This is a genomic window from Saccharothrix sp. BKS2 (assembly GCF_047689505.1).
Taxonomy (GTDB): Bacteria; Actinomycetota; Actinomycetes; order Mycobacteriales; family Pseudonocardiaceae; genus Actinosynnema; species Actinosynnema lopnurensis.
Genome location: NZ_JAUQOL010000004.1, coordinates 338,078 through 563,411 on the forward strand (window position 1 = coordinate 338,078; position 225,334 = coordinate 563,411).

The 225,334-nt window shown below is 73.8% G+C and carries 188 protein-coding genes, 2 tRNA genes and 1 pseudogene (1 of these 191 only partly in view); 102 read left to right on the top strand and 89 right to left on the bottom strand.

The window, feature by feature from the left end:
* From Q5530_RS10215 to Q5530_RS10260, 10 genes are all read left to right on the top strand, one after another.
* Nucleotides 1-889: the 3' portion of a hypothetical protein gene (locus tag Q5530_RS10215; protein WP_415361929.1), read on the top strand. The gene continues 746 nt to the left of window position 1, outside the view; only the last 889 of its 1,635 coding nucleotides appear in the window; its start codon lies off the left edge, out of view; it ends in the stop codon at nucleotides 887-889.
* A gap of 420 nt (nucleotides 890-1,309) precedes the next feature.
* Entirely contained in the window at nucleotides 1,310-2,479 is a 1,170-nt protein-coding gene (sucC, locus tag Q5530_RS10220; RefSeq protein WP_415361930.1) for an ADP-forming succinate--CoA ligase subunit beta, read from the top strand.
* Between the two features lie 2 nt (nucleotides 2,480-2,481).
* Nucleotides 2,482-3,372 carry a succinate--CoA ligase subunit alpha gene (gene sucD, locus Q5530_RS10225; protein ID WP_415361931.1) on the top strand — a complete coding sequence of 297 codons (891 nt, stop codon included), beginning with the start codon at nucleotides 2,482-2,484 and terminating at the stop codon, nucleotides 3,370-3,372.
* A 174-nt stretch (nucleotides 3,373-3,546) separates the two neighbouring features.
* Nucleotides 3,547-4,206, top strand: a complete 660-nt coding sequence (locus Q5530_RS10230; RefSeq protein WP_415361932.1) for a DUF5336 domain-containing protein — start codon at nucleotides 3,547-3,549, stop codon at nucleotides 4,204-4,206.
* Nucleotides 4,207-4,308: 102 nt separating this feature from the next.
* The gene (locus tag Q5530_RS10235) at nucleotides 4,309-5,928 is read left to right on the top strand and encodes a DUF6350 family protein (RefSeq protein ID WP_415361933.1); all 1,620 of its coding nucleotides are present in this window, start codon (nucleotides 4,309-4,311) and stop codon (nucleotides 5,926-5,928) included.
* Between the two features lie 55 nt (nucleotides 5,929-5,983).
* The gene (purN, locus tag Q5530_RS10240) at nucleotides 5,984-6,619 is read left to right on the top strand and encodes a phosphoribosylglycinamide formyltransferase (RefSeq protein ID WP_415362085.1); all 636 of its coding nucleotides are present in this window, start codon (nucleotides 5,984-5,986) and stop codon (nucleotides 6,617-6,619) included.
* Complete coding sequence (gene purH, locus Q5530_RS10245; RefSeq protein ID WP_380634884.1) at nucleotides 6,616-8,199, top strand: bifunctional phosphoribosylaminoimidazolecarboxamide formyltransferase/IMP cyclohydrolase; 1,584 nt, start codon at nucleotides 6,616-6,618, stop codon at nucleotides 8,197-8,199. The genes purN and purH overlap by 4 nt, the downstream gene beginning before the upstream one ends.
* A gap of 1,602 nt (nucleotides 8,200-9,801) precedes the next feature.
* Nucleotides 9,802-11,331: a DNA polymerase Y family protein gene (locus Q5530_RS10250; protein WP_415361934.1), complete on the top strand. Its 1,530-nt coding sequence runs from the start codon at nucleotides 9,802-9,804 to the stop codon at nucleotides 11,329-11,331.
* The gene (locus Q5530_RS10255; RefSeq protein ID WP_415361935.1) at nucleotides 11,331-11,567 is read left to right on the top strand and encodes a hypothetical protein; all 237 of its coding nucleotides are present in this window, start codon (nucleotides 11,331-11,333) and stop codon (nucleotides 11,565-11,567) included. The genes Q5530_RS10250 and Q5530_RS10255 overlap by 1 nt, the downstream gene beginning before the upstream one ends.
* Nucleotides 11,567-14,863, top strand: coding sequence for an error-prone DNA polymerase (locus Q5530_RS10260; RefSeq protein ID WP_415361936.1), 3,297 nt, complete (start codon nucleotides 11,567-11,569; stop codon nucleotides 14,861-14,863). Before Q5530_RS10255 ends, Q5530_RS10260 begins: the two co-directional genes overlap by 1 nt.
* Before the next feature lie 357 nt (nucleotides 14,864-15,220).
* On the opposite strand, the gene Q5530_RS10265 is transcribed toward Q5530_RS10260, so the two are convergent.
* Nucleotides 15,221-15,787, bottom strand: coding sequence for a dihydrofolate reductase family protein (locus tag Q5530_RS10265; RefSeq protein WP_380634876.1), 567 nt, complete (start codon nucleotides 15,785-15,787; stop codon nucleotides 15,221-15,223).
* Nucleotides 15,788-15,890: 103 nt separating this feature from the next.
* Between Q5530_RS10265 and Q5530_RS10270 the strand changes: the two genes are divergently transcribed.
* On the top strand, nucleotides 15,891-16,460 hold the full coding sequence (locus tag Q5530_RS10270) for a TetR/AcrR family transcriptional regulator (protein ID WP_415361937.1): 570 nt from the start codon (nucleotides 15,891-15,893) through the stop codon (nucleotides 16,458-16,460).
* Nucleotides 16,461-16,688: 228 nt separating this feature from the next.
* Here Q5530_RS10270 and Q5530_RS10275 read toward each other — a convergent pair whose 3' ends face one another.
* The 4 genes from Q5530_RS10275 to Q5530_RS10290 are packed head-to-tail and all read right to left on the bottom strand — an operon-like array spanning nucleotide 16,689 to nucleotide 20,023.
* Nucleotides 16,689-16,982 carry a DUF3017 domain-containing protein gene (locus Q5530_RS10275; protein WP_380634983.1) on the bottom strand — a complete coding sequence of 98 codons (294 nt, stop codon included), beginning with the start codon at nucleotides 16,980-16,982 and terminating at the stop codon, nucleotides 16,689-16,691.
* A 30-nt stretch (nucleotides 16,983-17,012) separates the two neighbouring features.
* Nucleotides 17,013-17,876 (bottom strand): bifunctional methylenetetrahydrofolate dehydrogenase/methenyltetrahydrofolate cyclohydrolase, encoded by an 864-nt coding sequence (locus Q5530_RS10280; protein WP_415361938.1) that lies wholly within the window; start codon nucleotides 17,874-17,876, stop codon nucleotides 17,013-17,015.
* A 16-nt stretch (nucleotides 17,877-17,892) separates the two neighbouring features.
* Complete coding sequence (locus Q5530_RS10285) at nucleotides 17,893-18,822, bottom strand: DMT family transporter (RefSeq protein ID WP_415361939.1); 930 nt, start codon at nucleotides 18,820-18,822, stop codon at nucleotides 17,893-17,895.
* Complete coding sequence (locus Q5530_RS10290) at nucleotides 18,815-20,023, bottom strand: MFS transporter (protein ID WP_415361940.1); 1,209 nt, start codon at nucleotides 20,021-20,023, stop codon at nucleotides 18,815-18,817. Before Q5530_RS10290 ends, Q5530_RS10285 begins: the two co-directional genes overlap by 8 nt.
* A 108-nt stretch (nucleotides 20,024-20,131) precedes the next feature.
* On the opposite strand from Q5530_RS10290, the gene Q5530_RS10295 reads away from it, so the two are divergent.
* The 6 genes from Q5530_RS10295 to Q5530_RS10320 all read left to right on the top strand — a co-directional run bounded on the left by Q5530_RS10295 (nucleotide 20,132) and on the right by Q5530_RS10320 (nucleotide 31,764).
* Entirely contained in the window at nucleotides 20,132-20,635 is a 504-nt protein-coding gene (locus Q5530_RS10295; protein WP_415361941.1) for a YbaB/EbfC family nucleoid-associated protein, read from the top strand.
* Entirely contained in the window at nucleotides 20,632-20,943 is a 312-nt protein-coding gene (locus Q5530_RS10300; protein ID WP_415361942.1) for a WXG100 family type VII secretion target, read from the top strand. Before Q5530_RS10295 ends, Q5530_RS10300 begins: the two co-directional genes overlap by 4 nt.
* 11 nt (nucleotides 20,944-20,954) lie before the next feature.
* Entirely contained in the window at nucleotides 20,955-26,840 is a 5,886-nt protein-coding gene (locus Q5530_RS10305; RefSeq protein ID WP_415361943.1) for a glycohydrolase toxin TNT-related protein, read from the top strand.
* On the top strand, nucleotides 26,803-27,273 hold the full coding sequence (locus Q5530_RS10310; protein ID WP_380634860.1) for a hypothetical protein: 471 nt from the start codon (nucleotides 26,803-26,805) through the stop codon (nucleotides 27,271-27,273). Before Q5530_RS10305 ends, Q5530_RS10310 begins: the two co-directional genes overlap by 38 nt.
* A complete protein-coding gene (locus tag Q5530_RS10315; protein ID WP_415361944.1) occupies nucleotides 27,270-28,808 on the top strand; it encodes a TNT domain-containing protein in 1,539 nt (512 codons plus the stop codon). The genes Q5530_RS10310 and Q5530_RS10315 overlap by 4 nt, the downstream gene beginning before the upstream one ends.
* A gap of 82 nt (nucleotides 28,809-28,890) precedes the next feature.
* Nucleotides 28,891-31,764: a glycohydrolase toxin TNT-related protein gene (locus Q5530_RS10320; RefSeq protein WP_415361945.1), complete on the top strand. Its 2,874-nt coding sequence runs from the start codon at nucleotides 28,891-28,893 to the stop codon at nucleotides 31,762-31,764.
* Between the two features lie 148 nt (nucleotides 31,765-31,912).
* Here Q5530_RS10320 and Q5530_RS10325 read toward each other — a convergent pair whose 3' ends face one another.
* Nucleotides 31,913-32,500: a pentapeptide repeat-containing protein gene (locus Q5530_RS10325; RefSeq protein ID WP_415361946.1), complete on the bottom strand. Its 588-nt coding sequence runs from the start codon at nucleotides 32,498-32,500 to the stop codon at nucleotides 31,913-31,915.
* Nucleotides 32,501-32,654: 154 nt separating this feature from the next.
* On the opposite strand from Q5530_RS10325, the gene Q5530_RS10330 reads away from it, so the two are divergent.
* Both Q5530_RS10330 and Q5530_RS10335 read left to right on the top strand, forming a co-directional pair.
* The gene (locus tag Q5530_RS10330) at nucleotides 32,655-33,644 is read left to right on the top strand and encodes a malate dehydrogenase (RefSeq protein WP_415361947.1); all 990 of its coding nucleotides are present in this window, start codon (nucleotides 32,655-32,657) and stop codon (nucleotides 33,642-33,644) included.
* 58 nt (nucleotides 33,645-33,702) lie between these two features.
* Nucleotides 33,703-34,512: an inositol monophosphatase family protein gene (locus tag Q5530_RS10335; RefSeq protein ID WP_415361948.1), complete on the top strand. Its 810-nt coding sequence runs from the start codon at nucleotides 33,703-33,705 to the stop codon at nucleotides 34,510-34,512.
* Between the two features lie 278 nt (nucleotides 34,513-34,790).
* Here the strand turns inward: Q5530_RS10335 and Q5530_RS10340 are convergent, their stop codons facing one another.
* The 9 genes from Q5530_RS10340 to Q5530_RS10380 form a co-directional block, all read right to left on the bottom strand.
* On the bottom strand, nucleotides 34,791-35,015 hold the full coding sequence (locus Q5530_RS10340; protein WP_380634848.1) for a DUF1918 domain-containing protein: 225 nt from the start codon (nucleotides 35,013-35,015) through the stop codon (nucleotides 34,791-34,793).
* Nucleotides 35,016-35,082: 67 nt separating this feature from the next.
* Complete coding sequence (locus Q5530_RS10345; RefSeq protein ID WP_380634847.1) at nucleotides 35,083-35,478, bottom strand: bacteriophage spanin2 family protein; 396 nt, start codon at nucleotides 35,476-35,478, stop codon at nucleotides 35,083-35,085.
* An 81-nt stretch (nucleotides 35,479-35,559) separates the two neighbouring features.
* On the bottom strand, nucleotides 35,560-36,516 hold the full coding sequence (locus tag Q5530_RS10350; protein WP_415361949.1) for an ABC transporter ATP-binding protein: 957 nt from the start codon (nucleotides 36,514-36,516) through the stop codon (nucleotides 35,560-35,562).
* The gene (locus tag Q5530_RS10355) at nucleotides 36,513-37,310 is read right to left on the bottom strand and encodes an ABC transporter permease (RefSeq protein ID WP_380634843.1); all 798 of its coding nucleotides are present in this window, start codon (nucleotides 37,308-37,310) and stop codon (nucleotides 36,513-36,515) included. Before Q5530_RS10355 ends, Q5530_RS10350 begins: the two co-directional genes overlap by 4 nt.
* Nucleotides 37,303-38,079 (bottom strand): ABC transporter permease, encoded by a 777-nt coding sequence (locus Q5530_RS10360; RefSeq protein ID WP_415361950.1) that lies wholly within the window; start codon nucleotides 38,077-38,079, stop codon nucleotides 37,303-37,305. Before Q5530_RS10360 ends, Q5530_RS10355 begins: the two co-directional genes overlap by 8 nt.
* Before the next feature lie 58 nt (nucleotides 38,080-38,137).
* On the bottom strand, nucleotides 38,138-38,446 hold the full coding sequence (locus Q5530_RS10365) for an ArsR/SmtB family transcription factor (RefSeq protein ID WP_415361951.1): 309 nt from the start codon (nucleotides 38,444-38,446) through the stop codon (nucleotides 38,138-38,140).
* Between the two features lie 64 nt (nucleotides 38,447-38,510).
* Nucleotides 38,511-40,013 (bottom strand): protein kinase domain-containing protein, encoded by a 1,503-nt coding sequence (locus tag Q5530_RS10370; RefSeq protein ID WP_415361952.1) that lies wholly within the window; start codon nucleotides 40,011-40,013, stop codon nucleotides 38,511-38,513.
* Nucleotides 40,014-40,036: 23 nt separating this feature from the next.
* Nucleotides 40,037-40,159 carry a hypothetical protein gene (locus Q5530_RS10375; protein ID WP_415361953.1) on the bottom strand — a complete coding sequence of 41 codons (123 nt, stop codon included), beginning with the start codon at nucleotides 40,157-40,159 and terminating at the stop codon, nucleotides 40,037-40,039.
* 168 nt (nucleotides 40,160-40,327) lie between these two features.
* The gene (locus Q5530_RS10380; RefSeq protein WP_415361954.1) at nucleotides 40,328-40,519 is read right to left on the bottom strand and encodes a hypothetical protein; all 192 of its coding nucleotides are present in this window, start codon (nucleotides 40,517-40,519) and stop codon (nucleotides 40,328-40,330) included.
* 272 nt (nucleotides 40,520-40,791) lie between these two features.
* On the opposite strand from Q5530_RS10380, the gene Q5530_RS10385 reads away from it, so the two are divergent.
* The gene (locus Q5530_RS10385) at nucleotides 40,792-41,055 is read left to right on the top strand and encodes a hypothetical protein (RefSeq protein ID WP_415361955.1); all 264 of its coding nucleotides are present in this window, start codon (nucleotides 40,792-40,794) and stop codon (nucleotides 41,053-41,055) included.
* Nucleotides 41,055-41,816, top strand: a complete 762-nt coding sequence (locus Q5530_RS10390; protein ID WP_415361956.1) for a hypothetical protein — start codon at nucleotides 41,055-41,057, stop codon at nucleotides 41,814-41,816. The genes Q5530_RS10385 and Q5530_RS10390 overlap by 1 nt, the downstream gene beginning before the upstream one ends.
* On the opposite strand, the gene Q5530_RS10395 is transcribed toward Q5530_RS10390, so the two are convergent.
* Together Q5530_RS10395 and Q5530_RS10400 are read right to left on the bottom strand one after the other, a co-directional pair.
* Nucleotides 41,764-42,315: a helix-turn-helix domain-containing protein gene (locus Q5530_RS10395; RefSeq protein ID WP_415361957.1), complete on the bottom strand. Its 552-nt coding sequence runs from the start codon at nucleotides 42,313-42,315 to the stop codon at nucleotides 41,764-41,766. The genes Q5530_RS10390 and Q5530_RS10395 overlap by 53 nt on opposite strands.
* Nucleotides 42,316-42,370: 55 nt before the next feature.
* Nucleotides 42,371-43,549, bottom strand: coding sequence for an LLM class flavin-dependent oxidoreductase (locus tag Q5530_RS10400; RefSeq protein ID WP_415361958.1), 1,179 nt, complete (start codon nucleotides 43,547-43,549; stop codon nucleotides 42,371-42,373).
* Nucleotides 43,550-43,704: 155 nt separating this feature from the next.
* On the opposite strand from Q5530_RS10400, the gene Q5530_RS10405 reads away from it, so the two are divergent.
* Complete coding sequence (locus Q5530_RS10405) at nucleotides 43,705-45,060, top strand: glycosyl hydrolase (protein ID WP_415361959.1); 1,356 nt, start codon at nucleotides 43,705-43,707, stop codon at nucleotides 45,058-45,060.
* 7 nt (nucleotides 45,061-45,067) lie between these two features.
* On the opposite strand, the gene Q5530_RS10410 is transcribed toward Q5530_RS10405, so the two are convergent.
* Nucleotides 45,068-46,177, bottom strand: coding sequence for a J domain-containing protein (locus Q5530_RS10410; protein ID WP_380634830.1), 1,110 nt, complete (start codon nucleotides 46,175-46,177; stop codon nucleotides 45,068-45,070).
* Between the two features lie 59 nt (nucleotides 46,178-46,236).
* Between Q5530_RS10410 and Q5530_RS10415 the strand changes: the two genes are divergently transcribed.
* Together Q5530_RS10415 and Q5530_RS10420 are read left to right on the top strand one after the other, a co-directional pair.
* A tRNA-Ser gene (locus Q5530_RS10415) sits at nucleotides 46,237-46,310 on the top strand.
* Nucleotides 46,311-46,383, top strand: a tRNA-OTHER gene (locus Q5530_RS10420).
* Between the two features lie 223 nt (nucleotides 46,384-46,606).
* Here Q5530_RS10420 and Q5530_RS10425 read toward each other — a convergent pair.
* Nucleotides 46,607-47,086 (bottom strand): hypothetical protein, encoded by a 480-nt coding sequence (locus Q5530_RS10425; RefSeq protein ID WP_415361960.1) that lies wholly within the window; start codon nucleotides 47,084-47,086, stop codon nucleotides 46,607-46,609.
* Between the two features lie 179 nt (nucleotides 47,087-47,265).
* On the bottom strand, nucleotides 47,266-48,066 hold the full coding sequence (locus tag Q5530_RS10430; protein WP_415361961.1) for a metal-dependent hydrolase: 801 nt from the start codon (nucleotides 48,064-48,066) through the stop codon (nucleotides 47,266-47,268).
* A 294-nt stretch (nucleotides 48,067-48,360) separates the two neighbouring features.
* Between Q5530_RS10430 and Q5530_RS10435 the strand changes: the two genes are divergently transcribed.
* The 8 genes from Q5530_RS10435 (at nucleotide 48,361) to yhjD (ending at nucleotide 58,656) form a co-directional block, all read left to right on the top strand.
* Nucleotides 48,361-49,581 (top strand): NADP-dependent isocitrate dehydrogenase, encoded by a 1,221-nt coding sequence (locus Q5530_RS10435; RefSeq protein WP_380634824.1) that lies wholly within the window; start codon nucleotides 48,361-48,363, stop codon nucleotides 49,579-49,581.
* Between the two features lie 255 nt (nucleotides 49,582-49,836).
* Complete coding sequence (locus Q5530_RS10440; RefSeq protein WP_380634822.1) at nucleotides 49,837-50,151, top strand: SH3 domain-containing protein; 315 nt, start codon at nucleotides 49,837-49,839, stop codon at nucleotides 50,149-50,151.
* Between the two features lie 72 nt (nucleotides 50,152-50,223).
* Nucleotides 50,224-51,018, top strand: coding sequence for an exodeoxyribonuclease III (locus Q5530_RS10445; protein WP_415361962.1), 795 nt, complete (start codon nucleotides 50,224-50,226; stop codon nucleotides 51,016-51,018).
* A gap of 450 nt (nucleotides 51,019-51,468) precedes the next feature.
* Nucleotides 51,469-53,166 (top strand): TIGR03767 family metallophosphoesterase, encoded by a 1,698-nt coding sequence (locus Q5530_RS10450; protein ID WP_415361963.1) that lies wholly within the window; start codon nucleotides 51,469-51,471, stop codon nucleotides 53,164-53,166.
* Nucleotides 53,167-53,284: 118 nt separating this feature from the next.
* A complete protein-coding gene (locus tag Q5530_RS10455) occupies nucleotides 53,285-55,819 on the top strand; it encodes a bifunctional FO biosynthesis protein CofGH (RefSeq protein WP_415361964.1) in 2,535 nt (844 codons plus the stop codon).
* Between the two features lie 309 nt (nucleotides 55,820-56,128).
* Nucleotides 56,129-56,386, top strand: coding sequence for a hypothetical protein (locus Q5530_RS10460; protein WP_415361965.1), 258 nt, complete (start codon nucleotides 56,129-56,131; stop codon nucleotides 56,384-56,386).
* A 125-nt stretch (nucleotides 56,387-56,511) separates the two neighbouring features.
* Nucleotides 56,512-57,558 carry a tryptophan--tRNA ligase gene (gene trpS / locus Q5530_RS10465; RefSeq protein WP_380634812.1) on the top strand — a complete coding sequence of 349 codons (1,047 nt, stop codon included), beginning with the start codon at nucleotides 56,512-56,514 and terminating at the stop codon, nucleotides 57,556-57,558.
* Nucleotides 57,559-57,645: 87 nt separating this feature from the next.
* Nucleotides 57,646-58,656, top strand: coding sequence for an inner membrane protein YhjD (gene yhjD, locus Q5530_RS10470; protein ID WP_415361966.1), 1,011 nt, complete (start codon nucleotides 57,646-57,648; stop codon nucleotides 58,654-58,656).
* 92 nt (nucleotides 58,657-58,748) lie between these two features.
* Here the strand turns inward: yhjD and Q5530_RS10475 are convergent, their stop codons facing one another.
* Together Q5530_RS10475 and Q5530_RS10480 are read right to left on the bottom strand one after the other, a co-directional pair.
* A complete protein-coding gene (locus tag Q5530_RS10475; RefSeq protein ID WP_415361967.1) occupies nucleotides 58,749-59,096 on the bottom strand; it encodes a hypothetical protein in 348 nt (115 codons plus the stop codon).
* A 46-nt stretch (nucleotides 59,097-59,142) separates the two neighbouring features.
* Nucleotides 59,143-59,367, bottom strand: a complete 225-nt coding sequence (locus tag Q5530_RS10480) for an SCO4848 family membrane protein (protein WP_380634807.1) — start codon at nucleotides 59,365-59,367, stop codon at nucleotides 59,143-59,145.
* 141 nt (nucleotides 59,368-59,508) lie between these two features.
* Between Q5530_RS10480 and Q5530_RS10485 the strand changes: the two genes are divergently transcribed.
* Nucleotides 59,509-60,885 (top strand): D-alanyl-D-alanine carboxypeptidase family protein, encoded by a 1,377-nt coding sequence (locus Q5530_RS10485; protein WP_415361968.1) that lies wholly within the window; start codon nucleotides 59,509-59,511, stop codon nucleotides 60,883-60,885.
* A gap of 468 nt (nucleotides 60,886-61,353) precedes the next feature.
* Here Q5530_RS10485 and Q5530_RS10490 read toward each other — a convergent pair whose 3' ends face one another.
* From Q5530_RS10490 to Q5530_RS10520, 7 genes are all read right to left on the bottom strand, one after another.
* Nucleotides 61,354-62,136 (bottom strand): succinate dehydrogenase iron-sulfur subunit, encoded by a 783-nt coding sequence (locus Q5530_RS10490; RefSeq protein WP_415361969.1) that lies wholly within the window; start codon nucleotides 62,134-62,136, stop codon nucleotides 61,354-61,356.
* On the bottom strand, nucleotides 62,136-63,875 hold the full coding sequence (gene sdhA / locus Q5530_RS10495) for a succinate dehydrogenase flavoprotein subunit (RefSeq protein WP_415361970.1): 1,740 nt from the start codon (nucleotides 63,873-63,875) through the stop codon (nucleotides 62,136-62,138). Before sdhA ends, Q5530_RS10490 begins: the two co-directional genes overlap by 1 nt.
* A gap of 17 nt (nucleotides 63,876-63,892) precedes the next feature.
* Nucleotides 63,893-64,306 (bottom strand): succinate dehydrogenase hydrophobic membrane anchor subunit, encoded by a 414-nt coding sequence (locus Q5530_RS10500; protein WP_380634801.1) that lies wholly within the window; start codon nucleotides 64,304-64,306, stop codon nucleotides 63,893-63,895.
* A gap of 2 nt (nucleotides 64,307-64,308) precedes the next feature.
* A complete protein-coding gene (gene sdhC, locus Q5530_RS10505; protein WP_380634800.1) occupies nucleotides 64,309-64,737 on the bottom strand; it encodes a succinate dehydrogenase, cytochrome b556 subunit in 429 nt (142 codons plus the stop codon).
* 216 nt (nucleotides 64,738-64,953) lie between these two features.
* Nucleotides 64,954-82,980: a hypothetical protein gene (locus tag Q5530_RS10510; protein WP_415361971.1), complete on the bottom strand. Its 18,027-nt coding sequence runs from the start codon at nucleotides 82,978-82,980 to the stop codon at nucleotides 64,954-64,956.
* Nucleotides 82,981-83,091: 111 nt separating this feature from the next.
* Complete coding sequence (locus tag Q5530_RS10515) at nucleotides 83,092-84,750, bottom strand: hypothetical protein (RefSeq protein ID WP_415361972.1); 1,659 nt, start codon at nucleotides 84,748-84,750, stop codon at nucleotides 83,092-83,094.
* 18 nt (nucleotides 84,751-84,768) lie between these two features.
* Nucleotides 84,769-85,275 carry a YbaB/EbfC family nucleoid-associated protein gene (locus Q5530_RS10520; RefSeq protein ID WP_415361973.1) on the bottom strand — a complete coding sequence of 169 codons (507 nt, stop codon included), beginning with the start codon at nucleotides 85,273-85,275 and terminating at the stop codon, nucleotides 84,769-84,771.
* A gap of 428 nt (nucleotides 85,276-85,703) precedes the next feature.
* Here Q5530_RS10520 and Q5530_RS10525 point away from each other — a divergent pair, with 428 nt between their 5' ends.
* From Q5530_RS10525 to Q5530_RS10550, 6 genes are all read left to right on the top strand, one after another.
* Nucleotides 85,704-86,840: a BMP family lipoprotein gene (locus tag Q5530_RS10525; RefSeq protein WP_415361974.1), complete on the top strand. Its 1,137-nt coding sequence runs from the start codon at nucleotides 85,704-85,706 to the stop codon at nucleotides 86,838-86,840.
* A gap of 100 nt (nucleotides 86,841-86,940) precedes the next feature.
* A complete protein-coding gene (locus tag Q5530_RS10530; RefSeq protein ID WP_415361975.1) occupies nucleotides 86,941-88,560 on the top strand; it encodes an ABC transporter ATP-binding protein in 1,620 nt (539 codons plus the stop codon).
* Nucleotides 88,560-89,630 (top strand): ABC transporter permease, encoded by a 1,071-nt coding sequence (locus Q5530_RS10535; protein WP_380634788.1) that lies wholly within the window; start codon nucleotides 88,560-88,562, stop codon nucleotides 89,628-89,630. The genes Q5530_RS10530 and Q5530_RS10535 overlap by 1 nt, the downstream gene beginning before the upstream one ends.
* Before the next feature lie 11 nt (nucleotides 89,631-89,641).
* Nucleotides 89,642-90,892 (top strand): ABC transporter permease, encoded by a 1,251-nt coding sequence (locus Q5530_RS10540; RefSeq protein WP_380634787.1) that lies wholly within the window; start codon nucleotides 89,642-89,644, stop codon nucleotides 90,890-90,892.
* A complete protein-coding gene (locus Q5530_RS10545) occupies nucleotides 90,885-91,283 on the top strand; it encodes a cytidine deaminase (RefSeq protein ID WP_415361976.1) in 399 nt (132 codons plus the stop codon). Before Q5530_RS10540 ends, Q5530_RS10545 begins: the two co-directional genes overlap by 8 nt.
* Nucleotides 91,280-92,557 carry a thymidine phosphorylase gene (locus Q5530_RS10550; RefSeq protein ID WP_415361977.1) on the top strand — a complete coding sequence of 426 codons (1,278 nt, stop codon included), beginning with the start codon at nucleotides 91,280-91,282 and terminating at the stop codon, nucleotides 92,555-92,557. Before Q5530_RS10545 ends, Q5530_RS10550 begins: the two co-directional genes overlap by 4 nt.
* 247 nt (nucleotides 92,558-92,804) lie before the next feature.
* On the opposite strand, the gene Q5530_RS10555 is transcribed toward Q5530_RS10550, so the two are convergent.
* On the bottom strand, nucleotides 92,805-94,028 hold the full coding sequence (locus Q5530_RS10555; RefSeq protein WP_415362086.1) for a hypothetical protein: 1,224 nt from the start codon (nucleotides 94,026-94,028) through the stop codon (nucleotides 92,805-92,807).
* Between the two features lie 392 nt (nucleotides 94,029-94,420).
* On the opposite strand from Q5530_RS10555, the gene Q5530_RS10560 reads away from it, so the two are divergent.
* Complete coding sequence (locus tag Q5530_RS10560; RefSeq protein ID WP_415361978.1) at nucleotides 94,421-95,485, top strand: adenosine deaminase; 1,065 nt, start codon at nucleotides 94,421-94,423, stop codon at nucleotides 95,483-95,485.
* A 44-nt stretch (nucleotides 95,486-95,529) separates the two neighbouring features.
* Here the strand turns inward: Q5530_RS10560 and Q5530_RS10565 are convergent, their stop codons facing one another.
* The 5 genes from Q5530_RS10565 to Q5530_RS10585 all read right to left on the bottom strand — a co-directional run bounded on the left by Q5530_RS10565 (nucleotide 95,530) and on the right by Q5530_RS10585 (nucleotide 99,192).
* Nucleotides 95,530-96,747, bottom strand: coding sequence for a primosomal protein (locus Q5530_RS10565; protein ID WP_415361979.1), 1,218 nt, complete (start codon nucleotides 96,745-96,747; stop codon nucleotides 95,530-95,532).
* 65 nt (nucleotides 96,748-96,812) lie between these two features.
* Entirely contained in the window at nucleotides 96,813-97,331 is a 519-nt protein-coding gene (locus Q5530_RS10570) for a hypothetical protein (RefSeq protein ID WP_415361980.1), read from the bottom strand.
* Nucleotides 97,328-97,702 carry a hypothetical protein gene (locus Q5530_RS10575; RefSeq protein ID WP_415361981.1) on the bottom strand — a complete coding sequence of 125 codons (375 nt, stop codon included), beginning with the start codon at nucleotides 97,700-97,702 and terminating at the stop codon, nucleotides 97,328-97,330. Before Q5530_RS10575 ends, Q5530_RS10570 begins: the two co-directional genes overlap by 4 nt.
* 4 nt (nucleotides 97,703-97,706) lie before the next feature.
* Entirely contained in the window at nucleotides 97,707-98,867 is a 1,161-nt protein-coding gene (locus Q5530_RS10580) for a C40 family peptidase (RefSeq protein ID WP_415361982.1), read from the bottom strand.
* A gap of 1 nt (nucleotide 98,868) precedes the next feature.
* On the bottom strand, nucleotides 98,869-99,192 hold the full coding sequence (locus tag Q5530_RS10585) for a type VII secretion target (protein ID WP_415361983.1): 324 nt from the start codon (nucleotides 99,190-99,192) through the stop codon (nucleotides 98,869-98,871).
* Nucleotides 99,193-99,330: 138 nt separating this feature from the next.
* On the opposite strand from Q5530_RS10585, the gene Q5530_RS10590 reads away from it, so the two are divergent.
* The 9 genes from Q5530_RS10590 (at nucleotide 99,331) to Q5530_RS10630 (ending at nucleotide 105,844) form a co-directional block, all read left to right on the top strand.
* Nucleotides 99,331-99,888 carry an SMI1/KNR4 family protein gene (locus Q5530_RS10590; protein WP_415361984.1) on the top strand — a complete coding sequence of 186 codons (558 nt, stop codon included), beginning with the start codon at nucleotides 99,331-99,333 and terminating at the stop codon, nucleotides 99,886-99,888.
* Nucleotides 99,889-99,942: 54 nt separating this feature from the next.
* Nucleotides 99,943-100,287, top strand: a complete 345-nt coding sequence (locus Q5530_RS10595) for an SRPBCC family protein (RefSeq protein ID WP_415361985.1) — start codon at nucleotides 99,943-99,945, stop codon at nucleotides 100,285-100,287.
* Between the two features lie 59 nt (nucleotides 100,288-100,346).
* A complete protein-coding gene (locus tag Q5530_RS10600) occupies nucleotides 100,347-100,883 on the top strand; it encodes an RNA polymerase sigma factor (protein WP_415361986.1) in 537 nt (178 codons plus the stop codon).
* Entirely contained in the window at nucleotides 100,880-101,659 is a 780-nt protein-coding gene (locus Q5530_RS10605) for a zf-HC2 domain-containing protein (RefSeq protein WP_415361987.1), read from the top strand. The genes Q5530_RS10600 and Q5530_RS10605 overlap by 4 nt, the downstream gene beginning before the upstream one ends.
* A 15-nt stretch (nucleotides 101,660-101,674) precedes the next feature.
* Complete coding sequence (locus Q5530_RS10610; RefSeq protein ID WP_415362087.1) at nucleotides 101,675-102,460, top strand: ABC transporter ATP-binding protein; 786 nt, start codon at nucleotides 101,675-101,677, stop codon at nucleotides 102,458-102,460.
* Entirely contained in the window at nucleotides 102,457-103,791 is a 1,335-nt protein-coding gene (locus Q5530_RS10615; RefSeq protein ID WP_415361988.1) for a hypothetical protein, read from the top strand. The genes Q5530_RS10610 and Q5530_RS10615 overlap by 4 nt, the downstream gene beginning before the upstream one ends.
* A 91-nt stretch (nucleotides 103,792-103,882) precedes the next feature.
* On the top strand, nucleotides 103,883-104,449 hold the full coding sequence (locus Q5530_RS10620) for a hypothetical protein (protein WP_415361989.1): 567 nt from the start codon (nucleotides 103,883-103,885) through the stop codon (nucleotides 104,447-104,449).
* A gap of 75 nt (nucleotides 104,450-104,524) precedes the next feature.
* Nucleotides 104,525-105,259: a class I SAM-dependent methyltransferase gene (locus tag Q5530_RS10625; RefSeq protein WP_415361990.1), complete on the top strand. Its 735-nt coding sequence runs from the start codon at nucleotides 104,525-104,527 to the stop codon at nucleotides 105,257-105,259.
* 153 nt (nucleotides 105,260-105,412) lie between these two features.
* The gene (locus Q5530_RS10630) at nucleotides 105,413-105,844 is read left to right on the top strand and encodes a transposase (protein WP_415361991.1); all 432 of its coding nucleotides are present in this window, start codon (nucleotides 105,413-105,415) and stop codon (nucleotides 105,842-105,844) included.
* 156 nt (nucleotides 105,845-106,000) lie between these two features.
* On the opposite strand, the gene Q5530_RS10635 is transcribed toward Q5530_RS10630, so the two are convergent.
* The 7 genes from Q5530_RS10635 to Q5530_RS10665 form a co-directional block, all read right to left on the bottom strand.
* Nucleotides 106,001-106,867: a hypothetical protein gene (locus tag Q5530_RS10635; protein ID WP_415361992.1), complete on the bottom strand. Its 867-nt coding sequence runs from the start codon at nucleotides 106,865-106,867 to the stop codon at nucleotides 106,001-106,003.
* A 247-nt stretch (nucleotides 106,868-107,114) separates the two neighbouring features.
* The gene (locus Q5530_RS10640) at nucleotides 107,115-107,978 is read right to left on the bottom strand and encodes an aldehyde dehydrogenase family protein (protein WP_415361993.1); all 864 of its coding nucleotides are present in this window, start codon (nucleotides 107,976-107,978) and stop codon (nucleotides 107,115-107,117) included.
* Entirely contained in the window at nucleotides 107,971-109,404 is a 1,434-nt protein-coding gene (locus Q5530_RS10645) for an aldehyde dehydrogenase family protein (protein WP_415362088.1), read from the bottom strand. Before Q5530_RS10645 ends, Q5530_RS10640 begins: the two co-directional genes overlap by 8 nt.
* Nucleotides 109,401-110,372 (bottom strand): deoxyribose-phosphate aldolase, encoded by a 972-nt coding sequence (gene deoC, locus Q5530_RS10650; RefSeq protein ID WP_415361994.1) that lies wholly within the window; start codon nucleotides 110,370-110,372, stop codon nucleotides 109,401-109,403. The genes Q5530_RS10645 and deoC overlap by 4 nt, the downstream gene beginning before the upstream one ends.
* Nucleotides 110,373-110,440: 68 nt before the next feature.
* Nucleotides 110,441-111,079: a DUF1707 SHOCT-like domain-containing protein gene (locus Q5530_RS10655; protein ID WP_415361995.1), complete on the bottom strand. Its 639-nt coding sequence runs from the start codon at nucleotides 111,077-111,079 to the stop codon at nucleotides 110,441-110,443.
* Between the two features lie 49 nt (nucleotides 111,080-111,128).
* Nucleotides 111,129-112,112, bottom strand: a complete 984-nt coding sequence (locus tag Q5530_RS10660; protein ID WP_415361996.1) for a Gfo/Idh/MocA family protein — start codon at nucleotides 112,110-112,112, stop codon at nucleotides 111,129-111,131.
* 2 nt (nucleotides 112,113-112,114) lie between these two features.
* Nucleotides 112,115-117,073, bottom strand: coding sequence for a pentapeptide repeat-containing protein (locus tag Q5530_RS10665; protein ID WP_415361997.1), 4,959 nt, complete (start codon nucleotides 117,071-117,073; stop codon nucleotides 112,115-112,117).
* Nucleotides 117,074-117,102: 29 nt separating this feature from the next.
* Between Q5530_RS10665 and upp the strand changes: the two genes are divergently transcribed.
* Nucleotides 117,103-117,726: a uracil phosphoribosyltransferase gene (gene upp / locus Q5530_RS10670; protein ID WP_380634746.1), complete on the top strand. Its 624-nt coding sequence runs from the start codon at nucleotides 117,103-117,105 to the stop codon at nucleotides 117,724-117,726.
* A 106-nt stretch (nucleotides 117,727-117,832) separates the two neighbouring features.
* Here upp and Q5530_RS10675 read toward each other — a convergent pair whose 3' ends face one another.
* Nucleotides 117,833-118,672 carry an NAD(P)H-binding protein gene (locus Q5530_RS10675; protein WP_415361998.1) on the bottom strand — a complete coding sequence of 280 codons (840 nt, stop codon included), beginning with the start codon at nucleotides 118,670-118,672 and terminating at the stop codon, nucleotides 117,833-117,835.
* A 209-nt stretch (nucleotides 118,673-118,881) separates the two neighbouring features.
* On the opposite strand from Q5530_RS10675, the gene Q5530_RS10680 reads away from it, so the two are divergent.
* Complete coding sequence (locus Q5530_RS10680) at nucleotides 118,882-120,177, top strand: glycoside hydrolase family 18 protein (RefSeq protein ID WP_415361999.1); 1,296 nt, start codon at nucleotides 118,882-118,884, stop codon at nucleotides 120,175-120,177.
* Between the two features lie 121 nt (nucleotides 120,178-120,298).
* Here Q5530_RS10680 and Q5530_RS10685 read toward each other — a convergent pair whose 3' ends face one another.
* A complete protein-coding gene (locus Q5530_RS10685) occupies nucleotides 120,299-120,889 on the bottom strand; it encodes a TetR/AcrR family transcriptional regulator (RefSeq protein WP_415362000.1) in 591 nt (196 codons plus the stop codon).
* A gap of 81 nt (nucleotides 120,890-120,970) precedes the next feature.
* Here Q5530_RS10685 and Q5530_RS10690 point away from each other — a divergent pair, with 81 nt between their 5' ends.
* The 5 genes from Q5530_RS10690 (at nucleotide 120,971) to Q5530_RS10710 (ending at nucleotide 124,891) form a co-directional block, all read left to right on the top strand.
* Complete coding sequence (locus Q5530_RS10690) at nucleotides 120,971-121,171, top strand: type II toxin-antitoxin system VapB family antitoxin (RefSeq protein WP_233824133.1); 201 nt, start codon at nucleotides 120,971-120,973, stop codon at nucleotides 121,169-121,171.
* 365 nt (nucleotides 121,172-121,536) lie between these two features.
* Nucleotides 121,537-121,926: a type II toxin-antitoxin system death-on-curing family toxin gene (locus tag Q5530_RS10695; RefSeq protein WP_380634740.1), complete on the top strand. Its 390-nt coding sequence runs from the start codon at nucleotides 121,537-121,539 to the stop codon at nucleotides 121,924-121,926.
* A gap of 561 nt (nucleotides 121,927-122,487) precedes the next feature.
* On the top strand, nucleotides 122,488-122,871 hold the full coding sequence (locus tag Q5530_RS10700) for a MerR family transcriptional regulator (RefSeq protein WP_415362001.1): 384 nt from the start codon (nucleotides 122,488-122,490) through the stop codon (nucleotides 122,869-122,871).
* A 44-nt stretch (nucleotides 122,872-122,915) separates the two neighbouring features.
* Nucleotides 122,916-123,824, top strand: a complete 909-nt coding sequence (locus Q5530_RS10705) for an aldo/keto reductase (RefSeq protein ID WP_415362089.1) — start codon at nucleotides 122,916-122,918, stop codon at nucleotides 123,822-123,824.
* Between the two features lie 146 nt (nucleotides 123,825-123,970).
* Nucleotides 123,971-124,891, top strand: coding sequence for an aldo/keto reductase (locus tag Q5530_RS10710; protein ID WP_415362090.1), 921 nt, complete (start codon nucleotides 123,971-123,973; stop codon nucleotides 124,889-124,891).
* A gap of 25 nt (nucleotides 124,892-124,916) precedes the next feature.
* Here the strand turns inward: Q5530_RS10710 and Q5530_RS10715 are convergent, their stop codons facing one another.
* Nucleotides 124,917-125,366, bottom strand: coding sequence for a flavodoxin family protein (locus Q5530_RS10715; RefSeq protein WP_415362002.1), 450 nt, complete (start codon nucleotides 125,364-125,366; stop codon nucleotides 124,917-124,919).
* A 237-nt stretch (nucleotides 125,367-125,603) separates the two neighbouring features.
* Here Q5530_RS10715 and Q5530_RS10720 point away from each other — a divergent pair, with 237 nt between their 5' ends.
* Entirely contained in the window at nucleotides 125,604-125,936 is a 333-nt protein-coding gene (locus tag Q5530_RS10720) for a hypothetical protein (protein ID WP_415362003.1), read from the top strand.
* On the opposite strand, the gene Q5530_RS10725 is transcribed toward Q5530_RS10720, so the two are convergent.
* The 3 genes from Q5530_RS10725 to Q5530_RS10735 all read right to left on the bottom strand — a co-directional run bounded on the left by Q5530_RS10725 (nucleotide 125,923) and on the right by Q5530_RS10735 (nucleotide 130,262).
* Nucleotides 125,923-127,548 carry a phospho-sugar mutase gene (locus tag Q5530_RS10725; RefSeq protein ID WP_415362004.1) on the bottom strand — a complete coding sequence of 542 codons (1,626 nt, stop codon included), beginning with the start codon at nucleotides 127,546-127,548 and terminating at the stop codon, nucleotides 125,923-125,925. The two genes, Q5530_RS10720 and Q5530_RS10725, sit on opposite strands and share 14 nt — an antisense overlap.
* Nucleotides 127,545-128,357, bottom strand: coding sequence for a purine-nucleoside phosphorylase (locus tag Q5530_RS10730; RefSeq protein ID WP_415362005.1), 813 nt, complete (start codon nucleotides 128,355-128,357; stop codon nucleotides 127,545-127,547). Before Q5530_RS10730 ends, Q5530_RS10725 begins: the two co-directional genes overlap by 4 nt.
* A gap of 174 nt (nucleotides 128,358-128,531) precedes the next feature.
* A complete protein-coding gene (locus Q5530_RS10735; protein ID WP_415362006.1) occupies nucleotides 128,532-130,262 on the bottom strand; it encodes a serine/threonine-protein kinase in 1,731 nt (576 codons plus the stop codon).
* A gap of 147 nt (nucleotides 130,263-130,409) precedes the next feature.
* On the opposite strand from Q5530_RS10735, the gene Q5530_RS10740 reads away from it, so the two are divergent.
* The 6 genes and pseudogenes from Q5530_RS10740 to Q5530_RS10765 all read left to right on the top strand — a co-directional run bounded on the left by Q5530_RS10740 (nucleotide 130,410) and on the right by Q5530_RS10765 (nucleotide 138,502).
* On the top strand, nucleotides 130,410-132,185 hold the full coding sequence (locus Q5530_RS10740) for a methylmalonyl-CoA mutase family protein (RefSeq protein WP_415362007.1): 1,776 nt from the start codon (nucleotides 130,410-130,412) through the stop codon (nucleotides 132,183-132,185).
* Nucleotides 132,182-134,338: pseudogene (gene scpA, locus Q5530_RS10745) on the top strand (methylmalonyl-CoA mutase); the annotation flags it as partial. The gene Q5530_RS10740 and the pseudogene scpA, both read left to right, overlap by 4 nt.
* Before the next feature lie 145 nt (nucleotides 134,339-134,483).
* A complete protein-coding gene (gene meaB, locus Q5530_RS10750) occupies nucleotides 134,484-135,497 on the top strand; it encodes a methylmalonyl Co-A mutase-associated GTPase MeaB (protein WP_415362008.1) in 1,014 nt (337 codons plus the stop codon).
* Between the two features lie 67 nt (nucleotides 135,498-135,564).
* A complete protein-coding gene (locus Q5530_RS10755) occupies nucleotides 135,565-135,888 on the top strand; it encodes a hypothetical protein (RefSeq protein ID WP_380634726.1) in 324 nt (107 codons plus the stop codon).
* 188 nt (nucleotides 135,889-136,076) lie between these two features.
* Entirely contained in the window at nucleotides 136,077-137,243 is a 1,167-nt protein-coding gene (locus Q5530_RS10760; RefSeq protein WP_415362009.1) for a M20 family metallopeptidase, read from the top strand.
* On the top strand, nucleotides 137,240-138,502 hold the full coding sequence (locus tag Q5530_RS10765) for an amidohydrolase (RefSeq protein WP_415362010.1): 1,263 nt from the start codon (nucleotides 137,240-137,242) through the stop codon (nucleotides 138,500-138,502). The genes Q5530_RS10760 and Q5530_RS10765 overlap by 4 nt, the downstream gene beginning before the upstream one ends.
* Before the next feature lie 434 nt (nucleotides 138,503-138,936).
* Here Q5530_RS10765 and Q5530_RS10770 read toward each other — a convergent pair whose 3' ends face one another.
* Nucleotides 138,937-140,652: a glycerol-3-phosphate dehydrogenase/oxidase gene (locus Q5530_RS10770; protein WP_415362011.1), complete on the bottom strand. Its 1,716-nt coding sequence runs from the start codon at nucleotides 140,650-140,652 to the stop codon at nucleotides 138,937-138,939.
* A 204-nt stretch (nucleotides 140,653-140,856) separates the two neighbouring features.
* On the opposite strand from Q5530_RS10770, the gene Q5530_RS10775 reads away from it, so the two are divergent.
* Both Q5530_RS10775 and glpK read left to right on the top strand, forming a co-directional pair.
* The gene (locus Q5530_RS10775) at nucleotides 140,857-141,597 is read left to right on the top strand and encodes an MIP/aquaporin family protein (protein ID WP_415362012.1); all 741 of its coding nucleotides are present in this window, start codon (nucleotides 140,857-140,859) and stop codon (nucleotides 141,595-141,597) included.
* Between the two features lie 31 nt (nucleotides 141,598-141,628).
* Nucleotides 141,629-143,134 (top strand): glycerol kinase GlpK, encoded by a 1,506-nt coding sequence (gene glpK / locus Q5530_RS10780; RefSeq protein ID WP_415362013.1) that lies wholly within the window; start codon nucleotides 141,629-141,631, stop codon nucleotides 143,132-143,134.
* A 42-nt stretch (nucleotides 143,135-143,176) separates the two neighbouring features.
* On the opposite strand, the gene Q5530_RS10785 is transcribed toward glpK, so the two are convergent.
* A complete protein-coding gene (locus Q5530_RS10785; RefSeq protein ID WP_415362014.1) occupies nucleotides 143,177-144,580 on the bottom strand; it encodes an NAD(P)H-quinone dehydrogenase in 1,404 nt (467 codons plus the stop codon).
* Between the two features lie 127 nt (nucleotides 144,581-144,707).
* On the opposite strand from Q5530_RS10785, the gene Q5530_RS10790 reads away from it, so the two are divergent.
* On the top strand, nucleotides 144,708-145,157 hold the full coding sequence (locus tag Q5530_RS10790) for a gamma-glutamylcyclotransferase family protein (protein ID WP_415362015.1): 450 nt from the start codon (nucleotides 144,708-144,710) through the stop codon (nucleotides 145,155-145,157).
* An 81-nt stretch (nucleotides 145,158-145,238) separates the two neighbouring features.
* On the opposite strand, the gene Q5530_RS10795 is transcribed toward Q5530_RS10790, so the two are convergent.
* From Q5530_RS10795 to Q5530_RS10835, 9 genes are all read right to left on the bottom strand, one after another.
* Nucleotides 145,239-146,153 carry an endonuclease domain-containing protein gene (locus tag Q5530_RS10795; protein WP_415362016.1) on the bottom strand — a complete coding sequence of 305 codons (915 nt, stop codon included), beginning with the start codon at nucleotides 146,151-146,153 and terminating at the stop codon, nucleotides 145,239-145,241.
* A gap of 145 nt (nucleotides 146,154-146,298) precedes the next feature.
* Nucleotides 146,299-147,093, bottom strand: coding sequence for an ESX secretion-associated protein EspG (locus tag Q5530_RS10800; protein ID WP_415362017.1), 795 nt, complete (start codon nucleotides 147,091-147,093; stop codon nucleotides 146,299-146,301).
* The gene (locus Q5530_RS10805) at nucleotides 147,093-148,388 is read right to left on the bottom strand and encodes a PPE domain-containing protein (RefSeq protein ID WP_415362018.1); all 1,296 of its coding nucleotides are present in this window, start codon (nucleotides 148,386-148,388) and stop codon (nucleotides 147,093-147,095) included. Before Q5530_RS10805 ends, Q5530_RS10800 begins: the two co-directional genes overlap by 1 nt.
* Nucleotides 148,389-148,416: 28 nt before the next feature.
* Entirely contained in the window at nucleotides 148,417-148,743 is a 327-nt protein-coding gene (locus Q5530_RS10810) for a transcriptional regulator (protein ID WP_415362019.1), read from the bottom strand.
* 162 nt (nucleotides 148,744-148,905) lie between these two features.
* Complete coding sequence (locus Q5530_RS10815; protein ID WP_415362020.1) at nucleotides 148,906-149,493, bottom strand: DUF3558 domain-containing protein; 588 nt, start codon at nucleotides 149,491-149,493, stop codon at nucleotides 148,906-148,908.
* A 6-nt stretch (nucleotides 149,494-149,499) separates the two neighbouring features.
* Nucleotides 149,500-149,958: a GNAT family N-acetyltransferase gene (locus tag Q5530_RS10820; protein ID WP_415362021.1), complete on the bottom strand. Its 459-nt coding sequence runs from the start codon at nucleotides 149,956-149,958 to the stop codon at nucleotides 149,500-149,502.
* 11 nt (nucleotides 149,959-149,969) lie between these two features.
* A complete protein-coding gene (locus tag Q5530_RS10825; protein ID WP_415362022.1) occupies nucleotides 149,970-150,842 on the bottom strand; it encodes an HAD family hydrolase in 873 nt (290 codons plus the stop codon).
* Nucleotides 150,839-151,225 (bottom strand): DUF1707 SHOCT-like domain-containing protein, encoded by a 387-nt coding sequence (locus Q5530_RS10830; RefSeq protein WP_415362023.1) that lies wholly within the window; start codon nucleotides 151,223-151,225, stop codon nucleotides 150,839-150,841. The genes Q5530_RS10825 and Q5530_RS10830 overlap by 4 nt, the downstream gene beginning before the upstream one ends.
* Before the next feature lie 10 nt (nucleotides 151,226-151,235).
* On the bottom strand, nucleotides 151,236-153,002 hold the full coding sequence (locus Q5530_RS10835; protein ID WP_415362024.1) for an acetyl/propionyl/methylcrotonyl-CoA carboxylase subunit alpha: 1,767 nt from the start codon (nucleotides 153,000-153,002) through the stop codon (nucleotides 151,236-151,238).
* Between the two features lie 116 nt (nucleotides 153,003-153,118).
* Between Q5530_RS10835 and Q5530_RS10840 the strand changes: the two genes are divergently transcribed.
* Entirely contained in the window at nucleotides 153,119-153,790 is a 672-nt protein-coding gene (locus Q5530_RS10840; RefSeq protein ID WP_415362025.1) for a hypothetical protein, read from the top strand.
* A 181-nt stretch (nucleotides 153,791-153,971) separates the two neighbouring features.
* Here Q5530_RS10840 and Q5530_RS10845 read toward each other — a convergent pair whose 3' ends face one another.
* The gene (locus Q5530_RS10845) at nucleotides 153,972-155,294 is read right to left on the bottom strand and encodes a dicarboxylate/amino acid:cation symporter (protein ID WP_415362027.1); all 1,323 of its coding nucleotides are present in this window, start codon (nucleotides 155,292-155,294) and stop codon (nucleotides 153,972-153,974) included.
* A 173-nt stretch (nucleotides 155,295-155,467) separates the two neighbouring features.
* Nucleotides 155,468-156,076, bottom strand: a complete 609-nt coding sequence (locus tag Q5530_RS10850; protein WP_380634694.1) for a Maf family protein — start codon at nucleotides 156,074-156,076, stop codon at nucleotides 155,468-155,470.
* Between the two features lie 162 nt (nucleotides 156,077-156,238).
* On the opposite strand from Q5530_RS10850, the gene Q5530_RS10855 reads away from it, so the two are divergent.
* Entirely contained in the window at nucleotides 156,239-156,646 is a 408-nt protein-coding gene (locus tag Q5530_RS10855) for a hypothetical protein (RefSeq protein ID WP_415362028.1), read from the top strand.
* Here Q5530_RS10855 and Q5530_RS10860 read toward each other — a convergent pair.
* The gene (locus tag Q5530_RS10860) at nucleotides 156,643-156,852 is read right to left on the bottom strand and encodes an acyl-CoA carboxylase subunit epsilon (protein WP_415362029.1); all 210 of its coding nucleotides are present in this window, start codon (nucleotides 156,850-156,852) and stop codon (nucleotides 156,643-156,645) included. The two genes, Q5530_RS10855 and Q5530_RS10860, sit on opposite strands and share 4 nt — an antisense overlap.
* Nucleotides 156,849-158,480 (bottom strand): acyl-CoA carboxylase subunit beta, encoded by a 1,632-nt coding sequence (locus Q5530_RS10865; protein ID WP_415362030.1) that lies wholly within the window; start codon nucleotides 158,478-158,480, stop codon nucleotides 156,849-156,851. The genes Q5530_RS10860 and Q5530_RS10865 overlap by 4 nt, the downstream gene beginning before the upstream one ends.
* Before the next feature lie 176 nt (nucleotides 158,481-158,656).
* Here Q5530_RS10865 and Q5530_RS10870 point away from each other — a divergent pair, with 176 nt between their 5' ends.
* The 7 genes from Q5530_RS10870 to Q5530_RS10900 all read left to right on the top strand — a co-directional run bounded on the left by Q5530_RS10870 (nucleotide 158,657) and on the right by Q5530_RS10900 (nucleotide 164,777).
* A complete protein-coding gene (locus tag Q5530_RS10870) occupies nucleotides 158,657-159,436 on the top strand; it encodes a biotin--[acetyl-CoA-carboxylase] ligase (RefSeq protein WP_415362031.1) in 780 nt (259 codons plus the stop codon).
* Between the two features lie 30 nt (nucleotides 159,437-159,466).
* Nucleotides 159,467-159,985 carry a PH domain-containing protein gene (locus Q5530_RS10875; RefSeq protein WP_415362032.1) on the top strand — a complete coding sequence of 173 codons (519 nt, stop codon included), beginning with the start codon at nucleotides 159,467-159,469 and terminating at the stop codon, nucleotides 159,983-159,985.
* Nucleotides 159,972-160,901: a hydroxymethylglutaryl-CoA lyase gene (locus tag Q5530_RS10880; RefSeq protein WP_415362033.1), complete on the top strand. Its 930-nt coding sequence runs from the start codon at nucleotides 159,972-159,974 to the stop codon at nucleotides 160,899-160,901. The genes Q5530_RS10875 and Q5530_RS10880 overlap by 14 nt, the downstream gene beginning before the upstream one ends.
* Nucleotides 160,902-161,042: 141 nt before the next feature.
* Nucleotides 161,043-161,495: a YbaB/EbfC family nucleoid-associated protein gene (locus Q5530_RS10885; RefSeq protein WP_415362034.1), complete on the top strand. Its 453-nt coding sequence runs from the start codon at nucleotides 161,043-161,045 to the stop codon at nucleotides 161,493-161,495.
* On the top strand, nucleotides 161,492-161,800 hold the full coding sequence (locus tag Q5530_RS10890) for a WXG100 family type VII secretion target (protein WP_415362035.1): 309 nt from the start codon (nucleotides 161,492-161,494) through the stop codon (nucleotides 161,798-161,800). Before Q5530_RS10885 ends, Q5530_RS10890 begins: the two co-directional genes overlap by 4 nt.
* Nucleotides 161,801-161,835: 35 nt before the next feature.
* Nucleotides 161,836-164,496, top strand: a complete 2,661-nt coding sequence (locus Q5530_RS10895; protein ID WP_415362036.1) for a TNT domain-containing protein — start codon at nucleotides 161,836-161,838, stop codon at nucleotides 164,494-164,496.
* On the top strand, nucleotides 164,493-164,777 hold the full coding sequence (locus tag Q5530_RS10900; protein ID WP_415362037.1) for a hypothetical protein: 285 nt from the start codon (nucleotides 164,493-164,495) through the stop codon (nucleotides 164,775-164,777). Before Q5530_RS10895 ends, Q5530_RS10900 begins: the two co-directional genes overlap by 4 nt.
* Before the next feature lie 20 nt (nucleotides 164,778-164,797).
* Here the strand turns inward: Q5530_RS10900 and Q5530_RS10905 are convergent, their stop codons facing one another.
* Nucleotides 164,798-166,072: an ATP-binding protein gene (locus Q5530_RS10905; RefSeq protein WP_415362038.1), complete on the bottom strand. Its 1,275-nt coding sequence runs from the start codon at nucleotides 166,070-166,072 to the stop codon at nucleotides 164,798-164,800.
* The gene (locus Q5530_RS10910; RefSeq protein ID WP_380634673.1) at nucleotides 166,072-166,743 is read right to left on the bottom strand and encodes a response regulator transcription factor; all 672 of its coding nucleotides are present in this window, start codon (nucleotides 166,741-166,743) and stop codon (nucleotides 166,072-166,074) included. Before Q5530_RS10910 ends, Q5530_RS10905 begins: the two co-directional genes overlap by 1 nt.
* A 33-nt stretch (nucleotides 166,744-166,776) precedes the next feature.
* Here Q5530_RS10910 and hisN point away from each other — a divergent pair, with 33 nt between their 5' ends.
* The gene (gene hisN / locus Q5530_RS10915; protein WP_415362039.1) at nucleotides 166,777-167,562 is read left to right on the top strand and encodes a histidinol-phosphatase; all 786 of its coding nucleotides are present in this window, start codon (nucleotides 166,777-166,779) and stop codon (nucleotides 167,560-167,562) included.
* A gap of 1 nt (nucleotide 167,563) precedes the next feature.
* Here hisN and Q5530_RS10920 read toward each other — a convergent pair whose 3' ends face one another.
* The 3 genes from Q5530_RS10920 to Q5530_RS10930 are packed head-to-tail and all read right to left on the bottom strand — an operon-like array spanning nucleotide 167,564 to nucleotide 171,058.
* Complete coding sequence (locus Q5530_RS10920) at nucleotides 167,564-168,118, bottom strand: GtrA family protein (RefSeq protein ID WP_415362040.1); 555 nt, start codon at nucleotides 168,116-168,118, stop codon at nucleotides 167,564-167,566.
* A gap of 35 nt (nucleotides 168,119-168,153) precedes the next feature.
* Nucleotides 168,154-168,669: a GtrA family protein gene (locus Q5530_RS10925; RefSeq protein WP_415362091.1), complete on the bottom strand. Its 516-nt coding sequence runs from the start codon at nucleotides 168,667-168,669 to the stop codon at nucleotides 168,154-168,156.
* Between the two features lie 34 nt (nucleotides 168,670-168,703).
* Complete coding sequence (locus tag Q5530_RS10930) at nucleotides 168,704-171,058, bottom strand: sigma-70 family RNA polymerase sigma factor (protein WP_415362041.1); 2,355 nt, start codon at nucleotides 171,056-171,058, stop codon at nucleotides 168,704-168,706.
* 148 nt (nucleotides 171,059-171,206) lie between these two features.
* Here Q5530_RS10930 and Q5530_RS10935 point away from each other — a divergent pair, with 148 nt between their 5' ends.
* Nucleotides 171,207-172,013 carry a GGDEF domain-containing protein gene (locus Q5530_RS10935; RefSeq protein ID WP_415362042.1) on the top strand — a complete coding sequence of 269 codons (807 nt, stop codon included), beginning with the start codon at nucleotides 171,207-171,209 and terminating at the stop codon, nucleotides 172,011-172,013.
* Between the two features lie 183 nt (nucleotides 172,014-172,196).
* Here Q5530_RS10935 and Q5530_RS10940 read toward each other — a convergent pair whose 3' ends face one another.
* Complete coding sequence (locus Q5530_RS10940; RefSeq protein WP_415362043.1) at nucleotides 172,197-172,673, bottom strand: ricin-type beta-trefoil lectin domain protein; 477 nt, start codon at nucleotides 172,671-172,673, stop codon at nucleotides 172,197-172,199.
* Between the two features lie 302 nt (nucleotides 172,674-172,975).
* On the opposite strand from Q5530_RS10940, the gene Q5530_RS10945 reads away from it, so the two are divergent.
* From Q5530_RS10945 to Q5530_RS10970, 6 genes are all read left to right on the top strand, one after another.
* Nucleotides 172,976-173,365 carry a GntR family transcriptional regulator gene (locus Q5530_RS10945; RefSeq protein WP_380642667.1) on the top strand — a complete coding sequence of 130 codons (390 nt, stop codon included), beginning with the start codon at nucleotides 172,976-172,978 and terminating at the stop codon, nucleotides 173,363-173,365.
* Nucleotides 173,362-174,234, top strand: coding sequence for an ATP-binding cassette domain-containing protein (locus tag Q5530_RS10950; protein WP_415362044.1), 873 nt, complete (start codon nucleotides 173,362-173,364; stop codon nucleotides 174,232-174,234). Before Q5530_RS10945 ends, Q5530_RS10950 begins: the two co-directional genes overlap by 4 nt.
* Nucleotides 174,231-175,250, top strand: a complete 1,020-nt coding sequence (locus Q5530_RS10955) for a hypothetical protein (RefSeq protein WP_415362045.1) — start codon at nucleotides 174,231-174,233, stop codon at nucleotides 175,248-175,250. Before Q5530_RS10950 ends, Q5530_RS10955 begins: the two co-directional genes overlap by 4 nt.
* 70 nt (nucleotides 175,251-175,320) lie before the next feature.
* Complete coding sequence (locus Q5530_RS10960; RefSeq protein ID WP_415362046.1) at nucleotides 175,321-176,514, top strand: 5-(carboxyamino)imidazole ribonucleotide synthase; 1,194 nt, start codon at nucleotides 175,321-175,323, stop codon at nucleotides 176,512-176,514.
* On the top strand, nucleotides 176,511-177,032 hold the full coding sequence (gene purE / locus Q5530_RS10965; RefSeq protein ID WP_415362047.1) for a 5-(carboxyamino)imidazole ribonucleotide mutase: 522 nt from the start codon (nucleotides 176,511-176,513) through the stop codon (nucleotides 177,030-177,032). Before Q5530_RS10960 ends, purE begins: the two co-directional genes overlap by 4 nt.
* 36 nt (nucleotides 177,033-177,068) lie before the next feature.
* Nucleotides 177,069-178,232, top strand: a complete 1,164-nt coding sequence (locus tag Q5530_RS10970) for an acyl-CoA dehydrogenase (RefSeq protein ID WP_415362048.1) — start codon at nucleotides 177,069-177,071, stop codon at nucleotides 178,230-178,232.
* Here Q5530_RS10970 and Q5530_RS10975 read toward each other — a convergent pair.
* Nucleotides 178,229-179,869 carry an ATP-binding protein gene (locus Q5530_RS10975; RefSeq protein ID WP_415362049.1) on the bottom strand — a complete coding sequence of 547 codons (1,641 nt, stop codon included), beginning with the start codon at nucleotides 179,867-179,869 and terminating at the stop codon, nucleotides 178,229-178,231. The genes Q5530_RS10970 and Q5530_RS10975 overlap by 4 nt on opposite strands.
* 237 nt (nucleotides 179,870-180,106) lie before the next feature.
* On the opposite strand from Q5530_RS10975, the gene Q5530_RS10980 reads away from it, so the two are divergent.
* A complete protein-coding gene (locus tag Q5530_RS10980; protein ID WP_415362050.1) occupies nucleotides 180,107-180,511 on the top strand; it encodes a DoxX family protein in 405 nt (134 codons plus the stop codon).
* Nucleotides 180,512-180,568: 57 nt separating this feature from the next.
* Here Q5530_RS10980 and Q5530_RS10985 read toward each other — a convergent pair whose 3' ends face one another.
* From Q5530_RS10985 to Q5530_RS10995, 3 genes are all read right to left on the bottom strand, one after another.
* Nucleotides 180,569-181,264, bottom strand: a complete 696-nt coding sequence (locus Q5530_RS10985) for a TIGR03089 family protein (protein ID WP_415362051.1) — start codon at nucleotides 181,262-181,264, stop codon at nucleotides 180,569-180,571.
* A 56-nt stretch (nucleotides 181,265-181,320) separates the two neighbouring features.
* Nucleotides 181,321-182,514, bottom strand: a complete 1,194-nt coding sequence (locus Q5530_RS10990; protein ID WP_415362052.1) for an LCP family protein — start codon at nucleotides 182,512-182,514, stop codon at nucleotides 181,321-181,323.
* An 85-nt stretch (nucleotides 182,515-182,599) separates the two neighbouring features.
* A complete protein-coding gene (locus Q5530_RS10995) occupies nucleotides 182,600-184,141 on the bottom strand; it encodes an LCP family protein (RefSeq protein ID WP_415362053.1) in 1,542 nt (513 codons plus the stop codon).
* Nucleotides 184,142-184,311: 170 nt separating this feature from the next.
* Between Q5530_RS10995 and rfbB the strand changes: the two genes are divergently transcribed.
* The 3 genes from rfbB to Q5530_RS11010 all read left to right on the top strand — a co-directional run bounded on the left by rfbB (nucleotide 184,312) and on the right by Q5530_RS11010 (nucleotide 187,032).
* Complete coding sequence (gene rfbB / locus Q5530_RS11000) at nucleotides 184,312-185,304, top strand: dTDP-glucose 4,6-dehydratase (protein ID WP_380642645.1); 993 nt, start codon at nucleotides 184,312-184,314, stop codon at nucleotides 185,302-185,304.
* Nucleotides 185,304-186,197 (top strand): dTDP-4-dehydrorhamnose reductase, encoded by an 894-nt coding sequence (gene rfbD / locus Q5530_RS11005; RefSeq protein ID WP_380642643.1) that lies wholly within the window; start codon nucleotides 185,304-185,306, stop codon nucleotides 186,195-186,197. Before rfbB ends, rfbD begins: the two co-directional genes overlap by 1 nt.
* A 100-nt stretch (nucleotides 186,198-186,297) precedes the next feature.
* Nucleotides 186,298-187,032 carry a hypothetical protein gene (locus Q5530_RS11010; protein WP_415362054.1) on the top strand — a complete coding sequence of 245 codons (735 nt, stop codon included), beginning with the start codon at nucleotides 186,298-186,300 and terminating at the stop codon, nucleotides 187,030-187,032.
* A gap of 91 nt (nucleotides 187,033-187,123) precedes the next feature.
* Here Q5530_RS11010 and Q5530_RS11015 read toward each other — a convergent pair whose 3' ends face one another.
* From Q5530_RS11015 to Q5530_RS11045, 7 genes are all read right to left on the bottom strand, one after another.
* Entirely contained in the window at nucleotides 187,124-188,140 is a 1,017-nt protein-coding gene (locus Q5530_RS11015) for a serine/threonine protein phosphatase (RefSeq protein ID WP_415362055.1), read from the bottom strand.
* 33 nt (nucleotides 188,141-188,173) lie between these two features.
* The gene (locus tag Q5530_RS11020) at nucleotides 188,174-188,620 is read right to left on the bottom strand and encodes an Imm1 family immunity protein (RefSeq protein ID WP_415362056.1); all 447 of its coding nucleotides are present in this window, start codon (nucleotides 188,618-188,620) and stop codon (nucleotides 188,174-188,176) included.
* Nucleotides 188,621-188,918: 298 nt separating this feature from the next.
* On the bottom strand, nucleotides 188,919-190,001 hold the full coding sequence (locus Q5530_RS11025) for a glycosyltransferase family 4 protein (protein WP_415362057.1): 1,083 nt from the start codon (nucleotides 189,999-190,001) through the stop codon (nucleotides 188,919-188,921).
* Nucleotides 189,994-192,486, bottom strand: a complete 2,493-nt coding sequence (locus Q5530_RS11030) for a glycosyltransferase (protein ID WP_415362058.1) — start codon at nucleotides 192,484-192,486, stop codon at nucleotides 189,994-189,996. Before Q5530_RS11030 ends, Q5530_RS11025 begins: the two co-directional genes overlap by 8 nt.
* Nucleotides 192,487-192,533: 47 nt before the next feature.
* Nucleotides 192,534-192,911, bottom strand: coding sequence for a CU044_2847 family protein (locus Q5530_RS11035; protein WP_415362059.1), 378 nt, complete (start codon nucleotides 192,909-192,911; stop codon nucleotides 192,534-192,536).
* A complete protein-coding gene (locus Q5530_RS11040; RefSeq protein WP_415362060.1) occupies nucleotides 192,908-196,681 on the bottom strand; it encodes a trypsin-like peptidase domain-containing protein in 3,774 nt (1,257 codons plus the stop codon). Before Q5530_RS11040 ends, Q5530_RS11035 begins: the two co-directional genes overlap by 4 nt.
* 9 nt (nucleotides 196,682-196,690) lie before the next feature.
* Nucleotides 196,691-197,611, bottom strand: coding sequence for a glycosyltransferase family 2 protein (locus Q5530_RS11045; RefSeq protein ID WP_415362061.1), 921 nt, complete (start codon nucleotides 197,609-197,611; stop codon nucleotides 196,691-196,693).
* Nucleotides 197,612-197,631: 20 nt separating this feature from the next.
* Between Q5530_RS11045 and Q5530_RS11050 the strand changes: the two genes are divergently transcribed.
* The 5 genes from Q5530_RS11050 to Q5530_RS11070 all read left to right on the top strand — a co-directional run bounded on the left by Q5530_RS11050 (nucleotide 197,632) and on the right by Q5530_RS11070 (nucleotide 204,545).
* On the top strand, nucleotides 197,632-198,666 hold the full coding sequence (locus tag Q5530_RS11050) for a glycosyltransferase family 4 protein (RefSeq protein ID WP_415362062.1): 1,035 nt from the start codon (nucleotides 197,632-197,634) through the stop codon (nucleotides 198,664-198,666).
* Between the two features lie 79 nt (nucleotides 198,667-198,745).
* The gene (locus Q5530_RS11055; protein ID WP_415362092.1) at nucleotides 198,746-199,873 is read left to right on the top strand and encodes a glycosyltransferase family 4 protein; all 1,128 of its coding nucleotides are present in this window, start codon (nucleotides 198,746-198,748) and stop codon (nucleotides 199,871-199,873) included.
* Nucleotides 199,874-200,010: 137 nt separating this feature from the next.
* The gene (locus Q5530_RS11060) at nucleotides 200,011-200,436 is read left to right on the top strand and encodes a DUF4396 domain-containing protein (RefSeq protein ID WP_415362093.1); all 426 of its coding nucleotides are present in this window, start codon (nucleotides 200,011-200,013) and stop codon (nucleotides 200,434-200,436) included.
* A 1-nt stretch (nucleotide 200,437) separates the two neighbouring features.
* Nucleotides 200,438-201,301, top strand: coding sequence for a glycosyltransferase family 2 protein (locus tag Q5530_RS11065; protein ID WP_415362063.1), 864 nt, complete (start codon nucleotides 200,438-200,440; stop codon nucleotides 201,299-201,301).
* Between the two features lie 64 nt (nucleotides 201,302-201,365).
* Nucleotides 201,366-204,545, top strand: coding sequence for an NACHT domain-containing protein (locus tag Q5530_RS11070; RefSeq protein ID WP_415362064.1), 3,180 nt, complete (start codon nucleotides 201,366-201,368; stop codon nucleotides 204,543-204,545).
* 8 nt (nucleotides 204,546-204,553) lie between these two features.
* On the opposite strand, the gene Q5530_RS11075 is transcribed toward Q5530_RS11070, so the two are convergent.
* Nucleotides 204,554-205,465 (bottom strand): DNA-3-methyladenine glycosylase family protein, encoded by a 912-nt coding sequence (locus Q5530_RS11075; RefSeq protein ID WP_415362065.1) that lies wholly within the window; start codon nucleotides 205,463-205,465, stop codon nucleotides 204,554-204,556.
* Nucleotides 205,466-205,567: 102 nt separating this feature from the next.
* Entirely contained in the window at nucleotides 205,568-206,644 is a 1,077-nt protein-coding gene (locus Q5530_RS11080; RefSeq protein WP_380642617.1) for a sugar phosphate nucleotidyltransferase, read from the bottom strand.
* Nucleotides 206,645-206,801: 157 nt separating this feature from the next.
* On the opposite strand from Q5530_RS11080, the gene Q5530_RS11085 reads away from it, so the two are divergent.
* Nucleotides 206,802-207,128, top strand: a complete 327-nt coding sequence (locus Q5530_RS11085; RefSeq protein WP_380642615.1) for a hypothetical protein — start codon at nucleotides 206,802-206,804, stop codon at nucleotides 207,126-207,128.
* A gap of 243 nt (nucleotides 207,129-207,371) precedes the next feature.
* Here Q5530_RS11085 and Q5530_RS11090 read toward each other — a convergent pair whose 3' ends face one another.
* The 5 genes from Q5530_RS11090 to Q5530_RS11110 form a co-directional block, all read right to left on the bottom strand.
* Nucleotides 207,372-208,514 (bottom strand): glycoside hydrolase family 6 protein, encoded by a 1,143-nt coding sequence (locus Q5530_RS11090; RefSeq protein WP_415362066.1) that lies wholly within the window; start codon nucleotides 208,512-208,514, stop codon nucleotides 207,372-207,374.
* A 79-nt stretch (nucleotides 208,515-208,593) separates the two neighbouring features.
* Entirely contained in the window at nucleotides 208,594-209,133 is a 540-nt protein-coding gene (locus tag Q5530_RS11095) for an NUDIX hydrolase (RefSeq protein ID WP_415362067.1), read from the bottom strand.
* A complete protein-coding gene (locus Q5530_RS11100; protein ID WP_415362068.1) occupies nucleotides 209,130-210,536 on the bottom strand; it encodes a coenzyme F420-0:L-glutamate ligase in 1,407 nt (468 codons plus the stop codon). Before Q5530_RS11100 ends, Q5530_RS11095 begins: the two co-directional genes overlap by 4 nt.
* Complete coding sequence (cofD, locus tag Q5530_RS11105; protein ID WP_380642607.1) at nucleotides 210,472-211,437, bottom strand: 2-phospho-L-lactate transferase; 966 nt, start codon at nucleotides 211,435-211,437, stop codon at nucleotides 210,472-210,474. Before cofD ends, Q5530_RS11100 begins: the two co-directional genes overlap by 65 nt.
* A 24-nt stretch (nucleotides 211,438-211,461) precedes the next feature.
* Entirely contained in the window at nucleotides 211,462-212,208 is a 747-nt protein-coding gene (locus tag Q5530_RS11110) for a site-2 protease family protein (protein ID WP_415362069.1), read from the bottom strand.
* 307 nt (nucleotides 212,209-212,515) lie between these two features.
* Here Q5530_RS11110 and Q5530_RS11115 point away from each other — a divergent pair, with 307 nt between their 5' ends.
* Both Q5530_RS11115 and Q5530_RS11120 read left to right on the top strand, forming a co-directional pair.
* Nucleotides 212,516-212,797, top strand: coding sequence for a WhiB family transcriptional regulator (locus Q5530_RS11115; protein ID WP_033429204.1), 282 nt, complete (start codon nucleotides 212,516-212,518; stop codon nucleotides 212,795-212,797).
* A 71-nt stretch (nucleotides 212,798-212,868) separates the two neighbouring features.
* Nucleotides 212,869-216,204 (top strand): glycosyltransferase, encoded by a 3,336-nt coding sequence (locus Q5530_RS11120; RefSeq protein ID WP_415362070.1) that lies wholly within the window; start codon nucleotides 212,869-212,871, stop codon nucleotides 216,202-216,204.
* 145 nt (nucleotides 216,205-216,349) lie between these two features.
* Here Q5530_RS11120 and Q5530_RS11125 read toward each other — a convergent pair whose 3' ends face one another.
* A complete protein-coding gene (locus tag Q5530_RS11125; protein WP_380643728.1) occupies nucleotides 216,350-216,793 on the bottom strand; it encodes a metallopeptidase family protein in 444 nt (147 codons plus the stop codon).
* 147 nt (nucleotides 216,794-216,940) lie between these two features.
* Between Q5530_RS11125 and Q5530_RS11130 the strand changes: the two genes are divergently transcribed.
* From Q5530_RS11130 to Q5530_RS11155, 6 genes are all read left to right on the top strand, one after another.
* Complete coding sequence (locus Q5530_RS11130) at nucleotides 216,941-217,297, top strand: DUF3499 domain-containing protein (protein ID WP_380643712.1); 357 nt, start codon at nucleotides 216,941-216,943, stop codon at nucleotides 217,295-217,297.
* A 77-nt stretch (nucleotides 217,298-217,374) separates the two neighbouring features.
* Nucleotides 217,375-218,727: a phosphomannomutase/phosphoglucomutase gene (locus tag Q5530_RS11135; protein WP_415362071.1), complete on the top strand. Its 1,353-nt coding sequence runs from the start codon at nucleotides 217,375-217,377 to the stop codon at nucleotides 218,725-218,727.
* Nucleotides 218,728-218,732: 5 nt separating this feature from the next.
* The gene (locus Q5530_RS11140) at nucleotides 218,733-218,930 is read left to right on the top strand and encodes a Trm112 family protein (RefSeq protein ID WP_380643730.1); all 198 of its coding nucleotides are present in this window, start codon (nucleotides 218,733-218,735) and stop codon (nucleotides 218,928-218,930) included.
* A 6-nt stretch (nucleotides 218,931-218,936) separates the two neighbouring features.
* Nucleotides 218,937-220,013 carry an SIS domain-containing protein gene (locus tag Q5530_RS11145; RefSeq protein ID WP_415362072.1) on the top strand — a complete coding sequence of 359 codons (1,077 nt, stop codon included), beginning with the start codon at nucleotides 218,937-218,939 and terminating at the stop codon, nucleotides 220,011-220,013.
* A 4-nt stretch (nucleotides 220,014-220,017) separates the two neighbouring features.
* Nucleotides 220,018-221,238, top strand: coding sequence for a mannose-6-phosphate isomerase, class I (gene manA / locus Q5530_RS11150; protein WP_415362073.1), 1,221 nt, complete (start codon nucleotides 220,018-220,020; stop codon nucleotides 221,236-221,238).
* A 44-nt stretch (nucleotides 221,239-221,282) separates the two neighbouring features.
* The gene (locus Q5530_RS11155; protein WP_415362074.1) at nucleotides 221,283-222,206 is read left to right on the top strand and encodes a cation diffusion facilitator family transporter; all 924 of its coding nucleotides are present in this window, start codon (nucleotides 221,283-221,285) and stop codon (nucleotides 222,204-222,206) included.
* A gap of 105 nt (nucleotides 222,207-222,311) precedes the next feature.
* Here the strand turns inward: Q5530_RS11155 and Q5530_RS11160 are convergent, their stop codons facing one another.
* Nucleotides 222,312-223,832 (bottom strand): amino acid permease, encoded by a 1,521-nt coding sequence (locus tag Q5530_RS11160; protein ID WP_415362075.1) that lies wholly within the window; start codon nucleotides 223,830-223,832, stop codon nucleotides 222,312-222,314.
* Between the two features lie 83 nt (nucleotides 223,833-223,915).
* On the opposite strand from Q5530_RS11160, the gene Q5530_RS11165 reads away from it, so the two are divergent.
* The gene (locus Q5530_RS11165; protein WP_415362076.1) at nucleotides 223,916-225,193 is read left to right on the top strand and encodes a glutamate mutase L; all 1,278 of its coding nucleotides are present in this window, start codon (nucleotides 223,916-223,918) and stop codon (nucleotides 225,191-225,193) included.
* Nucleotides 225,194-225,334: the final 141 nt, after the last annotated feature.

Here is a 225,334-nt window from a genome sequence, read left to right on the forward strand (position 1 = left end):
CCGCGTCGGGTTCGCGCCCGGTCCGTTCCTGGTGCTGGTCGCCGCTGCGGCGCTGGCCTGGCCGCAGTCCGCCAGGGCGGAGCGCGCCGAGCCCTCAGACCCCGAGCTGCCCGGTCCGCGCCGCCTGCACGTGATCACCGGCTGCCTGGCGCTGGCCGCCGCGGCGACGGCCGTCGCGGGCGCGGTGACCGACCAGCTCGTGCTGCCCGAGGGGCTGCCGGTCCCGACGGACTACGCCGCCCGCCTCCTCTGGCCGGCCGCGATCGCCACCGGTGGCCTGGCGGTGGCCCTGCTGGCCAGGGTCCCGGTCCGGCCGGCGCTCGCCGTCGCGCTGGTCTCCGTCCCGCTGGCGGCCGCCTCCGCGCTCGACGCGGTCTTCGCCGCCACGCAGGTCGAGACCGTCGAACCCGGGCCCGGCACGTGGTTCACCGTGCTGGCGGTGGTCCTCGCCGCCGCGGCCGGCCTGGTCGCGGCCCTGGCCGGTTCGGTCGAGCGGGACGAGGCGGGCACGGCCGCAGGCGAACCGCCGCTGCCGCTGGTCGCCGGGACGTTGATCGCCGCCCTGCTGGCGCTGGGCGCGTTCGCCCTGCCGGTGCTGAGGGCCCCGGAGTACGCGCCGGTCGGCGCCTTCGACTTCCGGGTCGGGTCCTGGGGCCTGCTGCTGTCGCTGGTGTGGGTGGTGGTCGCGGCCGCGATCGCCCTCAAGGCGCGTCCGGGCCAGGGCGCGGCGTTGCTGCTGGGCGCCTCCCTGGTCACCGCGGTGCGGGCGCTGGAGTACCCCCTGACGTCGGGGCGGGCCGTGGACGCCGTGGCCGGGCCGGGCCTGTGGCTGGCCGCCGCCGCGACCGCCGCGTTCCTGGTGTCGGCGGCGCTGCGCACGGCGCGCTGAGGACGGGTGCTGAGGACGAGGCGCTGAGGACGGCGCGCTGAGGACGGCGCGCTGAGGACGGCGCGTTGAGAACGGTTCGCTGAAGCCGGTTCGGCTCACCGGCGCGGAGGGTCGCTCGCCGCCGGGTCGTGCGGAAGAGACGAGCGGTGCTCGGGTCCGCGCCGCCCGCCGGGTTGCTGAATCGGTGTGGTGATCGACCTCACCACCTCTATGACGGACTTCACGGGCGTGGGGTGCGGAGTAGTCCGGGCAGGTCGATAGTGTTCTGCGCAGCCGCGTCGAGCCGGTCCCCACGGCTGAGCCGGCGTTCCAGGTGATGCCTGGTACGTGGTGCACCAGGCCCCAGCCTGGAGCGCCGGACCTTCGAGGACCGCACCAGCGAGGACGCGGTGTCCGACACCGACGTCGCAGGAGACCCGAGTGGACCTGTACGAGTACCAGGCGAAGGATCTCTTCGCCGCCCACGACGTCCCGGTACTGCCGGGCGACGTGGCGACCACCCCCGCCGAAGCCAAGGCCATCGCCGAGCGCTTCGGCCAGACCGTCGTGGTCAAGGCCCAGGTGAAGACGGGCGGCCGCGGCAAGGCCGGCGGCGTCAAGCTCGCCGAGACGCCCGACGAGACCTCGACCAAGGCCGAGGCGATCCTCGGCCTGGACATCAAGGGTCACGTCGTGCACCGCGTGCTGGTGACCCCCGCCTCCGACATCGCGGAGGAGTACTACTTCTCCTTCCTGCTGGACCGGGCGAACCGGACCTTCCTCGCGATGGCCTCCGTCGAGGGCGGCATGGACATCGAGGAGGTCGCGGCGACCAAGCCCGAGGCCCTCGCCAAGGTGCCCGTCGACGCGATCAAGGGCGTCGACCGCGCCAAGGCCGAGGAGATCGTCAAGGCCGCGAAGTTCCCGGCCGAGGTCGCCGACCAGGTCGCCGACGTGGTCGTCAAGCTCTGGGACACCTTCGTGTCCGAGGACGCCACGCTGGTCGAGGTCAACCCGCTGGTCCGCGACCCCGAGGGCAGGATCGTCGCGCTCGACGGCAAGGTCACGCTCGACGAGAACGCCGGCTTCCGCCACCCGGAGCACGAGGCGCTGGTCGACAAGCAGGCCGAGGACCCGCTGGAGGCCAAGGCCAAGGCCAAGGGCCTCAACTACGTCAAGCTGGACGGCCAGGTCGGCATCATCGGCAACGGCGCCGGTCTGGTCATGTCCACCCTCGACGTGGTGGCCTACGCGGGCGAGCGGCACAGCGGGGTCAAGCCCGCGAACTTCCTCGACATCGGCGGCGGCGCGTCGGCCGAGGTCATGGCCAACGGCCTGGAGATCATCCTCAACGACCCGGACGTCCGGTCCGTGTTCGTGAACGTCTTCGGCGGCATCACCGCGTGCGACGCGGTGGCCAACGGCATCGTCAAGGCCCTGGAGATCCTGGGCGACGAGGCCGCCAAGCCGCTGGTCGTCCGCCTCGACGGCAACAACGTGGAGGAGGGCCGCCGGATCCTGGCCGAGGCCGACCACCCGCTGGTGACCGTGGTGGACACTATGGACAACGCGGCCGACAAGGCCGCCGAGCTCGCGGCTGCGGGGGTCTGACGATGGCTATCTTCATCAACCGGGACAGCAAGGTCATCGTCCAGGGCATGACCGGCGCCGAGGGCACCAAGCACACCAAGCGGATGCTGGCCTCGGGCACCACCATCGTCGGCGGCGTCAACCCGCGCAAGGCCGGCCAGAAGGTCGACTTCGACGGCCACGTGCTGCCGGTGTTCGGCACCGTGTCGGAGGCCATGGAGGCCACCGGTGCCGACGTGACCGTGATCTTCGTGCCGCCGGCGTTCGCCAAGGCCGCCGCGATCGAGGCGATCGACGCCGGCATCGGCCTGGCCGTCGTGATCACCGAGGGCATCCCGGTGCACGACACCGCCGCGTTCTGGGCCCACGCCGTGGCCACCGGCAACAAGACCCGGATCATCGGCCCGAACTGCCCGGGTCTGATCAGCCCCGGCCAGTCCAACGCGGGCATCATCCCGGCCAACATCTCGGGCGCCGGCAAGATCGGCCTGGTGTCGAAGTCCGGCACGCTGACCTACCAGATGATGTACGAGCTGCGGGACTTCGGCTTCTCCACCGCCATCGGCATCGGCGGCGACCCGATCATCGGCACCACCCACATCGACGCGCTGGCGGCCTTCGAGGCCGACCCGGACACCGCGGCGATCGTGATGATCGGCGAGATCGGCGGCGACGCCGAGGAGCGGGCCGCGGCCTACATCAAGGAGAACGTCACCAAGCCGGTCGTCGGCTACGTGGCGGGCTTCACCGCCCCCGAGGGCAAGACCATGGGTCACGCGGGCGCGATCGTGTCCGGCTCGGCCGGCACCGCGCAGGCGAAGAAGGAGGCCCTGGAGGCCGCGGGCGTGAAGGTCGGCAAGACGCCGTCCGAGACCGCCGCCCTGATGCGCGAGATCATGGCTTCGATCGGCTGACATCCGCCCGTTCGTGGCAGACACTGGAGGCCACCTCCCGAGGGGAGGTGGCCTTCGGTGTGTGCGAGCACGCGTCCGGGGGAACCACAGGAGTCCGGTCGTCGTCGGAGAGTGCGCATCGGCTAGCGTTCTGCCGACGACCTGATCAGCCCACCAGTTGGAGGAGACACCACCATGTCCCAGCCGTACGGCGCCCCTCAGCAGCAGCCGGGACCGGCGCAGCCGGCGGTGGGCGTCAACCTGAACCTCATCCTCCCGCTGGTCGCCGCGGGTCTGGGCCTGATCGCCTACCTGCTGGCGTTCGCGGACGACGTCGCGTCGGTGCAGATCCAGTTCCTGCTGGCCGCCGCGGTGCTGGCGGGCCTGTCCGTGCTGCCGAAGGCGCCGCGGCTGCTGCCCGCCGCCGCCGTGCTCGCCGCGGTCACCACGCTGCTCCTGCTCCAGGACATCGTGAAGACCGAGGCCGACGTCGAGGGCATGCAGGTCGTCCTGCTGATCGTGGCGCTGCTCCAGACCGCCGCCATCATCGTCGCGGTCCTGCTGGACGCGGGTGTGGTGAAGCTCCAGCCCAAGCCCGCCAACCCCTACGCCCAGCAAGGCGGTTGGAACAACCCGCAGTCCGGCGCGTTCCCGCAGCAGGGCCAGCACCCGCAGCAGCAGTTCGGCCCGCCGTCCGGCCAGTTCGGCCAGCAGGCGCCGCCGCAGCAGCAGGGCCAGCAGCCCAACCAGCCGCAGCCGACCTCGTACATGCCGCAGCCCGGCCAGTTCAACCAGCCGCAGCCCGGCCAGGGCACCCCGCCCAGCGGGTTCGGCGGACCTCAGCAGCAGGGCTGACCAGGTTTGAGGAGGGGTGGCACCGGGATCCCGGTGCCACCCCTCTTCGCGTACCCGGCGTGCCTCACCCGAACGGCTCATCGCGACTGAGACAGTGGACAGGTGCCGGTGCTGCAGACGACTTCCCACGGCGCGGTGACCGACTCCGTGCGCCCGCCCGAGTTCTCCCGCGCCGAACGGGTGCGGGTGCTCGCCACGACCGCCGCGGGCTCCGTGGTGGTCGGCTACGCCGCGGTCGCCGCGCTGCTCGCGCTGATCTCCTCCACGGCCGCGCACGCCTCGTTCTCCACCACCGGTGTGCTGACCGCGGCCGCGCCCGGCTGGCTGGCCGCGCACCACGTGCCGCTGCGGTTCGACGGCGGGCAGCTCGGCCTGCTGCCGCTGCTGCCGACCGCGCTGGTGATGCTGCTGGTGTACCGGGCGGCGGCGGGCGCGGCCGACCGGTTGGGCCTGTTCGAGCCGCTCCAGGCGCGGTCGGTGGTGTTCAGCATCGCGGGCGCGCACGCGGGGGTCGGCGGGGTGATCTCGTTCCTGATGGGCGAGGAGGGCCCGGTGCGCGCGACGCCAGCGGTGGCGTTCTTCGGCTGCGCGGCGGTGTCCGGGCTGGCGGCGGTGGCGGGCGTGGCGCAGCGCTGCGGCCTGGTGGAGGTCGTGTTCGAGCGCGTCGACCCGGTGGCCAGGCGCGGCCTGCGGACGGGCGCGGTGGTGCTGTTCGCGTTGGCGGCGGCCGGCGCGCTGGTGCTGGCGCTGGGCCTGGTGCTCTCCTGGCCGACCACCGCGGCGCTGTTCGACCAGAGCGGCGGCACCATCGGCACCGGCCTCGGGATCTGGCTGCTGTGCCTGGCCTACCTGCCGAACGCCGTGGTGGGCGCCCTGTCCTACGTCGTGGGCGCGGGGTTCTCCCTCGGCCCGGTGGTGGTGAACCCGCTGGAGTTCACCGGCGGTGCGGTGCCCGCCGTGCCGCTGCTGGCCGCGTTGCCCGAGGAGCAGTCGGGGTGGCTGCCGCTGGTGCTCGTGCTGCCCGGCGTGATCGGCGTGCTGGCCGGGTTCACCCTGCGCGACGCCGCCCCGGTGCCCCGGTCGCGGGTGCGGGCGGTGCTGATCGCGGGGGTCACCGCGGGCGTGGGGGCGCTGGTGCTGGCCGCGGTCGCGGGTGGGGCGCTGGGCGGTGGGGCGTTCGACCCGGTGACCGTGCCGGCCGGGTTGCTGGGCGTGCTGACGCTGGTCTGGGTCGCCGTGCCGGGCGGGATCGTCGCCTGGTTCGCGGGTCCGCGCCCGCCGCGCCCGCCGCGCGTGGTCGAGCCGGTGGCGGTGGTGGTGCCCGCGGTGGAGGAACCGGTCGCCGCGGAGGAGGGGGAAGAGGAGGAGGGGGAAGAGGAGTACGACGAGGACTTCGAGTACGACGAGGACGAGTTCGAGGACGACCCCGAGGACCCCGAGGACTCCGAGGACTCCGCCGCCGAGGACTACGAGGACTACGAGGACTACGAGGACTTCGAGGACGACTACGACGACGACTTCGAGAACGTGCCCGAGGTCGGTTCCGACGAGCCGGACCCCGAGCTCGACGATCCCGAGCTCGACGATCCCGAGTCCGAGTCCGAGCCCGACCTCCAGCCCGAGTCCGACGCTGATCCCGCCCCCGCCCCCGACGCCGACCCCGGGCCCGGCTCCGACGAGTCGGCCGACCGCGACCCGGACCTGCCGACCGAGCGCCGGTGAGCACCGCCTAGGCTGCTCTTGAGCTGCTGTGACAGTCCCCAGCAAGGAGAGCAAGCTGAGCGCCGCGACCACACTCCGGCTTCCCGTCCCCGCCAGGGTCGTCGTCCTCGTCTCCGGTTCCGGCACCCTCTTGCAGGCGCTGCTGGACGCGGCGGCCGACCCCGGATACCCGGTCGAGGTGGTCGCCGTCGGCGCGGACCGCGACGGCATCGCCGGCCTGGACCGCGCCGGGCGCGCGGGCGTCCCGGCCTTCTCGGTGAAGCTGCGCGACCACGCCGACCGCGCCGCCTGGGACGTCGCGCTGGCCGACGCCGTCGAGGCGCACCGGCCCGACCTGGTCGTGTCGGCCGGGTTCATGAAGATCCTCGGGACGGCCTTCCTGGCCCGCTTCGGCGGCCGGATGGTCAACACCCATCCCGCGCTGCTGCCCGCCTTCCCCGGCGCGCACGGCGTCCGCGACGCCCTGGACTACGGCGTGAAGGTGACCGGCGCGACCGTGCACCTGGTGGACGGTGGCGTGGACACCGGGCCGATCCTGGCCCAGGAGGCGGTGGTCGTCACCAATGACGACGACGTCGAAAGCCTGCACGAGCGCATCAAGGTGGTGGAGCGGCGGCTGCTCGTCGACGTGGTCGCCCGCCTGGCCCGCGAGGGCTGCACCGTGGACGGACGAAAGGTGAGCATGCCGTGACCACTCCTGCCGAGAGGCGACCGGTTCGTCGGGCCCTGATCGGGGTGTCCGACAAGTCGGGGCTGCTGGAACTGGCCACCGGCCTGCACGCGGCCGGGGTCGAGATCGTCTCCACCGGCGGCACGGCGCGCGCGATCGCCGACGCGGGCATCCCGGTGAGGTCGGTGGAGAGCGTGACCGGGTTCCCCGAGATGCTCGACGGCCGGGTCAAGACGCTGCACCCGGGTGTGCACGCGGGCCTGCTCGCCGACACCCGGCGCGAAGCGCACCTGGAAACCCTGCGTGAGCACGACATCGCGCCGTTCGACCTGCTCGTGGTGAACCTCTACCCGTTCGCTCAGACCGTCGCCTCCGGCGCGTCACCGGACGAGTGCGTGGAGCAGATCGACATCGGCGGGCCCGCCATGGTCCGCTCCTCCGCGAAGAACCACGCGAGCGTGGCGGTCGTGGTCGACCCGACCCGGTACGAGTGGGTGCTGGAGCAGGTCCGGGAGGGCGGCTTCACGCTCCCCGACCGGCAGCGGCTGGCCGTGGACGCGTTCCGGCACACCGCCTCCTACGACGTGGCCGTGGCCTCGTACCTGGGCAGCGTCGTGGCGCCGGACGACGGGGGTTCCGGCTTCCCCGGCTGGGTCGGCGCGACGTGGCAGCGCAAGCAGGTGCTGCGCTACGGCGAGAACCCGCACCAGCGCGCGGCGCTCTACACCGGCGTCGACGGGCGCTCCGGCCTGGCCACCGCCGAGCAGCTGCACGGCAAGGAGATGTCCTACAACAACTTCGTCGACGCGGACGCCGCGTGGCGGGCGGCGTGGGACCACGAGCTGCCGTGCGTGGCGATCATCAAGCACGCCAACCCGTGCGGCATCGCGGTGTCCGACCTGGACGGCGCGGCCGCGGTCGCCGAGGCGCACCGCAAGGCCCACGCGTGCGACCCGGTGAGCGCGTTCGGCGGCGTGATCGCGGCCAACCGCGAGGTCACCGTGGAGATGGCCGAGCAGGTCGCGGAGATCTTCACCGAGGTGATCATCGCCCCGGCCTACGCCGACGGCGCGGTGGACGTGCTGACCCGCAAGAAGAACATCCGCATCCTGGTCGCGCCGGAGCCGGTGCGGGGCGGGACGGAGATGCGCGCGGTGTCCGGCGGGCTGCTGGTGCAGACCGTCGACACCATCACTGCCGAGGGCGACGACCCGGCCAAGTGGACGCTGGCGTGCGGCGCGCCGCTGGACGAGCAGGGCCTGGCCGACCTGGCGTTCGCCTGGCGGTCGTGCCGCGCGGTGAAGTCCAACGCGATCCTGCTGGCGTCCGGCGGCGCCACGGTCGGTGTCGGCATGGGCCAGGTCAACCGCGTCGACGCCGCCCGGTTGGCGGTCGCCCGAGCGGGTGACCGGGTCCAGGGCGCGGTCGGCGCGTCCGACGCGTTCTTCCCGTTCCCGGACGGCCTGGAGGTGCTGCTGGAGGCCGGCGTGCGAGCCGTCGTGCAGCCCGGTGGTTCCGTCCGCGACGCCGAGGTCATCGCGGCGGCCGAGGCGGCCGGCGTGACGGTGTACCTGACCGGTACGCGGCACTTCGCGCACTGAGGGTTTTGGCGTCGGCGGTTCCGCGCTGCTGGTTCCGCGCCGGCGGTTTCGCCGCTTTCCGTTGGGGGGCTCCCGATCCGGGTGCCCCCCAACGGCGTTTCCGCGCCACGGCGCCCGCAGCAGGCCACGCTTGCCCTTGCCCTTGCCCCACGAGGGTTCCTCGACAGGTCGGGGCGTCCCACCGCCCCCAGCAGCGCTCCCCCCTCCCCCTCCCCCTCTCCCTCCTTCCCCTCCCCGGGCTGAATTCGCGCTGTTCCCTTGGTGTTGCGGGTGGTCCTGCGGCCGATGCGCGAGAAAGTGCCCCAACCACTCGTTCGTGGGCATTGACACCAGGCGGTCGCCCCGCGATATGATCACCACGTCGTTCGAACACATGTTCGACAGACAGGTCGCCGGACTTCCCACGGCGGTCCGCGCACAGGGGTGCGCGCGGATCAGTGGGAGGAGAGGCGGGTGTCCAGGTCGGCAACGGCGATGCTGTCCGCGCTCGGGGTAGGCGCGGCGAGCGAGCTGACCGCGGCACCGGCCCGAGCTCTGCCAGTTCGCGGGGAACTGGCAGAGCTCCTCCCGTGGGGCGGCCTGCGGCGTGGCAGCACGGTGTCGGTGCGAGAGTCGACATCGTTGCTGTTCACGCTGGTGGCCGCGGCGACAGCAGAAGGGTGCTGGGCGGCCGTGGTCGGCCTGCCGGGGTGCGGGGTACTCGCGGCGGCCGAGTTGGGGGTGGCTGTCCACCGACTCGCTCTGGTCCCTCGCCCTGGCAGGGACCGGAGCGAGGTCGAGAAGACGGTGGCCGCCCTGCTGGACGGCTTCGACCTGGTCTCGGTGGCCACCCCGGTCACCGACGCCACGGCCCGCAAGCTCTCGGCGAGAGCCAGGCACCGCAAGGCGGTCCTGCTGCCGTTCGCCACCCCGTGGCCGGGTGCGGACGTGGAGCTGAGCGCCTCCCCGGACCCGTGGACGGGCCTGTCCCAAGGCCACGGCGTGCTGACCAGCCGAACCGCCACCGTGCGCACAACAGGCCGAGGCGCAGCCGCAAAACCAAGACAAACCCGCCTACTCCTCTCCGGCGCGACCTCCTCCGCCCCAACGCTCTTCACCCCAACGCTCCCCGCCCCGGTCGGCTCCGCCTCAACCCCTTCCGCTCCGGTCAGCTCCGTCTTGGCCGCCTCCAGCCCGGCCGATTCCGCCTCGCCTGGCTCCAGCCCGGCCGACTCCGGCACGCCCAGCTCCAACATGTCTGGCTCCGGCGCACCTTGCCTTGACACACCTGGCTTCCGGACACCCGGCTCGATCGCACCTGGCTCCCGCGTACCTGGCTCCGGCGTGACCGACCCCGGCGCAGCCGGCGGCACGACCACCCGACCCCGTTTAGCCCTGACACCAACCCGCCGCCCGGTCTTCAGCTCCGCCCTCGCCGCCGCCGCAACCTCTCCTGATCCACTCCCGTCGGTTCTGGCCCTGTCCGCCGCCTGACCCCTCCCTCTCCTCCTCTCCCGCCTTCCTCTCCTCCTCCCTTCATCCGTTCCTCCTCTCCATTCCTCCGGATCAACCGTCAGGGGTGAACCGCTGTACACGCTCGCCGTCTGGTGTCCTGATTGGCCGGTGGTGGCTGCTTCCGCCGAAGCCGCCCTGCTGCCGCACGTGCCCGCCGCTGTTGTGCGGTCGGGTGAGGTTGTCGCCTGTTCCGCGGTTGCGCGGGCCGCTGGGGTGCGGCGGGGGTGGCGCACGCGCGCGGCGCAGGGGCGGTGTCCCGAGCTGGTCGTCTTCGACCACGACGAGGCGCGTGACGCCCGCTTCTTCGAACCCGTCGCGGAGGCGGTGGAGGAGTTGGCGCCCGGTATCGAGGTGGTGCGGCCGGGGCTGGTGGTCGTCGGGGCGCGGGGGCCCGTTGGTCACCACGGCTCCGCGGAGCGGGCGGCTGAGTGCGTTGTCGACCACGTGGCGGTGCGTGCCGGGGTCGAGGCGCAGGTCGGGTTCGCCGACGGGTTGTTCGCGGCGACCCTCGCGGCGCACCGCGGGGTGGTCGTCCCGCCCGGTGGGAGCCGGGAGTTCCTCGCCCCGCTCGGCGTCCAGGAACTGGACCAGCCCGCCGAGCACCGCGAGGACCGGGCGGAACTGGTGGACCTGCTGCGCCGGCTCGGGCTGCGCACGCTCGGCGCGTTCGCCTCCGTGCCCGAACGCGATGTCGCCAACCGCTTCGGTCGTCGGGCCGTGCCGGCGCACCGGTTGGCCGCCGGGCTGGTGGAGCGGCCTCCGTCGCGGCGTTGGCCGCCGCCCGAGTTGTCGGTGGGCTGTGAGCTCGATCCGCCCGTCGACCGGGTCGATACGGCGGCTTTCGCGGCCAGGGGGCTCGCCGAGAGCCTGCACACCCGGTTGGCCGACCGTGGTTTGGCCTGCACGCGCCTCGGTGTCCGGGCGACCACCGAGGACGGCGAGGAGCTGCGCCGGGTGTGGCGCTGCGCCGATCCGCTCACCCCGCACGGCATCGCGGACCGGGTCCGCTGGCAGCTCGACGGCTGGCTGACCCGCAACCGGTTCGCCTCCGGTGTCCGGCTGCTCCAGCTGGACCCGGAGGAGGTCGTCGACGCCACCGCCCTGCAACCCGGCCTGTGGCCGGGCGCGGGACGTGACCAGGGTGAGGCGGCGGAGCGGGCGGCGCGCGCGATGGTGCACGTCCAGGGCCTGCTCGGGCCCGGTGCCGTGCTCACGCCGGTGCTCGGCGGTGGGCGCGGGCCGGGTGAGCGGGTGCGGTTGGTCCCCTGGGGTGACGAGCGCACGCCCGCGTCCGACCCGGACCAGCCGTGGCCGGGGCGGCTGCCCGCGCCGTCGCCGGCGACGGTGTTCGCCGAGCCCGAGCCGGTGGCGCTGCTGGACTCCTCGGGCGCGGACGTCGTGGTCACCGGCTACGCCGAGCTGGTGGTCCAGCCCCACCGGATCGTGCACGCCGGGCGGGCGCGGCAGGTGGTGGCGTGGTCGGGGCCGTGGCCGGTGGACGAGCGCTGGTGGGACGAGGCGACCGCGTTGCGCGCGGCCCGGCTCCAGGTGCTCGGCGCCGCGCCGGACGGTGAAGAACTGGCTTTCCTGCTGATCCGCACGGGCGGGAAGTGGGCGGTGGAAGGGGTGTACGACTGATGAGCGCTGACTTTCCCGAGCCGGATGGCCGGGTGGACCCGGGGCTGGCGGACTGGCTGGCGGGTTTCGACGTGCCCGAGCAGCGCGGCGGACCGGCGTACCCGGCGAACTTCGGCTGGACGCCGCCGCGCGTGCCGCTGCGCCCGGTCCCGTCGCCCAGGTCCGGGCGGCCGTCGGCCGGGCCGGTGTTCCCGCTGGTCCCCCTGCCCCGGCGGGCACCGGACGACCTGGTCTGATGGGGTGGAACAACCCGCCGGTCCGGTGGTCGGAGCTGGAACGCGCGTTGTCCGGCGAACCCCGACCACCGGACGGCGGTGACAGCCCCGCGTGGACGCGGCGGCGTGGGCGCTACGAGGCGCCGCCCGACTTCGCGGTCAAGGTCGACGAGCTGGGCGCGACCCGTTCGCGCGTGCCCTACGTCGAGCTGCACTGCCACTCCAACTTCAGCTTCCTCGACGGCGCGAGCCACCCGGAGGAGCTGGTGGAGGTGGCGCACCAGCTCGACCTCGACGGCCTGGCCCTGACCGACCACGACGGCGTGTACGGGGTGGTGCGCTTCGCCGAGGCCGCGGCCGAGCTGGGCGTGCGCACGGTGTTCGGCACCGAGCTGGGCCTCGGGCTGTCCGCGCCGCGCAGCGGGCAGCCCGACCCGGAGGGCGAGCACCTGCTGCTCCTGGCCGCCGACCAGGACGGCTACCACGCGCTGTGCCGCACGATCACCACCGGCCAGCTCGCGGACGGCGCCGAGAAGGGCCGGCCGGTCTACGCGCCGGAGCAGGTCGTCGCCGACACCCGCGACCACTGCGTCGTGCTCACCGGCTGCCGCAAGGGCGTGGTGCGCCGGGCGTTGGCGCGGGAAGGGCCGGAGGCGGCGTTCGCGCGGCTGCGCGACCTGGTCGACCGGTACGGCGCGGACCGGGTGTTCGTCGAGCTGACCGACCACGGCTACCCCGAGGACGGCCCGCGCAACGACCTGCTGTGGGCGATGGCCCATGATCTCGGGCTGCCGACCGTGGCCACCAACGCCGTCCACTACGCCGTGCCCGCGCGCGGCCGGTTGGCCGCGACGGTGGCGGCCGTGCGGGCGCGGCGCAGCCTGGACGAGCTGGCCGGCCGCCTGCCTCCCGGCCGCACCGCGTGCCTGCGGTCGGGGGAGGAGATGGCCCGCCGGTTCGCCCGGTTCCCCGGCGCGGTGCACCGCGCGGCCGTGCTCGGCCTCCAGTGCCAGTTCGACCTGCGGCTCATCGCCCCGCGTCTGCCGCCGTTCGACGTGCCGGCCGGTCACGACGAGAACAGCTACCTGCGCGAGCTGACCTACGCGGGCGCCGCCCGCCGCTACCGGTCGATCGGCGAGAACCCCCGCGCGTACCGGCAGGTCGAGCACGAGCTGAGGATCATCGAGGAGCTGGGCTTCCCCGGTTACTTCCTCGTCGTGCACGACATCGTCGACTTCTGCCGCCGCAACGGCATCCTCTGCCAGGGCCGGGGCTCGGCCGCGAACTCCGCCGTCTGCTACGCGCTGGGCATCACCAACGTCGACGCCGTCCGCTTCGACCTCCTCTTCGAGCGCTTCCTGGCCCCCGCCCGCGACGGACCGCCCGACATCGACCTCGACATCGAGTCGGACCGCCGCGAGGAGGCCATCCAGTACGTCTACCGCAGGTACGGCCGCCGGCACGCCGCCCAGGTCGCGAACGTCATCACCTACCGGGGTCGGTCGGCGATCCGCGACGTGGCGCGGGCACTCGGCCACTCGGCCGGCCGACAGGACGCGTGGAGCAGGAAGATCGACCGGCGGGGCCCGCTCCGGTCCACAGTGGAGGAAGGCGGCATCCCGCCCCCGGTGCTGGAGCTGGCCGCGCAGCTGGAGGGCTTCCCGCGCCACCTGGGCATCCACTCCGGCGGCATGGTCATCTGCGACCGGCCGGTCAGCGAGGTGTGCCCGGTCGAGCGGGGCAGGAAGGCCGACCGCACGGTGTTGCAGTGGGACAAGGACGATTGCGCCTCCATCGGGTTGGTGAAGTTCGACCTGCTCGGCCTCGGGATGCTGTCAGCCCTGCACCACGCCATCGACCTGGTGCGCGAGCACGAGGGCGTGGAGGTGGACATCGCCGCCCTGGACCTGCGGGACGAACGCGTCTACGAGATGCTGCGGCGCGCCGACTCCGTCGGCGTGTTCCAGGTGGAGAGCCGCGCCCAGATGGCCACCCTGCCCCGCCTGAAGCCCAGGGAGTTCTACGACCTGGTGGTGGAGGTCGCCCTGATCCGCCCCGGCCCCATCCAGGGCGGGTCGGTGCACCCCTACATCCGCCGCCGCAACGGGCAGGAGCAGTGGGACTACGACCACCCGCTGCTGGAGGGCGCGCTCAAGAAGACCCTCGGCGTGCCGCTGTTCCAGGAACAGCTGATGCAGATCGCCGTCGACGTGGCCGACTTCAGCCCAGCCGAGGCCGACGAACTGCGGCGCGCCATGGGCGCCAAGCGCTCCACGTACCGCATGGAACGCCTCCGCGAGCGCTTCTACCGGGGTGCCGGGGCCAACGGCGTCGGCGCGGAGTCGGCCGAGAGGATCTACGCGAAGCTGTTGGCGTTCGCCAACTTCGGCTTCCCGGAGAGCCACGCGCTCAGCTTCGCGCACCTCGTGTTCGTCAGCTCCTGGTTCAAGCTCCACCACCCGGCCGCCTTCTGCGCGGCCCTGCTCCGTGCTCAGCCCATGGGCTTCTACTCCCCTCAATCACTGGTCGCCGACGCCCGCCGCCACGGCGTGCGGGTGCTCGGCCCCGACGTCAACGCGAGCCTCCCGCACGCCACCCTCGAACCGGTGGACGGCGAGCAGGTGGTGCGCCTCGGCCTCGCCGGTATCCGGACCGTCGGCCGCAGGGCCGCCGAAGCCGTTGTCGCGGAACGGGGCGCGGTCCCGTTCCAGGACATGGCGGACTTCGGCGCCCGCGTCCACCTGGCCACCGCCCAGGTCGAGGCCCTGGCCACCGCGGGCGCGTTCGGGTGCTTCGGCCTGGACCGGCGAGCGGCCCTGTGGGCGGCGGGAGCCGTGGCGAAGATCCGCCCCGGCCGACTGCCCGGCACCGAGGTCGGCACCGAGGCCCCGCCCCTGCCCGGCATGGACGAGGTGGAACTGGCCATCGCCGACGTCTGGGCGATGGGCCTGTCCCCGGACAGCTTCCCGACCGAGTTCGTGCGCGACCACCTGACCGGGCTCGGCGCCCTGACCACCGCCGACCTGGCCGAGGTGCCGAACGGCACCAGGGTGCTGATCGGCGGCGCCGTGACGCACCGCCAGCGTCCGGGCACCGCGGGCGGTGTCACGTTCCTCAACATCGAGGACGAGACCGGCATGGTCAACGTCGTGTGCACGCCGGGCCTGTGGGCCCGCTACCGCCGCGTCGCCCGGACAAGCCCCGCGCTGCTCGTCCGGGGTGTGGTGGAGTCGGCGGAAGGTGTTATCAGCATTCGCGCCGAACGCTTGCAGCAACTGGATTTGCGCATTCCCTCCCGTTCTCGTGACTTTCGGTGATTGGGGCCAGGGGCCGTGGGCCAGGGGGCGTGGTGGCCGGTCGCCGGTGATCGGTGGTTGGTGGTCGTGGTTGGTGGATAGGGACTGGCGGCTGGCGGCCGACGATGGTGGTCGGTAGCGGATGGCTGGTGGTTGGCCGCTGATGGTTTGTGACCGGCGGACAGGGTCGAGGGCTGAAGGTTGGTGGCGGCTGGGAGTTGGGCTGGGCCGGAGCCTGGCGTTGGCTGGGAGGCTGCCGGGGCGTGGGCCGGAGCGGTTGTCGTTTGGGCTGGTTGGAGGGCGGCGTGGCGGGTGCGTGCGGTCACGGGGGCCCGGGAAGCCCGTGAGGCGCTCGTCGGGCCGGGGTGAGTGACCGGGTCAGGCGGCCTCCTCCCTGGTGTACGTGGTGAACACGACGCCTGTGTCGAAGGTCCTCGTCGATGCCCTGGTGAAGCGGGCGGTGGGGAACTCTCCGGCGAACAGCGGGATGCCCTTGCCCAGCACGATCGGGTGGGTTTTCAGCACCAGTTCGTCGATCTCCGGCAGCAGGGTGGCGGCCAGCCTGCCGCCGCCGCACAGCCAGATGCCCAGGCCCGACTCCGACTTCAGCTCGCGGACCTTCGCCAGGGGATCCGCCACCACCTCTACGTCGGGCGGGGTCGAGACGAGTCTGCTCGACGCCACGTACTGCCTCAGGTGGGGGTATGGGCTCGGTAGACCCCCTGGCACCTGGTAGGTGGCGCGGCCCATCAGGACCGTGTCGAAGTTCTTGTTGGGCGCGTCGATGCCCAGTGCCTCCCGGCCTTGGGCGGGCAGCGTGTCGGGGTACTCCTCGAAGAGCGCGGTCATGTGGTCGCCCTCGAACAGGAAGTCGTCGAAGCCGCCGGTCGGGTCGGCGATGAAGCCGTCGAGCGAGGTGGCGACGAAGTAGGTCAGGTTTCGCATGGTGTCCTTCTCCTTCGGTCTTCTTCGGCCAGGTGGCGGAACCACTCTGGTCGTAGTGCTCCGAATGTAGTACTTTGGGTGCAGTGGTTGTCAAGGGAGGATCATGTCGAGTAACCCGACCAGGCGAACGGCGCTGGTCAACGCGGCCATCGAGGTGTTGGCGCGCGAGGGCGCGAGGGGACTGACGTTCCGGGCGGTGGACGTCGAGGCGGGCGTCCCCAACGGCACCGCGTCGAACTACTTCGCCAACCGCGACGACCTGCTGCGGCAGGTCGGCGAGCACATCCACGTCCGGCTGACCCCGAACGCGGTCAAGCTGGCCGAGACCATGGCGGCACCGCCGGACAAGAGCCTGGTGGTCCGCCTGCTCCAGGAGTTGCTGGGGCGGCTCCAGGTCGACCGGACCGGTTACCTGGCGCTGCTGGAGCTGAGGTTGGAGGCGACCAGGCGCCCGGAGCTCCAGGCCGCGCTGACCAGGACGATCAGCGCGAACCTGGAGCGGGACGTCCAGTTCCACCTGGACGCGGGTCTGCCCGGGGACCGGACCACGGTGGTGTCGCTGTACCTGGCGATGACCGGCCTGATGGTGGAGCACCTGACCCTGCCGGAGGTGCTCCCGGAGGAGCAGTTGGCGGAGTTGATCACCGCGCTGGTCGATCGCACCGGCGAGTGACGGCGCTGGCGCTGGTGCCGGGCGCGGGCGCAGGACGCTGGTGCTGGGCGCGGGTGCTGGGCGTGGGCACCGAGCACGGGTTCAGGGTGCTGGTCCCGGGTGTGGTTACCGGGTGTAGGCGCCGAGCGCGGGTGCTGTGCACCGGTGCCGGGCGCGGGTACGGGTGCCGGGTGTGGGTGCGGGACCTGGCGGGACGTCGGTCGTCGGTGAGCCGGGGGAGGGGTGCGGTCAGCGGTCCAGTGGTCCGCCGATGATCGTCATCGCCACCGCGATGACCGCGAAGCCCAGCCCGGAGTACAGCAGCGCGTCCACGCTGCGCCCCCGGATGGCGATCAGACCGGCCTGCTCGTCGGTCACCAGCACCCGCAGCAGCGCGGCGACCAGCAGCGCGACGCCGATCAGCACCGCGCCCTGCCGCCAGTGGTACTGCACGATGCGCAGGAACCCCAACCCGGCCACACCCAGCACCAGGGCGAACGGCAGGTGCCTACCCGCCGCCGACCGCCAGCGCTGCTCCGGCAACAGCTCCACCGCTCCCGCCCCGCTTCCGCCCTAGTCCCCGGCCGTCGCGAGGTCGCGCTCGGCCGCCTCGACCGTGTTGGTCAGCAGCATCGCGATGGTCATGGGGCCCGCGCCACCCGGGATCGGCGCGAGGAACCCGGCCACCTCCGCCACGTCCGGGTGAACATCGCCCACCAGGCCGGCGTCGGTGCGGGTGATGCCGACGTCCACCACGGCCGCGCCCGGCTTGACCATTTCCGCGGTGATCAGGCCCGGACTGCCCGCGCCCGCGACCACGACGTCCGCCCGCCGCACCTCGGCGGCCAGGTCCTTCGTGCCGGTGTGGCACAGCGTCACGGTGGCGTTCTCGGACCGGCGGGTCAGCAGCAGTCCGATCGGCCGGCCGACCGTCACGCCGCGACCGACCACGGTCACGTTCGCGCCCGCCAGCGGCACGTCGTAGCGGCGCAGCAGCTCCACCACGCCGCGCGGCGTGGCCGGCAGCGGCGCCTCGTCGCCGAGCACGAGCTTGCCCAGGTTGACCGGGTGCAGGCCGTCGCCGTCCTTGCGCGGGTCGATGCGCCCCAGGACCGCGTTCGCGTCCAGGTGCTTCGGCAGCGGCAGCTGCACGATGTACGCGGTGCACGCCGGGTCGGCGTTGAGCTCGTCGATGACCTGTTCGAGCTGTTCCTGCGTCGTGTCCGCGGGCAGGTCGCGGCGGATCGAGGTGATGCCGACCCGCTCGCACGCCTTGTGCTTGCCGCGCACGTACGAGTGCGAGCCGGGGTCGTCGCCGACCAGCACGGTGGCCAGCCCGACCGACACGCCGCGCTCGCCCAGCGCGGCGACCCGCGCGCGCAGGTCCTCGAAGATCGCGTCCCTGGTGGCCCTGCCGTTGAGGATCGTCGCAGTCACGTGCCTCATCCTCTCATCACCGCCGGCCGGGCAGCGCGGCGACCACCACCGCCAGCAGCGTCAACACCGTGCCGACCACGGTCCAGGTCGACAGCCGCTCGCCCGCGGCCGGGGCGACCACGTCCACCACCAGCGCGCCGACGAGCTGACCCGCCACCTGGCACAGCCCGACCAGCAGCACCCCCAGCCACCGCACCGCCAGCACGGCCGAGGCGATGGTGAAGATGCCCAGCGCGCCGCCCGCGTAGAACCAGGGCTCGCTGGGCGCGGCGTCGGGCAGGCCGCGCACCGCGACGTCCACCGCGCACACCACCAGCAGCACCGCGGTGCCGGTGCCGAAGTTGACCATCGTGGTCACCCGCGTGCTGCCCGCCGCCTCGCGGACCAGCCCGTTCACCGCGCTCTGCCAGCCCAGGCCGATCCCGGCCACCGCGGGCAGCAGGGCCAGCCACAGCGCCGCCGGGTCGCCGAACTCGTCCGCCACCGCCACCGCGACCGCCACCACGGCCAACCCGGCGCCCAGCACGCGCGGCACCGTCAGCGGCACCCGCCCGGCCGGGCCCAGCCCCGCCCGGTCAACCAGGAGGCTGCTCACCGCCTGGGCGGCGACCGCGGCCACGGTGAACACGGCCACGCCCAGCGCCGCGACCGCCAACCCCTGCGTGGACACGAAGAACGCCCCGGCCGCCCCGCCGACGCACTGCCACCAGCGGATGCGCCCGCCGCGCAGCGCGTCCCGCAGCCGGGCCAGCCCGGCGCGCCCGGCGGCCGTCGTCGGCACGGTCAGCAGCAACAGCGCCAACCCGCCGCCGAACGACACCAGCGCGGCCAGGAAACCGTCCCCGAACACGTGCCCCAGCTCGCCGTTCAACCGGCCCTGCACGGCCAGGAACGCCCCGCCGACGAACGCGAGCAGCGCGCCCACCAGCCGAACCCGCTCACCCAACCGGAACAGCCCCCCGTTCCCGCACCCGGCTCGCCAGCACCGCGGCCAGCAGCGCCGCGGCGGCGCTCGCGCCCGCCGCCGCGGCCGGTCCGGAGTGGTCGAGCAGCGTCCCCGCCACCGGCAGCGCCAGCGCCGAGCCCGCGGTGGTGAACGTGGTCATCCAACCGAACGCCTCGGTCTTGCGCTCGTCCGGCGCGAGGTCGCTGATCCGCTCGTTGCCCGCCGCGATGGCCGGCGCGATCGCCATCCCGCCGATACCCAGGACCAGGCCGATCACCCACACCGACGACGGCTCCAGCACCGGCGGCAGCACGAGCACCAGGGGCGCCACGCCCAGCGCCAGCAGCAGCACCCGCCGCGCGTACCGGACCCGCCCGCTCAGCCCGCCCGCGATCAGCCCACCGGCCACCGACCCGACGCCCCACACCGCGGCGAGCACCCCGGCCAGGCCCGGCGAGCCCTGGTCCCGGGCCCAGGCGATGATCACCAGGTCGATCGCCACCAGCGACGCGACCATGCACAACGCGCTGGCCAGCGCCAGCACCAGCGGGGTGTTCGCGAGCAGCGTCCGACCGCTCCGCCCCGCCTGCCGCGCCACCGGCTCGTCCAGGCCCGCCCGGCGCACCGCCGCGCCGAACCCGAGCGCGCCGAGCACCGCGAACGCGCCGCACAGCCACAGCGCCGCCCGCGGGTTCCACACCGCCACCACGACCGCGGCCACCGACGGCCCCACGATGTACATGACCTCCTGCATGGACGCCTCGACGGTGAACACCGCCTGCCGCGCGCTGCCGGTGGCCAGGCGCGGGAAGGCCGCCCGGGTCATCGCCGTCACCGGCGGGTTGAACAGGCCGGTCAGGAACGCCACCGCCGCGGCCGCGGGCCACGCCGAGCCGGGCAGCACCGCGGGCAGCAGCCCGAGCAGCGCGATGCCCACGCCGTAGCCGGAGGCCGTGACGAGCAGCAGGCGGCCCGCCGGGCTTCGGTCTGCCGTACGTCCGCGCAGCGGCCCCGCGACGCCGACGCCGAGCGTCATCGCGCCGCCGACCACCCCCGCCAGCGTGTACGAACCGGTCCACCCGGCTATCAGGAAGGACACCGCCAGCGGCGTCGCGGTGAGGTGGAGCCGACCCACCAGCGACCACAGCAGCAGCCACGGCAGGTGCGGGACCCCGGCGAGTTCTCGGTACGGACGCAACACGGTGACACACTCTGCCCCCTCGCACCGACAACACGGACGGAATATCCGTGGAACCCGCAGGGCTCCGTTAGCGTCTGCACCTCTGCACGCGCACACGAGGGGACAGCTGTGACCGATCCGACCGGGCGACGAGCTGAGCTGGAGGCGCGCAACGCCGCCATGCGCGAGCAGGTGGACTCCCTCCTGGGCGAGTTGCGCAAGAAGACCTCCGAGCTGCGCGAGACGCAGGAGCGGGCCATGGCCATCACCGCGACCGCGGTGTCCCAGGACGGCTCGGTGCGCGCCACGGTCGACTCGGCGGGCGCGCTGACCGAGCTGGAGTTCTCGCCCTCCGCGTTCGACCGCACCACCCCCGCCCGGCTGTCCCGGCTCGCGACCGAGACCGTGCGGCAGGCCGTCGCCAAGGCGCGGACCGAGCTGAACGAGGTGCTGGCCCCCGCGCAGGCGGGCCCCAGCATCGACCTGTCCGAGATGCTGCCCGGCGTGCCGTCGCTCTCGGACCTCATCCCCAAGCCGCCCGTCGTGCCGCAGACCCCGGAGCCGCCACGCCGCTCCGCGCCTGCCCCCGACGAGGACGACGGCAACAGCGTCATGGACAGGAGTGGCTGGTGAGCGGGTACGACGTCGACGTCCCCGGGCTGCGGCGCGGGGCCGCCCAGTTCGGTGGGGCGGGTGATGCGCTGAACGACGTGCTCAGGGCGCTGGACTCGGCGCTGCGGGCCGAGGGGCAGTGCTGGGGCGGTGACGAGTCCGGGCAGGCGTTCGCGCAGAAGTACGTGCCCAACTCGCAGGCGACGCTGGAGGCGTTCGGGGCGCTCGCGCAGGCCCTGGGCGACATCGGCACCGGCGTGGGGCAGTCCGCCGACGCTTACGAGGGTTCCGACCGGGGCAACGCGTCCGGGATCACCCGGGTCTACTGAGGGGGACTGCGGTGGGCATCGAGATACCGAGCGAGGTCACCTGGCTCTTCCCGATCGTGGTCGGGCAGAGCTGGCCGGAGGGCGACGAGGATGCGCTGAGGCGCATGGCCGATGCCTACCGAACCGCCGCGCAGGGCGTGAAGGGCGTGCTCGACGAGGGCAACGGCGCCGCGTCGACCGTCTTCGCCAGCCAGACCGGCGAGGCGGTCCAGCGGTTCGAGGAGTACTGGAGGAAGTTCGCCGACGGCGACGACTCCTACCTGCCGAAGCTGGCCAAGATCTGCGACCAGCTGGCGGAGAGCTGCGACAACACCGCGCTGGAGGTGGAGTACACCAAGTTGTCGATCATCGCGTCGCTGATCGCGCTGGCGATCGAGATCGCCGCGCTGATCGCCGCGGCGTTCGGCACGTTCGGCGCGACCACCGCCGGCATCCCCATCGCGCAGCAGGCCACCCGGCTGATCGTGCAGTTCACCTTCCGGCAGCTGGTCCTGGCGATCCTGCGCGAGGTCGCGATCTCCGTCGGCATCGACGCGGCGATCCAGCTCGTGCAGGTGGCGCGCGGCGACCGGACGTCGTGGGACTGGGGCAAGACGACCGAGGCGGCCGTCTCGGGCGTGGTGTCCGGCCTGGTCGGCGGGTTGTCCGGTGGCGTGAAGCTCCAGGGCGGCGGGCTGCCCGGGCAGATCGCGGCCGGCGCCGGTCGCGGCGCGGTCGAGGGCATGGTGTCCACGGTCGGCACGGCCGCCGTGCTGGGGCAGGACATCTCGGCGCGGGACGTGCTGATGGGCGCGTCCGCCGGTGCGGTGTCCGGTGGGATCGGCGGGGCGAAGGACGGGCTGTCGGTCGAGCCGCCGCGGGTGAACCCCGGTGGGCCGGACGGCGGGCCGCCGAACCTGGGTCCGGTGCCTCCGCCGCCCTCCGTGGGTGGTCCTACGCCCGGGTCGCCGGCCGCGACGCCCGGTGGGCCCTCGGTGAGCAGGGACGGGCTGGACCGGTTGCCCGGCGGGACGACGTCGTCGTCCTCGGTGGCGGCGCCGCCCGCGCCCGGACCGGTGGTCAGCGCGCCGCCCCCGATCGGGGACTCCTCGCCCGGTGGCGGTGCTCCGGCCTCGCCCTCGGCGTTCACCGGGGCGCCCGGTGGGCGGTCCGGTGGGGCTTCGCCGCCGACCTCGCCCGGTGGGGGTGGAACTCCCTCCATCGGCAGTCGGCTCGGTGGTGGGGCGCCCGCCGGTGGTGCGGTGCCGGGTGGTGTCGCGCCCGCTCCCGGTGGTGGTGCCGGTCGGACGCCCGGTGGGGTGCCGGCCGGTGGGTCGGTGCCCGGTGGGTCGGCTTTCACGCCTGGTCAGGGTGGTACGCCCGGGGCGCGCCCTGGTGGGCCGGTGATCGGTGGTCCCGCTGCTGGTGGGACCGCGCTGGGTGGGCCTGCTCCCGCCGGGCCTTCCCCTGTGGGGACGACGCCTGGTGGGGGTACGCCCGGGGGCGCGGTGCCCGGTGGCTCGACTCCCGGTGGCTCTACGCCTGGCGGCTCCATGCCCGGTAGCTCGACGCCTGGCGGCTCGAACCCCGGCAGCTCTGCTCCCGGCGGCTCGACGCCTGGTAGCTCTATGCCTGGCGGATCGACGGCGAATGGTTCGACTCCGGGCGGTTCTACGCCGGGTGGTTCAACGCCGGGTGGTCCGACCGCCAATGGCTCGACTCCCAGCGGTTCTACGCCCGGTGGCTCGACTCCGGGTGGTTCGACGCCAGGCGCGGGCAACCCTCTGCCCGGAAGCGCTGTGCCCGGCGGATCCGTGCCTGGTGGGGCTGCACCGGGTGGTCCGACGCCCGGTGGACCGACGCCCGGCGGGGTGCCCGGTGCCGGAATGCCTGCCGGCGGAGTCCCCTCCGCCGGTCCGGCGCCGACTGCCGGCCCCGTGTCCGGCGCCGTACCCGGTGCCACTCCCACCGCCGGTGTCGCTCCGGCAGCGCCCCCGGCCGGGGGCGTGGCTCCCGCGACCGGCGGACCCGCTCCCGCGCCTGGTGCCGCGCCCGGCTCCGGCGCGCCGATGGCCGGTGGCGCCGGTGGGCTCATGCCGCCGCCCGGTGGTGCTCCCGCAGGCGGCGGTGGCGGCGGGCGTGGTCCTGTCGCGCCGTCCTCCGGGTACTTCGACGATCCCACCTCCGGCGCGAGCCACGACGTCGGTGGGACCGACGCGGTCAGCGCGAGTTCGCTGACCGGCGCACCGGTCCAGCCGTTCCGGGACGTGGCACCCGCGTCCCTGCCCGAGCAGCGAGGACCGGGCCAGCCGCCGACCGCTCAGCCTCCGATCACGCCCCAACCGGGTGGTTTCGGTCCGCAACCCGGTGGCTTCGGGCCTCAGCCCGGCTTCGGTCCGCAACCCGGTGGTCCTGCTGCCCCGTCCCGGTTCGACGCACCGACCACGTCACCGCGCACGGAGGGCCCCGCGCCCGCCTCCCGCGGCACCGACGCGCCGGCGGCTCCGCCGCGTGCCGACGGTCCCGCACCCCGGGGTGGGGACACCCCGGCTCCCACGCCGACCCCGGACGGGTCCACGCCGACCGACGGCCCGACCCCCGACAGCACCACGCCCGACGGGCCCGCCGACCTCACCGGCACCCCCGGCGACGAGCACTCCCCGGCATCCAGCCACGAGTGGCCCGCCGACCCGAGCACGACCACCGACCCAGGCACGACCACCGACCCGGGCACGGGCACCACCGACCCGTTCCCCAACAAGAACAACTGGGGCCAACCGGCAGGCGTCGTCCCCGGCTTCTCCCACGACGGCCCCTACCACTCGGTCCACGACAGCACGGGCCCCCACGACCAGTCCGTCGGCACCTACGACCAGCGCGCCGCCGCCCTGGTCGAACCCGACTACCAGCCCTACGGCCCCCACGGGAACCACACCGACTTCGTCCAGGCGCACTCCAACCCGGACGGCAGCATCGCCTGGCCCGCCAACCAGGGCGCGGACGGCCCGCGCGTGGTCGTCGAGCTCCCCGCGGGCACCGTGCTCGACCGGTTCGGCCACCCCGGCGGCGACTTCCTGTCCCCGCTGCGCCCGGACGGCCAGGCGTACGGCTTCGGCGAGCGCGCGATCATGCCGGACAGCCTCGGCAAGGGCTACCACGTCTACGTCCTGGACGCCCCGCTCACCGTCGAGCTGTCCCGCGTCGCCCCGGCGTTCGACCAGGACGGCGGCGCGCGCCAGCTCCAGCCGGTCGCCACCCCGGACCTCGTCGACCCGAACACGGGCAAGATGAGCGTCCAGCGCCTGATCGACCTGGGCCTCCTGCACGAGGTGGACGTGCCGCCCGCGGACGGGCGGGTGCTCGCGCCCGACTTCGGCACGTTCGGCGCTGACGGGACCGTCCTGCGGCCCGACACCGCCACGGTCGCGGACGCGCGGGACGGCGCGTTCGACGGCCACACCCCCGCGGACCCGCCGGGCGTCCTGCCCAACCCCGACCTCGGCCCGGTCGCCCACCGGGGCCCGATCCCGCTGGGTGAGGTCTCCCAGCGCGTCGACCAGGCCATCCGCAACAGCCAGGCCACCGAGGCGGGCGTCGCCCTGCACACCGAGGACCGGTTGCGCGACCTGTCCGACCGCATCCCGCGCAGCGACGACCACGTGGTGCTGGACATCCACACCGACGGCGACGGCGTCCGCGTCGGCGACACGCACTACACCCGCGCCGAACTCGTCGAGCTGATCAACAACCACCCGGACCTGGCGGGCCGGCCGCTCGTGCTCGTCGGCTGCGACGCGGGCGCGGGCGGGGAGAACAGCCTCGCCGCGCACGTCGCCCGCGAGACCGGCCAGCGCGTCATCGCGCCGGACACCCTCGCCTGGTCCGACCAGCACGGCAACCTCTACGCCAGCTCGCCCACCGAGACCGGCGGCCCGAAGATCCCGCCGGACGGCGGCTGGCACGCGTTCGAGCCCGACGGCACCTCCACCCCGGTCGGCGAGCACGGCATGCCGCCGGGCCACGAGCCCAGGGGCGACCTGGCGACCGACGACCAGGCCCACCGCGGCCGCCAGGACATCGAGCCGCAGGTCCAGCAGCCGTGGGAGGCGCCGCAGACCGCCCACGAGCGCGAGGTCCGCCTGCGCGACGACGAGTCGTACTTCCGCAGCGGCCAGGACCTGCCCCCGAACACCAGGATCACCGTCCTGGGCGAGGACGGCGCCCCGCGCACCACGATCCACGTGGACGCGAACGGCCGGGTCTACGTGGACGCCGTCGCGCCCAACACCCGCCACGGCGACAACCCCGAGGTCAAGCACCCCGCGCCGAACGCCCACTACCGCGTCGAGGTCGGCCACCGGCACGACGTGTTCGTGGCCAACCCGGACGGCACCCGGGCCACCACCCAGGACACCGTCAGGATCGGTGACCGGGTCGTCCCGATCGAGCGCACCACGCCGATCGAGCCGATCCCCGAGCCCGCCAACGGCCGCCAGGTCGTCGACGCGAACCACCCGCTGTCGCCGAAGCCGGGCGAGGCGTTCACCGCCCGCACCGACCTCCCGCCGGACACCCGCCTGGAGGTCTACGACACCGACGGCGTCTACCGGGGCACGGTGCAGACCGACGCCACGGGCCTGCCCCGGTGGGTCGAGGCACCGGACCACCTGCCCGACGACACCCGCAACCCCGAGGTCACCGACGCCGGCCGAGGCGTGAACTACAACGTCGACCGCGGCCCGCTGCACCAGGAGTTCACCACCAACGCCGACGGCCACCCGCAGACCGCCGTCGAGCGCACCGAGCCGACCACGACCAGGCAGACCCCGGTCACCGACCTCAGGCAGGGCGAGCCGTTCAGCCGGCCCGGCCAGCTGCACGACCCGAGCACCGAGTACGTCGTCTCCGACGAGCACGGCCAGCACCGCGGCCGGTTCCTCACCGACGAGTCCGGCCACGTCGTGTTCGAGGACACCCACTCCGGCCAGCGCAGCCGGGTGAACAACGAGATCACCCAGGCCCCGGCGCACGCGCAGATCACCTCCGACGGCTTCTACGGCCTGGGCAAGGCCGAGCAGCCCACCACCACCTGGCCCGCCCCGGCCAACGGCGAGGTCCGGCTCGCCGTGGAGCGCACCAAGGTCAACGGCGAGTGGCAGTACTCGGTGACGGTGGTCGGCGGCGACACCAGCGGCTGGACGCGGCAGCAGCACGACGCGGTGTCGCGCCCGTACGACAACCGGGCCCCCTTCTCGGCCCGCGCCGACCTGCCGCCGAACACCCGGTTCGTGCTGGACGACCACAGGGGCCAGGGCTACGGCACGTTCCAGACCGGCGACGACGGCGCGACCTCGCACGTCCACACGTTCCGGCCGTTCAGCCCCGACCTGAACAACCCGCTGCCCAACGCGGTGCTGGTCGCCGACGACGACTCGTGGCGCGGCCGCACCAACGGCGACGGCGAGACGGTCGCCACGACCGGCAGACCGGACCTGTCCTCCGGCGGCGCGATCCGCCGCGACAGCGCCGCGCAGCTCGACGTGGGCACCCACGGCGAGGTGGACTCGAACGGCCGCAAGCTGTCCGACGGCGGCCACCACCAGGGCAACGAGACCGGCGGGCCCGGCGAGGCGGCCAACCAGTCGAGCCAGCAGCGCGACCAGAACCAGGGCAACGAGCGCCCGGCGTTCGTCACGGAGGAGACCTGGCACCGCATGGAGCGGGACCGCGCGGCGTTCCTGAAAGCCGGCGGTACGGTCGAGATCATCGACACGTTCGCACTGCGGGACCCGCTCCAGCGGCACCCGCACACGTACCAGACCCGCTGGCGCGTGACGCTCGACGACGGCACGACCGGGATCTACGTCAGGAGCTACCCGAATGAGCACAACGCAGCCCTCTGGCCGGCCGACTTCTGAGCAGCGCCACGACGAGCTGCTCCAGCACATCGGCGGCCTGCTGCTGGACGCTGCTCCGGGTGGTTTCCGGCGGATCGACGTGCTGGTGCGGATGACGGTGGCCGTGCAGGACGTGGCGATGACGGTGTACATGCCGGACCGGAGCACGCCCGAGGCGTTCCCGCCGGAGGGCCTGGCCGCGGCGTTCCAGGAGATGCGGCAGGTGCTGCACCAGCCGGGCCGGGGCACGTGGTTCTCGGCCCGGTGCGTGGTCAACGCGCCGGCCCGGATCGACATCACCTACAACTTCGACCACGACCCGCTGTTCGACCCGCCGGTCCCGGCCGCCGACTTCGCCCGGGACCTGCGGGTCTTCCCCCGCGACGACGCCTACACGCCCGACTGGCTGCGCGCCAAGCTCGTCGAGGCGAGCACCGAGGAGCAGAACGCATGACCGCCCCCCAGCTGGACGTCGAGGACCAGAACGCGATCCTCGGCTCGGTCACCACCCTGCTCGTGCAGCGCCTCCCGGGTGACTGGGAGCAGCTGTGGGTGGACTTCCGGATGGTCGGCGGCCACCTGGAGGCGGAGGTCTCCGGGCTGACCCTGTACGGCTCGTCGTTCGAGTGGGAGCTGCCCGCGGAGGCGCTGCCGTTCTTCGTGCAGCTGCGCGACGGCATGGCGCGGCCGGGGCGGGGCACGTGGTTCTCGATGAGGTTCCACCTCGTGCACCCGGACACCTACTCGGCGGAGTTCGACCGGGACCACGAGCCGGACTGGACCCGGCCGCCCTCCCGCGAGCACCACCTGGAGGAGCTGGAGACCTACCCGCGCGACGACGACGCGCTGCCCGAGTGGTTGCGGGAACGCGCGGGCCTGGTCGCGCCGGAGCAGGTGGGGGCCGCCCAGATCGACCCGGGGCTGATCTTCGCCGCGCCGGTGTTCGACGGCGCCGAGGGCCGGTTCCAGGACCGGCCGGCGGTGCACCCGCAGGAGCTGGACGACGTGCTGGCCTACCTGGAGGGCGCGCCGGTCGTGCTGGCCGCCCGGTCCTACGGCACGGACGTGTTCCGGCCGGACGCCACGCCCGCCGTGCCGCTGTCCTTCCACACCGACGGCACGTGGGTGTGGCCCGGCGCGGTGGCCTACTACCTGCGGCACCACCACGTGCCGCCGGTGCCGCAGCTCGTGCAGCACGTCCGCGACAACGAGGGCGTCGTGCCTGAGGTCTCCCCGGAGGCCGAGCGCGCCGCGACCGCGGTGGCCACCGGGCAGCGGCCGGGCGCCGAGCTGCCCGAGTACCGGCCGCGGGAGGTCTCCGAGGCCGACCGGCGGGCGTTGGAGCAGCTCAAGGCGCGGCTCGACCACTTCGGGGTGGGCGAGCAGGAGTACGGCATCGTCGAGCCGAAGCCGGACGCGCTGGTGATCGAGCCCGCGCCCGGCCGGTCCGGCTGGCAGGTGCAGTTCTGGGACGGCAGCCGCGGCCCGAGCGGCAGGCCGCGCGTGTACGAGCACGCCGTGGACGCGGCGAAGGTGCTGCTCGCGGAGCTGCTGTGGCGCCCGGACCAGGACCAGGCGCGGGCCGCCGGGCAGGCCGCCGCGGGACCGGGGGCGGTGCGGCCGGTGCCGGACATCCAGCCGCTGCCCGACGAGCCGCCGCTGTCGCTGTTCCGCGACCGCGAGCCCGTGGTGCTGCCGGTGGGCGCGGAGCTGGACCGGTTCGGCCCGGAGTCCGGCAACCTCGTCTACGCGGCGGGCACCATGTTCGGCAACCGGTCGTTGCCACCGGATTGGCTGAACCGCCGCTACCACGTGTACCGGGTGCGGAAGCCGGTGCCGGCGCTCGTGGGCGTCGCGGTGCCGTGGTTCGGTCAGGCCGGCGGCGGCACGGGGTACTTCCTCGCGGTGTCGGTGGCGGACCTGCTGGCCGACGGGAGCCTGGTCGAGGTGCCCGAGGTCACCACCCAACCGCCGCCGCCGAGGGTCTGACGGGGCTGCAAGACGTCATTGGTCCGTTCGGCCCAGCGGGGTGCCGTGCGAGCACGGTGGGTCGCGGGGGAAGATGGTGCACGTGTCCGAGCTGAAGCCGCTGAACCCGACCGAGCAGGATGCGCTGGTCAAGCAGATCGGCCTCACGCTGATGCGGGCCGCTCCCGAGGAGTGGCGCCACGTGACGGCGGAGTACCGCGCCACCGGTCGGTACTCGGAGTTGACCGCCGAGGTCCGGTCGACCGACGGCAACCTGCGCGCGTGGTCCCCGCCCCAGGAGGTGGGCAACCTGTTCGCGCGGCTGCGCGCGGGCATGTACCGGGAGGGTCGCGGCAGCTGGTCCAACGCCCGCTACCAGCTCGACCACCCGTCCAGCTACAACCTGGACTTCGACCGCAACGAGCCCTCGTGGCAGACCGCGCCGCCGCCGCAGGCGTACGTGGACGAGATGCGGTTCTTCCCGCGCACGGACGACAACGTGCCCGACTGGCTGCGCCGCAGGCTCCAGCAGGCGCCGCCGGCGCGCGCGTTCCGCACGGCCCGCGTGTTCGACGGCGCGGGTCCCGGCGGCCGGCCGTCGGTGAACCGCCCGCCGGTGGCGGACGAGGACCGCGACCTGCTGCTGAGCTACCTGGACCGGGCGCCGGTCGCGGTGGTGGGGCGCGGGTTCGACGCGGACGTGCTGAACCCGGACGCGCCGCAGGTGGTGCCGGTGGCGTTCCAGACCGACGGGCAGTGGATCTGGCCCGCGGCGGTCGGCCACTACCTGCGGGCCTACGGCGTGCCGCCGGAGCCGGAGCTGGTGGAGCGGGCCAAGGCGCAGGACTTCGTGCTGCCGGAGGTGACCGAGGAGGCGCGCGTCGCCGCCGCGGCCAACCTGGGCGCGCCGGCCGCGCCGCAGGGCACCGCGCTGCCGGTGGCCGAGCCGCCGGAGCCGGCCGCCGAACCCCCGGTGGAGGTGGGCGCGACGGTGGCGGCGGCGCTGCCGGAGCTGCTGGACGAGCCGGGCGGGCGGGGCGACGTCGGGGGGACGGCGAACCCGACCGGCGGCAAGCCGGAGGCGGGGTCGGGCGAGTACGAGCAGGAGGGCCCGCCGTACCGGGTGCGGTTCGAGGAGGACGGCCCGGTCATCGACGACCGGTACCGGCGCGAGTCCTACGTGGACGGCATGGACCTGTTCGCGCCCGCCGCGTACGAGCGGGATGCCGGTGACACGCAGGCGTGGAGCCCGTTCTCGGAGGAGGAGCCGGAGCCCGCGCCGACCGAGGAGACCGCCGAGGTCGAGGCGGTGCCGGCCGAGGACCCCGTGCGCGAGGAGACCGGCCGCGAGGAGCCCGAGCCGGTCGTCGAGGTGCCCGCCCCGGCGCCCGACGAGGTGACCGCCGAGTTCGAGGTCGACCAGGAGCTGTACGACCAGGGCCGCGCCGAGCACGACGACGAGCCCTTCGACGCGCCGGGCGCCTCGCCCGCCGAGGGCCCGGACGACCACCGCGACCAGCACGACTTCGAGGACCGCGCCGAGGAGCCCGCCGACCGGTTCGCCGAGGCCGCGCCCGTTCCGCACGCGGACCAGGACCCGGGCCGGTTCGCCGCCGAGGAGCCCGACCGGTTCGCCGACCGGGACCACTTCGCGGCGGCGGCGCAGGAGCCGGACCGGTTCGCCGACCAGGGCCGGGACCGCTTCGACGACGAGCCGGACCGCTTCGCCGCGCAGGAGCCGACCCGGTTCATGGAGCAGGCGCCGCCGTTCGCGGACCGGGACCAGCCGGACCAGTTCGCCGCGCAGGAGCCGGACCGCTTCGCGGCACAGGCGCCCGACCGGTTCGCGGACCGGGACCACGGGGACCAGTTCACCGCCCAGGACCCGGAGCGCTTCACCACGCAGGCACCGGACCAGTTCGCCACCCCGGCGTCGGATCAGTTCAGTACTCAGGTGTCGGACCAGTTCACCGCCCAGGTGTCGGACCAGTTCGCCGTGCCGACGCCGGATCAGTTCGGTGCTCAGGCGCCGGGCCAGTTCGGTGCTCAGGCGTCGGACCAGTTCGCGCCCCAGGCGCCGGACCAGTTCGCCGTGCCGGTGCCCGACCGCTTCACCGAGGCCGCCCCCGCCCAGCCGTTCCGCGAGGCCGCGCCCACCCCGCCGCCCCCGCCCCCGGTGGTGCTCGAGCCCCGCCAGGTCACGCCGGAGGAGGAGCGGGAGCTCGCCGGCATCCGGCGCGCGCTGGACGAGCTGGACGTGCCCCCGGCCGCCTACCGGTTCGGCGGCGAGCCCACCGACCGCACGTGGCTGCTGCGCACCGAGGGCCAGGACTGGGAGGTGTCGTGGTTCGACCACGGCCCCACCAACCCGGTCCGCTTCGACCGCGTCGAGGACGCCGCCGCCTACCTGGTCGGCAAGCTGGTCCTCACCCACCGCCGCGCCCCGCGACCGAACCCGCTGCCCCCGCCGCCACCGATGCCGCCCCAGCAGCGCCCGCGCCCACCGATGAACAACGGGTTCCGGGAGGAGCCGCCGCGTCGTCCCGGGCCGCCCGGTCCGCGCCCGCCGGTCGAGCCGCCGGTCCAGCCCTCCGCCCCGCAGGCGGAGGCCAAGCCGACGCGCTCGTGGCCGATCAGCCCGATGAACGGCGAACCGCCGCTCACCCTGTTCCGGCAGAAGAAGATGGTCGAGCTGCCCGCGGGCGTCGAGGTCGACCGCTTCGGCGACGGCTCGGGCAACCTGGTCTACGCGGCCGGCACCCCGTTCCCGCAGCGCTCGCTCGTGCCGTCGTGGGTGAACCGCCCGTACCGGGTGTACCGGCTGCGCCGCCCGGTCGAGGTGCTGACCGGCGTGGCCGTGCCGTGGTTCGAGCAGCCGGGTGGCGGCACCGCCTACCTCCTGCCCAAGACGGTCGACGAGATGGTGGCCGACGGCGTCCTGGTCGAGGTGGCCAACCAGGAGGCCCCCCTCCACTGACCCGAACGCTCAACTCGGGGGTCCTGAACGTACGACTCGCGAGGCCTGAACGTACGACTCGCGGGGCGCGGGTGTTCGACACGCGCGCGAGTCGTACGTTCGGGACCACCGTGTCGTACGTTCAGGACGGGTGAGTTCAACGTTCGCGTCAGGTCAGCTGGAGGCCGTGGGCGGCGGCGAAGGCCAGGGCCGTGTCCACGTCCACCCGCGCACCGCGCAGCGAAGCCTGGACCAGTCCGTCGGCGTCCAGGCGCGCCCCGCGCAGGTCGGCGCCCTCCAAGCGGCAGTTCCGCAGGCGCGCGCCGGTCAGGTCGGCGTCGCGCAGGTCCGCCTCGCGCAGGTCGGCGTCCTCCAGGTTGGCCTCGCGCAACCGCAGGCCGCGCAGCGAGACCTTGCGCAGCACGGCGCCGGTCAGGCCGGCCAGGGTGAGATCCGTCTCCTCCAGGGTGATCGGCCGCAGCCCGCAGTCGACGAACACCGAGCCCAGCCACGTGCACGAGGCGAACGCCGCCGACGCCAGCACGGTCCGCCGGAACCGGCACGAGCGGAACGCCGAGGCCCGGTGCGACGACTCGCCCAGGTCGGTGCGGTCGAACGTGCACTCGGTGAAGGTGCAGCCGGAGGTCACCAGGCCCCGCATGTCCGCCTCGGTGAAATCGCACCGGACGAACGCCCGGCCCTCCCACCGCTGCCCGTACAGGACCGCGTCCGAGTAGTCCTCGCCGATGATGTCCACTGTCACACCTTGTCATCGTTCGCCAGTTGGTAACCTCCGACCTGCCGGGCAACCCGCCCGGCGCCGCGGTCCCGGTGTAGAGACCGCCGCTGACAGGTCAGCCTGCCTAGTGGTCATGCCCGAGGACTCCAAGCCACGACATCCGGGAAGGCTCATGACCCGCACGCCCGTGAACGTGACCGTCACCGGTGCGGCCGGCCAGATCGGCTACGCACTGCTGTTCCGCATCGCCTCCGGCCAGCTGCTGGGCGCCGACGTACCGGTGCGCCTGCGCCTGCTGGAGATCCCCCAGGCCGTCAAGGCCGCCGAGGGCACCGCGATGGAGCTGGACGACTGCGCGTTCCCGCTGCTGTCCGGCATCGACATCACCGACGACGCCAAGACCGCCTTCGACGGGGTGAACGTGGCGCTGCTCGTCGGCGCCCGCCCGCGCACGAAGGGCATGGAGCGCGGCGACCTGCTGGAGGCCAACGGCGGCATCTTCAAGCCGCAGGGCGAGGCGATCAACGCCGGCGCGGCGGACGACGTGCGCGTGCTGGTGGTCGGCAACCCGGCCAACACCAACGCCCTGATCGCCCAGCGCCACGCGCCCGACGTGCCGGCCGAGCGGTTCACCGCGATGACCCGCCTCGACCACAACCGCGCCCTGTCGCAGCTGGCCAAGAAGCTCGGCGTGTCGGTGACCGAGATCAAGAAGATGACGATCTGGGGCAACCACTCGGCCACCCAGTACCCCGACCTGTTCCGCACCGAGGTCAACGGCCGGGTCGCCGCCGAGGCCGTGGACGACCAGCAGTGGCTGGAGAACGACTTCATCCCGACCGTCGCCAAGCGCGGCGCGGCGATCATCGAGGCGCGCGGCGCGTCCTCGGCGGCGTCGGCGGCCAACGCGGCGATCGACCACGTCTACGACTGGGTGAACGGCACCGCCGAGGGTGACTGGGTGTCGATGGCCGTGCCGTCCGACGGCTCCTACGGCGTGCCGGAGGGCCTGATCTCCTCCTTCCCGGTGACGGTGAAGGACGGCAAGTACTCGATCGTGCAAGGCTTGGAGCTCGACGACTTCTCCCGCGGCCGCATCGACGCCTCCGTGGCCGAGCTGGTCGAGGAGCGCGACGCGGTGCAGGCCCTGGGCCTCATCTAGGAGCGGCGCCACACGGGAGGGCCACCCGCGGGTGGCCCTCCCGTGGCATGTTGAGGGCATGAACACCTGGCCCGTCCCCGCGCCCGACCTGCCCGCCGACGTCCACCCGGCGCTCGCCGCGACCGCCCGCGCCGCCGCCCGCGCCTACGGCGGCGCCCGCGGGGAGTTCACCCGCGCGCAGCTGCGCGAGGAGATCGCCGACGGCGCGGACGGGACGCCGACCATGCGCGTGGACGCGATCGTGGAGGCCGCCATCGCGGAGGCGGCGAAGGGCGCGGGCGCGAACCTGCTGTCCGAGGAGGCCGGGTTCCTCGACCACGGCTCCGCCGTCACCCTGGTGATCGACCCGGTGGACGGGTCCGCCAACGCCGCCACGGGCGTGCCGCTGTCGTGCTTCGCGGGCGCCCTCGTGGTGGACGACCAGCCGGTGGAGGCGCTGACGGTGTGGTTCGACACCGGCCGCGCCTGGCACGCCAGGGCGGGCGAGCCCACGCCGTTCCGCACCACCGGCCGCAAGGCGCTCAAGGGCGCGAACGTGTGCCTGCTGCGCCCCAAGCGCGGCACCGAGGAAGCCTGGCTGCGGGTGTCGAACCAGGCCGACCGGGTCCGCGTGCTGTGCACGACGTGCCTGGAGACCATGCTGGTCGCGGAGGGCGCCGTGGACGCGTTCGCCGACCCCGGCTCGGACACCCACCGGCTGATGGACCTGATCGCGGCCCTGGTGACGGTGCCCGCGGCCGGCGGTGTGCTGCTGGACCTGCACGGCCGGCCGCTGACCTTCGACCTGGACCTGACCCGCCGGTGGTCGGGCATCGCCGCCGCGTCGCCCGAGCTGGCCGACGAGCTGGTGGCCACCATCCTCGGCTAGGCCGGGTCGCGGGCGGCGTCGGGGGCGCCTGGTCCCAGGACGGGCTGGGAGCGTTCCCGGGTAGTGGGTGAACCCCGGCCGGCCCAACCCGAACTCCACTCGAACGAGCGACAGCGCGCGGGCCCTGAATTCAGCCGATCGGGCGCGTGCCTTCGGGGAGGAGCGCCGGGCGGGGCCACCGCGGCGGGGCCGTCGGGTCCACTTCGGACAGCGGGCCCCGGGCGCGGGCGGGTTCGCACGGCGGGGGACGTGCCCCCGCCGTGCCGCCCCGGCGCCGCCTACCGCGCCGGGGTCGCGTCCTCGAGCCTGGGCGATTCGGGGACCCGCGGCTCCACCAGGCTCTCCGGGCCGGGGTAGACCAGCCCTTCGTGCCCGTCGGAGAAGCGGATCAGGTACGGCGGCGCACCCCGGGACCCGCGCACTTCCAGGATCTCGCCGATCGTCTCGTCGAGGCCCACCGCGCGGCTGTGGACGTGCAACCGGTCACCTACGGTCGCGTACATCTGCAACACCTCCGGTGCGTCACAGCGTAGGACTGTTCCGAAGGTACCGACAGGGTGGTTCTTCCGCTCAGGCGCAGGCGGTGGACAGCTTCGCCACCTGGTCCAGCTTCTGCTGCGACCAGGTGGCGATGTTCGCGGGGCTCAGGTCCTCCAGGGTCACCTGGTTCATGGTGCCCGCCACGCCGTCGATGGCGTCCTTGAGCGTGGCGTCGCCCGCCTTGGCGGCGAGGTCGTTCAGCTCCTGGGCCTTCTGCTGGGTCTCCTCCAGCGCCTTCTGCGGGTCGGTCGCGTCGGGGGTGAAGCCGGCCAGCTTGAGGGCGTCGATGCACAGCTGCGCCTTGTCGGCGGCCTGGCCGACCTGGTTGGCCGTGTCCTGTGCGCTCTGCACGGCTTCGCACCCGGAGACCGCGCCGGCGAGGCCCAGCGCCAGCACGAGGGTGGCGATCGGACGACCTGCGCGCATGAGTGGCTCCCGTTCTTCGGCGGTGACCGTATTGGGCGGTGACCGTTTCGCCCGACTCTACCGATGTGGGCGAGACCCCCTCTACCGGCGCGCGTACAAGCGCCGCACCACGTCGTCGATCTCCGGCTCCTCCACGGAGATGTCGTGCACCTCGGTGCGCGCCGCGACGGCCGCGATGAGCGCCGCCGCGGTGGTCTCCGCCCGGCGGAACACCAGGTGGTGGCGCATCCCGTTCAGCTCGGCCCTGGTCGAGGTCACGCCCGGCAGCCCGGTCAGCTCGGCCACCGGCCGCTCCAGGTCCACCACGAGCACCCGTTCGGGTGCCACCTCGGCGCGCAGCGCCGCCAGCGGCCCGTCGGCCAGCACGGTGCCCCGGTCGATGACGACCAGCCGCGGGCACAGCCGCTCGATGTCGTCCAGGTCGTGCGTGGTGAGCAGCAGGGTGGTGCCGCGCCGGGTGTTGAGCTCGGCCAGGAACTCGCGCAGGCGCTCCTTGGACTCCAGGTCGAGCCCGATCGTCGGCTCGTCCAGCACCAGCAGCTCGGGGCCGTGCAGCAGGGCGGCGGTGACCTCGCCGCGCATCCGCTGGCCGAGGGACAGCTGGCGGACCGGGGTGTCCAGGAACGGGTCGAGGTCGAGCAGGTCCGCGCACTCCCGCAGCCGCCGCGCGTGGTCGGGCCCCGGCACCCGGTAGACGGCCCGCAGCAGGTCGAAGCTGTCCCGCAGGGGCAGGTCCCACCAGAGCTGGCTGCGCTGGCCGAACACCACGCCGAGGCGCCGGGCCAGCTCGCGGCGCGACCGCGACGGGTCCACACCGGACACCAGGACGTGCCCGGAGGTCGGCACCAGGATGCCGGTGAGCACCTTGATGGTGGTCGACTTGCCCGCCCCGTTGGGGCCGACGTAGCCGACCGCCTCGCCCGCGGCGACGTCGAAGCTCACCGCGTCGACCGCGCGCACCACGCGCTTCTCCCGCCGGAACCGGCCGGTCCTGGTGGTGAGCGTGAACTCGCGGCGCAGGTCCCGCACCTCGATCATGATCCAGTCCCTCGGTAGTGCCGGACGGCGAACCGCCACACCAGGCCCGCCACGACCGCGGTGACCGCCGCCACCAGCGGTGACGCCCAGCCGAGCAGCGCGGGGCCGCCGAGCGGGTCCGGTCGGTCGAGCAGGGCCAGCGCGGGGTAGTAGGCGACGAACGCGCCGGGTACGACGAACGCGAAGAAGCGCCGCAGCCACGGGCCGTAGACGGTGGCGGGGTAGGAGGTGAACGCGCTGCTGCCGTAGGTCACGGAGTTGGCCAGCTCCTGGCCGTCGATCAGCCAGAAGCAGATCGAGCCGGCGATCACCCAGACGGCGGAGAAGATGACCGCGCCGCTGATCGGCGCGACCAGGACGAGCGGCGCGGTGAGCGGCGACCACGCGATGTCGTTGTGGACCAGCGCGTAGACCAGCACGACCGCGCTCGCCAGGGTGCGGCCGATCTTCCGCAGGTGCAGGTCGGAGGCCATGACCTGGGCCAGCGTGCTCAGCGGGCGCAGCAGCAGGACGTCGAACGTGCCGGTGCGGAGGTGGGTGGGCAGCTCGTCCAGCTGGCCCGCGACCAGGTCGGCGAGGCCGAACGCGACACCGGCCAGCGCGTACACCAGGACGACCTCGTCGACGGAGAACCCGCCCAGCGCGTCGACCCGGTTGAACAGGACCAGGATGACCGCCAGCTCCACCAACTGGCTCAGCGCCGAGGCGACGCACAGGAGGGCGAACGAGGCCCGGTAGGACGCCTGGCCGCGCAGCCGCGCGGCGATCAGCCTCGGGTAGACGCGCTCAGCCACCCTGCACCACCACCCGGCGCACGGCGCGTTGCAGCACCAGGTGGCCCGCCGCCATCACGGTGACCGCCCAGAACGCCTGGTGCGCCAGCGTGGTCCACAGTGGAGCGGCGGACAGGAAGACGTCGATCGGGGCCTGGAGCACGGCCGGGAAGGGCGTGAACCACAGCGCGGTGCGAGCCCAGTCCGGGAAGAACGCCAGCGGCACGGCCAGGCCGCACAGCAGCCAGGTGCTCAGCGTGTAGAGGCCGTGCAGGCCGCGGTTGTCCAGCAGCCAGAACGTGGTGGCGTTGAGCAGGAACCGCAGGCCGAAGCTGGTGGTCAGGGCCAGCACCAGGCTGACCGCGAACGCGGGGACCACGGCGGGCTCGGGCCAGCGGAAGGGGAAGAGCAGGGCGCCGAACGCGACCGGCGGGGCGAACCGCACCACCAGCGCGTAGGCGCCCCGGCCGACGTCCTCGGCGAACAGGGCCGGCTGGAGGTGCCAGGGCCGGTAGAGGTCGACCACGACGTCACCGGTGCGGATGCGCTCGGAGAGCTGCCCGTCGCCCCCCAGCACGACGAACGCCATCAGGCCCTGGCCCAGCCAGGTGTAGGTGGAGGCGGCGGCGAGGTCGTAGCCGGCGATCGGGCCCGAGGAGACCGCCGCCGCCAGCACGGCCAGCCTGAGCATGCCGAAGACGACGTTGGTCGCCATGCCGGCGAACATCGCCTGTCGGTAGGTGGAGTACCTGCGGAATCCGGCCAGCGCTAGAAGGGCGTAGGCGCGCACGTCTGTCAACCCTAGGAAGCGGGGCAAGTGGTTTATCGCTCGTTCGGGTGAGAGGCCCTCATCGCCGCGCGGCCAGCACCCCGTTCAGCAGGCCGGGGTAGAGCGCGTCGAGGTCCTCGCGCCGAAGCGAGCTGATCCGCGAGGTGCCGCGCGGCCGGACCCGCACCACGCCGGCCTCCCGCAGCGTGCGGACGTGGTGCGTGAGGGTGGACGCCGTGATCCCCAGGTCGAGGGCGCCGCAGGAGATGCCCTCCTCGTGCTCGGCCAGCGACCGCACGATGCGCAGCCGCACCGGGTCGGCCAGCGCGTGGAGCACCGCCTCGATGCGGATCTCCTCGCGGCCGGGGTGGGGGATCGGGCTCGCCATGCGGCCATGGTACGAGGTTCGTCGAACTTTGACGGATGTCGTAGTGCGGTGCCGGTCGAGTTGCTCAGGGGCCGAAGGCGCTCGTGGTCACCTGACCGGCCCCGGGTTTGGCGGCCAGGCAGTGGAAGTAGGAGCGGTCGCCCTCGGTGAAGCCCACCGCGGTGATCTCCCAGGCGGAGGTGTCCACGGTCGGCCGGGTGTTGGCCTTCATCGCCGCGGGCGTGCACACGTTCGCGACCTCGGGCGCCCGCGCCAGGTTGTCGCTGGTCACCGCGGGCACCGACCCGGACAGCCAGCCGCCCGCGAACGCCTCCCAGAAGTGCTCGACCGAGCAGTCGGCGGCGCGGCGGGCGGTGGCGGGTTGGCCGCCGAAGTTGTTGATGCCGTGGTAGCAGGTGGGTTCGGCGACGCAGAAGCCCGTGTCGCACCCGGTGAGGAACGGGGGCGGCGGGTCGGCGGCGGCCGGTGTGACGTCGGTGGTGCTGCTCGCGGCGGTTCCGCCGGTGTCCCTGGTCGTCCACCACCACGTGCCGAGCGCGACCGCAGCGGCCAGCGCCGCCGCGCCGAGGACGAGCGGCCAGGGTTGCCGGGTGGTCGGCGGGGGTGAGGTCGGGAACGCCGGCGCGATGTACTGCGGGGCCTGTGGCGGCCCGCTTCGCGGGTGTGGCGGCCCGCTCGGGATGCCACGCGGCGTGCGCGGACCGGCCTGGGGTGTGTTCGGCCCGGCCTGGGGTGTGTTCGGGCCGGCGTACGGCGGCGTGTGCGACGCGGCCTGCCCGCTGAGTTCCTGCCGCAGGCGGGCGGCGCTGGGCGTCCGGTGCGCGGTGTCGGGTTCCAGCGCCCGCACCAGCGCCTCGTGCAGGTCGCGTGGCACACCCGGCACCGGCGGCACGGGGGAGCGCAGCACCTCCCCGAGGTGGTCGAACGACTCGATGGGCCACGGCACCGGCCGCGGCGGCTTGCCCGCGAGCAGGTCGTACAGGGTGGCGGCGAGCGAGTACACGTCCGCGGCGGGCGTCGGGTGGGCCATCGCGAACGCCTCGGGCGGGGCGTAGCTGGGGCTCAGCGAGTCGCGGGTGACGGTGCTGGAGCCCTCGGCGTCCAGCAGGGCGGCCAGGCCGAAGTCCGCGAGCTTCGCGGTGCCGTACCGGTCGAGCAGGATGTTGCCGGGCTTGATGTCGCGGTGCAGCACGCCTTCCGCGTGGGCGACCGCCAGGGCGTCCGCGAGCTGGGTGCCGAGCCGCCGCACCCGTTCCGGTGCTTGAGGCCCCTCACGCTTCACCAGATCGGCCAACGAGCCACCGGCGCACAGCTCCATGACCAGGTAGGGGGTGCCGTCGGGGGTGAAGGCGGCGTCGTGCACCGAGACCACGTGCGGGTGACCGGAGAGGCGGGCGGCGGCGTGGGCCTCGCGCAGGAAGCGCCGGCGGTCGCGCTCGGTCCGCAGCACCCGGTTGTCGATCTTGACCGCCACCTCGCGGTTCAGCTGCACCTGGCGGGCGCGGTAGACGGTGGCGAAGCCGCCCTGGCCCAGCGGGGTGAGGTCGGAGAGTCCCGGCAGCTGCACGCCGGGACTCTAACCGGCCGCGATCAGGCCGTGGACACGTTGCCGCCGTCGGGGCCGGGCAGCTGGAGGTTGCCGGGGCGCGGGCGGTCGCCGGGGTAGCCGCTGGTCTCCCCAAATCCCGAGGGGCGCCCGACGAACCTCGGCACGGGCTGCCGGTTGCCGCCTGCGGAGAAGTGCGTGGCGCTGACCCAGCCCCAGTAGCCGTTGTCGCTCGGGGTGTAGGCGGACCAGTCGTTGGTGACGGAGCCGTGGTCAATGCGGAGCGGGAAGCGGCGCTGGCAGACGAACCAGCTGTTGCCGGCGTACAGGACGCCCTAGACGTCGCCGACCGGGGTGAAGTTGGCGGAGCCGTGGACGAACCAGGGGTGGTTGGTGCGGTAGATGTGGCAGGTGGAGGTCGGGTAGCCCGACTGTGCCCCGGAGGAATAGTAGGAGGCGGTGGCGGAAGCCAGGCCGGTGACCAGCAGGGCGGCGACGACGGTGTCGAGGAACTTTCGGATTCTCACCCGGGGTGTACCGAACGCGGGGCTGCCGTGCTCCTGCTTTTCGCCTGCTCCGAGGGAGACGCTCCATGGGAACCTGCTGGTCGAGCGACATGCCGGCCAGTAGGGCGAACATGTCGTTGGCCAGCAGTTCGTCGGCTTCGGGGTCTGAGCCGGGCACCCCATGCGGGGCATGATGGAGGTCGGTACTGATCGCTGGTCACGGTACCCGGTCATTTTGACACCTCCTGGTACCCCCGGGTACCCTGGTACCCGGGGGTACCAGGAGGTGTCGCATGGCTGTCCAGTCTGCTCCGGTCAAAGTCGACCAGGAAACGCACGCTTTGATCGCCCATGCGGCCACTGCGCTGCACATGTCGCAGAAAGATCTCCTCTCCGCGGCTGTTCGTGAGTACCTGGGTGCTCGCCGAGAGGAGATCAGTGCTGCCCTGCGCCGTACGATGCAGATGATCGACGGTACGGAAGCCAGTCAGGTAGCCGTTCTGACGGGCATGTCCCGTGAGCGCATCGATGAACTCGGTGGAGTTCGCGAAAGCTGATGACCGTTCGTCCCACCCTGCGATGCCTGCGTAACGATTTGGGTATTACACTGCCGTCGGTCGACGACCCGCTGGATGAGATCGACCACCCGTTGATCCGGAAGGCCAACGATCAGTTCGCCGTGCCGGCAGGACCTCGTGAGCGGATCAGGTCGGTGGATGACGTGATCATGTTCAAGGTCAAGGTCCAGCGGTGGCGAGGAGCCGTTGTCGAGTCGGGGGAACCGAGTTGGCTCGTAGCGGCCGGCGTGCGGGAAGACGGTAGTCGAGATGACTTCTACGAGGCGCTCGCCACCGCGGCCGTAGCCGCACGTGCTCGGTACAACGCTGAGCACAGCCCGCCCCTGAAATCGCAGACGTGCTGTGACCAGTGGCTTCCGGTGGAGGATGATTACGACCGGTATCGCGCCGAAGCCGGCATTCGCCTCCTGCGCGCGTTGCGCGACACCGTTCATCGGCTGGTGTGCGATTCATTGTTGGATGGGCACGAGCACGCTGGCGAAGTGGCAGGGGCGGAACTCGGTGTACTCGTCCAGGGCTCGGAAGAGCGCGGTACGTATGTAGCTCTGCGAATCACCGGCTCCGTACCGGACGGCATGGTGGCCGTGGTCCTCAACCTCGTGCCCGGCTGTGACCGGGACGGCTGGTATTCCGAGTTCGCCATGCCGGATCGACCGCTTCGCCCCGGTGAGCAGGCGTACTCCAACCTCATGGACCCTGCTGAGGCAGCACGCCTCCTCGAAGGGCGCGATGCCCGCTAGTGCGATGACCAGGAACGTTTGCCGGGTCGGTCAGGCTACTAGTGGTCGGCCCCAGCGTTGGTGGCAGGCTGCGGGTGCATGCTCGTTCGCGGCGTTGAGGGTTGCGGTGCAGGTGGGCGGCGAGTGTGCGCAGGCTCCACCGGGTGGAGGGCAGGCCAGCCCCAGGGGGGAGGGTCCTGGCCGTCGCCACGATGAACGCGATGTCGTCGGGGCTGGTGCGGCGGGGACGGCTTCCCATCCAGTTGGGGCCCAGCGCCGCCGGGCTGCGGGCGTTGAAGTCATGGATCACGTTCCGCACGGTGTCCGTGTCCGCCGCAACCAGCTGTGCGATCGACGGCGCGGGGATCTCGACGTGCTCTGACCGGCTCGGCCATCGCCCGTCCTCATTCTCAGCGGCGACTACGTCACCACCGAGAATGAGATCACCACGAACCGGCATCGCGGATCTTTCCGGCGTATCCCCAACCCGGCGAACGTTCGTGGTCACCGCACTGGTCATACATCAGGCACTGTGCTGGTCAAGCGACATGCCAGGGCGGCGCAGTCGCTCCCGCTCACCGGTCGAACTCGGGGATCAGGTCGCCGACCAGCCGCAGGCTCTGCATGACGTCCTCGTGCTTCAGCCCGCCGACCTGGTGGAAGGTCATCAGGCGATCGATGCCGAGATCCGCGTAGACCTTCATCTTCTTCCGGCACGTCTCCGGGCTGCCGACGATCAGCGAGTCCTGCTCGTTCAGCGCCTCGAAGATCTCCTCCGGCGTCACGTCCTCGCCCCGCAGCACCCGGCCGATGACCAGTTGCGCCTGCGTCGGCCCGACACCGGCGGCGGCTTCCGAACGCAGGAAGTCCCCGGTCAGGCCGCCGCCTTCGGGGGAGTTCAGCAGCTCCTCCTGGTGGCGCATGTTCTCCGCGAACGCGTCGGCCGCCTCGAAGAACGTCAGCGCCTTGACGGTGTACCAGGCCGCGGCGGCCACGGCGCCGTTGCGGACCGCCTGCTCGTCGGTCTCGGCGCAGTGCACGAAGGTGAAGAAGGCGACCTGGTCGTTGACGCGGGCGCCGACCGGCGAGGTGCACGCGGCGGCGGCCGAGCGGTAGAGGTCGACCATCCGGCGCACCCGCTCGACCGACTCCCAGATGGTCGTGCCCAGCACACCGACGCCGCGGCGGCCCGCCTCCTCGAACGACGCGGGGTTGGCGGCGGCCTGCCACAGCGGCGGGTGGGGCTGTTGGAGCGGCTTCGGCACGATGGGGACGTCGTTGATCTCGAAGTCCTCGCTGGAGTGCGAGAAGCGCTCCGACGTCCACATCCGGGGGATCATCTCGAACGCCTGCTGCGCCTGCCGCCGCACGTCGTCGGGGTCGATGTTGAACAGGCGCCACTCCGGGGCGGTGGACCTGGTCAGCCCGAGCTCCAGCCGCCCGCCGCTGAGGTGGTCGAGGGTCGCGGCCCGCTCGGCCACCCGGATCGGGTGGTTGAAGCGGGCCGGGGCGAGGACCGCGGCGTGGCCCAGGCGCATCCGGGACGTGTGCTGCGAGATCGCGGCCAGCAGCAGCTCCGGCGCGGACGACAGGCTGAACTCCTCGGCGCCGTGGTGCTCGACCTGCCACCAGCAGCCGTAGCCGAGGGCGTCGGCCAGGCGCGCCTGCTCCAGGGCCTCGGCGAACCGCGCGCCCTGGTGGCCGTCCCGCCACGGGCGCGGGTCCTGGATCTCGTTGAAGACGTCGATCTTCATCCCGCTCCTCACGCCCGCCGGTCCGCCGAAACCTAACGGTCCGGGAGGCAAAAGGACATGGGCCGAACGGTTGACCGCTTAACCGGTTAATCGCTACGGTCCGAAGACCGTCGCCGTTCCTCCGAAGGCCGCCACCTCGAGGAAGGTAGGAAGCAGTGCGCACAGCCCTGTTGCTGGCACTCCTGCTGCTGGTCACGATCACGCCGCCGGTTTCGGCGGCACCACCGCCCGTTCCCGTCGTGGACTACCTGAAGCGCATCAGCGGCACCCGCACGGTGACCGGTATGCACAACAAGGAGCCCAACTCCGACCCCGCCCGCCACACCGCCAAGGTGCACGCGATCACCGGCGTCTACCCCGGCCTGTGGGGCGGCGACCTCCTGTTCGCGCAGGACGACGTCAACAACCGCCGGCGCATGGTCGACCAGGCCGAGACCGAGTGGCGCAACGGCTCCCTGGTCACCCTGACCTGGCACGTCTGCCCGCCCACGCGCGGCGTCAGCTGCGGCTGGGACGCGGGCGTGCGGGACCGGCTCACCGACGCCCAGTGGACGCAGCTGGTCACCGGCGGCACGGCGCTCAACAACGCCTGGAAGGCCCGCCTCGACGAGTCCGTGCCGTTCCTGCGGCAGCTGCTGGGCGCGGGCGTGCAACCGCTGTTCCGGCCGCTGCACGAGATGAACGACCCGTGGGCGTGGTGGGGCGGCCGGCCGGGCGCGAACGGCAGCCGCAAGCTCTACCAGATCACCTACGACCACCTGGTCCGCACGCGCGGGCTGACCGGCATGGCCTGGGTCTGGAACGTCAAGGACCTCGACCCCGCCCGCATCGCCGACTACTACCCCGGCGCGAACTACGTGGACGTCGTGTCGCTCGACGCGTGGAACGACTTCTGGCCCTCCACCACCTACTACGACACCCTCAAGACCATCGCGAACGGCAAGCCGCTGGCCCTGGCCGAGGTCGGCCGGGTGCCGTCGCCGCAGGAGCTCGCGTCCCAGCCCGACTGGACCTACTTCATGGCCTGGCCCGAGTTCTTCGACGACAAGGCGCTCAACCCCGACAGCGCCGTCCGCGCCACCTACGCCTCACCCCGCGTGGTCAACCAGGGCCAACTCGCCCCGAACCCGGGCGCCAACCTGGCCCTGGGCCGTCCCGCGCACTCGACGGCCACCGAGAGCGCCGCGCACCCGGCCGCCCACGCGGTCGACGGCAACCCCGCCACGCGCTGGAGCAGCGCCCACACCGACCAGCACTCGCTGTGGGTCGACCTCGGCTCGGCGCGGGCGATCAGCCGGATCAGGCTCGACTGGGAGGCCGCGCACGCGCGCCAGTACCAGCTCCAGACCTCCCTCGACGGCACCACGTGGACCACGGTCCACGAGGACTACGCGGCCGACGGCGGCACCGACGAGGTGGCGGTCCGCGCCACCGCCCGGTACGTGAAGCTGTACGCGTTCCAGCGCGCCACGCCCTACGGCTACTCGCTGTGGGAGATGGGCGTCTACTGAGGGCCCGCTAGGCGCGGGTGATCGGCACGACCTGGTCGAGGAGCAGGCGCAACGCCTCCCGGTCCACCGCGGCCGGGTCCTCGGCCAGCCAGTCGCCGATCTCCTCGACGAACTGGGCGGGCGTCATCGGCGGGACGACGGCGTCCGCCGGCTGCTCCGCGGTCACCGCGCCCGCCCGGCTCGGGTGCACCAGCAGGGCGCAGCGGATGTCCAGCCACGGCAGCAGCTTCCGGTACACCGCCAGGCTGCGCGGCAACCGCGTGCCACCGCCCCGGAACGGGTGGCCGTTGCGCCACAACGCGCCGTCGTCCTCGGCCTCGTAGTGGCCGGGCAGCCACGACTTCGACTCGATCAGCACCAGCCGCCGCCCGCACAGCACGGCGTGGTCGACGTCGGCGAACACCGACCCCGGCCACGCCAGGCCGTGGAAGACGCGGGCGCCCGGCAGGCGGGTCAGGTAGCGGTTGAGCAGGTCGGCGGTGAGGCGCTCGCAGACCCGGTCGTCGGTGGTCCCGTGCACCACGGCGGTGTCGTGCTCGCGCGCGAACGCCTGGTCCTCGCGCACCGCCCGCAGGTACCGCCGGGCCAGCCGGAACACCGCGGTCGCCGCGGCGGCCACCACGAGCAGCCACGCGCCCAGCGCCAGCGGCGAGAAGTCGACCACGACCACCGGCAGCAGCAGGAGGACCCAGCCGCACACGGCGGCCAGCGCGGGCGCGTGCCCGGGACCCGCGATCGGCGCGTACCGCACGCGCTGCCCCACGTCGACCAGGTGCCACCACGCGATGCCGCCGAGGTCCACCACGGGCTTCGGAGGTACGAAGTCGGGGTCGTCGCCGAGGTTGCGCGCCCGCCCGGTCCGCGCCGAGCGCGGCGGCCGGGTCGGCGAGGTCGGTCGGGCGCCCGGCCGGGTGTGGGTCCAGCCGCGGTCGTAGTCGCGCCTGCGGGCCGGGTCACGCAGGGTGTCATATGCCTCTTGCAGCATCCGGAAGGTGCCGGAGGACCCGCCCGCGTCCGGGTGCATGACCTTGGCCAGGGAGCGGTAGGCGGACCTGATCTCCGCTTCGGACGCGTTGCGACCGATACCGAGGAGCTCGTAGTAGTCGACCCCGCGCACGCGGCAGACCTTAGCGGCACTGTCTGAAAAGCGGTCCGAATGGTTAGGGTTGTCGCCTTGAGCCCGGTAGCGCAGTGGTCGTCGCGCCCTCCTGCTCGGAGGGAGTACGCCGGTTCGACTCCGGCCCGGCTCGGGACCAGGTAGCGCAGTGGTTGACGCGCCCTCCTCCGGGAGGGAGTACGCCGGTTCGAGTCCGGCCTGGTCCGCGGGGTCCGAGCCGCCGGTGTTCGAGCCGGCCGGTGTTCGAGCCGGCCGGGCCGGGGTCGAGCCGGTCAGGTTCAAGTCGGCCGGGTTCGAGTTGCCGGGTCACCCGGGGTGTCGCACCGTGCGCCCACGGCGACTTTCGACGTGTGCGGCAACGACTGCTGGATGGCCTTCGAGGACACCGCGGGCGCCCACCCGGGCTGACGGCGGGCCGGTCGACCCCCGTCACCGGGCCTGGAGCACCAGCCGGCCGTTGGCGAAGAACGGCTGGAGGTCGCCGCGGGCGTCGACGCTCTTGATGCCGTGCGGCAGGACCTCCTCGATCGCGCTGAACGCGATGATGTCCGACACCCCGTAGCGACCGCGCAGCGTGCGCTGGCCCGGGAACCGCAGCGCCCGGCCCTCCCGCCGGTCGCGGTGGGCCAGGGCGGCCCGCAGGGCGCCGCGCGTCAGCCCGGTCGGACCCGCCAGGCGTTGCAGGTCACCGTTGTGCACGGCGACCCCGTAGCCGCGCTCGATCAGCGTCGAGAGCGTGTTCTCCGACGGCTGCTCGGCCAGCCGGAACGACAGCGCGTGGTGGTCCTCCACCGCGTGCACGCACACCACGTGCGCGTGGAACAGCAGCGTCTCGTACAGCGACACCGCCACGGCGTCCGCCGTGGCCGGGTCGCCGTGACCGGCGTCCAGGCCGAGCCAGGTGGTCATCCGGCGACCTGGACAACGTTGTCGCACTGGTATTCGGGCACAGGGTCTCCTCGACGCGGGTCAACGCGGGACGGGGCGCGAGGAGGCTACTCCGATCGGGTGACGTGGTGGTAGCCGCCGAATGGCCGTTGTCCGGACCTTTTCCGAGCACCCCCGGGGACCCGTCCGCCCGGCCCCGCTCACCCCGGGAGCAGGTCGAAGGAGTCCAGGAACGGCAGCGCGCCGATCCGCTGGAGCGCCGCGGCCGACAGCCAGATGCTCAGGCCGGTGATCACCGGGGCGACCACGGCCAGCTCGACCTTGCCGCCGGTCTGCATCCGCATGACCTTCGGCGGCGCGACCGGGAACCACGTCTTGCCGCCGAGCGGGATCGGCCACAGGATCGGGCAGCCCTGCTCGGTGATCGCGTCGCCCAGGAAGTGCGCCACGCACCCGATGCCGACGGCCAGCCCGCACGCCGCCGCGCTGGCCGGGGTCTGCGCGGTCCACGCCAGGCAGAGGACCGTGATGCCGGCCGACACGCCCGTGATGAGCAGGGCGTCCTTCTTCGGGCACCAGTCGTTCATGATGCCGCGCACGGCCAGGCCGGCGAACACGAACATCAGCGCGGGCAGCGCCCACTTCTGCGACTGCTGCACCACCGCCGTGGTGAACACGGCGGCGACGAAGGCGAACACCAGGGTGTGGGTGAGGCCGCGGTGGCCGCCGTCGCGCTTGGAGTCCTTGCGGGTGCGCGTGGTGCGGTAGACGAACGCGCTGGTGGTGTTGATCAGGACCGACGCGGCCTGGCTGATCGGCCCGAACGTCCGCGAGATGGTCGACGACGGGTGGTCGAGGTCGGGCAGCAGGGCGGCGCCGGTGGCCAGCACCGCGCCGACCGCCCAGCTCTGCGGGGTGAGCTGCCCGACGGGGTGCTCGTCGGCGAGCGCGGTCACCGCCGCCCAGGCCAGCAGACCACTCATGGCATGGGTCGGACCCATCGACAAGGCTGCCCCCTCGATCACGCGACTTGATCACTCGACACTTGATCACTCGACCGGGTCGAGGTTAGCGGCCCGGACGCCCGGCGCGCCGCTGATCGACGAACGCGTGTTCGAGTGTCGCCCCGGGGCGCGGCCCGGCCGCCGGGCTGGTTGTATTGGCACCGGAACCACACCGGCCACCCGGCCCGGAGGTGTGACGCCGTTCCCTTTTCGGCCCCAGGTGGACGCAAGCAGCCCGACATAGCAGTACGCTTGTCTTGCTTGCACTGTTGCGAGAGGAGCGCCCGGAGTATGGGCAAGATCAAGGTTCAGGGGACCGTCGTCGAACTCGACGGCGACGAGATGACCCGAATCATCTGGCAGTTCATCAAGGACAAGCTGATCCACCCGTACCTGGACGTCAACCTCGAGTACTACGACCTGGGCATCGAGCACCGGGACGCGACCGAGGACCAGGTCACCGTCGACGCCGCGAACGCCATCAAGCAGCACGGCGTGGGTGTGAAGTGCGCCACCATCACCCCGGACGAGGCGCGGGTCGAGGAGTTCGGCCTGAAGAAGATGTGGGTCTCGCCGAACGGCACGATCCGCAACATCCTCGGCGGCGTGGTGTTCCGCGAGCCGATCATCATCAACAACATCCCGCGGCTCGTGCCGGGCTGGACCAAGCCGATCATCATCGGCCGCCACGCCCACGGCGACCAGTACAAGGCGCAGAACTTCAAGGTCCCCGGCGCCGGTCAGCTGACCATCACCTTCACGCCCGAGGACGGCGGCGAGCCGATCCAGCACGTGGTGGCCAACTACGGCCCCGACGGCGGCGTGGCGCTGGGCATGTACAACTTCAACAAGTCCATCGAGGACTTCGCGCGCGCCTCGTTCTCCTACGGGTTGCAGCGCGACTACCCGGTGTACATGTCCACCAAGAACACCATCCTCAAGGCGTACGACGGCGCCTTCAAGGACATCTTCCAGCGGGTGTTCGAGGAGGAGTTCAAGGCCGAGTTCGACGCCAAGGGCCTGACCTACGAGCACCGCCTGATCGACGACATGGTCGCCGCGGCCATGAAGTGGGAGGGCGGCTACGTCTGGGCGTGCAAGAACTACGACGGCGACGTGCAGTCCGACACGGTCGCGCAGGGCTTCGGCTCGCTCGGCCTGATGACGTCGGTGCTGATGACGCCGGACGGCAAGACCGTCGAGGCCGAGGCGGCCCACGGCACGGTGACCCGGCACTACCGCCAGCACCAGGCCGGCAAGCCGACCTCCACCAACCCGATCGCGTCGATCTACGCGTGGACGGGTGGCCTGAAGCACCGCGGCAAGCTGGACGGCACCCCCGAGGTCACCGGCTTCGCGGAGACCCTGGAGCAGGTCATCATCTCCACCGTCGAGAGCGGCCGGATGACGAAGGACCTGGCCCTGCTCGTCGGGCCGGACCAGGAGTGGCTGACCACCGAGGACTTCCTCGGCACCCTGGACGAGAACCTCCAGAAGAAGATGGCCGGCTGAGCTCTTCCGCGGTTTTTCCGGCTCCCGAGGGCCCGGTCGCGTTCGCGCGGCCGGGCCCTCGGGCTTCGCGGCGGGTGGACCGGCCGCGCGTGGCCGGTCTGCCGGGATCGCCGCTGCCGCGGCTGTCTCTCCTGTGATCGTCGGTCGGCGGTGTCACCTGGTCGGTTCGCCTCCGGGGTGGATTTGGCCCGCCGGCCGTCCTTCGGGCCCTCCCGGCGCTATATCTGCACTTCAGATGAGGTGCCTGGAGGCGTGATGTTGGGTGTTCCCGTGCGGGGGATGGTCGTGCTCGGCGTGCTGGCCGCGGCCGGGTTGATGTACGTCGCCAACGGCGGCGAGAAGCTGGGCGCGGAGGGGGCGGGCACGGGGGAGTGCCGGGTGACCGTGGTCGCCGACATCCTCAACGTGCGGTCGGGGCCCGCCGACACGCAGCCGATCGTGTCGACCATGCGCCGCGACTTCGTGGTGGCGGCCGAGCGGCGGGTGGAGAACGGGTTCCGGATGCTGTCCGAGGGGCGGTGGGCGAAGGAGGAGTTCGTCGTGCCGACCAGGGACAGCGACTGCTCGTGAGGTCGTGGGCGGCGTGCGGGACCGCCCACCCGCGCGGGTGGGCGGTCGCGGAGCGTGGCTAGGCTGCGGGACGTGCTGACTGTCTCGACCGTCAACGTCAACGGGCTGCGCGCGGCCGCCAAGAAGGGCTACCGCGAGTGGCTCGCGGCCACGTCGGCGGACGTGGTGTGCCTCCAGGAGGTGCGCGCCGAGCCGGGGCAGCTGGCCGAGGAGGACCGGGCGCCCGAGGGGTGGCACGTGGCGCACGCGCACTCCGAGGTGAAGGGGCGCAACGGGGTCGCGGTGCTGACCCGGGTGGCGCCCGAGGCGGTCCGGATCGGGTTCGGGGCGCCGGAGTTCGAGCACTCCGGGCGGTACGTGGAGGTCGAGCTGCCGGACGTCGTGGTGGCGTCGCTCTACCTGCCCAGCGGTGACGTCGGCACGCCCCGGCAGGACGAGAAGGAGCGGTTCATGGCCGCGTTCCTGCCGTACCTGGTGGAGCTGCGGGACAAGGCCGCCGCCGGTGGGCGGGAGGTGCTGGTGTGCGGGGACTGGAACATCGCGCACCGGCCCGAGGACCTGAAGTCGTGGAAGACCAACCAGAAGTCGGCCGGGTTCCTGCCCGAGGAGCGGGCCTGGCTGGGCCGGGTGTTCGACGAGGCCCGGTACGTGGACGTGGTGCGGTCCCTGCACCCGGACGCGGTGGGGCCGTACACGTGGTGGTCCTACCGGGGCAAGGCGTTCGACAACGACTCGGGCTGGCGGATCGACTACCAGGTGGCGACGGAGGGGCTGGCGGCTCGGGCGGCGTCGGCGGTGGTGGAGCGGGCGGCGACCTACGGGGAGCGGTGGTCGGACCACGCGCCCGTGACCGTGGTGTACGGCTGAGGTCCACCTTCGCGGAACGGCGTCGGGTGGGGTGTGGCGGTGGATACCGTGGTCGTACGCCGTTGCCGAGAGTCGGAGGTCGCCCGCGGTGGACATCTTCGGGTTGCTGGAGAAGTTGGCCGACCTGACCTGGCCCGGTACCGGGGGGACGTCCTCGGCGCGGAAGCCGGAGCGGGGGAAGCCGAAGTCGGGGAGCCCGGCGCAGGAGGCTGACGACGCCGGGTCGGGTGAGGCCGGGTCGGGTGGGTCGGGGAGCGGGAAGCCGGCAGGGCTCGGCTGACGTCCGCGACCGGCCCTCCGGGTGACCGCGTGGTGCGGAACGGGCCCCGCGCGGAACCGATCCACCCGACGAACGTCTTCGCTCGTTCGGCCGCACTTCACGTGGGGTTGGTGACCCACCCACGGAATCGTGAGAAGTTTTCATGACAACCGAGACGTGGGGAGCGGTCGATGGGGATCAGCCGGCGGCGGTTCTTGCAGGCGACGGGCGCGGCGGGGGCGACCCTGCTGTGGGGCGGGCCCGCCTGGGCCGCCACCACCGGCACGACCCTCGACGTGGCGGCGCTGCCGCTGGGCGGCCAGGGCTACCGCAGGTTGCAGGCCGGACCGGGGTGGCCCGTGGTGGTGCGGTCCGACCTGGCGCCGCCCGGGGCGGGGCGGGCCGACCGGCGCGTGCCGCTCGCCTGCTTCGTGCAGTTCACCGACATGCACGTGGTGGACACCCAGAGCCCCGCGCGGTTCGAGTACACCCACCCGCTGCTCGGCGCCGGGGCGTTCCGGGCCCACGAGACCCTCGCCCAGCACACCTCCGCCGCGCTGGTGCGCAAGGTCGACGAGCTGCGCGCGGGACCGTTCACCGGGCGCCCGATCGACCTCGTGGTGACCACCGGCGACAACACCGACAACCACGAGCTGGTCGAGCTGGACTGGTTCCTCACCGTGCTCAACGGCGGTCGGATCACCGCCAACACCGGCGACCCGACCCGGTACGAGGGGGTGCAGGACTCCGGCGTCGCCGCCTACTGGAACCCGCACTCCGCGCTGGTCGACGACTACAAGGCCAGGGGCTTCCCGGTCGTGCCCGGCCTGCTCGACGCCGCCATCCGGCCGTTCGACAGCCCGGGGCTGCGCGTCCCCTGGTACTGCACCTTCGGCAACCACGACGACAGCGTGGTGGGCACGCTCCCGGACGGCATCCCGTTCATCGACGCCCTCTACACCTCCGACCGCAAGGTGGTGGGCGTCGACGCGACCACGGCCACCCGCGTGGCCAGGGCGTTCACCGACCCGGCGGCGATCCCCGACGCGCTGGCCGCGCTGGTGTCGTCGGCGGGCGGCGGCGGCGTGGTCCGCCGGGTCACGCCGGACGCGCGCCGCAGGCCGTTCACCACGGCGGAGTTCGTCCAGGCCCACCTCGACCCGCGCCACACCGGGCCCGGACCGCACGGGCACGGGTTCACCCAGGACAACGCGGACGGCGTGGACGTCTTCTACACCTTCCGCATCGCGCCCGGCGTGACCGGCATCAGCCTCGACACCACGACCACGGGGGGCTTCTCCGAGGGCTCCATCGGCCTGCACCAGTACCTGTGGCTGGAGCGGGTCCTCAAGCGCAACAGCTCCCGCTACTACGACGTCCTCGGGCTCCAGCGCCGGCAGGACGTGACCGACGAGCTGTTCGTCCTGTTCAGCCACCACAGCAGCTGGACCATGGACAACCTGCTGCCGGACCGCCGCCGCCCGCTCGACCCGCGCCTGGGCGGTGACGCGCTGGTCGACCTGCTCGGGCGCTTCCCCAACGTGGTGGCCTGGGTCAACGGCCACACCCACGAGAACCGGATCGTCCCGCACGGCACCGGCGAGCGCGCGTTCTGGGAGATCAACACCGCCGCCCACGTCGACCACCCGCAGCACGCGCGGGTCATCGAGCTGGTGGACAACGCCGACGGCACGTTGTCGCTGTTCACGACCCTGGTGGAGGGGGACGCGCCCTACCGGGCCGACTACGGCGACCGGTCGCCGCGCGGGTTGGCCTCGCTGGCGCGGGAGTTCGCGTTCAACGACCTGCACGCCGATCCGGCGGCGGTGGGGGCGGTGGTCGACCGCAACACCGAGTTGGTGGTCGCGGGGCGGAGTCCGGTGCGGTGAGCGCTGGGTGGGTCGGTCGGTTCGGTGGGGTGAACCCGTTCGGGTTCACGTGCCGAGCGGTGGTGCCGGAGGTCACTCCGGGGCCGATCGGGAATTCTCGGCACCTAAGGTCGTTGTCGTGGCCGTGGACATCTCGATCACCCCGCCCGAACCGACGCCCAGCCCGGCGGCGATGCGCCGCGCGCTGCGCCGCGCCGCCGACGGGGCGGTCCTCGACGTCACCGAGGCCGCCGTGCTGCTGCACGCCCGCGGCGGGGACCTGGACGCCCTGTTCGACGCCGCGGGCCGGGTGCGCGACGCCCACCTGCTGGCCGAGGGGCGGTCGGGGGTGGTCACCTACAGCCGCAACGCGTTCATCCCGTTGACGCGCCTGTGCCGGGACCGCTGCCACTACTGCACGTTCGCCACCGTCCCGCACCGGCTGCCCGCCGCGTTCCTGGAGCGCGACGAGGTGCTGGACATCGCCCGGCGGGCGGCGGCGCAGGGGTGCAAGGAAGCCCTGTTCACGCTGGGCGACCGGCCCGAGGACCGCTGGCCCCAGGCGCGGGAGTGGCTGGAGGCGCGCGGCTACTCGTCCACCCTCGACTACGTCCGGGCCTGCGCCATCGCGGTGCTGGAGGAGACCGGGCTGCTGCCCCACCTCAACCCCGGCGTGCTGAGCTGGGAGGAGCTCCAGCGGCTGCGACCGGTCGCGGCGAGCATGGGGATGATGCTGGAGACCACCGCCGAGCGGCTGTGGCGGGACAAGGGCGGTCCCCACCACGGCAGCCCCGACAAGGAGCCCGCGGTGCGGCTGCGGGTCCTCACGGACGCGGGCCGGGTCAACGTCCCGTTCACCACCGGCATCCTGATCGGCATCGGCGAGACGATCACCGAGCGCGCCGAGTCGCTGCTGGCCATGCGGGGCGTGGCGCGGCAGTACGGGCACGTGCAGGAGGTGATCATCCAGAACTTCCGGGCCAAGCCGGACACCGCGATGCGCGGGATGCCGGACGCCGACCTGCGCGAGCTGGCCGCCACGATCGCGGTGGCGAGGCTGGTCATGCCGTCGTCGACGAGCGTGCAGGCGCCGCCGAACCTGGTCGGCGGGGAGTTCGGGCTCATGCTGCGCGCGGGTGTCGACGACTGGGGCGGCGTGTCGCCGGTGACGCCCGACCACGTCAACCCGGAGCGACCGTGGCCGCAGGTGGAGGCGCTCGTCGAGCGCACCCGCGAGGCCGGGTTCGAGCTGCGCGAGCGGTTGGCCGTCTACCCGCGCTACGTCACCGCGCCCGCCGGGCAGTGGATCGACACCCGGCTGGCCGGGCACGTCGCCGCGCTCGCCGGGCCAGGGGGGCTGGCCGACGCCGACGCCCCGGTGGTCGGCCGCGAGTGGCAGGAGCCGGACGGCGGGCTCGACACCTACGGGCGGGCCGACCTGAACACCGCGATCGACACCGAGGGGCGGGCGGCGGACCGGCGCGGGGACTTCGACAGCGTCTACGGCGACTGGGCCTCGTTGCGCGTGCCGGGGAGCGGTGACGGGAGCGCGGTGGCGCGGCTGCCCGAGGACGCCAAGCGGGCGCTGTCGATCGCCGCGGACGACCCGGCCCGGCTGCTGGAGGACACCGACGCGGCGCTGGCGCTGCTGACCGCGGAGGGCGAGGTCCTGGAGACCGCGGCCCGGCTCGCCGACGAGCTGCGCGCCTCGGTGGTCGGCGACGACGTCACCTACGTGGTCAACCGCAACATCAACTTCTCCAACGTCTGCTACGTCGGCTGCCGGTTCTGCGCCTTCGCGCAGCGCGAGCGGGACGCCGACGCGTTCCGGCTCTCGGTGGAGGAGGTCGTGCAGCGGGCGCGGGAGGCGTGGGACGCGGGCGCCACCGAGGTGTGCATGCAGGGCGGCATCGACCCGAAGCTGCCCGTCACCTACTACGCCGACGTGGTGCGGGCGATCAAGGCGGCCCTGCCGGGGATGCACGTCCACGCGTTCAGCCCGATGGAGGTCGTCAGCGCGGCGGCCAAGGCGGGCGTGGGCGTGCGGGAGTGGCTGACCGAGCTGCGCGACGCCGGCCTGGACTCCATCCCGGGCACCGCCGCCGAGATCCTGGACGACGACGTGCGCTGGGTGCTGACCAAGGGCAAGCTGCCCGCCGCGACCTGGCTGGACGTGGTCGCCACCGCGCACGAGGTGGGCCTCAGGTCGTCCAGCACGATGATGTACGGGCACGTCGACCACCCCGGGCACTGGCTCGGGCACTTCCGGGTGCTGGCCGGCCTCCAGGACCGGACCGGTGGGCTGACCGAGTTCGTGGGGCTGCCGTTCGTGCACCGCAACGCGCCCATCTACCTGGCGGGGGTGGCGCGGCCCGGCCCCTCCCGGCGGGACAACCGCGCGGTCCACGCGTTCGCCCGGCTCGCGCTGCACGGGCGGGTGGACAACATCCAGTGCTCGTGGGTGAAGCTCGGGGACGAGGAGACCGCGGAGGTGCTGCGGGGCGGGGCGAACGACCTGGGCGGGACGCTGATGGAGGAGACCATCAGCCGCATGGCCGGGTCGGAGCACGGGTCGGCGCGGACGGTGCGGCAGTTGGAGGCGACGGCGGCGTTGGCCGGGCGGCCGGCTCGGCAGCGGACCACCACGTACGGCCGGGTGGAGGGCGTGCGGTAGGCCGGGCGGGGGTGTGCGGTGGACCGGGTGGGGGTGTGCGGTGGACCGGGTGGGGGTGTGCGGTGGACCGGTGTGCGGTTGACCGGGCGAGGGCGCGTATTTGACCAGGTGGAGGGCCCTCGGCGGTGGTCCCGCACCCCCCTGTGGTGCGGCGGGAGATCCGCTGTGGATACCCTGCTTCGGCCGATCCGAACCAACAAGTGTCACAGCTTCGGTAGGTTCTCGGCCGTCCGTCAACAGAGGTTTCACCCCTTGGTGGGTGGCGTGGTGCTGGTGAGGAGCTGGGCAGTGCGCGGTCGCGGTGCGGTCTTGGGGACGGTCCTGGGCGCGGCGTCTTCGCTGGTCGTCGGAGGTGTCGCGGTGGCCGCCGACGGTGCCGTGGCGGCCGGTGACGTGATCACGGCGCCCCCGATCTCCCTGGACGCCCCGGTCGGGATCGTGGCCGTGGGCTTCGGTGTGGTGGGGCTGGTGGCCGGGCTGCTGCGGCGGCGCAAGGCCGCGCTGGTGAGCGCGGCGTCGGTGGTGGTGGTGGAGGAGAGCGAGCCCCGGGCCGCCACCGGGGTCTGAGGCCGATCGGCCGGGGTTGGTGGGCCGGCTGAGCCAGCTGGTCGGGTTGGCCGGGTCGGGCCGGGTCGGCCGGGTTGGGCGGCCCGCCACCGGTGGCGGTTGGTCGGCCTGGGAGGATCGTTCCCGTGGCCCCTGAGATCCCCGCTGACAACGCCGGCGAGACCGCCGCCGCTCCGGTGAGCCGGCCCCGCGTCCTGTCCGGCATCCAGCCGACCGCCGGTTCGTTCCACCTCGGCAACTACCTCGGCGCGCTGCGGCAGTGGGTGGCCCTCCAGGAGACGCACGAGGCGTTCTACGCCGTGGTCGACCTGCACGCGATCACCGTCGAGCAGGACCCCAAGGTGCTCCGGCACAACACGCTGCTGTCCGCCGCGCAGCTGCTGGCGCTGGGCATCGACCCGGACCGCTCGGCGCTGTTCGTGCAGTCCCACGTGCCCGAGCACGCCCAGCTCGGCTGGGTCCTCCAGTGCCTGACCGGGTTCGGCGAGGCCAGCCGCATGACCCAGTTCAAGGACAAGTCCGCGCGGCAGGAGGCGGGGGTCGGCGTCGGCCTGTTCACCTACCCGATCCTCCAGGCCGCGGACATCCTGCTCTACCAGGCGCACCACGTGCCGGTCGGCGAGGACCAGCGGCAGCACCTGGAGCTGACCCGCGACCTGGCGCAGCGGTTCAACAGCCGGTACGGCAAGACGTTCCGGGTGCCCGAGCCCCACATCGTCAAGGCCACCGCCAAGATCTACGACCTCCAGGACCCGACGTCGAAGATGTCGAAGTCCGTGCCGGCGGGCGTGGTGGAGCTGCTGGAGGACCCGAAGCGGTCCGCCAAGAAGATCCGGTCGGCGGTGACCGACACCGGGCGCGACATCGTCTACGACCCCGAGCACAAGGCCGGCGTGAGCAACCTGCTGGTGATCTACTCGGCGTTGACCGGCGAGTCGGTCGAGTCGCTGGTGGCGAGGTACGAGGGCAAGGGCTACGGGGACCTCAAGAAGGACCTCGGCGAGGTGCTGGTGGAGTTCGTGACGCCGGTGCAGGCGCGGGTCGCGGAGTACCTGGCGGACCGGGCCGAGCTGGACAAGGTCCTGGCCCGGGGTGCGGAGCGGGCGCGGTCGGTGGCGTCCAGGACGCTGGCCCGGACCTACGAGCGGATCGGGTTCCTGGCCGGGGCGTGAGCCGTGCCGGTCGACCCGTGACCGTGCCGGTCGATTCGTGATCCTCCCTGAGTGGCGTGGGGTCGTGGCGCGACTTAACTTCTCCGTGTGGCGGACAGCGCTGGGGGCGAGTCGAAGATCGACCGGTTGCGCCGGGAGAAGCCGTGGCTGGACCACGTGTTCCGCGCCGTTCAGCGGTACCAGGAGCAGTACGGGGCGCACTACGCGGCGGCCGTGACCTACTTCAGCGTGCTGTCGCTCGTGCCGATGCTGATGATCGGGTTCGCGGTCGCCGGTTTCGTGCTCGCCTCGCAGCCCGGCCTGTTGGACGAGATGAAGGTGAGCATCGCGGAAGCGGTGCCCGGCGCGCTGGGCGCCACGATCAACGACGTGGTCGAGCAGGCCGTCGCGTCCAAGGGGACCGTGGGTGTGCTGGGCCTGCTGACCGCGGCGTACTCGGGCCTGGGGTGGATGAGCAACCTGCGGGACGCGCTGACGGCCCAGTGGGGCCACGCCAAGGAGGACCGGCCGTTCTTCAAGACGACGCTGAAGGACCTGCTGTCGCTGGTCAGCCTCGGCCTGGCGCTGGTGGTGTCGTTCGGGTTGACGGCGCTGGGCAGCGGGTTCGCGGAGCTGGTGCTGCGCTGGATCGGCCTGGAGGGCGTGGGCTGGGCCCAGGCGCTGCTGAAGGTCGGCACGATCCTGCTGGCGCTGGCGGCGAACTGGCTGGTGTTCCTGTGGGTGCTGGCGAAGCTGCCGCGCAAGCCCGTGGGGTGGCGGAGCGCGCTGAAGGGCGCGCTGGCGGCCGCGGTCGGGTTCGAGGTGCTCAAGCAGGCCGGGACGCTGTACCTGAGCAGCGTCACCGCCTCACCGGCGGGTGCGGCGTTCGGGCCGGTGATCGGCGTGCTGTTCTTCGCGAACCTGGTGGCGCAGTTCCTGCTGTTCATCACGGCCTGGACGGCGACGGCCCGGGAGAACCTGTTGAAGGACCCGCCCGTGCCGCCGCCGCCGGCGGTGATCCGGCCGGTGGTCGAGGTGCGGTCCGGGCCCGGACCCCGCGCCGCTGCCGGGTTGGTGGGCGCGGGGGTGCTGCTGGGGGCCCTGTTCCGCCGGCGGTGACCGGTCGGTGGTCGGCTGGTGCTGGTCTGTTGGTGCTGGTCTGTTGGTGGTGGTCGGCCGGTGCTGGTCGGCTGGTGGTGGTCGGTCGGTGGTCAGGTCCAGAAGACCGCGATGCCGACGTTGAGGACGACCAGGCCGGCCAGGGTCGGGGTGAGCCAGGTGGCGGGCCTCGGCTTGTTCACGTTCACCGCGACCAGGGCCGCGATCAGGACCACCACCACGCCCTTGATGCCGATCTTGACGTGGTCGTAGTCCTGGTCGGTGAGCGGGGCGAGGCCGACCAGGGCGATGCCGGTGAGCAGCTGGAGCGCGCTGCCGTGCAGCCAGCCCTTGTTCAGCGGGGCGTCGGCGCCCGCCCGGCGCTGGACGAAGAACATCGCGATGAGCATGCCCATGCCGAGCAGGTGCAGGAACACCAGCAGTAGGCGCACGAACTCCACGGCGGAGCCTCCAGGGGTGGTGGGTTTCGGTTCGGGGAGTGCCTCATCACCCGCGGCTCGCCCTGAGGCCGCGCAGGCCCAGGACGCCGATGACCGTGCCGAACGTGAGCGACGCGACGACGAGCAGCAGGTGGACGGTGAAGAACCCGGTCGGCCCGTCGTCCCACGAGCGGGGGTCCTTCCAGATGTTGCGCAGGAAGGTCGGCCAGATCACCCAGGACCACACCCCGAAGGCAAGCAGGAAGACGGACGTGCCGCGGGAGAGCTTCACCTGAGCAGTATCCGACGTGGCGGGTGCAGGTCACTCATCCGGGGTGGTTAGCCTGGACGGGTGCGACCCTCCGCGTTCCGACGGTCCGTTGCCCCGGTGTTGGCCGCCTGCACGGCTGCCTGTGCGCTGACGGCCACCGCGGTGCTCGCTGCCGCGCCGGCCCTCGCGTCGGCTGCTGCGCCGGTTTCCGCGCAGGTCGGCGGGCTGGGCACTGTGCTGGACACTGTGCTGCTGGGTGAGCCCGCTCCCGTGTTGCGGGGTGAGCCCGTGCCTGTGCGGGCCGGTGGGCTCCAAGCCCAGCCCAGCTGTGAGAACAAGGTGTCACCGCCTCCCGCGGTGGACACCTCCGAGCAGGTGCCGCCCGGTGAGCAGCCGCCCCGTCCGCTGGAGGTGCCGGAGAACCCGGTCGGCGGCGACCGGCTCGGTGAGTGCGGCCTCGTGCTGCCGCCGAACTCGCCCGTCCTGCCGGACGGCATCTCGGCCAGCAACTGGTTGGTGGCCGACCTCGACAGCGGGGCGGTGCTGGCCGGGCTGGACCCGCACGGGCGGCAGCGGCCCGCCTCGGTGATCAAGGTGCTGCTGGCGACGGTGGCCGCCAAGGAGCTGTCCCCGGACGCGACGGTGGTCGCGACGGCCGAGGACGTCGCGCAGGAGTGCACGTGCGTCGGGCTGCGCGCCGGGGCGTCCTACACGGTGGAGCAGCTGCTCCAGGCGTTGGTGATGGCCTCCGGGAACGACGTGGCCCACGCGCTGGCGCGCAGGTTGGGCGGTATCCCGTCGGCGATCCGGAAGATGAACGCCCTGGCGGCCGAGCTGGGTGCGCTGGACACGCGGGCCGTGACGCCCTCCGGGTTGGACGGGCCGGGCACCTCGACCTCGGCGTACGACGTGGCGCTGATCTTCCGGGAGGCGATGAAGCACCCGGACTTCGTCAAGGCCGTGCGGACGCAGCGGATCGACTTCCCGGCGCCCGGTGGTGCGGGGACCGTGCCGGTCGTCAACGACAACCGGATGCTCACGACGTACCAGGGCGCGCTGGGTGGGAAGTCCGGGTTCACGGACGACGCGCAGCACACGTACGTCGGGGCGGCGGAGCGGAACGGGAAGCGGCTGGTCGTGGTGCTGCTGCGCGGGCAGCAGTCGCCGGTGCGGATGATCGACCAGGCGGCGCGGTTGCTGGACTACGGGTTCGAGCTGCCGCCCTCGGCGTCGGCCGATCCGGTCGGGCGGTTGGTGGAGGGTGCGCCGCAGGCGCGGAAGAAGACCACGGAGCCGCGGCCCACCAGCACGTCCACGGCGGTGGGTCAGGTCGCGAACACGACCGACGACACGCAGAGCTCGGCTATGCAGAAGGCGTTCGGGAATGTGGGTGGGCCCATCACGGCGGTGGCCGGGGTGGGGTTGTTGTTGGCTTTGGCGATGTACTTGCGTAGTCGGCGGGCCAAGGCGGCGCGTGCTCGTCGTGCTGCGGCTGCGGATGCGGCTGCTGCGGGGGTTGGGAGTGGTCAGCCTTCCTGATCGGGGTGTTCACGGGCTGTCGCTCGCCGCTGGGCAGGCCTCCGGGGGAGGGGCTCGGCTCGTGGTCTCCCGTATGGCCTGCCTGAGGCAACCACCCTTGTCCAGGGGGTGTCGCGAAGGGCGTGCGACACCCCCTGGACAAGCGCGGTAGGGCTGCGCCCAGGCCATACGGGAGACCACGAGCACCCCACAGTGTTCAACTGCGCGCCCCGGTCCCGTCGCGCAACCGGTCTCGTCGGCGTCTTGTGGACGCTCGCGCGAGTCGAACACTCGGGACCGTCGTGTCGAACACTCAGGACGGGTGAGTTCTACGTTCAGGTTGCGCGAGTCGTACGTTCAGACCTCGCGTGTCGTACGTTCAGGTCGGGCGTGTCGTACGTTCGGGACCGGTGAGTTCAGCGTTCAGGACGGTGGATGCGTCAAGGCCCTCCGGGCGGGGCTCGGAGGGCCTTGTGCGGTGTGCGGGGGTTAGACGCGCTTGAAGAGCAGGGCGCGCTTGACCTCTTGGATCGCCTTCGTCACCTGGATGCCCCGGGGGCACGCGTCGGTGCAGTTGAAGGTGGTGCGGCAGCGCCAGACGCCGTCCACGTCGTTCAGGATGTCGAGGCGTTCTTCCGAGCCCTCGTCGCGGCTGTCGAAGATGAAGCGGTGCGCGTTGACGATAGCGGCGGGGCCGAAGTAGCTGCCCTCGGTCCAGTACACCGGGCACGAGGTGGTGCAGGCGGCGCACAGGATGCACTTCGTGGTGTCGTCGAAGCGTTCCCGGTCGGCGATGGACTGCACGCGTTCGCGGGTGGGCTCGTTGCCGTAAGTGATGAGGTACGGCTTGACCGCCCGGTACGCCTCGAAGAACGGCTCCATGTCCACCAGGAGGTCCTTGTGGACGGGGAGGCCCTTGATCGGTTCGACGGTGATGGTGGTCTGCTTGCCGCCCCCGGCCAGGAGGTCCTTGAGCAGGACCTTGCACGCCAGGCGGTTGACGCCGTTGATGCGCATGGCGTCCGAGCCGCAGATGCCGTGCGCGCACGAGCGGCGGAACGTCAGGGTGCCGTCCAGGTACCACTTGACGTAGTGGAGGAGGTTCAGGACCCGGTCCGAGGGGAGTGCCGGGATCTCGAAGTCGTCCCAGCGGGGCTCGTCGTCGAACTCCGGGTTGAAGCGCCGGACCCTGAGGGTGACGGTGATCGCGCCGTCCGGTACCGGGGGCTGGTTGCCGCGGGAGCCGGTCGGTGCTTCAGCGGTAGCGGTCATCAGTACTTGCGCTCCATCGGCTGGTACCGGGTGAACGTCACGGGCTTGTAGTCCAGGCGGATGTCTTCATCCTGCTTGTAGTACATGCTGTGGCGCATGAAGTTCGTGTCGTCGCGGTTGGGGTAGTCCTCGCGGGCGTGGCCGCCGCGCGATTCCTTCCTCGCCAGGGCCCCGACGACCAGGACCTCCGCCAGTTCGAGGAGGAAGCCCAGCTCGACCGCTTCGAGGAGGTCGGTGTTGAACCGCTTGCCCTTGTCCTGGACGGTGATCCGGCCGTAGCGCTCCCTGAGGGCCTGCACGTCGTGCAGGGCCTGCTTGAGGGTGTCCTCGGTGCGGTAGACCGACGCGTTGGCGTCCATGGTGGCCTGGAGCTCGGTGCGGATGTCCGCGACCCGCTCGTGGCCGTGCTCGGACAGGATCAGCGCGAGCTGCTCCTCGACGACGGTGGCGGGGGTCTCCGGCAGGTCGAGGTGCTCGTGGTTGTTGGCGTACTCGGCGGCGGCGATGCCCGCCCGGCGGCCGAAGACGTTGATGTCGAGCAGGCTGTTGGTGCCCAGGCGGTTGGCGCCGTGGACGGAGACGCAGGCGCACTCGCCGGCGGCGTAGAGGCCCGGGACGATGTTGTCGTTGTCCCGCAGCACCTCGCCGTGCACGTTGGTGGGGATGCCGCCCATCGCGTAGTGCGCGGTGGGGTAGACCGGCACCGGCTCCTCCACCGGGTCGACCGCGAGGTAGGTGCGGGCGAACTCGGTGATGTCCGGGAGCTTCGACTCCAGGACCTCGGCGCCCAGGTGCGTGCAGTCGAGCAGGACGTAGTCCTTGTTCGGGCCGGCGCCCCGTCCTTCGAGGACCTCCAGCGCCATGGAGCGGGCCACGATGTCGCGTGGCGCCAGGTCCTTGATGGTGGGGGCGTAGCGCTCCATGAACCGCTCGCCGGAGCCGTTGCGGAGGATCGCGCCCTCGCCCCGGGCGCCCTCGGTGAGGAGGATGCCGAGGCCGGCCAGGCCGGTCGGGTGGAACTGGTAGAACTCCATGTCCTCCAGCGGCAGGCCCTTGCGGAAGACGATGCCCATGCCGTCGCCGGTGAGGGTGTGCGCGTTGGACGTGGTCTTGAAGACCTTGCCGAAGCCGCCGGTGGCGAAGACCACCGACTTGGCCTGGAAGACGTGGATCTCGCCGGTGGCGAGCTCGTACGCGACCGCGCCCGTGCAGACCGGGCCGTTGTCGGTCTCGGTCAGGCAGATGTCGAGGACGTAGAACTCGTTGAAGAACTCGATCCCGTGCTTGACGCAGTTCTGGTACAGCGTCTGGAGGATCATGTGACCGGTGCGGTCGGCCGCGTAGCACGCCCGGCGCACGGCGGCTTCACCGTGGTTGCGGGTGTGGCCGCCGAACCGGCGCTGGTCGATCTTGCCCTCGGGCGTGCGGTTGAACGGCAGGCCCATCTTCTCCAGGTCGAGGACCGCGTCGATGGCCTCCTTCGCCATGATCTCGGCGGCGTCCTGGTCGACCAGGTAGTCGCCGCCCTTGATCGTGTCGAAGGTGTGCCACTCCCAGTTGTCCTCCTCCACGTTCGCCAGCGCGGCGCACATGCCGCCCTGCGCGGCGCCCGTGTGGGACCGGGTGGGGTAGAGCTTGGTGAGGACCGCCGTGCGGGCGCGCTGACCCGCCTCGATCGCCGCGCGCATACCGGCGCCGCCGGCGCCGATGATGACGACGTCGTACTTGTGGTACTGCATGTGCTCTCCGCGGCGGGTCAGTCGGTGATGTTCGGGTCGAAGGTGAAGATCACGTACGTGCCCAGGCTGATGACCAGCACCATCGACACGTACAGCAGCACCTTGAGCCAGAACCGGGTCGCGTCCTTGCGGGCGTAGTCGTTGATCACGGTGCGCAGGCCGTTGCCGCCGTGGATCTGGGCCAGCCACAGCATCGCCAGGTCCCAGAGCTGCCAGAACGGGGACGCCCAGCGCCCCGCGACGAAGCCGAAGTTGATGCGGTGCACACCGCCGTCGAGGATGTTCATGATGAACAGGTGGCCGAGCACGAGGACCACCAGCGCCACGCCCGAGATGCGCATGAACAGCCAGCTGTAGAGCTCGAAGTTGTTGCGGCGGGCGGCCGGGCGGCGCGGGGAGCGCGGCTTGTCGAGGGCCAGGGACTCGCTCATGATCAGTGACCCCCACCGAACAGGTCGGACACCGTGCGGACCATCATGTAGTAGGTGCCGGGGATCATCACCAGCACCCAGACGCCGAGCACCGCCCACAGCATCTGCTTCTGGTAGCGCGCGCCCTTCTCCCAGAAGTCGACCAGCATCACCCGGATGCCGTTGAGCGCGTGGTAGAGCACCGCGCCGACCAGGCCGACCTCGAACAGGTTGACGACCGGGTTCTTGTAGGTCTCGATGACCTTGTCGTAGGCGTCCGGGGAGACCCGGACCAGGGCGGTGTCCAGGACGTGCGCGAACAGGAAGAAGAACGTCAGCACACCGGTGATGCGGTGGGCGACCCAGGACCACATGCCCAGGTCACCGCGGTAGAGCGTGCCGCCCCCTTTGGAGCTGCCGCCCGCCCGCTCGGGTGCGGTGGTGCCGGCCATGCGCAACGGCCTCCAGCGTCAGTGGTGGACTGGTCTGTACTAGGACCTCGACCCGGATGCTAGTCCCGCGCGCGCCACCCGACCCAACGGCCCGACCCGTCTGTGAGCGACGAGACAGCACCTCGGGTTCTTGATTGATTCACCTCACGGTTGCGCTGGTCCCGCTGTGCGGTGCTCATCACACGAAGGGGTGATGAGCACCGTCCACTGCGGACCTCAGACCGGTTGGTAGGCCACCACGCCGTTCGCCAGGACCTCCCGCACGGTGACCGTCTGCTCGGCGGCCAGGCCGAACGGGACCAGCACGACGGGCTGCGGCGAGTGCGGCGTCACGATGGCCAGGTTCACCCTCAGGTGGGTTGCGATCAGCCGCCCGGACAGGTCCCGGGCGTTGGTCGCCATGGCCTCCTCGGGACCCGCCTGCGGCGACCGGTTGCCCGGCTCCACCAGGGCGCGGTGGAAGTGGCCGTGGCGCATCGGGTGCCGGAGCAGGAACTCGGCCACGTGCTTCGGGTCGGCCCCGGTGACCACGGCCGAGCGCAGCACCCGCGGCGGGGTGCCGGTGGCCAGGCCCACCGCGTGGTACAGCCCGTTCGCCGCGGGCGGGGCCGGGGTGAACGGGGCCGTGCCGGGCGGCGCGTCGCCGTCCAGGTGCGGCAGCACGTCGTGCTCCAGGAACCGCAGCTGCCGCTTCGCCTCGCTGACCGGGTCGGAGGCCACCAGCTCGTGCGCGGCCACCACCTTGTGCTCCTGCGGCACGCCGACCTCCACGGCCGGCCGCACCACGTTGCCCGAGGCGTCGACGACCTCCCCGAACGGCGCCGGGGCGGGGGTGGAGATCGCCGGGTTGAACGGGTTGCGGTCGGCCGGCTCGCCGTACTCCGCGCGCGTCGCGGCGTCCGGCTCCCAGGTGGCCGCGCCCCGCCCGTCCGGCGGCAGCCGGAGCGGTTCGCCGAGCTCGTACGGGTCCTCGCCGACGCCCCGGCGGCGGTCGGCCAGCTTCATCCCGGTCTTGGCGTTGCGGCCGTCGACGAACCGCTCCATGACGTTCGGCAGCTGCGCGTGCGTCTGCGGCACCTTGGTCTTGCGCACCACGCCGTAGGCGATGCGGGACAGGTCGGTGCCGGTGGCGCCGTCGACGAAGTCGACCGCGAACGACACGCCGCGCACCGGGTGCCGGTTGTTCTGCGCGTCCGCCTTGAGGCGCTCGCGGGCGTCGTCCGGCGACACCTCACCGGCGGCCACGGCCGCCGCGTGCAGGGCGCTCAGCTCGGCGGCGTTGACCTCGTTCACCTTCTGCGCGAGGCGGCCGAACTCGGCGCCGCCCGGCCCGAACCGCACCTCCGGGTCGGCCAGCGCGACCAGCCCGTCGAAGAACAGGTTCGGCTCCGGCGTGTAGGGCAGCAGCGGGTGGATGCCGGCCTGGTTGCGTCGGGAGTACATGTCGGCCGCGATGGACTGCTCGAAGCGGGCGAGGAAGCCCGGGTCGTCGAGCTTCGCCCGGTAGGCCCGCTTCTGCGCCGGGGTCGTGTCCGGGTCGGTGTCGATGCGGTGCCGCGTGTCGGCCACCAGCTGCTGCGGGTCGGGGACCCGGTAGCCGCCGCCGACGACCAGGGGACGCGACGGCTGCGGGTCGTCGAGGCCGGTCGTGTCGCTGAGCAGGGCCGTGACGTGCTCGAACACGTGCGGGCCTGCCGCGGTGGTGCGGTCGCTGGGGTCGAAGTCCATCACCGCCACGTACGGGTGCCTGCCGTTGTGGGCCATGGCGAGCACGGCGAACTCGGTGGCGTTGTGCTCCAGCGTGGCGTTGCGGGTGGGGCCGAACCTGAAGTCGCCGCCGTGCGGGGGCAGCGCGGCCAGCGCCACCGGCTCCCGCCGCGCCGCGACGACCGGCGCCGCGGCGGCCACGGCGGCGTCGATGTCCTGCTGCCGCGCGGCGTTGACGCCGAAGACGAACGCGACGCGGTCGCGCAGCTCCGCCGGCACGTTCGCCATCACGCCGTCGACGACGTCGTCCAGGTCGCCCAGCTCGCCCGCCCGGACGATGGCGTTGACCACGAACGCGGGCGGCTGGTCGGCCTCGATGCCGCGGCGGGTCAGCTCCAGGTAGTCGTCCCTGGTCACCGGGTGCAGGGTGCGCCCGTTGGCCAGGTCCGCGAACGCGGTGTTGTGCGTCCCGCCCCGGTTGGTGAGGGTGACGGGGGCGGTCGTTCCCGCGTCGGCCATCTCGACGTCGTCGTCCGGGACGTCCGACAGCTCGCTGTCGCTGTCGCCGTCGGCCAGGCCGAGGTCGTGGAACCGCTTGGTGGGCGGCTGGGACGGACCCGAGCCGAGGTCGGCCCCGCTGCGGGTGCGCTTGACCGCGTTCGGCGGCTGGGCGGAGGGGTCGACCTCGACGGGCAGGTCCGAGGCCAGGGCCCGCATCCGGTTCTCGACGAGCCACAGGTTGCGCGGCTTGAGGCTCGCGTCGGCCTCGTCGATGCCCGCGGTCATGGGCGCGTTGTCGCCGACCACGCGGCCCCTGCCGTCCTGGTGCTGGAACACCGGCCGGGGTCCCGCGGTCTCCAGGTACTCGTCCTGGAGGCCGAGGAAGTGGCCGATCTCGTGCGCGAGGCGGCGCGGGTCGGTGTCGACGGGCCAGTTCAGCTGGTTGGCGCGGCCGTCGGGGTCGCCGGCGGTGACGGTGGCGTGGGCGTCGGCGGGGTCGTCGGTGAACTCGACCGTGACGTGGAACTGCTCGCCGCCCGGGAGCCGGTTGCCCCGGTTGAACAGGGCTTCGACGCCCTCGTGGGTGCGGGTCCTCAGGTCCAGGAGCTCGGCCGGGTTCGCGGTGCCCGGGTCCAGGTGCAGCCTGACGGTGAAGTCGCGGACCGGGGTGCCGCCGACGTCCAGGACGCGCGTGTCGTAGGCGATGGGGCCGCGCCACGCCTTCATGCGGATGCCGTCCGGGCCGATGGTGGTGGTGTCGAGCACGCCGCCGTCCTCGCCCCGGACCCGGCCGGTGACCGGGGTGGTGGCGCGGGCCGCCGCGATGTCCTCGCCGGGCACGGCGCGGTCGTCGGCGAACCAGTCGGCGGTGGGCGCGGTGCTGTGCCGCCAGGACGGGTCGTCGAGGACCGGGTGGGGGCCCGCCGGTTCCGGTGACGTGATGGTCGTGCCGGTGACCTGCGTGGTTCGCGGGGTCGGGTGCGGGGTCCAGGTCTCGGCGCGCCTGAGGTCCCAGTCCACGTGGACGTCGGTGGTCGGGTCGGCGCCGGCGTTGGCGCGGACGGTGGCCTGGACGCCCCTGGCGGCCAGGTGGTTCCTGAGCAGGGGGGCGTTCGGGCCGGAGACCTCGACGGCGGGGCGCAGGTAGCCCTTGCGGTCGCGCAGGGCGTTCTGCTCGGCGATGTCGTTCGCGAGGGCGTCGAGCCGGGCGCGGTCGGGCCCGGTGAGGTCGGTGCTGCCCGGTGGGAGGTCGAGGGTCAGCTCCGGCTTGGGGCCGCGGTCGGCCCGGGTGGTGGTCGGGCCGGTGGGTTCGGCGGCCCGGGTGGTGGTCGGCGCGGTCGGCGGGGTGGTCTGCGGTGCGGCGGGGGCCTGCGGCGCCGGGGTCGCACCGGGGGCGGGCGGGGGTGCGACCGATGGGCCTCCGGTGGACGTGCCTGCCGTGGAGGTGCCCGTGGTGCCTGCCGTGGCGGTGGTCCCGGCGGGAGGCGGCGTGCCGTTGGCGGCGGGGGGTGGGGTGGCGTTGTAGGCGCTCACCTGGCCGTCCACCGCCCGCTTGGCGCCCCACCAGGCCAGCTGCTCGCCGTCGGCCCTGGCGCGGGCGTCGTTCAGCGCGACCTCGGCCGCGGTGATCAGGGCCTCCTGCGCCTCCCGCGCGCGGACCAGGGCGTCGTGGGCGGCCCTCGCCCGGTCACGGGCCTCCCGCGCCTCGCGGGCGGCGCGCTGCTGCTCGCGCAGGTCCTCCTTGGCCGTGTCGACGGCGGCCCGCGCGGTCCCCAGGTCGGTTTCCGCCTCGGTCAGCGCCTCCCGCGTCCTGGTCAGCTCGGCGTGGGCCTCGGTGGCGGTCCGCTCGGCGAGCTGCCGCGCCCGCTCGTCCGCGTCGAGCTGCTCCCGCGCCCCGGTCAGCTCCCGGGTCAGCCCCTCGACCTCGTCCCGCACGCCGTCGCGGGCGGCGCGGGCCGCGTCCGCGGCGGGCGGCTCGGCGGCCCGCAACGCCCGCTCGGCCCGCGCCAGGCGCTCGGCGGCGTCGTCGAGGCGGGTCTCCAGGCCCTTGACCGACGCGGCGCTCTCCGCCGCGTCGTGGGTCGCGTCGTCGAGGGCCTCGTCCGCGTTCTGGGCGGCGAAGTCCAGCCCGGTGACCCGGGTCTTGAGGTCGGTGACGACCTGCCGGAGCCCGGTCACCTCGCCGCGGGCGTCGTCGAGGGCGGTCTCCAGGTCGGCGACCCCGGCCGATTCCCCCAGGTCGGTGTCGATGCCGGTGTTCAGGCCGATCGCCAGCACGGTCAGCGCGTCGTCGGTCTTGGCCAGCTCGGCGGCGACCTCGTTGACGGTGCGCTGGGCGGCGTGGCGGGCCCGGTCGACCTCCACCTCCGCGTCGCGCCACGCCTTCGCCGCCGCCTTGACGTCGTCCTGGGCCCGGCCCAGCTCGGCGGGGAAGGCGCCCAGCAGGGCCTCGACCTCGGGCGCGGGCATCCGCGCGGACGCGGACGCGGGCACCGCCAGGTCCACCACCCCGAGCCGGCCGCCGACCCGGGCGACCACCCGGTACTCGACGTCGAACTCCACCAGACCGGTGCGGCCCTGCGGCTTGAGGTTGGTCGTCCGGTTGTCGGTCGCGCCGCCGGACACGGCCTGCGAGTCCTCGGACCCGTGCCGCAGCTCGACGCCGCCGGTGGTGAAGTTGACCGTGTCCTCGGGCTGCGGCCCCTGCTTCACCGCCGCGTTGCCGGTGGCGAAGCCCACCGACACGTCCGGCGTCTCGCTGACCTTCGCCTCGCCGCTGGTGGTGCTCACGACGGACGTGGGGTTCTCCAGCTTCACCCCGTCGCTCAGCGCGCCGAGCCGGGGGTTCCCCAGCCGCGCGTAGACCCGGACGTCGGCGTCCTGGCCGAACAGCAGCGCCGCCTCGTGCAGGCCGGGCACGACCAGCGACCCGTCGGTCATGCCGGGCAGGTTCGGCTGGAGGTTCTCCTGGCTGATCGTGGACAGCACGGTGTTGAGCGGCCCGGTGCCCTTGCCGACGAGGCCCTGGTTCGCGCCCGCCGCGACGAGCGCCCGCACGGCCGCGTCCCGCAGGTCGCCGACGCCGCGCAGGTTCTCGATCGACGCCGACACCGGCAGCTGGGTGGCCCCGGGCGCCTGCTGCCACGCCCGGACCTCGGCCTGCCCGCCGAACTCGGCGCCGCGCTTGACGGCCGCCGCCAGGTAGGGCCGGCCCGGGGTGGCCGCGGGGTCGTCGACCTTGAGGTTGTCCGCGTGCAGCCGGACGCCGATCTCCCGGGGGCCGCCGGCCGCCCTGGCGATCTCCTGGTCGCCCTTCTCCACCACCAGTTCGAACTCGATCGGCACGGTGTACCGCGCGGCCGGGCCGCCGCCCGCGCGCAGGTGGCCGAACTGCCGGGTGGTGGCGTCGGTGACCGCGGTCGACCGCGCGTGGTTGAGGTTGGCCGACGCGATCACGCCCGCCGTGCCGGTGACGTTCGGGTTCGCGCTGCCCGGCTGCGCCAGGCCCGGTGCCTTGAGCCCGAGGCCCCAGCCCGTGCCCCGGCCCCGGCTGTCGGACAGCTTGTCGGCGGAGGCGATCGTGTGCTCGACGTCGACGCCGTCGTTGACCACCCGGTCGAACCTCGGCGTGCCGGCCTTCGCGCGCAGCGTGACCTGGAACGAGTCCTTGCCGAAGGTGCCCGGCTGGTGCACCAGCAGCGGCACGCCGCCGTCCAGCGCGCTGTCGATCATCGCCTTGACCGAGGTCCGGGAGCTGAAGTCGACCAACCGCTGGAGGTTGTTCATCGAGTCCTTGAGCACCGAATCCGGCACCAGCGGCTCGCCGAACCTCCTGGCGGTCTTGCCGTTGACCTCGGTCACCAGCTCGTCGACCAGGTCGGACAGGTCCGGCACGTCGTCCACGGCGGACAGCCCGAGCGAGCCGGGCTCGCCGGGGGCGACGGTGCGCGGCGGCGCCAGGGCGGGGAACACCGCGGGCACGTTCGGCGTCACGTTCGGCAGCACGCCCAGCTCGCGCGCCACGTCCTCGGTGACCCGCACGAACACCGCCTTGGGCAGCGTCACGACGGCGCCCTCGGCGCGCGGCGTGCCGCCGTGCCACACGTTGCCCGCGCGGCTCTCGGCGGTGATCGTCACGTCCGCGTCGAGCTGGATCAGCACGGTCCGCCCGTCGGCCGGGGTGACCACGTTGCGGTCCACGGTGCCGCCGACCTCGCGGGCCCGGGACGTCGTGTCCGACCACGGCGTGACCTTGCCCGCCACCGCGAAACCGCCCGCGCCGCTCGCCGGGACCGGCTCGCCGGCCGCCGGCGGGGTGGCGTTCGGCCGGATCGGCACGTTGACGCCGCCGGTGATGTCCACGGAGCGGTTGGTCGTGGTGCTGTCGCCCGCCTTGTAGCCGCCGGTGACCGCGTTCTCGGTGCCGGTGGTGTCGGAGATCGAGACCAGCCGGGGCTTGCTCAGCGCCACCGACATGCCGACGGAGCCGGTGCGGTCGGTGATCCGCCGGTCGTACTTGAGGCCCTGCTCCTGCATCCCGGTCTCGACCAGCTTGCGCAGGTTGGCCTTGATGTTCTCCGGGCTGAACATCCGGTCGACCTGGTGGCGCGACTCCGTGCCGGGCACGGTCAGCGCCGGGTCGCCGCCGGCGGCCCTGGTGATCACGTCGATCGCCGCCCGGTGCAGCGCGGTGGTGTTGGCCACCGCCTCGACGTGCAGGAACTCGGGCGAGGGCGTCGCGGGGCGGGTGGTGAGCAGCTCCTTGACGGTCGGCGCGCCGGTCAGCTGCCGCACCCGCGGCTCGCCCGGCTGGAAGCCCGCCGGGTCGGCCGTCATCGCGGAGCCGTCCGACACCCACAGGTTCGCCGTGCCGTGGACCAGGGGCAGGATCTCGGGGTTGTCCGGGTCGGCGGGGTCGAGCGCCGGGCCGCCGACGGTGCGGGCCACCACGCGCGGGGTCGGGGCCTCGGGCTTCCAGCTGAACGAGGGCGTCACCCGCTGGACCCAGGAGCGCGGCCGGGTGAACGTGGTGATCTCGACCTCGAACTCCACGTCGCCCCGGAACACCTGGGCGTCGGCGCTGCCCACGTTCAACGAGGTGGCGTTGACCGTCGGGCCGCCGGTGTTCCTCGTGGTCCACGAGTGGTTGTACTTCACGCCGACCTGAGGGGTCGGCCGCAGCGCGGCGGCCGCGGTCACGGCCGGGACCACCACCCTGCCCTCGACGCCGCCGCTCCAGCCCTTGGTGGTGGCCGTGGCGCTGTCCAGCCTCGGGCCGCTGGACGCGGAGGCGCGCACGTTGCGCCCGTCGGCCTGGCCCAGGTGGGTCGTGTTCTTCAGCTTCGCCTTGACGGTGACGTTGACGTAGGTGTTGGTGGTGGCGCCGGGGTGCTTGAGCTGGACCTGCACGCCGGGCCCCAGCAGGCTGTCCACGTTGGACCGCAGGGCGGCCGGGGTCAGCAGGTTGAGCTTGCGCTGGTTGGCCAGCCGCGCGCCCACGTCGGCGAAGTCCTTGCCCTTGCCGCTGCGCGGGTTCGAACTCCGGTCGTTCCAGGTGGGCAGCAGCCCCTCCAGGCCCTTGACGTTGCGCAGCGCGCCCTCCACCTGGGGCAGCACCCGGTTCGCCGGCTCGAAGTCGCCGACCCGCGCGTTGCCCGCGGCGAACGCGCCGGCCAGGTACGGCGGGGCCCAGCGCGGGGTGCCGGTCCGCTCCGCGACGCCCCTGCGGGTGTTCTCCGGCACGGGCAGGTCCAGCGCCGCGGCCTCCGGCAGGCCCAGCCGCACGTAGGTGGTGACGGGCACGGTGACGTTGTCGCCGCTGGGGGTGCGCACCTCCAGCTCGGCGGTCACCCGGTACAGGCCGGTGCCGCCCTTGACCTGGATGCCGGTGCGGTTGGTGGTGCCGGTGCCCGCGCTGGAGCTGTCCGCGGTGCGGGCGGAGTAGCCGAGGGTGGCGCCGAGCTGGCCGTTGACCGCGGTGGGCACCCCGATGTTGCCGCCGAGCCCGCCGGTGAGGTCGAACCCGGACTTGGACGTCGCGGTGACGCCCGTGCCGAACGCGGTGCTCTCGTGCACGCGCAGCTGGGCGTCGGAGTGCACGCCGACCAGCTCGGCGGAGCGCAGGTGGGCCCGCATCTGCACGGCCGCGCCCTTGCTGCCGTGGGGGCTGACCAGGTCGGGCGAGGTGACCCAGCCGCCGAGCATGGCGCCCAGGTTGTCGCGCACGGTGGTCCCGCTCAGGAACGTCCGCAGGGCGGTGCGGCCCGGCGCGCCGAGCTTGGTGATCGACGGGTGCAGCCTGGCCGCCACGTCGGTGAACAGGGCCTTCCCGTCGAGGTCGACGACCGCCTCGGGGACCAGGTGCTCGACCCGCGCGCCCCAGTCGGCGGCCGGCGGGTTCGGGTTCGGCGCGGTGGTCGGCCTGGAGTCGACGATGGTGGTCAGGTCGTCGGGGACCTGGAGGGTGACGCCCACCGGGCCGCCCGCGTCGGTGAGCACCGGCGTGGACTGCCGGACCCGGCCGGCCGCGTCGGTGAGCGTGACCTGGAAGGCGACCGGGACGTCGGCCCGGGTGGAGCCCTCGCCGGAGCGGATGATCCGCTGGTCGGTGGTCGACGTCGAGGTGGTGGTGCTGCTCGCCGGGGCGGCGAACTGGGCCTTGCCCGCCAGCGAGCCGTACGGGCCCATGGGGGTGCCGGCGGTGGCGGCCAGGCCGAGGTCGTGGGCGCCGGCCAGGGTGCCGGTGGTGGACGAGCTGGTGCCGCTCTGCACGGCCAGGTCCACCTTGGTGCCGGTGGTGGGGGTGGTGAGGGCCGCGTCCTGGTCGGCCGGCGGGAGCGGGGTGGCCCGGACGTTGGCCTCGAACCACTGGTTGCCGATCTTGACCTGGAAGTCGCGGCCCTGGCCCAGGAACGACTCGAACTCGCCCTCGACGGCCTCGCGGATGCGGGTCGCGTCGGTCTCGGCGAGGCCGTCGACGGCGGCGGCGACCCTGGCCGCGCCCCGGACCTCGACCGCGGCGATCGTGCCCAGGGCCTGGCCGGTCTGGAAGAACTCCGGGAGGTTCCGGGTGGTGATGACCGGCGTCCGGGGGGACGGGGTGAGCGTGGCCAGGGGGATCGGCGCGGTGGGGGCGGGGCGGTGCGAGCGGCTCGGGGCGTTCGGGAGCTGCACGTCCGCGTCGGTGCCGGGGGTGCTGGTGGCGCGGGTGTCGGTGGGCGGCGTGTCGGTGGCGCGGGCGTGGGCGGGCGGCGTGTGGGCGGGCGGCGGGGTGGTGTCGGTGGTGTTGGTGGCCGGCGTGCCGGTGGCGCGGGTGTCGGCGGCCGGAGTGTCGGCGGTCGGGGTGCCGGGGGTCGGGGTGCCGGGGGTCGGGGTGCTCGGGTCCGCCGGCGGGGCGGAGCGGGTGCTCGGGACCTCGGCGGCCGGTTCGGGCTTGGGCGGCGCGCCCCTGGTCTGCGGCACGGGCGGGGTGTAGCGGCTGTAGGTCGTCCGGCCGCCGGGGTTCGGGTTCGCCTGGACGTGGATCGCCGGGGGCAGCCGCCTCGGCACCTTGCCCAGCGGGGTGTAGGTCGTCGGGGCGCGGCCCGGCTCGTGCACCGTGATCGGGGTCTTGAGCTGCGTCGCGATCGCCTGGGCGGCGAGCTTGTCGGCGTTGGCGGCGCTCTCGGCGCGGTCCCGCGCGTCGGCGTCGGCCTCGGCCCGCGCCTCCGCCTCGAACCCGGCCCTCGTCTCGGCGTCGAACTCCGCCTCGGGGCCGCCGTTGGGCGCGACGTCCGGGTTGTCGTTGACCCACAGGTCGAGGCCGGGGATCTCCGTCGCCACGCTGGACAGGTCCGGCGCGGCGGGCGGCGTCGGCTGCACGAAGGCCATCCACACGTCGCCGGGCGCGGCCGGGTTGTCCAGCGTGAAGTCCGCGATGGCCTTGGCCACGCGCTTGTTGTCGGCGCCGGGCAGGCCCCGGTCGACGACGGACCGCACCACGTCCGCGCGGAGCCGGGCGGGGTCGGTGCCGGGCTTGCCGGCGGCCACCGCCCGGAACAGGCCGTCGGGGGCCGGCCGCGGGGCGTGCGGGGAGGCGAGGAAGTCGCCGATCGCGGCGAACCTGCGCTGCACCAGCCCCTCCGGGGTGGACATCGCGGCGTTGACGCCGGTGATCCGCTTCTCGGTGAGGTCGGCCTGGTCGATGCCCGCGACCACGCCCCGGCCGGGCACCTCCGCGTGGAGCGCCCGGTCGAGCTTGTGGTCCACCTCCCGGCTCTTGCCCGACTTGCTGGTCTCGGTGGTCCTGCCGACACCCAGGTCCTTGTCGACCGCGCTCCCCGCGGCCGGGTCGCCTGGGTGCCACCCGGCGGCGGCCGACGGGGTGCCCGCCGGGACGGGACCGGTCGCGAACACCACCCGCAGCGGTTCGCGGTTGGCGTGGTCGTTCTTGGCGAAGGTGTCGCGGAAGTTCGCGAGGCTCGTGCCGCTCTTCTCGCCCTGGGAGGCGAAGTAGCGGTCCGCGACGTTCGCCAGGGCGGCGTGGGTCTGCGGCACCTGGCCCTTGACGGCGTAGCCGAGGGCCAGCCGCGACAGGTCCGTCTCGACCGCCGCGCCCTGGAAGTCCGTGGTGAAGGCGTTGCCGCGCACCGGGTGCCGGTAGGTCTTGGCGTCGACCTCCAGGTTGGACAGCTTCGCCTCGTACTCGCGCGCCGCCGCCTCGGGGTCGAGGCCGGACCGACCGATGTCGGCGATCTCCCGGTTGTAGACGGCGCCGAGCTCCTCGGCGTAGAACCGGTTCAGCGACCGACCGAGCGCGGAGAACTCCGCGCCGCCGTCGCCGAACCGGACGGCCGGGTCGACCATCGGCGGGATGGCGTCGATGAACAGGTTCGGCTCGGGCGTGTAGGGCAGCAGCGGGCTGGTCTTCGCCTGCTCCACGCGCGAGGCCATGTCGTGCTGGACCTGCCGGGTGAAGTCGGCGATGAAGGCCGGGGTGAGCTTCGGCTCCGCCTTGACCAGCTTGTCGATCTTCTTCTGGAGGTCGGGGTCCACCTCGCCGTCGGTGGCCAACTGGCTGTCCCTGGTCGCGTTGAGCTTCGCCAGCTCCCGCGCCAGGCGCCCCTGCGTCTCCGCGAGCAGCGCGGCCTGGTCGCCCACCCGGTAGCCGCCGCTGACCACCAGCGGGCGGGTCGTCGCCGGGCCCTCGAACGCCGAGCCGATGTCCATGCCCTCGGCGACGTGCCGGAAGACGTGCTTGCCCGACGGCACGTCGCGGGAGCCCTCGTCGAAGTCCTGCACCGCGAGGTAGGGGTGGTTGCCGTTGGCGGCCAGGGCGCCGACGGCGAACCTGTTGGCCTCGCCGGTCATGGTCTCGTTGCGGACCGTGCCGTACGGGAAGTTGCCCTTGTCGTCCAGCTCGAACGTGACCCCGGTCAGCGCGATCGGGTGGTCCAGGCCCTGGATCACGCCGTCCAGCTCGGCGAGCTTCGCGGCCAGCTCCGCTTCCTGGCCCACCTGCGCGTTGACGCCGATGACGAACGCGACCCGGCCCTCCAGGCCCTCGGCGTTGGTCATGATGCTGTCCACGACGTTCGCCAGGGACCCCGCGTCGTCGACGCCGACGATCGCGTTGACCACGAACGCGACCGGCCGGCCCTCCCCGACGCTGCGGTTCAGGTCGGCCAGGTAGGTCTGCTTGGTCGGCAGCGCCACGTCCCGGCCGTTGGCGAGCCCGGCGAACGCGGGGTTGTACCTGGTGTTGGCGCCCAGCGACAGGCCGGCGAGGTCGTCGGCCAGGGCGTTCGCGTCGGCCTGGGTGTCCGGTTCGGCCATGGTGACGTCGCCGTCGGCGGCGATCGAGCTGACGTCGTCGTCCCAGGTGACGTTCGAGATCGGGTCCTGGTCGAGGTCCAGGTCTCCGTCGAGGTCGACGTCCGCGTTCGCGCCGGTGCCCGGGGCGCCGGTCGACGGGCCGGGCTCGGTGAACCCGGGCAGGTCGTTGCCGCGCGTGCGCTTCGGCTTGGCGGGGGTGTCGGTCGGGGAGTTCGGGGGGTTCACGGAGGGGCCGGCGGCGGGCTCCTCGCGCTTGCGCTTGCCGTCGATCGGCGCCTGGCGGGTGTGGCCGGCAGAGGCGTTCGCGGCCGGCGGGTTGGCGATCGAGGGGTTCGCGGCCGGGGGTTTCGTGGTCGGGGGGTTCGCGGTCGGCGGTCGCGTGGTGGGCGGGGGCGCGATCGTGGGACCGGTGTCGCCCAGGCGGGTGTCGGGCACCATGACCTGGCTGTTCGCCGCGCGCTCGACCAGCCACAGGTGGCGGGGGCGCAGGCCGGGGTCCGTGGTGTGGACGTCCGTGCCCATCATGCCGCCGTCGCCGGTGACGACCGCCGAGTGCGTGCCGTCGTCCGGCTTGCTCAGGAAGATCCGCGCCGGGTCCCGGTACTCGTCGGGCACCCCGAGGTAGTGCAGGGTCTCGTGGGCCAGGACCTCGGGGCTCGCGTCCGGGTTCCAGTGCAGCTGGTCGGTGTCCTGGTCGCCCACCTCGATCGTGGTGTGCGCCTCGGTCGGGTCGTCGGTGAACTCCAGGGTGACGTGGAACTGGTCGCCGCCGGGCAGGTGGTTGCCCCGGTTGAGCAGCTTGTCCACGCCCTGGGCGGCGTTGTCGCGGACCCGGGCGACCGCCTCCGGGTCGACGCCCTCGCCGGGGGTGAGGTGCACCTTGACCGTGAAGTCCTTGACCCACGCGCCGTTGTCGGCCTCGATGCGGCGCAGGTCGTACCTGATCAGGCCCTGCTCGGACCTGAGGTCGGTGACGGTGCTGTCGGTGCGGACGTCGGCGACCTCGGTGTCCACGGTGCGGACGTGCGCGCCGTCCCGGCGGTCCTGCCACTGGCCGGGGTCGACCTTGCCGTCCGTGCCGAACCAGTCGGCGGTCTTGGCGCGGCTGTGCCGCCAGGACTCGTCGTTCAGGACGTCCGCGGCCCGCTCGCGCGGGGGTGCGGTGTCGGTGTCGGGAGTACCGGGGTTCGGGGTGCCGGGGTTGTCGGCGGCGGGGGTGGAGGGGACCACCGGGGGCGCGCCGCGCGTGGCCGGGGGCGCGGGCGGCGGGGTGCCGGTGTCCGGGGTGCCGTTGTCGGGGTTGCCGTTGTCCGGGTTGCCGTTCGGGCCCCGGTCGGCGCCCGGGTTCGACGGCGGCGGGGCGACCGGGGGCGCGTCGAGCGCGGTGATGGCGTCGTTCGCGCGCACCAGCTGCTCGAACGCCCGGTCCACGTCGGCGTCCAGCTGGGCCTGCTGCTCGGGGGTCGGGTAGTCGCGCTGCGCCTCCAGGCGCGCCTCGACCGCCCGGTCCACCTCGGCCACGGCCCGCTCGCGGTCCAGCTCGGCCTGCGCGCGGTTGTACTGGCCGAGGGCGTTGTCCACGTCGGCGTCGAGCCGGGCCTGCTGCTCGGGGGTCGGGTAGTCGCGCTGGGCCTCCAGGCGCGCCTCGACGGCCTGGTCCACGGCGGTGACCGCGTCGTCCAGGCCCTGCTCCGCCTCGGTGCGCGGCGGGGCGGTCTCGGCCGGGGCCTCCTGGACCGGCGCGGGTTCGGGCGCGGCCGGCGGGGCCGTCTCCGGCATGACGACGTCGGCGGTCAGGTCCAGGTCCTGGCCGTGCTGGAGGGCGGTGGCGATCTCGTCGAGCGAGTAGCCGCCCTGGAACAGCGCGGGCATCTCCGGCAGCACGACCGGCTGGAAACCCTGCTCCAGCAGCAAGCGGGGGAGCAGCAGGTGGACGTTGAGCCGGCGGTTGCCGTCCGCGAACGGGTGGATGATGTGCGAGGTGCGCACCACGCGGGCGATCGCGCGCAGCCGCTCGTGGTCGGTCCGCGCGTTCGCGGCGTCCTGGTAGTAGGTGTCCAGGACGGTGTCGATCAGCTGCGGCGCCTGGTCGGAGTTGTAGTTCGTGCGGATCGACTTGTTGCCGTAGGTGAACGAGTCGAGGACCGTCAGCGGGTCCGGGATGCTGTCGCGCTCGGACAGCGGGGTGGCGAACCACTCCCGCATGTCGATCATCAACGGCCGGTCGCCCACCGTGTCGGTGAGCACGTCCGGGTGCGGCGCGTCGGCGCGCAGCGGGAAGTCGGTCGGCACGATCCCGCCGCCGGGGGCCCGCTGGCCGGACCAGTCGAACTGCTCGTTCAGGTTCTTGGTCGCCAGCTCGTGCATGCGCTTGTAGTCGGCCGACGTCAGCCGCTGCACGGACATGTCCGGCGGGTTCAGGACCTCGTTGTAGGCGTCGACCATGCTCTGCTGGAAGCCGGGCGACTCCTGCGTGTCGTACAGGAAACCGGGGTCGTCCGGGAACTTCCGCCGGGCTTCCGCGTGGTGGCGGGGGTCGAGGTAGAGCCGCCACCACTGCTCGCGCGGCAGCACGGACTCCAGGTTGCGCGGTTCGCGGGGTGGGGGCGCGGTGTCCGTGCCGGTGGGGGGCGACTCGACCTCGGTGCCGGACGGCGGCGGGGTGCCGAACGCGCGCTCGTGCCACTGCTGGAAGGACTGCTCGGGCGGGGTCTCGGCCCGCTCGACGGCCTCGACGTCCCGGGCGGCCTCGCGGGCCCGGGTGGACGCGGTCTCGACGTCGCCTTCGAACCGCGCGACCACGTCCGGGTCCGCGCCGTCGGTGATGGCCTCGTACCTGGTCTGGACGGCCTGGTCGAGGTCCTGGCGGGCGCTGTCGTAGTTGGCCTGGGCCTCGGACAGCGCGGGGGACGGGGACCTCGGCGCCGGCGCGGCGGTCTCGACCTCGACCTCGACCTCGACCTCGACCTCGACCTCGACCTCGGCATCGGTGTCGGTGTCGGTGTCGGTCGTCGGTGATGCGGGCTCCGGCGTCGGCGGCAAGGGGAAGTTGGTGAACACCGAGGTGTCGATCGGCGCGGGCGACGCGATCGGCGGCAGCGGCGCGGGCGCGGGTGTGGTCGGAGCGGCCGGCGGTGGCGGCTGGTTGCGGTGCAGCAGCCGGTTCACCACGTCGCGGAACTTCGACGGCGCGCCGCCGAGCAGCCGTGGGCGGTCGCTGAGGGACCGGTCCCGCACGTCGGCTTCGGCCTGGAGGAGCCGGATCGGGTCGTTGCCCCAGGCGCGGACGTCGTTGGCGGCCTGGTCGAAGCGGGTCTGCGCGGCGTCCAGCCTGCGCTGGGCGAGGTCGAGGTCGGCGTTCGCGGTGGAGGGACCGGCCACGTCCACGCGGGCCTGGGCCACGTCGACGTCGCCCAGGGCCGCTTCGAGGTCGTGCTCGGCCTGCTTGAAGTCGCCCCACGCCTGCTCACGGGTGTTGGGGAAGCCCTCGCGCTGCTTGCCCAGGTTCGGGCCGGGGTGGCCGTTGGCGTCGCTGTGCAGGATCGCGGCGAACTCGGCGTCGGCGGCCGGGTCGAGGAGGAGGGGGGTGGAGGGGGCGTTCGGCCGGGTGGACTTCGGCTTGGCGGCCGGTGGGGGCGGGGTCGTGACGGGCAGCGGTGCCACGACCGGGGTTGCCGCGGCTGGTGTTGCCGTGGCCGGCTGCTGGGTCGGGGGCTGGGGTGCGGGCTGCTGGGTCGGGGGCTGGGGGGTGGGTTGCTGGGTGGGCGGAGGCGTGGTGTTGGCCTCCGGCGCGGCGGGCGGTGCGGAGCCCTTGGGCGGCTGGGTGCCGGGGCCGGTGGTCTTGGGGCTGTCGGTCGCGGGTGCGCCGGGGGTCTTGGGCGCGTCGCCCGGGGGCGGGGTGAAGGCCACCGGGGCGGGCGTGGGGGTGGCTGCCGGCGGGGTGGTGGTTGGCGCGGTGGTCGCCGGAGGTGCCGGGGGCGTGGTCGCCGGCGGTGGGGTGGCTGCCGGCGGGGCGGTCACCACGGGCGGAGCGGGGCGGGACGCCCCTGGCGTCGGCGTGGCGGGAGCTGCCGGCGGGGCGCTGGTGACCGGCGGGGACGCCGGCGGCAGGAGCGACTTGGCCGCCGGTGCCGGGGAGTTCGCGGCCGGCGGAGGGGTGGTGGCTGCCGGCGGAGGGGTGGCCGGCTGCGGGGCGCTGACCGGCGGAGGGGTGGTGGCCGGCGGAGGGGGCGTGAACCCGGTGGCCAGCGGCGTGGTCGTGGGCGTCGCGGAGGCCGGGGGCGCCGTCACGGGGGGTGTGACGGACGTGATCGGGGTGGGCTTCGGCGCGGGCGGCGGGGTGGAGGGCGAGGTCGGCGGTGCCTTGGTGATGTTCCCGTCCGCCGTGGGCGGCTTGGGCGCGTCGAACACGCCCGCGCCCGGCCCACCGGTGAACCTGCTCGACCGGTCCGCGGGCCGGCCGGCCGGACCGGGAGCGCCCGCCGCCGGGGGTGCGGCGGCGAGGGGCGGGGCACCGACCGGCGGGATGCCGACCGGGGGCGCGGTGGAGCCCGGCTTCGGTGCTGCCGGCGGCGCGGTGGAGGTGCTCGGGGGAGCGGAGGTCGACGGGGTGCTGGTCGGGGGCGTGGTCGTCGGGGACGGCACCGCGCCCACCGGGGCGCCGGCGGTCGGCTTCGGCGCGGGTGGCGGGGTGGACGACGAGGTCGGCGGCGCCTTGGTGATGGTGCCGTCGCCGGTCGGGGACTTGGGCGCGTCGAACGTGCCCTTGCCCGGCCCGCCGGTGAACTTGCTCGACCGGTCCGTCCCCCCGGCGCCCGGAGCGCCGGGAGCGCCCATGGGGCCACCGGCCATGGGCGGCGCGGTGGGGACGCCGACCGGCCCACCGGACGGCGCGCCGGAGACGCGGGCCGCCGCCGAACTCGCGCCCGGTGGCGTCGACACCCCGCTCACCGGACCCGAGCCCGGGGCGGTGCCGCCCTTGCCCACCGGACCGCCCGCTGTGGGACCGCCCGCAGTGGGACCGCCGGGAAGGCCGGTCACCGGGCTGACCGAAGGCCCACCGGTGGCCTTCGACCCACCGGGCGACGGCGATCCGCTCGCGCCCGGGACGTTGGCGATGGGGCTGACCGAAGGCCCACCGGGCGTGCGCGAGCCACCCGGCGAGGGCGTGCCGCCGGCACCGGGGAGGTTGGTGATCGGGCCGACCGAAGGGCCGGTCGACCCGCGCGAGCCGCCCGGCGCGTTCGGGCTCGACCCGCCCGGGAGCGAGGTGATCGGGCCGACCGAGGCCCCGCCGGTTCCCCTGGGACCACCCGACGGCGAGTTTGCGCCGGCGCCGGGGAGCCCGGTGATCGGACCCACGCCGGGTCCACCGGGCGCCCTGGACCCACCGGTCCCGTTGGGACCGGTCGAGCCGGGCAGACCGGTGATGGGGCCGACGGCCGACCCGCCCGGTCCGCGAGACCCGCCGGGTGCGTTGGGCCCGGTCGATCCGGGCAGGGTCGGCCCCTGCGTGACCCTGGGCCCGTCGGCCCCGCGCGATCCGCCGGGCGTGCCGGGCCCGGTCGCGCCGGAGAGGGTGGGCCCCTGGGTGACCTTCGGTCCGCCGGGTCCGCGGGACCCGCCGGGCGCGTTGGGTCCGGTCGATCCGGGCAGGTTGGGCCCCTGGGTCACCTTCGACCCACCCGGCCCGCGCGACGCGCCGGGCGTGCCGGGCCCGGTGGCACCGGGCAGGGGCGGCCCCTGCGTGACCTTCGACCCGTCAGGCCCGCGCGACCCGCCGGAGGTGCCGGGTCCGGTCGCGCCGGGCAGGGTCGGCCCCTGGGAGGTCTTCGGCCCACCCGACGGGGAGGAGCCCGGTCCCGCGCCGGGCGAGCCCGGCAGCTTCTGCGCGTCCCAGTTGGGGTCGATCTTCTTGAACTGGTCCCGGCTGAACTGGTCGTTGTTGACGTGCGACTGCGCGGTGGCCTTGATCCCCTGCTGCACGTTCCCCATGGCGTTGGCCGCGTTGTTCGCCTGCTGCACCGACGCGTCGTTGGAGCTGTTCAGCGCGGGCACCGCGACGATCCCGATCGGCCCCAGCGCGTTCGGCCCCAGCTTCAGCCCCTGCAACCCGCCGGAGATCGCCGCGAGCCGGGACTGGAGGTCGCCCGCCTTGTTCTGGAGGCCCTGCATGGACGACTCGCTGATGCCGAACCCGGAGTTGCCGGTCGGCCCGCCCACCGGGGGCGGGGGCGGGGACGTCGGTGGCGCGGACGGGTTGCTGGAGGGGTTGCCCCCGGGGTTCGCGTCTGCGCCACCGCGCGCCATGGTTGCCTTCCCGAAATCCTGGACTTAGACGTTGACCGAGGGGCTCTGCGCGTCGGCGGACGACGGCTGCGAGTACTTCGACTCGTAAGCCTCGTAGCTCGACTTCGCCGCCTCGTTCGCGGCCTCCGCGTCGCGCACCGCCTGCTCCGCCTTGAGACCGGCCTCCTCGGCCTTGCGCGACGCCTCCTCGGCGGTCTTGATGTCCGCGTCGCTGCCGGACGCGAACGCCTTGGCGTTGGCCTCGGCGGCGGCCGCGTTGGCGGCCGAGGCGTCCACGTTCGCCTGCTCGTAGCGGGCGTTCGCCTCCTTGGCCGCGTCGTTCTTGCCGGACATGTCGTTCTCGGCGGCGGTGCGCCCGGGGTCGTCCTGGCCGGGGTTGTTGCGCTTGTGCTCCTCGTACGCGGCCTTGGCGGCCTCGTCGGCGGGCTTGGCCGCGGTCAGCGCGTCCTGGCTGGACCTGGCCGCGTCGGCGAGCTCGCGGCTCTCCTTCGCGGCGGTCTCCGCGGCCTCGGCGGCGTCGGCGCGGGCCAGGTCCGCCTCGGCCTTCGCCGTCTCGTACCTGGCCATCGCGGAGTTGTAGGCGGCCTGGTCGCCGCGCGCGGCGGCGGCGTTGGCCTCCTCGACGGCGGCACCGGCCCGGGTGTTGGCGTCACCGGCCTTCTGCGAGGCGGTGTTCAGCGCCTCGTTGGCCTTCGACGCCTCCTCGGCGGCCTTGTTCTCCGCCTCCTTGGCCTGGTTGTACTTCTCGTTCGCCGCGTTGGCCCTGTCGTTGGCCTCGGTGACCTTGTCGTTCGCCGCGTCCTCGGCCAGCGCGTCCTCGATCTTGCGGTCGACGCCCTTCTGCGCCTTCCAGGACTCGTAGCTGACCTCGGCCACGTCGGCGACGTTCTCGAACCGGTTCCAGCCCTTGCCGATCTTCTCGGTGATGTCGTCGAGGTTCTTGATCCGGCCCATCTGCCGGGCCAGCGCGGCGGTGAGGCGGGCGATCCGGGACGCGATGTTCACGCCCAGCGCCACCGCCTTGCCGATCGCGAAGCCGATGAACGCCGCGATCGAGGCGCCGAAGGTGAAGAACGCCGCCGCGGCCGCCGCGATCGCGCCCGCCAGCAGCGACCCGAGCAGCTGGGCGATCAGGTCGCGGACGATGTCGCGCAGCACCTGCACCAGCACGCCGCAGATGGCGACGATCTTCGCCTTCTGCTCGACCGCGTTGGCCAGCGAGTCCAGCTCCTGGCCCATGGTGTCCATGTTGGTCTTGAACGCCTCCGACGACGCGCCGCTCCACCCGTCGAAGGTGGCCAGGCCGCCGCGGTGGTCCTCGGCGAGCACGCGCAGCTCGGCGGCCCGCGCCTTGGTGGCCTCGACGTTGGCGTTGATGTCGTCGGGGTCACCCATGAGCATGTCGAGCGGCTCTTTGAGGAAGGTCACGTGCTCGATCAGCCAGCCGATGCCCGCGCCGAGGATCGTGCCGAACGGGTCCACCGCCAGCATGGCCATCGACGAGGCCGTGCCGATCGAGGCGAAGGTGATGTCCAGCGCCTTCTCGGTCTCGGTCTCGGCGTCCTTGCCGATGGTGGTGATCATCTCGTCCCACGCCGAGATGAACAGCGAGCCCTTGAACTTGTTCTCCTCGGTGATCTCCATCCCGGGAGGCGCGTCGATGGGGGTCTCGGGGGCGGTCATGGTCCTCGGCCTTCCTGGTCACCAGGGCTGGTTGTCGTCGTCCTCGTCGTCGGCCGGGCGCGAACCGCGCGCCGGCCGCGACGGCGGCCGTGCCTGCTGGGCGTGGAACGCCGGGGCGGGGCGCGCCGGCTCGGGTTCGGGCTCGGGTTCGGGCTCCGCGTAGTCGCGGTCTTCGGCCGCGGGCACGTCGTCGTCCGGGATGGCGTCGCTCACCATCCGCAACGCCTCGGTGCCCTCGCCGAGCGGCTCGAACGCGGCGAGCACCTTCTGCGCGGCCTGCTTCTGCGCGGCGCCGGCGGTCTGCATGATCAGCGCGGTGAGGCGGGCCGGGCCCAGGTCCGTGGCGCGGTGGCCGAGCTGGATGTTCACCAGGCCGCCGTTGGGGCCGACGGTGACGGTGACCGAGCCGTCCGGGCTGGACGCGGTGGCCTGGGAGTTCGCCAGGTTGTCCTGGAGGTCCGCCGACTTGCGCTGCAGGTCGGCCAGCTTGGCCTCGAAGTTGTCGAGCCACTGCTGGGGGTCCAAGGTCAACCTCCTGGGGTGGATACCGGTGCAGTGTGGGAGTCCACCCGGAGTCGCCAACGCCGGCCCAACGCGCCACCAACGGGCTAAACCTGCGGAGGTCCGAACCGCGACCCCGGCGGGGTGCCCCCGGCGCGGTGAAAAGCGGAAGCCGGGACCCCGCCGTTGGTCCCGACCTCCACCCGGGCCTACGAACGGACACCCCCGCCGGTTCAGCTTCTCACTCTCCGTGACCGGTTACGACACTTGGAAGTCGGAGGATCACCCCGAGTGGCGGTCCGGCGCGGGGGCACCAACGATTAGGTCACGTGCGGACCGGTACGTGCGCGGGTGTCATTACCAAGGGGTACGGTTCGCCACTCGGAACCCGACTACGCCGTCGGGGAAGTCTGCTCGCTGAGCAGGGAGGGAGACGAGCTGTGCGTCCTCGAATGCGTGGCCTCGCGGTGACCGCGATCGCGCTGACCAGCGTTCTGTCGATGGCCGCGTGTGCCAAGGACACCGGTGGGAGCAACACCGGCTCCGGGTCGGACAACGCCGAGGGGTGCAAGCTGGCCGCCAAGCCGCCTGCCGCCGCCGCGGCGACCTCCAGCGCCGCCGCTTCCGACGAGAAGATCGACGGCAGCGCCCTCAAGGTCGGCCTCGCCTACGACATCGGCGGCCGGGGTGACGCGTCGTTCAACGACTCCGCCGCGGCCGGGCTGGACAAGGCCAAGGCAGACTTCGGCATCAAGCCGGAGAACCTCAAGGAGCTGACCGCCGCCCCGAACGAGCCGGAGGACGCCAAGCTGACCCGCCTGCGCCAGCTGGCGAGCGAGGGCTACAACCCGATCATCGGGGTCGGCTTCGCCTACGCCGAGTCGCTGGGCGTCGTCGGGCCGGAGTTCCCGAACGTCAAGTTCGCCATCGTGGACGGCGCGGTCGAGGGCGCGACCAACGTCACCCCGCTGCTGTTCGCCGAGGAGCAGGGCTCCTTCCTGGCCGGCGTCATCGCCGCCTACCGGTCCAAGGCGTGCCACGTCGGCTTCGTCGGCGGCGTCGAGATCCCGCTGATCAAGAAGTTCGACGCGGGCTTCGAGCAGGGCGCCCAGGCCGCCGCGCCGGACATCAAGATCGAGCGCAAGTACCTGACCCCGGCCGGCGACTTCACCGGTTTCCAGGACCCGGCCAAGGGCCAGGAGGCCGCGACCGGCCAGATCGAGTCGGGCGCGGACGTGCTCTACCACGCGGCCGGCGCATCCGGCAAGGGCGTGTTCTCCGCGGCCAAGACGGGCAACGCCCTGGCCATCGGCGTCGACGCCGACCAGTACAACCAGACCACGGTCGCCGAGTCCAAGGACGTGATCATCTCGTCCATGCTCAAGCGGGTCGACGTCGCGGTGTACGACTTCGTCGGCGCGGTGGCCAAGAACGACCTGGCGAGCCTGCCGAAGGTCTTCGACCTGTCCGTCGACGGCGTGGGCTACTCCACCTCCGGCGGCAAGCTCGACGCCGACCTCCAGGCGGTGCTGGAGGGCTACAAGGCCCAGATCATCAAGGGCGAGATCAAGGTCAAGGACAGCCTGTAACCACATCCGGCCTCCGGCGCACTGGGCCCTGCGAGCACCCTCGCGGGGCCCAGTGCGTGGTCAGCCCCGGCCCCGCGGCCGGAGACGAGACGGAGCTTCCATGAGCACCACCACCCCCGCCGTCGTCCTGTCGGGCATCACCAAGCGCTTCCCGGGGGTCGTCGCCAACAGCGACGTCCACCTGAGCGTCCAGGCCGGCGAGGTGCACGCGCTGTGCGGCGAGAACGGCGCCGGCAAGTCCACCCTGATGAAGATCCTGTACGGGATGCAGCACCCCGACGAGGGCACCATCGAGGTGGGCGGCAGGCAGGTGCGGTTCCGCACCCCCGCCGACGCCATCAAGGCGGGCATCGGCATGGTCCACCAGCACTTCATGCTGGCCGACAACCTCACCGTGCAGGAGAACGTCGTGCTCGGCGCGGAGTCGCTGCACGGCATCGGCGGCCGGGCGCGCCGGCGGATCCAGGAGCTGGCGGGGTCGACCGGCCTGACCGTGGACCCGGACGTGCTGGTCGAGCGGCTCGGCGTGGCCGACCGGCAGCGGGTGGAGATCCTCAAGGTCCTCTACCGCGGCGCGCGCGTGATCATCCTGGACGAGCCGACCGCGGTGCTCGTGCCCCAGGAGGTGGACGAGCTGTTCGCCACCCTGCGCGGTATGCGGGAGCAGGGCTTCACGTTCCTGTTCATCTCGCACAAGCTCGACGAGGTGCGCGCCATCGCCGACTCGGTCACGGTGATCCGCCGCGGCACGACCGTGGGCACGGCCGACCCGAGGTCGGTGAGCTCGCGGGAGCTGGCCGAGATGATGGTCGGCAGCGAGCTGCCCAGCCCGGAGACCCGCGAGTCGACCGTGACCGACCGAGTGGTGCTGCGGGTGGAGAACCTGGGCCTGGTGGCCGAGGAGGGCACCAGGCCCGTCCTGGACCGCATCGACCTGGTGGTGCGCGCGGGCGAGGTCGTGGGCATCGCGGGCGTCGAGGGCAACGGGCAGACCGAGCTGGTCGAGACGATCATGGGGATCCGCCGGGCCCACCACGGCCGGGTGTCGCTGGGCGACCGCGACCTGAGCCGCGCGGGCACGCTGGCCCGGCGCGAGGCGGGCATCGGCTACGTGCCGGAGGACCGCCACCGGCAGGGGCTGCTGCTGACCCAGCCGCTGTGGGCGAACCGCATCCTGGGTTACCAGACGCGCCGGCCGACGGCGAGGGGCGCCTGGCTGGACCTGCCGGGCGCGAAGAAGGACACCGAGCGGATCGTCGCGGAGTTCGACGTCCGCACGCCGGGCATCGACGTGACCGCGGCCGCGCTGTCCGGCGGCAACCAGCAGAAGCTGGTGGTGGGGCGCGAGCTGTCCGGCGACCCGGTGCTGCTCATCGCCTCGCACCCGACGCGCGGCGTGGACGTGGGCGCGCAGGCGCTGATCTGGGAAGAGATCAAGAAGGCCCGCGCGCGCGGCCTGGCGGTGCTGCTGATCTCGGCGGACCTGGACGAGCTGATCGGTCTGTCGGACACCATCAAGGTGATGCTGCGCGGGCGGCTGGTGGCCGACGCGGACCCGGCGACGGTGACGCCCGAGGACCTGGGCAGCGCGATGACCGGCGCGGGTGCGGGAGCGGGTGTGAGTGCGGGCGCGGGCGCCGGCGCGGGTGGGACCGGGGACGTCCCCGGGGCCACCGCCGCGGGCGCGCCGAGGTCGGCCGCGGAAGTGGAAGGCGACTGATGGGAATTCTGCGCGGCAAACTGCTGCCGCCCGTGCTGGCGATCCTGTTCTCCGCCCTGCTGTGCGGCGTCGCGCTGCTCGTGTCGGGTGCGAACCCGCTGCGGGCCTTCGGCGCGATGGTGTCGCAGGTCGGTCAGGGCACCACCGCCGTGGACATCGTCAACAGCACGGGGACCTACTACATCGCGGCGCTGGCGGTGGCGATCGGGTTCCAGATGAACCTGTTCAACATCGGCGTCGAGGGCCAGTACCGGGTCGCGGCGGTCGTCGCGGCCGTGGTCGGCGGGTCCATCGTGCTGCCGCCCGGCATCCACGCGCTGGTGATCGTCCTGACGGCCGCGGTGGTCGGCGCCCTGTGGGCCGCGGTCCCGGCGGTGCTGAAGGTGACGCGGGGCGTCAACGAGGTCATCTCGACCATCATGATGAACGGGCTGGCGCTGGGCCTGGCCGCCTACCTGATCGGCGACGACGTCTTCGGCGAGCTGCGCGGCAACAACATCCGCACCCCGGAGATCCCGGAGAGCGGGTGGGTGCCCGGGATCTCGTTCGGGTCGTCCGGGACGGTGTTCGGCCTGGTCTTCCTGGCCGCGGCGCTGGGCGTCGGGTACTGGGTGATGATGAACCGGACCCGGTTCGGCTTCGAGCTGCGCGCGTCCGGCGAGTCCAGCACGGCGGCGGCCGCCGGTGGTGTGAGCGCCAAGAAGATGATCATGATCGCGATGCTGCTGTCCGGCGGCATCGCGGGTCTGGTGTCGATGCCCGAGATCCTCGGGCGCGACCACACCTACAACCTGAACTTCCCCGCGGGCATCGGCTTCTCCGGCATCGCGATCGCGCTGCTGGGGCGCAACCACCCCGGTGGCATCGCGTTCGGCGCGCTGCTGTGGGCGTTCCTGGACAAGTCGGGCCTCGCGCTGGACAACGTGGGCGTGCCGCGGGAGATCGTGACGATCATGCAGGGCGCGATCGTGCTGTCGGTCGTGGTCGCGTACGAGGTGGTTCGCCGGTTCGAGCTGGTCGCGCAGCAGCGCCGGGTCGGTCGGGAGCTCGGGACGGTGGGTGCCGCGTGAGTACTTCGTTGATGAATCCGTCCGAGGCCCCCGCGACCCTGCCGACGCCCCGGAAGAGCCGGAAGATCCCCGGGTGGGCCGTCGGCGCGCTGGGCGTCGCGGGCGCGGTGGTGCTGCTGTCGACGACCTCGTACCTGACGGGCGTGCCGCAGCTGACGTCCACCGGGACCATCCAGACGGCCGTGCGGCTGGCGCTGCCCATCCTGCTGGCCGCCCTCGGCGGTCTGTGGGCCGAGCGCGCGGGCGTGGTGAACATCGGCCTCGAAGGCATGATGATCATGGGCACGTGGGGCGCGGCCTGGGGCGGCTACCAGTGGGGGCCGTGGGCCGCGCTGGTGTCGGCCGCCGTGTTCGGCGCGCTGGGCGGGCTGCTGCACGCCATCGCGACCGTGACCTTCGGGGTGAACCACATCGTGTCCGGTGTGGCGATCAACCTGCTCGGGGCGGGGTTGACCAAGTACCTGTCCACGCTGATCTTCTTCCCGCTGTCGGACAACCCGCGCGAGTCGCCGGCGGTGCCCAAGTTCGACACCTACTCGGCGGCGGGGCTGTCGGACTGGCTCGGGAGGCTGGAGGACGAGCAGCGGGTCGGGCTGTCCGACGTCGCCGGCATCCTGCGCGGGCTGGTGACCGGCGTGTCGCCGCTGACCATGCTGGCCGTGCTGCTGGTGGTGGGCAGCTACCTGGTGCTGTGGCGGACCCGGTTCGGGCTGCGGCTGCGGTCGTGCGGCGAGAACCCGGTGGCGGCCGAGTCGCTGGGCGTGAACGTGTACCTCTACAAGTACGTCGCGGTGATCGGGTCGGGCGCGCTGGCCGGCATCGGCGGCGCGGCGCTGGTGCTCAACCCCGGTCAGCCCGGCTACCTGGAGGGCCAGACCAACGGGCGCGGGTTCATCGGCCTGGCGGCGCTGATCTTCGGCAACTGGCGGCCCGGTGGGCTGCTGGGCGGCGCGGCGCTGTTCGGTTACGCGGACGGGTTGCAGCTGCGGTCCGGCGGGGCCACGTTCCTGGCGCTGGTGTACGGCGCGGTGCTGCTGCTGGCCGTGATCGTGGTGTGGCAGCTGGTCCGGCGGCGGTGGTTCGCGGCGGCGATGGGCGTGGTCGCGGGTGGCGCGCTGTACGCGGTGTACTACTCGGTGGACGAGGTGCCGTCCGAGCTGACGACCTACGCGCCGCACCTGGTGACGTTGATCGTGCTGGCGGTGGCTTCGCAGCGGTTGCGGATGCCCGCGGCCGATGGCGTGGTGTACCGCCGTGGGTGAGGTCGCTGTTGTTGATTGGGTCGCGCTGCGGGAGCGGGCTGTCGAGGCCGCTCAGGCTGCTTATTGCCCGTACTCCGGGTTGCGGGTGGGTGCGGCGGCGGTCTGCTCGGACGGGCGGGTCGTGGTCGGGTGCAACGTCGAGAACGCCGCCTACGGGGTGGGGCTGTGCGCCGAGTGCACCCTGGCCGGTCAGTTCTTCCTGACCGGCGGGGGGCGGTTGGTGGCGTTGGCCTGCCGGAGCGGCGCGGGCGAGCTGCTCATGCCCTGCGGGCGGTGCCGGCAGATCATCTACGAGCTGGGCGGGGCCGGGTGCGAGGTGGACACGCCCTCGGGCGTGCTGCCGATGAGCGCCGTGCTGCCCGACGCGTTCGGACCGGAGGACCTGCCGTGAGCTACTCGGCCGTGGACGTGATCCGGGTCAAGCGGGACGGCGGCGCGCTGACCGACGCCCACATCGACTGGGTGGTCGACGCCTACACGCGCGGGCTGGTCGCGGACGAGCAGATGTCGGCGCTGGCCATGGCGATCTACCTCAACGGGATGGACGCCCGGGAGACGGCGCGCTGGACGCGGGCCATGGTGCGCTCCGGCGAGCGGTTGTCGCTCGACGTCGGGCGGCCCACCGTGGACAAGCACTCGACGGGCGGGGTGGGCGACAAGATCACCCTGCCGCTGGCGCCCCTGGTGGCGGCGTGCGGCGCGGCCGTTCCGCAGCTGTCGGGGCGCGGGCTCGGGCACACCGGCGGGACGCTGGACAAGCTGGAGTCCATCCCCGGGTGGCGGGCGCAGCTGTCCGTGGACGAGGTGCTGGCGCAGCTGCGCTCGGTGGGCGCGGTCGTGTGCGCGGCCACGGAGGGGTTGGCGCCCGCCGACCGGAAGCTCTACGCGCTGCGGGACGTGACGGGGACGGTCGAGTCCATCCCGCTGATCGCTTCGTCGATCATGTCGAAGAAGATCGCGGAGGGCGCTTCGGCGCTGGTGCTGGACGTGAAGGTCGGGTCCGGCGCGTTCATGAAGTCGCTGGAGCGGGCGCGGGAGCTGGCTTCGGCGCTCGTGTCGATCGGCGTGGACCACGGGGTGCGGGTGTCGGCGCTGCTGACGGACATGTCCGTGCCGCTGGGGCGCGCGGTGGGCAACGCGGTGGAGGTCGAGGAGTCGGTCGAGGTCCTGCGCGGTGGTGGGCCGGCCGACGTGGTCGAGCTGACCGTGGCGCTGGCGCGGGAGATGCTGTCGGCGGTGGGGCTCTCGTCGGTCGACCCGGGTGAGGTGCTGGCCTCGGGTGAGGCGTACGAGACCTGGGCCCGGATGATCCGGGCGCAGGGGGGTGATCCGGAGGCTCCGCTGCGCCGTGGGCGGCACAAGCACGTGGTGACGGCGGAGGCGGACGGGTACCTGGTCTCGCTGGACGCTTACGCGGTGGGGGTCGCGGCTTGGCGGTTGGGGGCCGGGCGGGCTCGCAAGGAGGACCCGGTGCAGGGTGGGGCTGGGGTGTTGTGCCTGGTCAAGCCTGGGGAGCCGGTTGTCGCCGGTCAGCCGCTGCTGGAGCTGTACACGGATTCGGGTGCTGCTGTGGACGGGGCTCTGGAGGCGTTGGACGGGGGTTGGTCGGTGGGTGAGGCGCCGGTGGCGCGTGGCCCTCTGGTGATCGACACCGTCCGCTCCTGATCGCAACCGGTCTCGTCGGCGTCTCGTGAACGCTCGCGCGAGTCGTACGTTCAGGCCGGGCGTGTCGTACGTTCAGGACCGGCGAGTTCAGTGTTCAGGACGCGCGAGTCGAACGTTCGGGACCATCGTGTCGAACGTTCGGGACGGGTGAGTTCTACGTTCAGGACGCCTGTGCAGTGGTGTTTTGGCCTGAGACAACGCGAAAGGCCCGGCCGCGTTGTGCGACCGGGCCCTTTTCGCTGCTGTCTCAGGCGCCTTCGGCGGTGAGGTCGTCGTCGTCCACGTTGCGGTTGTCCGTCTTCGGGCCGTTCTTGCGGGTGCGCCTCTGGGGGCGCGGGAGGGCGGTGGGCGGCGGGGGCGGGGTGGAGGCGCCGCCGCCCAGGATGAGTTCGGCGAAGGTCGCCATGGCCTCGTCCAGCTGGCCGCCGATGCGGAGCTCGGATTCCTGGTTGCTCCTGCGGACCATCGTGGCCAGGGCGTCGGCGTCCGGGCGGGAGGACAGGGTGTTGTCCACCTTGTTGATGCCCTGCTCGACCACGCCGGTCAGTTCGGCCAGGCGGGAGGCGAAGTCGTCCTCCACGGAGTCCAGGCGCGTGGTCATGGTGTCGAGGCGCGAGGTGACCTGCTCCAGGCGCTGGGCCAGGGCTTCGAGGCGGTCGGTGGCGTCGACGTGGTCGCGGGTCTCGTCCAGGGCCGCGTGCAGCGACTCGCGGGCCTCGTCGACCTTGCCGGTGATGGTGGAGCGGGTGTCGGCCAGTGCGCCGTGGAGGCCGTCGCGGGTTTCGGTCAGCGAGGTGTGCAGGCCGTTGCGCGTGTCGGTCAGGGCGCTGTGCAGGCCGTCGCGGGTGGTGTTGAGGTTGTCCCTGGTCTCGTCGAGGCGGCCGTGCAGGGCGTTGGTCGAGTCGGTGAGGGAGCGCTGGAGCGCCTCGCGGGTGCCGTCGAGGTGCTCGTGCACGCCCTCGTCCACCTCGTCGAGCCGGCTGCGCAGGGCCGCCTCCAGGACCTCCAGCCGCTCGCGCAGCGGCGCGGTGACGGCGCCCGGGACCTGGTCGACCTTGGTGTCCTGCTTGTCGAGGTGCAGTTCCAGGTCGTCGATGCGCTTGTGGATGTGGGAGAGCTTGTCCTCCAGGCCGTCCATGCGGCCCGCCACGCCCTCGAACCGGCCGGTCACGCCGTCGAGCCGGCCGTCGAGCTGGGCGAACGGCTTGGCCAGCTTGTCGACCAGGCCGTCGACGGCCCTCCCGATGCCCTGCACCGCGTTGTCCTGGGCCTCCAACCTGGAGAGCGCCTCGTCCAGCCGCTCGGCCAGCACGCTGACCTCGGTCCGGTCGGGCAGCTCGGACAGGCGCTTGCGAACGGAACCCAGCGATTCGAGCGGGGACATCCGCGCGTGGATCTCGTCCAGCGCGTCGAAGATCTGCTGCTGTTCGCTCTCACGGATCTCCGCGGCGCGCGTGAGCATGTTGCGCATCCGATCGAAGGACATCGTGGAGTTGTTGTTCTCGTTCACGGCTCGGTGCCTTCGTCCAGGGGAGGGGAGACCTCCGGGAGCCTAACCAGGTTGGGCCGGCGGTCTGTACCAGCCCCTGGGGGGGACCACCTCGGGTGTAGTCCGTTCGAGTTACGGGGGGTGACCCTACCCGAGGGTAACTGTGAGGGGGCCGGTGATGGTCCGCGGTGATCATCCACCGTGTGAGTGACCGAAGTTGGGGCCGTAGTAGCGGAAAGTTCTGCATCACGACTGGACAACGGCGGACGGAAGACCCGAACGAGTGGTTCTGCACACACTGTACGCCCAGTGTAGCGGAACATGATCGTTTCGGGGCGCCCGACCCGGCGTGTCGGCGGTATACCGTGGCGGCCATGCCGACCCCGCTTTCCCCGGAGGCCCTGCGCGGCGCGCCCAAGGTGCTGCTGCACGACCACCTCGACGGTGGCCTCCGCCCCCAGACGGTGATCGAACTCGCCGAAGCCCGCGGCCACCAGGGCCTGCCCACGACCGACCCCGTCGCCCTGGGCGCCTGGTTCCGCGACAACGCCGACTCCGGCTCGCTGGTCCGCTACCTGGAGGGCTTCGCCCACACCTGCGGCGTCATGCAGGACGAGGCGGCGCTGGTCCGGGTCGCCTCCGAGGCCGTCCAGGACCTGGCCGCCGACGGCGTGGTCTACGCCGAGATCCGCTACGCCCCCGAGCTGTTCACCGAGCGCGGCCTGAGCCTGGAGCAGGCGGTCGAGGCGGTGCAGGAGGGCTTCCGGCAGGGCGTGGCCGCCTCCGACGACCGGATCCGGGTCGGCGCGCTGCTGTGCGCCATGCGCCAGAACGACGGCTGGCAGCGCGTCGCCGACCTGGTCGTGCGCTACCGGGACGCGGGCGTGGTCGGCTTCGACATCGCGGGCCCCGAGGCCGGCTTCCCGCCGAGCCGGGAGCTGTCCACGTTCGAGTACCTGCGGCAGCAGAACGCCCACTTCACCATCCACGCGGCCGAGGGCGCGGGCGTCGAGTCGGCGTGGGAGGCCGTGCAGCTGGCGGGCGCGGAGCGCCTCGGGCACGGCGTGCGGCTGGCCGAGGACATCGACGGCGACCGGGTCGGCCCGCTCGCCGCGTACGTGCGGGACCGGCGGATCGCGCTGGAGATGTGCCCCACCTCGAACGTGCAGACGGGCGCGGTCGCCTCGCTGGCGGAGCACCCGATCCGGCGGATGCACGAGCTGGGCTTCCGGGTCACCCTCAACACCGACAACCGGCTGATGAGCGGCGTCTCGATGACCAGCGAGTTCGCCACGGCGGTCGAGCACTTCGGCTTCGGCTGGGGCGACCTGCGCACGTTCACCGTGAACGCCGCGAAGGCCGCGTTCCTGACGCACGACGAGCGCCGCGCCCTGATCCAGGACGTGGTCGAGCCCGCGTACGCGGCCCTGGAGAAGTGACGGAGGGGGGCGGTCCGGCCGGACCGCCCCCCTCCTTCTTCCGATCAGCGGACCGTGAGCCGGTCCTCGAACTGCGCCACGAGGGTGCGCCAGGCGGTGACCTCGTCGTCGAACGGCGCGCTCGGCGCCAGCCGCGTCGGGTCCGGCTTGAGCACGTAGTTCACCAGCCACCCGAGCCGCTCGGACCCGTTGAGCTGGACCTTCACCCCGTCGTCGCCGGCCCACTCGCCGGCGTCCTCCAGCAGCTCCACCGCGAGGTCGAGCTGCGTCGGGTCCACGGCGTCCGGCCCCTCGGAGATGTCCTCGTCCAGGCCGGTGAACACGTAGACGTTGTCCGGGTCGACCTCGACCTCCAGGTCGCCGCCGGTCGCCTTGGTGACCAGCTCGCCCCAGGTGGACACCTCGGCGAGGTCGTTGTCGTCGGCCTCGACGATGAACCGGGCCAGCGCGCGCGGCGAGCCGAACACGTCGATCCGGCCCTTGCGGCCCAGGAACACCGGCTGGTCGTCCAGGTAGCAGCGGAGCGTGTAGTACTCGCCCGCCCCGGTGATGATCTTGATCGGGTCGATGCCGACCTCGCCCCAGAACCCGACCGGCTCCTCGCCGTCGGACTCCTCGTCGCTGTCGTCGTCGACGACGCTCACCGCGGAGGCGTTGGCCTCCTCGAACGCGGCCAGCTCCTCCTGCGCCGACGCCAGCGCGGCCTCGTCGACGTCCGGCGCGGTCACGACCTCGTCGATCGCGTCCAGCACCTCGTCCCACTTCTCCGAGACGACCCGCGAGAGCTCCGTCCACAGCGCCTGGCCCTCGCGCCCGGTGAACGGCAGCGTGCCCTGCGGCAGCAGGGCGAAGCCCTCCGCCGAGTCCAGGACCTCGTGCACCTTCTCCAGGTCGCACACGTCCGCCAGCGACCGCACGATCGAGACCACGTCGGCCAGCTCGCCGATCACCCAGGTGTCGGGCTCCTCGGCGACCAGCTCCGGCACGCCCACCAGGTCGAACTGGTGGTTGTCGTCGGGCGACAGCTCACCGACCGTCAGCGCGGGCACCACGTGCCACGCCGGGTGGTCGGTCAGGTCGTGCTCCTCGGCCTTGCGCACGAACGCCGCGAGGTGCGCGGCGTCGGGGAAGGCGTACAGGTCCTCCTCGTGGCCGAGGAATGCCTCCCACTCCTCGCCCTCTTCCCGCCAGCGCGGTGCCCAGAGGGTGACGACATCACCCTGCGTGAGCCCCAGCTCGATCGGGACGATGTCCTGTGCCATCCGACCTCCCGGTCACGCCATGCCCCTTTGCCATGCGGGGGCAAGAGTACGGGGTCGATCACGGGCTACCGCCGTTGACCACGGAACGGGTCGGCGAAGTAGTCGTCGTCATCGTCGAACCCGGCCGGGGCGGGGCGGGGCGAGGGGCGTCGCGGGGGCTGCCCGGCCGCCCACGGCGGGGTGCCCTGAGCAGCTGGCGGGGTGGGTGGTGCGGGGTGCGGTGAAGGGTGCTGCGAGGGGTGCCGCCGGGTGTCTCGCAGGGGCTCTTGGGAGGCTCGGAGGGGTGGTGGGCCGGCGAACGCCTCGACCGCCGTGGCCAGGCCGTCGCCCAGCGCCTTGGCCAGCTCGTCGTAGCTGCGCTGCACCGCGGCCTCCGCCGCGAGCCGGGCGGTCTCCACGGTCAGCCGGCCGATCGCGTCCGGGCCCCGGGCGAGCGCGGCGGGGTGCAGGTCGAGCGACGTGAGCTCGCCGGTGGCGGTCGCGGTGGCGCGGGCCAGGCCGGTGGGGTGCTCGGCCGCGCCGACCACGCGGGCCAGCACGCCGGTCAGCGCCTCGGCGGCGGCGAGCCGCTCCTCCCGGCTCACCGCGGGCCGCGCAGGTACGGGCCGCCGAAGTCGTCGGTGTCGGGACCGGGCTCGAACCCGAGCTCGGCCAGCGCCCGCAGCGTCGCCGGGTCGGCCACGCGCTCCAGCGAGCGGTGCGCCCGGCCGGCCGCGTCGCGGGACGCCGCCGCGGCCACGCGCACGATCTCGTCCGCCAGCGCCCGGGGGCCCATGGCGATCGCCGCCGGCGACACCCGGACCTCCTGGGGCGCGCCGCCGGGCGCCGCCACGACCGAGACCGCGCCGTCCGGGGACGACGCCCGCCCCCGCACCGGTCCGGTGCGCGCCAGGTGCTCCTCGACCCGCCGCCCGGTCTCCGCGACCCTCAGGGCCGCCCGTTCCGCCTCGTCCACGTCCTCAGCCCGTCGGTCGGTAGAAGCCCATGAAGGCCATGCCGATGTTGTCCGTGCGGATCGGGTTCACCTGCACCGGGTCGCCCGCCTCCACCATCTGCCCGTTGCCGATCACCATCGCCACGTGCCCGTCCCACACCACCAGGTCGCCGGGCAGCAGCTGGTCCGGGGGCACCGAGGCACCCATGGCCTGCGACGACGCGGGCCTCGGGAGGTCGAACCCCGCGCCCTGGTACGCCCACTGGGTCAGGCCGCTGCAGTCCGTGCCCTGCGGCGGGTTCGCGCCGCCCCAGACGTAGGGGGTGCCGAGCGCGGACAGCGCGTTGCGCACGGCCCGCGCGGCGGTCTCGTTGGGCGCCTCGGCGCTGCTGCCGTCGGGCAGGTTCACGCCCACGCCGGTGCCGGGCTGCGGCGGGACGGCCACCGGGAGGCGCGGGCCGACCGGGTCGCCGCCACCGCCGCCCCCGGAGCCGCTGCCACCGCCGGAGCCGGAGCCACCGCCGGAGCCGGAGCCGCCGGAGTTGCCGCCCGGCCCGGCGGGGGAGCTCCCGTTGCCGTTCGCGGAGGAGGTGGACGTCGTGCCGCCGCCCGGTTCCGCGCCCAGCGGGTCGCCCAGCCCGTCGAACGAGGGCCGCGGGAGGCCCTGGAGCCGGGTGACCGCGTCGGCCAGCTCGGCGCGGACCCGGTCCAGCTCCCGGCCGGTCCTGCCCTCGTACTCGCGGGCCTTCGCGGTCACCTCCGCGGCCACCGCGAGCACCGCGCCCGTCCCGCCCAGCAGCGACGCGGCCACGGCCGCCGCCAGCCGGGGCCACGCCCAGCCGGTGAACTCGTCGACGAGCCCCTGGATCGCGGCCTTGCCGGAGTCCACCGCGGCCACCGCGTCGGACGCCGCCTGCTGCGTGGTCGTGGCGTTGCGCGCCAACGCGCCCACGCCGCCGGAGAAGGCGCTCACCCGCTGCTGGAACGCGTTCGCCCGGTCGCCGTACCAGGTGGCCAGGGCCGCGTTCGCCGCGCCGGTGTGCCTGCCGTCGACCTCGGTCAGGGCGGTCGCGGCCCGCCCGAACGCGTCCGCGGCGCGGGTGGCGCCGCCGGTGTCGCCCTCCAGCTTGGCCAAATGGTCCTTCATGGGCCGGACGAGGGCCGCCAGGAAACCGCCGACGTCCACGTCAGGTCCGGTACGCGCGGTCGAGGTCGGCGGCGTTGCCCGCCTCCTGCTCGGCGTAGGCGCGGCTCGCGTCCCGCGCCGACCCGGCGAGCCCGGACAGCGCCGCCGCGGCGGCCGCCGCACCGTCCACCTGGGCCTGTGCCGCGCGCTGGAACGCCGCGCCCAGCCCGACCTCGTCGCCGAGCGCGCCGAAGCTGCCCGCCGTCACGGAGGTCGTGCCCGCCAGCGTCGACGTGCCGACCGCGCCGACCTCCTCCGACAACCCGGCCGCCGCGCTGCCGTACGCCGACAGCGCGGCGGTGTCGACGTCGAAACCCCGTTCCACCCCTGGCCCTCCATCGCGTTCTCCCGGGCCGGGATCCTGCCCCATCCGGCGGCCTGGCGTGCGCCGATCCGGCAGACCGTGCCCCGATGGGCGGTACCTGGCACGCCCGTACCAGGTGATCATGGGGAGGTGGGTGTTTTGCGCCATTGGGACAGGATCGTGGCGTGGCTCGACGAGCACGCCCCCTTGACCGCGGAGGCGTTCGTGCCGCCGGAGGACGATTCCGCCGTCGAGGCGCTGGAGGTCGCGACCGGCCTGGCGCCGCCCGGTGACCTGCGCGCGTGGTGGTCGGTCTGCGGCGGCACCGCCGACCTGGCCTACGCCGAGGTGCTGCCGCCCTTCTACACGCCGCTGGGCCCGTCCGACGCGCTGCGCTCGTGGCGGCTGAAGCGGCGCTTCTGGCCCGCGGACCCGGACAGCGAGGCGGGCTCGCCGACGGTCGGCTTCCACCCGCGGTGGCTGCCGATAGCGTTCGACGGGTGCGGTGACGCGCTGGCGCTGGACCTGCGGCCGGGCGTGCTGTCGGGGTGCGTGGTGGAGTGGGACCGCGAGGCGGGCGGGATGGTCAAGCCCGAGTGGACCGGGCTGGACGAGATGCTGGACCGGATCGCCACGGCGCTGGAGCACCGCGGCCGGCTCGGGCACTGCGAGCCGCTGGTGAGCGCGGACGGCCGGCTGGGCTGGCGCACCGACTAGGTCACCCGACCGGTGGGGCCGTGCGTTCCGCCCGATCGCGGGTACCCGGTGGCCATGACCAGCTACGAGTACCGGGCCCCGGTCGACATGGCCGCCGATGAGCTGTTCGGGTTCATGGCGCGCCCGGAGAGCCTGCCCCAGCACCTGCCCGGCCTGGAGACGACGACGCCGGAGGTGGACACCGGGGGCCGCCGGATCTCCTGGGAGGAGGGCGGTTACCGGGGCGAGGTGGTGGTCGTCGACGACGGCCCCGGTCGCAGCCAGGTCGCGATCGCGGTGAAGACCGAGCACGGGGGCGACGTCCGGCGCGAGCTGGAGGAGGCGGTGGCCGCGCTGGCCCACCGGGCCACCGGCGAGGCCGAGTCGAGCGCCACCGCCGACGAGAACAGCTGGTACTGATGTGACGCACGTCACCTCCGGCTGAGAACCGTTCTCCGCGAGCGGGCGTCTTGCCGGGTGTGAACGAGGAGCAGTTGGTCCGCGCGGTGGCCCGCGGCGACCGCGCGGCCTTCGAGGAGCTCTACCGCCGCACGTCGCCGTGGCTCGCCGTGCGCCTGCGCCGCCGGTGCGCCGACGAGCAGGTCGTGGCCGAGGTGATGCAGGAGACCTACCTCGCGGTGTGGCGGGCGGCAGGGTCGTTCGCGGGCGCCGCGGTCGACGGCACGGCGGTCGGCTGGCTGTGGACGATCGCGGCCCGCAGGCTGGTCGACGCCTTCCGCCGCCGCGCCCACCACTCCCGCGCCCCCCTCGCCGGGGCGCTGCCCGAGCCGGCGCCCGCGCCCGCCGCCGAGGACGAGGTGCTGGCGGGCGCGCTGGGCGACCACGTCGGCGGCGCGCTGCGCGACCTCGCCCCCGAGCTGCGCCAGGTGCTCCAGGCGATGGTGCTCGACGGGCTGACCGTGCGCGAGACGGCCGTGCTGCTCGGGGTGCCCGAGGGCACCGTCAAGACCCGCGCCAGGCGGGCCCGGATCGCGATGCGGGAGGCACTGTCGTGAACGAGCACGCGTCCGTCGAGCTGATCACCCGCTACGCGGCGGGCGAGGACCTGCCCGCCGACCGGGTGTGGGCGGTCGAGGCGCACCTGGAGGGGTGCGAGCTGTGCCGGCTGCGGCTGGCCGACGTGGCACCGCCGCCGGTCGCCGCGCTGACCGCGGCCGTGTGGGCGGGGCTGGAGCCCACCGGGACCCCCGCGCCCGCGCGCCGGGGCCGGGCGCCGTGGGCGGCGCCGTCGCTGCTGCCGTGGCTCGGGATGACCACGTTCGTGGTGCTCACCGTCCTGTTCGTCGACTTCCTGGCGCCCCGGGACGAGGTGCCGTCCGTGCTGCTGCTGCTCGCGCCGGTGCTGCCGGTGCTGGGCGTCGCCGGGGCGTGGACGCGGGTGGTCGACCCCGCCTACGAGCTGGTGGCGTCGACCGCGCGGGCCGGGCTGGAACTGGTCCTGCGGCGGACGCTGGCCGTGCTCGTCGCGGTGCTGCCGCCGCTGCTGGTGGGCGGCTGGCTGACCGGCGCGTCACCCGCGTACTGGCTGCTGCCGAGCCTGGCCACCACCTCGGTGACGCTCGCGCTCGGCAGCGTGGTCGGGGTCGGCCGGGCCGCGGTCGCCACCACCGCCGCGTGGGCGGTGCTGGTGGTCGGCCCGGCGGTGCTCCTCGGCGGTGCGCCCGGTGTGCCCGGTGTGCTCGCGCCGGGCGCGGCGCCGGTCTGGGCGGCGGCGCTGGTCGGGGGCGCCGCCGCCGTGTTCTTCAGGTCCGCGTCCTACGCGCGGCTGTGACGGAGGGGAAGCATGGTGCGTGCGGTGGGCGCGGCGGAGGTCGCGCCAACGGGGTACGCCTGGCAGGTCCGGGCGGAGGGGTTGCGCGTGCGCGCGGGGCGGCGGATGGCCGTCGACGGGCTCGACCTGAGGCTGGGTCGCGGTGTGCACGGGCTGCTCGGGCCGAACGGCGCGGGCAAGACCACGCTGATCAGGTCGCTGGCGACGGTGCTGCGGCCCGCGTCGGGGACGCTGGAGGTGTTCGGCCGGTCGGTGTCCGGGCGGCTGGACCTGAGGGAGCCGCGGCGCGCCCTGGGCTACCTGCCGCAGGACTTCGGCTACTACAAGCGGTTCACCGTCCGCGAGTTCGTCGAGTACGTGGCGTGGCTCAAGGAGGTGCCGAAGCGGGACATCCCGGGTGCGGTGCAGCGCGCCGTCGAGCGCGTCGGCCTCGCCGACCGGGCCGACGACCGGCTCAAGACGCTGTCCGGCGGCATGGTGCGGCGGGCGGGCATCGCGCAGGCGATCGTCAACGACCCGGAGCTGCTGCTGCTCGACGAGCCCACGGCCGGGCTGGACCCGGGCCAGCGGGTGCGGTTCCGGGAGCTGGTGCAGGAACTGGGCGCGGACGCGTGCGTGGTGGTGTCGACGCACCTGGTGGAGGACGTCGCGGCGGCCTGCTCGGACGTGGTGCTGATCGCCGAGGGCAGGCTCGTGTTCCAGGGCACGCCCGCCGAGCTGGCCGCCGCGGGCGGACCGGACCACGTGGGCGACAGCCCGATCGAGCGCGGCTACTCGGCGCTGCTGGGTGGTGCCTGGTGAGGGTCCTGGGCATCGAGCTGCGCCGGACCTCGGCGCTGGTGGTCGGCCTGATCACGGTGGTGGTCATGCTCGGGATGCTGTCCTGGGGGCCGGCGACGAAGAACAGCACGGCGTGGACGCTCCAGTGGTCGTCGATGGCCGAGTGGACCCGGTTCACGCTGCTCTTCGCCTGGGCGCCGGTGGTGGGCGCGGGCGCGCTGCTGGGGCTGCGGGACCGGCGGTCCGGGGTGGACGAGCTGTTCGACTCCACGCCGCGGCCGCGCGTGCAGCGGGTGCTGCGCACGCTGGCCGCGTGGGGCCTGGCGCTGGGCGCCGCGTACGCGGTGGTGCTCGTGGTCGGGGCGGTGCTGGTGCGGTCCGACCACTTCCACTGGGGCTGGCTTCCGGTGGCGCTGGTGGGGGTGCTCGCGCTGGTGGCCGCGGCGTGGCTGGGCATGGGCCTGGGGCGGCTGGTGCCCTCGCCGCTGACGCCGCCGGTGGTGGCGGTGGCCGCGTTCGCGCTGGTGGCGCTGTCCCTGCGGCCGGAGGGGGAGGGGATCCGGTGGACGCTGCTGGCGCCGGCCGTGCCCTCGCCGCGCAGCGTATACGCGCACGTCGCCGGTGCGGTGAGCCTGGGGCAGGCGGTGTGGTTCACCGGGCTGGCGCTGACCGGGTTCCTGCTGGTCGCGCTGCGGCGGCGGTGGCCCGCGGTGCTGCCGGCGCTGGTGGCGGGCGCGGTGGCGGTGCCGCTGCTGCCCGCGACGCCGGCGGGCGCGCTGTCACCCGACCCGGTGGCCGCCGAGCTGGTGTGCGCGGACGGGCTGTGCCTGACGCGGGCGCACGAGGGGGAGCGGGCGGCGTTGGCGGGCCCGGCGCGGGAGGCGTTGCGGGCGCTGGCGAAGCTGCCGTCACCGCCGGTGGAGGTGCGCGAGGCGGCGGCCGCGGTGCGGGTGGAGGCGCGCGGCCCGGACCCGACCGACGCGGTGTGGGTGCATCTGGACGAGCTCGTCTACTTCCGGTCGTCCGGTGCCGTGGCGCCCGAAGACCTGACCGACTGGCTGATCGCGGGTGCGGGGACGCGGACCTGCTACGGCGAGTACGTGCCGGAGGAGGTCGCGCGGGAGGTCGCGTTCCGCTCCGTCGCCGCGGCCTGGCTGACCGGTGAGCTGAAGCCGCTGCCGGTGTACCGGGTGTGGGTGGGGGAGGAGGCGGACGCCCTGAGCACCGCCGCCTGGGAGACCCTGCGGGCCCTGCCGGAGGCCGAGCGGGCGGCGCGCGTGCAGGAGGCCCGCGAGGTGCAGGCGGCGTGCTCCGGCGACGCCCTGTCCGTCCTGACGGGAACCCCAAGATGACAAAAGCATCGCGAGTCGTACGTCCAGGACCACCGTGTCGTACGTCCAGGACCCCCGAGTTCACCGTTCGCGACCCCTCCGGCGGTGCGGCATGAGCCGGTGGCTGGTCCTCCACGCCCGCTCGCGCCAGGTGCCCGTCTCGCTGGCCGCCGCGGTCGTCGGCACCGGGCTGCTCGGCCTGTCGGCCCAGCCGGGCGGCGACCCGAGGGCGGCCGCGTTCGCCGCCGCCCTCGGCGTAGCCGCGGTCGCGGTCGGGCTCGGCGGGCACGACCGGGACCTCGACCGCACCGCCGCGTTCGGCTGGCCGCCGCGCCGGGCCGCGCACCTGCTGCTCGGCGCGGCGCTGGTCGCCCTGCTGCTGCCGGCCGTGGGCCTGGTGGCCGACCCGGTCGCGCCGGCCGCGGTCGTGCTGCGCGACGTGGTCGGCCTGGGCGGGCTGGCGGCGCTGGGCGCGTGCCTGTTCGGCTCGAACGCGGCGTGGTCGCCGCCCGTCTGCTGGGCGGGCCTCACGCTCGTCGTGCCGCCCGGCGAGGACTGGGTGGAACGCCTGCTGGCCTGGCCGGCGCAGCCGGCGGGCACGCCCTCGGCCACGGTGATCGCGTGCGTGCTCGGCGGTGCGGGTCTGGTGGCCTACAGCGCGTTCGGCTGCCGCCGCTGAGCCCCCGGCCCCGATAGGCTGCCCCTCCCGCGGTCGAGGACCGGGAGGCACGTGCCCATCGGCGGAAGGCGCACCATGAGCAGCCAGTTCGACCCGTTGGCGCGGGCGTACGAGGAGAGCTTCGACCTGCCCTGGCGCCGGCACCTGGAGGCCCACACGGTGCTGGAGCTGCTCGGCGACCTGCCCGGCCGGTCCGTGCTGGACATCGGTTGCGGCACCGGCCACTACTGCCGGTCGATCAAGCGCGCCGGGGCCGCGCGGGTGGTGGGCTACGACATCTCCGAGGGGATGCTCACCCACGCGCGGGCCCGCGAGGAGACCGAGGGCCTGGGCGTGGAGTACACGTCCGCGCCGCCACCGCGCGGCGCGTTCGACCTGGCGCTGGGCGTGTACGTGCTGCCCTACGCCGAGGACTACCCGTCGCTGGTGCGGTTGTGCTCGATCGCGGCCGACGCCCTGCGCGACGGCGGCCGGTTCGTCACGCTGCCGCTCAACCCGGACTACTCGCACGACGCCGACTACTACGGGCGGTACGGCATCCGGGTCTACGACGACGAGGTCCGCGCGGACGGCTCGAAGATCACGCTCCAGCTGGCGTTCGGCCCGCACGACCAGGTGATCACGGCCCGCCACTGGACCGGGGCCACCCTGGAGCGCGCCCTGACCGAGGCGGGGTTCACCGACATCGAGTGGCCCGGGTACGGCGTGTCGCCCGAGGGCGTCCGGGAGCACGGCGAGGAGTTCTGGTCCGCGTACCTGAGCCTCCCGCACGCCTCCGTGATCACCTGCCGCAAGGGCGCCGCGGGCTGAACCCGCGCCTCGTCGGGTGTCCACCGCGGACGGGCGGCAATGATCTTCGCCGCGGCCGAACGGGCGTTGCCGCTCGGCGGAATTCCCGCACCGCTCGTCGACACGGCGCGGCGGTGAGCTGTCTCACGTGGCCGTGCAGCAGAATGCCGGGCCGTGGCAGACGACCTGGTCGAGAGGTTGGTCCCGCCCGGCCTGTGGACCTTGGTCCAGCCGCGGATCCCGGGGTGGGAGGCGAGGAAGCAGGGCGGCGGCACGGGTCCGCGCGACGACCGCGCCTCCCTCGCCGCGGTGGTCTTCGTCCTCGTCACGGGGTGCGCGTGGCGGCACCTGCCCCCGGTCTTCGGCGTCTCCAAGGCGACCGCGCACCGGCGTTTCCGGCACTGGACGTCGGCCGGGCTGTGGACGTCCCTGACCGACGTCGCCCCCTCGGACCTGGGTGGGGACCGCGAGTTCGAGTGGCTGCGCACGATCGTCGGCGCGGCGGTGCGCCGAGCCGCGGCCGTGGACGACGGACCTGATCGGTCCGGCACAAGCCCGACCGCCACCGCCGGCCGGGGCCCGGAGGAGAGACAGCCCCCTCGATGATCGAATTCTCCGCGACGCCGACCCGCACCGGGTCGGCGCTCGACGTTCCGAGTCCGACACCGGAGAACCGAGGGAGGCGCCGTGCGAGGCGGGGACAAGACCGACGACGACTGAACACCGCGGAGCAGCGCCCTGGCCACCCGGCGCGGGCGCTGCTCACTTCAGGTCGAGCCGCACGCCGAAGCGGTGCTTGGCGGGCACCGAGCACGCGGTGAGCACCACGTGGACCCGGCCGCCGCGCCCCGTGCCCACCTCGACCCGGTAGCCGTCGTCGCCCTCGTCGAACCCCACGGGCTCGAAGTAGGCGTCCTCCCCGTCCGGCAGCACGATCTCGTAGCGCACCTCGTCCGCCTCGCGCGCGAAGTGCAGCACGAAGTCGTCGGGCCGCCTCCTGACCACCAGCGGCTCGCACATCCCCGGCCACCGGATGGCCATCTTGATGCGGACGTCGGCCCCTGCCCGCACCGGCGACGGCAGGTGCACCAGGACCTCCAGCCTGCCGTCGGCCCGCCAGGTCCGCGTCACGTCGCACCGCGGCCCGGGTTCGCCGTTGACCAGCTCGGTGCGCACGTCGCAGGCCACCGCGGAGCGCTGCTTCTCCGACTGCTCCCACGCGGGGCCGATGCGGAAGCGGAAGAAGTGGGCCGAGGCGTTCTCCACCCGCGCCCGCACCCCGATGGTCTCCTCCGCCCCGCCGCCTGCGTCGACCACCGTGACGTCGTCCCACTTCACGATGTGCAGCGGACCCCCGGTCATGCCCTGGATCTCGTTGCAGTAGCGGGCGACGAGCTTGCGGTGCAGCGCGAGCTCGGCCTCCCCGTGGTGGCGGCGGGCGACCAGCGTCACGAACGTCGCCAGCGCGGCCAGTGCGGCGATCACGACCGCGGCCGACTTGACCGCCGGCCCACCCAGCACCGCGCTGAGCACGGCGCCCAGCGACAGGACGGAGAGGCCGGCGTTGAGCAGGCCCGCCAGCCCCAGCCTGAGCACCTGTTGTTCGAACGACGAGACGACACCGCGCATCGGTCCTCCCCCGCCGCGGCGTCGCGCACGGGGTCACCGGGCAACGCGCGTGGACGCCGCAATCGTGCCCGAGGGTCGACGAGGGGGTCCATTCGGGAACCGCATGAAACCCATGAGGTCCCGGGATGGGAACAGCGCAGGCCAACCCACGCGGAAAACCGCAGGAACGCGGGCCGAACGAAATACCCGGCCCGGGAAATGCGAAAGCCCCGCCGGTCCGACCGACGGGGCCTTCACGAACGGAGCCCTACACACCCGTCGGGTGCCAGACCGTCTTCATCTCCAGGAACGCCCGCAGCCTGCCCAGGTCCGGCTCGCGCGTGAAGTCCTCGCCCGCGCGCACCCGCGCCACCCGCTTCACCGTGCCCGCCGCCGACCGCTCCAGGTCCGCCCGCGTCCCCTCCGGCGCGCCGGTCAGGTCCAGCGCGTTCACGTCCGCGTGCGACGCCAGCCACGGCGCGATCTCCGCGGTCCGCCCGGTCAGCACGTTCACCACCCCGCCCGGCAGGTCGGAGGTCGCCAGCACCTCCGACAGCGTGACCGCGGGCAGCGGCCGGTCCTGCGAGGACACCACCACCGCGGTGTTGCCGGTCGCGATCACCGGCGCGACCACGCCGACCAGCCCCAGCAGCGACGACTCCTGCGGCGCGAGCACCGCCACCACGCCCGTCGGCTCCGGCACCGAGAACGAGAAGTACGGCCCGGCCACCGGGTTCGCCGCGCCCAGCACGCCGGCCACCTTGTCGGTCCAGCCCGCGTACCAGACCCAGCGGTCGATCGCCGCGTCGACCAGCGCCTGCGCCTTCTCCGCCGCCACGCCCTCGGCCGCGGCCACCTCGGCGGTGAACTGCTCCCGGCGACCCTCCAGCACCTCGGCCACCCGGTACAGCACCTGCCCGCGGTTGTACGCGGTCGCGCCCGACCAGCCGGGGAACGCCTTGCGCGCCGCCGCCACCGCGTCCCGGGCGTCCTTGCGCGAGCCCTGCGCGGCGTTGGCGAGGAACGCGCCCTTCGCGTCGCTCACCGGGTACGACCGGCCCGACTCGGAGCGCGGGAACGCGCCGCCGATGTAGAGCTTGTAGGTCTTCGCCACCGCGATCCGATCAGACATCGAGGTACGCCTCCAGCCCCGTGCGACCGCCCTCGCGGCCGAAGCCCGACTCCTGGTAGCCGCCGAACGGGGCGGTCGGGTCGAAGCGGTTGAACGTGTTGGCCCACACCACGCCGGCGCGCATCTTCTGCGCGGCCCACAGGATGCGCGAGCCCTTCTCCGTCCAGATGCCCGCGGACAGCCCGTACGGCGTGTTGTTCGCCTTGGCCACCGCCTCGTCGGGGGTGCGGAACGTCAGCACCGACAGCACCGGCCCGAAGATCTCCTCGCGCGCGATCCGCATCGCCTGCGACACGTTGGAGAACACGGTCGGCGCGAAGAAGAAACCCTTGTCCGGCAACGGGCACGCCGACGTCCAGCGCTCGGCGCCCTCGGCCTCGCCCGTCGAGGTCAGCTCCTGGATCCGGGTCAGCTGCTCGCGCGAGTTGATCGCGCCCACGTCGGTGTTCTTGTCCAGCGGGTCGCCGACCCGCAGCGTGGCCACCCGGACGCGCAGCTTCTCCAGCAGCTCCTCGGCCACCGACTCCTGCACCAGCAGCCGCGAGCCCGCGCAGCACACGTGGCCCTGGTTGAAGAAGATGCCGTTGACGATGCCCTCGACCGCCTGGTCCAGCGGCGCGTCGTCGAACACGATGTTCGCCGCCTTGCCGCCCAGCTCCAGGGTCAGCTTGCGGCCGGTGCCCGCCAGCTGCCGCTGGATGACCTTGCCGACGTCGGTCGACCCGGTGAACGCGACCTTGTCCACGTCCGGGTGGGAGACGACCGAGGCGCCGACGTCACCCGCTCCGGGGAGGATGTTCACCACACCGGGCGGCAGGTCGGCCTGCTGGATGATCTCCGCGAGCACCAGCGCGGACAGCGGCGTGGTCTCGGCGGGCTTGAGCACGACGGTGTTGCCGCAGGCCAGCGCGGGCGCGATCTTCCACGCCGCCATCAGCAGCGGGAAGTTCCACGGGATCACCTGGCCGGCCACGCCCAGGGGGCGCGGGTCGGGGCCGTAGCCCGCGTAGGAGAGCTTGTCCGCCCAACCCGCGTGGTAGAAGAAGTGCGCCGCGGCCGTGGGCACGTCCACGTCCCGCGACTCCTTGATCGGCTTGCCGTTGTCCAGCGACTCCAGCACGGCCAGCTCGCGGGCGCGCTCCTGCACCAGGCGGGCGATGCGGAAGACGTACTTGGCCCGCTCGGAGCCCGGCATCCGGCCCCACACCCGGTCGTAGGCGCGGCGCGCGGCCTTCACGGCCCGGTCCACGTCCTCGGAGGTGGCCGTGGAGACCTCGGCCAGCACCTCCTCGGTGGCCGGGTTGATCGTCTTCAGGGGCTCGCCGCCGCCCTCGACGAACTGGCCGTCCACGAACATCCGGTAGGTCGGCTTGAGGTTCGCGATGTCCCGCGACTCGGGCGCGGGCGCGTATTCCCACATGGTCAGTCCACCGTCACGTAATCGGGGCCGCTGTAGTGGCCCGCCAACTGGGTGCGCCGCTGCATCAGCAGGTCGTTGAGCAGCGTGGAGGCGCCGAACCGGAACAGGTCGGCGGTCAGCCACTCCGGGCCCGCCACCTCGTGCACGGCCACCAGGTACTTGATCGCGTCCTTCGTGGTGCGGATGCCGCCGGCGGGCTTCACGCCGCGCAGCTGCCCGGTCTGGGTGTACCAGTCGCGCACGGCCTGGAGCATCACGTGGGTCACCGGCAGCGTCGCCGCGGGCGACACCTTGCCGGTGGAGGTCTTGATGAAGTCGCCGCCCGCGAGCAGCGCGAGCCACGACGCGCGGCGCACGTTGTCGTAGGTGACCAGCTCGCCGGTCTCCAGGATGACCTTCAGGTGCGCCTCGCCGCAGGCGTGCTTGACCTGCGCGATCTCGTCGAACACCTGCCCGTAGCGGCCGGAGAGGAACGCGCCCCGGTCGATCACCATGTCGATCTCGGTCGCGCCCGCGTCGACGGCGAAGGCGGTGTCCTCCAGCTTGACCTTGAGGCTGGAGCGGCCGGAGGGGAACGCGGTGGCCACGCTGGCGACCTCGACGCCGGTGCCGCGCAGCTCACCGGCTGCCGTGGCGACCATGTCCGGGTACACGCAGACCGCGGCGACCCTCGGCACGTCCGGGTTGTCCGGGTCGGGCCGGCGCGCCTTCGCGGCCAGCGACCGCACCTTGCCGGGGGTGTCCGCGCCCTCCAGCGTGGTCAGGTCGACCATGCTGATCGCGGTGTCGATGGCCCACATCTTCGCGGCCTTCTTGATGCTGCGCGTGCCCAACCCGGCCGCGCGCTGTTCCACGCCGACCTGGTCGACCCCCGGCAGCCCGTGGAGGAACCGGCGCAGCGACGCGTCGTCGCGGACGGCGTCCCCGAGCGCGGGTGGCAGCCGCGGTGACGGTGTTGTAGCTGGAGCAGCCATGCCGCCGAGTCTAGGCGGACTGGGACGGGCGTCCCAAGCGAGCGCGTTCCCGCTGCTCAGGAGGGTGATCAGTCCTCGATTTCGCGGTTCTTGGACTTCTTCCTCTTCGGCCGCCTCACCTCGACCGCGCCCATCATCGCGAACCCGGTGATCCGCACGTGCGGCCCGCCGGGGACGGTCGGGTCGCCCTTGTGGGTGGTGTCCTCGAACGCGCCCATGAACCCGACGCCGTCGACCCGCACGGTCACGTCCGCCGGCACGATCACCTCGATGCCGCCCATGAGCGCGTAGGCGTTGATCGTGGTCTCCTGCTGCGCGAACCGCGCCTTGGTCAGGTCGATCACCACGCCGCCCATGACCGCCACCGCGTTGTGGGTGGCGGGCACGACCCACTCGCCCCGCCGCTCGATCCCCGACCAGAACGCGAACGAGGCCGTCGAGCCGGGCGTGCCGCCGATCCGGGACGAGGGCAGGTGCTGCTGGACGGGCACCGGCATCAGCGAGGGGGAGGGGACGCCGAGGTCGGCGGTCAGCGGCACCAGCTCGCCGTAGGTCTTGGCGGCGTAGGTGGCGGCCAGGCGCTCGTCCAGCTCGTGGAGGTCCAGGCGGCCCTCCCCGTGCGCCCGCTGGAGCACCTGGGCGACCTTCTCGCGGTCGGCGTCGGAGGCGCGCATCTGACGGGGGTCGGGCACCAGCTCGTCGCTCACCCGGGTGAGTCTAGGAGGGCCGGGGGTGTTTCACGGCGGAACGTCGCGATCAGGCGGGCCGGCGCAGCGGCAGCCCGGCCGCCCGGTAGATGTCGTCGATCACCCGCATGGTGGCCACCGCGTCGTCCGGCGTCGTCGGGAACGGCTTGCCGTGCAGCACGGCGTCCGCGAACGCCTCCAGCTGGTACTCGTAGGACGGCCGCCGGTCGAAGCGCTCGACCCGGCGCTGCCCCTTCAGCCTCACCACCAACCGGTGCCCCGCCTGCGGCGCGAACGGGTTGATCACCCGCATCTCCCCGTTGGCGCCCAGCACCTTCGCGGACACCTTCAGCACCGTGCGCGACCACATCGACGTGACGACGGTGCCGGTGTGCCCGCCGGGGAACTTCAGCTCGGCGCGCATCGCCCGGTCGACGCCCTCGCCCCGCAGCAGCGCCCGCGCCGACCGCACCTCCGGCTCACCGCCGCCCAGCAGTCGCACCAGGCTCACCGGGTAGCACCCGGCGTCCATCAGCGCGCCGCCCGCCAGCTCCAGCGAGTACCGGATGTCGGAGAACCGGGGCAGCGGGAAGGCGAACCGCGCGTCCACGTGCCGCAGCTCGCCCAGCTCGCCCACCACCTCGACCATCCGCGCGGCCAACGGGTGGTACCGGTAGTGGAACGCCTCCATCACCACCAGCCCGCTGTTCCGGGCGGCCTCCGCGACCCGCGCGGCCTCCTCGGCGTTGGCCGCGAAGGGCTTCTCGCACAGCACGTGCTTCCCGGCCTCCAGCGCGGCCAGCGTCCACCTGCCGTGCAGCCCGTTGGGCAGCGGCACGTAGACCGCGTCGAGGTCGGGATCGGCCAACAGCTCCTCGTAGCCGTCGTGCACCCGGGCGATCCCGTGGCGGTCCGCGAACTCCCGCGCCCGGCCCGCGTCCCGGGCGGCCACCGCCGACACCACGACGGACCCCACCGCCCGCGCCGGTCGGACCAGCGCGGCCGGCACGATCCGCGCCGCGCCCAGGACCCCGATCCGCACGTGATCAGCCACGGTCACGACGCTACTACGCCGGGCAGCGGTTCCTCCGGGGCCAAGCGGCGGATTCCCGGGTAGTGGGGGTCCAGCTCGCCGACCTCGAACCGGCACTGCTTGACCGCCCAGAACAGGGCCGGTCCCGCGTCGCCCTTGTACGACCCGTCGGGCAGCAGCACCGCGCCCTCGTGCTCGTGCACGAACACCGCCAGCTCGGCCCCGGTGCGGGCGTCCCAGATCCGGACCGTGCCGTCGTCGGCGGCGGTGGCGATCCGCTCGCCGTCCGGCGAGCAGGTCACGCCGCGCACAGGACCGGTGTGGCCGACCAGGACCACCAGCACCCCGCCGTTGCGGCTCCACACCCGCGCGGTGCCGTCGGACGAGGCGGTGACCAGCCGCCCGCCATCGGGCCAGAACGCCACGTCCCACACCTGGCCCTCGTGCCCTTCCAGCACGAGCAACGGGTCTCCCCGCACGGTCCAGAGCTGGGCCGTGCCGTCGTCGGACGCCACCGCGACCAGCTCGCCGTCGGGGGAGAACGCGACCTGCCGCACCCTCGTTCCCCGCCCCCTGAGCACCACGTGGTGCTCACTCCCGTGGATCGTCACGAAACGCCCGTGGGCGATGGCCACCAGATCACCGGTCGGGGCGCAGTCGATCGCCGTGATGGCCTCGGTGCCCCGTGACAGGCTGCGCAGCGGCTGACCGGTGTCGAGGTCCCACCACGTGACCTCCCGTTCCGCCGAGGCGGTGACCAGCTGCCCGCGGTCCTCCGGTTGGCCCAGCGCCACCACGGGGCCGGTGGGGAGGCTGCCGGCTTCGGGGACGAGCACACCGGAGTCGTCCCCCAGGACGATCCCGCGGTCGTCGGGCGCGAACAGCGCCGCCCGGGTGCGTTCGCCGAGCTTCGTGGTCACCTCGCCCGTCGACAGGTCCCACACCCAGCAGAGACCGTTGGCGATGACCAGCAGGCGGCGACCGTCCGCGGAGTAGGACACTGAACCGAGGTGGAGGGGCGGCCGGTTCAGGTGTCCGAGGTGCTGCCCGCCCGGGGCGACCAACCTGACGAGGCCGTCCCCCGAGATCACGGCCAGTTGCGCGCCACCGGGGGACAGGACCATCCGGTCCGGGGCGTCGGGGGTGGCGAACTCGGCCACGACCGCGTTGGTCCGCAACTCCACGACGACGACCCGGTCCACCCGGTCCAGGGCCAGCCACCCGCCGTCGGGCGACAGGGCCATGCGGCGAACCGGGAAGTCGGCGAGCACGGTGCGGGTGCCGCTGTCCAGCGACCACCCGACGACCTCGGTGCCCGACCTCGTCACCAGCAGGTCGGCGGTGGTCGCGCACGCCGCTTCGACCCACCGGCCGGGCAGCGACCCCTGGTGGGCGCCGGCGGCGTCGAGGAACCGGACCTCGCTGCCCGGCGTCAGCACGGCGATCCCCCGACCGCGGTACCGGAAGCCGAGGAGCCGGGCCACGCCGGTCGCGGCCTCCCCGAGCAGGTCCCCGGTCGCGGCGTCCCAGGTGTACGCCCGACCGTCCTCCTCGCGGGTCGCCAGCCGCCGGCCGTCCGGTGACCAGGCGACGTCCGTCACCCGGTGGGCGTGCCGCCGCCACAGCCGCACCGGCTGGTTCGACTTCACGTGCCGCAGCTCCACCACGTGCTCGCGGGCGAGCGCGAGCAGCTCGCCGTCCGGGGAGAACGCAACCGCCGCCACGTCATCGGCCTCGGCGTGGACCAGGGCCCGCGCCGGGTCCCGACCGCTCACCGCGGCGTCCGCCAGCTCGGGCCGGTCCGCCCCGACCACACCCAGCAGCGCCGCCCGCCGCCACCGGCTCCCGGTCAGCACCGCGTCGGTCAGGTCGCCGCCGATGACCCGCGCACCGGTCAGGTTCGCGTCGGTCAGGTCGGCCCCGACGAACCGCGTGTTCACGAAGCGCTGGTCGGACAGGTCGGCCTCGCGCAGGTCCGCGCCGCTCAGGTCCACCTCGCCGAAGTGGTAGCCGCGCAGGTCCTGACCGGACAGCAGGAGCCGGGTCCACACGTTCAGCCGCCGCACGACCTCGGTGGCGTTCTGCCTGGCGGCGTCCGCCACGTGGGGGTCGACCAGCACCTGCCGCGCCCACCGCACCACCGGTTCGCGGCCCGCCAGGTCGCACAGGAAGTCCACCATCAGCCGCGTCATCCGGCGGTTCACCACCGCCGAGCCGAACCGCCCGGCGCGCAGCTCGTCCGCGGCGACCTCGGCCACCAGCCACTCCATCACCGACTGGTGCACGAACGCGAACCCGCCGTCCTCCGCCCGCACCAGCAGCGAGCCCGAGCCCACGGCGTGCGCGGCCTGGTCGATCGAGTACCCGCGCTCGGCCAACCGGGTCAGCACCCGGACCACGGTGTCCTCCAGGTCCGCGGTCTGGATGGTGGTCGCCGTCGTCTCCCACAGCCGCAGCGCCAGCGCCCGGCACGCGGACACCCGCTCGTCCCGGTCGAACGACCGCACGCCGTGCCGGTGGTCCTGCCGGTCGACCTCCCGGAACATCCAGGAGTCCAGCAGCTCCCGGTACAGCTCGGCGGCGCTGACCCGGCCGTGCTGCTGCCGGACCTCCAGCAGCCGCTCCTCGTCCAGGTCCGCGATGAACGACAGCATCCGCGGGTTGCGGGACAGGCCGAGCAGGTCGCCGACCGCGTCCAGCAGCTCGAACCGCCGGGCCGCCCGCTGCCCGTCACCGCCGTAGTGGCGGGTGAGGAAGCCGCGGATCTGGTCGTCGGTGAAGTCCTCCAGCACCACCACCCGGCCCGCGGCGAGCGCGGACACCTGCTGCCCCAGCGCGTTGAGCACCTGGTCGGTGGACCGGAAGTGCTGGGTGCGGCTGGTCAGCACGACCTTGGCCCGGTCGGTGACGGCCTGGAGCAGGGTGGTCAGGTAGTCGGCCGCGTTGTCGTAGCCGACGCGCAGCTCCAGCTCGTCGAACCCGTCGAACAGCAGCGCGAGCCGACCGCTGCTGATCATGTACCGCAGCTTGGGCACGTCCACCGCGGGTACGCCCTCGCGCACCAGGTGCTGGGCCAGCAGCTCGTCCAGCGACGGGGCCTTCTCCAGGCTGCGCAGCTCCACCAGCACCGGCAGCAGGCCGGGGTCCTCCTCCGGCAGCACCCGGGTCAGCTGGCGCAGCAGGAACGACTTGCCCCGCCCGAAGTCGCCGAGCACCACCACGAACCGGGCGGACTCCTCGCGCAGCCAGTCGAGCACGCGGCCGAGCAGGTCGTCACCGCGCTCGTCCGGCCGGACCACCGCGTACCGCTGGGACACGTACAGCCCGGCCGGGTAGACGGTGTCGCCGGCGAGCGACTGCGCCTGCTTCACCGCGAGGGGGCGCAGGTCCAGCAGGCCCTGGTACTCCACGAAGCTGCGCAGCCGCACACCGCGGCGCCGGGCGGCGAGCACCAGGTCCACGGGCGCGGGCGGTCCGCCGTGCACGACCTCGGAGGGCACGTACGGGTCCGCCGCGGCGAACGGGTCGTGCACGCGCCGGACGAACCGGTCGACGACCTCGGGGGTGAGCACGCCGGCCACGCCCACCGGCCACTGCTCGAAACCGCCGCTGTCGCGGGGTTTCGACACGCGCACGTAGCCCTCGTCGGGGCGCGGCGTGACGGTCGCGGTCGGGTGCGCCACCCGGGTCGCCTCCAGCACCCGGTCGAAGAACGTGCCCGGTCCGCCCACGTCCTCCGCCGGGGGGAGCGGCGCCCGGACCGCCAGGGTCGTCACCGACCACGGGCGGTCGGTGGCGGCGTCGGTCAGCCAGGGGCCGGGGCCCCAGCCGTCGGGCCTGGTCAGGCCCTGCGCCGCGCACAGGTGGCGCCCGCCCGCGTCGCGGAGCGCCCTCCCGAACCACGCGGCCTGCCGGTCGCCCAGCGCGGCCCGGTCCACCTCGTGCGTCACCTCGACCGTGGCGTTGAGCCCGGCCACCACCAGCGGCGGGTCCTGGTACTCGAACAGCGTCCACGGCTCGTCCGGGGTGAAGGTGAAGGCGCCGCCGTAGAACTCGTCGAACGCCTCCTTGAACGGCCCCCACTTGGGCCAGTACGGCGGCGTCGGCGTGCGGCCCCACGCCTCCTCGTGGGTGAAGTACGCCCGGCACGCCATCCGGTTCACGTCGCGGGAGCCGGGCACGACCACCACCCGGCGGCGCGGCAGGTCGACGGCCTCGGCCAGGTCCGCCAGCGACCGGAACGCGCGGGCGAACTCGTCCGGCCTGCCGTTCGCGGTCAGGTGGCCGGTGAACACCACCAGGTCCGGGCGCAGGTCCTCGAACTCGCCGAGGTCCGCTCCCGGCACGCGCGTCAGGTGCAGCACCACCACCCCGTCGCCGCCGGGCCGGACCTCGGGCTTCGGCGGGCGCAGCGCGTCGGCGCCGATGGCGTAGCTGTCCGGCCCGGCGGAGGTGGCGATGATGCCCACCACCCGGCCCGTGGCCGGGTCCCACACCGCGCTGCCGCTGTAGCCGCGCCGCACGCGCAGCGCCGAGTCGCTGTCCAGCTGCACCAGCCGCCCGCCCACCGGCCCGCGCACCACGGCCCGCACCCACGCGCCGTCGGGCCGGTCGGCCGGGTGGCCGAACACGTCCACCGGGCTGCCGGGGTGCGGTGGCGTCCTGATCAGCCGCGCGGGCGTCACCCCGGCGGGCAGGTCCAGGGCCAGCGCGGCGACGTCACCGCCCGGCACGCCCTCGCGCGGCGGCGGGGGCGTCCAGGAGGCGACCCGCGCGGTCACCGGCGGGTGGTCCAGGGCCGGGAAGTCGACCCGCACGCCCCCGCCCGGCGGCTCGGCCGACCGCGCGTCGAGGCCGAGAGCGAGGTTGACCACGTGCGCGCAGGTCAGCACCCGCCCGCCGACCACGACCCCGCCGCCGACCGGATCGCCCCCGGGATCGAGCACGCGGACGACCGAGGTGGGTAAGGAGCCGTCGGGCATCGGCTAGAGGTACCACATACTGTTCGACCATGGACGTCCTCGTTGTCGACCACCCGCTGGCGCGGGCGCGACTGACCACCATGCGCGACGCCCGCACCGACAACGCGGCGTTCCGCGCGGCGTTGCAGGAGCTGACCGTGATGCTCGTGTACGAGGCCACCCGCGACGCGGCGGTGGCCGAGGAGCGCGTGCACACGCCCGTCGCCCGCACCACCGGCCACCGCCTGGCCACCCCGCCGCTCCTGGTCCCGGTCCTCCGGGCCGGCCTGGGCATGGCCGACCAGGCGCACAAGCTGATCCCCGACGCCCAGATGGGCTTCGTGGGCCTGGCGCGCGACGAGGAGACGCTCCAGCCGACCCCGTACATGGAGTCGCTGCCCGAGTCCCTGGCCGGCCGCCCGGTGTTCGTGCTGGACCCGATGCTGGCCACCGGCGGATCCATGGCCTACACGATCCGCCTGCTGACCGACCGGGGCGCGACCGACGTGACCGCGATCTGCTGCCTGGCCGCCCCGGAGGGCATCGAGCACCTGTCCGCCTCGGGCCTGCCGGTCCGCCTGGTCACCGCCAGCGTCGACGAGCGCCTGAACGACTCGGGCTTCATCGTCCCCGGCCTCGGCGACGCGGGCGACCGCCAGTACGGCGCCGTCTAGGTCACGAACCCGTCGCGAGTCGTACGTTCACGACCACCGTGTCGTACGTCCAGGACCCCCGAGTTCAACGTTCGCGACCCGGGAGCCCTGGACGTGCGGCGGGTCCTCAGGTCAGTTCGGCGGCGTGGTCGGCGGCCCACCGGGCCAGGGTCCGGCCACGCCCGCCGGTGACCCGCTCGAAGTCCGGCGTGACGACGGCCGGCTCCTCGGCGTGCTGCGCCATGTACCCCATCAGGTACTCGGCGACGTCCCACGGCAGCCCCTCGTCGCGGATCAGCGCCGCCCGCGCCTGCCCGTAGGTCAGCCGCTCGAAGCCGATCGGCCGCCCGAGCCCCCGCGCGAACGCCTCGGCCTGCTGCCGGTGCGTCAGCGCCTCCGGCCCGCTGAGCGTGTACGCCTCGCCGTCGTGCCCCTCGCGCAGCAGGGCGTGCACGACGACCTCCGCCACGTCGGCCTCGTGCACGGGCGCGCCGACCGCGTCCGGGAACGGCGCCCGCACCACGTCGTCGGCCTTGACGCCCCGCGCCCAGATCAACTTGTTGCTCATGAACTCGCCCGGCCGGACGTGCGTCCACGCCACGCCCGACTGCTCGATCACCCGTTCCACGTCCTGGTGCTCCTCGTAGCTGCCCGGCCGCTCGAACGTGACCGCGCTGCTGGACAGGAACACCGCTTTCCGCAGGTCGTGCGCGTGCTCCAGGAAAGCCGACACGTGCGCGGCCGGGTCACCCGCCCCCGGCACGGCGACCAGGAAGACCGCGGTCACGCCGGTGAGCGGCAGCTCGTCGGGCCTGGTCAGGTCGCCCGCCACCACCTCCACGCCGGTCGGCAGGTCGGCCCGGTCGGGGTTGCGGGTCAGCGCCTTGACCGGCACCCCGTCGTTCGCCAGTTGTCGGACCACGGCGCCGCCGATGGTGCCGGTCGCGCCGGTGACCAAGATGCTCAAGGTTCCCCCTGGTGAATCGCCGTTCAAACTTGAGCACCGACGCTAGCGCGGTGGCACCCCGGTGCGCACATGCAAACTTTTGCAATACCGGACAGCGCTGTTCGGCGTGCGCGGATTGGGCCTTTTGGGCGTAGCAATGGTCTAGACCTCATCCCTATCGTGGTCTGGACCACAAGGAAGTGACGTCGCCGCACCCCGCGAGGAGAAGCATGACGAGCAGGAGATGGGTGCTCCCCGCACTCCTGGCCACCGCGATCACCGCGTCGCTGGCCCCGCACGCCACCGCTCACGACCACGACCGCGGGCACGGTCACACCAAGACGCGCACCGTCGGGTACTACACCCAGTGGAGCGGCTACGACCGCAACTTCCTGGTCAAGAACCTGGTCACGAACGGCACCGCGCCCAGGCTCACCCACCTGAACTACGCGTTCGGCTTCCTCGACGAGTCCGGCAAGTGCGTCAGCTCCGACCCGTGGGCCGACTACCAGCGCCCGTTCACCGCCGAGCAGAGCGTCAACGGCAAGGCCGACGTGGCCGGCCAGCCGCTGTCGGGCAACCTCAACCAGCTCAAGCAGCTCAAGGCCAAGTACCCCAAGCTGCGCATCAACATCTCCCTCGGCGGCTGGACCGGCTCGAAGTACTTCTCCAACGCGGCCCTCACGCCCGAGTCGCGCGCCGCGCACGTGGCGTCGTGCCTCGACATGTGGCTCAAGGGCAACCTGCCCGACGCCGCACCCGGCGCGGCGGCCGGCGTCTTCGACGGCATCGACCTCGACTGGGAGTGGCCCTCCTCCGAGGCCGCGCCCGGCAACGTCGTGCGGCCCGAGGACAGGCAGAACTTCACCGCGCTGCTGGTCGAGTACCGCAAGCAGCTGGGCAGGATGACCTGGCGCACCGGCAAGGCGTACGACCTGACCGCGTTCCTGCCCGCCGACCCGCGGCAGATCGACCGGGGCTTCGAGGTCGCGCGCGTGTTCGGGCTGCTGACCTTCGGGACCCTCCAGGGCTACGACTTCCACGGCGCGTGGGACCCGCAGACCAACCAGCAGTCCGCGCTCCGCACCCCCGCGGGCGACCCGGCGCCGTTGCCGTTCAGCTCGCAGGTCACCGTCGACCACTACCTGAAGAACGGCGCGCCGAAGAACAAGGTCGTGCTGGGCGTGCCGTTCTACAGCCGCGGCTGGACCGGCGTGACCAATGCCGACAACGGCCTGTTCCAGGACGCGACCGGGCCCGCGCCGGCCACCTACGAGGCCGGTTACGAGGACTACCGCATCCTCAAGGCGCAGCTGGGCAACTTCAAGGTGCACCGCGACGCCAAGGCCGGGCACGCCTGGCTGTTCGACGGCACCACGTTCTGGACCTGGGACGACCCCACCGAGATGAAGCGCAAGGGCCGCTACGTGGCGGAGCGGCGCCTCGGCGGCGCGATGATCTGGTCGCTCGACGGTGACACCGCCGACGGCGAGCTGATCAAGGCGCTCACCAGCGGACTGTCCTGACAAGGGCAGTCCACCGGGGCCCGGGGAGGTTTCGCGGCGGCCGCCTCCCCGGGCCCCACCTTCACCTGCGCCCGTCTTGCTCGTCCTGGTCTTGCCTGCTGCGGCTTTACCTGTTCCGGCCTTACCCGCGCCAGCCGTCCGCCTGTGCGCGGACGGCTCGTTCGTACATCGGGGCGACCTCGACGCCGGGCGGCAGGTTGCCGTTGATCTCCAGGCTCACCAGCCCGTGCGCCAGGCCCCACAGCGCCAGCGCGGCGTCCTCGTGCGGCACCTCGGCGAACAGGCCCGCCCGCACCGCGCGGCCGACGTTGCGCACGACCGGCAGGAACGTCCGGCGGGCGGCCTCCCGGCTCTCCTCGGCGGGTTCGAAGCTCGGCACGGCCCTGCCGAACATCACCAGGTAGAACTGCGGGTCGGCGAGCGCGCTCTCCCGGTAGACCAGGCCCATCCGGACGATGTCCTCCACGGGGTCCTCGGTCTCGGGGACCTCCGCGACCCGTTCACCGAAACGGCGGAACGCCTCGTCGTACAGGGCGTTCAGCAGGGCCGACTTGCCCCCGAACAGCGAGTACACGGCCGTGGTGGAGGTGTTGACATCCGCCGCGAGCCTGCGCAAGCTCAAAGCGCCCGGACCCTCCGCGGACAGCAGCTCGCCCGCGCGGTGGAGCAGGCGGACGCGGAGTGCGTCGTCGTGGGTTTTCGGTCGCGGCACGGCCCGATCTTACCAAAACAACGTTATAAAACTTGGTCTGGCCAACGTGGTATCAAGTTGGTACCGTCATTTCCCATGGCTATGACCCTGCGTCTGAGTGACGAGGAGAACCGGCGGCTCGACGAGCTCGCCGCGGCCGAAGGGCGCTCCAAGCAGGAGGTCGTGCGCTTGGCGCTGGCCGAGCGCTGGGCCCGCCTGCAGAAGGAGGAGCAGCTGTCCGAGGTGCTCGGGCGCGTGCTCCCCAAGTACCGGGGGCTGCTGGACCGGCTCGGCTCGGCCTGAATCGTTGCGGTTTCCCGCACCCGCACACACGTTCGGGTGGTAGCGCCCCTTGCGCACTCCTCGTTCGAACACATGTTCGATACGATCAATCCATGCAGCTCAACGACCCCCAGTCCCGTTTGCCGCCCCGCCACGCCTGCGAACGTCCACGGCGATCACCGGTGCACCGGTATGGTGCGCCGTTGAAGATCGGGTCGCGTTCAGGTTGCACTTCGGTGCACAACGCGGCCGACACCATCCTCGCCGCCGCTCAGGCGGGGAGGCGACACGGACCTGAGGGGGTGGGTAGTGGCGGCAGATGCTGCCCTGATGCGGTGAGGTCGCACCACGGCCCCCTCCCTTCGGGACAGGGAGCGCGTCAAGCAGTGGTCAACTACCTCGACGCCGGCGACTTGCTCGTGCTGGCGACCGCCGTCACCGGCGGGGACCTGGTCGTGCGCGATTTAGGTCTCCTCGACTCCGCAGCCCACCGCCCCCGGGCGACAGTGTTGGGGGTCGAGGCGTACGACACGCTCTGGCTGAAAGCCTCCGCCCTGCTCGACTCGATCGTGCGCACACGCCCGCTTGCCGAGGGCAACTGGCGACTGGGCTGGGTGGCGGCGGTGACCTTGTGCGACATCAACGGCTGGTGGATCGACGCCGACGAGGACGAGGCCCTGGACCTGGTGCGGGCACTGGGCAGGGAGCAGATCGACGTGCCGGGGATGGCGGCGCACCTGGAGGCGTGGGGTATGCCCAAACCGAGGGGGGAATAGCCGCGCGGGTAGGGCCAGGCGTGGGCACGCGAGCTTCGGGGGACGGAAGCGCTGGTTGGCGCCGCGATGGGCTGGTGCCTGGGATGGCTGGTGCCTGGAGTGGCTGGTGCCTGGGGTGGCCGGTGCTTGAGCTTGCCGGTGCCTGAGACGGTCGCCGCTTGAGATGGTCGCCGTCTGAGTTGGCCGGTGCCTGAGCATTTGGCTTCCGAGCCGGCGTGCGCGAGCAGATTGGAACCGGGCAGGCCGGCGTTCGAGCCGTTCCGCGTCCGAGGTTGATCGACCCGGCGGTTGCCGACCGCCGGAACCGTTGTCCGGCCTCACCTGTGGGAGCGATTCCACCCGCACCCGCCCCTGCGCTCGTCCGCCCTGCGCTCGTCCGCCTCGCGCTCCTCCACCCCCGCCCTGCTCTCCTCTGTTCTCCCGCACCCTCTCCTCCCGCGCACTTGCCACTCCGCACGCCGCCGCGCCGGCCGGTCCACGAGGTCGTGCGGGGTGACCGGGCGCGCCGGGTGGCTGAACCGGGTTGACCTGGAGTGCACTCCAGCTCCTACGGTCGACACCGTGACTTACTCGATCGCCCAGGCGGCCGAGCGCAGCGGGTTGTCCATCGACACGCTGCGCTACTACGAACGCATCGGTCTGGTCGACCCGCCGGCCCGGGACTCGGGCGGGCGGCGCACCTACAGCGAGGAAGACCTCGGCTGGTTGATCTTCCTCACCCGCCTGCGCACCACCGGTATGCCCATCCGCATGATGCGCGAGTACGCGCAGCTCAGGCACCGCGGTGACGCCACGGCAGGCCGTCGCAAGCAGATGCTGCACGAGCACCGCGCCTCGGTGCGCGAGCGCATCGCCGAACTCCAGACCTGCCTCCACGTGCTGGAGTACAAGATCACGCACTACGAGCAGATCGAGAGCACCTTCGTGGAAGGGATCACCGCGTGACCCAGCTGGGAGAACTCCGGGTCGGCAGGCAGGGACTCGGCTGCATGGGCATGAGCCAGTCCTACGGCGCAGGCGACGAGACCGAGTCCACCGCCACCGTCCACCGCGCCCTGGACCTGGGCGTCACCCTCCTCGACACCGCCGACGTCTACGGCGCGGGCGCCAACGAGGAACTGGTCGGCAGGGCGATCGCGGACCGCCGGGACCGGGTCGTCCTCGCCACGAAGTTCGCCCTCGGCGACCCCGACCGGCGCCCGCGCGGCGACGCCGCCTACGTCAGGCAGGCGGCCGAGGCGTCGCTGCGCCGGTTGGGCACCGACCACATCGACCTGTACTACCAGCACCGCGTCGACCCGGAGGTCCCGATCGAGGAGACCGTGGGCGCGATGGCCGAGCTGGTTCGGGAGGGCAAGGTCCGCTACCTGGGCTTGTCCGAGGCGGGCGCGGCCACGATCCGACGCGCCCACGCCGTCCACCCGATCACCGCCCTCCAGAGCGAGTGGTCGCTGTGGACGCGCGACATCGAGGCCGAGGTCCTGCCGACCTGCCGCGAGCTGGGCATCGGCCTGGTGCCGTTCTCGCCGCTGGGCCGCGGTTTCCTGACCGGCCGCGTGACCTCGGTGGACGACCTCGACGCCGACGACGTGCGGCGCGGCCTGCCCCGGTTCTCGGGGGAGAACTTCGCCCGCAACACCGCCATCGTCGACGCGCTGCGGGCGCTCGCGGACCGGCGCGGCGTCACGGCGGGCCAGTTGGCGCTGGCCTGGGTGCACCACCAGGGCGACGACGTGGTTCCGATCCCCGGCACCAAGCGGGTGAAGTACCTGGAGGAGAACGTCGCCGCGGCCGACCTGGCGCTGTCGCCCGACGACCTCCGCGCCATCGAGGACGCCGCGCCGACCGTCTCCGGGGAGCGCTACGCGCCGGAGATGCTGAAGCTCTCGAACCGGTAGTTGACCGAGTAGCACCGACGACGTTGGCCGCACCTCGCGAGCCCTGCACAGTGGGGCTCGCGAGGCTCGCGCGAAAGGGGAGGACCGACACCGTGGAGAAACGTCGTTTGGGCTCGCTGGAGGTCAGCGCCCAGGGCCTGGGCTGCATGGGGATGAGCGAGTTCTACGGCCCCGGCGACGAGGCCGGGTCGACCGCCACCCTCCACCGCGCCCTGGACCTGGGCGTGACCTTCCTCGACACCGCCGACATGTACGGCCCGTTCACCAACGAGGAGCTGATCGGCCGGGCCCTCGCGGGCCGCCGGGACGAGGTCGTGCTCGCCACGAAGTTCGCCGTGGTCCGCGAACCGGGCAGCGAGTGGGGCCTGCGGGGCGACCCGGAGTACGTCCGGCAGGCGGCCGAGGCGTCGCTGCGCCGGCTGGGCACCGACCACATCGACCTGTACTACCAGCACCGCGTCGACCCGAACGTGCCGATCGAGGAGACCGTGGGCGCGATGGCCGAGCTGGTCCGGGAGGGCAAGGTCCGGCACATCGGCCTGTCCGAGGCGGGCGCGGCCACGATCCGCCGGGCCCACGCCGTGCACCCGATCGCGGCGGTGCAGACCGAGTGGTCGCTGTGGTCGCGGGACATCGAGGCCGAGGTCGCGCCGACCTGCCGGGAGCTGGGTATCGGCGTCGTCGCCTACTCCCCGCTGGGGCGCGGCTTCCTGACCGGTCGCTACACCTCGCCGGACGACTTCGCGCCCGGCGACGTGCGCCGCACCCACATGCCGCGGTTCAGCGAGGAGAACCTGGCCCGCAACCTCGCCCTCGTGGAGTCCCTGCGCGAGGTGGCCCGGGAGCACGACGTGACGGCCGGCCAGATCGCGCTCGCCTGGGTGCACCACCAGGGCGCGGTGCCGATCCCGGGCACCAAGCGGGTGAAGTACCTGGAGGAGAACGCCGCCGCGGCGGACATCCGGTTGACCGGGGAGCAGGTGGAGCGCATCGCCGCGGCCGTGCCCGCGGACGCGGTCGCCGGCACCCGCTACAACGCCGACACGATGCGGTTGATCGGCCGGTAGGGCGCGGCGGGTTCGGCGGGCCGCGTCACAGGAGCGTGGCGGCGACCGTGGCGCCCAGCTCCCGGCACCGCAGCACCGCGGCGGCGTCGGGAGCCCCGGTGAGCACGAGGGTGTCGGCGACCGGGCGCCACCGCAGGCCGGCGGTGATGTCGCGGATCGCCTTCACCGCGCCCTCGGCGCCCTGGTTGCCGTGCACGTACGCGCCGAACGGCCGCCCGCGCGTGGCGTCCAGGCACGGGTAGTAGACGGTGTCGAAGAAGTGCTTGAGCGCGCCGCTGATGTACCCGATGTTGGCGGGCGTGCCGAGCAGGTAGCCGTCGGCCTCCAGCACGTCGGAGGCTGTCGCGCCCAGCGCCGGGCGGCGCACCACCTCGACCTCCGCGAGGTCGGGGTCCGACGCGCCCTCCAGCACCGCCTCGAACAGCTCGTGGGTGGCGGGCGACGGCGTGTGGTGCACGATCAGCAGGCGGGGCACGTCACGCGAGCCTGCCGACATCCCGGCCTCACCGCAAACCCGACGCCGGCAAACCCGACGCCGGCAAACCGACCCGAGCAATTCCGCCCCCGGCGCACTCCGCCCGGCAAACCCGCCGGTCAGCAGCACCGCGCACCGCGCGAGTCGCACCCCCGACCCCAACCCCAAGATCAATAGTCGGGCCCCGGGGAACCGACCGACCCCCCACGCGTCTTTAATGGTGACCAGGAGGGAGTCATGGACACTCGCAGCATCGCCACCATGGACCGGAACCGGCGGATCACCTGGGGCGCGGGGGTAGGTATCAGCGTCGGCCTCATCGGTCTGCCGCTCGTCTTCATCTCGCTGTGGCCGGAGGTCGACCACAGCCCGTGGGACGTCAACACGATGATCCTGGCCACCGGCGTGGCGCTGTGCTCGGTCAGCTACATCTCGGGCCGCATCTCGGTGGCCGCGTTCACCGAGCACCGCCGCAACCCGGTGAGCCCGCCGACCAAGCGGCCGTACATGGTGGCGGGCGGTGCGCTCGTCGTCGCCGTGTTGTGCCTGCTGCTCGCTATCGCGGTGTGAGGGCGAGCAGCCCGGAGACCTGAGCGCGGAGTTCGGCCAGCCTGTCCGCGGCTCGTGAGCGGGCCGCGGACAGGTCGCCGGACACCGGTTCGACGACCTCCAGGTACGCCTTCAGCTTCGGCTCGGTGCCGGACGGCCGCACGACCACCCGCACCCCCGGCCCGGTCAGCCGCACGACGTCGGCTTCCGGCAGCAGGTCCTCGAACGCGAAGCCGGCGGGCGGTTCGGTCCGCAGCCGCGCCATCAGCTCCCCGATCCGGCTCAGGTCGGTGAACCTAAGCGACACCTGGTCGGTCAGGTGCAGGCCGTGGTCCACGGCCAGCTGGTCCAGCGCGTCGAGCAGGTCGCGGCCGGCCGCCTTCAGCCCCGCCGCCAGGTCGCACGCCACCACGGCCGCCGAGATGCCGTCCTTGTCGTTGACGTACCCGGGGTCGACGCAGGTGCCCAGCGCCTCCTCGTAGGCGAACACCAGCCCCTCGCCGGCGCGCACCAGCCACTTGAACCCGGTCAGCGTCTCCGCGTACCGGGCGCCGTGCGCCGCCGCGATCGACCTGAGCAGCGACGACGACACGATCGTGGTGGCGACCAGCGGGTCCGGGGCGTCCGAGGTGGACAGCACCAGCGAGCCCAGCAGCACGCCCGTCTCGTCGCCGCGCAGCATCCGCCACGACCCGTCGCGCCCGCGCACGCCCAGCGCGCACCGGTCGGCGTCCGGGTCCAGCGCGATCGCCAGGTCCGCGTCCGCCGCCGCGGCCAGCTCCAGCAGCCGGTCCGCCGCGCCCGGCTCCTCCGGGTTCGGGAACGCCACGGTCGGGAAGTCCGGGTCCGGCACGGCCTGCTCCCGCACCACCCGCACGTCGGTGAACCCGGCCCGCCGCAACGCCTCCACGGCCGTCGCGCCGCCCACGCCGTGCATGGGGGTCAGCACGACCCGCAGGTCCCGCGCCACACCGCGCGGCAGCGACGCGACCCGCTCCAGGTAGGCGTCGACCTCCGCGTCGGGCACGGTCTCGTGCTCATCGGACAGCGGCACCGACACGGCCGCGGGCACCGCCCGGATCGCCGCCTCGATCTCCCGGTCGGCGGGCGGCACGATCTGCCCGCCGCCCTCCAGGTACAGCTTGTAGCCGTTGTCCGCGGGCGGGTTGTGCGAGGCGGTGATCTGCACCCCGGCGACCGCGTTCCGCGTGCGCACCAGGAACGCCAGCACCGGCGTCGGCAGCGGTCCGGGGAGCACCCGCACGGTGAACCCCTCGGCGGCCAGCACCCCGGCCGCCGCCGCCGCGAACGCCTCCGACCCGTGCCGCGCGTCCCGGCCGACGAACACCGTGCCGACCCGGTCGTTCGCCTTGAGCCACGCGGCGAGCCCGGCCGTGGTGCGGGTGACCACGGCCCGGTTCATGCCGTTGGGCCCGGCCCGCACGGGACCGCGCAGCCCGGCGGTGCCGAAGGCCAGCGGCCCGGCCATCCGGTCGGCCAGGTCCTCGGTGGCCGCCGCGTCGCCGGCCATGGCCCTGGCCAGCACGCCCTGGAGCTCGGCCCGGGTGTCGGGGTCGGGGTCGTCGGCGATCCAGCGGAACGCCGCGTCGCGCAGCGCCGGGGGCAGGCTCATGCGCGGGTCACCAGCTCGCGCAGCAGCTCACCCATCCGGCTCGCCGCGGCCTGGCCCGCCTCCAGCACCTCCTGGTGGTTGAGCGGTTCGCCGGTGATGCCCGCGGCCAGGTTCGTGACCAGCGACAACCCGAACACCTCGACGCCCTCGGCGCGGGCCGCGATGGCCTCCAGCACGGTCGACATGCCGACCAGGTCGGCACCCAGGGTGCGCAGCATCCGGATCTCGGCAGGGGTCTCGAAGTGCGGTCCGGGCAGGCCCGCGTAGACGCCCTCCTCCAGCGACGGGTCGATCTGCCGGGCCAGGTCGCGCAGCCGCGGCGAGTACAGGTCGGTGAGGTCCACGAAGCGGGCGCCGACCAGCGGCGACGACGCGGTGAGGTTGAGGTGGTCGCTGATCAGCACGGGCTGGCCGACCGCCATGCCCTGCCGCAGGCCGCCGGCGGCGTTGGTGAGCACCACGGTCCCGACCCCGGCCGCGGCGGCGGTGCGCACGGCGTGCACGACCTTGGCCACGCCCTTGCCCTCGTAGCCGTGCGTGCGACCGAGCACGACCAGCACGTTCTTGCCGCCGATGGGCACTGAGCGGATCGTGCCGCCGTGCCCGACCGCGGTGGGCGCCTCGAAACCGGGCAGCTCGGCCACGGCCACCTCGGCGGCGGGCTCCCCGATCAGGTCGGCGGCCGGGCGCCAACCCGAGCCGAGGACCACGGCGATGTCGTGCCTGTCCACCCCGGTGCGCTCGGCCAGGGCCCGCGCGGCGTCGGTGGCCAGGGCCTCGGGGGTGGTGCTCTCACTGATGGCGGTCACGGCGGGGAGCCTAATAGCCGCCCGGAGGGGTCGCCCGGGGTGTCGTGACCGCAGGTCCGCGGTCTGGGTGGTGGCCCGGTCGGTGAAGCCGGGTGGGTGGAGCAGTTCGGCGCGGCGTTCGACCGGAGGCGATGGAGCGTGGCCTGCTGAACAAGGCCGCGAGGCGCGGAACCGCTAACCCGCCACCGTGAACGTGGGCGCGATCGTGTCGAACAGCTGCCGCCCCGTCTCCTCCTGCTCCGTGGGCACCACCACCTCCACCACCCACAGGTCGGCCTCCTGCGGCAGCACCAGCGAGTACCGCGTCCGCCGCAGGTCGGGGCCTCCCTCACCGTCCACGTCGGCCGCCCGCTCCGCCGTCCGGTAGCTGTACCGGACCGCGTCCTCCCAGCCACCCCCCACCTCGGCGGGCTCCACGACCTCCCCGAAGTACCGGTCCCCGTCCCACCGCGACCGCACCATCTCCACGTAGTCCTCGACCGAGCGCCGCGGGTGGTAGTCCGGGAACCGCTGCACCGCCACCTCGTACGCCCCGGTCGGGTCGACCAGGTGCACCACCGTGCTCGGCACCAGCCCCCGGTTGGCCCGCTGCTCCAGGAAGCCGGTCCACCCGGCCCCGACCGAGATGGTGAACTCCGCCCCCTGCTCGCCGTTCGCCGTGGCGGCGGAGGCCGTCGTGGGGTTCAGGGACGGGGTGCCGGTCAGCGACGGCAGCGGCGGGGCGTCGTGGGCCGCGGGTGGTGGGGTGAGCGGTGCGCCGGCGACCGTCCTGGTCAGGGCGAACCCGCCCACGCCGGCGGCGGCGAACAGCACCAGCGCGGCCAGGGCGACGGCCGCGCGGCGCCACCGGGGGACCGGCGCCGGCGGTAACGGGGCGGCGGCGGTCCGCAGGAACGGCAGCGGGCCAGGGTCGGCGGCCAGCGGGGTGTCCGGGGCGACCAGGGGCGGGCGCTCGACCCTCACCACCGGTCTGCTGGGCGCGTCGGCGGGGAACACGTCGACGCCCGGTTCGGGCAGCAGGGGCCGCACCAGGCGGCGGACCTCGGCCAGCGGCATCCGGGCCGCCGGGTCGCGCACCATCAGCCCCGCCACGACGGGCTCCAGCGCGCCGCACACCGAGGCCGACGGGACCTCGCCGTGCACGACCTGGTTGATCGTCTGGAGCACGTTCGCGCCCTCGTACGGCCGGCTGCCGGTCATCGCGGTGAACAGCGTCGCGCCCAGCGACCACTGGTCGGCGGCCGAGGACACCTCCTCGCCCGCCGCGACCTCGGGCGCGATGAACGCGGGCGTGCCGAGCATGATCCCGCGGCTGGTCAGGGTGGCCTCGGCGACGTTGCGGGCGATGCCGAAGTCGGTCAGCTTCACCCGCCCGTCGTCGGCGACCAGGACGTTGCCCGGCTTGACGTCGCGGTGCGTGATGCCCGCCCGGTGGGCCGCCTCCAGCGCCGCGGCCACCGCGTCCGCCACCACCGCGCCCTGCTCGTCGGTCAGCGGCCCGCGCTGCCGCACGACCTCGGCCAGCGACGAGGACGGCACCAGCTCCATCACCACGTACGGGTCGCCGTCGACCTGCGCCACGTCGTGCAGCGTGACCAGGTTCGGGTGCGCCAGCGCCGCGGCCGAGCGCGCCTCCCGGAGGGTGCGCTCGCGCAGCACGGTCGCCTCGCCGTCGGGCGCGCCGGGCGGCAGCAGGATCTCTTTGACCGCCACGTCCCGGCGCAGCACCTCGTCGTGCGCCGCCCACACCGTGCCCATCGACCCGCGCCCCAGCACGTGTTCGAGCCGGTAGCGGCCCGCGATGAGGCGACCGCCGCCGGGGTGGCCACCACCGGGCCGGCCGTCACCCGGGCGGCCACCACCCCCTGAGGCGTCACCAGGGGTTGCCAAACCGCCCCCGGTCATTTCTTCTGGGGTAACCCCTGAGATACCCCCGCCGCCCGCGCTCTCCACTGCACCATCGTCCATCAGCGTGAAAGACTGCCATCTGCACCGTTCACGGCGGCGGACCTCACATAGCCGTGATCCTACTGTTGAGTAACACTGCGGAGCATGATGGAGCCGTCAGGCGAGTTGGCGCTGGCCGCGGAGTTCCCCGCGACCGACCGCGACCAGTGGCTGGGCCTCGTCCGGGGCGTGCTGGACAGGTCGGGCGCGGACTTCGGGTCGCTCATCACCACCACTTACGACGGCATCGACGTGCGGCCGCTCTACACCGCCGACGACCGCGCCCCGTCCGCCGGGTTCCCCGGCCTGGCCCCGTTCACCCGGGCTGGCCAGCCGCAGGGCGCGGTGGACGGCTGGGACGTGCGCCAGCAGCACCGGGTCGCGGACCGCGAGGCGGTCATGGCCGACCTGGAGAACGGCGTCACGTCGCTGTGGCTGAAGGGCCTGGACCCGGCCTCCTACGACGACCTGCTGGCCGACGTCTACCTGGACCTCGCGCCCGTGGTGGTCGACGCGGGCGCGGACTTCCTCGCCGCCGGGCGCGCCGTGCTGCGCCTGTGGGACCAGCGGCCGGTGCTGCCGAGCGAGGTGCGGGGCAACGTCGGCGCGGACCCGCTGGGCGTGCAGGCCCGCACCGGGCAGCCCGCCGACTTCGGGGCCCTCGCGGACCTGCTGCCGAAGGCGCGGGCGTTCCCCGACCTGCGCCTGGTCGTGGTGGACGGGCTGCCGTTCCACGAGGCGGGCGGCAGCGACGCCGAGGAGCTGGGCGCCTCGCTGGCCGCCGGCGTGGCCTACCTGCGGCAGCTGACCGGGGCCGGGCTGAGCGCCGCCGAGGCCGTGCGGCTCCTGGAGTTCCGCTACGCGGCCACCGCCGACCAGTTCCTCACCATCGCCAAGTTCCGCGCCGCCCGGCGCCTGTGGGCGCGGGTCACCGAGGTCGTCGGCGAGCCCGCGCCGCAGCTCCAGCACGCGGTCACCTCGCCCGCGATGATGACCCGCCGCGACCCGTGGGTGAACATGCTGCGCACCACCGTGGCCTGCTTCGGCGCGGGCCTGGGCGGCGCGGACGCGGTGACCGTGCTGCCGTTCGACGCCGCCATCGGCCTGTCCGACGACTTCTCCCGCCGCATCGCCCGCAACACCCAGTCGCTGCTGCTGGAGGAGTCGAGGCTGGCGGGTGTGATCGACCCGGCGGGCGGCTCCTGGTACGTGGAGAACCTCACCGACGAACTGGCCCGCGCCGCGTGGTCCTGGTTCCGGGAGATCGAGGCCGCGGGCGGGCTGCCGGCGGCGTTCGGCCTGGTCGCGGACCGGATCGCGACCACCTGGGAGAAGCGCCGCGCCAACCTGGCCGACCGCACCGACGCCATCACCGGCGTCAGCGAGTTCCCCGACGTGGACGAGCGGCCGGTGGTGCGGCCGCCGGCGCCCGAGGAGCCCGGCGGCGGCCTGCCGCGCGTGCGGTACGCGCAGGCGTACGAGGCGCTGCGCGACGCCGCCGACGCGAGCCCCGAGCGGCCCCGGGTCTTCCTGGCCACGCTCGGCCCGGTCGCCGCGCACACCGCGCGCGCCTCCTTCGCCGCGAACCTGTTCCGGGCGGGCGGCATCGAGACGACCGACGCGGGCCCCACGGGCACCGTCGACGAGGTGGTGGAGCGGTTCCGCGCGAGTGGCGCCCGCATCGCCTGCCTGTGCGGCAGCGACAAGAGCTACGCCGAGCTGGCCGCGCCCGTCGCGCGGGCCCTCCGCGAGGCCGGCGCGGAACGCGTCCTGCTCGCGGGCCGGGACTCGACGGCGGAGGTCGACGAGCACGTGTTCGCCGGCTGCCGCGCCCTGGACGTCCTGGAGCGCGCGTTCGACTTCCTGGGGGTGCCGCGATGATCCCGAACTTCGCCGAGGTCGAGCTGGGCGAGCCCACCCCGGCCGGCGCGGACCAGTGGCACGCCGCGCTCCAGGAGGCGACCGGCAAGGGCGCGGACGCGCTGGTGCGGGAGACGCCGGAGGGCATCGGGGTCAAGCCCGTCTACACCGACGCGGACACCGAGGGCCTGGACTTCCTGGGCACCTACCCGGGCGCCGCGCCGTTCCTCCGGGGCCCGTACCCGACCATGTACGTCAACCAGCCGTGGACCATCCGGCAGTACGCCGGGTTCTCCACCGCCGAGGAGTCCAACGCCTTCTACCGGCGCAACCTGGCCGCGGGCCAGAAGGGCCTGTCGGTGGCGTTCGACCTGGCCACGCACCGCGGCTACGACTCGGACCACCCGCGCGTGGCGGGCGACGTCGGCATGGCGGGCGTGGCGATCGACTCGATCTACGACATGCGCCGGCTGTTCGACGGCATCCCGCTGGACCGGATGAGCGTGTCGATGACCATGAACGGCGCGGTGCTGCCGGTCCTGGCGCTCTACGTGGTCGCGGCCGAGGAGCAGGGGGTGAAGCCGGAGCAGCTCGCGGGGACCATCCAGAACGACATCCTCAAGGAGTTCATGGTCCGCAACACCTACATCTACCCGCCGCAGCCGTCCATGCGGATCATCTCCGACATCTTCGCGTTCACCTCGCGGCGGATGCCGAAGTTCAACTCCATCTCGATCTCCGGCTACCACATGCAGGAGGCGGGCGCGACGGCCGACCTGGAGCTGGCGTACACGCTGGCCGACGGCGTCGAGTACCTGCGCGCGGGCCGGGACGCGGGCCTGGACGTGGACGCGTTCGCGCCGCGCCTGTCGTTCTTCTGGGCGATCGGCATGAACTTCTTCATGGAGGTCGCGAAGATGCGCGCGGCCCGGCTGCTGTGGGCGAAGCTGGTCAAGGGCTTCGGTGCGAGCAACCCGAAGTCGCTGTCGCTGCGCACGCACTGCCAGACCTCCGGCTGGTCGCTGACCGCGCAGGACGTGTTCAACAACGTGGCCCGCACGTGCGTGGAGGCGATGGCCGCGACCCAGGGGCACACCCAGTCGCTGCACACCAACGCGCTGGACGAGGCGCTGGCGCTGCCCACGGACTTCTCCGCGCGCATCGCCCGCAACACCCAGCTGCTGCTCCAGCAGGAGTCCGGCACCACCCGGGTGATCGACCCGTGGGGCGGCAGCGCGTTCGTGGAGCGGCTCACCCACGACCTGGCGCGCCGCGCGTGGGCGCACATCACCGAGGTCGAGTCGGCGGGCGGCATGGCGCGCGCCATCGACGAGGGCATCCCGAAGCTGCGCATCGAGGAGGCCGCCGCGCGCACGCAGGCGCGCATCGACTCCGGGCGGCAGCCGGTGATCGGCGTGAACAAGTACCAGGTCGCGGTCGACGAGCGGATCGACGTGCTCAAGGTCGACAACGCGGGCGTGCGGGCCCAGCAGCTGGCGAAGCTGGAGCGGCTGAGGTCCGAACGCGACCAGTCCGCCGTGGACCGCGCGCTGCACGCGCTGACCGGCGCGGCCGGGGGCGGGGGGAACCTGCTGGAGCTGGCCGTCGAGGCCGCCCGCGCCAAGGCGACCGTCGGCGAGATCTCCGAGGCGCTGGGCCGGGTGTGGGGTCGGCACTCCGCGCAGATCCGCACCATCACCGGCGTCTACCGGCAGGAGGCCGGCGCTGTGTCCAACGTGGACGAGACCCGCGAGCTCGTCGAGCGGTTCGCCGAGGAGGAGGGCCGCCGGCCGCGCATCCTGGTCGCCAAGATGGGCCAGGACGGGCACGACCGCGGTCAGAAGGTGATCGCGACCGCGTTCGCGGACCTGGGCTTCGACGTGGACGTCGGCCCGCTGTTCCAGACCCCGGACGAGGTCGCCCGCCAGGCCGTGGAGGCCGACGTGCACATCGTCGGGGTGTCGTCGCTGGCCGCCGGGCACCTCACGCTGGTGCCCGCGCTGCGCGCCGCGCTGGCCGGGGCGGGCCGCGAGGACATCATGATCGTGGTCGGCGGTGTGATCCCGCCCCAGGACTTCGACGCGCTGCGCGAGGCCGGCGCGGCGGCGATCTTCCCGCCCGGGACGGTGATCGCGGACGCGGCCGGTGACCTGCTGCGGAAGCTCGCCGCGGAGCTGGGGCACGAGCTGGTCGGCGGGTCGGTGGGTCAGGAGTCGGTGGGGCACGAGTCGGTGGATCGCGGGTCGGCCGAGGACGGGCCGGGTTCGCGGGCCGGGTCCGGTGCGCGGGACGGGCGGGAAGCGCCGGGGCAGCCGGCGCATGGCTAGGCCGGTCGACGTCGGCGCGTACGCCGAGGGCGTGCTCGCCGGGGACCGCGGCACCCTGGCGCGGGCGATCACCCTGGTCGAGTCCACCCGCCCGGACCACCGGGCCGCCGCGCAGGAGCTGCTGGTCGAGCTGCTGCCCCGGTCGGGCGGCGCGCACCGCGTCGGCATCACCGGCGTGCCCGGCGTGGGCAAGTCCACCTTCATCGACGCGTTCGGCTCGATGCTGACCGCGGCCGGCCACCGGGTGGCGGTGCTGGCCGTCGACCCGTCGTCCACCCGCACCGGCGGCTCGATCCTGGGCGACAAGACCCGGATGGCGCGGCTGGCGGTGGACCCGGCGGCGTTCATCAGGCCGTCGCCGACCTCCGGCACGCTCGGCGGCGTGGCCAGGGCCACCCGCGAGACGATCGTGCTGGTCGAGGCCGCGGGCCACGACGTGGTGCTGGTCGAGACCGTCGGCGTGGGGCAGTCCGAGGTCGCGGTGGCGAACATGACCGACTGCTCGCTGTTCCTGACCCTGGCGCGCACCGGCGACCAGCTCCAGGGCATCAAGAAGGGCGTGCTGGAGCTGGCCGACGTCATCGCGGTCAACAAGGCCGACGGGCCGCACGAGCTGGACGCCCGCAAGGCCGCCCGCGAGCTGGCCGGCGCGCTGCGGCTGCTGCGCCCGGCGGACGCGGTCTGGCACCCGCCCGTGCTGACGTGCAGCGGGCTGACCGGGGCCGGGCTGGACGTCGTGTGGGAGCAGGTCGTCAAGCACCGCGAGGCCCTGGAGGCGGCGGGCGAGCGGGACGGGCGGCGGCGGCGCCAGCAGGTCGAGTGGACCTGGGCGATGGTCAACGACCTGCTGCTGACCGGGCTGCGCTCGGCGCCCGCGGTGCGCGCCCTGGTGCCCGAGGTCGAGCGGCAGGTGCGGGACGGCGAACTGACCGCGACGCTGGCCGCCGAGCAGATCCTGGCCGCGTTCAACGGGATCACCGGTACCGCCGGCGCACACGCGACGTGAGTGCTCACCGGTTTGGCTGACCACTGACAGTGGTAACCGGGAGAAGCGGTGACTAGGCTAGGTGACCATGTGGCGTTCTGTGCTCGCGGTGTGCCTGCTCGTGCTCGCCGGCGCTCTCACCGTGTCGGGCACAGCGGCCTCGGTGCCGTCCTCGCCGGCGGGGTACGCCGCGCAGCCGACGGACGCGCCCGCGCCCGGCAACGAGACCCTCCAGCCCGGGAGCACGGTCGGGCCGGGTCCGGACATCAACGCCCCCCAGGAACCCGCCCCGGCGAACCCCGAGACGCGCAAGAAGTTGTGGCTCGGAGGTATCGCGCTGCTGCTGTTCGGCCTCGTCTACTGGCGGAACAAGAAGCGCTGGACCAAGTGGAGGGCGGGGCGCAAGTCCTGAAACGTGACGGAGTCTCCTCCGTCCGCCGGAATCCGTCCTCACCCCGTCGGAGCACGGGCAGACTCGATCGGGCTTGATCGGTCTGACCGAACTCCGCGCACCGCTCGGCGCACCCGTGCGACCGGTTGCCGGTTGATCAACGTGAGGGGCGTCGCGCCTACCGGGCCGTGATGCAGGATGGACGCGAAATGGGTACCGACTTCAAGATGAGCACGCGCTCGGCCATCGAGCGGTACTCGGATGCGCTGATCGCGCTCTCGCGCAGCATCCACTCAGAGCCGGAGCAGGCGTTCGCCGAGCACCGCAGCGCGGCCAAGGTGGCCGACCTGCTCGCCGCCGAGGGCTTCGAGGTCGAGCGCGGGGTGGCGGACCTGGACACGGCGTTCACCGCCTCGTTCGGCTCCGGCGAGCTGGTGCTCGGCCTGTGCGCGGAGTACGACGCGCTGCCCGAGGTCGGCCACGCGTGCGGGCACAACGTCATCGCCGCCGCGTCCACCGGCGCGGCCCTCGCGCTGCGCGACCTGGCCGATGACCTGGGGCTCACCGTCAAGGTGATCGGCACGCCCGCCGAGGAGGTCGGCGGCGGCAAGGTGCTGATGCTCGAACGCGGCGTGTTCGACGACGTGGCGTTCTCGATGATGGTGCACCCCGCCCCGTACGAGGCGGTGGCCGCGCGCTCGCTGGCCATCACCGACGTCGAGGTCCACTACACCGGCAAGCCCTCGCACGCCGCCGCGGCGCCCCACCTGGGCGTGAACGCGGCGGACGCGATCACCGTCGCCCAGGTCGCCATCGGCCTGGCCCGCCAGCAGCTGGAACCGGGCCAGATGGTCAGCGGCATCGTCACCAGGGGTGGTGCCGTGCCCAACGTGATCCCGGCCCGCACCTCGGCGATGTTCGACCTGAGGGCCGACGACCTGGACTCCCTGCGCCGGCTGGAGGAGCGGATGAACCGCTGCTTCGAGGCCGGCGCGCTGGCCACCGGCTGCACCCACGAGGTCGTCAAGGTCTCCCCGGTGTACGCCGAGCTGACCCCCGACCCCTGGCTCGCGGGCGCCTACCGGCGTGCCGCCGTCGAGCTGGGGCGTCGTCCGTTGAGCCCCGAGGAGGAGCTCAAGGAGAAGATCGGCAGCACCGACATGGGCAACGTCACCCGTGCGCTGCCGGCCATCCACCCGACCATCGCCATCGACTGCGGAGACGCGGTGAACCACCAAATCGAGTTCGCGAACGCCTGCGCCTCGGCTTCGGCCGACCGGGCGGTGCTCGACGGGGCCCTTGCCCTCGCCTGGACGACAATCTTTACCGCGCTCGATCCCGAGCAGCGCGCACGTCTCCTGGCGGGCGCCGCATGACGGTCCTTGATTCGCGTCTTCCGGAAGAGGGTGCCGACGTGCTGTTGACCGAACGGGGGGTCAGCATTGCCCCTGTGGATGATCCCGGGGAGGGGCGCGGCCCCTCGTGGCTGGACGACTGGCTGGCGGCCAACGCCGGAGAGGTCGTCGCCTGGCGCCGGCACATCCACGCGCACCCCGAGCTGTCGCGCAAGGAGCACAACACCACCGCGATGATCGAGCAGATCCTCCGCTCGGTGGGTCTCAAGCCACGCATCATGCCCGGTGGCACCGGTCTGATCTGCGACGTCGGCAGTGGACCGCGGTGCGTGGCGCTGCGCGCGGACATCGACGCGCTGCCGCTGACGGAGCACACCGGCCTGCCCCACGCGTCCACGGTGGAGGGTGCGTCGCACGCCTGCGGCCACGACGCACACACCGCGGTGCTGCTGGGCGCGGCGCTGGCCCTGGCGTCGGCGACCGAGCTGCCCGGCCGGGTGCGGCTGGTGTTCCAGCCCGCCGAGGAGGTCATGCCCGGCGGTGCGCTGGACGTGCTCGCGGCGGGCGGCCTGGACGGCGTGGAGCGCATCTTCGGCCTGCACTGCGACCCGCGCCTGGAGGTCGGCCGGCTCGGCACCAGGATCGGGGCCATCACGTCCGCCTCGGACATGCTGGAGCTGCGCCTGACCTCGCCGGGCGGCCACACCTCCCGGCCACACCTGACGGCCGACCTGGTGCACGCGCTGGGCACGGTCATCACCGGCCTGCCGGGCCTGCTGTCGCGGCGCGTGGACCCGAGGTCGGGGACGGTGCTCGTGTGGGGCGCGGTGCACGCGGGGGAGGCGCCCAACGCGGTGCCCCAGGACGGCGTGCTGCGCGGGACCCTGCGGACCGGTGACCGGGACATCTGGGCCGAGCTGGAGCCGTTGATCAAGGAGTTGGTGGGTGCGCTGCTGGCGCCCACCGGGGTCGGCTTCGACCTGCACCACCGGCGGGGGGTGCCCCCGGTGGTCAACGACCGCGAGAGCACGGTGCTGCTGCGGGCCGGGATCGAGGCGGCGCTGGGCGAGGACGCGCTGGCGGGGACGGAGCAGTCGTCCGGTGGCGAGGACTTCGGGTGGTACCTGGAGCACGTGCCGGGGTCGTTCGCGCGGCTCGGTGTGTGGGACGGGGTGGGGAAGCAGCGGGACCTGCACCAGCCGACGTTCGACCTGGACGAGCGGGCGTTGATGGTGGGGGTGCGCGTGATGGTCCACGCCGCTCTGGCGTCTTTGGCGTAATCGGGGTGTTCACGGGCTGTCGCTCGCCGCTGGGCAGGCCTCCGGGGGAGGGGCTCGGCTCGTGGTCTCCCGTATGGCCTGCCTGAGGCAACCACCCTTGTCCAGGGGGTGTCGCGAAGGGCGTGCGACACCCCCTGGACAAGCGCGGTAGGGCTGCGCCCAGGCCATACGGGAGACCACGAGCACCCCACAGTGTTCAACTGCACGCCCCGGTCTCGTCGTGCAACCGGTCTCGTCGGCGCCTCACCCACGAAGACTCGCGCGAGTCGAACACTCGGGACCACCGTGTCGAACACTCAGGACGGGTGAGTTCTACGTTCAGCTCGCGCGAGTCGTACGTTCAGACCTCGCGTGTCGTACGTTCAGGACCGGTGAGTTCAGCGTTCAGGACGTTTTCAGGGCGCGTTCGGAGGCCGCGTGCCCTGTGGTGGGTGTCAGCTCACCGGTTCCGTGAGTTCGGGTCGTACCTCGGGGGCCGCTGCTCGCACGGCGTCCGCCGCGTGGTCGTCCGGTTCGGCCTGCGATGCCCGTTCCGCCTCGACCCGGGCCGTGTAGACGGCTACCTCGTGGGTTATCCGCTCCTCGTCCCAGCCGAGGACCCCGGCCATCAGGCGGGCTACCGGTTCGGCGCACTCGGTGCCCCGGTGGGGGTATTCGATCGAGATGCGGGTTCGGCGGGTCAGCACGTCCTCCAGGTGCAGGGCACCCTCGTGCGACGCGGCGTAGACGACCTCGACCTGGAGGTAGTCGGGGGCGGCCGGTACGGGTTTGAGGAGGTCCGGGTCTGCTGATCCCAGGACCTCGTGCACCAGTGATCCGTAGCGGTCCAGCAGGTGCCTCACTCGGTAGGGGTGCAATCCGTACCTGGTGGCGAGTTGGTCTGCCTGGTTCACCAACGCGTGGTAACCGTCCGCGCCCACCAGGGGGACCTTGTCGGTGATGGACGGTTGGAGGCGGCCCGGCAGGTCGACTCCTGCGGCGTCCACGGCGTCCGCGCCCATCACGCGGTACGTCGTGTACTTGCCGCCGGCGATCGCGACCAGGCCCGGTGCCACGCGGGCCACGGCGTGTTCCCTGGACAGCTTCGAGGTCGACTCGCTCTCCCCGGCCAGCAGCGGGCGCAGGCCCGCGTACACGCCTTCGATGTCCTCGTGCGTCAGCGGGGTGGCCAGCACCGAGTTGACGTTCGTGAGGATGTAGTCGATGTCCGCGTGCGTGGCCGCCGGGTGGGCCAGGTCCAGGTTCCAGTCCGTGTCGGTGGTGCCCACGATCCAGTGGTTGCGCCAGGGGATCACGAACAGCACGGACTTCTCCGTGCGCAGGATCAGCCCGGCCTCCGCCACGATCCGGTCCCTCGGCACCACGATGTGCACGCCCTTGGACGCCCGCACCCGGAACCGGCCGCGCGAACCGGACAGCCGCTGGAGCTCGTCGGTCCACACGCCGGTCGCGTTGATCACCGCGTGGGCCTGCACGTCGACCTCGCGCCCGTCCTCCACGTCGCGCACCCGCACGCCCGACACGCGGTCCGCCTCCCGCAGGAAGCCGACGACCTGCGTCGACGTCCGCACGACCGCCCCGTAGTGGGCCGCCGTCCGGCCGACCATCATGGTGTGCCGCGCGTCGTCGGCCTGCGCGTCGTAGTAGCGGATGCCGCCGACCAGGGCGTCCGGCTTCAGCGCGGGCACGAGCCGCAGCGCGCCGGCCCGGGTCAGGTGCTTCTGCCCCGGCACGGACCGCGCCCCGCCCATCGTGTCGTACATGAGCAGGCCGGCCGCCGTGTACGGGCGCTCCCACAGCCGGTGCGCCAGCGGGTACAGGAACGGCACCGGTTTGACCAGGTGGGGTGCGATCCGGGTCAACATCAGCTCGCGTTCCCGCAGGGCCTCGCGGACCAGCCCGAACTCCAGCTGCTCCAGGTAGCGCAGCCCGCCGTGGAAGAGCTTCGACGAGCGCGACGACGTGCCCGAGGCCAGGTCGCGCGCCTCCACCAGGGCCACCCGCAGGCCGCGCGTCGCGGCGTCCAGGGCCGCGCCGACGCCCACCACGCCGCCACCGATGATCACCAGGTCGAACGTCTCCGCGGCCAGCCGCTCCCAGGCCCCGGAGCGGTCTTCGGGCCCCAGCCGACCCGTAGTGGGCGAAACCACGAACGCCTCCCAGTTGTCGACGGCACACCAGGTCCGACCAGGAGTACCCGGTAACACCAGGACCGACTCGACCACGTTACCCGCTGGTACGCCACCCGTGGACAACTGATCGACCCGGAACTAGCGTCAACCGGACGTTGTGGGGTGGGCAGCGCCGCCGGACCCGGACAGTGCTGCCTCCTGACAAGGCCAGGAGGTCGGCTGGTGAGCAGTGGATCGATCTTCGTGTGGGAGACCCTCGGCACCGCGGTCCTGATCCTGATGGGCGCCGGCGTGGTCGCCAACGTCGTGTTGAAGGACACGCTCGGCAACGCGGGCGGGTGGCTCCTGATCAACCTCGGCTGGGGCTTCGCGGTGTTCGCGGGCGCCAGCATCGCCGCGCCCAGCGGCGCGCACCTCAACCCGGCGGTGACCCTGGGCCTGGCGATCGCGGACAAGACCCCGTGGAACCAGGTGCCCGCCTACTTCGCCGGTCAGCTGGTCGGCGCCTTCCTCGGCGCCGTGCTCGCCTGGCTGGCCTACAAACTCCAGTTCGACGCGCACGACGACCCCGCCGGCACGCGGGGCATCTTCTGCACCGGCCCGACCGTGCCGCGGGCCGGCTGGAACGTCGTCACCGAGGTCATCGGCACGTTCGTGCTGGTCGCCTGGGTGCTGCTGAGCCCGGCCGCCAAGGAGGCCGCGGACGGGGTGCCGCAGCTCGGCAACTCGGCCCTCGGCTACGCGGGCGTGGCGTTCGTCGTCATCGGCATCGGCAACTCGCTGGGCGGCCCCACCGGGTACGCCATCAACCCCGCGCGCGACCTCGGTCCCCGCATCGCCTACGCGATCCTGCCCATCCGCGACAAGGGCAGCGCCGAGTGGGGCTACGCCTGGGTGCCGGTGGTCGGGCCGCTGATCGGCGGCGCGCTCGCCGCCCTGCTGTTCCTGGCCCTCCCGGTCTGACCCCCCACCGGTTCGAAAGGACAACGCCGGCATGACGCAGTACGTAGCCGCGATCGACCAGGGCACCACCTCCACCCGGTGCATGATCTTCGACCACTCGGGTCGGGTGGTCTCGGTCGACCAGAAGGAGCACGAGCAGATCTTCCCCAGGGCCGGGTGGGTCGAGCACGACGCCGACGAGATCTGGGCCAACACCCGCCAGGTGGCGGCGGGCGCGCTGGCCAAGGCCGACCTGTCCGCCGGGGACGTCGTCGCCGTGGGCATCACCAACCAGCGCGAGACCGCCCTGGTGTGGGACCGCACCACCGGCCGCCCGGTCTACAACGCCATCGTGTGGCAGGACACCCGCACCGACCGGATCTGCCAGGAGCTGGGCGACCTCGGCGGCGGGCAGGAGCGCTACCGCGCCCGGACCGGCCTGCCGCTGGCCACCTACTTCTCCGGTCCCAAGGTGCGCTGGATCCTCGACAACGTCGAGGGCGCGCGGGAGAAGGCCGAGGCGGGCGACCTGCTGTTCGGCAACATGGACACCTGGGTGCTGTGGAACATGACCGGCGGCGTGAACGGGGGCGTGCACGTCACCGACCCGACCAACGCCTCCCGCACCCTGCTGATGGACCTGGACACGCTGAGCTGGGACGAGGGCATCGCGGCCGACATGGACATCCCGGTGTCGATGCTGCCGGAGATCCGCTCGTCGTCCGAGGAGTACGGCAGGGTCCGGGAGCGCGGCGCGCTGGCCGGCGTGCCGATCGCGGGCATCCTCGGCGACCAGCAGGCGGCCACGTTCGGGCAGGCGTGCCTGTCGCCGGGCGAGGCCAAGAACACCTACGGCACCGGCAACTTCGTGCTGCTCAACACGGGCGCGGAGAAGGTGATGAGCGAGAACGGCCTGCTCACCACCGTCTGCTACAAGATCGGCTCCCAGGCGCAGGTCTACGCGCTGGAGGGCTCGATCGCGGTGACCGGGTCGCTGGTGCAGTGGCTGCGCGACAACCTCGGCATGATCACCAGCGCGGCCGAGGTCGAGCAGCACGCGCGCACCGTCGAGGACAACGGCGGCGCGTACTTCGTGCCCGCGTTCTCCGGCCTGTTCGCGCCCTACTGGCGCTCGGACGCGCGCGGCGCGATCGTCGGGCTGACCCGCTTCGTGAACAAGGGGCACCTGGCGCGCGCGGTGCTGGAGGCCACGGCGTTCCAGACCCGCGAGGTCATCGACGCCATGAACGCCGACTCGGGGGTGGCGCTGACCTCGTTGAAGGTCGACGGCGGCATGGTCGTCAACGAGCTGCTGATGCAGTTCCAGGCGGACATCCTGGGCGTGCCGGTGATCCGGCCCGTGGTGAACGAGACCACGGCGCTGGGCGCCGCCTACGCGGCCGGGCTGGCGGTCGGGTTCTGGGCGTCCGAGGACGACATCCGGCAGAACTGGGCGCAGGACAAGCAGTGGGACCCGGCGATGGACGAGGAGACCCGGGCCGAGCGGTACCACCTCTGGAAGAAGGCCGTGACCAGGACTTTCGACTGGGTGGAGTGAGCCGTCGGGGCGGTGCTCCCGGGCACCGCCCCCTCGTCGGGGTCAGTCCAGGTCGTCGTGGCGCATGAGCTGGCGGCCGGCCTCGGTGATCGACCCGGTCAGCGACGGGTAGACCGAGAACGTGGTCGCCAGGTCCTCCACGGTCAGCTGGTTCTGCACGGCCAGCGCGATCGGCAGGATCAGCTCGCTGGCGTTCGGCGCGACCACCACGCCGCCGATGACCACGCCGGTCGCCGGGCGGCAGAACAGCTTCACGAAGCCGCGGCGCAGGCCCTCCATCTTGGCCCGCGGGTTGGTGGCCAGCGGCAGCATGATCGTGCGCGCGGGCACCTCGCCGGAGTCGATGGCCTGCTGGCTGATGCCGACGGTGGCGATCTCCGGGTTGGTGAACACGTTCGCGGCGACCGTCTTGAGCTTGATCGGGCTGACGCCCTCGCCCAGCGCGTGCCACATGGCGATGCGGCCCTGCATGGCGGCCACGGACGCGAGCAGCAGCAGGCCGGTGCAGTCGCCGGCCGCGTAGACGCCGGAGATGTTCGTGCGCGAGACCCGGTCGACCGGGATGTACCCGCCGCGGCCCAGCTCGATGCCGATCTTCTCCAGGCCGATGTCGCTGGTGTTGGGGACCGAGCCGACCGTCATCAGGGCGTGGCTGGCCTCGATCTTGCGACCGTCCTCCAGGTGGATCAGGACGCCGTCGCCGACGTTCTCCACCCGGTCCGCGCGGGCGTGCTTGACCACGGCGGTGCCGCGCTCGGCGAACACGTCCTCCAGCACGGCGGCCGCGTCGGCGTCCTCGTGCGGGAGCACCCGGTCGCGCGAGGAGACCATCGTCACCTTCACGCCCAGTTCCGTGTAGGCGGAGGCGAACTCCACACCGGTGACGCCCGAACCGATGACGGCCAGGTGTTCCGGCAGCTCGGGGAGGTCGTAGATCTGGCGCCAGGTGAGGATCCGCTCACCGTCCGGCTCGGCGCCCGGCAGCACGCGCGGGGTCGCGCCCGTGGCGATGAGCACCACGTCGGCGGGCAGGACCTCCTTGGTGCCGTCCTCGACGAGCACGACGACCTCGTGCTGGGCCAGGCCGCGGGCGCCGTCGCAGAACTTCGCCCTGCCGTTGACGATGCGGACGCCCTCCCGCTGGAGCCGCGCCCGGACGTCGGCGGACTGGGCGAGCGCCAGGCCCTTCACCCGGCCGTGGACGGCGGGCAGCTCGACCGCGGCCTCGGTGTTGTCCATGCGGATGCCCAGCTCACCGGCGTTGCGGAAGGCGCTGCGCCCACCCGCGGAGGCGATGAACGTCTTCGACGGGACGCAGTCGTAGAGCACGCACGCGCCACCCGGGCCCTCGCGCTCGACGACGGTCACGTCGGCGCCGTGCTGGGCCGCGACGAGCGCCGCCTCGTAACCTGCCGGGCCGCCGCCCATGATGACGATGCGGGTCACGCCACGTCCTCCTCCGGGGTTGTCTGCGCTGTTCGCAGCCGTGTCAAAGGTACGCGGTCGGGTACCGGGGCGTGTCGTCCGGTCTTCTGGTACCTCGCGGTGATCGAGAGGTCGCTAGGCTGTGGGCGTGCCGCTCTATGCCGCGTACGGATCCAACATGGACCCGAACCAGATGATGGAGCGAGCCCCGTACTCCCCGATCGCGGGGACCGGGTGGCTCGCCGGCTGGCGTCTGACGTTCGGGGGCGAGGACCTCGGCTGGGAGGGCGCGCTCGCGACCATCGTCGAGGACCCGGACTCGCAGGTGTTCTGCGTCCTCTACGACGTGAGCCCGCGTGACGAGTCCCGCCTGGACCGCTGGGAGGGGGCGCTGGGTCTGTACCGGAAGATCCGCCTGCGCGTCCAGACCCTGGAGGGCTCGGTCACGGCCTGGCTCTACGTCCTGGACGCCTACGAGGGGGGCCTGCCCTCGGCCCGCTACATCGGCGTGGTGGCCGACGCCGCCGAGGCCGCCGGCGCCCCCGGCGACTACGTGGCCGACCTCCGCACCCGCCCCTGCCAGGGCATAGGCCCCTAACCCCGCGCGCGAGTCGTACGTCCAGACCTCGCGAGTCGTACGTTCAGGTCGCGCGAGTCGTACGTTCAGGACCCCCGAGTTCTACATTCGGAACTCTCGACTCCTGCGTTGCGGCGGGGAGAGCGCGGCACTCAGGTGCCGGAACAGCCTGGTCGGCTCACGCAGGTCCGAGGCGTCGGCCCGGAGCACCTTCCAGCCACGTCGTCGCAGGTCCTCGTCCCGGGCCTGGTCGGCGTCGGCCCTGTCGACGTGCGCCGCGTAGCCGTCGTACTCCAGGGCCAGGCGTTGCTCGGGCCAGGCGAAGTCGAGCCGCCAGATCTCGCGGTTGTCCAGGTCGCGCACCGGGTACTGCGGTCGGGGCACCGGGAAGCCCGCTTCGGCGATCATCAGCAGCAGCGTGCTCTCGGCCGGTGACTCGGGCAGCCCGGAGGCGAGGTCCAGCAGGAACACGCCCTGCCGTCGGCCACGGGGATCGCGCCGACCCGCGAGGCGCACGGCGAGGTTGGCCTTGAACTCGGTCCGCTGTTCGGCCGGCAGCGCGGCGAGCGCCTGGTCCGCGCAGGCCAGCGCCGTGCTGCGGCGGCCGCGGCAGAGTAGGTCGGTGAGCGCCTGGTCGAGCACCATGCAGCGCAGGCCGTCGATCTTGACCACGTCGGCCGCGTCGTAGTTGTGGTAGTGGATCGCGACGTCAGGGCGCGGCAGGACCCGGCGCTCGTAGCACAGGGCCAGGTGGATGCGGTTGGTCTCGGCGGCGGTGCAGCCGTGCAGCCAGGCGGAGGTGTGGCCGGCGAGTGCCGCCTCCGGACCCGCCATCAGCAGAGCCGCGGCGGCACGGGCGTGCACGGTGAGCATGTGCTCCCGCTGTACGAGGACCGTGCGGCAGTAGCTGACCAGCCGACCATCCTCGATGGCGCGGCGCACCACCTTGATGCCGATTTGCCGGTGGAGGTGCGCGCGCTGGTGGACCCCGTGCAGGCCGGGCGGTAGTTGGATCATGCAGAACCGAGTGGCGGAACGCCGATTCCGTACACGTTTCACCCGGAAGGGTGTACTGAACGCTGAACTCGGGGGTCCTGGACGTACGACTCGCGAGGTCTGGACGTACGACTCGCGAGGTCTGGACGTACGACTCGCGGGAGGGTCAGGGGGTGGGTAGGGATTCCAGGTGGTGCAGGAGGCGGCGGTGGTCCACCGGGGAGACGGTGGACCACGGTTGTTGGCCCGGGGTGGAGCGGCGGAGCTGGAGGTAGCGGCCGGCGGGGGTGTCGAAGAAGGCGACCACGTCGGCCGGGCGCACCCGCTTGCCCCACTTGTCGCGGTGGGCCACGCCGAACTGGCCCCGGGACGAGACGTCGCGGAACATGTCGGCCAGGGTCTGGGCGTCGTCCGGGCGGACGCCTCGGGAGGTCAGGGCCCCGACCAGGTCGTCGGGGGTGGCGGCGGCCGCTGCGGCGGCGTCCAGGTCGGCGCTGGGCAGGGTCACCGAGTGGCCCGGTCCGGCCGGGAGCGGGGGGAGCGTCGAGAGGGCTTCGCGGTGCAGGCCCTCGCTGGAGGCCGGGCGCAGGGTCAGCCGGTCGTCGTCCAGGACCGCGAGGACGGCCGACTGGCCCTTGGCGGCCGCCAGGACGCGGACGCTGCGGCCCAGCCACAGCCGGCCGTCCACCTCGCGCTGCGGCCGGTTGAGCAGGTGGAGCAGGTCCTCCAGCATGGGGTCCAGGGAGACCGGTCGGCCCAGGCCCCGCCGCTCCAGGTCCGTCCACGCCCGGCGCTCCAGCTCCCCGCGCTCGGCGTGCGTCTTGCCCGGTGACGGCACCTTGAGCACCAGCGGCATGGTCTCCAGCCGCAGGTGCTCCCACAGCACGTCGAACTCCAACGCCGAGATCGTCACCGGCTCGCGCACGTCGTTGAGCCCCAGGTCCAGGCCGAAGGTCGTCATCAGCGGGTGGTGGTCTCCCCGATGACCGGCGGGGAGAACCCGCCGATCCCGTAGATGTCGTCGGTCTCGCGGAGGTAGTCGGCCGCGTCGTGCGTGGCGTCCTCCTCCTCTTCCACCGCGCCGCGCGCCGCGCCCAGCCCGCCGAACGGGTCGAACGAGGCCGGGACGGGCGCCGCCGCCACGGTCCGCTTGTGCACGGTGTCGTTGTTGCCGGCCTGGCCCGCGCCCATCATCGTGCCCGCCGAACCGCCCGGACCCGCCGTCGCCGCGTGCTGGGCGTTGGCCGTCGCGAACGCGCCGAAATCGGCCGAGCTGACCGACGTCGTGCCGACGGGCACCCGGTGCTCGGGGCCGCCGATCGACTGCTGCCCGGCGCTGCCCTGCTGCTCCGTCGTGTCGTTGGACACGCCGGGGGACGAGGACGACGAGGCCGACCCGGACTGCTTGCGGCGGTCCTGGCCGGTGCCGCCCACCACGCCGCCCGGGGCGTGCGCGCCGGTGGTCGGGCCCGTCGTGGGCGCCTGGGCCGACGCGGGCCGGGTGTTGGACTGCTGCTGGGACGACGACGAGGACGCGCCGGTGGTGCCGCCGCCGCCCGGCGACGCGGTGCCGGGGCGGTGCGCCGGAGCCGTGCCCCGCCCGCCGCGGCCACCGGGCCTGCCCCGACCGCCGCTGTACCCGCCGCGCCCGCGCGACCCGCCGTAGGCCCAGCCGTGCCCCGGCACGCCCGCGCCGTCGTTGCGCACCACGTCCGGCGCGCTGATCACCAGCTGCGGCGGCTGGTGGAACTGACCGAGGGTGCTGGTGTTCGAGGAGGTGCTCGACGCGTAGGTGGCCATGACCTCGCGGGCCCGCTGCTCGGCCGCGTCCTGCGCCTGCTCCTGCTTCTCGAAGTCCGTCTGCCCGCCGACCAGCGCGGTGAGCAGGCCGACGACCGGGTTCGGCTTCTCCGCGGTCACCGGCACGGGCGCGGGCATGTCGGCCCGCGCCTTGGCGATGTGGTCGGCCTGGAGCTCCGCCGACGTGCGCATCATCTCGGCGCCGGTGCGCGCCTCGTCCGCCCACGCGGCCAGCGGGTTGATGCCGTGCCGTGCCTGGTCGGCCGCGGTGCCCTCCCACCTGGCGCCGGAGCGCAGGACGCCCGCGTGCAGCTCGGCGTTGATCTCCGCCAACGCCGACGAGACGCCGACCCAGCGCGCCACCGAGGTGTGCGAGGCCCCCGGTCCCGGACCGGAGTTGATCTGCCGGTACAGCTCTTCGTGGCTGTACCCGCTCCAGCGGTGTCCATCGGGCATGAAGATTCCCCTTGCCTGCGCCGGGTGCTCAGCGGCCGCCCTGCTGTCCCATCAACCCGGTGTTGTCGTCTTCGATGGACTGGTACTGGCGCTCGACCAGGTTCAACGCGTCCATGGCCGACTTGAGCTGCTGCTGGTAGTTCTGGAGCGCGGCCAGCGCCGAGTCGCCCGACTCCAGGGACCGCTCGTTGAACTGCTCGGCGGCGTCCTGGCTCACCGGGTCACCCGCCCAGGGCCGCACCCTGATCTCGGTGATCGCGAGCTCGATCTGCTGGTCCAGCTTGGTGAGCGCGCCCGCGAACGCGCTGCGGAGCCCGGGGATGGCACCGGGTTCCACGTTCAGGGTGTGCGACACGGGCGGTGGTGAGCCGGTGTCGGCACCACGCCCGTGGTCTTCCGACGACATGGACGACCTCCCGTCTTTCCCGATTCACGTCACGTTCCCGTCGCGCAGGGTCACTCTAGCCAGAGGGTCCGACAACGGGGAGTAGGTGGCGCGCACCATCCCCCGCGTGGGTCAGCCCCGTTGCAGCAAAGCGGCGATCGCCGCCTCGGCCACCCGTTGCGCCCCCAGGCATAGCGTCTCCTGCGTCGCTTTCGTTTCATTCCCGCCGTCGCGGAACATGACGTCCAGGAACTGCCCTTCCGCCACGTCCACCTCGACGTTGCACACCTGGTCCATACCCGGTGTGCGGACGATCAGTCCCGGGAATCCGCCCACCGTCGTCGGCCGGGCGTCCACCTGGGCGTTCTCGTCGAGCCACACACCGACTCCCTCAGCTGTGACGAGGGCGAGCCGCGCCACGTTCCCGCTGATGCCGCTGCGCATCGTGCACGCCTTCGCGTTGCCGAAGCCCGACTCCACGTACGGGTTCGGCGGGTGGTCGAGGCTCAGCAGCAGCCGCTGCTCCTCCGGCAGCACCTCGCACGGGTCCAGGCCGTCCAGCCGGACCTCCCGGGGTCTGGGCGGCAGGGACGGCGCGGTGGTCGCGGAGGCGATGTCGTGCTCCTCGGACCGGCCGTCCGCGGTCTTCTCGGGTAAGGGCGTGCAAGCGCAGATCGTCAACGCGCACAACGTGGCGATGATCACGCGAGCGGCCCTCATGAGCACCTACCGTAGCCGTGTCCACACCGGATGTGGACCCTCTGTGACGAATCCGCACTTCACCGCCACCCGGCGCGCCGCGGAGACCGCGTCACCCGGGTCGTCCGGTGGCCGGGCGGTGATCCGGTCGAGGTCGAGGAACCCGAACCCGAACCGCAGCACGGCGGCCACCGCGTGGGTGGCGACGCCCCGACCGCGCAGTTCGGGGGTGGTCCAGCAGGTCAGCTCGCCCGTCATCGCCAGCTCGACCTGGCCGACCGCGACGCCGGTGAGCTGGTCGCACACCGCCCAGGAGCAGCTCTCGTCGGCGTGCCAGCGCCGCGCGCGTTCGGCGATGTGCGCGCCGGCCGCGTCCGGGTCGGGGCAGAGGCCGCCGCGCACCAACGCCGCCCGGTCGTCGATGCGGTCGTCGGCGCGCAGTTGCCGCAGGTAGAACTCACCCGCGTTGATCTCCACGGCCTCCATGGCCGCGCAGACTAGTCCGTGACGAACCCGTCGTAGCGGGCGGCCAGCTCTTCGAGCAGCCCGCGGTGCGCCGCGGCCGGCTGGTCGTCGGGCCCGGTGACCAGCTCCACGACCCAGTCGGCGTCCTCGGCGTCGTCCTCGCCGGCCAGCAGGTCCCGGTGCACCGCGCACGGCGACCACCCGGCGTCCGCCAGCTCCCGCGCCGCCTCCTCCGCGTCCCCGCGGTCGTGCAGCACCACCAGCAGCGCGCCGCCGGGGCCGTCGACCGGACCGGTGGTCCCGCCGTCGAGCAGGCCGCGCGAGGACAGGGCGCGGTGCAGGGCGGGGAGGTCCGGCGTGTGCACCGCGTCGATGCCGACGGTCCGGGCGGCCGCGGCGTTCTCGGCCCGGTCGTCGCAGAACAGCGTGCCCGAGGCCGAGTGCTGGAGCACCCGCAGGGCCCGCCGGAACGCCTCGGGCGACGGCTTGGCCACCCCGAGCCGCGCCGAGGTCACCACCGCGTCCACCTCGCGGTCCAGGCCCAGCTCCGCCAGGTCGCGCGGCAGCCGGTCGGTGGCGTTGGACAGCAGCGCCACCCGGCACCGCTCCCGCGCCCGCCGCACCAGCTCCAGCGCCTCGGGGATCACCTCGCCGGCCCGCGTCCACGCGGCCACCGCCCCCTCGGCCCGGTCGGCCGGGACGCCGTCGCGGACCAGCTGGTCCCGCACGGTCGCGCGCCACCGCTCGTCGGTGACCTCGCCGACGACCGCGGGCCGGGACAGGGGGTGCGACACCCGCGCCAGCGTCCCGCGCGGCAGCCCGAACCGGTCCTCCAGCGGCGCGTCCGGCCCGAACCGCCGCAGCACGCCGTCCAGGTCGAGCAGCAGCAGCGACGGCGCGCTCACCGGTTGCCCATCCGGCCGGCGATCACCAGCACCACCGGGATGATCAGGAAGACGTAGGGGTTGAACCGCGACACCAGGAACAGCACCACCGACAGCGCGATCGCCGCGGGCAGCAGCACCCCGGACACCTTCGGGGAGAACAGGGCGGCGCGGCCCGGTCGGTCCGCCGGCGGCAGCGGGGCGACCCGGCTGAACTCCGGCCGCGGCGCGGGCAGGTCCGCGAACAGGACCAGCAGCTCGCCGCGCGTCCTCGCGGTGGCGACGCGGGCGGAGCGCTCGCCGAACTCGTCCACCGTCAGCCGCCCCTGCCCGAGGTGCGCGCCGAGCAGTTCGAGGGCGTGCTCGCGTTCCGCGTCGCCGATCCGGATCTCCCGCTCGCTCACCCCACCGAGCCTATTCCTTGATCTCGCACAGGACCGTGCCCTGGGTGACGGTCGCGCCCGGCTCGGCGGCCAGGCCGGTGACCACGCCGGCCTTGTGCGCGGTGACCGGGTTCTCCATCTTCATGGCCTCCAGCACGAGGAGCAGCTCGCCCGCCTCGACCTGCCGGCCGTCCTCCACCGCGACCTTCACGATCGTGCCCTGCATCGGCGCGGTCACCGCGTCGCCGGACACGGCCGCGCCGGACCCGCCGCCCGCGCGCTTGCGCGGCTTGGCCCTGGCGCCCGCCTGCCCGCCGCCCCCACCGGAGACCGCCAGGTCACCGGGCAGCGAGACCTCCAGCCGCCGGCCGCCGACCTCGACCACGACGGTCTGCCGCGCCTCGGCCTCCTCGGCCTCCGCGCCGCCGGTGAACGGGGCGATGGTGTTGTCGAACTCGGTCTCGATCCACCGGGTGTGCACGCTGAATCCCGCGTCGGAGCCGACGAACGCCGGGTCGCGCACGACCGCGCGGTGGAACGGCAGCACGGTGGCCATGCCCTCGACGACCATCTCGTCCAGGGCGCGGCGGGCGCGCTCCAGGGCCTGCGCGCGGTCCTCGCCGGTGACGATGAGCTTGGCCAGCAGGGAGTCGAACTGGCCGCCGATGACCGTGCCGCTCTCCACGCCCGCGTCGACCCGGACACCCGGGCCGGACGGCGCGGTGAACGTGGTCACGGTGCCGGGGGCGGGCAGGAAGTTGCGGCCCGCGTCCTCGCCGTTGATGCGGAACTCGATCGAGTGGCCGCGCGGGGTCGGGTCCTCGGTGAACCGCAGCGGCTCGCCCGCGGCGATCCGGAACTGCTCGCGCACCAGGTCGACGCCCGCGGTCTCCTCGCTGACCGGGTGCTCGACCTGGAGGCGGGTGTTGACCTCCAGGAAGGAGATCGTGCCGTCCAGGGCCACCAGGTACTCGACGGTGCCCGCGCCGTGGTAGCCGGCCTCCTTGCAGATGGCCCGCGCGGAGGTGTGGATCGCCGCGCGCTGCTCGTCGGTCAGGAACGGCGCGGGGGCCTCCTCGACCAGCTTCTGGTGGCGGCGCTGGAGCGAGCAGTCGCGCGTGCCGACGACGACGACGTTGCCGTGCTGGTCGGCCAGGACCTGGGCCTCGACGTGGCGGGGCTGGTCCAGGTAGCGCTCGACGAAGCACTCGCCGCGGCCGAACGCGGTGACGGCCTCGCGCACCGCGCTGTCGAACAGCTCCGGGATCTCCTCCAGCGTGCGGGCGACCTTCAGGCCGCGGCCGCCGCCGCCGAACGCCGCCTTGATCGCAACCGGCAGGCCGTGCTCCCGCGCGAACGCCACGACCTCGTCCGGGCCGCCGACCGGGTCCTTGGTGCCGGGCACCAGCGGCGCGCCCGCGCGCGTGGCGATGTGCCGGGCGGTGACCTTGTCGCCGAGGTCGCGGATGGCCTGCGGGGTCGGCCCGATCCAGGTCAGGCCCGCGTCCAGGACGGCCTGCGCGAAGTCGGCGTTCTCGGACAGGAAGCCGTAGCCGGGGTGCACCGAGTCGGCGCCCGACCGCTTGGCCACGTCCAGCAGCTTGTCCACCGAGAGGTAGCTCTCGCCGGGGGTGCTGCCGCCGAGGGCGAACGACTCGTCGGCGAGCCGCGCGAACGGGGCGTCGCGGTCCGGATCGGCGTACACGGCAACGCTGGCCAGACCGGCGTCCCGGCAGGCGCGGATGACCCGGACTGCGATCTCACCGCGGTTGGCGACGAGGACCTTGCGCAGCGACACGACGTCCTACCTCCTGCAACGCTGGACATGGAGCGGCAATGGAGGGGGAGTTTAGTGACCCGACAGTACGCGGTGGCCGAGAGACAGCTCACGCTTCGGTGAAACAATCGGCGACCGTGACGCGTCCACCCGCAGCTGTGCTCCTGGTCGCCTGCCTGGCCGTGGTCACCACGGTCGCGGGCCTGGCCTTCGCGTGGTCGACGCGCCCGGGATCGCCCGCGACGACCGGTTCGGAGCCGCCCCGGGACGAGCTGAGGTGCGGTGCGGAGGCGTGCCGCCCGGTGGTGGAGCAGCGGGTCGGGTCCGACTCGGTGGCGCTGCTGGTGGGTTCGGGGGTGGGGCGGATCCGCGCGTCGGGGGCGTCGGGGCCGAACGTCTTCGAGCTGACCATCGCCGCGTCCGGGGCGGAGATCACCGAGCGGTCGCTCCAGTGCGTGGACGCCGAGGTCGGGGTGTGCCTGGTGCGCGGCGAGGTCGGGTCCGAGGTGCGCGGCGAGGTGCTCGTGCGCCGGTCGGGGGCGTGGTCGCGGGCGCAGGTGCCCTACGTGTCGAGCGGGGGCCACCTGGGGCTGCACGACGTGAACCGGGACGCGGTGGCCGACGTGGTGGCGGTGCAGCGCGAGTGCCCGGCCGGGGTGGACTGCGCGGAGCGGTTCGCGCAAGTGTTCTCGCTGGTGGACGGGGGTGACGAGCTGGGCTGCACGGCGGTGGTCGAGGCGCCTGAGCTGTTGCCCGGCTGGCCGGCGGTCGTGCCGGACGCCGCCGACCTCGGCCCGTGCGGCGACTGAGCCCGTGTCGTCCTGAACGTTGAACTCGGGGGTCCTGAACGTACGACACGGTGGTCCTGAACGTACGACTCGCGCGCGTGTCGAACACTCGCGCCGCGCGAGTCGTACGTTCAGGGCTCGCGAGTCGTACGTTCAGGTTGGGTGAGTCGTACGTTCAGGTTGGGTGGGTTGAGGGGGCGGGTCAGGCCGGGACCGGGGTGCGGGGGGTGGCGGACAGGAGGGGCGGCTCGCTGGGGGCGTTGAGGACCTCGTCGTCGAGCAGGCCCTCGGTGCGCGCCACCAGGACCGGGACGGTGATCTGGCCGGCGACGTTGGTCGCGGTGCGGACCATGTCCAGGATCGGGTCGATGGCGTAGACGACCGCGACGCCGGTGGCGATGACCTCCGGCGGCATGTTCACCGCGCCCAGGGTCAGCGTCAGCATGGTGAACCAGCCCGTGGTGCCCGCGGTCGCCAGGGAGCCGAACACGGCCACCGCGATGATCGCCGCGTACTGCCAGAGGCCCAGCTCGACGCCGAACAGGTTCGCGATGAACACCGTCGCGATGGCCGGGTACACCGCGGCGCAGCCGTCCATCTTGGTCGTCGTGCCCAGCGGCACGGCGAACGACGCGTAGTCCTGGTCCACGCCGAGGTTGGCGGCGGTCTGCCGGCTCAGCGGCAGCGTGGCGCCCGACGAGCGGGACACGAACGCGAACTGGATGGCCGTCCACGCCTTGCCGAAGAAGGTCACCGGGCTGACCCGGCCGACGAACCGCAGCAGCACCGGGTACACCACGAACAGCACCAGCAGCGTTCCGCCGTACACGGCCGCGATCAGCGAGAACAACGGGCGGACGAACGAGTTGCCGTAGGTGGCGAACGCGGTGCCGATCAGGCCGAACACGCCGATCGGCGCGAGCAGCACGATCCAGCCGACGACCTTCTGGATCAGGTCGAACACCGACCGGGTGAGGTTGACGAACGGCTCGGCCCGGTCACCGAGGGCGAAGGCGGCGAAGCCGACCAGCACCGAGATGAACACGACCTGGAGCACCTCGCCCTCGGTGAAGGCGGCGAACAGGTTGCTCGGGACCAGCGTCTCCAGCAGCGTGCTCCACGAGCCGGGGTCGCGGGCCGCGAGCCGCTCCACCGCCGACTCCGACGGCTGGACCTGCACCCCCGAGCCGGGGCTGAAGATCAACGCGATGGCCAGGCCGATGGACACCGAGATCAGGGAAGTGATGGCGAACCACAGCAGCGTCTTGCCGCCGAGCCGCGCGGCGCGGTTCGTGCCCAGGCGGCGCAGGCTCGTGATGCCCACGACGATCGCGGTGAACACCAGCGGGATGACGGTGAACTGCAACAGGCTGGTGAACACGTCGCCGACCTGGTTCAGGGTGGTGGTGAGCCACGCCTGGTCGGTCGCCTGGGCGAGGTAGCCCGTGAGCGCGCCCAGGACGAGCGCGGCGAGCACGGTGAGGCCGAAGACCTTCGGTTTGGTGTAGGTGCGGATGAACGACACGACTGCTCCGGTGGGTGCGCGGGGACGGGAGACGGGGTGTCAGGGGTGACAACCCGTACTCGTCCGGCGACCGAAGTCGATGTGCCGGCGACGCGTCAGCAACTCGTTCATCGGCTCCCCCAACGCTCGACGCCCAGGGGGAACTTCCCGGATCGGGGGAAGTGTGACAACCGCTACCAGATGCTGGACACCGAGACGCCGACCTTGCGCAGCAGGCGGCGGGTGAGCGGCAGGCTGATGCCGATCACGCTGGACGGGTCACCGTCGATGCCGTCCACGAACCAGCCGCCCAGGCCGTCGAGCGTGAACGCGCCCGCGACGTGCAGCGGCTCGCCGGTGGCGAGGTACGCCTCCAGCTCGTCGTCGGTGGGGCGGCCGAACCGGACGGTGGTCGACTCGTGGTCGACGGCCCGGTCGACGACCACGCCGTCCCGCACCAGCAGCACGGCGTGCCCGGTGAGGAGGGTGCCGGTGGTGCCCGCCATCCGCTTCCACCGCTCGCGGGCCACGTCGGTGGTGCCGGGCTTGCCGTGCACCTCGCCGTCGGCGGTGCGGAGCATCGAGTCGCAGCCCACGACCACCTCGTCCCCGGTGGAGCCGCCGGCGATGGCCTCGGCCTTGGCCAGGGCCAGCGCGGTGACCAGCTGCTCGGGGGTGGGGTCGGTCAGCGAGGCGGCGAGGGCGTCCTCGTCCACGCCGGAGACCCGGACCTCGGGCTCGACGCCGGCGGCGCGGAGGACGGCTAGGCGGGCGGGTGACTGCGAGGCCAGGACGAAGCGCACGGTCGGAAGCCTAAGGGGGACGGGGCGGGTGGCTCGCGGTAGGCCGAGCGGGTGGACGGCGCCGGGGGGAGCGCTGCTGGGCCTGGGCTGGGCGGCGCCGCGCGAACCGGCTGCGTAGATCTACCGATGCGCGCCCCGCCACCGTTGGGCAACCTCGGAGAGGTGCAGCGTTGGGCTCTGGTGGTGCGTCGGGCGGACCGGGGTCGCGGTCGCCGCCGGTGGTTGTTCGTCCTGCCGGCCGTGGCGGTGCTGGGGGTGGCGCTGAAGGTCGTGTCCACCGACCCGGTCGGGTACGGCGTCCCCTTCTGGCCCTTCGCCGACGCGGGCGACCGGGTCGAGAGCCGGGTCATGGGCGAGGTCACGACCACCGCCCGCGCCCTGCGCCGCCTCGACGCCGTCCCCGGCGCGGTGGCCGGGGAGGACGGCGTCGAGGTGCTGGAGGCGCGGGTGGCGGCGGGGCGCATGTGGATGCGGGTCCGCCTGCGCGTGCCCGACGGCGTCCGGTGCCGCGAGGTCGGCGTCCTGCGGGACGTCGCCACGCAGGTCACCAGCCGCCGGGTGGAGTGCTAGGGCAGGCCGGAGGACCGCCACGCGCCGGGGCCGGCGTGGAGGGGGCGGCGGACCAGGCGCGAGCGGTCCGCCCACGCCGAGCGGCGGGGTGCCGCGGCCTGCGGCGCGGGCCGGGACGCGAGCGCCGCCACGACGGCGGTCAGGGCGGCCAGTTCCTCGTCGTCCGGGTTGCCGCGCACGACCCGGAGGTGCGGCTGCGCGCTCACAGCGGGATGTTCCCGTGCTTCTTGGGCGGCAGCACCTCGCGCTTGTCGCGCAGGATCGCCAGCGCACGGGCCACTTGCGCCCGGGTGAACGACGGCGGGATCACCGCGTCCACGTAGCCGCGCTCGGCCGCCACGTACGGGTTGCACAGCGCGTCCTCGTACTCGCGCTGCAACCGGGCCCGCAGCGCGTCGACGTCCTCGCCGCCGTCGACCGCGGCGGCCAGGGTCTTGCGGTGCACGATGTTGGCCGCGCCCTGCGCGCCCATCACCGCGATCTGCGCCGTCGGCCACGCCAGGTTGACGTCCGCGCCGAGGTGCTTGGACCCCATCACGTCGTACGCACCGCCGTACGCCTTGCGGGTGATCACGGTGACCAGCGGCACGGTGGCCTCGGCGTAGGCGTAGATCAGCTTCGCGCCGCGCCGGATGATGCCGTTCCACTCCTGGTCGGTGCCGGGCAGGAAGCCGGGCACGTCGACGAAGGTCAGCACCGGGATGTTGAACGCGTCGCAGGTCCGCACGAACCGCGCCGCCTTCTCCGAGGCGTCGATGTCCAGGCAGCCCGCGAACTGGGTGGGCTGGTTGGCCACCACGCCGACCGAGTGGCCGTCGACCCGGCCGAACCCGATCAGGATGTTCGGCGCGAACAGCGGCTGGACCTCCAGGAACTCACCCCCGTCCAGCACCCGGGTGATGACCTCGTGCATGTCGTACGGCTGGTTGGCCGAGTCCGGCACGAGGGTGTCCAGCTCGCGGTCGGAGTCGGTGACCGAGTCCTCGACCGAACCGTGCACCACGTCGTCCGGCGCGTCGAACACCGGCGCCTCGGCCAGGTTGTTGGCCGGCAGGTAGGACAGCAGCTCCTTGACGTAGGAGATGGCGTCCTCCTCGTCGGCGCCCAGGTAGTGGGCGTTGCCCGACTTGGTGTTGTGGGTGCGGCCGCCGCCCAGCTCCTCGAAGCCCACGTCCTCGCCGGTGACGGTCTTGATCACGTCCGGGCCGGTGATGAACATGTGCGAGGTCTGGTCGACCATGACCACGAAGTCGGTGAGCGCCGGCGAGTACACGTGCCCGCCCGCGTTCGCGCCCATGATCAGCGAGATCTGCGGCACGACACCGGACGCGGCCACGTTGCGGCGGAAGATCTCGCCGTAGAGGCCCAGCGAGACGACGCCCTCCTGGATGCGCGCGCCGCCGCCCTCGTTGATGCCGATGATCGGCCGGCCGGTCTTGATCGCCAGGTCCATGACCTTGACGATCTTCTCGCCGTACACCTCGCCGAGGGACCCGCCGAACACCGTGACGTCCTGGCTGAACACGCACACCGGGCGGCCGTCGACGGTGCCGTAGCCGGTCACCACGCCGTCGCCGTAGGGCCGGTTGCGGTCCTGGCCGAAGTTGGTCGAGCGGTGCCGCGCCAGTTCGTCGAGCTCCACGAACGAACCCGGGTCCAGCAGCAGCTCGATGCGCTCCCGGGCGGTCTTCTTGCCCTTGGCGTGCTGCTTCTCGACCATGCGCGCCGAGCCGGCGTGCACGGCCTCCTCGTTGCGCCGGTGCAGGTCGGCCAGCTTCCCGGCCGTGGTGTGGACGTCCGGCTCCTCGCCGACGGGGGCGGTCGCACTGCTCATGACCGGGCAGCTTAGCCGGCTGCGCCAGGCCCCGTCCGGGCTAGTAGCCCAGGTCACGATCGGTCGATTTGACCTCCAGCGCGCTGGAGGTCGCAGGCTTGGCGGGAGCGGCCCGCCCCGCCTCCACACCGCTCCGACACAGCGCGCGGTGCGGGCCGCTCCTACCCTGCACACCCGTGGACGCCGCAACCCTCCGCGACCGGCTCGTCGGCCCCTACGCCGCCGTCGACGTCGTCGCCAGCACCGGATCGACCAACGCCGACCTGCGCGCCGCGGCGGGCTCGGGCGCGCCCGACCGCACCGCGCTGATCGCCGGGGAGCAGCTCTCGGGCCAGGGCAGGCGCGGCCGCGGCTGGGTCTCGCCCACCGGCGGCCTGTACCTGAGCGTGCTGTTCCGCCCAGTCGGCGTGCCCGCGCAGCGCGTGCCGTGGCTGACCCTGTTGGCCGGGGTCGCCCTGGTCCGCGCCGCGGCCGACGCGGGCGTCCGGGCCACCCTGAAGTGGCCCAACGACCTGCTGGTGGGCGGTGCGAAGGCCGCGGGCGTGCTCGCCGAGGTCACCGCCGACGAGGCCGTGGTGCTGGGCGTGGGCCTCAACGTGGCCAGGCTGCCCGCCGACGTCGAGCCCGGCGCGGGCGGCCTCGCGCCGACCAGCCTGGCCGACCACGCCGCGGCGCCGGTGGACCGCACCGAACTCGCCGTCTCGCTGCTCCGGCAGCTGCACGACCTGGAGGCCCGGTGGCGCGGGCTGGCGGGCGACGACCCGGCGCTGCGCGAGGAGTACCGGGCGCACTGCGCCACGCTGGGCCACCCGGTCCGGGTCGAGCTGGCCCGGGGGGTGGCGCTGCTCGGCACCGCCCGCGACGTGGCGGACGACGGCACCCTGGTGGTCCGCGACGAAACGGGCGCCGACCACCCCGTTTCCGCCGGGGACGTGGTGCACCTGCGGGTACGGTGAGGCGAGCACCAGCCACCGAAGGGGACCGCCGTGGCCCACCCGGACGACCTGCTCGGACCCGGCGAGCACGTCGTGATCGACAAGCACCCCCACTGGAGGGCGCTGTTCCTCCCGGTGGTCGCGTCGGTCGCGCTGGCCCTCGGCGGCGCGTCGCTGGCGGGACCCGTGTCGGCCCTGACGTGGGCGACGACCGCGTGGTTCGTGCTGGCCGGTGTCACCGCGGTGCTGGTGGCGTGGCTGGTGGTCGCGCCGGTGCTGCGCTGGCTCACCACGCACTTCGTCGTCACCGACCGGCGGGTCATGTGCCGGATCGGCGTGGTCCGGAAGGCTCGGCTGAACCTGCCGCTGGAACTGGTCCACGACGTCCGCTTCGAGCAGGGCGCGCTGGACCGGCTGCTGGGCTGCGGCACGCTGGTGGTCGAGTCGGCCGCGGACGGGCCGCTGGAGTTCGACGACATCCCGGCGGTGGCGGAGGTGCGCGCGGCGCTGGGTCGAGTGCTCGACGGCGGGCACCTACAGGAGGGCAGGAGCACGAATGGGCGCGCGTGAGGTCGGCCTGCCGGAGGCGGTCGCGGGCGACGGGTTGCCGGACCGCGTCACGATCTGGGAGGTCGGACCGCGGGACGGCCTCCAGAACGAGTCCGGGGTGGTCCCCGTGGCCACCAAGCTGGAGTTCCTGGACCGGCTGGCCGACGCGGGCGCCTCGGTCCTGGAGGCGACCAGCTTCGTGCACCCGAAGTGGGTGCCCCAGCTCGCCGACGCCGAGGAGCTGCTGGCCGGCCTGGACCGGCGGGCCGGCGTCGACTACCCGGTGCTGGTGCCCAACGAGCGCGGCCTGGAGCGGGCGCTCGCGGCGGGCGTCGACCACGTCGCGATCTTCGCCAGCGCCACCGCGTCCTTCGCCCGGCGCAACCTGAACCGGTCCCTGGACGAGCAGTTCGCCATGTTCGACCCGGTGGTCACCCGCGCCAAGGCCGAGGGGCTGCGGGTCCGGGGCTACGTCTCCATGTGCTTCGGGGACCCGTGGGAGGGCGCGGTCGGGCGCGAGCAGGTCGTGGGGGTCGGCAAGCGCCTGCTGGACATGGGCTGCGACCAGCTGTCCCTGGGCGACACCATCGGCGTGGCCACGCCGGGGCAGGTCACCGCGCTGCTGGCGGCGTTCGGCGACGTCGACCGGCTGGCCGTGCACTTCCACGACACCTACGGCCAGGCGCTGGCCAACACGCTGGCCGCGCTGCGGGCGGGCGTGACCGCGGTCGACTCGTCGGCCGGCGGGCTGGGCGGCTGCCCCTACGCGGAGTCCGCGACCGGCAACCTGGCGACCGAGGACCTGGTGTGGATGCTCGACGGCCTCGGGATCGGGCACGGCTTCGACCTGGACCGGCTCGCCGACACCAGCGCGTGGATGGCGGAGCGGCTGGGCCGGCCGAGCCCGTCGCGGGTGGTCCGGGCCCTGCGCGGGTAGCGCCGGACCCGAGGGTCCCTCACGTGCGACGCGCCGTGCGCACAGGTTTCCCCCGAAGGGCCCCGGAACCGGGTGCCGGGTCGTAACGTCCAACGCGCGACCGACGACCATGCCCGGCGACGGTTGGAACCGGAGGTGGCCGTGACGACCGATCACCGCGCCCGGGTCGACGAGCTGCTCGCCGACTACCGGCGCAGCCGAGAGCAGCTCGCGTCCGTGCAGCGCGACCTGGCCGGGGTGACGGCTGCCGCGAGCAGTCCGGGCGGGGAGGTGACCGCGGTGGTGGACGCCCGCGGCACGCTCACGGACCTGGAGCTGACCGACGCCGCCTACCGGTTGCGGCCCCCGCAGCTCGCCCAGTTGGTCGTGCGCACCGCGCGGGAGGCCGTGGCCCTGGCCGCCGAGCGCACCTACCGGGCGCTGGGCCCGGCGCTGCCCGCCGGGACCGACCCGGAGGCGCTGGTGCGCGGCACCGCCGACCTGAGGCCCGAGGAGATCGCGCCGTCCGCGCGGCCCGGCCGGGTCGACGAAGACGAGGACTTCGAGCAGCGCGACTGGCTGGACGTCGACGCCACCGGGAGGCACCTGAGATGACCGGCTTCCACACCGACCTCGCCCGCCTCACCGAGGGGGCGCAGGACTTCGGCGCGTTCGCCGAGCGCGCCGGGAAGATCGCGGGCGACCTGGGCGTCGCGCTCGACTCCCTGGGCGCGTGCTGGGGCGACGACGCGGTGGGGCAGAGCTTCGCGGCCGGCCACGTGGGCCCGTCCGGCGACGTGCTGAGCGGGATGGGCGCGCTCGGCCCCGGTTTCGGCGGCGTCGGTGAGCGCCTGACCGAGACGGCCCGCACCTACCGCGAGGCCGAGCGGGGCAACACCGACTCGTTCCGCGCCCTCTGACCCCCGCGCCGTCCGAAACACTCCTGGGAGCCGCCATGGGCATCGAGCTGCCGGCCGAACTGGTCGAGGTCGCCGCCAAGGCCGGGGTCGCGTGGCCCCGGGCCGACGAGGACGCCATGCGCGCGTCCGCCACCGCGTGGCGCGAGGCGGGCACGCGGCTCGCCGCGCTGGCCGGCGAGTCCGACGGCGCCGCGACCAGGGCGCTGGGCTCGATGAGCGGGGCGACCGGCGACGCGGCGCGCGGGCACTGGAACGCGTTCACCGCCCCGGACGGCGCGCTGAACTCGGCCGTGCGCGGCTGCCGCTCGGCGGCGGACCGGCTGGACCACGCGGCCGAGCAGATCGGCGCGGCGAAGGCCGAGCTGGTGCGCGAGCTGGTGAACCTGGCCAGGAACAACGACGCGGCGCAGCAGGCCGCGACCGCCGGCCACCCGACGGCGCTGCTGGGGCTGGACACGGCGGTGCGGGGCGCGGCGACCAACGTCGCCCACCTGACCGACGTGCTGACCAACGCGGTGCGGCTGGACAGCGGCGTCACGGTGGGCGGGAGCCTGCCGCCGGTCGACACCAGCCCCGGTGTGCACGGGCCCGGGGTCGACGGGGCGGGTCCGGGCGGGTCCGGTGACGCGCCCGGCCAGGGCGGCGACCAGGGGCGCGGCAACCAGTCGAACGGCGGCGGGCTGCCGGGTGGTGGGCTGCTGGGTGGCGGCGCGCTCGTGGACGGGCTGCTCGGCAACGGCGGTGGCAACGGCAGTGGCGCCGCTGATGGCGGTGGCAGCGGTGGCGACGCGGGCGGCAGCCGGGCTCCCGGGCTCGTCGGCGGGCTGCTGGGCGGGGTCGCGGACACGGTCGGCGCGGTGGCCGACCCGCTCGTGGGCGCGGTCGGCGCGGTGGCACCGCCCGTCGCCGCGGTCGTGGACCCGCTGGTCGACACGGCCGAGGACGTGGTGAGGGGCGCGGGCGACACCGTCGACCAGGCCCTGCCCGGTCCGGGGGGCCAGGGGCAGGGTCAGGGGCATGGCCCGGCGGGCCAGGGTCCGGGTGCCGGTCAGGGGCCGCCCGCCGCCGCGCCCGGCCTGGTGAACCAGGTCCTGAACCCGGTGGACCACGTCGTGAGGCCGGTCGCGGACGCGGTCGGCGGCTCGGTCCCGGGCGCGCCCGTCGTGGACGCGGTCGGACGCTCGGCCGACACGGTCGGCCAGTCGGCGGCGGCGGTCCTGGACCGGCCGGTGCTGCCGGTCGACACCCCCCACGCGCCCGCGCAGCAGTCCGCCGCCCCGGCGGCGAACCAGGCCGCCCCGCAGGGACCCTCGTTCGGCGGGACGACCGGTGGCGCGCCCGGCGCGTCCCCGGCGGCCGGTGCGGCGGCCACCCAGTCCCCGGTGGCCAACGCCGGGGCGCAGGCGTCCGCGCAGCCGGGCCAGGCCGCGCCGAAGGCGGAGGCGCGGGCCGCGCAGGCGGCCGTGCCCGCCCAGGGCGCGCCGGGTCAGGGGGCCGGTGCGGCGGGCTCGGGTCAGGGCTCGTCGGGTCAGGGGGCCGCTCAGGGGCAGAACCAAGGGCAGAACCAGGGCCAAGGGCAGAACCAGGGGCAGGGCCAGGGGCAGGGGCAGAACCAGGGCGCGGCCAAGGACGCCGGTGCCGCCAAGGGCGAAGCCGCCAGGACCGAGGCCCAGGCCAAGACCGAGGCGCCGGCCAAAGCGGACACCCAGGCCAAAGCGGACGTCAAGGGCGAGGCGAAGGCCGAGTCCACGGCCGGCGACCTGCGCGAGGCGCTGATCACCGCCGCCCGCGACGTCAAGGACGCGGCCCAGGACGGCTCGCTCGCGTTCGCCGTCGTGCCGATCCCGGTCGCCCGGGACGGCGCGGCCCGGACCCCGCTCCTTTCGGGCCCCGCCCCGGAGACCCCGCCGGCCCGGCGGGACGAGCCCGAGCCCGACCCGGTCCCCGCCGCGAGCACCGCGCGGCCGGGCACCGAGGCCGCCGCGCTGTTCCTGGCGCACATGTTCCCCGGCGGCACGCTGCCCCGGCCCCGCACCGCGCCGGTCCGCCAGCTCCCGCCGCCGTCCGGCGAGCAGGTGTTCGCGGCCGGCCTCCGGTTCGAGCCGGGCGGCCACCCGGACCGGCACCTGGTCGACACCTCCGCGCAGCTCGGCCTGGACCTGACCTACGGCGACCGGCTGCGGTCCCGGCTCTCCGGCGCGGCCGGCGACCCGGCCGCCGAGCCGCGACCCGCCGTCGCCCGCCCGCGCCTGGTGCTCGCGCCGGGCGCCGCGCCCGACCCCGCGCTGCTGGTCGGCCACGACCCCCAGGCCGGGATGCACGAGCGCGACTGGGACCGCCGCTTCCTGGTCCGGTCCGACCCGCCGGAGTACGCGTGGCCGCCCGGCGAGCTGTTCCCCGAGGGCGGCTACGAGGCGGGGCAGCCCGGCGTGCTCGCGGTCGGCGTGGAGCTGGACCGGTTCGGCCCGGCCGAGGGCCGGGTGCTGTCCGAGTCGGGCACCGCCTACGCCGCCCGCTCGCTGCCGCCCGCGCTGCTCGACGCCGGCCACCACCGCTACCGGGTCGCCCGGGTGCTGCCGGTGTGGTTCACGCTGTCCGCCGGGTGGTTCGGGCAGCCCGGCGGTGGCGTCCGCTACCGCACCACCCACCCCGTGGCCGACCTGCTCGCCCTGGGCTACCTGGAGGAGGTCCGGTGAACGCGGAGTCGGTCGAGGGCTGGCTGCTGGCCGTGGGCGTGCCCGCCGAGGTCGTGTCGATCGGGGCGGAGGCCGAGAACCGGTGGTGCCTGCTGCCCACCGAGGAGGGCTTCGAGGTCTTCTGGCGCGAGCAGGGCAACCGCTACGACTGGGCCGCGTTCACCAGCGAGGACGTGGCCTGCCACTACCTGTTCGGGCGCCTGGTGTGGGCGCAGGTGGTGCGCGGCGCGGTCGGCGTGCTGCCGGAGGCGGCGGAGCGGAGCGCACCCGGCGGGGCTTGAGACCCAGCGGGAGATGGGGTCTAGCGGGGCGTGAGGTCAGTCCGCCAGCTCACGCCCACCACGTCCTCGGCCTTCGGCACCGGCAGGAACACCGCGAACGTGGCGGGCCGGGCGGTGGACAGCTCCAGCCGCCCGCCGTCGGCGTCGACCAGGGCCCGCGCCAGCGCCAGGCCCACGCCCGTGGAGCCGCCGCCGGACACGCCGCGCTCGAAGATGTGGTGCGACAGCTCGTCCGGCACGCCCCGGCCCGAGTCGCTGACCTCCACGACCACCGTGCCGTCCTCCCGGCGCGCGGACACGACCACCTGGCCCTCGCCGTGCCGCAGGGCGTTGTCCAGCAGCACGCCGATCGCCTCGCGCAGCCGGGCGGGCGTGGCGCGCGCCAGCAACCCGTCCGGCACCCGCACCCGCAGCACGCGCCCGACGCCGCGCAGCGGCTCGCGCCACTCCTCCGCGATGGCGACCAGCTCCGCGGCGAGGTCCAGCGGCTCCGCGCCGACCGCGCGGGCGGCGCGGGCGGCGGCCAGCATCTCGTTGAGCACCTCGGCCAGCCGCTCGGCCTGCTCCAGCGCGGCCCGCGCCTCGGCCGCGGTCTCCGGCTCCGGGTGCAGCGACAGCGCCTCCAGTCGCAGCTGCAACGCGGTCAGCCGGCTGCGCAGCTGGTGCGACACGTCGCCGACCAGCTCCCGCTCCCGCTGCACCAGCTGGGCCAGCGCGATCGCGGACCGGTCCAGCGCGTCGGACACCAGGTCCAGCTCCGGCACGCCGTGCCGCCGGTCGTCGCTGCGGAAGTCGCCCGCGCCGAGCCGCGTGGCGCGGGCCGCCACGTGCCGCAGCGGCTCGGCGAGCCTGCGCGCGGTGACCCTGGCCACCACCGTGCCGGTGCCGACGGACAGCACCACCAGCAGCACCACGAGCCCCGACACCTGGTACTGCGTGGTGTGCACCGGGTCCGCGGACACCTCCAGCCGCACCGTGCCCTGCTGCGCGATCGGCACCTGCACCGACAGCGCGTCCTCGCCGGGGGTGCTGCCGAACTCCAGCACCCGGCCGCCCGTGGTGACCACGAGGTGGCCGCCCTCAGGCACCCCCACCTCGACCGGCCCCAGGTCGATCGGCTGCCCGTTCGCGATCTGGTCGTCGATGGAGGCCGCGATCCGCTGCGCCCGCGTGCTCAGGTCGTTGCGGGCGGCGCCCTCCACGAGCTGGAGCGCCGTGTAGCCGAGCGGGATGCCCAGGGCGAACCCGGTGACCGCGACGGCCAGCAGGATGGCCCGCAGGATGCGGCTGCGCATCAGTCGGCCGCGTTGAAGCGGAACCCGACCCCGCGCACGGTCGCGATGCGGCGCTCCACGCCGCGGGCGTCGCCGAGCTTGCGGCGCAGCCACGACATGTGCATGTCCAGGGTCTTGCTGCTCTTGAGCTCCGGGTCGTTCCAGACCTCGGACAGGATCTCGTCGCGGTGCACGACCTGGCCCGCGCGCTGGATCAGCACGCGCAGCAGCTCGAACTCCTTGTTGGCCAGCTGCACCTCCTGCCCGTCCACGGTGACGCGGCGGGCGGCGAGGTCCACGCGGACGCCGTTGACCTCCAGCGTGCCGGGGGCGCGCCGGCGCAGCAGCGCCCGGATCCGGGCCATCAGCTCGGCCAGCCGGAACGGCTTGGCCACGTAGTCGTCCGCGCCCGCGTCGAGCCCGACCACGAAGTCCACCTCGTCGGACCGGGCGGTGAGCATCAGCACCGGCAGGCCGCGCCCGTTCGCGCGCAGCCGGCGGCACACCTCCAGGCCGTCCATGCCGGGCAGGCCCAGGTCGAGCACCAGCAGGTCGATGCCGCCGTGCGCGGCCGCGTCCAACGCGCCGGGACCGTCCCCCACCACCTGCACCTGGTACCCCTCGCGCTGAAGCGCGCGGGACAGCGGCTCCGCGATCGCCGGGTCGTCCTCGGCCAACAAGACCACGCTCACGGCACCCAGCGTAGGCGTGGCACGATCGCCCGCGTGTCCGCCCTTCGCGCAGATCTCGCCCTCGCCCTCCGCCTCGCCGACGAGGCCGACCTGATCACCACCTCCCGGTTCCGCGCGCGCGACCTGGTGGTGGAGCGCAAGCCCGACCGCACCCCGGTCACCGACGCCGACGTGGCCGTGGAGGACGCGATCCGCGCCGTGCTGGCCGTCGAGGCGCCGGACGACCAGGTCGCGGGCGAGGAGCGGGGCGGCGCGGTGGGCGCCGGGCGCGCGTGGGTGGTCGACCCGATCGACGGCACCAAGAACTTCCTGCGCGGCGTGCCGGTGTGGGCGACGCTGATCGCGCTGGTGGAGGACGGCACGCCGGTCGTCGGGGTGGTCAGCGCGCCCGCCCTGGGCCGCCGCTGGTGGGCGTCGACCGGGGGCGGCGCGTTCTCCTCGGACGCCTCGGGGGAGCGGCGGATCGCCGTGTCCGGGGTGCGCGACCTGTCCGACGCCTACCTGTCCACCACGCACCTGGGCTCGTGGGTCGAGCACCACTCGCGCGAGGCGTACCTGGCGCTGGTGGACGCGTGCTGGGAGAACCGGGCGTTCGGCGACTTCTGGCAGCACTGCCTGGTCGCGGAGGGCGCGATCGACGTGGCCGCCGAGGCGGTGGTGAACCCGTGGGACGTCGCGCCGTTCCAGGTGCTGGTGACCGAGGCGGGCGGGCGGTTCAGCGACCTGACCGGGGCCGGCCGCTACGACGGCGGCAGCGTGCTGACCAGCAACGGGCACCTGCACGAGGCCGCGCTGGCGGTGCTCGCGGGCGGCCGCTAGGTCACGAGTGGCCGAGGGCCTGCTCGTCCTCCTCGGGCAGGTCGTAGGCGCGGGTCACCCGGCGCGGGCGGTAGTCGGCCTGCGGGAAGACCCACCTCTTGTAGCCGTACCAGCGGAACACCATGGCGATCAGGGTGCCGATCACCTGCGCGCTGAGGAAGTCGGAGAACTCCTCCGCGAGCCGGCTGACGTTCGGCTCCTGGAGGTGCAGCAGGTACCGCGACACCCACAGCGGCGCGGAGTTCAGCACGATGCCGATCCCGTTGATCAGGAAGAACAGCGCGGCCTCGTGCCTGCGCTCGCGCCCGCCCCGGGTCTTGAACGACCACTCGCGGTTGAGCACGTAGGACACGATCGTGGCGACCAGGGTGGCCACGATCTTCGCCGTCACCGGGTGCTCGCTGAGCACGATCGACTTCAGGCCGAAGAAGATGGCCGTGTCGATCACGAAGCAGGTGCCGCCCACCAGCGCGAACTTGAGCAGCTCGCGGTGCTTGAGCGCCAGCGAGCGCAGCGGTTCGGGCAGGCGCAAGACCACGTTCTCGACCACGGACACCACAGCATTGTACGGAGCGGCGGTAAAAGCGCTGTTCAGGCCACGTCGAGCTGTTCGCGCACGACCCGCAGCTCCTGCACCGGCGGGCGGGCGTCCGCCTGGGGGAAGACGAACTTGCGCATCGCCCAGAACTTGAAGCCGGTGGCCAGCAGCATCCCGATCACCCCGCCGCTGGCGAAGTCGGCCACCTCCGAGTGCAGGTCGAACACGTGCCGCGACGCGTACAGCGGCAGCAGGTTCACCCCGACGCCGATCCCGCTGACGAGGAAGAACAGCGCCGCCTCGTGGTGCCGCTCCCGGCCGCCGCGGGTGTGGAACGACCACTCGCGGCTGAGCACGTAGGAGGCGATGACCGCCACCAGCACCCCGATGGCCTTGGCCGTGACCACCTTGTCGTCCAGGACGGTGAGCTTGAGCGCGTACCAGACGCCGTTGTCGATCAGGAATGTCGTGCCGCCCACGGCGGCGAAGCGGATCAGCTCCCGGTGCTCGCGGACCAGGGAGCGAACCGGTTCCGGCAGACGGCCCAGGAGCCTGCGCACGAGTGGCAGCACCGGGGTAGGTTACCGGCCGGTGATCGACCGATCACGAAGGGGTTCGACAGGGGTCGGGCAGCAGGTCGCCCAGGATCGGCAGCCACGGCAGGAGCGGTTGGCAGGGCTCGGTCCGCCCGGTGGTGGTCGTCGGGGTGGTGGTCGTCGTCGTGGGCGGCGCGGTCGTGGGCGGCCCGGTCGGCTGCGGCGGCGGGTCGGTCCGCGACGTCGTGGTCGGGGTGGTCGGCCGCGGCGGCGCGGGCGGTGCGGTGGTCGACGAGGTGCCGGTCGGTCGGGGGACCGTCGTGGCCGTCGTGGGCGTGGTCGTCGGGGTGGTGGTGGTCGGCCGCGGGGTGCCGGTCGGCTCGTCGGCCGGGGGTTCCGGCTCGCCGTGGCCGTGGCCGGGGCGCCGCGAGACCGGCACCTCGACGCTGCGGGAGGCGGTGCCGAGGGTGGCGGTCACCCGGACCACGCCCTCCCGCCACGGCACGCCGAACACCCACACGGGCAGCTGGAACGACCCGCCCCGGTCCAGCCGCACCTCGCACACCACCCGGTGGTGCGACCGCTCGCACCCGCGCCACAGCGTGACCAGGGTGAGGTGCTCGTCGCCCTCGACCACCAGGCGCAGGGTGCCGGGCCGGCCGCCGGTGTTGACCGCCGTGACGTCCAGCCTCGGGTCCCAGAAGTGGTGCTGCCACGTGCGCACCGACAGCTCCAGGGCGTCCTCGGCCGGGGTGACCTCGACGTCGACCTCGATGTCCACGCTGATCGCGGTGCCGGCGCTGACCGTGCCGGTGATCAGGCCGGTCATCGCCTCCCAGTCGGCCTGGAGGTGGAACACGAACGTGGCGGTGCCGCCGGGCGCGAGGCCCTGCGGGGTGGCGCAGGTGATCGCGCCGACGCCCGCCGGGCAGGTCACGGTCTGCTCGGGCAGGCCGTCGAACTGCGCCAGGCGGCGCGGCGCGAACGACGCCGGTCCGCCGACCGACCGCACGCCGGGCGGCAGCAGCAGCGCGGTGCCGGCGGGCGCGGAGGCGGTCTCGCCGGTGTTGCGCACGGTGATCGGCAGCGCGACCGGGTCCGTGCCGGGGGTCAGGCTGAAGCCGCTGGGCACGGTCGGCACCAGGTTCGGCGGCGTCGGCTCGGGTTCGGGCTCCGGTTCCGGCTCGGGTTCCGGCTCGGGTTCCGGCTGCGGTTCGGGCTCGGGTTCCGGTTCGGGCGCCGGTTGCGGTGCGGGTTGCGGCTGCTCCGGCACGGCTTCGGTGGTCGTCGTCGGCGCCGTGGTCGTGGTGGGCGCGGTGGTGGTCGACGGGGCCTGCGTCGGCGAGGGCGCGGTGGTCGGCAGGACCCGGGTGGCGGTCGTGGGCAGCGGCGAGAGCTGCGCGGCGGGCACCTCCTGCTCACCGCCGGTGGCCAGGCCGATCGCCACCGCGAGCGCCAGGGCCGCCACGGACGCCGCCGCGCCGAGCGCCTGGCGCGGCGCGGAGGTGAGCAGGTTGGCCACGCCGCCCGAGCCGGTCGCGGAGCCGCCGGCCGCCGTGCCCGCCACCCCGGCCGCTCCGGCGGTGACCGCCCCGGCGGTGACCGCGGCGGCCTTGGCGCTGCCCGCCGCGGCGGCGAGGTAGCCGCCGGCGCCCAGGCCCAGCACCATGGGCGCGATGATCCCGCGCAGCGCCCCGTTGACGTCGGCCAGCTCGGCGGCCAGCGCGCGGCAGTTCGTGCACTCGTCCAGGTGGGTCTCGACCTGGGCGGTCTCCCGCTTGGACAGCCCGCCGCGGGTCCACGCGCCCAGCCGGTCGACCGTGGCGCGGCACCGCTCGGCCTGCGTCTCGGCCAGGTGGACCTGGAGGTACGCCTGCTTGAGGCCCTCGCGGGCCCGGTAGGCCAGCGCGGACACGCCGTTGGCGGTCAGGCCCAGCAGCGGCGCGACCTCGGCGGGCGACTGGCCCTCGATCTCGGTGTGCCACAACACGGTCTGCCAGCGCTCGGGCAGCCGGGCGAACGCCCGCGCGGCCAGCGACCGCTCCAGGCCCGCCACGGCGGTGTCGGCGAAGGGCACGGCGGTCGCCTCGGGCGCGGCCTCGGCCACGTCCTCGGAGAGTTCGAGCTTGCGGTCCCGGCGCGTCTTGTCGTAGGCCGTGTGGCGCAGCGCGGTGAGCAGGTAGGCGCGGAAGGCCGTGTCGGGGCCGCGACCGGCGCGCAGCGTGTCCAGGACCTTGGCGAAGGCGTCCGAGACCAGGTCGTCGCACTCGGCGGAGGACCTCGCCAGCTGGCGGGCCAGGTTGTAGGCGGCGCCCACGTGCCGTTCGTAGAGCTGCCCGTAGGCGTCGGTCGACCCGGCGCGCACGGAGTCGATCAGCTCCGCATCGCTGGGTCCCTGGACGTCAGCAGGAACGGTCGCCACGTGTTTCCCCTCCTCGCGCGGGGCCAGTTTGGCGCACCAGGTCGCACACCGTCACGGGAAGACCCTCAATCGTGTCCTGTGAATGCCGTCATGGATGACGCCCGGCGACGTCCCTCACCCGGCAGACCGACATCGAGGAGGCATCCGAGTGGGTGTTCGGGTAGCGGTGGCACGGCGGTTCGGCGCGGGCGGTGCACGCGTCCTGCGGTCGAGGTGGCGGACCGCGGCCATGGCCGCGGGCTGGGCCTTCCCGGCCGACTGGCCGGTGCGCGAGGTCGACGAGGTCTGCTCGGCGGTGCTGGACGCGGCGGACCCGAGCGGCGCGCTGTACCGGCTGGGCGGCGCGCGGGCCGAGGCCGGCGCCGGGCTGGCCGAGACGCTGCTGGACCTGGCGGCGCTGCACGCGGTGCTCACCGGGCCGAGCGGGACCGACGGGATGGTCTCCCCGGACGTGGACGCGGTGCCCGCGCGGATGCTCCGGGCCGCCGCCCTGGGCTGGGGCGAGGTGGTGAGCTCCCAGGCGGCCGAGTGCGCCGCGGACAACCCGCTGACCGGCCTGGCCACCTCCGCGTACCTGCGCACCCGGTTGCGCGAGGTGTACGCGGAGGAGCGCGCCACCGGCCGCCGGGAGCACGCGCTGGTGCTGGCGTCGCTGGACCTCGGCCGGGTGAGCGGCTGGTCCCGGGTGGTGGCGATGACGCTGCTCGCGGACGCGCTGCGGGAGGTGTTCGACGCGGGGCAGACGCTGGCCTCGATCGGCCCGGCCACGGCGTGCGTGCTGCTGCGCCGCGACCACACCCTGCCCAGGGTGCTGGCCAACCTGCGCCTGCTCGCCGCCGACCGGCTGGCCGTGGACCCGCACGTCGCGCCCACCGGCCCGGTCCGGGTCCGGGTGGAGGAGCTGCCCGGGACCTGGGACGAGGCCGCCGCGCTGATCACCGGGCTCGGGCGCTGAAACCCCTGTCCGGCGCCCGCCCCGTGCCCCACCGGGCGGGGACCGGTGCCGCACGCGCCGGCCGCGGGGCCGTGCCCGGCGGGAGGGCCGGCGCCCCCGCGGCGACGAGGGGCCCCGCGGGGCGCGGCGCGTCGACCGGGGCGCGCCCGGCCGACGCGCTCCTGGCCGACGCGCGCCCGGCCGCTACTCGCCGATGATCCAGCGCTGGTCGGCCCGACCCGGCTCGCACGGTGCGAGGACCAGCTCCTTGTAGACGCCGTTGTGCGTGACGCAGTGGTCGGTGTCGCCCAACTCGAACAGCCAGGTGCGGTAGCCGTCGTAGGAGCCGCCCACCCACCGCTGCTCCGCGGAACCGTCGCAGTCCCGCCCGGCCAGCCTGCCGCTGATCGAGGTCACGCACCAGCCGTAAGCCTTGCTCTTGATGGTGCCGTCGTCGGCGATGTACCACTTCTGGTTGTTCTCCCCGTGGTACGGGTGGGGGATGACCGGGAAGTCGGGGTCCCACGCCCAGTTGGTCTGGTCCCACACGTCGTCCACCCTGGTGTCGCTCCGGATCACCCACTCGTCCTGTCGGGTGTCGGGCTGGGCGGCGTTGGCGATCGGTGCGGCGAGCAGTGCCGAGGCGGCAACGGCGGCGGCGAGGATCCGTCCGGGTGTCATCAGCTCTTCCTTCCGGTGTCCGGGTTCGTGCGCACCGTCGAGTAAAAGCGCCGGCCGGGGCCCGCGAGCGGCGGAAAGACCATGGTGGAGGGAAATGACCCGGTCCGGTCGGAGCGGGCGTCGTCACGGTCACGGACGCGGAGGGCGGCGACGCCCCGGGGTGGAAAGCCCTCACCCGATCCGGGGAGGGGCCCGCTCGGAGCGCCGCGCCGCTCGGGCCCGTTGGCGGCTTGACAACCCCCCGGGCCTTCCTGAACGGTGTCGCAGTGTCTTAGTTGACCAGAACAATTTGGAGGCGCCGGGTGGAGTTCCACGTCGACCGGGCCAGCGGCCTCCCTGCGTACCTCCAGCTGGTGCGCCAGGTCCGCGAGGCGCTGCGCCTGGGGTGGTTGGGGCCGGGCGACCGGCTGCCGACCGTGCGCGACGTCGTCGCGACCAGCGGGGTGAACGCGAACACGGTGCTCAAGGCGTACCGGGAACTGGAGATGTCCGGCCTGGTCGAGGCGCGCCAGGGGTCGGGGACGTTCGTGAAGGCGGGTCTCGGCTCGACCTCGCCCGAGGTGATGGCCGCGCTGCGGGCGCGGCTGGCCGTGTGGGTGGGCGAGGCGCGCGAGGCGGGGTTGGACGCCGAGGACATCGACGCCCTGGTGCGGTCGGTGCTGGCCAACGGGGAAGGGGTGGCGGTCGCATGACGACCGTGGTCGAACCTGTCGACACCACCGCGGTCGCGGTGCGCGCGCAGGGGCTGGGCAAGCGCTACAAGGACAGGTGGGCGCTGCGCGAGTGCGCGTTCGAGCTGCCCAGGGGGCGGGTGGCGGCGCTGGTCGGCGCGAACGGCGCGGGCAAGACGACGCTCATGACGGTCCTGTCGGGCCTGCTGCGGGCCGACGAGGGGTCGGTGGTCGCGGCCGGCCGGGTGGCGTTCGTGTCCCAGGACAAGCCGGTCTACCGGAACTTCACCGCCGCCGAGGCGCTGCGCCTGGGCGCGCGGCTCAACGTGGTGTGGGACGAGCCGCGCGCCCGCCGCTGGCTGGAGCGCTTCGAGGTCCCGCTGGACCGGGCGTGCGGGCGGCTGTCCGGCGGCCAGCAGGCGCAGGTGGCGTTCGCGCTGGCGGTCGGGTCCCGGCCGGACGTGCTGATGCTCGACGAGCCGCTGGCCAACCTCGACCCGCTGGCCCGCCGCGAGGTCACCGCCGAGCTGCTGGCCGAGGTCGACGAGACCGGCATGACCGTGCTGCTGTCCACCCACGTGGTGGCCGAGCTGGGCGGCGTGGCGGACTACCTGCTGCTGCTCGCGCACGGCAGGCTGCTCGCGGGCGGCGAGCTGGACGACCTGCTCGCCCGCCACGTCAGCTACACCGGTCCGCGCTCGGAGGTGCCGCCCGCGCTCGGCCGGGTGGTCGAGGCGCGGCACCGGGGCAACCAGTCGACGTTCCTGGTCGAGCTGCCCGAGGACCACCCGCGGCCGGTCGTCGCCGGGCCCTGGCGCGAGCGGCCGGTGACCTTGGAGGACTACGTGCTCGCGCAGCTCGCGGCCACCCGGAAGGGGTTCGGGGCATGACCCCCACCACCACGACCGCCGAGGCCGTCGCCCCGGCGGCCACCCGCGCCCGCGTCGGCTGGGGCGACCTGCTCTGGCTGACCTGGCGGCAGCACCGCTGGACCGTCGGCGGCACGGCCGCGATCGCGGCCGGCCTGTCGGCGCTGGCGCTGGGCGTGGCCTGGCACGTCGAGGCCACCGGCCACGCGCGGCACTCGCTGCTGTTCGACGAGTACACCTACGACAGCGTGGCGCGGGCGCTGGCGCTCGCCCCGCTGATGACGGGCGTGCTGGTCGCGGTGTTCTGGGCGGCCCCGCTGCTGGCCCGCGAGTACGAGCAGCGCACGCACCTGGTGGTGTGGACCCAGGACCTGACCCCGGTCCGCTGGCTGACGGGCAAGGTCGTGCTGCTCGGCGCGGCGGCCGCGGGGCTGTCGGCGGGCCTCGGCGCGGCCGTGGTGCTGCTGCTGAACACCGTGAACGCGCACTCGGCCGAGGGGCAGCGGTTCGGGCCGTTCGACAGCGACGCGTTCGAGGTGGTGCCGCACGTCCAGGTCGGCTACGCGCTGTTCGGGTTCGCGCTCGGCCTCGCGCTCAGCGCGGTCACCCGCCGCACGGTGCTGTCCATGGGGCTCTCGTTCGGCGTGTTCTTCGTGGTCCGGGGCCTGGTGGCGAGCCTGTGGCGGCCCTACTACGCGACGCCGCTGCGCACCGCGATGCCGTTCGACCCGGTGGCGGGCGGATCGAGCGAGGACGTCTGGCCGGGACCGGACCACCTGGTGGTGGACGTGGGCTACCTGAACGCGGCGGGCGCCGAGGTGGAGGTGTCCCACACCGCCTGCGCCACGCCGAACAGCGGCCCCGAGGAGTACGGGCGCTGCCTGGCCGACCAGGGCGTGGTCCAGCTGTTCGTCGACCACCACCCCCCGGACCGCGTGGTCCCCTTCCAGCTGGTCGAGCTGGGCGTCTACACCGCGTTCGCGGCCGGTCTGCTGGTGCTGACCTTCTGGTGGGTCAAGCGGATGCACCGGGTGTGACGAGGGGGAGGTCCCGCACCTGCCGGGGGTGTGCGGGACCTCCTGTTTGTGCAGGTAGACTCACCGAACCGTGGACTCCCGTACCCGCCTCCCCGTAGTCGGCATGATCGGCGGCGGCCAACTGGCGCGCATGACGCACCAGGCCGCCATCCCGCTCGGCCAGTCGCTGCGCGTGCTCGCCGAATCGGACTCCGACCCCGCCGCGCTCGTCGCCCGCGACGTGGAGCTGGGCGGGCACACCGACCTGGAGGCCCTGCGCGGGTTCGCCAAGTCCTGCGACGTCGTCACCTTCGACCACGAGCACGTGCCGCAGGAGCACCTGCGCGCGCTGGCCGCCGAGGGGGTCAAGGTCCTCCCCGGGCCGGACGCGCTGGTGCACGCGCAGGACAAGCTGGTCATGCGGGTGCGGCTGGCCGGGCTGGGGCTGCCGGTGCCGCCGTTCGCCGAGGTGCGCGAGCCTGGCGACGTGCTGCGGTTCGGGGCCGAGCACGGCTGGCCGTGCGTGCTCAAGGCGGTGCGCGGCGGCTACGACGGCCGCGGCGTGTGGATGCTGAACACGCCGCAGAGCGCGCAGCGCGTGGTGCCCGAGCTGCTGGAGGCCGGCACGCCGCTGATGGTCGAGCAGTGCGTGCCGATGCGCCGCGAGCTGGCCGCGCTGGTCGCGCGCTCGCCGTTCGGGCAGGGCGCGGCCTGGCCGCTGGTGCAGACCGTGCAGCGGGAGGGCATCTGCGTCGAGGTGCTGGCGCCCGCCCCCGACTCGGACGGGCTGACCGAGCGGGCCCAGGAGCTGGCCCTGACCGTGGCCGCGGAGCTGGACGTGGTCGGGCTGCTGGCCGTGGAGCTGTTCGAGACCGCCGACGGGCTCGTGGTCAACGAGCTGGCGATGCGGCCGCACAACTCCGGCCACTGGACCATCGAGGGCGCGCGGACCTCGCAGTTCGAGCAGCACCTGCGCGCCGTGCTGGACTACCCGCTCGGCGCGACGGACCTGGTCGCGCCCGCCGTGGTGATGGCCAACGTGCTCGGCGCGCAGTCCCCGCCGGAGATGGGGCCCGACGAGCGGCTCCACCACCTGTTCGCCCGGTTCCCCGACGCGCGCGTGCACCTGTACGGCAAGGCGGAGCGACCGGGGCGCAAGATCGGCCACGTGACCGTGCTCGGTGAGCGGATGGACGAGGTGCGGCGGCGGGCGGGGCTCGCCGCGCACTGGCTCTCCGACGGCGTGTGGCTGGACGGGTACGACATCCACGGGGGGCAGCGGTGACGCAGGTCGGCGTGATCATGGGCAGCGACTCGGACTGGCCGGTGATGGGGGCCGCCGCCGAGGCGCTGGCCGAGTTCGGCGTGCCGTACGAGGTCGGCGTGTACTCGGCGCACCGCACGCCGCAGCGGATGCTGGACTACGCGGCGTCGGCGGCGTCCCGGGGCCTGAAGGTGATCATCGCCGGGGCCGGTGGCGCGGCGCACCTGCCGGGCATGGTGGCCTCGGCGACGGTGCTGCCGGTCATCGGCGTGCCGGTGCCGCTGAAGTACCTCGACGGGATGGACTCGCTGCTGTCGATCGTCCAGATGCCGGCGGGCGTGCCGGTGGCCACCGTGTCGGTCGGCGGCGCCCGCAACGCGGGCCTGCTGGCGGTGCGCGTGCTGGCAGCGTCCGACCAGGTGCTGGCCGGGAGGATGGCGGAGTTCCAGGCGGCCCTGGCCGACCTCGTGCTGGAGAAGGACGCGGCCCTGCGGGCTGTTGCGGACGGCACAGCGGACAGGGGCGTGAACGCGCGCTAACATCCTGGTAGAGGCCCTACCGGGAGGTAACTTAACGTGGACCCGAGCTTCGGTACCTACCAGCTCGCCGAGGAGCACGAGGAGCTGCGGTCGGCGGTCCGCTCGCTGGCCGACAAGGAGGTCGCGCCGCACGCGGCGGACGTGGACGAGCGGGAGCGCTTCCCCTCCGAGGCGCTGGACGCCCTGGTCAAGTCGGGTTTCGCGGCCGTGCACATCCCGGAGGCCTACGACGGCCAGGGCGCCGACTCGGTGGCCACGTGCATCGTGATCGAGGAGGTGGCGCGCGTCTGCGCGTCGTCCTCCCTCATCCCGGCGGTGAACAAGCTGGGCACCATGCCGATCCTGCTGGCGGCGTCCGAGGAGCTGAAGCGGCAGGTCCTGCCGTCCATCGCGAGCGGCGCCGCGATGGCGTCCTACGCGCTGTCCGAGCGCGAGGCGGGCTCCGACACGGCGTCGATGCGCACCAGGGCCAGGCTCGACGGCGACCACTGGGTGCTCAACGGGTCCAAGTCCTGGATCACCAACGCGGGCGAGTCGACCTGGTACACCGTGATGGCGGTGACGGACCCGGACGCGCCGAAGAAGTCGCAGGGCATCTCGGCGTTCGTGGTGCACCGGGACGACCCCGGCTTCGTGGTCGGGTCGAAGGAGCGCAAGCTCGGCATCAAGGGCTCCCCGACCCGGGAGATCCACTTCGAGGACTGCGCCATCCCGGCGGACCGGATCATCGGTGAGCCCGGCACCGGTCTGAAGACCGCGCTGCGGACCCTGGACCACACCCGGCCGACCATCGGCGCGCAGGCGGTGGGCATCGCGCAGGGCGCCCTGGAGCAGGCCATCGCCTACACCAAGGAGCGCAGGCAGTTCGGCCGCGCGGTCTCCGACTTCCAGGGCGTGCAGTTCATGCTGGCCGACATGGCGATGAAGGTCGAGGCGGCCCGCCACATGGTCTACGTGGCGGCGGCGAAGGCGGAGCGGGGCGAGCCGAACCTGGGCTTCATCACGGCGGCGGCGAAGTGCTTCGCGTCCGACGTGGCGATGGAGGTGACGACGAACGCGGTGCAGCTGTTCGGCGGGGCGGGGTACACGCGGGACTTCCCGGTGGAGCGGATGATGCGGGACGCGAAGATCACGCAGATCTACGAGGGGACCAACCAGGTGCAGCGGGTCGTGATGTCGCGGGCGCTGCTCAAGGGCTAGGTCGACGGTCTCGGCCACGGCCCGGAGGTGCCCGGTCCCGGCGGCCGGGTCGCCTCCGGGCCGTGGCGTCGGGAGCCGGGGAACGGTCCGGTGGTCGCGCCGCTCCCCGACTCGGGGGCGTGGTCCCGCAGCAGTTCGTCCAGGCCCGCCTCGGCCGCGCGGATGTCGGCGTTGTCACCGGCCTCGCGAGCCTGCGCGAGAGCCGAGCGCAGGTGGCGGACGGCCTCCTCGTGCTCACCGAGCCGGGCGTGCGCCTGCGCCATGCTCCGCATCACCCGCCCCGCCTCCCGGGGGTCGCCGAGATCGCGGAACGCGGTCAACGCCTCCCGGCAGCACTCCATCGCGATGTCCAGGTGCCGGTACGGCAGGATCGCCTCGGCCGCGTCCCTCAGGTTGATCGCCGCCGCCCAGTGGTCGCCGAGTTCGTGGTTGATCGTCGCCGCCCTGCGGTGCCACTCGTACCTGCGCCAAGCGCCGAGCCGCCACACCGCGTCGAACCGGTCGGGCTCGTCGAGCACGGCGCGCTCCCGCGCGTAAACCCTGACGAGGTCGTGGAAGCGGTAGTGCGGACCGGTCCTCGCCAGCAGGTGCACCGCCACCAGGGATTCCAGCTCGATCCGGACGAGGCGGGCGGTCGTGTCCACCAGTACCGCGGCCGTCTCGACCGTGATGGTGGGGCTGTCGTGCACGCCCAGCAGGCGGAAGACCCGCTGCGGAGCCGGCGGCAACGCGTGGTAGGACCAGGAGAAGACGGGGCGCACCGCGGTGGTCTCGTCGTCGCCCGCGTCCAGCCCGTCGAGGCGATCGCGTTCGACCGAGAGGTCCCCCACCAGTTCGGCCAGCCGCATGGCGGGATCGGCGGAGACCCGCTGGGCGGCGATGCGCAGGGCCAGCGGCAGGCGGTCGCACAGCCGGACCAACTCCCGGGCGGCCCGCGGCTCGGCGTCGACCCGGTCGTGCCCGACGACCTCACCGAGCAACGTGATCGCGTCCTCCACCGGCATGAGCCCCAGGGCGATCGGCCGGGCACCGTCACGCGCCTCCAGGCCGTTCAAGCGGCTTCGGCTGGTGACGACCACGAAGCACGTCGGCGAGCCGGGGATCAGGGGGCGGACCTGCGCCGGGTCGGAGGCGTTGTCGAGCACCACCAGCGTCCGCCGCTCGGCCATGAGCGAGCGGTACAGCGTCGCCTTCCCGTCCGGGTCCTCGGGGAACCTGACGGGGCGGATGTCCAGGGCGTGCAGGAAGTGGTCGAGGACCTTGGCCGGCTCCGCCGGTCGGTGCGGGTCGTAACCGTGCAGGTCGGCGTAGAGCACCCCGTCCGGGAAGTGGTGCTTCACCCGGTGGGCCCAGTGGACGGCCAGGGCGGTCTTGCCGACGCCCGCGGTTCCGCCCAGGGCGGTGACGACGACGGTGCCGGTCCCGGCGGGTCCTCGTTCGAGGAGCAGGGCGTCGAGCCTGTCCAGGTCGTCCTTCCGGCCGGTGAACTGGGCGATGTCCGGCGGTAGCTGTTGTGGGACGGGGAGCCGGCCGGCGGGCGACGAGGTCATGCTCACCCCGCCGGTGATGTGCCCGGCCTGGATGACGTTGTGGGCCGTCCCGCCCAGTTCGATCCGCGTGGGAACTTCCTCGGTCACGGCGGCCCCCTCGTGCACGGCAACCCGGGCTTCTCGATGTGACCGAGCGTAGTTGCAGGAGTGTTCGATCGGGCGTCGCGGCGGCTCTCGCGCCAGGCGGCGGCGGAGGTGGAGCCCCGGGACCGGGTCCCTGTCGAGCCGCTGTGGAGTCCCTGTCGGGTGTCTGTCGACCCGGGTCAAGTCGTTGAAGGTTCATATAGCTTGCGGAGGTCGGTCGAACACGAAGGGGAGTCGTCAATGATCAAGGACGTGGCCGCGCTCATCGGGCGCATCGGGCTCGGCGTGGTGTTCATCGCGCACGGCTGGCAGAAGGTCGTCGGGTCGGGGATGGACGGCACGGCCGCCGGGTTCGCGGCGATGGGGGTGCCGCTGCCCACGCTGTCCGCCTGGTTCACCGCGATCGTCGAGCTGGTCGGCGGCGCGCTGCTGATCCTCGGCGTGGCCACGCCGGTGGTCGGCGCGCTGCTCGCGTTCGCCATGCTCGGCGCGCTGGTCATCGTGCACCTGCCCAACGGCCTGCTCGGCCAGGGCGGTTACGAGTACGTGCTCGTGCTCGCGGCGGCCTCGCTGGCCATCGGGTTCAACCCGGGCGCCCTCTCGGTCACCCGGCTGGCGCGGGCGAGGCAGCCGCAGCCCGCCTGACCGCCCGGCGGTCCTCCCGCCTCCTCCCGGGAGCGGGGGCGGGAGGACCGCCTGCACCTAGCCGACCAGGTCGAGGGTGGTCTGCTCGGCCACGCGGCGCGCGGGGAGCAGGTCCGGCGTGGCGCTGCTGCACTGCACCAGGGAACCGCCGCCCGCCAGCACGGCGAGGAAGCCGTTGAGCAGACCGTCCGGCAGGGACCAGTCCAAAGTGGACAGGACGCGCGAGGTGGTGGTGATGCCCAGCGTCTCCGCGCGGTGGTGCGCCTCCTGGACCACTTCGTCCACAGTGGACTTGAGCAGGGCGTGGGTCGAGCCGGGCACCGGCTCCCACGGCGCGAAGTCGTCGCCGAACACCCGGATCTCGTCGTTGTAGTCCACGGGCGCGCCGCTGCCCAGGCCCATCGGGTGCAGCGACACCACCGCCGTCACCGGGGCGCCGGGCGCGTCGGCACCGGGCGCCACGAGCGCCACCTTCGCGCCCGCCGGGTCGTCCGTCACCGCCGCGCCGCACCACCACGCGCCGAGCAGGACGCCGGCCGTCTGCCAGTGCGCGGGCAGCAGCACCGCCACCGGGTCGCCCGGCTCCACGTCGTGCTCGTCGCGCAGCCAGTTCGCCGTCTTCGCGGCCCAGTTCCGCACGGTCGCCCGCGACAGCTCCACCCGGGTGCCCGCGGCGTCGTCGTAATGGGTGATCAGGGGACGGCCGGGGTTCGCCGCGAACAGGGGCGCGAACAGGGCATCCGTGACGGTCATGGATCAACCATGCCACGCCGGCCCGTCCGGGGCTCGCAGGACCCGGGCCCGGCGCCTCAGTCCACGCAGGGCGGCCCTTGGAGCGCCACCCGCGCCCGCCCGTCCAGCGCCACCCGCCCGCCCCCGCCGAAGCCCTGCGTGGTCGTCGGCGCCGGGGTGGTGGTGGTCGGCGCCGCGGTGGTCGGCGGCGGCGTCCGGGTGGTCGTCTTCTCGCCCAGCACCTGCGCCACGAACGCCTTCACCTGCGCGGGATCGACCGTCACGACGCTCTGCCCGCGCTCGTTGGGGACCCCCAGCCCGGTCACCGGGATGGTCGCGAACTCCACGTTCCCGCCCGCCAGCCCCCGCGCCTGCGCGGCGAACGTGGCCAGGTCGAACCCCTCGTCCACCACGACCGACTTGTTCACCGCGTCCAGCAGCCCCGACAGCCGCGCCGGGTCGGCCAGGGTGCCCGCCGACAGCAGCTTCGACATGGCCGCCGACATGAACACCTGCTGCCGCGTGATCCGGCCGAGGTCGCCGTTGGGGATGTTCTTGCGCTGCCGCACGAACGACAGCGCGTCGCCGCCCGAGATGGTCTGCACGCCCGCCGCGAAGTCCGCGCCCGAGTCCGGGTCCGAGGTGGGCGCCCGCAGGCACACCTCCACCCCGCCGATGACCTCGGTGAGCAGGTAGAACCCGTAGAGGTTCACCTCCGCGTAGTGGTCCACCCGCACCCCGGTCAGGTCCTGCACGACCTGCACCAGCGCCCGCCGCCCGGCCTGGTCGCCCTGCCGGGACCGCTCCTCCAGCGGCACGCCCTCCGACGCCAGCCGCTCCATGGTGCGCAGCTTCGTCAGGCCGTACGCGCCGTTGATCTTCTCCTCGCCGTACTCGGGGAGGGTGACCCAGGTGTCGCGGGGGATGGACACGGCGTGCGCCTGGCCGCCGTTCTCGGGCACCCGCAGCACGATGATCGTGTCCGTGTTGAGCGTGTCGGTGGCCTCGGTGCGCAGCCGCCGCAGCACGTCGTCCGGCAGCGGCCGGCCGTGGGCGTCGGTGCGGCTGTCGCTGCCGACCACCAGGATGTCGGTCGCGCCGTCCTCCACCGGCGGCGCGTTGGGCACGTCCTGGAGCACCTCCAGCACGTCGGTCTTGTTCACGCTCTCCTCGACCCGCTGGAGCGTGGCCCAGCCGTACCCCGACGTCGCCAGCACGACCGCGGACAGCACCGCCAGCAGCGTGCGCCCGATCACCACCGCGGCCTTCACCGGCGTTCCTCCCGACCCTCGCGTCCGTCCGTTCAGGCTAACCACCCTCGGCCGGTCGGACGCCCGGGTTCACCAGGAGGTGGGTTCAGTTCACGCAGACCACGCCGTCGGCGGTGATCGGCGGGGTGGAGCTCGGCGCGGACGATCCCGTCGACTCGGTGCCGCCCGCCGCGGCCGGGTCGGACTGCCCCGGCGGCGAGTAGTCCGCGCCGACGTGCACCTCGACCTGCCCCCGTGGCACCGTGTCGTCCTCGACGGCCTCGGCGTTACCGCCCAGGGCCGAGATCACCTGCTCGGCGCTCGCCAGCTCGCCCGGCGCGTGCCGGACCACGGACGTCTCGGCGTAGGTCCCGGTCGCGGCCCCGCCGTCGTCGAAGCCCCGCTCCACCAGGATGTCCAGCACGGTGGCGGCCAGCCGGGAGACCCCGGCCGCGTTGAACACGCGCACGGTGATCGCCGAGTTCGGCGGCGCGGCGGCGGTGGTGGTGGTCGACGCGGACGGAGACGAGGACGAGGACGTCGGCTCGGCGGCCAGGCCCTTGATGAACTGGCGCACCTGCGCCGGGTCGACCGGCAGCACGTTGCCGTCGCTCCACGTGTCCGTCGGGGGACCCACCGGGATCGTGCGGAACTGGATGTTGCCCGACACCAGGCCCTGCATCTGCTCGGCGAACTCGGTGATGTTCCACCGCTCGCTGAGCACCACGGACTTCTTCACCGCGGTCACCAGCCGGTCGAGGCTGTCGAAGTCGGTCAGCGTGCCCGTGGACAGCACCTTCTGGGCCAGCGCGCCGATGAACACCTGCTGCCGCACGATCCGGTCCAGGTCACCGCCCGGCAGCCCGCCGCGCTGCCGGACGAACGACAGCGCCTGCGCGCCGGAGACGGTCTGCCTGCCCGCGCGGAAGTCCGCGCCCGAGTCCCGGTCGCTGGTGTCGGCGTTCAGGCACACCTCGACGCCGCCGATGGCCTTGGTCACCTCGTAGAAGCTGGCCAGGTTGACCTCGGCGTACCGGTCGATGGTCACCGCGCCGCCGGTCAGCCCCTCGACGGTCTTGATCAGGGTGCGGCGGCCGGCCTGCATCGACTCCCGCTCGATGCGCGCCTCGTCGGTCACGCCCTCCGCGCGCAGCTCCTGCGCGGTCTCGTTGCGCTGCCGGGCCATGGCCGAGTTGAGCTTGTGCTGGCCGAACCCGTCGGCGATCTCCACGTACGAGTCGCGCGGGAACGAGATGGCCACCGCGCGGGTGCCGTCCTGGGGCACGTGCACCAGGATCATCGTGTCGGTGTTCAGCGTGCCGTCCGCCACCCCGCCGTTGAGCAGCGCCAGCACCTCGTCCGACAGCGGGTTGCCCTGCGCGTCGGTGCGGCTGTCCACGCCGACCAGCAGGATGTCCACCGCGCCGTCGAGCGGCTTGCGGGCCACGCCCTCGGTCTGCTCGGCCACCGAGGAGGAGATCACGTCGGTCGTCGTCATGCCCTCGTCGATGCCGCCCAGGTGGTACCAGCCGTACCAGGTGACGACGAGCACAGCCGCCGACAGGAGCGCCAGCAGTGAACGCCCGGTGAGCACGAGCACACGCAGAGCAGCCGGTCCACCGGCCGCCTTGGGCGGACGCAAGTCCACTTGCCCTGCCTCCCCGGGGTGCTTGACCGCTGGTCAAGGTTGATGACGGGCGGGTGAGCCTCGCCCCACTTTTCCCTGTATACGGGAGACGCTGTAACAACGTGGTGGGTTGCACTGTTATCAACCGTGACAGACTTCGTCACCCGTACCGCCATTAGGAGGAACCGAGCATGCGCGTACTGGTAACGGGTGGGGCCGGGTTCATCGGCTCGCACTACGTGCGGGAGTTGGTGGGCGGCTCGTACCCGGCCTACGCCGACGCCGAGGTGGTGGTGCTGGACAAGCTCACCTACGCGGGCAGCGAGGCCAACCTGGCGCCGGTCGCCCACAGCCCGCGGCTGCGCTTCGTCCGGGGTGACATCTGCGACCGCGAGCTGGTCGTGGACGTCATGCGCGGGGTGGACGTGGTGGTGCACTTCGCCGCCGAGTCCCATGTGGACCGTTCGATCAACGGCTCGGCCGACTTCGTGCTGACCAACGTGCTGGGCACCCAGGTGCTGCTCCAGGCCGCGCTGGAGGCCGGGGTGGCCAAGTTCGTGCACGTCTCGACGGACGAGGTCTACGGCACCATCGACGAGGGCTCGTGGACCGAGGAGCACCTGCTGGAGCCCAACTCGCCCTACGCGGCCGCCAAGGCGTCCTCGGACCTGCTGGCCCGCTCGTTCCACCGCACCCACGGCCTGCCGGTGTGCATCACGCGGTGCTCGAACAACTACGGTCCGTACCAGTTCCCCGAGAAGGTCATCCCGCTGTTCGTGACCAACCTCGTGGACGGCCGCAAGGTCCCGCTGTACGGCGACGGCCTCAACGTCCGCGACTGGCTGCACGTGGACGACCACTGCCGGGGCATCCAGCTCGTGCTGGAGGGCGGCCGGGGCGGCGAGATCTACAACATCGGCGGCGGCACCGAGCTGACCAACCGGGAGCTGACCGAGCGGCTGCTGGTCGCCACCGGCCGCGACTGGGCCTCGTCCGTGGAGCCCGTCGAGGACCGCAAGGGCCACGACCGCCGCTACTCGGTGGACATCTCCAAGATCAGCGCCGAGCTGGGCTACGCGCCCCGGGTCGACTTCGCCGAGGGCCTCGCCGCCACCGTCCGCTGGTACCGGGAGAACCGGGCCTGGTGGGAGCCCCTCAAGCAGCGCGTGGCGCTGGCCGGCTGATGGCGCTCGCACTCCTGGTCCCCGGCGGTCGCGGTCAGCTGGGGCACGACATGGTGGCCGTCGGGCCCGCGGACGGGCTGGTGCGCGCGCCGTCGTCGGCGGAGCTGGACGTGACCGACGACACGGCGGTGGCCGACGCGGTGGCGGACTTCGCCGCGCTGGCGCGCGGGTCGGGGCTGCGGCCGGTGGTGGTCAACGCGGCGGCCCACACGGCCGTGGACGCCGCGGAGACCGAGGAGGACCGGGCGTTCGCGATCAACGCGCGGGGACCGGCCTCGCTGGCGCGGTGGTGCGCCGAGCACGACGTGCCGCTGCTGCACGTGTCGACCGACTACGTGTTCCCGGGCGACGGCACGCGGCCGTACGAGCCCTCCGACGAGACGGGGCCGCGTTCGGCGTACGGCCGCACGAAGCTCGTGGGGGAGCAGCGGGTGCTCGCGACGTGGGAGCGCTCGTGGGTGGTGCGCACCGCGTGGGTGTACGGGCAGCACGGGTCGAACTTCGTGAAGACCGTGGCGCGCCTGGCCGGGTCGCGCGACACGCTGTCCGTCGTGGACGACCAGGTCGGGTCGCCGACGTGGTCGCTCGACCTCGCGCGCGGGCTGGTGTCGCTGGCCTCGCTGGTCGTCGACGGCGGTCCGGCCCGGCGGGTGCTGCACGCCACGAACGACGGCGAGACCACGTGGTGCGGGTTCGCGCGGGCGGTGTTCGAGGAGCTGGGCCTGGACCCGGCGCGGGTGCTGCCGGCCAAGACCGACGACTTCCCCCGCCCGGCGCGGCGGCCCGCCTACTCGGTGCTGTCCGGCAAGGCGTGGGAGGAGGTCGGCCTGCCGCCGCTGCGGCACTGGCGGGAAGCGCTGTCCGCGGCGGTGGCGGCGCGCGCGGTGCCCTGAGCCGCGCCGGCGCCCCGACCGGGGTCCTGGCGCACACCGCCACGCGCGGCGGTCGGACTCGCCGTTGGCGCCGAGGGGCCGGTTCTGGTGCGGTGTCCCGGTGGACACCGTCACCCTGGCCGAACGCCCCGATCTGGCGTCGGCGACCTACGACATCCCCTACCCGCCCGACTCGCCCGCGTTCATGCGGGGCGACCTTGCGTCGCTGCTGATCCGGGGGCGGCGGGTGGTCCGGCGGTGGCCGCACCTGGTGGTGGCCGCGCTGGAGGACGGGCGGCCGGTGGCGCGGGGGATCGCGGTGCCGTACTCGTCCGCGGGCCGGGAGCCCCTGCCCTCGGGCTGGGACGAGGCGGCCGTGTGGACGGCCGAGGACGCCCTCGACGGGGTGGCCTGCGACGCGGCGTGCGCGCTGGAGATCGCCGTGCACCCCTCTCGTGCGGGGCGCGGGCTGTCGTCGGTGGTGCTCGGCGCGATGAGGGCGGCGGTGCGCGCGGCCGGGCTGACCTCGCTGGTGGTGCCGGTGCGCCCGCCGGACAAGGCCGCGGAGCCCGCCGTGCCGATGGCGGAGTACGCGGCGCGGGTGCGGGCGGACGGGCTGCCCGCGGATTGGTGGCTGCGGACGCACGTGCGGGCGGGCGGCCGGGTCGAGGGGGTCGCCGCGTGCTCGTCGACCGTGTGCGCGCCGCTGGACCGGTGGCGGGCGTGGACCGGACTGCCGTTCGACCGGGACGGGCCGGTGCTCGTGCCGGGCGCGCTGGCGCCGGTGCACGTGTCGGTCGCGCACGACCACGCGGCGTACGTGGAGCCCAACGTGTGGGTGCGGCACCGGGTGTGAACGCTCTCGGGTGTGAACGCTCCTGGGCGTGAATGCCCCCGCCGGTTCACCCCCCGCCGGTTCACCCCTCGCCGGTTCACCCCTCGCCGGTTCAGCCGCCCGCCGGGGCGGGGTACTCCGCGTGCACGTCGCCGCCGAACAGCCGCCAGTAGAACCCGTTCATCCGCGCGGCGGCGGGCGCGTGCCGGGTCACCACCGCGGCTACGGCAGGCGGCACGTCCTCCGGGACGTGGCCGGCGGCGCACCGGCGCACGTACTCGTTGCGCGCGACCGGGGGTCCGTCCTCGACCGGGACCCCGCACACCGAGGTCACCAGCCAGTTGACCAACCGCATGGCGGCGTAGTCGGCGTCGTGCCAGGCGTTGCGCCGGACGAACTCCCGCTCGGCCCCCGACAGCTCGAAGCGCGGCGAGGTGGCCAGGCCGAAGTCGGTGAGGTAGAGCCGCTCGCCGTCGGTGCGCACGTTGCCGAAGTGCCCGTCCAGGTGCAGCAGCCGGTGCTCGCGGAGGAACGCCACGATGCCCGCCAGCTGCCGCTCCACCGCCTCGGCCTTGCCCGCCGGGTCCTCGCGCAGCCAGTCGAGCGCGGGCAGGGGGACGTACTCGCAGAACAGCACCAGGCTGCACGGCGCGGCGGCCAGCGCTTCGAGGCGGGCGCGCACCGCCGGGGACCCGTCCATCAGGGCCACGACCGCGTCCACGTCGGCGTGCTCGGCCGCCACGGGCGGGCGGCCGGGGAGCACCCGCCAGTGGTGGAGCAGCGGGAACGAGCCCGTCCCGCCCGCCAGCACGGCGTCGGTGACGACCAGGTTCGCGGCCAGCTCGCGCCAGGCGGTGAAGCCCGGACCGCCGATGCCGTAGTGGCAGAAGAGCGGCAGGTCGAACAGGTTCGCGGTGGAGCGGGGCCGGGCCAGCTCCACCCCGGTCAGCGGGACGCGCTTGACGAACACCGGCGTGCCGTCGACGTCGAGCACCGCCGAGCCGCCGCCGATGCCGACGTCGACCGCTCCCGCCGCGTCGACGAGCGCGGCCAGCTCCGCGTCGTCGCACGACGCGAGCAGGGCGGAGAGGTGGTGGTGCCGGGCACGCCTGCCGGTCGACGTCGACATGCCCCGATCATGCCCCGATCGCGTCCGGCGGGTTCAGGCTTCCCGCCACCGCAGGGTGGTGGGCCGCTGCCCGGTGGCGAGGAAGTCCTTCAGCGCGGCGGCCAGGACCTCGACCGGCACGCCCGAGCCCGCCGGGAAGTCGACGTACTCCGAGCGGTGCCCCGGCGAGCCCGGGTCGCCCTCCGGCGTCGACTGGTCGTGCTCCGGGTCGGCGTAGGCGAGGTAGCCGTGGCCGTCGTGGACGGCGGCGACCACGTCGTGGTCGGGGAGTTCGGCGCCGCCGGGCGCGCCGAGCAGGCCCTCGGTGTCGGTGACGAGGTCGCGGTCGTGGTGTTCGAGGACGGCCGGTCCGGCGCCGGGCTCGGCGAGGCGGGACAGCAGCGCGTCCACGTCCTCGGGCGCGCCGGCGGTCAGCGTGTCGGCGACGTCGGCGTCGGGGTCGTTCGGGTCGGAGATCGGCCACACGGCCGTGAAGCTCATGCGCGGCATCATGGCAGCGGCTGCGGTGCGTGACCACCCGAGGGGTGGTGTTGCGCTATTGGGGTAGGAGTGGTTGCCGGGACTGGTTTTGCCTTCGCGGACTGCGTGATCCTGTCCCGCATGGCCGAGCCCTCGACAGGTGCGTCCGCGCCCCGCTCCGACAGCGAGCGCCGGAGGTTCCTGCGTCGCGTGTGCGCCCTGACCGGGTCGAGGCAGGTGTCCTGGGGCGTGGTGAAGGTCCCGGAGCGCCCCGGGCGGGGCTCCTCCTAGGAAGCCGGGTCACCGACCGGCCGCCGGGTCACCGACCGGCCGCGATCCGGTACGCCTCGACCGTCCGCTCCGCCGTCTTCCGCCAGGTGAACCCGGAGGCGTGGGCCCGCCGCGCCGCCTGGTCGGCCGGTCCACCCGGCGTCTCCACCGCGTCCACCATGGCCTGCGCCAACGCCTCCACGTCGCCGACGGGCACGTGCACCGCGTGCCCGTCGGCCACCTCGCGCAGCGCCGGCACGTCCGTGCACACCACGGGCACGTCGCAGGCCAGCGCCTCCAGCACCGGCAGCCCGAAGCCCTCGTCCCGCGACGGCAGCACCAGCGCCGCCGCGCCGGCCACCACGCTGCGCAGGTCCACGTCGTTGAGGTAGCCGGTGCGCAGCACCCGGTCGTCCGCGGCCCGGACGCCCGGTCCCGCCAGCACCAGCGGCGGCAGCTCCGGGCGCGCCGCGTGCGCCGCCACCAGCGTCCCCAGCCCCTTGCGCGGCCCACCGGCCCCCACGAACAGCAGGTACTCCGAGGGCAGCCCCAACCGGGCCCGCAGCGCGTCGGACGGCGGCCGGGCCGCGAACCACGCCGGGTCCACGCCCAGCGGGGTCACCACGATCTTGTCCGGGTGCACCCCCAGCCGCTCCGCCACCACCGACGCCACCGCGCGGGTCGGCGTGCACACGACGTCCGCGCGGGACGCCGACCGCTGCACCAGCTCGGGCAACCGCCGGTCGGACGGGGGCAGGTCGCCGGGCGCGTCGAGGAACGCCAGGTCGTGGATCGTCACCACGCCGCCGGCCCGCAGCGCGGGCGGCAGCACGAAGTTCGTCCCGTGCATCACGTCGGTCGTCCCGGCCAGGAACTCCACCGGCGGGAACGGCCCCCGCAGCCACAGCTGCCGCAGCAGCCGCGCCGCCACCGGCAGCCCGCGCGCCACCACGTCGTGCGGCAGCACGGTCCGCAGCGCCCGCCACCCGCGCAGGGTGAACGCCACCGCCCGCACCTGCACCGCCGGCATCGACGCCAGCTCCTCGGCCAGCGCCGCCGTGTAGCGGCCGATGCCGGTCCGGTCCCCGAGCAGGGGGGTGCCGTCGATCAGCACCCGCAGCGGCCTAGCCACGGCCGCGCAACTTCTTCAGCACCCGGCCGGTCGCCCGGCGCGCGACCTCGCCCGGACCGCCCGCGTCCAGGTACTCCCTCACCAGCCGCACGTCGCGCAGCACCCGGTCCCGTGCGGGCAGCGGCCGGTTGCGCACCAGGGGCGACGCCCCGGGCAGCCGGTCGGCGGCGGGTCGGGGGTTGCGGCAGAACTCCACCAGCGGCGCGAGCACGTTCTCCCAGGTGAACCGCTCGCGCACCACGGCGATCCGCTCGGTGCAGGCCGCGGCGAACTCCGCGTCGTAGAGCACCCGCTCCAGCGCGTCGGCCAGCGCCACCGGGTCCTCCGACGGCACGACCACGCCCAGGCCCTCGCGCCGCACCAGGTCGGCGAACGAGTCGCCGTCCGTGGTGACGATCGGCAGCCCGGCCCACAGGTAGTCGAGCACGCGGGTCCGGAACGCGAACGTCGTCTCCACGTGCTCGTAGTGCGTGGTGACGCCCGCGTCCGAGTCCAGCAGCCAGTTCTGCCGGTCCTGGTAGGGCACCCACGTCTCGTTGAAGAACACGTGCGAGCCGACCAGGTCGAGCCGCCGGGCCAGCGACCGCGTCTGCCCGGTGATGCCCATGTCCGGCACCTCCGGGTTGGGGTGCTTCATGCCCAGGAACACCAGCCGCACGTCCGGCCGGGTGCCCCGCAGCCGGTCCACGGCCCGCACCAGCGTCAGCGGGTCGAACCAGCTGTAGACACCGCCCGCCCACAGCACGACCTTGTCCGACGCGGGCAGGCCCAGCTCCGCCCGCAGCCCGGGTCCGGTGCGCTGCGGCGGTTTGCCGGGCAGGCCGAACGGGACCTCGGCGAGCAGCGACCGCGTGGTGCGGTCGTGGTCGTACAGCGACGGCGTGAGCCTGCCCAGCGCGGTCAGGTGGCCGAGCCAGAAGTGCCGCTGCCGCTCCGAGGCGCACAGGAAGAAGTCGCCGCGTTCGAGCTGGTTGTTGAGCACCCGGGTGACGGCGGTCAGGTCGGCCGCCCGCTTCTCGTCGGTGTCGTCGCGGCTCTGCTCCAGCAGCTCCAGGTGCATCGGGTCGTAGACGTCGCAGACGACGACCTTGGTGGAGCCCGCCTCCTTGAGCTTCGGCGCGAACTCCAGCGCGTGGCCCTGGAGGATCACCACGTCCGCCCAGTCGACCTGCGGCTCCAGGTCGCGGCGCGCCACCCGGAGCACGCCGAACGGCGCTTCGGGCGGGTCGCACACGGGGTTGACCGTGACCAGCCGCACCTCGTGCTCGCCCGCCAGCACGTCGGCCATGTGCCACGCCCGGATCGCCGGTCCGGCCATCCGCGCGGAGATCACGTCGCCGGTCAGCACCAGCACCTTGCGCGGCTTGCCGAACACCTCGTCCAGCCCGAACACGTCCACCAGCACGTCGTGCGCGGCGAGGTAGCGGGGCAGCGGGTACGCGGGCTCCAGCGCCTTGCGCATGAGCGGCACCAGGTCCGCGTCGGTCACCCGGCGCGCGGCCTGCTCGACCTGGCGCGACCTCGCCAGCGACGGCAGCAGCTCCACGAACTGGTCGACGGCCAGGAACCCGGCCAGCGCGGGCCGCGGCACGGGCACCGGCGCGAGGTCGTCCGCGGGGTCGTCGGGCCGGCGGGTGATCTCCAGCTGGGTCGGGTCCAGCTCGCCGCGCGCGGTGGCCCGGCGGACCACCAGGGCCAGCGCCGCGGGCAGCACGCGCGCCAGCGTCTCGTCGGAGAAGTTCTTGTAGAGCGCGGCCAGGGCGTTGCGCTCCAACAGGTACAGCTCGCGGCTGCTGTCCACCCGGGACATCGACGCGTGGTGCCGGTGGAAGGTCAGCGAGGCCGGCTCGTAGCGGACGCGCCAGCCGCGCAGGTTCATCCGCCAGCCGAGGTCGACGTCCTCGTAGAACATGAAGAACCGCTCGTCGAACCCGCCCAGCTCGCGGAACACCGAGGCCCGCGCCACCAGGGCCGAGCCGGTGCCGAACAGCACGTCGCGCGGCACGTCGTGGCTGCCGTCGTCGGGCTGCCCGGCGTGGCGCTTGTAGCCCATGCCGAACCAGGTCAGGCCGCCGTCGACGAAGTCGACCGCCCGCCCCTCCCAGTCGAGCACCTTGCTCGCCACCGCGCCCACGGCCGGCTCGTCGCGCAGCACCCGCACGGCCGCGCGCAGCCAGTCCCGGTGGGGCCGGGCGTCGTTGTTGAGGAACGCGACGACCGTGCCGCGGGCGTGCTCGACGCCGAGGTTGCAGCCGCCCGCGAACCCGAGGTTGGCGGGGGCCTCGACGACGACCGCCCGCGGCTCGGCGGCCCGGATGGCGTCCGCGCCCCCGTCGCCCGAGGCGTTGTCGACCACGACGACCCGGAGCTTGTCGGCCGGGTAGTCCAGCTCCCCGTACAGGGCGCGCAGGCACGTCTTGGTGTCCTCGGCCCCGCGGTAGTTGACCACGATGACCGACACGTCGGGCAGGCTCGCTCGCTCCACGCGCTAACTCTGCCTCATCACGCTCCGCAGCGGGGCGTCACCGTGGCCTACGCCTCGGTAACCCCGTCCTGGGCCGGCTTCGACTCGTTGTCCTCGGGCGGGGCGGACGCGGGCACCCCGTCCCGGTGCCACTCGACGGTGATCTTGATGTGGGCCTCGGTGCTGGACTTGGCGATGCCGAACGCGCCGCTCAGACCCGCTTTGAGCCCGATCTCCACGGCCACCTTGTCGGGGCGGGGCGGCGGCATGTCGGCGACCTTGGCGGCCACCACGCGGGCGACGTGCCGGGCCCGCTCGACACCCTGTTCCAGGGTCTCCTGGACCCTGTCCCAGTTCCGGCCGGCCCGGACGGGGCCGTCGTACTCGTCGGTCTCGAACGGCACCAGCTCGCCGTCCTCGGTGCGCACCTCGACGTACTCGGTCACTTCGCTCCTCCGCAGACGTCACCGTCGAAAGCCCCGGGCGGCAGTTCGCCGGGGTCCAGTTCCAGCCCGCTGCGCTCCACGAGGGCGCAGACGCGGGCGATCCACCCCTCCGGGTCGCCGGGCTCCAGGCTCCTCGGGTGGGCGTCCGCGACGAGCACGGGCCCGGCGGGCACGTCCAGGTTCTCCACGGGCGCGTCGCCCCACCACGCGTCCCGCCGCCACAGCTGCGTGATCCCGGCGCCGTCGCGGCCGACCCGGGTGATCTCCAGCTCGTCGGGGTCGTCGCGGAACCGCAGGTGGAAGCGGACCGCGAGCGGGTCCACGGGCACCGGGAGGACGTCGACCTGCTCGCCGCTCCCGAGGTCGAACACCCGCACGGCGCCGTCGCGGACCACCGCGACCACCTCGCCGTCCCGGTGCACCGCCAGGTCGCCCACCCGGCCGGGCACGAACCCGGAGTCGATCTCCCGGCCACCGGTGATCGAGTAGCGGCGGAGGCGGACGGCGGTCGCCACGACCAGGACGTCGGCGGTCGCCGCGACGGCGTACGGGGGGTCGACCGCCCCGGCGGTCCTGCCGATCGGTGCCCCGGAGCGCGCGGCCAGGACGTCCAGCGCGTCGCCGCGCCACACCGCCACGCGGTCGGCGTCGAGGAGGAACGCCTCCTCGACATCCCGACCCAGCTCCGCGAGCGGGGCGAGGTCGGGCAGGTTCCGCACCGCGGTGCCGTGCTCGCCGGTCAGGACGACGGTCCTGGAGTCCGGTGAGACGGCGGGGTGCCGCCCGGGGGACAGGGCGTCGTCCAGGTGCGCGACGAGCGCGCGGTCGGCGGTCCGCCACACCTCGATCCGGCCGCTCAACCCGCTGATCAGGACGTGGGCGCCGTCCGGGGTGGCCCGGAGGTCGTAGGCCCCCGGGAACGCCTGGTCCAGCGCGTCCGGCGGCGGCACCCGGACGACCAGGAACGCGCCCGGGTAGCTCATCAGGACCCGGTACCCGCCGGAACGCCCCGGCGCGACCGCCTCGACCGCGCCGCCCGCCGGCACGAGCGTCCTCAGCACGTCGCTCCCGTCACCGGCGGCGAGCCGGAGCAGGTCCGACCCGGCCCGGTCGGCCACCTCCACGACCGCCCACGCCCGCCCGCCGGAGCCGAGCACCGGGAGCCTGGCCCCGGCGCACGGGAAGCCCCCGGTGGACACGCGCGCCAGCTCCCGACCGGTCGACGCGCCCCGCGCCGACCAGGTGTCCCGGTCGCAGTGGAACGCCACGGGCTCGGGCCACGCCGCCACCACCCGGAAGTCGGCGCCGTCCAGGTCGCGGACGCCGGCGGCGGACAACACGCCGTGACCCCGCTCGCGGCGGAGCAGCACCTCGCCCGTCGGCAGTAGGTCCACGAGCTCCGCCCCCTCGGGCACGACCAGGGTGGTCGAGGTTCCCGCCGCCAGGTCGACGACGTGCATCTCCGCCCCGTTGTCGACGACGTGCACCTCCGCCCCGTTGTCGGCGTGGGCGAGCCACCGGCCGGTGGGGTCGGCCAGGACGACCGAGGCCCGCGCGTCGATGGTGCGCACGACGTCGCCGGTGTGCCCGTCCCGGAGGCGGATCGAGTCCCCCGCCTCGGCGAACAGGTGGTTGCCCACCCACGTGACCTCCCCCTCCGGGGCGGCCAGCGTCACCCGGGTCACCGGCGAGGTCGTCAGGTCCAGCAGCTCGGACGTCGTCCCGTCGCCGGTCGTCAGGACCCGTTCCCCGTCGGGACTGGGCAGCCCGGACCCCGGGACCACCACCTCGGCGTGGCGCAGGGAGCGGGACAGGACGTGCAGGGCCTCCCTGGTGTCCAGCCGGTCGGCGGTCAGCTGGGCGCGCAGGGTCTTGTCGAGCAGGTTCGGGAAGGGCGTGATGGACGCGTAGCGGTCGGTCAGCAGGTCCGCCGCGTCGTTCGCCGCGGCCTCGTCGCGCTGCCCGGCGAACCGGGGCACGAGGTAGCCGAGCGAGGCGACCAGGCCCACCACCAGGACGACCACCGCGGCCCGGACCGCGATCCGCCTGACCAGCCCCCCGATCCCCGCCTCGACGAACCGCCGCTGCCGCCCGGTCAGCTCGCCCCGGTGTTCACGGGCCCGGCGCAGGTCCCGGCCGCGCAGCAGCAGCCGGCGCTCCCGGTCCTCCTCCCACCGCGCGGCCTGCCGGTCCAGCTCGTCCTGCCACAGCCGGAACGCGCGGGCCTCCTCCACCCACCCCCGCAGCCGGTCCCAGTGCCGCACCAGCGCCTCGTGGGCCAGCTCCACGCCGTCCGGTCCGAGCGTCACCAGCCGGGTCCGGGCCAGCTCCGCGGCGATGTCGCCCACCTGCTCCGCCGGCACCACCCGCCGCACGTACCCGCCCTCCGGCAGCGGGCTGACCAGCTGGACCAGGGCCCGGCGCACCTCCTCGGGGTCGAACCGCCGCCACACCCGCTCCGCGTAGGTGGACACCGCGCCGCCGACCCCGCCCAGTTCCCGGTACGCGGCGTGGGTCAGCACCCCGCGCTCCTGCCGCTCCCACAGCAGCGTCAGCGCGAACTCCAGCAGCGGCAGCGGGTTGCGCTCGCGCTCCACGTCCGCCAGCAGCACGTCGACCAGGCCGGGTTCCAGGACGGGCGTGCCCGGCTCCCGGAGCGGGCCCTCGACGACCTCGCGCAGCTCGTCCGGGTCGGGGGTGGCCAGGGTGGCGGTGCGGCGGACCAGCCGGGGCCCGGACCGGGGGTCGGCCAGCAGGTGGTCCAGCGGGCCGCCGGTGGTGGTGACCACCAGGTCCACCCGCGGCGCGCGGTGGTGGGACTCGGCCACGTCCAGCAGCGCGGCCAGCAGGTCGGTCGACGCCTCGGGGAAGCGGGCCAGGGCCTCGTCGAACTGGTCGACGACGAGCGTGAAGCGGCGGGGGCCGGCGCGGCGGGCGACCACGTCCTCGACCCGGTCGGGGGAGACTTCCTCGACGCCCAGGGCGGTGGCCAGGGCGCTCCAGGGCGAGCCGCCGGCGGCGGGCCGGACCACCGCGTGCTCGCCCAGCCCGGGTAACAGCCCGGCCAGGACCAGCGACGACTTGCCGCAGCCGGACGGCCCGGTGACCACCAGGACGCCGTCGCGGTCGAGCTGTTCCCGCAGGTCCGCGGCCTGCCGCGCGCGGCCGAAGAAGACCTCCGCGTCCCCGGTCCGGAACGGCTCCAGGCCCCGGAACGGGCTCGGCTGGTCGCCGGCCGGCGCGGACCACGCGTCGTGCAGGGTCGCGCCGGACAGGGCGTAGCCGATGCGCTGACCCTGGAGCGCGTCGACCTCGACGACCATGCCGATGACCGCGCCCAGGTCGTCGTCGATCACCGGGCCGCCGCTGAACCCCCGCAGCATCGGCACGCCGCGCGCGTCGTCCTCGACCTGGAGCCGCCCGCCGCCGATCGCGCCCCGCACCACGCCCCGCGACCACAGGCCGTGCGGGCGGCCGTCCGGCACGCCCAGCGTGCGTACCCGGTGGTCGCGGACGTCGTCCACGGCCACCACGCGCACCGCCCTCGCCCCCTCCGGCGTCCGGTCCAGCTCCAGGCCCACCAGGTCGACGCCCTCGGGGCGGTGCACCACGCGGGCCCGCGCCGTGCCGCCTGCGATCGGGAAGTCGACCTCGAACTCCTCGGCCACCACGACGTGCGCGCAGGTCACGGCCAGGTCGTGGCCGACGAGGAAGCCCATGCCGACGGGCTCGCCGTCGCGGAGCACCCGCAGCAACGCCCGTTCGACCACCCCGACCCCCTAACGGCCCGCCCACTCCCGCCACACGTCGCGCCGGGCCACCTCCGCGCGCCGGCCGATCCGCACCCGCTGCACCCATGTCGCGGGCAGCCGCAGCAGCGTTTCCGCCAACACCTGGACGCGCAGGGACACCCGGAAGTTCTCCGCGCCGGGGCGGTCCCGGCGCAGCGGCAGCAGGACCGTGATCGCGGCGAACCTGGCCAGCTCGCGGGCCACCACCGGCGCCGGGGCGCAGCGCAGCAGCATCAGCAGGCGGTTGCGCTCGTTCCAGCGGTGGAACAGCCGGGAGCCGGGGCGGGTGCTCGCGCCGTGCCGGTGGCGGACCCGCGCCGGGCCGACCGACAGCACGCGGTGGCCGTTCAGGCGCAGCCGCCAGGCCGTGTCGGTGTCCTCGTAGTAGCAGAAGAAGCTCTCCGGGACGCCGCCCGCCGCCTCCAGCGCACCCGTCCGGACCAGCGCCGCGCCACCGCAGAAGCCGAACACCTCGCGGTCCGCGAGCACCAGGTCCGCGCCGTGGCCGTCGCCGGTGAGGCGCACGCCGACCGACTGGGTCGAGCCGTCGACCAGCAGCACCGACGAGGTCGCGGCGGCGGCGCCCGGTGAGGCGTCGAGGGCGTCCTCCAGGGCGGCCAGCCAGCCCTCGTCCGGGGCCGCGTCGTCGTTGAGCCAGGCGACGTACTCGGTGGTCACGCCCGGCAGCGCCGCGGCCAGACCGCCCGCGTAACCGCGGTTGACCGGCAGGCGCAGCACCTCCGGGCGGCTCGGGTGGGCGGCCAGCAGGTCCGCCGTGCCGTCGTCGGAGGCGTTGTCCACCACGACTGTCCGGTGTGGACGTTGCCGGGCCAGGGCGTCCAGGCACGCGGTGATGTGGTCGCGTCCGCGCCACGTCACCACGACCACCGTCGTCCGCGGGTTCGACACGGCGTGAGACGGTACGCGACGTGCCGAACCTCGTCGTGCTGACCGAGCAGTTGCTGGCCCCCGTGCCGGGCGGTACCGGCCGGTACACGCGGGAGCTGGCCGCCGCGCTGGCCCGCACCGCGCCCGCCGGGTGGACCGTGACCGGCGCGGTGAGCAGGCACGCGGACGTCTCGGCGGCCGTCGTGCCGGGGGTCGGGGGGCCGCGGGTGCTGCCGCTGCCGCGGCGCGCGCTGATCGCGGCGTGGGAGCGGGGCGTGCCGTACTGGCCGGGCGGCGACTCGGTGCACGCCTGCACGCCGCTCGCGCCGCCGCGCGGCCGGGTCGTGGTGACCGTGCACGACACCGTGCCGTGGACCCACCCGGAGACGCTGACGCCGCGCGGCGCGGCGTGGCACCGGCGCGTGATCGGGCGCGCGACCGCGGGGGCGGCCGGAATCGTGGTGCCCACGGCGGCGGTGGCCGACGAGCTGCGCCGGCACGCGCCCGGACCCGCGCCCGTGCACGTGGTGCCCCACGGCGTGACCGCGTTCACCGGGGAGGAGCCGGTCGACCTGCCGCCCCGGTACGTGCTGGCCGTCGGCACCGTCGAGCCGCGCAAGGGGTTCGACCTGCTGGTCGCCGCGACCGCCGAGCTGGGCGTGCCGCTGGTCGTCGTCGGGCCGCCGGGCTGGGGCGGGGTGGACCTGCGGGCGCCGCACGTGACGCTGCTGGGGCGGGTGGACGACGCGCGGCTGGCGTTCGTCCTGCGGCGGGCCGCGGTGCTGGCCGTGCCGAGCCTGGCCGAGGGGTTCGGCCTGCCGGTGGTGGAGGCGATGGCGGCCGGGGTGCCCGTGGTGCACTCCGACGCCCCGGCGCTGGTCGAGGTGGCGGGCGGCGCGGGCGTGGCGGTGCCGCGCGGCGACCGGGCGGCGCTGGCGGCCGGGTTGCGCTCGGTGCTGTCCGACCCCGCGCTGAGCGAGAGGCTGGTCACGTCGGGCCGTACCCGGGCAGGGGCTTTCACCTGGGAGAACGCGGCGCGGTCGGTGTGGCGGGCGCACCTGGCGCTGTTTGGTTAAGCAACCGTTTGCGTCATTTCGAGGCCACCCGCCGGCCGCCGGTCGTACCCTTCACCGCGTGTCGCCCGCCGAACCCAGCGTGCTGATCGACGCCACCGCCGTCCCGACCGACCGAGGTGGTGTCGGGCGGTACGTGGACTCCCTGGTGGCCGCGCTGGACGCGGACGGCGCCCGGATCAGCGTGGTGTGCCAACCCCGGGACGCCGCGCTGTACGGCGCGCTGGCCCCGAACTCGCGGGTCGTCGCGGCGACCGAGGCCGTGGCCACCCGCACCGCCCGGCTGACCTGGGAGCAGACCACGCTGCCGCGCCTGGCGAACCGGCTCGGCGTGACCGTGGTGCACTCGCCCCACTACACCGTGCCGCTGGCGAACCGGGCGGCGTCGGTGGTGACGCTGCACGACGCGACCTTCTTCACCGACCCGGTGCTGCACTCGTCGGTGAAGGCGAGGTTCTTCCGGGCCTGGACGCGGGCCTCCCTGCGCCGCGCGGAGCTGTGCGTGGTGCCGTCCCGGGCGACCGCGGACGAGCTGGCGCGGGTGGCCGGCGCGGAGCGGCAGGCGCTGCACATCGCCCAGCACGGCGTGGACACCGAGCGGTTCCACCCGCCCGCGGCGGCGGAGGTGGCGGAGGTGCGGCGGCTGCTGTCGCTGGGCGACGCGCCGTACGTGGCGTTCCTGGGCGCGCTGGAGCCGCGCAAGAACGTGCCGGCGCTGATCCGCGGGTTCGCGCAGGCGTGCCGGGGCCGGGCGAACCCGCCCGCGCTGGTGCTGGCCGGGCAGCCGGGGTGGGACGGCCAGGTCGAGCGGGCGCTGGACGCGGTGCCGCACCGGATCCGCGTGATCCGGGCGGGCTACCTGCCGTTCCCGGCGCTGGCCGGGTTCCTGGGCGGCGCGGAGCTGGTGGCCTACCCGTCGCTGGGCGAGGGGTTCGGGCTGCCGGTGCTGGAGGCCATGGCGTGCGGCGCGGCGGTGCTGACCACGCGGCGGCTGTCGCTGCCCGAGGTGGGCGGCGACGCGGTGGCGTACTGCGGGGTCGGCGCGGGCGACATCGCGGCGGCCCTGGGCGACCTGCTGGACGACCCGGCCCGGCGCGACGCGCTGGCCGCGGCGGCGCTGGTGCGGGCCAAGGACTTCTCCTGGTCCTCGTCGGCGGCGCGGCACCGGCTGGCCTACGAGCGGGCGGTGCGCGTGCACCGGCGCCGCTGAACCCCTTCCGGGCGCACCGCCGCTGAACTCCTGCGCGTGCACCGCCGCTGAACCCCTTTCGGGTGCTCCGTGCACTTCCCCTTGCCTTCCTGATACCCCCTAGGGGTATGGTGACCGGTATGGAGTCGACCTGGTCCATGGCCGTTTCGGCCACCCTGCACTGCCTCACCGGCTGCGCCATCGGCGAGGTGCTCGGCATGGTCGTCGGCACCGCGCTCGGCCTGCCCCCCTGGGGCACCGTGGCCCTCGCGGTGGCGCTGGCGTTCTTCTTCGGCTACCTGATCACGCTGCGGCGGGTGCTGGGGTTCGGCCTGGCCCTCGGCGCGGCGGTGAAGCTCGCGCTGGCCGCCGACACCGCCTCGATCGCCGTCATGGAGCTCGTCGACAACGCGATCATGCTGGTGGTGCCCGGCGCGATGACCGCGGGCGTGGCGTCCCCGCTGTTCTGGGGCGCGCTGGCGTTCTCGCTGGCGGTGGCGTTCGTGCTCACCGTGCCGGTGAACCGGTGGTTGATCGCGCGCGGGAAGGGGCACGCGGTCATGCACCACGTCCACTCCCACTAGGGTGACGCGGGTGACGCGCTACGGAGACGGACTGGCGGTCGTGACCGTCACCTACTCGCCGGGGGAAACCCTGGAGACCTTCCTGTCCACCCTCGCCACGGCCACCACCCGGCCGCTGTCGGTGGTGCTCGCGGACAACGGGTCCACCGACGGCGTGCCCGAGCGCGCCGCCGAGGAGCACGAGCACGTGACGTTCCTGCCGACCGGCGGCAACCTCGGCTACGGCGGGGGCGCGAACCGGGGCGTGGCGTCCCTGTCGCGGGACGTGGGCTGGGTCGTGGTGGCCAACCCGGACCTGTCGTGGGGCGAGGGCAGCCTGGACGTGCTGCTGGAGGCGGCCAAGCGGTGGCCGCGCGGCGGCGCGTTCGGCCCGCTGATCCGGGAGCCGTCCGGCGCGGTGTACCCGTCCGCGCGCCTGCTGCCGTCCCTCGGGCGGGGCCTGGGCCACGCCGTGCTGGGACCCGTGTGGCCGGGCAACCCCTGGTCCCGGGAGTACCGGCAGGCGACGGCGGCGGTGGAGGAGCGCACCGCCGGCTGGCTGTCGGGCTCGTGCCTGCTGATGCGCCGCGAGGCGTTCGACTCGGTCGAGGGCTTCGACCCCCGCTACTTCATGTACTTCGAGGACGTGGACCTGGGGGACCGCCTGGGCCGCGCGGGCTGGCTCAACGTGTACGTGCCGGAGGCGGAGGTCGTGCACGTCGGCGGGCACTCCACCCGGCGCTCCTCGGCCCGGATGCTGGCCGCCCACCACTCCAGCGCCTACCGGTACCTGTCCGACCGGCACGCGGGTGCGGCGTGGGCGCCGCTGCGGCTGGCCGTGCGGACCGGGCTGGGGCTGCGGTTGAGGGTCCTGACGCGCCGCTGATCCGTTCGGGCGGTCTCGCGCCGGTGCCGCGCCGTTCACCGGACCAGGTCCGGATGATGTCCCGGTGCGCCGCTCCTTCTCGTACGCGGACGCGGTCAAGCTGCTGGGCGGCGACACCGCGCTGCTGAGGTTCCTGGACCACGCCTCGGCCGCCGCCGTGCTGGCCGCGGGCGGGATCGACCTGCTGGACGCCCGCACCGAGGTGGTGCGGGTCGGCAGGCAGCTGCTGGCCTCGGTGCGGGAGCGGGTCACCGGGCTGCACCGGGTCGACCGGACCCGGTTGCTGGAGGCGGCGCACGGCGTGGTCGTGGTGACGGCGCTGTTCGAGGCGCTGGACGAGGTCGAGCTGCCGTTCCGGCCCCGGTTGAGCCGGGGCGAGCAGGCGGCGCTGACCACGTCCTCGTGGGCGGGGTCGGACCGGTGGGTGGACCTCGTGACCGCGCTGCTGGGGTCCGCGCTGCCGCTGCCCAGCCCCGAGACGCCGCCCGAGCGGGTGGTCGAGGCCCTGACCTCGTACTACTCGGGCGTGGTGGGGGAGTACACCCGGTTCCTGGCCGGGTTCGAGGACTGGGCGGGGCTGACCGCCGCCCAACGGGACCGGGCCGTCCCGTCCGGGGTGCCGGTCCGGGCGCTCGACCGCTACCGGGAGCACTACCGCCGCCTCTCGGTCGACTGCCCCGAGTTCGCCGTGTGGACCAGCGGCGTCGAGCACGCCGCGACCCGCGCGGCCCTGGACGGGATGCGGGAGCTGCTGCGGCGGATCTCGGGCCCGCTCTCGCCCGACGCGCGCCGGGACGCCCTCGCGAGCAGCTACCGCCCCGCGCTCGGCCGGCCGATCGTGGCCGGCGACCTGCCGCCGGGGCTGGTCACGCCGACCCTGGAGCAGGCGTACGTGGCGCCCCGGTTCCAGGTCGCCGAGGCCGGCCGCGACGGCGACGCCGGTCGGGAGAGCTGGTGGGCCGACGTGCCGAGCCGGTCGGACCTCGACGGTTACCTCGCCGGGTACCTCACCTCCTCCCGGGCGACCCGCGCGCCGCTGGTGGTGCTCGGGCAGCCGGGCGCCGGCAAGTCGCTGCTGACCAGGGTGCTGGCCGCGCGGCTGCCCGACGACTTCCTGCCGGTCCGGGTGGTGCTGCGCGACGTGCCCGCCGAGTCCGACGTCCAGGAGCAGGTCGAGCACGGCGTCAGGGCCGCCACCGGCGACCGGGTGGACTGGCCCGTCCTGGCGCGGAGCGCGCGGCCCGCCGTGCCGGTGGTGCTGCTGGACGGGTTCGACGAGCTGTTGCAGGCCACCGGCGTGAGCAGGTCGGACTACCTGGTCGACGTCCAGCGGTTCCAGCAGCGCGAGCTGGAGCAGGGGCGCGCGGTGGTCGTCGTGGTGACCAGCCGCGTCGCGGTGGCCAACCGGGCGAGGTTCCCCGAGGCGGCCGTGGTGCTGAGGCTGGAGCCGTTCGGCGAGGAGCAGGTCCGCGGGTGGCTGGAGCGGTGGAACCGGGTCAACCCGGGGGCGCGGCTGGCGCCGGAGGTGGCGCTGCGGCACGCGGAACTGGCCGGTCAGCCGCTGCTGCTGTTCATGCTGACCCTCTACAACGCCGACGGCGACGCCCTGCGGGAGACCTCCTCGCTCGGCCAGGCCCAGCTCTACGAGCGGCTGCTCACCGGCTTCGCCCGCCGCGAGGTGGCCAAGCAGCTCAAGGACGCGCCCGACCACGAGGTGGACCGCGCGGTGGAACGGGAGCTGATCAGGCTGTCGGTGATCGCCTTCGCGATGGTCAACCGGGGCGCGCAGTGGGTCGACGAGGCCGACCTGGACGAGGACCTGAACGCCCTGTTCCCGGCCGACCGGCACGTGCGGACCGACCGGCGGGTCCGGCTCGGCGCCGCCCAGCTCGCCGTGGGGCGGTTCTTCTTCGTCCACGAGGCCCGCGCCGCGCACGACGGCCGGTCCCGCCACACCTACGAGTTCCTGCACGCCACGTTCGGCGAGTACCTCGTCGCCCGCCTGGTCCACCGGATCTCGCTGGAGGCGGTGGCGGGTGAGCGGGCGGCCTCGTCGTCCTACTACCAGCGGCGCGAGGACGACGCCGGGTGGCTGCGGCCGCTGCTGTCGTTCGTCCCGCTGACCAGCCGTGCCCCGGTGGTCGGTTTCCTGCGCGAGCTGTTCGCCGACGTGCCCGAGGAGGACCGGGAACCGCTGCACCGCCTCCTGCTCCGCCTCCTCGGCGCGGCGCAGCACCCCCGGGCCGACGCCCCGGGCGCCGCGTACGAGCCACGGGCCCTGCCGGTGACGCGGCGCATCGCGGCCTACACCGCGAACCTGGTGGTGCTCGTCGTGTCCCTGCGGGGTTGCTTCACCGCGTCCGACCTGCCCGGTGACCAGGACGCCGTGCGGCGCTGGCGGACCCTGGCGCTGCTGTGGGAGTCGCAGTTCGACGTCGAGGAGTGGCGCGGCCTCGTGGACCACTTCGACCTGGTCCGGGGCTTCGACGGGGAGGACCGCTCCGTCGTGCTGAGACCGTCGAGCGGGCAGCCGGCGCCGCCCGTCGACCTGGGCTGGGCGTTCGACCTGGGGACCACCTCGCCCTTCCGCGTTCCCGGCGACGACCTGCGTCGAGAGCACAACTTCCGCTGCTCCCAGAGCGCGGACTGGCTGCTGGACGGGGTGGAACCGCTGTCCGGCTTCGGCGCGGCGGACACCGCGGTCCCCTCGGGCGGCTCGGTCGTGTCGCTGACGCGCCTGCTGGTCGCCCTGCTGGCGGCGCGCACGCCCGGCGACCGGGTCGCCGCCTACCGGGCCCTCCGGGAAGCGCAGGAGGACGTCTACAGCTCGGCGGCCTTCTACTTCGAGCCCGTCCTCAAGATCATGGCCGGTGACCCCTGCGCCACCCCCGACGTGATGCGGGACGTCGTCCGGCTCGGCAGCTTCCTCGACGCCCAGCCGGACTACCTGGCCATCTGCGCCCGCCGGATGCTGGTGCGCGACGGCGACAACACCACCGCCTTCGAGGTGCTCGACCGGGTGTCCCGGGAGCACGGCCCCTCCGTCCACACCGTCGAGGCGCTGGTCCGCTGCGTCGAACTGGGGATCGAAGCCCAGGCGCGGGCGCGGGTCGCGGACTTCGGCGACCTGGGGGCGTTCCTCGCCCGGTTCGACCTCGCCGCGCTCGCCGAGACCGACCCGGGCCTGGTCACCCGGCTGAGGTGGGCGATGGACTCCCTCGGTCTAGGTCACCTGGTGGCCTGAAGGCCGCCTCACACGATCCGGTAGTCCCTGGGCGCGTAGCGGGGCCCGAACCGGGGCTTCCGCACCCCCGACGCCTTGATGTAGCGCACCGCCCGGTGCCGCTGCGGCGCGTACGGGGCCAGCACCTCCGCCATCCCGTCGTCGTCGACCCCGCGCCCCAGCAGCGCCCACCCGACGATCCCGGCCAGGTGGAAGTCCCCGAAGCTCACCGCGTCCGGGTCGCCCCAGGCCCGCTGCGCCACCTCGGCGGCCGTCCACACCCCGATGCCCGGCACCTTCCGCAGCAGCGCCCGCCCGGCCTCGCCGCCCAGCCCGAACGCGCCCTCCAACCGGTGCGCGACCTGCGCCGCCGCGACCAGGGCCCGCCTGCGGGACCCGTCCACCCCGGCCCGGTGCCACTCCCAGTCGGTGATGCCCAGCACGGCGCGCGGCGTCGGCGGCACGACCAGGCCCGTCGCCGGTCCGGGCGCGGGCGCGCCGAACCGGCGGCACAGCTCCCGGTACGACCGGTGCGCCTCCGACACCGTCACCTTCTGCTCCAGCACCGCGGGCAGCAGCGCGTCCCACACCCGCCCGGTCGTGGTCAGCCGCATCCCCGGCCACCGCCGCCGCGCCTGCTCGACCAGCGGGTGGTGGCAGCGGAACGCCGAATCGTCGTCCCCCGCGCCCAGCAGCGCGGGCAGCCCGTCCAGCAGCCACCCCGCGCCCTCGCCCCACGCCCGCGCCTCCACCGCGTCGGCGCGCCGGACGTGCAGCGTCCCCGGCCCGACCGGGGTGTTGGCGGTCAGCCACACCCCGGCGTCGACCCGGAACGTCGGATCACCCGGCCCCCGCCCCAGCGGCCCCAGCACGACACCGAGGTCCAGCGGGAACGGGGGCGACCAGGTCCTGGTCGTCGGCGTCGTCGTCGGCGTCGTCATCGACCGCGCGCACCGCCCCCGCCCACCGGCACCGGTCGCCTCACCGGCACTGAACGTCTCATCGTCCCGAACATCCCTCCGGCGCTAGACGTCCCTCCGGTGCTAGACGTCCGCGGAGAAGCGGACACCCGCCTCGGGCAGCACCACTCCCGGCCACACCCGCGCCCCGCCGACCAGCTCGCACCGGGCGCCGACCACCGCGCCGTCGCCGATCACCGAGTCGATCACCACCGCGCCGGCCTGGACCAGCGCGTTCGCCCCGATCACGCTGCGCTCCACCCGGGCGCCCTCGCCGACCACCGCGCCGTCGAACAGCACCGCGCCGTCGACCACCGCGCCGGCCGCGACCGTGCAGCCCGCGCCGATCGTGGCGCCGCCCCGGACCACCGCGTCCTCGTGCACCGACGCGCCCTCCAGCAGCACCGCCTCGCCCCTCAGCTCCAGGGCCGCTGTCGGCGCGGTGCCGCGCACCAGGTCGGCCGAGCCCCGCACGAACGCGGCGGGCGTGCCCAGGTCGAGCCAGTACGAGGCGTCGACGTGACCCTGCACGCGCGCGCCGGACGCCAGCAGGCCGGGGAACGTCTCCCGCTCCACCGACACGGGCCTGCCCGCGGGGATGCCCTCGATCACCTCGCGGCGGAAGACGTAGCAACCCGCGTTGATCTGGTCCGTCGGCGGGTCCTCGGTCTTCTCCAGGAACGCCGTGACGCGGCCGTCCTCGTCGGTCGGCACGCACCCGAACCGGCGCGGGTCGTCGACCCGGACCAGGTGCAGGGTGACGTCGGCCCCCGCGTCGCGGTGCGTGGCGAGCACGGCCCGCAGGTCCACACCGGACAGGATGTCGCCGTTGAACACCATCACGTCGCGTTCGCGCAGCTTGTGCGCGACGTTGCGGATCGCGCCCGCCGTGTCCAGCGGCTCGTCCTCCACGACGTACTCCAGCTCCAGGCCGAGCGCCGAGCCGTCGCCGAAGTGCTCCTCGAAGACCTCGGCCTTGTAGGACGTGCCCAGCACGACGTGGGTGATGCCCGCTTCCCGGATCCGCGACAGCAGGTGGGTGAGGAAAGGCACCCCGGCGGTCGGCAGCATGGGCTTGGGGGCGGACAAGGTGAGTGGCCGCAGCCGGGTCCCCTTGCCCCCGACCAGGACCACCGCCTCGGCGCCTTGCAGCTCCGACATGCCGTTTTTCCTCCTCCGCTTACGTCCACCCGTGGTTTGCGAATACTCTGGCACGAGCACTCCGGTGGCACGGGCGGTGGCCCCGTGTCGCGGTGAGGGCGTCCCGACGGCACGCCGGCGTTCCCCGCCGGCCCAAGCACACGCAGGAGAGATCCGGATGGACCCCCGCGCTCGGGCCGACGCGGCGCTCGCCCGTGCTCGTGCACGTGGCATCCACGTCGTGACGCCGGACAACATGACCTCGCCGATGGACTCGTCGGCGACCCAGCAGATCCCGCGCAGCCTGGTCAACGCCGTCGACCCGAAGACCGCCGACCCGGACTCGACCATGGTCCTGGCCGCCCACGTGGCCGCCGGCCGCCCGGCCCCGCCACCCCCCGAACCACAGCCGGAACTGCGCGTGGCCCCGGGCCCGATCCCCACGGTCCAGCAGGTCCAACCCACCCGCCCCAGCCTGTCCCAACGCCTGAACGGCGACACCTAACCGCGAGTCGTACGTTCAAGCCGCGCGAGTCGTACGTTCCGGTCGACCGTGTCGTACGTTCGCGACCCCCGAGTTCAACGTTCAGGTACCCCTGTTCGGGGGACGAGGGGTGCGCGAACGCTGAACTCGGGGGTCCGGAACGTACGACACGGTGGGTCTGGGCGTACGACTCGCGCGGTCTGGGCGTACGACTCGCGTGGGTTGAGGGGCCCGGGGCGGGGGTGGGCCCGCCCCGGGGGAGGGTCAGCGGAGAGGTGGGGTGGCGCGCTTGGCCAGGTCCAGGGCCTGCTCGGGCCACCACTGGCCGGCCGGTGGGCCGCCCTGGCACTCGCCGTCCGACTCGCCGGGGCGCTTGATCCACAGGAAGGCGTCCACGAGCGGGATGCGGGTGCGCGCGGTCGGGCGCTCGCCCAGGCCCCGGCCCGGCGGGTTGCACCAGTCGGTCTCGCCCTCGCCCGGCGTGTAGTGGCCCTGGCCGTTGCGGCTGGTGTCCAGCACGAAGTGCGTCATCCTCCGCTCGTCCACCCGCAGCGCGTCCAGCTCGGCGTCGGCCGGGCACGTGGTGGCGCCGCGGTGCGTCCGCAGGTAGAGGCACTTGGAGATCCGCGTGCCGTACTGCACGAGGTCCGCGGTGAAGCGGTAGTTGGACGTGTTCAGCGCGAACCCGTCCGCCCGCGCCACGCCGCCCCGCATCAGCCGGTTCACGATGCCCTGCTGCTCACGCGGCTCGCCGTAGCCCGCGTCGTAGTCGTTCAGCGCCTGCCACGCCGAGTGCCCGGCGTCGAGGTACACGCGCGTCTGCCTGCCCCGCTTGAGCGTGTCGACCGCGTGGTTGATCTCCCGGTACCGCTGCGGCACCAGCTCCTCGTCCGGCCCGATCGTGCACCACGGCTCGCTGGTCAGCAGCGCCAGCCCGTCGGGCTCGACGATCACGACCGCCTTGTCGTTGCCGATCCCGGCCGCGAACGCGTCGATCCACTCCCGGTACTCCTGCTCGCTGAGCGCGCCGCCCGCCGACCACTGCGAGCAGTCCCGGTAGGGCACGAAGTACGCCACCAGCACGGGCACCTGGCCCTTGCGCTTCGCCGCCCGCACGACGTCCCGCACCCGGGTCCGCACCTGCTCGGCGCCCGCGGTGGTGAACCAGATCGCGGTGGGCTGCTTCGCCACCGCCTCCATCAGCCGGGCGTCCTCGACCCGGCCCTCCTGCCGCCACGCCGCGGCCTGCCGCGCCGCGTTCGAGTCCGGCTCCACGTAGAACGACGTGCCCCTCGGCGGGTGGTGGTGACCGGACCCCGCGTCGGCCACGCCACCCCCGCCGATCACCATGCCGACCGCCGCCAGCACGGCCGGCCAGAGCCGGCGACGTCTTGCCCCTTTGTCCACGTTGACAGCTCCTCACTGCACTGGGAGCGCTCCCAGAGCGGTGTCAGCATGCAACGCTATGACCGGGATCACAAGACCTTCAGGCCAGTCGGACGAGTGCCGCGGAGATCATCGGGCGCAGGTCGTCGACGTCCGGCGGCAGCGCGTCCAGCGGCCACCACCGCAGGTCCACGGACTCGGCGCTGCGCGAGTGCCGCGCGTCCACCGGCGCCCGCACCAGGAACCGCACGTCGAAGTGCCGCGTCGGCTTGCCGAGCGAGCACGTGATCGGGTGCACGTCCAGGTGCAGCGGCACCGGCTCGATCACCAGCCCCTCGATCCCGGACTCCTCCGTCGCCTCCCGCAGCGCCGCCCCGGCCAGCGTCAGGTCCCCGGGCTCGCAGTGCCCGCCCAGCTGGAGCCACCGACCGACCCGCGGGTGCAGCGTCAGCAGCGTCCGCTCCCCGGAGGCGTCCAGCACCAGCGCCGACGCCGTGACGTGCCCCGGCTCGCACGACCGCGCGCAGGCGTCCGACCGGGCGGCCAGGAACCCCAGGTACGCCTGCCGCAACGACTCCTGCCCGTGCTCGGCCGGGCGCCACCCGGCCAACGTCCCCGTGGTGTCCGCGTGCAGGCTCAACGCTCCAGGAACCCTTCGTCCGGTTCGCGCGGCGACCGCGGCGCCAACGCCTCCACGGGGTGGCCGACCGCCACCGCGCCCAGCGGCTCCCAGTCCGCGGGCAGCTCCAGCACCGACCGCACGACGTCCGGGCAGAACAGCGTCGACGACACCCAGCACGACCCGAGCCCCTCGGCGGCCAGCGCCACCAGCAGCCCCTGCACGGCCGCGCCGCCGGCGACGGTGAACATCGTCCGCTCGGCCGAGGACCGCCGCTCGTCCGGGTAGTCGTGCGCGCCCTCCCGCACCAGGAACGGCACCACGACCTCCGGCGCGTCCCGCAGGAAGTCGCCCCGGCCGGTCCGCCGGGCCACCCGCTCCTCCGGCAGCCCGTCGCCCCGCAGGTCGGCCTCCCACCGCGCCCGCATCGCCGACAGCAGCTCCGCGCGCCGCTCCGTCAGCCGCACGAACCGCACCGGCCGCGTGTGGTGCGGCGCGGGCGCGGTCAACGCCGCCGCCACCGCCCGCCGGATCGCGTCCGGCGCCACCGGCTCCGCCGTGAAGGCCCGCACCGAGCGGCGCACCAGCACCGCCTCGGCCCGCCCCCGCGCCAGCGCCTCGGCCGTGCCCAGGTGGAACAGGTCCTCCTCCACCGGCCGGGCCAGGTCGCGCGCCGACGAACCGTCGTCGACCACCGGCAGCCCGCGCACCACCGCCACGGGCACCGCGCCCAGCTTGCCCTTCACCAGGTCGGCCGCCGCGGCGATTTCGTCCGCGACCGCGACCTCGGTCACCACCAGCGGGTTGCCCTGCCGGTCCACCGAGCCCGCGTACCGGTGCAGCACGGCCAGCCCGGACGACCCGATCGCCGCGTCGGTCTGCCCGACCCGCCAGGCCCGGCCCATGGTGTCGGTCACCACCACGGCCACCCGCACGCCCAGCCGCTCGAACAGCGCGGCCCGCAGCGCCGCGGCCGACCCGTCGGGGTCCACCGGCAGCAGCGCGATCTCGTCACCCGCCACGTTCGAGGCGTCCACCCCGGACGCCGCCTGCACGATGCCGAGCCTGTTCTCGGTGATCAGCGTCCGCCCGCGCCGCGCCAGCACGCGCACCGCCTCGGCCGACACCCACTGCCGCCGCAGCTCGTCCCGCGCCTCGGGGTCGGCGGGCGCCCGCACCAGCCGACCTTCCACTTTGGACAGCACCTTGGACGTCACCACGACCACGTCGTCGTCCCGCAGCCACGGCGCGGCCGACGCCAGCTCGGCCGCCAGGTCGTCACCGGGCCGGAACTCCGGCAGGCCCGGCACCGGCAGCAGCGACACCACGTCCGGCGCCGCGTGGTCGACGGGCCCCCGGTCAGCCAACGCCGACCCCGGCCAGCTCCAGCGCCGCCCGCGCCATCGTGGCGGTCGCGTCCACATCGGACATCAGCAGCGGCACCGCGCGCACCGCCACCCCGGGCACGTCGCAGCGGTCGCCGGTGTGCACCAGCCAGCCGTCCAGCACGCCGCCCCGGGTGGTCTTGCGCGACCCGTAGTGCCTGCCCACCGCCTCGGCCGAGGTCTCGACGCCGATCGCCGACAGGCACGCGTCCGCCATTCCGCGCAGCGGCTTGCCGCCCACGATCGGGGACAGCCCGACCACCCCGGCCTCGGTCTTGCGCAACGCGTCCCGCACCCCCGGCACGCCGAGGATCGTGCCCACGCTCACCACCGGGTTCGACGGCGCGAACAGCACCGCGTCGGCCTCCGCGAGCGCGTCGAGCACGCCCGGCGCCGGCGTCGCGGTCCCCGCGCCGACCGAGGCGAACGACCGCGCGGGCAGCGCGGCCCGGTGCCGCACCCACCACTCCTGGAAGTGGATCGCCTTCTCGTCGCCGTCGACGTCCACGACCACGTGCGTCTCCACCCGGTCGTCCGACATCGGCAGCAGCCGCACGCCGGGCTCCCAGCGGTGGCAGAGCGCCTCGGTCACGGCCGACAGCGGGTAGCCCGCGCGCAGCATCCGGGTCCGCACCAGGTGCGTGGCGACGTCCCGGTCGCCCAGGCCGAACCACGTCGGGTCCGCGCCGTAGGCCGCCAGCTCCTCCTTGACCGACCACGTCTCGTCCGCCCGGCCCCAGCCGCGCTCCACGTCGATCCCGCCACCGAGCGTGTACATGCAGGTGTCCAGGTCGGGGCAGATCCGCAACCCGTGCATCCACACGTCGTCACCCGTGTTCACCACGGCGGTGATCTCGTGCCCGGGTCCCGACAGGAGTTTGCGCAACCCCACCAGGAACCGCGCCCCGCCAACCCCGCCAACCAGTACGACGACCTTCACGGGACGCCATCCTCCCACCGGGGGTCAGCGCCAGAACAGGAAGGTGTCCGCGCCCACGTAGGCCAGCCACCGGTCGCCCCCGATCAGGTCGAACACCGAGTAGGCGGCGTCGAAGAACAGGGCGTTGACGGTCGGGAACCCGATCAGCACCGCGAACAGCACGAACGGCGCCCACGGCCGCGCCTTGGCGCCGAACTGCCGCGCCGGGTACGAGAGGTAGGGCTCGATCACGCCCCATCCGTCCAGGCCGGGGATCGGCAGGATGTTCAGCACGAACGCGATGACCTGCACCGCGGCCAGGTAGGACAGCGCGGCGGCCAGGCCGGGCGCGGGGTCGAACAGCGCCACCGACGCCGCCAGCAGCAGGCCCAGCACCAGGTTGCTCACCGGTCCGGCCAGCGACACCATCGACTGCACCCGCCGGTCGCGCAGCGCGTGGTGGTTGATCCACACCGCGCCGCCGGGCAGCGGGATGCCGCCGAACGCCAGCAGCACCAAGGGCAGCACGATGCTGAACACCGGGTCGGTGTACCGGCGGATGTCCAGCGTCAGGTAGCCCTTCTCCTTGACCGCGTAGTCGCCGCCCCGGTAGGCCACCACCGCGTGGCCGAACTCGTGCAGGCACAGTGAAACCGCCCACCCCCCGAGGACGAACAGGACCGTGCCCAGCGTGCGCAGGGCGTCGTCGAACAGGGTCAGCACGGCGCCTGCCACCGTCACCGCGAGCAGGCTGAGGAACAGTGGACTCGGACGCACCGCTGATCGCTTCACCCCACCAGTGTGGCCCGCCGGACACACCCCAGGTAGCCCGACCGGTGGGCCGTTCGAGCGGGCGTCATCGCCCGGAGCAGCGCTTGAATCACCGTCTGTGCTGCTGGTCAAGGTTTTTGCGGCCATCTGCGCGAATATCCCCCGTCCTGTGGACTCCGCTTGACCGGGTGTTGTGACACAGGTGTAATCACATCGGTGTCATTCGTCGTTGTGGGGACGGCGAGTGGTGTCCGCCAACCGGGGAGAGCGGAAGGCGAGGAGGCGGACTGTGCAGGAACCCTTTACCCAGGAATTCGACGGGGGTCGCATCGTGGACGGGGACGTCCCGGCACCTGAGCCGGTCGTGCTCGACCTGTTCGACGTGACCGATGAGCAGGACTGGCAGGAGCGCGCCCTGTGCGCGCAGACGGACCCCGAGGCGTTCTTCCCCGAGAAGGGCGGCTCCACCAGGGAGGCCAAGCGCATCTGTCTGGGCTGCGAGGTGCGGGCGGAGTGCCTGGAGTACGCCCTGCAGCACGACGAGCGCTTCGGCATCTGGGGCGGGCTGTCCGAACGCGAGCGGAGGAAGCTGAAGAAGCGCGCCGTGTGATCGCTTGAGATCGTCCTGGCTTACCGTGGGTCTCCCACGGCGTAGTCGGACGACCTTGCGAGGAGCGGCACTTGACGAGCGGGGCTGCTCCACGGCTGCGCACCGCACCCGTGCTGGCGGTGCTGGTGTGCCACGACGGCGACCGCTGGCTCGGCACGGCGCTGTCCGCGCTGCGCCGGCAGCGACCGCGCCCGCGGCACGTGATCGCGGTCGACACCGGGTCCGTCGACGGGACCGCCGGCCTCCTCGCCGAGGCCGCCGAAGGTACCGATCGGGTGATTGACGGCGTGCTGACGTCGGCGCGCGGCACGGGGTTCGGCGAGGCCGTGCACGCCGCCGTGGAGCACGCCGTGAAGCGGTGGGGCGACCCGGGCGCGTGGGTGTGGGTGCTGCACGACGACTGCGCGCCCGAACCGGACTGCCTGTCCGCGCTGCTGACCGCCGCGGAGGTGTCGCCCTCGGCCGCCGTGCTGGGGCCCCTGGCCCTGGACTGGACCGACCCGCGGCTGGTCGTGGAGGCCGGGCTGTCCACCGACGCCTCCGGGCACCGGCAGACCGGCATCGGCGCGGCCGAGCCCGCCGGGGCGTTCGAGCAGAGCACCGAGGTGCTGGCTGTGCCGTCGGCCGGCTCGCTGGTGCGGCGCGCGGTGTGGGAGGAGCTCGGCGGCTACGACCGGGTGATGCCGCTGCTGCGCGAGGACCTCGACTTCGGCTGGCGGGCGAACCTCGCCGGCCACCTGGTGCTGTCCGTGCCGGTGGCGCGGATGCGGCACGCGCGGGCGATCGGGCGCGGCCTGCGGCGGCTGGACGCGGCCGCGGCGCGCCCTGGACCCGCGCCGCGCGGCGTCGACCGGGCCCACGGGCTGCGGACGTTCCTGGTGAACTGCGGCGCGCCGGCGTTCGCGCTGGGGCTGCCGCGGCTCGCGGTGCTCGCCGTGCTGCGCGCCCTGGGCTTCCTGCTGCTGCGGCGGTTCTCCGACGCGCACGCCGAGGTGGGCGCGCTGCGGTACCTGCTGAGCGGGCGGGCGGGGCTGCTGGCGGGGCGCGCCGAGCGGCCGGAGCACGGCGTGGTGCGCGGGCTGTCCACCAGTCGGCTGACCCGGGCGCGCAACGCGGTCCGCGCCGCCTCCGCTCACCTGATCAGGCGACGCGTCGAGGCGGACCTGGCGCTCGGGCGGCTGCCCGACGACGACCGGCGGCCCGTGGCGTGGTCCCTGCCGTCCGAAGTGGAGCGTCCGCTGATCGGGCCCGCGGCGCTGCCCGCGGGCGTGCTGACGCGGCGGCGGCCCGTGCGGGCGACGGGCGGCCTGCGGCGGCCGGCGGTGACCGTGCCGGTGGAGGCGCCGCCCCCGCACGGCCGGGCGCCGCGGCCCTCACCCCGGCCGCGACCCTCGCCGGTGCCGCGCGGCACCACCGCCGTCCCGCGGGGCATCGTGTTCGTCGAGGTCGACCGGGCGCGGGTGCTGCGGTCGCTGCTGCTCGGGCCGCCGCTGCTGCTCGTGCTCGGGCTGGCGGTGTTCGGGGTGCTGGCCAACGCGTCCCGGCTCGGCCTGGACCTGGCCGGCGGGCGGCTGCTGCCGGTGGACGACCTGACCGGGACCTGGTCGGCGTACCTGGCGGCCTGGCACCCGGTGGCGGGCGGCACGACCGCGCCCGCGCCCGCCGCGCTGGCGGTGCTCGGTGTGCTGGGGGTGCCGTTCGGCTCGCCCGCCGTGCTGGTGGCGGTGCTGTTCCTCGGCGACGCGCCGCTGGCCGGGCTGTCCGCCTACGCGGCGACGCGGCGGCTGCCCGTGCGGCGGCCGGTGCGGGCGCTGGTGGCGGCCGGGTACGCGCTGCTGCCCGCGGCGACGGCGGCGGTGGGCCAGGGCCGGCTGGACGTCGTGGTGGTGCACGTGCTGCTGCCGCTGGTGGCCGCCGGGGTGGTGTCGGTGCTGCGCGGCGGGGCCGGGGTGTCGTGGCTGCCGGTGGCGTCGGGCACGGCGCTGGCGGTGGCGGCGCTAGGCGCGTTCTCGCCGCTGGTGCACGGGCTGGTGGCGCTGGCGGCGCTGGTCGGGTTCGTCGCGGTGCCCGGCCGGGCGGGCGACGGCCGGCGGCGGGTGGCGTCGTTGTTCGTGGTGGTGCTGCTGCCGGTGGCGCTGCTGCTGCCGTGGCCCGCGGTCGTGCTCCAGCACCCGTCGGTGGTGCTGCACGGGGTGGGCGCGTTCGCCGGGACGCCCCCCGTCGACGTGGTGGACCTGCTGTCGCTGCGGCCCGGCGGACCGGGGGCGGTGCCGTTCGTCGGGCTGCTGGTCGTGGTCCTGGCCCTCGCCGCGGCGGCGCTGCGCCCGCACCGGTCGATGCTGGTGGGGCTGGCCGTGGCGGTGCTCGGCGGGCTGGCGGTGGTCGTGGTGCGGACCGCGGCGGTGGCGCCGCTGCCCGGCGGACCGGCCCAGCCCGGGTGGTCGGGCGCGCCGCTGGTGGTGGTCGGCTGGGGACTGCTGTGGGTGGTGCTCTCGGCGTTCCGGCGGGACGTGGCGCCCCTGCCGTTCACGCGCGTGGTGTCGGCGGTCGGCGCCGTCTCCGTCCTGGCGCTGGCCTGCGCCGGGTTCGTCGGCCTGCGCTCGGGCCCCCTGACCGCCGCCGCGGCCCGGCTGCCGTCGACGCTGGAGCAGGAGCTGGCGCAGACCGGCCGCTCGGTGCTCGTGCTGGGCGAGCCGACCCGCCTGGTGGCGGGCCGGCTGCCCGCGTTCGGCGACGACGACCACGTGCCCGTCGCGGCGGCCACCACGCGCCTGGCGCGCTGGACGCGCGAGCTGACGGGCGGCTCGCCGGACGTGGCGCGGACCGCGCTGGCCCAGGCCGCGGCCTCGGGCGTGGCGTTCGTGGTGCTGCCCGACCTGGGCGCGGCGCAGCGGCTGCGCGACGCGGCGGGCGACCTGGTGTCGGTCACCCCGTCGACGACCGACGGCCGCCCGGTGCTGCGGGTGCAGCTGGCGGCCGGCAACGCGGTGCTGCTGTCGCCCGAGCTGGCCCGCCGCGCCCGGACCGGCGGCACCCCGCCCACCGACCTGGTCGCGCCCGGCACCGCCCCGGTCGAGGCCGCGCCGCCGGAGGTGGCCGTGCGGGTGTCCGAAGGACCGGAGGGCCGCCTGCTCGTGCTGGCGGCGGAGGAGGAGCCGGGCTGGCGCGCGTGGGTCGACGGCCGCGAGGTGGCCACCGTCCGGGCGTGGGGCCACCTGGTCGGCGTGACGCTGCCCACCACGGCCTCGGAGGTCCGCGTGGAGGCGTCGTCCACGCTGCGCGAGCTCCTCCTGCTCCTCCAGGCGGCCGCGACCCTGTTCACCCTGCTGACCGCCCTGCCGACCCGCCGCCGACCCGTCACGAACGTTGAACTCGGGGGTCGCGAACGTACGACACGGTGGTCCTGAACGTACGACTCGCGCGCGTGTCGAACACCCGAGCCGCGCGAGTCGTACGTTCAGGACCCGCGAGTCGTACGTTCAGGACCCGCGAGTCGTACGTTCAGACCCGGCGAGTCGTACGTTCGGGACCGGTGAGTTCGGGGTTGGGCGGTCAGTCGCCGTCGATCACGTCCGGGTCCAGGCCCAGGTAGTTGGCCACCTGTTCCACCAGGACGTCGTGGACCAGGTCGGACAGGTCGGCGCCGTCCTTGGCGCGGGCCTCCAGGGGACGCCGGTACAGGACGATCCGGGCGCGGCTGTCGGTGCCGGCCGGCACCAGGCGGGCCAGCGGGACGTTGCCGTCCTCCACCACGTCGCCGTCGTCGTTGGGCGCCACGTCCGGCACGTCGTCCACCGCCACGTCGAGCTGGGTCAGCTCGGTGCGCCACCGCGCCTCGATCGGTTCCAGCGCCTCCAGGACCAGCGCGTCGAAGCGCTCGGCCCGGCTGCGCGCCGCCGGCAGGGAGGCCGGGTACAGCGGACCCCGCAACCCGCGCCCGTGCCGGTCGCGGTTGCGTCGCCGCGGAGCGCCCTGCCTCCGTGAACCCCGAGCCATCACCACGGCGTCCAGCCTAGTTGTCCGCCGCCGGGCCCCCGCCGGTACCTCCGCGACCAGGCAGGTCGTCGAACTCGGGGGCCGCCTCCAGCGCCGCGCCGGAGGTAATCCAACACACCCGGCGCGGGACGCGATATCGTCCCCGCCGTGCGGAGCGTGAGACGGTGCTCGCGAACCGGGTGCGGGAACCCGGCAGTCGCCACGCTCACGTACGCCTACGCGGACTCCACAGCGGTGGTCGGACCACTCGCGACCTACTCCGAGCCGCACTCCTACGACCTCTGCGAGGAGCACGCGCTGCGCCTCACCGCCCCCCGCGGCTGGGAGGTCGTGCGGCACCAGGGCGAGTTCCGGGCCCCCGAGCCCACCGTGGACGACCTGACCGCCCTCGCGGAGGCCGTGCGCGAGGCGGGGCGCACACCGGCGGTCGAGGTGCCGGAGGTGCCCATGGGCACCATCAGGCGCGGCCACCTGCGCGTTCTGCCCGATCCGCGCGAAGACTGAACGACCGCACACACCCCGAACGCGCGCGCCGGTACGCTTCCCACGGCAGTGTCAAGAGCCAACTCGGGAGTGTGGCTGTGCGCGATCTGTCCGGCATCGTCAAGGCTTACGACATCCGCGGTGTGGTCGGGGAGCAGCTCGACGAGGGCGTCGTGCGCGATTTCGGCGCGGCGTTCGCGCGCCTGGTCGACGGGCCCGCCGTGGTCATCGGCCACGACATGCGCGAATCTTCCCCCGGCCTGGCGGCCGCGTTCGCCGAGGGCGTGAACGCCCAGGGCGTCGACGTGGTCAGCATCGGCCTGGCCAGCACGGACATGCTCTACTTCGCCTCCGGCAAGCTCGACCTGCCCGGCGCGATGTTCACCGCCTCCCACAACCCGGCCAAGTACAACGGCATCAAGCTGTGCCGCGCGGGCGCCGCCCCGGTGGGCCAGGACACCGGCCTGGCGCAGATCAGGCAGGACGCCGAGCAGGGCGTGCCCGACGCGCGGGACATGGCCAAGGGCACCGTCAGCCGGCGCGACATGCTCTCCGAGTACGCCGACTACCTGCGCGAACTCGTGGACCTGCGGGGCAGCCGGCCGCTGAAGGTCGTGGTCGACGCGGGCAACGGCATGGGCGGCCACACCGTGCCGGAGGTCTTCCAGGGCCTGCCCATCGAGGTCGTCCCGATGTACTTCGAGCTGGACGGCAGCTTCCCCAACCACGAGGCCAACCCGCTCGACCCGAAGAACATCGTCGACCTCCAGGAGCGCGTCCGGCAGGAGAACGCGGACGCCGGCGTGGCGTTCGACGGCGACGCCGACCGCTGCTTCGTGGTCGACGAGCGCGGCGAGCCGGTGTCCCCGTCCGCGATCACCGCGCTGGTCGCGGTGCGCGAGCTGGCCAAGGACCCGGGCGGCACGGTCATCCACAACCTGATCACCTCCCACGCGGTGCCGGAGATCGTGCGCGAGCACGGCGGCAACCCGGTGCGCACCCGCGTCGGCCACTCCTTCATCAAGGAGGAGATGGCCCGGACCGGCGCGATCTTCGGCGGCGAGCACTCCGCGCACTACTACTTCCGGGACTTCTGGCGCGCCGACACCGGCATGCTGGCCGCGCTGCACGTGCTGGCCGCGCTCGGCGAGCAGGACGGCCCGCTGTCCTCCCTGACCAGCGCCTACGCGCGCTACGCCGCTTCCGGCGAGATCAACTCGACGGTGGACGACCAGCAGGGCAGGCTGGCCGCCATCAAGGCCGAGTTCGGCGGCCGGGAGGGGGTCGGGCTCGACGAGCTCGACGGCCTCACGGTGAACCTGCCCGACGGCTCGTGGTTCAACCTGCGCGCCTCCAACACCGAGCCGCTGCTGCGGCTCAACATCGAAGCCGCCGACGCGGCCTCGGTCGCGGCGCTGCGCGACGAGGTCCTGGCGATCGTGAGGGGATGAGCGCCGTGGCGGTCCAACTCGACGCGCAGTTGATGGAGATCCTGGCCTGCCCGTGCCCGGAGCACGCCCCGCTGCGGGCGGGCACCGCGACCGACCCGCAGGCGGACTACCTGACCTGCACCTCGTGCGGTCGGTCGTTCCCGGTCCGGGAGGGCATCCCGGTGCTGCTGCTGGACGAGGCAGTCGAGCCGACGGCCGGGTGACCCAGCGTGCTTGACGACAGCCTGCTCGACGACCAGCACCGGCTCACCGACGCCGACCCGGAGGGCCTGCTGCGGGCGGCCGCCCGCGCGGGCGCGCAGGTCCGGGCCACCGCCGAGGTGACCGCCGAGCTGGGCGTGCGACGCCTGCTCGACGACCGCCCCCGGGCGGTGGTCATGATCACCCGGCCCGGCGTGGCGAGTGCCGTGGCGGGCCTGGTGACCGCGCTGCTCGGCCCGCGCTGCCCGGTGCCGGTCGTGGTCTCCGACGACGTGCCCACGTGGGTGGGCGCGCTGGACGTGGTGCTCGCGCACACCGAGGACCCCGGTGACGTGCTGCTGGCCGAATCGGTGGACCGGGCGGCCCGGCGCGGCGCGCGGGTGGTGCTGACCGCCGAGCCCGAGGGCCCGGTGGCGGCCTCCGCCGCCCAGCGCGCCCTGCTGGTGCCGCCGCGCGTGGCCGTGCCGCAGGGCTTCGGCTTCGCCCGCGGGTTCGCCACGTGGGTGACGGCGCTCAACGCGATGCGCCTGCTCGACGTGGACGTGCAGGCGGTGGCCGACGAGCTGGACCGGGAGGCCGAGCGCTGCCACCCGGTGCACGAGTCGTTCGTGAACCCGGCCAAGGCGCTGGCCCTGCGGGTGGCCGACCGCACCCCGCTGCTGTGGGGCCTGGACGACGTGGCCGCGGCGGTGGCCGCGCACGGGGCGAACGCGCTGGCGGCGTACGCGGGCGTGGTGAGCGACGTGGCCGCCTACCCCCAGGCCCTGACGCGCCCGGTGCTGCACCGGCGGGCGGTGCGCGGCACGTCGGGCGCCGACCTCTTCGCGGACCCGGACGACGAGCAGGACGGCCTGGTGCGCGTGCTGCTGCTGGCCGTGCGCCGGGGGCCGCAGGCGGAGTTCGCCCGGCGGGTCGCGCTGGAGACGTTGTCGGGGGCCGACGTGCTCGACCCGGCCGAGGAGGTGGGCGGCGGCGACGCCGTGTGCGCCACCCTGCTCGCGCTGCGGTTCGAGCTGGCCGCGCTGTACCTGGGCCTGGCCGCGGGCACGCTCGGCGGGCCGGGGCGCTACGCGCCGGCCGTGTGAGGGGATGACTGTGGAACTGCTGCACAACGCGGTCCGGCCGTACGCGTGGGGTTCGCGCACGGCCATCGCCGAGATGCTCGGCAGGGAGGTGCCCGCGCCGCACCCGGAGGCCGAGCTGTGGATGGGCGCCCACCCGGGCGACCCGTCCCGCGTCGTCGGCCGGGACGGGTCGGTGCGCTCCCTGCTGGAGCTGCTCGCCGAGGACCCCGACGGGCAGCTGGGCGCGCGCTGCGCCGACCGCTGGGGCGGCAGGCTGCCGTTCCTGCTCAAGGTGCTGGCCGCCGACGAGCCGCTGAGCCTCCAGGCCCACCCGTCGGCCGAGCAGGCCGCGCTCGGGTTCGCCACCGAGGACGCGGCGGGCGTGCCGGTCGACTCGCCGGTGCGCAACTACAAGGACCCCTCGGCCAAGCCGGAGCTGATCTGCGCGCTGACCGAGTTCCACGCGCTGTCCGGGTTCCGGGAGCCGGAGCGGTCGGTGGCGCTGCTGCGGGCCCTGGACGCGCCGGACTTCGCCCCCTACACCGAGCTGCTGGCCGCCCAGCCGGACCCCGACGGCCTGCGCGCGCTGTTCACCACGCTGATCACGCTGCCGCAGACCGCGCTGGACGTGCTGCTGCCGCAGGTGCTGGACGCGTGCGTGGTGCACGTGAAGGAGCACGGCGAGTTCGACCTGGAGTGCCGCACCGTCCTGGAGCTGGGCGAGGCGTACCCGGGTGACGCGGGCGTGCTGGCCGCGCTGCTGCTCAACCGGCTCGTGCTCCAGCCGGGCGAGGCGATGTTCCTGCCCGCCGGCAACCTGCACGCCTACCTGCACGGCACCGGCATCGAGATCCTGGCGAACTCGGACAACGTGCTGCGGTGCGGGCTCACGCCCAAGCACGTCGACGTGCCCGAGCTGATGCGCGTGCTGGACTTCACCTGCGGCGACATGCCGTTGCTGCGCGGCGAGGAGACCGCGCCGGGCCTGTGGACCTACCGCACGCCGTGCCCGGAGTTCGAGCTGTCCCGGGTCGAGGTGACGCCGGGCGCGGAGGTCCGGCTGGACCACGGCGGGCCGCAGATCCTGTTCTGCGCGCGCGGCCGGGTCACCCTGACCTCGGCGGGCGGCGCGCCGCTGGTGCTGGAGCGGGGGCGGTCCGTGTGGCTGCCCGCCGTCGATCCGGCCGTGGTGGCGTCCTCCGATGTTTCGGCTCAGCTTTTCCGCGCCACCCCCGGTGTTGAGTAGGGTCACCCCGACCAAACGGACGTCCGGCGCAGTAGGGAGCAATCGTGTCAGCAGGGGGCGGGACCAAGGCGATCATCGCCGCGCTGGTCGCCAACGCGGGGATCGCCATCGCGAAGTTCATCGGCTTCCTGATCACCGGGTCGTCGTCGATGCTCGCGGAGTCGGTGCACTCGGTGGCCGACACGTCCAACCAGGGCCTGCTGCTGCTCGGGCAGAGGACCGCGAAGCGGAAGGCCACCCTGGCGCACCCGTTCGGGTTCGGCCGGGACCGGTACTTCTACTCGTTCATCGTGGCGCTGATGCTGTTCAGCCTCGGCTCGGTGTTCGCCCTGTACGAGGGCATCCACAAGCTGGAGGCGCACGAGAAGCTCAGCAGCCCGCTCGTCGCGGTGGTCATCCTGGTCGTCGCGATCGGCCTGGAGACCTACAGCTTCCGCACCGCGATCGTCGAGTCGAAGGCGGTCAAGGGCAACGCCACGTGGTGGCAGTTCATCCGCCAGTCCAAGGTGCCCGAGCTGCCGGTGGTGCTGCTGGAGGACGCGGGCGCGCTGTTCGGCCTGGTGCTGGCGCTGATGGGCGTCGGCATGACGACGCTCACGGGCGACCCGGTGTGGGACGCGATCGGCACCATCTGCATCGGCGTGCTGCTCGGCGTGATCGCGATCATCCTGATCATCGAGATGAAGTCGCTGCTGATCGGCGAGGGCGCGTCGCAGACCGAGCTGGACGTGATCGTGGACGAGCTGGCGGCGGGCAAGGTGCAGCGGGTCATCCACGTCAAGACCCAGTACATGGGCCCGGAGGAGCTGCTGGTGGCGGCGAAGATCGCGCTGGAGCCGGGGCTGTCGCTGGCCGAGGTGGCGCAGGCCATCGACCACGCGGAGCAGCGGGTGCGCAACCGGGTGCCCGCGGCGCGGCTGATCTACCTGGAGCCGGACCTGGACCGGTCGTCGGCGGTCAAGGCGTAGTCCTGAGGCGTAGTCCCAAGTCGTAGTCCCGACGCCGGGACGTCCTCGAACGCGAAGGGCGACGAGCTCTCGAGCTCGTCGCCCTCCGTCATGGGTGGGTCGGGACTACCGGACCTCGTCCTCCTCCACCGCGGGAGCCCCGCCGGCCCCGCGGCGGCCCAGCACCGAGTGCCGGCGGCTGTAGGCGAAGTACACGACCACGCCCAGCGCCATCCACACCAGGAACCGCGCCCAGGTCAGCGCGGTCAGGTTCAGCATCAGCCACAGGCAGGCCAGGATGGCGAGCACCGGCACGAACGGCACGAGCGGCACGCGGAACCCGCGCGGCAGGTCCGGCCTGGTCCTGCGCAGCACCAGCACGCCCGCCGACACCAGGATGAACGCGAACAGCGTGCCCACGTTCACCATCTCCTCCAGCTTGCCCGCCGGGAAGAAGCCGGCCGCGATCGCGACCAGCACGCCGATGACGGCGGTGATCCGGTGCGGCGTGCCGTGCCGCCCGGTGCGGGCCAGGCCGCGCGGCAGCAGGCCGTCGCGGGACATCGCGAACAGCACCCGCGACTGGCCCAGCATCAGCACCATCACCACGGTGGTCAGGCCGGCCAGCGCGCCCACCGAGATGACCGTGGCGGCCCAGTCCACGCCGTTGGCGGAGAACGCGGTGGCCAGCGTGGCGCGCGTGCCGTCGGGCTGGGTCTTGAGCTCGGTGTAGGGCACCATCCCGGTGATCACCAGCGACACCGCCACGTACAGCACGGTCACGATCGCCAGCGAGCCCAGGATGCCGCGCGGCACGGCCCGCTGGGGGTTCTTCGTCTCCTCGGCGGTGGTGGCGACCACGTCGAAGCCGATGAACGCGAAGAACACCAGCGACGCGGCGGCCAGCAGCCCCAGCACGCCGTAGGTGCTGCCCTCGAACCCGGTCAGGAGCGAGAACAGCGACTGGTCCAGGCCCGTCGCGGTGGCCTCACCGGTCTCGGCGGGCGGGATGTAGGGGCTGTAGTTCGCCGTGTTGACGTAGGAGATGCCGAGGACGATCACCAGCAGCACCACGCCCACCTTCACGGCCGTGATCACGGCGCTGACCCGCGACGACAGCTTCGTGCCCACCACCAGCAGCGCGGTCAGCGCCGCGACCAGCAGCAGCGAGCCCCAGTCGACGTCGACGCCGCCGATGCTCGCGGTGGTCGGCACCGACAGCCCGAACTGCCCGAGCACCGTCTCCAGGTACAGCGACCAGCCCTTCGCCACGGCGGCCGAGCCGACCGCGAACTCCAGCACCAGGTCCCAGCCGATGATCCACGCGGCGAACTCGCCGAACGTGGCGTAGGAGAACGTGTACGCGCTGCCCGCCACCGGCACGGTGGAGGCGAACTCGGCGTAGCACAGCGCGGCCAGCGCGCAGGCGACCGCCGCCAGCACGAACGCCAGCGACACCGAGGGTCCCGCGAGGTTGCCCGCGGTGGACGCGGTGAGGGTGAAGATGCCCGCGCCGATCACCACCGCGACGCCGAACACCGTCAGGTCCCACGCGGTGAGCTCCCTGCGCAGCCTGGTTCCCGGTTCGTCGGTGTCCGCGATCGACTGCTCGACCGATTTCGTGCGCCACAGCCCGTTCCCCGGCACGGCACGCCTCCCTGAGGTGCTGGTGGTGATCTGCTCAGACTAGGGTCGGTGCGCCGAACGGGCGCACCGGTAGGTTGCCCCGCATGACCGTGCTCTGCCTGGACATCGGCTCGACGTGGACGAAGGGCGCCCTCGTGTCGGAGGCCGGGGAGCTGCTGGGCACGGCGCAGCACCCGACCACCCCGCCCGAGGTGCTCCGGGGGGTTGACTCGGTGGGCGCCTCGCTAAACCCCGCCGGGAACCCCGCCGGCCGGGTGCTGGCGTGCTCGTCGGCGGGCGGCGGGCTCAAGCTCGCGGTCGTCGGGCAGGAACGCCTGGTCAGCGCCGAGGCGGGGTACCGGGTGGCGCTGGCGGCGGGCGCGAAGGTGGTGCACGTGTCCGCCGGGCCGCTGGACGGCGCGGGCGTCCGGGAGCTGCGCGCGGCCCGGCCGGACGTGGTGCTGCTGGTCGGCGGCACGGACGGCGGCGACGACTCGGTGCTGCTGCACAACGCCGGCCGGCTCGGCGCGAACCGGCTGGCCTGCCCGATCGTGCTGGCGGGCAACGCCGAGGCGCGCCCGGAGGCGGAGCGGCTGCTGGCCGGGCGCACGGTGGTGCCGACCGCGAACGTGCTGCCGGACGTGGGCGAGCTGGCGCCGGGCCCGGCGCGCGCCGCGATCCGGGAGGTGTTCCTGCGGCACGTCATCGGCGGCAAGGGCCTGTCGCGGGGGCCCCGGTTCCGGCGGCTGGTGCGGGCGGTGACGCCGGACGCGGTGCTCACGGGGGTGTCCCGGCTCGCCGCGCGGGACCGCGGGGGCGCGGTGCTGGTGGTCGACGTGGGCGGCGCGACCACCGACGTGTACTCGGCGGTGTCGACGGCGGCGGGGCCGGAGCGGGTGGTGGCGCTGCCGCCGGACCGCCGCACGGTCGAGGGCGACCTCGGGGTGCGCTGGTCCGCGGGCACGCTGGTGGAGGTGGCCGCGCGGGAGAAGCTCATCGGCGGGACGGAGGCGGCCGCGCTCCGGTCCGGGGCGGTCGCGCGGTCGGCCGACGTGGCGTGGCTGCCGGAGGACCCGGCCGCGGACCTGCGGCTGGGCGTGCTCGCCGCGGTCCTGGCCGTGCGCAGGCACCTCGCGCTGGTGGACGGGCAGCTGGGTCCGCGGGGCGCGGGCCTGCTGGTGCTGTCCGGCGGGGTGTTCCGGCACGGGGGACCCGTGGCGGAGGTGGAGCGCGTGCTGCGCGCCGACCCGGTGCTGCGGCCGGTGCTGCGCCGGGCGGCGGTCACCGTCGACCGGGACCACGTGCTGGCGCCGGCGGGCCTGCTCGCGGACGCGGGGCTCGTGGCCGCCGCGGACCGGCTGCTGGCGCGCCTGCCGGGGTGAGCGGGCCGCCGGCGGCCCGGTCCGCGGGAACGGGACCGGGTCACCGGCGGAGGCTCACATGCCGGCGAACCTGCGCAGTCCGGCCAGGTCGGGCACGAGCACGTCACGCCTGAGGTGGCTGACCACGACCCCCGCTTTGCG

What these genes read in the sequence shown, in the direction of transcription:
- Q5530_RS11100 (WP_415362068.1), bottom strand. Translation starts at nt 210,536, where the DNA reads ATGTGGACGCGACCGCCACGATGGCGCGGGCGGCGCTGGAGCTGGCCG.
- Q5530_RS10515 (WP_415361972.1), bottom strand. Translation starts at nt 84,750, where the DNA reads ATGACCGCCCCCGAGACCCCCATCGACGCGCCTCCCGGGATGGAGATC.
- Q5530_RS10820 (WP_415362021.1), bottom strand. Translation starts at nt 149,958, where the DNA reads ATGGAGGCCGTGGAGATCAACGCGGGTGAGTTCTACCTGCGGCAACTG.
- Q5530_RS10950 (WP_415362044.1), top strand. Translation starts at nt 173,362, where the DNA reads ATGACGACCGTGGTCGAACCTGTCGACACCACCGCGGTCGCGGTGCGC.
- Q5530_RS10340 (WP_380634848.1), bottom strand. Translation starts at nt 35,015, where the DNA reads ATGTACGCGACCGTAGGTGACCGGTTGCACGTCCACAGCCGCGCGGTG.
- Q5530_RS10435 (WP_380634824.1), top strand. Translation starts at nt 48,361, where the DNA reads ATGGGCAAGATCAAGGTTCAGGGGACCGTCGTCGAACTCGACGGCGAC.
- Q5530_RS10720 (WP_415362003.1), top strand. Translation starts at nt 125,604, where the DNA reads ATGGACACTCGCAGCATCGCCACCATGGACCGGAACCGGCGGATCACC.
- Q5530_RS10535 (WP_380634788.1), top strand. Translation starts at nt 88,560, where the DNA reads ATGGGAATTCTGCGCGGCAAACTGCTGCCGCCCGTGCTGGCGATCCTG.
- Q5530_RS10365 (WP_415361951.1), bottom strand. Translation starts at nt 38,446, where the DNA reads ATGGCGAGCCCGATCCCCCACCCCGGCCGCGAGGAGATCCGCATCGAG.
- Q5530_RS10265 (WP_380634876.1), bottom strand. Translation starts at nt 15,787, where the DNA reads ATGCGAAACCTGACCTACTTCGTCGCCACCTCGCTCGACGGCTTCATC.
- Q5530_RS10980 (WP_415362050.1), top strand. Translation starts at nt 180,107, where the DNA reads ATGATCAAGGACGTGGCCGCGCTCATCGGGCGCATCGGGCTCGGCGTG.
- Q5530_RS11165 (WP_415362076.1), top strand. Translation starts at nt 223,916, where the DNA reads ATGACCGTGCTCTGCCTGGACATCGGCTCGACGTGGACGAAGGGCGCC.
- Q5530_RS10865 (WP_415362030.1), bottom strand. Translation starts at nt 158,480, where the DNA reads ATGAGCAGTGCGACCGCCCCCGTCGGCGAGGAGCCGGACGTCCACACC.
- Q5530_RS10260 (WP_415361936.1), top strand. Translation starts at nt 11,567, where the DNA reads ATGGGGTGGAACAACCCGCCGGTCCGGTGGTCGGAGCTGGAACGCGCG.
- Q5530_RS11085 (WP_380642615.1), top strand. Translation starts at nt 206,802, where the DNA reads ATGGACCCCCGCGCTCGGGCCGACGCGGCGCTCGCCCGTGCTCGTGCA.
- Q5530_RS10800 (WP_415362017.1), bottom strand. Translation starts at nt 147,093, where the DNA reads ATGACGACCTTCGGCCTGGACCTGGGGCTCAACGACGTGCGCGAGCCG.
- Q5530_RS10560 (WP_415361978.1), top strand. Translation starts at nt 94,421, where the DNA reads ATGCCGACCCCGCTTTCCCCGGAGGCCCTGCGCGGCGCGCCCAAGGTG.
- Q5530_RS10710 (WP_415362090.1), top strand. Translation starts at nt 123,971, where the DNA reads ATGGGGATGAGCGAGTTCTACGGCCCCGGCGACGAGGCCGGGTCGACC.
- Q5530_RS10665 (WP_415361997.1), bottom strand. Translation starts at nt 117,073, where the DNA reads ATGCCCGACGGCTCCTTACCCACCTCGGTCGTCCGCGTGCTCGATCCC.
- Q5530_RS11075 (WP_415362065.1), bottom strand. Translation starts at nt 205,465, where the DNA reads ATGACGACGCCGACGACGACGCCGACGACCAGGACCTGGTCGCCCCCG.
- Q5530_RS10625 (WP_415361990.1), top strand. Translation starts at nt 104,525, where the DNA reads ATGAGCAGCCAGTTCGACCCGTTGGCGCGGGCGTACGAGGAGAGCTTC.
- rfbD (WP_380642643.1), top strand. Translation starts at nt 185,304, where the DNA reads ATGGCGCTCGCACTCCTGGTCCCCGGCGGTCGCGGTCAGCTGGGGCAC.
- Q5530_RS10680 (WP_415361999.1), top strand. Translation starts at nt 118,882, where the DNA reads ATGACGAGCAGGAGATGGGTGCTCCCCGCACTCCTGGCCACCGCGATC.
- Q5530_RS10755 (WP_380634726.1), top strand. Translation starts at nt 135,565, where the DNA reads ATGTGGCGTTCTGTGCTCGCGGTGTGCCTGCTCGTGCTCGCCGGCGCT.
- Q5530_RS10705 (WP_415362089.1), top strand. Translation starts at nt 122,916, where the DNA reads ATGGGCATGAGCCAGTCCTACGGCGCAGGCGACGAGACCGAGTCCACC.
- Q5530_RS11125 (WP_380643728.1), bottom strand. Translation starts at nt 216,793, where the DNA reads ATGGCTCGGGGTTCACGGAGGCAGGGCGCTCCGCGGCGACGCAACCGC.
- Q5530_RS10230 (WP_415361932.1), top strand. Translation starts at nt 3,547, where the DNA reads ATGTCCCAGCCGTACGGCGCCCCTCAGCAGCAGCCGGGACCGGCGCAG.
- Q5530_RS10985 (WP_415362051.1), bottom strand. Translation starts at nt 181,264, where the DNA reads ATGACCGTCACGGATGCCCTGTTCGCGCCCCTGTTCGCGGCGAACCCC.
- rfbB (WP_380642645.1), top strand. Translation starts at nt 184,312, where the DNA reads ATGCGCGTACTGGTAACGGGTGGGGCCGGGTTCATCGGCTCGCACTAC.
- Q5530_RS10640 (WP_415361993.1), bottom strand. Translation starts at nt 107,978, where the DNA reads ATGTCTGATCGGATCGCGGTGGCGAAGACCTACAAGCTCTACATCGGC.
- Q5530_RS10955 (WP_415362045.1), top strand. Translation starts at nt 174,231, where the DNA reads ATGACCCCCACCACCACGACCGCCGAGGCCGTCGCCCCGGCGGCCACC.
- Q5530_RS10430 (WP_415361961.1), bottom strand. Translation starts at nt 48,066, where the DNA reads ATGGGTCCGACCCATGCCATGAGTGGTCTGCTGGCCTGGGCGGCGGTG.
- Q5530_RS10740 (WP_415362007.1), top strand. Translation starts at nt 130,410, where the DNA reads ATGATGGAGCCGTCAGGCGAGTTGGCGCTGGCCGCGGAGTTCCCCGCG.
- Q5530_RS10395 (WP_415361957.1), bottom strand. Translation starts at nt 42,315, where the DNA reads ATGACCAGTGCGGTGACCACGAACGTTCGCCGGGTTGGGGATACGCCG.
- Q5530_RS10760 (WP_415362009.1), top strand. Translation starts at nt 136,077, where the DNA reads ATGGGTACCGACTTCAAGATGAGCACGCGCTCGGCCATCGAGCGGTAC.
- Q5530_RS11015 (WP_415362055.1), bottom strand. Translation starts at nt 188,140, where the DNA reads ATGTCGACGTCGACCGGCAGGCGTGCCCGGCACCACCACCTCTCCGCC.
- Q5530_RS10595 (WP_415361985.1), top strand. Translation starts at nt 99,943, where the DNA reads ATGACCAGCTACGAGTACCGGGCCCCGGTCGACATGGCCGCCGATGAG.
- Q5530_RS10795 (WP_415362016.1), bottom strand. Translation starts at nt 146,153, where the DNA reads ATGATCCAACTACCGCCCGGCCTGCACGGGGTCCACCAGCGCGCGCAC.
- Q5530_RS10450 (WP_415361963.1), top strand. Translation starts at nt 51,469, where the DNA reads ATGGGGATCAGCCGGCGGCGGTTCTTGCAGGCGACGGGCGCGGCGGGG.
- Q5530_RS10725 (WP_415362004.1), bottom strand. Translation starts at nt 127,548, where the DNA reads ATGAGCCTGCCCCCGGCGCTGCGCGACGCGGCGTTCCGCTGGATCGCC.
- Q5530_RS10565 (WP_415361979.1), bottom strand. Translation starts at nt 96,747, where the DNA reads ATGGCACAGGACATCGTCCCGATCGAGCTGGGGCTCACGCAGGGTGAT.
- Q5530_RS10330 (WP_415361947.1), top strand. Translation starts at nt 32,655, where the DNA reads ATGACCCGCACGCCCGTGAACGTGACCGTCACCGGTGCGGCCGGCCAG.
- Q5530_RS10385 (WP_415361955.1), top strand. Translation starts at nt 40,792, where the DNA reads ATGGCTGTCCAGTCTGCTCCGGTCAAAGTCGACCAGGAAACGCACGCT.
- Q5530_RS10765 (WP_415362010.1), top strand. Translation starts at nt 137,240, where the DNA reads ATGACGGTCCTTGATTCGCGTCTTCCGGAAGAGGGTGCCGACGTGCTG.
- Q5530_RS10500 (WP_380634801.1), bottom strand. Translation starts at nt 64,306, where the DNA reads ATGAGCGAGTCCCTGGCCCTCGACAAGCCGCGCTCCCCGCGCCGCCCG.
- meaB (WP_415362008.1), top strand. Translation starts at nt 134,484, where the DNA reads ATGGCTAGGCCGGTCGACGTCGGCGCGTACGCCGAGGGCGTGCTCGCC.
- Q5530_RS10530 (WP_415361975.1), top strand. Translation starts at nt 86,941, where the DNA reads ATGAGCACCACCACCCCCGCCGTCGTCCTGTCGGGCATCACCAAGCGC.
- Q5530_RS10735 (WP_415362006.1), bottom strand. Translation starts at nt 130,262, where the DNA reads ATGACCGGGGGCGGTTTGGCAACCCCTGGTGACGCCTCAGGGGGTGGT.
- Q5530_RS10555 (WP_415362086.1), bottom strand. Translation starts at nt 94,028, where the DNA reads ATGCGCAACATGCTCACGCGCGCCGCGGAGATCCGTGAGAGCGAACAG.
- Q5530_RS10425 (WP_415361960.1), bottom strand. Translation starts at nt 47,086, where the DNA reads ATGACCACCTGGCTCGGCCTGGACGCCGGTCACGGCGACCCGGCCACG.
- Q5530_RS10805 (WP_415362018.1), bottom strand. Translation starts at nt 148,388, where the DNA reads ATGCCCGATGGACACCGCTGGAGCGGGTACAGCCACGAAGAGCTGTAC.
- sdhA (WP_415361970.1), bottom strand. Translation starts at nt 63,875, where the DNA reads ATGCAGTACCACAAGTACGACGTCGTCATCATCGGCGCCGGCGGCGCC.
- Q5530_RS10490 (WP_415361969.1), bottom strand. Translation starts at nt 62,136, where the DNA reads ATGACCGCTACCGCTGAAGCACCGACCGGCTCCCGCGGCAACCAGCCC.
- Q5530_RS10440 (WP_380634822.1), top strand. Translation starts at nt 49,837, where the DNA reads ATGTTGGGTGTTCCCGTGCGGGGGATGGTCGTGCTCGGCGTGCTGGCC.
- Q5530_RS10890 (WP_415362035.1), top strand. Translation starts at nt 161,492, where the DNA reads ATGACCGGCTTCCACACCGACCTCGCCCGCCTCACCGAGGGGGCGCAG.
- Q5530_RS10335 (WP_415361948.1), top strand. Translation starts at nt 33,703, where the DNA reads ATGAACACCTGGCCCGTCCCCGCGCCCGACCTGCCCGCCGACGTCCAC.
- Q5530_RS10895 (WP_415362036.1), top strand. Translation starts at nt 161,836, where the DNA reads ATGGGCATCGAGCTGCCGGCCGAACTGGTCGAGGTCGCCGCCAAGGCC.
- Q5530_RS10270 (WP_415361937.1), top strand. Translation starts at nt 15,891, where the DNA reads ATGTCGAGTAACCCGACCAGGCGAACGGCGCTGGTCAACGCGGCCATC.
- sdhC (WP_380634800.1), bottom strand. Translation starts at nt 64,737, where the DNA reads ATGGCCGGCACCACCGCACCCGAGCGGGCGGGCGGCAGCTCCAAAGGG.
- Q5530_RS10620 (WP_415361989.1), top strand. Translation starts at nt 103,883, where the DNA reads ATGAGCCGGTGGCTGGTCCTCCACGCCCGCTCGCGCCAGGTGCCCGTC.
- Q5530_RS10310 (WP_380634860.1), top strand. Translation starts at nt 26,803, where the DNA reads ATGAGCACAACGCAGCCCTCTGGCCGGCCGACTTCTGAGCAGCGCCAC.
- Q5530_RS11060 (WP_415362093.1), top strand. Translation starts at nt 200,011, where the DNA reads ATGGCCGTTTCGGCCACCCTGCACTGCCTCACCGGCTGCGCCATCGGC.
- Q5530_RS10635 (WP_415361992.1), bottom strand. Translation starts at nt 106,867, where the DNA reads ATGCGCGGTGTCGTCTCGTCGTTCGAACAACAGGTGCTCAGGCTGGGG.
- Q5530_RS10690 (WP_233824133.1), top strand. Translation starts at nt 120,971, where the DNA reads ATGACCCTGCGTCTGAGTGACGAGGAGAACCGGCGGCTCGACGAGCTC.
- Q5530_RS10540 (WP_380634787.1), top strand. Translation starts at nt 89,642, where the DNA reads ATGAATCCGTCCGAGGCCCCCGCGACCCTGCCGACGCCCCGGAAGAGC.
- upp (WP_380634746.1), top strand. Translation starts at nt 117,103, where the DNA reads ATGGACGTCCTCGTTGTCGACCACCCGCTGGCGCGGGCGCGACTGACC.
- Q5530_RS10255 (WP_415361935.1), top strand. Translation starts at nt 11,331, where the DNA reads ATGAGCGCTGACTTTCCCGAGCCGGATGGCCGGGTGGACCCGGGGCTG.
- glpK (WP_415362013.1), top strand. Translation starts at nt 141,629, where the DNA reads ATGACGCAGTACGTAGCCGCGATCGACCAGGGCACCACCTCCACCCGG.
- Q5530_RS10345 (WP_380634847.1), bottom strand. Translation starts at nt 35,478, where the DNA reads ATGCGCGCAGGTCGTCCGATCGCCACCCTCGTGCTGGCGCTGGGCCTC.
- Q5530_RS10525 (WP_415361974.1), top strand. Translation starts at nt 85,704, where the DNA reads ATGCGTGGCCTCGCGGTGACCGCGATCGCGCTGACCAGCGTTCTGTCG.
- Q5530_RS10880 (WP_415362033.1), top strand. Translation starts at nt 159,972, where the DNA reads ATGGGCGCGCGTGAGGTCGGCCTGCCGGAGGCGGTCGCGGGCGACGGG.
- Q5530_RS10390 (WP_415361956.1), top strand. Translation starts at nt 41,055, where the DNA reads ATGACCGTTCGTCCCACCCTGCGATGCCTGCGTAACGATTTGGGTATT.
- Q5530_RS10905 (WP_415362038.1), bottom strand. Translation starts at nt 166,072, where the DNA reads ATGCGCAGCCGCATCCTGCGGGCCATCCTGCTGGCCGTCGCGGTCACC.
- Q5530_RS11080 (WP_380642617.1), bottom strand. Translation starts at nt 206,644, where the DNA reads ATGTCGGAGCTGCAAGGCGCCGAGGCGGTGGTCCTGGTCGGGGGCAAG.
- manA (WP_415362073.1), top strand. Translation starts at nt 220,018, where the DNA reads ATGACTGTGGAACTGCTGCACAACGCGGTCCGGCCGTACGCGTGGGGT.
- Q5530_RS10315 (WP_415361944.1), top strand. Translation starts at nt 27,270, where the DNA reads ATGACCGCCCCCCAGCTGGACGTCGAGGACCAGAACGCGATCCTCGGC.
- Q5530_RS10815 (WP_415362020.1), bottom strand. Translation starts at nt 149,493, where the DNA reads ATGAGGGCCGCTCGCGTGATCATCGCCACGTTGTGCGCGTTGACGATC.
- Q5530_RS10350 (WP_415361949.1), bottom strand. Translation starts at nt 36,516, where the DNA reads ATGATCGAGGTGCGGGACCTGCGCCGCGAGTTCACGCTCACCACCAGG.
- Q5530_RS10400 (WP_415361958.1), bottom strand. Translation starts at nt 43,549, where the DNA reads ATGAAGATCGACGTCTTCAACGAGATCCAGGACCCGCGCCCGTGGCGG.
- Q5530_RS10940 (WP_415362043.1), bottom strand. Translation starts at nt 172,673, where the DNA reads ATGACACCCGGACGGATCCTCGCCGCCGCCGTTGCCGCCTCGGCACTG.
- deoC (WP_415361994.1), bottom strand. Translation starts at nt 110,372, where the DNA reads ATGGCTGCTCCAGCTACAACACCGTCACCGCGGCTGCCACCCGCGCTC.
- sucD (WP_415361931.1), top strand. Translation starts at nt 2,482, where the DNA reads ATGGCTATCTTCATCAACCGGGACAGCAAGGTCATCGTCCAGGGCATG.
- Q5530_RS11020 (WP_415362056.1), bottom strand. Translation starts at nt 188,620, where the DNA reads ATGAGCTTCACGGCCGTGTGGCCGATCTCCGACCCGAACGACCCCGAC.